The 226,783-nt window shown below is 69.8% G+C and carries 221 protein-coding genes, 2 tRNA genes, 4 pseudogenes and 1 riboswitch (2 of these 228 running past the window's edge); of the genes and pseudogenes, 146 read left to right on the top strand and 81 right to left on the bottom strand.

From position 1 onward, the window contains the following. On the bottom strand, nt 1-105 hold the 5' end (the start) of the coding sequence (locus QE428_RS01455) for a hypothetical protein (RefSeq protein ID WP_307462355.1). The gene continues 1,749 nt to the left of window position 1, outside the view; the window shows 105 of its 1,854 coding nt (coding positions 1-105); it begins with the start codon at nt 103-105; its stop codon lies off the left edge, out of view. Between the two features lie 188 nt (nt 106-293). Here QE428_RS01455 and QE428_RS01450 point away from each other — a divergent pair, with 188 nt between their 5' ends. The 4 genes and pseudogenes from QE428_RS01450 (at nt 294) to QE428_RS01435 (ending at nt 4,259) form a co-directional block, all read left to right on the top strand. Next, nucleotides 294-1,424 carry a glycosyltransferase family 2 protein gene (locus tag QE428_RS01450; RefSeq protein WP_091355915.1) on the top strand — a complete coding sequence of 377 codons (1,131 nt, stop codon included), beginning with the start codon at nt 294-296 and terminating at the stop codon, nt 1,422-1,424. A gap of 103 nt (nt 1,425-1,527) precedes the next feature. After that, a complete protein-coding gene (gene glf / locus QE428_RS01445) occupies nt 1,528-2,673 on the top strand; it encodes a UDP-galactopyranose mutase (RefSeq protein WP_307462349.1) in 1,146 nt (381 codons plus the stop codon). 51 nt (nt 2,674-2,724) lie between these two features. Next, nucleotides 2,725-3,505: pseudogene (locus tag QE428_RS01440) on the top strand (ABC transporter permease). Nucleotide 3,506: 1 nt separating this feature from the next. After that, nucleotides 3,507-4,259, top strand: a complete 753-nt coding sequence (locus tag QE428_RS01435; RefSeq protein WP_307462346.1) for an ABC transporter ATP-binding protein — start codon at nt 3,507-3,509, stop codon at nt 4,257-4,259. A gap of 10 nt (nt 4,260-4,269) precedes the next feature. Here the strand turns inward: QE428_RS01435 and QE428_RS01430 are convergent, their stop codons facing one another. Continuing rightward, on the bottom strand, nt 4,270-5,442 hold the full coding sequence (locus QE428_RS01430; protein ID WP_307462342.1) for a glycosyltransferase: 1,173 nt from the start codon (nt 5,440-5,442) through the stop codon (nt 4,270-4,272). Nucleotides 5,443-5,484: 42 nt separating this feature from the next. Between QE428_RS01430 and QE428_RS01425 the strand changes: the two genes are divergently transcribed. From QE428_RS01425 to QE428_RS01410, 4 genes are all read left to right on the top strand, one after another. Continuing rightward, nucleotides 5,485-6,348, top strand: a complete 864-nt coding sequence (locus QE428_RS01425) for an NAD-dependent epimerase/dehydratase family protein (protein WP_307462339.1) — start codon at nt 5,485-5,487, stop codon at nt 6,346-6,348. Then, nucleotides 6,345-7,268, top strand: a complete 924-nt coding sequence (locus QE428_RS01420) for a lysylphosphatidylglycerol synthase transmembrane domain-containing protein (protein WP_307462335.1) — start codon at nt 6,345-6,347, stop codon at nt 7,266-7,268. The genes QE428_RS01425 and QE428_RS01420 overlap by 4 nt, the downstream gene beginning before the upstream one ends. 122 nt (nt 7,269-7,390) lie before the next feature. Further along, entirely contained in the window at nt 7,391-10,828 is a 3,438-nt protein-coding gene (locus tag QE428_RS01415; protein WP_307462333.1) for a glycosyltransferase, read from the top strand. After that, nucleotides 10,821-12,008 (top strand): glycosyltransferase family 2 protein, encoded by a 1,188-nt coding sequence (locus QE428_RS01410; RefSeq protein WP_307462329.1) that lies wholly within the window; start codon nt 10,821-10,823, stop codon nt 12,006-12,008. Before QE428_RS01415 ends, QE428_RS01410 begins: the two co-directional genes overlap by 8 nt. Nucleotides 12,009-12,019: 11 nt before the next feature. Here QE428_RS01410 and QE428_RS01405 read toward each other — a convergent pair whose 3' ends face one another. From QE428_RS01405 to QE428_RS01385, 5 genes are read right to left on the bottom strand one after another with little or no spacing between them, the layout of a single operon-like run. Next, a complete protein-coding gene (locus QE428_RS01405; protein WP_307462326.1) occupies nt 12,020-12,985 on the bottom strand; it encodes a rhamnan synthesis F family protein in 966 nt (321 codons plus the stop codon). Continuing rightward, nucleotides 12,982-13,968 (bottom strand): glycosyltransferase, encoded by a 987-nt coding sequence (locus QE428_RS01400; protein WP_307462324.1) that lies wholly within the window; start codon nt 13,966-13,968, stop codon nt 12,982-12,984. Before QE428_RS01400 ends, QE428_RS01405 begins: the two co-directional genes overlap by 4 nt. Beyond that, entirely contained in the window at nt 13,965-15,896 is a 1,932-nt protein-coding gene (locus QE428_RS01395) for a glycosyltransferase (RefSeq protein ID WP_307462322.1), read from the bottom strand. Before QE428_RS01395 ends, QE428_RS01400 begins: the two co-directional genes overlap by 4 nt. 55 nt (nt 15,897-15,951) lie before the next feature. After that, nucleotides 15,952-17,274: an O-antigen ligase gene (locus QE428_RS01390; RefSeq protein WP_307462319.1), complete on the bottom strand. Its 1,323-nt coding sequence runs from the start codon at nt 17,272-17,274 to the stop codon at nt 15,952-15,954. Continuing rightward, nucleotides 17,271-18,671: an O-antigen ligase family protein gene (locus QE428_RS01385; RefSeq protein WP_307462316.1), complete on the bottom strand. Its 1,401-nt coding sequence runs from the start codon at nt 18,669-18,671 to the stop codon at nt 17,271-17,273. The genes QE428_RS01390 and QE428_RS01385 overlap by 4 nt, the downstream gene beginning before the upstream one ends. Nucleotides 18,672-18,730: 59 nt before the next feature. On the opposite strand from QE428_RS01385, the gene manA reads away from it, so the two are divergent. The 4 genes from manA (at nt 18,731) to QE428_RS01365 (ending at nt 24,651) form a co-directional block, all read left to right on the top strand. Beyond that, nucleotides 18,731-19,876 carry a mannose-6-phosphate isomerase, class I gene (gene manA, locus QE428_RS01380; RefSeq protein ID WP_307462313.1) on the top strand — a complete coding sequence of 382 codons (1,146 nt, stop codon included), beginning with the start codon at nt 18,731-18,733 and terminating at the stop codon, nt 19,874-19,876. Nucleotides 19,877-20,017: 141 nt separating this feature from the next. Next, a complete protein-coding gene (locus tag QE428_RS01375; protein ID WP_083199396.1) occupies nt 20,018-20,338 on the top strand; it encodes a WhiB family transcriptional regulator in 321 nt (106 codons plus the stop codon). Between the two features lie 66 nt (nt 20,339-20,404). Then, entirely contained in the window at nt 20,405-23,266 is a 2,862-nt protein-coding gene (locus tag QE428_RS01370) for a glycosyltransferase (protein ID WP_307462307.1), read from the top strand. After that, on the top strand, nt 23,263-24,651 hold the full coding sequence (locus QE428_RS01365) for a DUF5719 family protein (protein ID WP_091355861.1): 1,389 nt from the start codon (nt 23,263-23,265) through the stop codon (nt 24,649-24,651). Before QE428_RS01370 ends, QE428_RS01365 begins: the two co-directional genes overlap by 4 nt. A gap of 27 nt (nt 24,652-24,678) precedes the next feature. Here QE428_RS01365 and QE428_RS01360 read toward each other — a convergent pair whose 3' ends face one another. Then, nucleotides 24,679-25,101, bottom strand: a complete 423-nt coding sequence (locus QE428_RS01360; protein WP_172824683.1) for a metallopeptidase family protein — start codon at nt 25,099-25,101, stop codon at nt 24,679-24,681. 29 nt (nt 25,102-25,130) lie between these two features. Further along, nucleotides 25,131-25,757: a TetR/AcrR family transcriptional regulator gene (locus tag QE428_RS01355; protein WP_133400152.1), complete on the bottom strand. Its 627-nt coding sequence runs from the start codon at nt 25,755-25,757 to the stop codon at nt 25,131-25,133. Nucleotides 25,758-25,809: 52 nt separating this feature from the next. Between QE428_RS01355 and QE428_RS01350 the strand changes: the two genes are divergently transcribed. The 12 genes from QE428_RS01350 (at nt 25,810) to hpf (ending at nt 38,057) form a co-directional block, all read left to right on the top strand. Beyond that, nucleotides 25,810-26,427 carry a biotin transporter BioY gene (locus tag QE428_RS01350; RefSeq protein ID WP_133400151.1) on the top strand — a complete coding sequence of 206 codons (618 nt, stop codon included), beginning with the start codon at nt 25,810-25,812 and terminating at the stop codon, nt 26,425-26,427. Further along, nucleotides 26,424-27,113 (top strand): energy-coupling factor ABC transporter ATP-binding protein, encoded by a 690-nt coding sequence (locus tag QE428_RS01345; protein WP_307462299.1) that lies wholly within the window; start codon nt 26,424-26,426, stop codon nt 27,111-27,113. Before QE428_RS01350 ends, QE428_RS01345 begins: the two co-directional genes overlap by 4 nt. Then, the gene (locus QE428_RS01340) at nt 27,107-27,700 is read left to right on the top strand and encodes an energy-coupling factor transporter transmembrane component T (protein WP_307462296.1); all 594 of its coding nucleotides are present in this window, start codon (nt 27,107-27,109) and stop codon (nt 27,698-27,700) included. The genes QE428_RS01345 and QE428_RS01340 overlap by 7 nt, the downstream gene beginning before the upstream one ends. 51 nt (nt 27,701-27,751) lie before the next feature. Further along, the gene (locus tag QE428_RS01335) at nt 27,752-27,958 is read left to right on the top strand and encodes a DUF3499 family protein (RefSeq protein ID WP_036313226.1); all 207 of its coding nucleotides are present in this window, start codon (nt 27,752-27,754) and stop codon (nt 27,956-27,958) included. A 22-nt stretch (nt 27,959-27,980) separates the two neighbouring features. Then, nucleotides 27,981-29,438 (top strand): adenosylhomocysteinase, encoded by a 1,458-nt coding sequence (gene ahcY / locus QE428_RS01330; RefSeq protein ID WP_307462292.1) that lies wholly within the window; start codon nt 27,981-27,983, stop codon nt 29,436-29,438. 61 nt (nt 29,439-29,499) lie between these two features. Further along, the gene (locus tag QE428_RS01325; RefSeq protein WP_133400148.1) at nt 29,500-29,934 is read left to right on the top strand and encodes a Fur family transcriptional regulator; all 435 of its coding nucleotides are present in this window, start codon (nt 29,500-29,502) and stop codon (nt 29,932-29,934) included. Between the two features lie 44 nt (nt 29,935-29,978). After that, nucleotides 29,979-32,318: a catalase/peroxidase HPI gene (katG, locus tag QE428_RS01320; RefSeq protein ID WP_307462290.1), complete on the top strand. Its 2,340-nt coding sequence runs from the start codon at nt 29,979-29,981 to the stop codon at nt 32,316-32,318. Between the two features lie 146 nt (nt 32,319-32,464). Beyond that, nucleotides 32,465-33,145, top strand: coding sequence for an MtrAB system response regulator MtrA (gene mtrA, locus QE428_RS01315; protein WP_091355834.1), 681 nt, complete (start codon nt 32,465-32,467; stop codon nt 33,143-33,145). Nucleotides 33,146-33,164: 19 nt separating this feature from the next. Beyond that, complete coding sequence (gene mtrB, locus QE428_RS01310) at nt 33,165-34,844, top strand: MtrAB system histidine kinase MtrB (protein ID WP_133400146.1); 1,680 nt, start codon at nt 33,165-33,167, stop codon at nt 34,842-34,844. Beyond that, nucleotides 34,841-36,517 carry an LpqB family beta-propeller domain-containing protein gene (locus QE428_RS01305; RefSeq protein ID WP_091355826.1) on the top strand — a complete coding sequence of 559 codons (1,677 nt, stop codon included), beginning with the start codon at nt 34,841-34,843 and terminating at the stop codon, nt 36,515-36,517. Before mtrB ends, QE428_RS01305 begins: the two co-directional genes overlap by 4 nt. 89 nt (nt 36,518-36,606) lie before the next feature. Further along, nucleotides 36,607-37,281, top strand: coding sequence for a ComF family protein (locus tag QE428_RS01300; RefSeq protein WP_307462281.1), 675 nt, complete (start codon nt 36,607-36,609; stop codon nt 37,279-37,281). Nucleotides 37,282-37,397: 116 nt separating this feature from the next. After that, nucleotides 37,398-38,057 carry a ribosome hibernation-promoting factor, HPF/YfiA family gene (gene hpf / locus QE428_RS01295; protein ID WP_205803102.1) on the top strand — a complete coding sequence of 220 codons (660 nt, stop codon included), beginning with the start codon at nt 37,398-37,400 and terminating at the stop codon, nt 38,055-38,057. 70 nt (nt 38,058-38,127) lie between these two features. On the opposite strand, the gene QE428_RS01290 is transcribed toward hpf, so the two are convergent. Both QE428_RS01290 and QE428_RS01285 read right to left on the bottom strand, forming a co-directional pair. Then, nucleotides 38,128-38,958 carry a serine hydrolase gene (locus tag QE428_RS01290; protein ID WP_307462274.1) on the bottom strand — a complete coding sequence of 277 codons (831 nt, stop codon included), beginning with the start codon at nt 38,956-38,958 and terminating at the stop codon, nt 38,128-38,130. After that, nucleotides 38,958-40,286: a hypothetical protein gene (locus QE428_RS01285; RefSeq protein WP_307462271.1), complete on the bottom strand. Its 1,329-nt coding sequence runs from the start codon at nt 40,284-40,286 to the stop codon at nt 38,958-38,960. Before QE428_RS01285 ends, QE428_RS01290 begins: the two co-directional genes overlap by 1 nt. Nucleotides 40,287-40,465: 179 nt before the next feature. Between QE428_RS01285 and secA the strand changes: the two genes are divergently transcribed. Both secA and QE428_RS01275 read left to right on the top strand, forming a co-directional pair. After that, nucleotides 40,466-43,249, top strand: coding sequence for a preprotein translocase subunit SecA (secA, locus tag QE428_RS01280; protein ID WP_307462267.1), 2,784 nt, complete (start codon nt 40,466-40,468; stop codon nt 43,247-43,249). A 72-nt stretch (nt 43,250-43,321) separates the two neighbouring features. Beyond that, nucleotides 43,322-44,545 carry a pyridoxal phosphate-dependent aminotransferase gene (locus QE428_RS01275; RefSeq protein ID WP_091355807.1) on the top strand — a complete coding sequence of 408 codons (1,224 nt, stop codon included), beginning with the start codon at nt 43,322-43,324 and terminating at the stop codon, nt 44,543-44,545. Between the two features lie 6 nt (nt 44,546-44,551). On the opposite strand, the gene QE428_RS01270 is transcribed toward QE428_RS01275, so the two are convergent. Continuing rightward, a complete protein-coding gene (locus tag QE428_RS01270) occupies nt 44,552-44,989 on the bottom strand; it encodes an Rv3235 family protein (protein ID WP_091355804.1) in 438 nt (145 codons plus the stop codon). Between the two features lie 142 nt (nt 44,990-45,131). On the opposite strand from QE428_RS01270, the gene QE428_RS01265 reads away from it, so the two are divergent. Beyond that, nucleotides 45,132-45,725, top strand: a complete 594-nt coding sequence (locus QE428_RS01265; RefSeq protein ID WP_307462256.1) for a hypothetical protein — start codon at nt 45,132-45,134, stop codon at nt 45,723-45,725. A 28-nt stretch (nt 45,726-45,753) separates the two neighbouring features. On the opposite strand, the gene QE428_RS01260 is transcribed toward QE428_RS01265, so the two are convergent. Beyond that, nucleotides 45,754-46,002, bottom strand: a complete 249-nt coding sequence (locus QE428_RS01260; RefSeq protein WP_091355798.1) for a helix-turn-helix domain-containing protein — start codon at nt 46,000-46,002, stop codon at nt 45,754-45,756. Nucleotides 46,003-46,123: 121 nt separating this feature from the next. On the opposite strand from QE428_RS01260, the gene QE428_RS01255 reads away from it, so the two are divergent. Genes QE428_RS01255 through QE428_RS01245 form a run of 3 tightly spaced genes read left to right on the top strand, consistent with a single transcriptional unit; the run spans nt 46,124 to nt 49,540 of the window. Then, on the top strand, nt 46,124-46,753 hold the full coding sequence (locus QE428_RS01255; RefSeq protein WP_307462254.1) for an SAF domain-containing protein: 630 nt from the start codon (nt 46,124-46,126) through the stop codon (nt 46,751-46,753). Then, on the top strand, nt 46,750-47,988 hold the full coding sequence (locus QE428_RS01250) for a hypothetical protein (RefSeq protein WP_307462251.1): 1,239 nt from the start codon (nt 46,750-46,752) through the stop codon (nt 47,986-47,988). The genes QE428_RS01255 and QE428_RS01250 overlap by 4 nt, the downstream gene beginning before the upstream one ends. 58 nt (nt 47,989-48,046) lie before the next feature. Continuing rightward, a complete protein-coding gene (locus QE428_RS01245) occupies nt 48,047-49,540 on the top strand; it encodes a sensor histidine kinase (RefSeq protein WP_091355791.1) in 1,494 nt (497 codons plus the stop codon). An 18-nt stretch (nt 49,541-49,558) separates the two neighbouring features. Here the strand turns inward: QE428_RS01245 and QE428_RS01240 are convergent, their stop codons facing one another. Continuing rightward, on the bottom strand, nt 49,559-49,807 hold the full coding sequence (locus QE428_RS01240; RefSeq protein WP_018188706.1) for a WhiB family transcriptional regulator: 249 nt from the start codon (nt 49,805-49,807) through the stop codon (nt 49,559-49,561). A gap of 207 nt (nt 49,808-50,014) precedes the next feature. Here QE428_RS01240 and QE428_RS01235 point away from each other — a divergent pair, with 207 nt between their 5' ends. Next, complete coding sequence (locus QE428_RS01235; RefSeq protein WP_091355787.1) at nt 50,015-50,431, top strand: histidine kinase; 417 nt, start codon at nt 50,015-50,017, stop codon at nt 50,429-50,431. On the opposite strand, the gene bcp is transcribed toward QE428_RS01235, so the two are convergent. From bcp to aroA, 3 genes are read right to left on the bottom strand one after another with little or no spacing between them, the layout of a single operon-like run. Next, on the bottom strand, nt 50,432-50,896 hold the full coding sequence (bcp, locus tag QE428_RS01230; protein WP_307462243.1) for a thioredoxin-dependent thiol peroxidase: 465 nt from the start codon (nt 50,894-50,896) through the stop codon (nt 50,432-50,434). It lies immediately after the preceding gene. Nucleotides 50,897-50,918: 22 nt separating this feature from the next. Next, complete coding sequence (gene rsgA, locus QE428_RS01225; RefSeq protein ID WP_307462241.1) at nt 50,919-51,959, bottom strand: ribosome small subunit-dependent GTPase A; 1,041 nt, start codon at nt 51,957-51,959, stop codon at nt 50,919-50,921. Then, nucleotides 51,956-53,284, bottom strand: coding sequence for a 3-phosphoshikimate 1-carboxyvinyltransferase (aroA, locus tag QE428_RS01220; protein WP_307462239.1), 1,329 nt, complete (start codon nt 53,282-53,284; stop codon nt 51,956-51,958). Before aroA ends, rsgA begins: the two co-directional genes overlap by 4 nt. 116 nt (nt 53,285-53,400) lie before the next feature. On the opposite strand from aroA, the gene QE428_RS01215 reads away from it, so the two are divergent. The 5 genes from QE428_RS01215 (at nt 53,401) to QE428_RS01195 (ending at nt 56,580) form a co-directional block, all read left to right on the top strand. Next, on the top strand, nt 53,401-53,976 hold the full coding sequence (locus QE428_RS01215) for a hypothetical protein (protein ID WP_307462238.1): 576 nt from the start codon (nt 53,401-53,403) through the stop codon (nt 53,974-53,976). A gap of 16 nt (nt 53,977-53,992) precedes the next feature. Next, the gene (locus tag QE428_RS01210; RefSeq protein WP_133400132.1) at nt 53,993-54,712 is read left to right on the top strand and encodes a response regulator; all 720 of its coding nucleotides are present in this window, start codon (nt 53,993-53,995) and stop codon (nt 54,710-54,712) included. Then, nucleotides 54,709-55,593: a sensor histidine kinase KdpD gene (locus QE428_RS01205; RefSeq protein ID WP_307462235.1), complete on the top strand. Its 885-nt coding sequence runs from the start codon at nt 54,709-54,711 to the stop codon at nt 55,591-55,593. Before QE428_RS01210 ends, QE428_RS01205 begins: the two co-directional genes overlap by 4 nt. Before the next feature lie 91 nt (nt 55,594-55,684). Then, the gene (locus QE428_RS01200) at nt 55,685-56,338 is read left to right on the top strand and encodes a sigma-70 family RNA polymerase sigma factor (protein ID WP_269457011.1); all 654 of its coding nucleotides are present in this window, start codon (nt 55,685-55,687) and stop codon (nt 56,336-56,338) included. Further along, complete coding sequence (locus QE428_RS01195; RefSeq protein ID WP_018188697.1) at nt 56,335-56,580, top strand: zf-HC2 domain-containing protein; 246 nt, start codon at nt 56,335-56,337, stop codon at nt 56,578-56,580. The genes QE428_RS01200 and QE428_RS01195 overlap by 4 nt, the downstream gene beginning before the upstream one ends. A 75-nt stretch (nt 56,581-56,655) precedes the next feature. Here the strand turns inward: QE428_RS01195 and QE428_RS01190 are convergent, their stop codons facing one another. Further along, complete coding sequence (locus QE428_RS01190) at nt 56,656-60,360, bottom strand: multifunctional oxoglutarate decarboxylase/oxoglutarate dehydrogenase thiamine pyrophosphate-binding subunit/dihydrolipoyllysine-residue succinyltransferase subunit (protein ID WP_307462230.1); 3,705 nt, start codon at nt 60,358-60,360, stop codon at nt 56,656-56,658. A gap of 148 nt (nt 60,361-60,508) precedes the next feature. Between QE428_RS01190 and QE428_RS01185 the strand changes: the two genes are divergently transcribed. The 3 genes from QE428_RS01185 (at nt 60,509) to QE428_RS01175 (ending at nt 64,457) form a co-directional block, all read left to right on the top strand. Then, complete coding sequence (locus QE428_RS01185) at nt 60,509-61,963, top strand: GuaB1 family IMP dehydrogenase-related protein (protein ID WP_091355763.1); 1,455 nt, start codon at nt 60,509-60,511, stop codon at nt 61,961-61,963. A 116-nt stretch (nt 61,964-62,079) separates the two neighbouring features. Then, a complete protein-coding gene (locus tag QE428_RS01180; RefSeq protein ID WP_133400128.1) occupies nt 62,080-63,408 on the top strand; it encodes a hemolysin family protein in 1,329 nt (442 codons plus the stop codon). Further along, a complete protein-coding gene (locus QE428_RS01175; RefSeq protein ID WP_091355757.1) occupies nt 63,405-64,457 on the top strand; it encodes a hemolysin family protein in 1,053 nt (350 codons plus the stop codon). Before QE428_RS01180 ends, QE428_RS01175 begins: the two co-directional genes overlap by 4 nt. 6 nt (nt 64,458-64,463) lie before the next feature. Here QE428_RS01175 and QE428_RS01170 read toward each other — a convergent pair whose 3' ends face one another. Continuing rightward, entirely contained in the window at nt 64,464-65,537 is a 1,074-nt protein-coding gene (locus QE428_RS01170; protein ID WP_307462222.1) for an NADH:flavin oxidoreductase/NADH oxidase, read from the bottom strand. A 21-nt stretch (nt 65,538-65,558) separates the two neighbouring features. On the opposite strand from QE428_RS01170, the gene QE428_RS01165 reads away from it, so the two are divergent. The 6 genes from QE428_RS01165 (at nt 65,559) to QE428_RS01140 (ending at nt 71,188) form a co-directional block, all read left to right on the top strand. After that, nucleotides 65,559-66,392 carry an ADP/ATP-dependent (S)-NAD(P)H-hydrate dehydratase gene (locus QE428_RS01165; RefSeq protein ID WP_307462220.1) on the top strand — a complete coding sequence of 278 codons (834 nt, stop codon included), beginning with the start codon at nt 65,559-65,561 and terminating at the stop codon, nt 66,390-66,392. Nucleotides 66,393-66,421: 29 nt separating this feature from the next. After that, nucleotides 66,422-67,624: a glycosyltransferase 87 family protein gene (locus tag QE428_RS01160; protein WP_307462218.1), complete on the top strand. Its 1,203-nt coding sequence runs from the start codon at nt 66,422-66,424 to the stop codon at nt 67,622-67,624. Between the two features lie 13 nt (nt 67,625-67,637). Then, nucleotides 67,638-67,979, top strand: coding sequence for a thiamine-binding protein (locus tag QE428_RS01155; RefSeq protein WP_091355744.1), 342 nt, complete (start codon nt 67,638-67,640; stop codon nt 67,977-67,979). Next, a complete protein-coding gene (locus tag QE428_RS01150; RefSeq protein ID WP_307462215.1) occupies nt 67,976-69,193 on the top strand; it encodes an MFS transporter in 1,218 nt (405 codons plus the stop codon). Before QE428_RS01155 ends, QE428_RS01150 begins: the two co-directional genes overlap by 4 nt. 64 nt (nt 69,194-69,257) lie before the next feature. Then, nucleotides 69,258-69,740 (top strand): SRPBCC family protein, encoded by a 483-nt coding sequence (locus QE428_RS01145; protein ID WP_091355738.1) that lies wholly within the window; start codon nt 69,258-69,260, stop codon nt 69,738-69,740. Next, on the top strand, nt 69,737-71,188 hold the full coding sequence (locus QE428_RS01140) for an NAD(P)/FAD-dependent oxidoreductase (RefSeq protein ID WP_307462213.1): 1,452 nt from the start codon (nt 69,737-69,739) through the stop codon (nt 71,186-71,188). The genes QE428_RS01145 and QE428_RS01140 overlap by 4 nt, the downstream gene beginning before the upstream one ends. Nucleotides 71,189-71,195: 7 nt before the next feature. Here QE428_RS01140 and QE428_RS01135 read toward each other — a convergent pair whose 3' ends face one another. Continuing rightward, nucleotides 71,196-72,398: a homoserine O-acetyltransferase gene (locus QE428_RS01135; protein WP_307462211.1), complete on the bottom strand. Its 1,203-nt coding sequence runs from the start codon at nt 72,396-72,398 to the stop codon at nt 71,196-71,198. A gap of 164 nt (nt 72,399-72,562) precedes the next feature. Between QE428_RS01135 and QE428_RS01130 the strand changes: the two genes are divergently transcribed. Further along, complete coding sequence (locus QE428_RS01130) at nt 72,563-73,369, top strand: hypothetical protein (RefSeq protein ID WP_307462208.1); 807 nt, start codon at nt 72,563-72,565, stop codon at nt 73,367-73,369. 268 nt (nt 73,370-73,637) lie between these two features. On the opposite strand, the gene QE428_RS01125 is transcribed toward QE428_RS01130, so the two are convergent. Continuing rightward, nucleotides 73,638-74,111 carry a hypothetical protein gene (locus tag QE428_RS01125; RefSeq protein WP_307462204.1) on the bottom strand — a complete coding sequence of 158 codons (474 nt, stop codon included), beginning with the start codon at nt 74,109-74,111 and terminating at the stop codon, nt 73,638-73,640. Nucleotides 74,112-74,197: 86 nt separating this feature from the next. Further along, complete coding sequence (locus QE428_RS01120) at nt 74,198-75,520, bottom strand: bifunctional o-acetylhomoserine/o-acetylserine sulfhydrylase (RefSeq protein ID WP_091355720.1); 1,323 nt, start codon at nt 75,518-75,520, stop codon at nt 74,198-74,200. 165 nt (nt 75,521-75,685) lie between these two features. Here QE428_RS01120 and QE428_RS01115 point away from each other — a divergent pair, with 165 nt between their 5' ends. After that, nucleotides 75,686-76,471: an SDR family oxidoreductase gene (locus tag QE428_RS01115; protein ID WP_205803098.1), complete on the top strand. Its 786-nt coding sequence runs from the start codon at nt 75,686-75,688 to the stop codon at nt 76,469-76,471. Nucleotides 76,472-76,477: 6 nt separating this feature from the next. Here the strand turns inward: QE428_RS01115 and QE428_RS01110 are convergent, their stop codons facing one another. Further along, the gene (locus QE428_RS01110; RefSeq protein WP_307470587.1) at nt 76,478-77,923 is read right to left on the bottom strand and encodes an MFS transporter; all 1,446 of its coding nucleotides are present in this window, start codon (nt 77,921-77,923) and stop codon (nt 76,478-76,480) included. A gap of 106 nt (nt 77,924-78,029) precedes the next feature. Here QE428_RS01110 and QE428_RS01105 point away from each other — a divergent pair, with 106 nt between their 5' ends. Genes QE428_RS01105 through QE428_RS01095 form a run of 3 tightly spaced genes read left to right on the top strand, consistent with a single transcriptional unit; the run spans nt 78,030 to nt 79,871 of the window. Next, nucleotides 78,030-78,548: a phosphoribosyltransferase gene (locus tag QE428_RS01105; RefSeq protein ID WP_307462196.1), complete on the top strand. Its 519-nt coding sequence runs from the start codon at nt 78,030-78,032 to the stop codon at nt 78,546-78,548. Then, the gene (locus QE428_RS01100; protein ID WP_307462192.1) at nt 78,545-79,231 is read left to right on the top strand and encodes a uracil-DNA glycosylase; all 687 of its coding nucleotides are present in this window, start codon (nt 78,545-78,547) and stop codon (nt 79,229-79,231) included. The genes QE428_RS01105 and QE428_RS01100 overlap by 4 nt, the downstream gene beginning before the upstream one ends. Before the next feature lie 16 nt (nt 79,232-79,247). Further along, entirely contained in the window at nt 79,248-79,871 is a 624-nt protein-coding gene (locus tag QE428_RS01095) for a GNAT family N-acetyltransferase (protein WP_091355711.1), read from the top strand. Here the strand turns inward: QE428_RS01095 and QE428_RS01090 are convergent. From QE428_RS01090 to QE428_RS01055, 8 genes are all read right to left on the bottom strand, one after another. Next, nucleotides 79,849-80,175, bottom strand: a complete 327-nt coding sequence (locus tag QE428_RS01090) for a protealysin inhibitor emfourin (protein WP_307462185.1) — start codon at nt 80,173-80,175, stop codon at nt 79,849-79,851. The two genes, QE428_RS01095 and QE428_RS01090, sit on opposite strands and share 23 nt — an antisense overlap. Continuing rightward, complete coding sequence (locus QE428_RS01085; protein ID WP_307462182.1) at nt 80,159-81,217, bottom strand: M4 family metallopeptidase; 1,059 nt, start codon at nt 81,215-81,217, stop codon at nt 80,159-80,161. The genes QE428_RS01090 and QE428_RS01085 overlap by 17 nt, the downstream gene beginning before the upstream one ends. Before the next feature lie 41 nt (nt 81,218-81,258). Continuing rightward, nucleotides 81,259-82,056: an ABC transporter ATP-binding protein gene (locus QE428_RS01080; protein ID WP_240741364.1), complete on the bottom strand. Its 798-nt coding sequence runs from the start codon at nt 82,054-82,056 to the stop codon at nt 81,259-81,261. Continuing rightward, nucleotides 82,053-82,844 carry an ABC transporter ATP-binding protein gene (locus tag QE428_RS01075; RefSeq protein ID WP_307462178.1) on the bottom strand — a complete coding sequence of 264 codons (792 nt, stop codon included), beginning with the start codon at nt 82,842-82,844 and terminating at the stop codon, nt 82,053-82,055. Before QE428_RS01075 ends, QE428_RS01080 begins: the two co-directional genes overlap by 4 nt. Continuing rightward, nucleotides 82,841-83,722, bottom strand: coding sequence for an ABC transporter permease (locus QE428_RS01070; RefSeq protein ID WP_307462174.1), 882 nt, complete (start codon nt 83,720-83,722; stop codon nt 82,841-82,843). Before QE428_RS01070 ends, QE428_RS01075 begins: the two co-directional genes overlap by 4 nt. Continuing rightward, complete coding sequence (locus tag QE428_RS01065; protein WP_307462171.1) at nt 83,722-84,672, bottom strand: ABC transporter permease; 951 nt, start codon at nt 84,670-84,672, stop codon at nt 83,722-83,724. Before QE428_RS01065 ends, QE428_RS01070 begins: the two co-directional genes overlap by 1 nt. Continuing rightward, a complete protein-coding gene (locus QE428_RS01060) occupies nt 84,669-86,177 on the bottom strand; it encodes an ABC transporter substrate-binding protein (protein ID WP_307462168.1) in 1,509 nt (502 codons plus the stop codon). Before QE428_RS01060 ends, QE428_RS01065 begins: the two co-directional genes overlap by 4 nt. Nucleotides 86,178-86,280: 103 nt before the next feature. Next, entirely contained in the window at nt 86,281-87,234 is a 954-nt protein-coding gene (locus tag QE428_RS01055) for an alpha/beta fold hydrolase (RefSeq protein WP_307462166.1), read from the bottom strand. A gap of 43 nt (nt 87,235-87,277) precedes the next feature. Here QE428_RS01055 and QE428_RS01050 point away from each other — a divergent pair, with 43 nt between their 5' ends. After that, nucleotides 87,278-87,760, top strand: coding sequence for a carboxymuconolactone decarboxylase family protein (locus QE428_RS01050; RefSeq protein ID WP_091355680.1), 483 nt, complete (start codon nt 87,278-87,280; stop codon nt 87,758-87,760). Continuing rightward, the gene (locus QE428_RS01045) at nt 87,757-88,470 is read left to right on the top strand and encodes a tyrosine-protein phosphatase (protein ID WP_307462160.1); all 714 of its coding nucleotides are present in this window, start codon (nt 87,757-87,759) and stop codon (nt 88,468-88,470) included. Before QE428_RS01050 ends, QE428_RS01045 begins: the two co-directional genes overlap by 4 nt. Nucleotides 88,471-88,477: 7 nt before the next feature. Here the strand turns inward: QE428_RS01045 and QE428_RS01040 are convergent, their stop codons facing one another. The 4 genes from QE428_RS01040 to QE428_RS01025 form a co-directional block, all read right to left on the bottom strand. Continuing rightward, the gene (locus QE428_RS01040; protein WP_091355673.1) at nt 88,478-88,921 is read right to left on the bottom strand and encodes a Fe-S oxidoreductase; all 444 of its coding nucleotides are present in this window, start codon (nt 88,919-88,921) and stop codon (nt 88,478-88,480) included. After that, nucleotides 88,918-89,730 (bottom strand): arginase family protein, encoded by an 813-nt coding sequence (locus QE428_RS01035; protein WP_307462156.1) that lies wholly within the window; start codon nt 89,728-89,730, stop codon nt 88,918-88,920. The genes QE428_RS01040 and QE428_RS01035 overlap by 4 nt, the downstream gene beginning before the upstream one ends. Nucleotides 89,731-89,798: 68 nt before the next feature. Continuing rightward, nucleotides 89,799-90,533 carry a PspA/IM30 family protein gene (locus tag QE428_RS01030; protein ID WP_065569950.1) on the bottom strand — a complete coding sequence of 245 codons (735 nt, stop codon included), beginning with the start codon at nt 90,531-90,533 and terminating at the stop codon, nt 89,799-89,801. Between the two features lie 62 nt (nt 90,534-90,595). Continuing rightward, nucleotides 90,596-92,566, bottom strand: coding sequence for a TPM domain-containing protein (locus tag QE428_RS01025; protein ID WP_307462153.1), 1,971 nt, complete (start codon nt 92,564-92,566; stop codon nt 90,596-90,598). Nucleotides 92,567-92,731: 165 nt separating this feature from the next. Here QE428_RS01025 and QE428_RS01020 point away from each other — a divergent pair, with 165 nt between their 5' ends. The 5 genes from QE428_RS01020 (at nt 92,732) to QE428_RS01000 (ending at nt 96,033) form a co-directional block, all read left to right on the top strand. Continuing rightward, nucleotides 92,732-93,565, top strand: a complete 834-nt coding sequence (locus tag QE428_RS01020) for a DUF3097 family protein (RefSeq protein WP_307462150.1) — start codon at nt 92,732-92,734, stop codon at nt 93,563-93,565. A 59-nt stretch (nt 93,566-93,624) separates the two neighbouring features. Further along, nucleotides 93,625-94,371, top strand: coding sequence for a tRNA (guanosine(46)-N7)-methyltransferase TrmB (trmB, locus tag QE428_RS01015; RefSeq protein WP_133400109.1), 747 nt, complete (start codon nt 93,625-93,627; stop codon nt 94,369-94,371). Beyond that, nucleotides 94,371-95,222 carry a CPBP family intramembrane glutamic endopeptidase gene (locus QE428_RS01010; RefSeq protein WP_307470585.1) on the top strand — a complete coding sequence of 284 codons (852 nt, stop codon included), beginning with the start codon at nt 94,371-94,373 and terminating at the stop codon, nt 95,220-95,222. Before trmB ends, QE428_RS01010 begins: the two co-directional genes overlap by 1 nt. A gap of 84 nt (nt 95,223-95,306) precedes the next feature. After that, nucleotides 95,307-95,789 (top strand): pyridoxamine 5'-phosphate oxidase family protein, encoded by a 483-nt coding sequence (locus QE428_RS01005; RefSeq protein WP_091355655.1) that lies wholly within the window; start codon nt 95,307-95,309, stop codon nt 95,787-95,789. Nucleotides 95,790-95,877: 88 nt separating this feature from the next. Then, the gene (locus QE428_RS01000; protein WP_165971374.1) at nt 95,878-96,033 is read left to right on the top strand and encodes a hypothetical protein; all 156 of its coding nucleotides are present in this window, start codon (nt 95,878-95,880) and stop codon (nt 96,031-96,033) included. Nucleotides 96,034-96,044: 11 nt separating this feature from the next. Here QE428_RS01000 and QE428_RS00995 read toward each other — a convergent pair whose 3' ends face one another. Further along, nucleotides 96,045-96,608: a GNAT family N-acetyltransferase gene (locus tag QE428_RS00995; RefSeq protein WP_307462138.1), complete on the bottom strand. Its 564-nt coding sequence runs from the start codon at nt 96,606-96,608 to the stop codon at nt 96,045-96,047. 21 nt (nt 96,609-96,629) lie between these two features. Continuing rightward, complete coding sequence (locus QE428_RS00990; protein ID WP_091355649.1) at nt 96,630-96,812, bottom strand: hypothetical protein; 183 nt, start codon at nt 96,810-96,812, stop codon at nt 96,630-96,632. A 190-nt stretch (nt 96,813-97,002) separates the two neighbouring features. Between QE428_RS00990 and QE428_RS00985 the strand changes: the two genes are divergently transcribed. The 3 genes from QE428_RS00985 to QE428_RS00975 all read left to right on the top strand — a co-directional run bounded on the left by QE428_RS00985 (nt 97,003) and on the right by QE428_RS00975 (nt 98,374). Further along, nucleotides 97,003-97,707, top strand: a complete 705-nt coding sequence (locus QE428_RS00985) for a tyrosine-protein phosphatase (RefSeq protein ID WP_307462132.1) — start codon at nt 97,003-97,005, stop codon at nt 97,705-97,707. A 39-nt stretch (nt 97,708-97,746) separates the two neighbouring features. Next, nucleotides 97,747-97,811: riboswitch (guanidine-III (ykkC-III) riboswitch) on the top strand. 12 nt (nt 97,812-97,823) lie between these two features. Next, nucleotides 97,824-98,141, top strand: a complete 318-nt coding sequence (locus tag QE428_RS00980) for a multidrug efflux SMR transporter (protein WP_165971383.1) — start codon at nt 97,824-97,826, stop codon at nt 98,139-98,141. 86 nt (nt 98,142-98,227) lie between these two features. Next, on the top strand, nt 98,228-98,374 hold the full coding sequence (locus QE428_RS00975; RefSeq protein ID WP_307462130.1) for a hypothetical protein: 147 nt from the start codon (nt 98,228-98,230) through the stop codon (nt 98,372-98,374). A 57-nt stretch (nt 98,375-98,431) separates the two neighbouring features. Here QE428_RS00975 and QE428_RS00970 read toward each other — a convergent pair. Next, a tRNA-Arg gene (locus QE428_RS00970) sits at nt 98,432-98,504 on the bottom strand. Nucleotides 98,505-98,575: 71 nt separating this feature from the next. On the opposite strand from QE428_RS00970, the gene QE428_RS00965 reads away from it, so the two are divergent. Beyond that, on the top strand, nt 98,576-99,301 hold the full coding sequence (locus QE428_RS00965; RefSeq protein WP_307462127.1) for a CoA pyrophosphatase: 726 nt from the start codon (nt 98,576-98,578) through the stop codon (nt 99,299-99,301). Here QE428_RS00965 and QE428_RS00960 read toward each other — a convergent pair. Beyond that, the gene (locus QE428_RS00960) at nt 99,289-100,284 is read right to left on the bottom strand and encodes a DUF2510 domain-containing protein (protein WP_307462124.1); all 996 of its coding nucleotides are present in this window, start codon (nt 100,282-100,284) and stop codon (nt 99,289-99,291) included. The two genes, QE428_RS00965 and QE428_RS00960, sit on opposite strands and share 13 nt — an antisense overlap. A gap of 135 nt (nt 100,285-100,419) precedes the next feature. Here QE428_RS00960 and QE428_RS00955 point away from each other — a divergent pair, with 135 nt between their 5' ends. Then, nucleotides 100,420-101,064: an NAD(P)-dependent oxidoreductase gene (locus tag QE428_RS00955; protein ID WP_307462121.1), complete on the top strand. Its 645-nt coding sequence runs from the start codon at nt 100,420-100,422 to the stop codon at nt 101,062-101,064. Between the two features lie 12 nt (nt 101,065-101,076). Here QE428_RS00955 and QE428_RS00950 read toward each other — a convergent pair whose 3' ends face one another. Continuing rightward, nucleotides 101,077-101,868 (bottom strand): SGNH/GDSL hydrolase family protein, encoded by a 792-nt coding sequence (locus QE428_RS00950; protein WP_091355626.1) that lies wholly within the window; start codon nt 101,866-101,868, stop codon nt 101,077-101,079. A 100-nt stretch (nt 101,869-101,968) separates the two neighbouring features. Here QE428_RS00950 and QE428_RS00945 point away from each other — a divergent pair, with 100 nt between their 5' ends. From QE428_RS00945 to prfA, 10 genes and pseudogenes are all read left to right on the top strand, one after another. After that, nucleotides 101,969-102,793, top strand: coding sequence for a transglutaminase family protein (locus QE428_RS00945; RefSeq protein ID WP_307462116.1), 825 nt, complete (start codon nt 101,969-101,971; stop codon nt 102,791-102,793). Nucleotides 102,794-102,856: 63 nt separating this feature from the next. Then, a complete protein-coding gene (locus QE428_RS00940; RefSeq protein ID WP_307462113.1) occupies nt 102,857-104,029 on the top strand; it encodes an ATP-binding protein in 1,173 nt (390 codons plus the stop codon). Between the two features lie 30 nt (nt 104,030-104,059). After that, nucleotides 104,060-105,728, top strand: a pseudogene (locus QE428_RS00935) (arginine--tRNA ligase). A gap of 1 nt (nt 105,729) precedes the next feature. Beyond that, nucleotides 105,730-106,506 carry an LmeA family phospholipid-binding protein gene (locus tag QE428_RS00930; RefSeq protein WP_307462110.1) on the top strand — a complete coding sequence of 259 codons (777 nt, stop codon included), beginning with the start codon at nt 105,730-105,732 and terminating at the stop codon, nt 106,504-106,506. A gap of 108 nt (nt 106,507-106,614) precedes the next feature. Continuing rightward, complete coding sequence (gene lysA, locus QE428_RS00925; RefSeq protein WP_307462107.1) at nt 106,615-108,039, top strand: diaminopimelate decarboxylase; 1,425 nt, start codon at nt 106,615-106,617, stop codon at nt 108,037-108,039. Beyond that, complete coding sequence (locus QE428_RS00920) at nt 108,036-109,373, top strand: homoserine dehydrogenase (RefSeq protein ID WP_091355603.1); 1,338 nt, start codon at nt 108,036-108,038, stop codon at nt 109,371-109,373. The genes lysA and QE428_RS00920 overlap by 4 nt, the downstream gene beginning before the upstream one ends. A gap of 1 nt (nt 109,374) precedes the next feature. Beyond that, nucleotides 109,375-110,457 carry a threonine synthase gene (gene thrC, locus QE428_RS00915; RefSeq protein ID WP_307462104.1) on the top strand — a complete coding sequence of 361 codons (1,083 nt, stop codon included), beginning with the start codon at nt 109,375-109,377 and terminating at the stop codon, nt 110,455-110,457. Then, complete coding sequence (gene thrB / locus QE428_RS00910; RefSeq protein ID WP_091355596.1) at nt 110,454-111,386, top strand: homoserine kinase; 933 nt, start codon at nt 110,454-110,456, stop codon at nt 111,384-111,386. The genes thrC and thrB overlap by 4 nt, the downstream gene beginning before the upstream one ends. Nucleotides 111,387-111,548: 162 nt before the next feature. Continuing rightward, entirely contained in the window at nt 111,549-113,642 is a 2,094-nt protein-coding gene (gene rho / locus QE428_RS00905) for a transcription termination factor Rho (RefSeq protein ID WP_307462101.1), read from the top strand. A gap of 10 nt (nt 113,643-113,652) precedes the next feature. Then, nucleotides 113,653-114,732: a peptide chain release factor 1 gene (prfA, locus tag QE428_RS00900; RefSeq protein ID WP_307462098.1), complete on the top strand. Its 1,080-nt coding sequence runs from the start codon at nt 113,653-113,655 to the stop codon at nt 114,730-114,732. A gap of 6 nt (nt 114,733-114,738) precedes the next feature. On the opposite strand, the gene epsC is transcribed toward prfA, so the two are convergent. Together epsC and cysK are read right to left on the bottom strand one after the other, a co-directional pair. Further along, nucleotides 114,739-115,344, bottom strand: a complete 606-nt coding sequence (gene epsC / locus QE428_RS00895; RefSeq protein WP_133400096.1) for a serine O-acetyltransferase EpsC — start codon at nt 115,342-115,344, stop codon at nt 114,739-114,741. A gap of 29 nt (nt 115,345-115,373) precedes the next feature. After that, nucleotides 115,374-116,309 (bottom strand): cysteine synthase A, encoded by a 936-nt coding sequence (gene cysK / locus QE428_RS00890; RefSeq protein ID WP_091355580.1) that lies wholly within the window; start codon nt 116,307-116,309, stop codon nt 115,374-115,376. Nucleotides 116,310-116,439: 130 nt separating this feature from the next. Between cysK and prmC the strand changes: the two genes are divergently transcribed. The 13 genes from prmC to QE428_RS00825 all read left to right on the top strand — a co-directional run bounded on the left by prmC (nt 116,440) and on the right by QE428_RS00825 (nt 127,516). After that, the gene (gene prmC / locus QE428_RS00885) at nt 116,440-117,330 is read left to right on the top strand and encodes a peptide chain release factor N(5)-glutamine methyltransferase (protein WP_091355577.1); all 891 of its coding nucleotides are present in this window, start codon (nt 116,440-116,442) and stop codon (nt 117,328-117,330) included. Between the two features lie 69 nt (nt 117,331-117,399). Then, nucleotides 117,400-118,095 (top strand): L-threonylcarbamoyladenylate synthase, encoded by a 696-nt coding sequence (locus tag QE428_RS00880; RefSeq protein WP_307462094.1) that lies wholly within the window; start codon nt 117,400-117,402, stop codon nt 118,093-118,095. Continuing rightward, a complete protein-coding gene (locus QE428_RS00875) occupies nt 118,092-119,252 on the top strand; it encodes an MraY family glycosyltransferase (RefSeq protein ID WP_091355571.1) in 1,161 nt (386 codons plus the stop codon). Before QE428_RS00880 ends, QE428_RS00875 begins: the two co-directional genes overlap by 4 nt. Continuing rightward, nucleotides 119,249-119,743: a hypothetical protein gene (locus QE428_RS00870; protein ID WP_091355567.1), complete on the top strand. Its 495-nt coding sequence runs from the start codon at nt 119,249-119,251 to the stop codon at nt 119,741-119,743. The genes QE428_RS00875 and QE428_RS00870 overlap by 4 nt, the downstream gene beginning before the upstream one ends. Before the next feature lie 130 nt (nt 119,744-119,873). Then, a complete protein-coding gene (gene atpB / locus QE428_RS00865; RefSeq protein WP_091355564.1) occupies nt 119,874-120,665 on the top strand; it encodes a F0F1 ATP synthase subunit A in 792 nt (263 codons plus the stop codon). A 46-nt stretch (nt 120,666-120,711) separates the two neighbouring features. Beyond that, nucleotides 120,712-120,945 (top strand): ATP synthase F0 subunit C, encoded by a 234-nt coding sequence (gene atpE, locus QE428_RS00860; RefSeq protein ID WP_018188628.1) that lies wholly within the window; start codon nt 120,712-120,714, stop codon nt 120,943-120,945. Nucleotides 120,946-120,975: 30 nt separating this feature from the next. Then, nucleotides 120,976-121,530, top strand: a complete 555-nt coding sequence (locus QE428_RS00855) for a F0F1 ATP synthase subunit B (RefSeq protein WP_091355561.1) — start codon at nt 120,976-120,978, stop codon at nt 121,528-121,530. Continuing rightward, nucleotides 121,530-122,318, top strand: coding sequence for a F0F1 ATP synthase subunit delta (locus QE428_RS00850; protein WP_307462082.1), 789 nt, complete (start codon nt 121,530-121,532; stop codon nt 122,316-122,318). The genes QE428_RS00855 and QE428_RS00850 overlap by 1 nt, the downstream gene beginning before the upstream one ends. A gap of 74 nt (nt 122,319-122,392) precedes the next feature. Continuing rightward, a complete protein-coding gene (atpA, locus tag QE428_RS00845) occupies nt 122,393-124,033 on the top strand; it encodes a F0F1 ATP synthase subunit alpha (RefSeq protein WP_091355553.1) in 1,641 nt (546 codons plus the stop codon). A gap of 23 nt (nt 124,034-124,056) precedes the next feature. Continuing rightward, entirely contained in the window at nt 124,057-124,953 is an 897-nt protein-coding gene (locus QE428_RS00840) for a F0F1 ATP synthase subunit gamma (RefSeq protein ID WP_091355550.1), read from the top strand. A gap of 22 nt (nt 124,954-124,975) precedes the next feature. Further along, a complete protein-coding gene (gene atpD / locus QE428_RS00835; protein WP_091355546.1) occupies nt 124,976-126,424 on the top strand; it encodes a F0F1 ATP synthase subunit beta in 1,449 nt (482 codons plus the stop codon). Nucleotide 126,425: 1 nt separating this feature from the next. Then, a complete protein-coding gene (locus QE428_RS00830; RefSeq protein ID WP_018188622.1) occupies nt 126,426-126,686 on the top strand; it encodes a F0F1 ATP synthase subunit epsilon in 261 nt (86 codons plus the stop codon). 65 nt (nt 126,687-126,751) lie between these two features. Continuing rightward, nucleotides 126,752-127,516: a YaaA family protein gene (locus QE428_RS00825; protein ID WP_307462066.1), complete on the top strand. Its 765-nt coding sequence runs from the start codon at nt 126,752-126,754 to the stop codon at nt 127,514-127,516. On the opposite strand, the gene QE428_RS00820 is transcribed toward QE428_RS00825, so the two are convergent. After that, nucleotides 127,506-127,691 carry a DUF4870 domain-containing protein gene (locus tag QE428_RS00820; RefSeq protein WP_373457710.1) on the bottom strand — a complete coding sequence of 62 codons (186 nt, stop codon included), beginning with the start codon at nt 127,689-127,691 and terminating at the stop codon, nt 127,506-127,508. The two genes, QE428_RS00825 and QE428_RS00820, sit on opposite strands and share 11 nt — an antisense overlap. 579 nt (nt 127,692-128,270) lie before the next feature. On the opposite strand from QE428_RS00820, the gene QE428_RS00815 reads away from it, so the two are divergent. Both QE428_RS00815 and QE428_RS00810 read left to right on the top strand, forming a co-directional pair. Further along, nucleotides 128,271-129,089 (top strand): PP2C family serine/threonine-protein phosphatase, encoded by an 819-nt coding sequence (locus QE428_RS00815; protein ID WP_091355532.1) that lies wholly within the window; start codon nt 128,271-128,273, stop codon nt 129,087-129,089. Nucleotides 129,090-129,155: 66 nt separating this feature from the next. Beyond that, complete coding sequence (locus QE428_RS00810; protein ID WP_307462062.1) at nt 129,156-131,879, top strand: FtsK/SpoIIIE domain-containing protein; 2,724 nt, start codon at nt 129,156-129,158, stop codon at nt 131,877-131,879. Nucleotides 131,880-131,897: 18 nt separating this feature from the next. Here the strand turns inward: QE428_RS00810 and QE428_RS00805 are convergent, their stop codons facing one another. Next, a complete protein-coding gene (locus tag QE428_RS00805; protein ID WP_307462056.1) occupies nt 131,898-132,887 on the bottom strand; it encodes an asparaginase in 990 nt (329 codons plus the stop codon). 61 nt (nt 132,888-132,948) lie between these two features. On the opposite strand from QE428_RS00805, the gene QE428_RS00800 reads away from it, so the two are divergent. Beyond that, entirely contained in the window at nt 132,949-133,419 is a 471-nt protein-coding gene (locus QE428_RS00800) for an OsmC family protein (RefSeq protein WP_307462052.1), read from the top strand. A 21-nt stretch (nt 133,420-133,440) separates the two neighbouring features. On the opposite strand, the gene QE428_RS00795 is transcribed toward QE428_RS00800, so the two are convergent. Continuing rightward, nucleotides 133,441-134,220, bottom strand: coding sequence for a 1-acyl-sn-glycerol-3-phosphate acyltransferase (locus QE428_RS00795; protein ID WP_091359670.1), 780 nt, complete (start codon nt 134,218-134,220; stop codon nt 133,441-133,443). Nucleotides 134,221-134,364: 144 nt separating this feature from the next. Between QE428_RS00795 and QE428_RS00790 the strand changes: the two genes are divergently transcribed. Together QE428_RS00790 and dxr are read left to right on the top strand one after the other, a co-directional pair. Beyond that, nucleotides 134,365-135,324: an FKBP-type peptidyl-prolyl cis-trans isomerase gene (locus QE428_RS00790; protein WP_307462047.1), complete on the top strand. Its 960-nt coding sequence runs from the start codon at nt 134,365-134,367 to the stop codon at nt 135,322-135,324. A gap of 43 nt (nt 135,325-135,367) precedes the next feature. Beyond that, a complete protein-coding gene (dxr, locus tag QE428_RS00785) occupies nt 135,368-136,450 on the top strand; it encodes a 1-deoxy-D-xylulose-5-phosphate reductoisomerase (protein ID WP_307462043.1) in 1,083 nt (360 codons plus the stop codon). 7 nt (nt 136,451-136,457) lie between these two features. On the opposite strand, the gene QE428_RS00780 is transcribed toward dxr, so the two are convergent. The 3 genes from QE428_RS00780 to QE428_RS00770 form a co-directional block, all read right to left on the bottom strand. Further along, nucleotides 136,458-138,032, bottom strand: a complete 1,575-nt coding sequence (locus QE428_RS00780) for a Mur ligase family protein (protein ID WP_307462039.1) — start codon at nt 138,030-138,032, stop codon at nt 136,458-136,460. A 40-nt stretch (nt 138,033-138,072) separates the two neighbouring features. Then, on the bottom strand, nt 138,073-138,744 hold the full coding sequence (locus QE428_RS00775) for a DUF1775 domain-containing protein (protein WP_307462036.1): 672 nt from the start codon (nt 138,742-138,744) through the stop codon (nt 138,073-138,075). A gap of 78 nt (nt 138,745-138,822) precedes the next feature. Beyond that, entirely contained in the window at nt 138,823-139,401 is a 579-nt protein-coding gene (locus tag QE428_RS00770; RefSeq protein WP_307462032.1) for a hypothetical protein, read from the bottom strand. Nucleotides 139,402-139,485: 84 nt separating this feature from the next. Here QE428_RS00770 and QE428_RS00765 point away from each other — a divergent pair, with 84 nt between their 5' ends. Then, a complete protein-coding gene (locus QE428_RS00765) occupies nt 139,486-140,802 on the top strand; it encodes an RIP metalloprotease (protein ID WP_307462029.1) in 1,317 nt (438 codons plus the stop codon). A 7-nt stretch (nt 140,803-140,809) separates the two neighbouring features. Here the strand turns inward: QE428_RS00765 and QE428_RS00760 are convergent, their stop codons facing one another. After that, complete coding sequence (locus QE428_RS00760; protein WP_307462026.1) at nt 140,810-142,714, bottom strand: anthranilate synthase family protein; 1,905 nt, start codon at nt 142,712-142,714, stop codon at nt 140,810-140,812. 237 nt (nt 142,715-142,951) lie between these two features. Between QE428_RS00760 and ispG the strand changes: the two genes are divergently transcribed. Next, the gene (ispG, locus tag QE428_RS00755) at nt 142,952-144,082 is read left to right on the top strand and encodes a flavodoxin-dependent (E)-4-hydroxy-3-methylbut-2-enyl-diphosphate synthase (protein ID WP_307470580.1); all 1,131 of its coding nucleotides are present in this window, start codon (nt 142,952-142,954) and stop codon (nt 144,080-144,082) included. Nucleotides 144,083-144,126: 44 nt separating this feature from the next. Here ispG and QE428_RS00750 read toward each other — a convergent pair whose 3' ends face one another. Genes QE428_RS00750 through QE428_RS00740 form a run of 3 tightly spaced genes read right to left on the bottom strand, consistent with a single transcriptional unit; the run spans nt 144,127 to nt 147,286 of the window. Beyond that, entirely contained in the window at nt 144,127-145,146 is a 1,020-nt protein-coding gene (locus tag QE428_RS00750; protein WP_307462023.1) for a 1-aminocyclopropane-1-carboxylate deaminase, read from the bottom strand. Beyond that, complete coding sequence (locus QE428_RS00745; RefSeq protein ID WP_248172217.1) at nt 145,143-145,805, bottom strand: GntR family transcriptional regulator; 663 nt, start codon at nt 145,803-145,805, stop codon at nt 145,143-145,145. The genes QE428_RS00750 and QE428_RS00745 overlap by 4 nt, the downstream gene beginning before the upstream one ends. A gap of 47 nt (nt 145,806-145,852) precedes the next feature. Further along, nucleotides 145,853-147,286, bottom strand: coding sequence for an RNB domain-containing ribonuclease (locus QE428_RS00740; RefSeq protein ID WP_307462020.1), 1,434 nt, complete (start codon nt 147,284-147,286; stop codon nt 145,853-145,855). Between the two features lie 89 nt (nt 147,287-147,375). On the opposite strand from QE428_RS00740, the gene QE428_RS00735 reads away from it, so the two are divergent. Further along, nucleotides 147,376-148,266, top strand: a complete 891-nt coding sequence (locus QE428_RS00735; protein WP_307462016.1) for a cation-transporting ATPase — start codon at nt 147,376-147,378, stop codon at nt 148,264-148,266. 11 nt (nt 148,267-148,277) lie between these two features. Here QE428_RS00735 and pcp read toward each other — a convergent pair whose 3' ends face one another. Then, nucleotides 148,278-148,913, bottom strand: coding sequence for a pyroglutamyl-peptidase I (gene pcp / locus QE428_RS00730; protein WP_307462013.1), 636 nt, complete (start codon nt 148,911-148,913; stop codon nt 148,278-148,280). Between the two features lie 47 nt (nt 148,914-148,960). Between pcp and QE428_RS00725 the strand changes: the two genes are divergently transcribed. Beyond that, a complete protein-coding gene (locus tag QE428_RS00725) occupies nt 148,961-150,754 on the top strand; it encodes a proline--tRNA ligase (protein ID WP_307462009.1) in 1,794 nt (597 codons plus the stop codon). 72 nt (nt 150,755-150,826) lie between these two features. Then, nucleotides 150,827-151,906: a TIGR00730 family Rossman fold protein gene (locus QE428_RS00720; protein WP_091355466.1), complete on the top strand. Its 1,080-nt coding sequence runs from the start codon at nt 150,827-150,829 to the stop codon at nt 151,904-151,906. A 10-nt stretch (nt 151,907-151,916) separates the two neighbouring features. Here the strand turns inward: QE428_RS00720 and QE428_RS00715 are convergent, their stop codons facing one another. Then, nucleotides 151,917-152,717: a DUF1206 domain-containing protein gene (locus QE428_RS00715; RefSeq protein ID WP_307462001.1), complete on the bottom strand. Its 801-nt coding sequence runs from the start codon at nt 152,715-152,717 to the stop codon at nt 151,917-151,919. Between the two features lie 119 nt (nt 152,718-152,836). Here QE428_RS00715 and nusA point away from each other — a divergent pair, with 119 nt between their 5' ends. From nusA to rbfA, 4 genes are all read left to right on the top strand, one after another. Next, nucleotides 152,837-153,826, top strand: a complete 990-nt coding sequence (gene nusA / locus QE428_RS00710; RefSeq protein WP_091355459.1) for a transcription termination factor NusA — start codon at nt 152,837-152,839, stop codon at nt 153,824-153,826. 9 nt (nt 153,827-153,835) lie between these two features. Continuing rightward, nucleotides 153,836-154,102, top strand: a complete 267-nt coding sequence (locus QE428_RS00705; protein WP_307461997.1) for a YlxR family protein — start codon at nt 153,836-153,838, stop codon at nt 154,100-154,102. A gap of 92 nt (nt 154,103-154,194) precedes the next feature. Next, the gene (gene infB / locus QE428_RS00700) at nt 154,195-156,933 is read left to right on the top strand and encodes a translation initiation factor IF-2 (RefSeq protein WP_172824676.1); all 2,739 of its coding nucleotides are present in this window, start codon (nt 154,195-154,197) and stop codon (nt 156,931-156,933) included. 136 nt (nt 156,934-157,069) lie between these two features. Further along, a complete protein-coding gene (gene rbfA, locus QE428_RS00695; protein WP_307461991.1) occupies nt 157,070-157,504 on the top strand; it encodes a 30S ribosome-binding factor RbfA in 435 nt (144 codons plus the stop codon). Between the two features lie 19 nt (nt 157,505-157,523). On the opposite strand, the gene QE428_RS00690 is transcribed toward rbfA, so the two are convergent. Beyond that, complete coding sequence (locus QE428_RS00690; RefSeq protein ID WP_307461988.1) at nt 157,524-158,390, bottom strand: A/G-specific adenine glycosylase; 867 nt, start codon at nt 158,388-158,390, stop codon at nt 157,524-157,526. A gap of 23 nt (nt 158,391-158,413) precedes the next feature. Between QE428_RS00690 and truB the strand changes: the two genes are divergently transcribed. The 4 genes and pseudogenes from truB (at nt 158,414) to QE428_RS00670 (ending at nt 161,155) form a co-directional block, all read left to right on the top strand. Further along, the gene (gene truB, locus QE428_RS00685; RefSeq protein ID WP_307461985.1) at nt 158,414-159,310 is read left to right on the top strand and encodes a tRNA pseudouridine(55) synthase TruB; all 897 of its coding nucleotides are present in this window, start codon (nt 158,414-158,416) and stop codon (nt 159,308-159,310) included. Then, complete coding sequence (locus tag QE428_RS00680; protein WP_307461982.1) at nt 159,307-159,675, top strand: hypothetical protein; 369 nt, start codon at nt 159,307-159,309, stop codon at nt 159,673-159,675. Before truB ends, QE428_RS00680 begins: the two co-directional genes overlap by 4 nt. Before the next feature lie 58 nt (nt 159,676-159,733). Then, the gene (locus QE428_RS00675) at nt 159,734-160,198 is read left to right on the top strand and encodes a hypothetical protein (protein WP_307461977.1); all 465 of its coding nucleotides are present in this window, start codon (nt 159,734-159,736) and stop codon (nt 160,196-160,198) included. Further along, nucleotides 160,195-161,155, top strand: a pseudogene (locus tag QE428_RS00670) (bifunctional riboflavin kinase/FAD synthetase). Before QE428_RS00675 ends, QE428_RS00670 begins: the two are co-directional and overlap by 4 nt. Before the next feature lie 30 nt (nt 161,156-161,185). Here QE428_RS00670 and deoC read toward each other — a convergent pair. Then, nucleotides 161,186-161,896 carry a deoxyribose-phosphate aldolase gene (deoC, locus tag QE428_RS00665; RefSeq protein ID WP_307461974.1) on the bottom strand — a complete coding sequence of 237 codons (711 nt, stop codon included), beginning with the start codon at nt 161,894-161,896 and terminating at the stop codon, nt 161,186-161,188. Between the two features lie 231 nt (nt 161,897-162,127). Here deoC and QE428_RS00660 point away from each other — a divergent pair, with 231 nt between their 5' ends. The 3 genes from QE428_RS00660 (at nt 162,128) to QE428_RS00650 (ending at nt 166,369) form a co-directional block, all read left to right on the top strand. After that, nucleotides 162,128-164,284, top strand: coding sequence for a DEAD/DEAH box helicase (locus QE428_RS00660; RefSeq protein ID WP_133400067.1), 2,157 nt, complete (start codon nt 162,128-162,130; stop codon nt 164,282-164,284). Between the two features lie 93 nt (nt 164,285-164,377). Further along, entirely contained in the window at nt 164,378-165,406 is a 1,029-nt protein-coding gene (locus tag QE428_RS00655; protein ID WP_091355422.1) for a 6-phosphofructokinase, read from the top strand. 9 nt (nt 165,407-165,415) lie between these two features. After that, a complete protein-coding gene (locus tag QE428_RS00650) occupies nt 165,416-166,369 on the top strand; it encodes a DMT family transporter (RefSeq protein ID WP_307461970.1) in 954 nt (317 codons plus the stop codon). Nucleotides 166,370-166,382: 13 nt separating this feature from the next. On the opposite strand, the gene msrB is transcribed toward QE428_RS00650, so the two are convergent. After that, complete coding sequence (gene msrB, locus QE428_RS00645) at nt 166,383-166,793, bottom strand: peptide-methionine (R)-S-oxide reductase MsrB (RefSeq protein WP_091355415.1); 411 nt, start codon at nt 166,791-166,793, stop codon at nt 166,383-166,385. Nucleotides 166,794-166,881: 88 nt separating this feature from the next. On the opposite strand from msrB, the gene QE428_RS00640 reads away from it, so the two are divergent. The 5 genes from QE428_RS00640 to QE428_RS00620 all read left to right on the top strand — a co-directional run bounded on the left by QE428_RS00640 (nt 166,882) and on the right by QE428_RS00620 (nt 170,623). Further along, entirely contained in the window at nt 166,882-167,142 is a 261-nt protein-coding gene (locus tag QE428_RS00640; RefSeq protein ID WP_091355412.1) for a DUF3263 domain-containing protein, read from the top strand. 9 nt (nt 167,143-167,151) lie between these two features. Next, nucleotides 167,152-167,784: a LytR C-terminal domain-containing protein gene (locus QE428_RS00635; RefSeq protein ID WP_307461967.1), complete on the top strand. Its 633-nt coding sequence runs from the start codon at nt 167,152-167,154 to the stop codon at nt 167,782-167,784. A 132-nt stretch (nt 167,785-167,916) separates the two neighbouring features. Continuing rightward, complete coding sequence (locus tag QE428_RS00630) at nt 167,917-168,120, top strand: cold-shock protein (RefSeq protein ID WP_036311856.1); 204 nt, start codon at nt 167,917-167,919, stop codon at nt 168,118-168,120. A gap of 458 nt (nt 168,121-168,578) precedes the next feature. Then, nucleotides 168,579-170,198 carry a chaperonin GroEL gene (gene groL / locus QE428_RS00625; protein WP_133400063.1) on the top strand — a complete coding sequence of 540 codons (1,620 nt, stop codon included), beginning with the start codon at nt 168,579-168,581 and terminating at the stop codon, nt 170,196-170,198. A gap of 227 nt (nt 170,199-170,425) precedes the next feature. Beyond that, a complete protein-coding gene (locus QE428_RS00620; RefSeq protein WP_307461957.1) occupies nt 170,426-170,623 on the top strand; it encodes a hypothetical protein in 198 nt (65 codons plus the stop codon). 71 nt (nt 170,624-170,694) lie between these two features. On the opposite strand, the gene QE428_RS00615 is transcribed toward QE428_RS00620, so the two are convergent. The 3 genes from QE428_RS00615 to QE428_RS00605 all read right to left on the bottom strand — a co-directional run bounded on the left by QE428_RS00615 (nt 170,695) and on the right by QE428_RS00605 (nt 173,521). After that, nucleotides 170,695-170,982, bottom strand: a complete 288-nt coding sequence (locus QE428_RS00615; protein ID WP_091355402.1) for a WXG100 family type VII secretion target — start codon at nt 170,980-170,982, stop codon at nt 170,695-170,697. Nucleotides 170,983-171,096: 114 nt separating this feature from the next. After that, on the bottom strand, nt 171,097-172,740 hold the full coding sequence (locus QE428_RS00610) for a cell wall metabolism sensor histidine kinase WalK (RefSeq protein ID WP_307461955.1): 1,644 nt from the start codon (nt 172,738-172,740) through the stop codon (nt 171,097-171,099). An 88-nt stretch (nt 172,741-172,828) separates the two neighbouring features. Next, nucleotides 172,829-173,521 carry a response regulator transcription factor gene (locus tag QE428_RS00605; protein WP_091355396.1) on the bottom strand — a complete coding sequence of 231 codons (693 nt, stop codon included), beginning with the start codon at nt 173,519-173,521 and terminating at the stop codon, nt 172,829-172,831. A gap of 99 nt (nt 173,522-173,620) precedes the next feature. Between QE428_RS00605 and QE428_RS00600 the strand changes: the two genes are divergently transcribed. After that, a complete protein-coding gene (locus QE428_RS00600) occupies nt 173,621-174,997 on the top strand; it encodes a type II CAAX endopeptidase family protein (RefSeq protein WP_307461946.1) in 1,377 nt (458 codons plus the stop codon). Between the two features lie 9 nt (nt 174,998-175,006). Here QE428_RS00600 and QE428_RS00595 read toward each other — a convergent pair whose 3' ends face one another. From QE428_RS00595 to QE428_RS00585, 3 genes are read right to left on the bottom strand one after another with little or no spacing between them, the layout of a single operon-like run. Further along, the gene (locus QE428_RS00595; protein ID WP_307461942.1) at nt 175,007-176,650 is read right to left on the bottom strand and encodes a DNA repair helicase XPB; all 1,644 of its coding nucleotides are present in this window, start codon (nt 176,648-176,650) and stop codon (nt 175,007-175,009) included. Nucleotides 176,651-176,677: 27 nt separating this feature from the next. Continuing rightward, nucleotides 176,678-178,384: a helicase-associated domain-containing protein gene (locus tag QE428_RS00590; protein WP_307461939.1), complete on the bottom strand. Its 1,707-nt coding sequence runs from the start codon at nt 178,382-178,384 to the stop codon at nt 176,678-176,680. A 1-nt stretch (nt 178,385) separates the two neighbouring features. Beyond that, nucleotides 178,386-178,664 (bottom strand): multidrug ABC transporter ATPase, encoded by a 279-nt coding sequence (locus tag QE428_RS00585; RefSeq protein WP_307461936.1) that lies wholly within the window; start codon nt 178,662-178,664, stop codon nt 178,386-178,388. A gap of 106 nt (nt 178,665-178,770) precedes the next feature. Between QE428_RS00585 and QE428_RS00580 the strand changes: the two genes are divergently transcribed. Both QE428_RS00580 and QE428_RS00575 read left to right on the top strand, forming a co-directional pair. Next, nucleotides 178,771-179,154: a cold-shock protein gene (locus tag QE428_RS00580; RefSeq protein WP_065570028.1), complete on the top strand. Its 384-nt coding sequence runs from the start codon at nt 178,771-178,773 to the stop codon at nt 179,152-179,154. After that, nucleotides 179,147-179,917, top strand: coding sequence for a DUF3027 domain-containing protein (locus QE428_RS00575; protein ID WP_307461930.1), 771 nt, complete (start codon nt 179,147-179,149; stop codon nt 179,915-179,917). Before QE428_RS00580 ends, QE428_RS00575 begins: the two co-directional genes overlap by 8 nt. 71 nt (nt 179,918-179,988) lie before the next feature. Here QE428_RS00575 and serC read toward each other — a convergent pair whose 3' ends face one another. Then, nucleotides 179,989-181,107, bottom strand: coding sequence for a phosphoserine transaminase (gene serC / locus QE428_RS00570; RefSeq protein ID WP_091355379.1), 1,119 nt, complete (start codon nt 181,105-181,107; stop codon nt 179,989-179,991). A 108-nt stretch (nt 181,108-181,215) separates the two neighbouring features. On the opposite strand from serC, the gene QE428_RS00565 reads away from it, so the two are divergent. From QE428_RS00565 to QE428_RS00555, 3 genes are all read left to right on the top strand, one after another. Continuing rightward, on the top strand, nt 181,216-181,920 hold the full coding sequence (locus QE428_RS00565; RefSeq protein WP_307461926.1) for a metal-dependent transcriptional regulator: 705 nt from the start codon (nt 181,216-181,218) through the stop codon (nt 181,918-181,920). A 362-nt stretch (nt 181,921-182,282) separates the two neighbouring features. Next, on the top strand, nt 182,283-183,020 hold the full coding sequence (locus tag QE428_RS00560) for a M23 family metallopeptidase (RefSeq protein WP_307461923.1): 738 nt from the start codon (nt 182,283-182,285) through the stop codon (nt 183,018-183,020). A 308-nt stretch (nt 183,021-183,328) separates the two neighbouring features. Next, nucleotides 183,329-183,826: an HNH endonuclease gene (locus tag QE428_RS00555; RefSeq protein WP_065570032.1), complete on the top strand. Its 498-nt coding sequence runs from the start codon at nt 183,329-183,331 to the stop codon at nt 183,824-183,826. Between the two features lie 24 nt (nt 183,827-183,850). Here QE428_RS00555 and QE428_RS00550 read toward each other — a convergent pair whose 3' ends face one another. Beyond that, a complete protein-coding gene (locus QE428_RS00550; protein ID WP_307461919.1) occupies nt 183,851-185,059 on the bottom strand; it encodes an MFS transporter in 1,209 nt (402 codons plus the stop codon). 53 nt (nt 185,060-185,112) lie between these two features. Between QE428_RS00550 and QE428_RS00545 the strand changes: the two genes are divergently transcribed. Both QE428_RS00545 and QE428_RS00540 read left to right on the top strand, forming a co-directional pair. Next, complete coding sequence (locus QE428_RS00545; RefSeq protein WP_307461916.1) at nt 185,113-185,712, top strand: sugar O-acetyltransferase; 600 nt, start codon at nt 185,113-185,115, stop codon at nt 185,710-185,712. Next, nucleotides 185,696-186,253, top strand: a complete 558-nt coding sequence (locus tag QE428_RS00540) for a TetR/AcrR family transcriptional regulator (RefSeq protein ID WP_307461913.1) — start codon at nt 185,696-185,698, stop codon at nt 186,251-186,253. The genes QE428_RS00545 and QE428_RS00540 overlap by 17 nt, the downstream gene beginning before the upstream one ends. On the opposite strand, the gene cynS is transcribed toward QE428_RS00540, so the two are convergent. Further along, entirely contained in the window at nt 186,254-186,724 is a 471-nt protein-coding gene (gene cynS / locus QE428_RS00535; protein ID WP_307461909.1) for a cyanase, read from the bottom strand. A gap of 156 nt (nt 186,725-186,880) precedes the next feature. On the opposite strand from cynS, the gene QE428_RS00530 reads away from it, so the two are divergent. The 4 genes from QE428_RS00530 (at nt 186,881) to QE428_RS00515 (ending at nt 193,499) form a co-directional block, all read left to right on the top strand. Continuing rightward, nucleotides 186,881-187,576, top strand: coding sequence for a helix-turn-helix domain-containing protein (locus tag QE428_RS00530; protein ID WP_307461905.1), 696 nt, complete (start codon nt 186,881-186,883; stop codon nt 187,574-187,576). 243 nt (nt 187,577-187,819) lie between these two features. Then, nucleotides 187,820-188,506: a hypothetical protein gene (locus tag QE428_RS00525; protein ID WP_307470578.1), complete on the top strand. Its 687-nt coding sequence runs from the start codon at nt 187,820-187,822 to the stop codon at nt 188,504-188,506. Continuing rightward, complete coding sequence (locus QE428_RS00520; protein ID WP_307461901.1) at nt 188,506-190,089, top strand: DNA polymerase Y family protein; 1,584 nt, start codon at nt 188,506-188,508, stop codon at nt 190,087-190,089. Before QE428_RS00525 ends, QE428_RS00520 begins: the two co-directional genes overlap by 1 nt. Then, nucleotides 190,089-193,499 (top strand): error-prone DNA polymerase, encoded by a 3,411-nt coding sequence (locus QE428_RS00515; protein ID WP_307461896.1) that lies wholly within the window; start codon nt 190,089-190,091, stop codon nt 193,497-193,499. The genes QE428_RS00520 and QE428_RS00515 overlap by 1 nt, the downstream gene beginning before the upstream one ends. Nucleotides 193,500-193,521: 22 nt before the next feature. Here the strand turns inward: QE428_RS00515 and QE428_RS00510 are convergent, their stop codons facing one another. Further along, on the bottom strand, nt 193,522-194,556 hold the full coding sequence (locus QE428_RS00510; RefSeq protein ID WP_307461893.1) for a GTP-binding protein: 1,035 nt from the start codon (nt 194,554-194,556) through the stop codon (nt 193,522-193,524). A 66-nt stretch (nt 194,557-194,622) separates the two neighbouring features. Between QE428_RS00510 and ykgO the strand changes: the two genes are divergently transcribed. Continuing rightward, nucleotides 194,623-194,745, top strand: a complete 123-nt coding sequence (ykgO, locus tag QE428_RS00505; RefSeq protein WP_018188560.1) for a type B 50S ribosomal protein L36 — start codon at nt 194,623-194,625, stop codon at nt 194,743-194,745. Between the two features lie 164 nt (nt 194,746-194,909). Here the strand turns inward: ykgO and QE428_RS00500 are convergent, their stop codons facing one another. Further along, nucleotides 194,910-196,334 (bottom strand): PepSY domain-containing protein, encoded by a 1,425-nt coding sequence (locus QE428_RS00500; RefSeq protein WP_307461884.1) that lies wholly within the window; start codon nt 196,332-196,334, stop codon nt 194,910-194,912. A gap of 98 nt (nt 196,335-196,432) precedes the next feature. Next, nucleotides 196,433-197,029, bottom strand: coding sequence for a hypothetical protein (locus QE428_RS00495; protein WP_307461881.1), 597 nt, complete (start codon nt 197,027-197,029; stop codon nt 196,433-196,435). 116 nt (nt 197,030-197,145) lie between these two features. Here QE428_RS00495 and QE428_RS00490 point away from each other — a divergent pair, with 116 nt between their 5' ends. Beyond that, a complete protein-coding gene (locus tag QE428_RS00490; RefSeq protein WP_307461878.1) occupies nt 197,146-197,430 on the top strand; it encodes a hypothetical protein in 285 nt (94 codons plus the stop codon). A 106-nt stretch (nt 197,431-197,536) separates the two neighbouring features. Beyond that, on the top strand, nt 197,537-197,821 hold the full coding sequence (locus QE428_RS00485) for a hypothetical protein (RefSeq protein ID WP_307461875.1): 285 nt from the start codon (nt 197,537-197,539) through the stop codon (nt 197,819-197,821). An 85-nt stretch (nt 197,822-197,906) separates the two neighbouring features. Here the strand turns inward: QE428_RS00485 and QE428_RS00480 are convergent, their stop codons facing one another. Beyond that, entirely contained in the window at nt 197,907-198,188 is a 282-nt protein-coding gene (locus tag QE428_RS00480) for a Fe-S cluster assembly protein HesB (RefSeq protein ID WP_091355320.1), read from the bottom strand. A 190-nt stretch (nt 198,189-198,378) separates the two neighbouring features. On the opposite strand from QE428_RS00480, the gene QE428_RS00475 reads away from it, so the two are divergent. After that, nucleotides 198,379-198,816, top strand: a complete 438-nt coding sequence (locus tag QE428_RS00475; protein WP_307461869.1) for a hypothetical protein — start codon at nt 198,379-198,381, stop codon at nt 198,814-198,816. Between the two features lie 3 nt (nt 198,817-198,819). Here the strand turns inward: QE428_RS00475 and QE428_RS00470 are convergent, their stop codons facing one another. Next, entirely contained in the window at nt 198,820-199,710 is an 891-nt protein-coding gene (locus QE428_RS00470) for an AraC family transcriptional regulator (RefSeq protein WP_307461866.1), read from the bottom strand. Nucleotides 199,711-199,830: 120 nt separating this feature from the next. Between QE428_RS00470 and QE428_RS00465 the strand changes: the two genes are divergently transcribed. Beyond that, the gene (locus QE428_RS00465) at nt 199,831-200,619 is read left to right on the top strand and encodes an SDR family NAD(P)-dependent oxidoreductase (protein ID WP_020096879.1); all 789 of its coding nucleotides are present in this window, start codon (nt 199,831-199,833) and stop codon (nt 200,617-200,619) included. Here QE428_RS00465 and QE428_RS00460 read toward each other — a convergent pair. Beyond that, nucleotides 200,571-200,975, bottom strand: a complete 405-nt coding sequence (locus QE428_RS00460) for a hypothetical protein (RefSeq protein ID WP_307461861.1) — start codon at nt 200,973-200,975, stop codon at nt 200,571-200,573. The genes QE428_RS00465 and QE428_RS00460 overlap by 49 nt on opposite strands. Here QE428_RS00460 and QE428_RS00455 point away from each other — a divergent pair. Both QE428_RS00455 and QE428_RS00450 read left to right on the top strand, forming a co-directional pair. After that, on the top strand, nt 200,974-201,267 hold the full coding sequence (locus QE428_RS00455) for a hypothetical protein (RefSeq protein ID WP_307461858.1): 294 nt from the start codon (nt 200,974-200,976) through the stop codon (nt 201,265-201,267). The two genes, QE428_RS00460 and QE428_RS00455, sit on opposite strands and share 2 nt — an antisense overlap. Before the next feature lie 19 nt (nt 201,268-201,286). Beyond that, nucleotides 201,287-202,183 (top strand): hypothetical protein, encoded by an 897-nt coding sequence (locus QE428_RS00450; protein ID WP_307461855.1) that lies wholly within the window; start codon nt 201,287-201,289, stop codon nt 202,181-202,183. A gap of 6 nt (nt 202,184-202,189) precedes the next feature. Here QE428_RS00450 and QE428_RS00445 read toward each other — a convergent pair whose 3' ends face one another. Next, a complete protein-coding gene (locus QE428_RS00445) occupies nt 202,190-202,891 on the bottom strand; it encodes a hypothetical protein (RefSeq protein WP_307461853.1) in 702 nt (233 codons plus the stop codon). Between the two features lie 182 nt (nt 202,892-203,073). Here QE428_RS00445 and QE428_RS00440 point away from each other — a divergent pair, with 182 nt between their 5' ends. After that, nucleotides 203,074-203,352, top strand: coding sequence for a helix-turn-helix transcriptional regulator (locus tag QE428_RS00440; RefSeq protein ID WP_091355304.1), 279 nt, complete (start codon nt 203,074-203,076; stop codon nt 203,350-203,352). Next, nucleotides 203,349-203,735 carry a VOC family protein gene (locus QE428_RS00435; RefSeq protein WP_307461847.1) on the top strand — a complete coding sequence of 129 codons (387 nt, stop codon included), beginning with the start codon at nt 203,349-203,351 and terminating at the stop codon, nt 203,733-203,735. The genes QE428_RS00440 and QE428_RS00435 overlap by 4 nt, the downstream gene beginning before the upstream one ends. A gap of 309 nt (nt 203,736-204,044) precedes the next feature. On the opposite strand, the gene QE428_RS00430 is transcribed toward QE428_RS00435, so the two are convergent. Genes QE428_RS00430 through QE428_RS00415 form a run of 4 tightly spaced genes read right to left on the bottom strand, consistent with a single transcriptional unit; the run spans nt 204,045 to nt 206,457 of the window. Further along, complete coding sequence (locus QE428_RS00430; protein ID WP_307461844.1) at nt 204,045-205,190, bottom strand: GDSL-type esterase/lipase family protein; 1,146 nt, start codon at nt 205,188-205,190, stop codon at nt 204,045-204,047. Continuing rightward, entirely contained in the window at nt 205,187-205,744 is a 558-nt protein-coding gene (locus QE428_RS00425; protein WP_307461839.1) for a TetR/AcrR family transcriptional regulator, read from the bottom strand. The genes QE428_RS00430 and QE428_RS00425 overlap by 4 nt, the downstream gene beginning before the upstream one ends. Before the next feature lie 30 nt (nt 205,745-205,774). After that, entirely contained in the window at nt 205,775-206,062 is a 288-nt protein-coding gene (locus tag QE428_RS00420) for a transcriptional regulator (RefSeq protein ID WP_091355290.1), read from the bottom strand. Beyond that, on the bottom strand, nt 206,059-206,457 hold the full coding sequence (locus tag QE428_RS00415) for a hypothetical protein (RefSeq protein ID WP_091355286.1): 399 nt from the start codon (nt 206,455-206,457) through the stop codon (nt 206,059-206,061). Before QE428_RS00415 ends, QE428_RS00420 begins: the two co-directional genes overlap by 4 nt. Before the next feature lie 144 nt (nt 206,458-206,601). On the opposite strand from QE428_RS00415, the gene QE428_RS00410 reads away from it, so the two are divergent. The 3 genes from QE428_RS00410 (at nt 206,602) to QE428_RS00400 (ending at nt 208,569) form a co-directional block, all read left to right on the top strand. After that, complete coding sequence (locus QE428_RS00410; protein ID WP_157681079.1) at nt 206,602-207,282, top strand: hypothetical protein; 681 nt, start codon at nt 206,602-206,604, stop codon at nt 207,280-207,282. Nucleotides 207,283-207,307: 25 nt separating this feature from the next. Then, nucleotides 207,308-208,258 (top strand): hypothetical protein, encoded by a 951-nt coding sequence (locus QE428_RS00405; protein WP_307461825.1) that lies wholly within the window; start codon nt 207,308-207,310, stop codon nt 208,256-208,258. Between the two features lie 74 nt (nt 208,259-208,332). Continuing rightward, nucleotides 208,333-208,569, top strand: a complete 237-nt coding sequence (locus tag QE428_RS00400; protein ID WP_307461822.1) for a hypothetical protein — start codon at nt 208,333-208,335, stop codon at nt 208,567-208,569. Between the two features lie 5 nt (nt 208,570-208,574). Here QE428_RS00400 and QE428_RS00395 read toward each other — a convergent pair whose 3' ends face one another. Then, a complete protein-coding gene (locus tag QE428_RS00395; RefSeq protein ID WP_307461820.1) occupies nt 208,575-209,546 on the bottom strand; it encodes a CPBP family intramembrane glutamic endopeptidase in 972 nt (323 codons plus the stop codon). Nucleotides 209,547-209,632: 86 nt separating this feature from the next. Beyond that, entirely contained in the window at nt 209,633-210,277 is a 645-nt protein-coding gene (locus tag QE428_RS00390; RefSeq protein ID WP_307461818.1) for a hypothetical protein, read from the bottom strand. Between the two features lie 143 nt (nt 210,278-210,420). On the opposite strand from QE428_RS00390, the gene QE428_RS00385 reads away from it, so the two are divergent. Then, nucleotides 210,421-212,550: a DUF262 domain-containing protein gene (locus QE428_RS00385; RefSeq protein ID WP_307461816.1), complete on the top strand. Its 2,130-nt coding sequence runs from the start codon at nt 210,421-210,423 to the stop codon at nt 212,548-212,550. Nucleotides 212,551-212,556: 6 nt separating this feature from the next. Here QE428_RS00385 and QE428_RS00380 read toward each other — a convergent pair whose 3' ends face one another. Beyond that, nucleotides 212,557-213,372 carry an endo alpha-1,4 polygalactosaminidase gene (locus tag QE428_RS00380; protein ID WP_307461812.1) on the bottom strand — a complete coding sequence of 272 codons (816 nt, stop codon included), beginning with the start codon at nt 213,370-213,372 and terminating at the stop codon, nt 212,557-212,559. Between the two features lie 47 nt (nt 213,373-213,419). On the opposite strand from QE428_RS00380, the gene QE428_RS00375 reads away from it, so the two are divergent. The 8 genes and pseudogenes from QE428_RS00375 (at nt 213,420) to QE428_RS00340 (ending at nt 223,217) form a co-directional block, all read left to right on the top strand. Further along, nucleotides 213,420-213,491, top strand: a tRNA-Arg gene (locus QE428_RS00375). Between the two features lie 195 nt (nt 213,492-213,686). Next, on the top strand, nt 213,687-215,636 hold the full coding sequence (locus QE428_RS00370; RefSeq protein ID WP_307461808.1) for a class I SAM-dependent DNA methyltransferase: 1,950 nt from the start codon (nt 213,687-213,689) through the stop codon (nt 215,634-215,636). Next, on the top strand, nt 215,633-216,856 hold the full coding sequence (locus tag QE428_RS00365) for a restriction endonuclease subunit S (RefSeq protein WP_307461805.1): 1,224 nt from the start codon (nt 215,633-215,635) through the stop codon (nt 216,854-216,856). Before QE428_RS00370 ends, QE428_RS00365 begins: the two co-directional genes overlap by 4 nt. Continuing rightward, nucleotides 216,853-219,954 (top strand): type I restriction endonuclease subunit R, encoded by a 3,102-nt coding sequence (locus QE428_RS00360; RefSeq protein ID WP_307461803.1) that lies wholly within the window; start codon nt 216,853-216,855, stop codon nt 219,952-219,954. The genes QE428_RS00365 and QE428_RS00360 overlap by 4 nt, the downstream gene beginning before the upstream one ends. A 37-nt stretch (nt 219,955-219,991) precedes the next feature. Continuing rightward, nucleotides 219,992-221,587 carry a hypothetical protein gene (locus QE428_RS00355; protein WP_307461800.1) on the top strand — a complete coding sequence of 532 codons (1,596 nt, stop codon included), beginning with the start codon at nt 219,992-219,994 and terminating at the stop codon, nt 221,585-221,587. A 348-nt stretch (nt 221,588-221,935) separates the two neighbouring features. After that, nucleotides 221,936-222,103: pseudogene (locus QE428_RS14675) on the top strand (hypothetical protein); the annotation flags it as partial. A 31-nt stretch (nt 222,104-222,134) separates the two neighbouring features. Continuing rightward, nucleotides 222,135-222,410, top strand: coding sequence for a DUF6412 domain-containing protein (locus tag QE428_RS00345; RefSeq protein ID WP_307461797.1), 276 nt, complete (start codon nt 222,135-222,137; stop codon nt 222,408-222,410). Nucleotides 222,411-222,494: 84 nt separating this feature from the next. Next, entirely contained in the window at nt 222,495-223,217 is a 723-nt protein-coding gene (locus tag QE428_RS00340) for a membrane protein insertase YidC (protein WP_307461793.1), read from the top strand. 31 nt (nt 223,218-223,248) lie between these two features. Here QE428_RS00340 and QE428_RS00335 read toward each other — a convergent pair whose 3' ends face one another. Further along, nucleotides 223,249-223,872 carry a cyclodeaminase/cyclohydrolase family protein gene (locus tag QE428_RS00335; RefSeq protein WP_020096907.1) on the bottom strand — a complete coding sequence of 208 codons (624 nt, stop codon included), beginning with the start codon at nt 223,870-223,872 and terminating at the stop codon, nt 223,249-223,251. A 122-nt stretch (nt 223,873-223,994) separates the two neighbouring features. Here QE428_RS00335 and QE428_RS00330 point away from each other — a divergent pair, with 122 nt between their 5' ends. Next, nucleotides 223,995-226,355 carry a glycoside hydrolase family 65 protein gene (locus QE428_RS00330; protein ID WP_307461788.1) on the top strand — a complete coding sequence of 787 codons (2,361 nt, stop codon included), beginning with the start codon at nt 223,995-223,997 and terminating at the stop codon, nt 226,353-226,355. Between the two features lie 364 nt (nt 226,356-226,719). Further along, on the top strand, nt 226,720-226,783 hold the 5' end (the start) of the coding sequence (locus QE428_RS00325) for an Ltp family lipoprotein (RefSeq protein WP_307461785.1). 791 nt of this gene lie beyond the right edge of the window; the window shows 64 of its 855 coding nt (coding positions 1-64); the start codon lies at nt 226,720-226,722; the stop codon falls past the right edge of the window.

The following is a 226,783-nucleotide window of genomic DNA, read 5'->3' as shown; positions in this document are numbered from 1 at the left end:
CACGAGCGCGGTGATCCGCCAGAAGAGCGGATGTGCGTCGGGGGAGCGTCCCGCCTCGCCCCGGCGGGTGAACGCGGCGGGCATGGCGATGGTCTCTAGGGCCACGAAACGTATCTCTTCTCTTCGGGGGCGTTGTCCCGGAGCCATGTTAGCGGCGGAGTCGGGACCGGACCTGGAAGCGCTCTCGTGCGCCCACGGAGGCGATGGAGGTCCCGCCGGTAGACTGACGGGGTCGCACGGCCGGGGGACGCTCCGGTGAGGTGCGAGGCCGTGACTACGAAGGAACCAAACCGATGCGCCTGTTCGTGCAGATCCCCTGCCTCAATGAGGAGCAGACCCTCCCTCTCGTCCTCGCCGGCATCCCCAAGGAGATCCCCGGAATCGACGAGATCCACATCCTCGTCGTCGACGACGGGTCGAGTGACCGCACGGTGGAGGTCGCCCGTTCGCTCGGTGTCGAGCACTTCGTGTTCCACACGCGCAACATGGGCCTTGCTCGGTCGTTCCGAGACGGCGTCGACTACGCCCTCCAGCACGGCGCCGACATCGTCGTCAACACGGACGGCGACAATCAGTACCCCCAGGAGCGCATCGCAGATCTGGTTCAGCCGCTTCTGCGCGGCGAGGCCGACATCGCGATCGGCGACCGCCAGACCAAGACGATCGAGCACTTCTCCGGTTTCAAGAAGGTGATGCAGGGCGTCGGCAGCTCCGTCGTCAACTTCGCGGCCGAGACGGACCTGCCGGATGCCGCGAGCGGCTTCCGCGCCTATTCGCGCGAATCGCTCATCCGACTGAACGTCGTGACGCAGTTCAGCTACTGCATGGAGACGATCATCCAGGCGGGCAACAAGCGACTTCGCATCGCGAGCGTGCCGATCAAGACCAACCCCAAGACGCGGGAATCGCGTCTGTTCAAGAACATCTTCCAGCACATGGCGCGCTCCGGTCAGGCCATCATGCGCAGCTACATCATGTTCAAGCCGCACGCGGTGTTCCTGACCCTCGCCGTGGTCTTCGCCATCGGGGCGCTGGTGCCGTTCGGTCGGTTCCTGATCCTCACCTGGTTGGGACTCGCCGGTGAGCACATCCAGTCGCTCATCTTCGGTTCCGCGATGCTCGTGGGTGCGCTCCTGAGCGTCGCGCTGCTGGTCATCTCCGACATGCTCCGGACGAACCGGACCCTGATGGAGGATGCCCTCGAGCGCATCAAACTCGTCCAGTACTCGCCGGAGCGTCTGCTCGATCCGAACGACGTCAGCGATGCGGACATCTCCCGCCACCCGTCCGTCCCGCTCGCCCCGCACGCGGCGGGCGTCGCACCCGTCACGGGCGGTGTACCGATCGCGGGGGCGCGGATCGCGCATGAGGAGTCGGTCGGCGTCGTCGACGACGACCCTGCCGAGGCCACGCGCGTCCGGTGATCGCCGCACCGCACGGTTAGTATGGGTCGCCTGTGACTGCGCGCCGTCGATGGCGTGGGAAGCGACTGTGAGCCTCCGGCTCGAGAAATGAAGGTATCGGAACATGGATCTGCTCGTCGTCGGCTCAGGGTTGTTCGGTCTCACGATTGCCGAGCGTGCAGCGGAGGCAGGACGCAAGGTCACCATCATCGACCGTCGCTCCCACATCGGCGGTAACGCGTACAGCGAGAATGAGAAGACGACGGGGATCGAGGTGCACCGTTACGGTGCGCACCTCTTCCACACGTCGAACGCCCAGGTATGGGAGTACGTCAACCGATTCACGAGCTTCACCAACTACGTGCACCGCGTCTACTCGACCCACGCCGGTCAGGTGTACGCGCTTCCGGTCAACCTCCACACGATCAATCAGTTCTTCGCCGCGTCCTACACGCCCGACGAGGCACGCGAGCTGATCCGCGAGCAGGCGGGCGAGTTCGACGTGAAATCGGCGCGAAACTTTGAGGAGAAGGGCATCGCGCTGGTCGGACGTCCGCTGTTCGAGGCGTTCTTCCGCGACTACACCGCGAAGCAGTGGCAGACCTCGGCGAGCAAGCTCTCGGGCGACATCGTCAGCCGCCTCCCCGTGCGTTACAACTACGACAACCGCTACTTCAACGACACGTGGGAGGGCCTTCCGACCGACGGCTACACCGCGTGGCTCGAGCGGATGGCCGACCACCGCAACATCGAGGTTCGCCTCGAGACGGACTTCTTCGACGCGTCGCAGCCCTTCAACAAGGCGGCGACCGTCGGCCAGCTTCCGATCGTCTACACCGGCCCGGTGGACCGCTACTTCGACTTCACGGAAGGCGAGCTCGCGTGGCGGACGCTCGACTTCGAAGAGGAAGTCCTCGAGGTCGGCGACTTCCAGGGCACACCGGTCATGAACTACCCGGACGCTGACGTCCCCTACACCCGCATTCACGAGTTCAAGCACTTCCACCCGGAGCGCAGCGATGTCTACCCGACCGACCGCACGGTGATCATGCGCGAGTACTCGCGCTTCGCGACGCGGGCGGACGAGCCGTACTACCCCGTCAACACGCAGGATGACCGTGCCGGCCTTCTGGCGTACCGGGAGCTCGCGAAGGGTGAGAAGGACGTCCATTTCGGCGGCCGTCTGGGGACGTACCAGTACCTCGACATGCACATGGCCATCGGGTCCGCACTGTCGATGTGGCGGAACGACTTCGACGGCACGGACTGAGCGCACCCGCGCCGTGCGACCCGAGTCCCTGATCCCCCCGTGTCCCCGCGGATGAGCGGCCGACGGTCCGCGCGCGGACGATACCTCCACTCGCTGTGGTTGTTGTCGGCGCGAGATCTGCGGGTCCGCTACGCGACGAGTTGGCTCGGCTACCTGTGGTCGATCCTGGACCCGTTGGTGATGAGCCTGATCTACTGGTTCGTCTTCACCCAGGTGTTCGACCGGACCGTCGGCGCGACGCCGTACATCGTCTTCCTCCTGTCCGCCCTCCTGCCGTGGGTGTGGTTCAACTCGACCGTCACCGATTTCACCCGCGCGTTCACGAAGGATGCGCGGCTCGTCAGGTCGACGTCCATCCCGCGGTCGATCTGGGTGAACCGGATCATCCTCAGCAAGGGCATCGAGTTCCTCCTCGCGACGCCGGTGCTCGCGGCGTTCGCCGTGTTCTCCGGAGCCACGGTGGGATGGGGCATCCTCCTCTTCCCGCTCGGCGTCCTTCTCCAGACGGCTCTCCTGGTGGGCATCGGCCTCCTCATCGCGCCGCTGTGCGTTCTCTTCACGGATCTCGAGAGGACCACGCGCCCTCATCCTGCGCGCGCTGTTCTACGCGTCTCCGGTCATCTACGCCCTGGACGACCTACCGGGCGCCTTCGCCACGGTCGGCGCGTTCAACCCGCTCGCGGGCGTCTTCGTGCTGTACCGGACCGGGTTCTTCCCCGACCAGTGGGACCCGTACGCGGTGCTCATCTCGGTCCTCATCACTGTCGCTCTCCTCGTCGTCGGCGCATTCTCGTTCCGCCGACTGGAACGCCCTCTCCTGAAGGAACTCTGAGATGACCGACGAGGCAGTGGCGGTCGCCATCGAGGTCGACGACCTCGGGGTGCGTTTCCGGCGCAACCGCAGGGGCCGGCGCAGTATCAAGGACATGTTCGCGGATGCGTCTCGCCGGTCGCGCCCGGGGGAGTTCTGGGCCCTGCGCGATGTGAGTTTCCGAGTGGATGCCGGTGAGTCGATCGGCGTCGTCGGCAAGAACGGGCAGGGGAAGTCGACCCTGCTCAAGCTCGTCGCGGGTGTCCTTCTCCCCGACGAGGGCAGCGTCCGCGTCCACGCCGGGGTGGCCCCCCTCATCGAACTGACGGGCGGATTCGTCGGCGACCTCACGGTGCGCGAGAACGTCCGCCTGACCGCGGGACTGCACGGGATGACGGCGGCCGAGGTGGCGGCCCGGTACGACGAGATCATCGCCTTCGCAGAACTGGAGCAGTTCCAGGATGCGCCGTACAAGCACCTGTCGAACGGGATGAAGGTGCGCCTGGCGTTCTCCGTGGTGTCGCAGCTCGATGAGCCGATCCTCCTCGTCGACGAAGTGCTGGCGGTCGGCGACCGGGCCTTCCGCGCGAAGTGCTACCAGCGGATCGACGAACTCCTCGCGGAGGGCCGGACCCTCTTCTTCGTGAGCCACAACGAGAAGGACCTGCGTCGCTTCTGCCGCCGGGGGCTTTACATCCGGGATCACCAACTGGTGGCCGACGGGCCGATCGACGAGATCATCTCTCAGTACAACGCCGACAACCCGATCCCCTGACCGCCCGGCCTCAGCGGCCGAGGACGGTGGAGAGCAGAGCGCGGTACTTCTCGACGGTGGCGGGGATCGAGTATTCGTGTGCGCGGTCACGCGCCGCGTCCCCGAGGCGTCGGCGGAGCGCGGCGTCGCCGTCCAGCCGGGCCAGGGCGTCGGCGAGGGCGCGTTCGTCCTCGGCAGGGACGACGAGACCGGATGCCTCGTCCTGCACGGCCTCGTTGAGGCCGGGGAGATCCGACACGACCACCGCGCGGCCCGAGCCCATCGCCTCGAGCAGGGCGACCGGGAGACCGTCCTGATCGCCGGACGCCGCCCGCCGGGAGGGGAACGCGACGACGTCGGCCGCGGCGTACCGCTCCATAAGGGCATCCCGGCCGAGCTGTCCGGCGAAGGCGACGGGGAGCCCGTCCGCCGCGCGGCGCAGAGAGTCCATCTCGGGACCGTCACCGACGATGACCAATTCGTAGGCGAGGTCCGAGCTCCGCAGAGCGCGGAGGAGGACGTCGAAGCCCTTCTTCTCGACGAGGCGCCCGACCGCAAGGACGCGGAGCGCCCCGCTGCCGCTGACGGTTTCGACGTCGCTGAGATCGTCCTGCAGGTGGGCGCCCATCGGCATGACGTGAGTGGTCTCGGGTGTGCTGCCGAGCTCGATCGCCTTGTCGCGCATGTCCTGGTTCATCACCGTCACTGCGCGAGCGTTCCGCAGGACCCAGGACTTCGCTGCCCGCAAGGGCTTGGCGCCGAGCGCGTAGAGGTCGCCGCCGAGCGTTGTCACGATCATCGGGACGCGCCCGCCGACCGCTCGCGCCACCACGCCTTGGGGGATGATCCAGTGGGCGTGGACGACGTCCGGACGGAACCGCCGGACTTCGCGCCTGACGGCGATCGCCTGACCGAGGAGGAAGAACGGGACCTGCACGAGGCGGGACCGCCGGGAGCGCACGTTCTCGAGGATCGCGCCGTCGGCCAGGTCCTCCCAGCGTCGGGGGAAGAAACGGTAGCGGACGACGTCCACCGAGTCGGACAGACGCTCGCGCGGAGCTCCGCCCGGCACCGCGGGTGCGAGGATCCGCACGTCGTGGTCGGAGCCGAGGCCGAGGGCGAGATCAGCGACGAACGCCGGGGTGCCGTCGCCCGTCCGCGCGGGGAACGTCGATGTCAGAACGAGCACACGGGGCTTGGGCATAGGATGGAAATCCCGACGTAAGGGGCGGTGGCCAAAATCAAAGTGTATGACATCTCGGTTGTCGGGTCCGCGGGGTTCCTGGGCTCGGCGATCGTCCGGATCGCGAGTTCCGGGGGAAGCCGTGTCGCCGAGTTCGGCCGTTCCCGCCCCGTCATGACCGACGGCGTACTCGATTCCGACGCGGCATCCAGTCGACACCTGGTGTGGGCGGCCGGATCGCTCAGCCCGTTGCTGGCTCACGAACGGCCCGATCTCGTCGAGGACGAGCTCGACGACTTCCGCAGTGTCCTCGATGCCGTCTCCGCCGCGTCGCCCGATCAGCACGTCGTACTCCTCGGCTCGGGGGGCACCGCCTATGACATCCAGGACCCGGCTCCGCACTCCGAGACCTCCCCAGTAGGCCCGTCGTCAGCCTACGGACGGTACAAGGTGGCGCAAGAGGACGTGCTCCGCGCCTCCGGGCTGAGCCACACCGTCCTGCGGGTGGCGAACGCCTATGGGCCCGGGCAGAAGGGCGCGCGAGGCCAGGGTGTCCTGGCATTCTGGATGCGCGCGATCCTGCAGGGGGAGTCGATCAAACTCCTCGGCTCTGGGGACGTGGCCCGGGACTACGTCTACGTCGACGACGTCGCTCGAGCCGTTACGGCGGTGGCCGGCACCGAGGCCGCCCCGCCGCTTCTGAACGTCGGCTCCGGAGTGCCTACCAGCCTCGATGAGCTGCTGAGCGTCCTGCGGTCGGTCGTCGGCGACAGCCACCCGTTCGACGTCGAGCACCTGCCCGCGCGTGGTGTCGACGTCCCCTCGACGTGGCTGAATGTCTCGGAAGCGGCACGGAGCATCGGCTGGGAGGCTCGCACCCCTCTCGAGGACGGCGTCCGCCTCATGTGGAACTGGCTCGTCGAATGAAGCGGGCGATCATCCGCTGGGCGTTCGTAGCCGTGGCGCTGGTTCTTCTCGTCGTCGCGGTCGTCGCCTCGTGGGACAGCTTCATCGACGCGTTGCAGGATCTCGATCTGGGCGTCGTGGCGCTCGCCGCTCTCTGCTGCATCGTCGGACTGTTCGCGAACGGACTGTCGTGGCGGGCCATCATGCGCTCCGTCGGTCTCGAGGTCCCGCTGCGTGACTCGACGCGTGTGTTCATGATCTCGCAGGTCGGCAAATATGTTCCGGGTGCGGTGTGGCCGGTTCTCGCTCAGGCGGAATTCGCGCGAGACCACGGGATCTCACGTCCGCGATCGCTCACCGCGTCCATCGTCGCAATGCTCGTCGGTGTCGTCATGTCCGGGGTGGTCGGTGTGCTCGGTCTGGTGCTCTCGGACCCGACCGCGCTCCTTCGCAACTGGTGGGCGATCGTCGTCGCCCTCCTCCTCCTGGCGTGCCTCGTCCCGGCCGTTCTGCGCCGGATCGTCCGTCTCGCCTTCCGAGTGACCCGTCGCAACGAGGAGCCCGTAGCCATCGCGCCCCGCGCACTCGTCGCGTCGGCGGCGTGGTCACTCGTGATGTGGCTGCTGCTCGGACTTCAGGCGTGGCTGTTGCTCGTGCAGCTGGCCCCGGGTGTCGGCTACCCCCTCGCGGCAGGGGCGTTCGCCTTCGCATGGCTCGTCGGGTTCCTGGTCATCATCGCTCCCGGAGGCCTGGGGGCGCGGGAAGCTGCCCTCGTCCTCGCGCTGTCCAGTCTCGTCGGAGCCAGTGCGGCCCTCAGCCTCGCGCTCGTGAGCCGCATCCTCATGACGCTGGCCGACGCAGCCGGCCTTGCGCTGGGCCTGTCGCTGACCACCAGGAAGCAACCCCTCCCACGCGGCGATGAGGCCCAGTCGGATCGCTGATAGAGTCCAGCGCCCGTCCAGCCCGCACCGTGGCCCAGGGTAACCTGGGTCTCGCGTTGGTTCGAAATGTCTGTCCTTTCGAACCTTGGCCGCCATATCAGGATGTGAGAGGAACTGCACGCGTGAAACGGGAGCTTGTGTCGATCGCTCGACGAGTCGGACGCTCCCAGAAGATCAGAGACGTCGTCTCTCGTGTCAACCCGCCCTTCATCCTGTCGGCTCGCGGCATCAACATGATCTTGCGAGAGCACTACTCGATGCAGACGGGGCTGCATTTCGACAGTGACGACGTGGCTGCGCGTCACTACTTCGAGGAGGGGTGGCGATGGGGGATCGTGCCGAACCCGTTCGTCGATGCCCCTGAGGCGCGATTCTCTCTGGTCCGCGCGCAGCTGCTCCGTACGCGCCTGGCAGCCCTCGCTATCGACGCTTCGGTACCGATGCCGTACCCAGTCAGTCGATGGGCGGCCGTCGAAGGAAGCGCGGTAGACCTGACAAGAATGGTCCGCGAGGAGCCGAAGGCACCCGCGATCCGGCTTGGCGGCGCTCGAGTCGGGTGGCGAACGTACGCCGAACGCGCCGTGAACCTCGGGAACGCTGCGCGCCACGCTGTCGAACACGGTCTGATCGATGTGGCCTTCTACGCCGAGCAGGTGGGAGGGCGCACGCCGCTGACCCCGTACTCGGCGCTCGACGACCTGATCGCGAACGGTGAGCTCGATGGGCGGATGCCCAACCCGTTCTTCGAGCCGGAGTGGTACGCCGCCCAGGAGCGTGGGCTCGCGCGTCGCGGTCGCCCCGTCAGCCTCTTCTTGGACTTCATCTCATTCGGTGAAGTCGGTCAAGCGTCCCCGCATTTTTGGGGGCACAGGTATTCACAGACACTGAATGCGCGACCCTCCTCCCTCCTGCGACATTTCCTTGACGATGGGACAGAGGAACAGCATTGTCCATCGTGCCCGGATGTCTCCGTCGTGAGTAGACACGCCGCGGAGGGTGCGATCCGCCGGCGGATCGGGGAATATAACGCGCATCGTTCACTCCTGCACCCGGACAGCGGAGTTCTCGCCCATCACTCTCGGAAGCACGCGCAACACGCGCCAGACGGGAGGGCGATTGTTTTCGTCGATCAGCGGCATCTGCGTTCCGACCTCGACATCTCTCGGCTGCTAGAGCTGAACGGACAGAACCTCCAGGGGTTGCGCATCGTCGTGGTTGCGCATGATGACGCCGCTCTACCACCTCGGTTCGCTGAGGTTCTGGATGATCATCCCCATGTCGATCTTGTGTACCGCCGCCCGTCCGCACCGACGTTCGGTGGGGTCATCGCCGACGTGGTGGCGGCCGCACGTCCGCACGGATGGTCGATTTGGACCCCGGATCAGCTGTGGAAGCCCGATTTCCTCGGCTCTGCGGTCAGCGCCCTGCAGGAGGACGCATCCCTCGGCGCGGTGGCCGTCCTGAGCTCCGACGTGCCGCAGAGCTGGCTGCGAACGAAAGACGCACGGTGGGCGGAGCTCGATGACGGCGTTGGCGTCGTCTTCGCAGGGTCCGGTGAGGAGAGAATCCTTCCTGACCTGAGCCTCGACCTCGGCGTGGGGATGGAAATCGAGATCCGGATCGCTGATGCCGGCGTGCCCTGCGGCTACATCGAGGACTCTCTCGTTCGCCTTCGTGGGCGCTCGGATGGACCGTACGAACGCCGCGCTGCCGGCAATGCTGCGCGAACGGCCGCGTTGGCAACCTTCGACCGGGACCCCGCGCCGGGAGTCGTCGTGGTCGTCCCCACCTTCGAGGACTGGGCCATGACGGTGCGCGCCGTCCGCGCCGTTCTGAGAACGACCGACGAACCGACGCGGATCAACGTCGTCGACAATGGGTCGCGACGGCCGGTGGCGAGTATCCTCACGGCGGTTTTCGCGGGGGAATCCCGAGTCCATGTGCGACGGCTCCCGCGGAATCTGGATTTCGCGCTCGGCTCGAACATCGGCGCCTCCGATGGCGCGAGTGAGATCGTGGTCTTCCTCAACAACGACACGGAGCCTCAGGAGGGGTGGCTGGATCCACTCGTCGACACTCTCGCGGACCGATCGAATATCGCCGTCCAGCCGCTTCTGCTGTACGGCGACCGCACCGTTCAGACCGCGGGAACCGTGTTTTTCGGTGGCCCGGTCATGCCGATGCATCTTCTTCCCACGGTTCACCCGATTGATGTTCCGGACTCCCTTGGCGACTACTCGTTCTCCGCGTTGACTGCAGCATGCCTCGCCGTCAGATACGACGACCTCAGGGCGGTCAAGGGCTTCGACACCCACTACGTGAATGGCATGGAGGATGTCGACCTTTGCCTGAAGCTGCGTGAGCGCGGCAATCTGCGAGTGCGAACCGGTTCGCGTGTTTTGCACTACGAAGGGCGGACGCCCGGACGGACGTCCAACCAGTTCGCCAACCGTTCGCGCTTTGCACGCGTATGGCGCGAGACATTGAGCACCCTTGACGATCGGGAACTCCTGCGCAGCAGTTCCGTGACGCTGGAATCCGTGAGCTTCTCTCATCCGCCGGGCAGCCCACTTCTCGAAGCCAAGGTGATGTACCGCCAGCGCGATACGGCTGCAGTTCTCTCGGATCGGCCACAGACACTTAGGTGGGCCATCAAGACTCCAGCGACGCCGGACCATTGGGGAGACTCCTGGGGTGACACGTACTTCGCCCACTCCCTGGCAACGGCATTGCGCGGGCTCGGGCAAGAGGTCGTCGTTGATCGAAGCACGTCGCTGTACCGCCCATCGGCGAGATGGGATGACGTAACGCTGACTTTGCGTGGACTCGTTCCATTCGTTCCCCAGCCCGATTCGGTCAACCTGCTGTGGATCATCAGCCACCCGGAACTGATCACCCGTCAAGAGGTGCGCAGTGGGTTCGACGCGGTCTTCGCAGCCGGGGGTGTGTGGGCAGAGCGAATGACGGCTGAATGGGGATTCCCGATTCGTACCCTGTTGCAAGCGACGGATACGACCCTGTTCAATCCCGAGGTTGAAGCGGACCAGGGCGGCGGAGTGCTGTTCGTCGGGCGGACGCGTGGTGTGGCACGTCAGATCGTCCTGGACGCCATCGCAGCGGGTGCGGATCTCCGAGTTCACGGGGACGACGGCTGGGAGAACTTCATCGATCCGAGGTTCGTCAGCAGTTCAGGAATACCGAACGCCCTCGTCCCGGCGGCGTACGCGGGTGCGGATGTCGTCTTGAATGACCACTGGCGCGAGATGGCAGAGGCCGGTTTCCTTTCGAACCGTCTGTTCGACGCCGCGGCAACGGGTGCCAGGATCGTGAGCGATCCGGTGCCGGGCATGGCAGAAGTGTTTGGGGCGCAAGTGCAGACCTACGGCGACATCGACGAACTTCGGGGTTTGCTTTCCCCCGAAACGGAGTCGTGGCCGACGCCTCAGGAGCTGTTGACCTCTGCTCGCCGCGTCGTGCAAGACCATTCTTTTGAAGCCCGGGCTCGAGTGCTTCTCGACATAGCGCTGCTGGCGCGTAAGGAGCGTTCTGGGCGTGCGTGAATTCAAGGTCGTCATGACGGTGATGGTCCGCGACGAAGCCGACGTCATCGCCGCGATGTTGGAGCATCACTTGGCTCAGGGAATCGATCTCATCCTCGTGACCGATAACGGTTCGGTTGACGGGACTCGGCAGATCCTCGCGGAGTATGAGCAATCCGGCCGCGTCATCGTCTCCGACTACCTCGCTCATGACAAGAATCAGACTGCGGTCGTGTCGGCGATGGCCTCGCGCGCCGCGACCGAGTTCAACGCCACCTGGGTCATCAACGCGGACGCAGATGAGTTCTTCATCCCCACGAACCCGGAGACGACGCTGAAGGAGGCTCTTCAGCACACACCCACGGGTGTGGGGTCCTTCTCCGTTCCCGTGGTGAACATGACGGGCGAGCCTGCGGCCCGTGGCGGTTGGGTGAATCGACTCGTCCTCCGCGATAAGCGCGAGGAGGGCTCCTTGATGGAGACAGTCGCCCTGCACGCTCACCCGAGCGACGACGTCATCCACATCGGTCGCCCGGGCGTCACCGTCCAGCAGGGCAATCACGGTGTCGACATTCCCAGTCTGGGGCGGCCGTCCGCCGAATATGACATGGAGGTGCATCACTTTCCGTGGCGAACCTATGAGCAATACAGCACGAAGGTGATGAACACAGGGCTTTCGTACGACGCGAATCCGCTCCTCAACCCGAGCCCACGTCACCACGGGATGCGCGATTACAGGCTGCTGCGAGCCGGCCTGCTCGAAGATGTCTATCTTCACCGCCACCCGTTTTCTGGTGATGAGAAGGGCTTCTCGCCCGACGATCGCGTCGCCCGAGGTTTGCACCGTCTCCTCGAAGGCGGAGCCGCGGTCCACCCGAGCCTTCTGGAGAGCGCGCTGTCCGATGAGTGGGGATCGTACGACGACGTCCGCCGCCGGCGCGCCAAGGAGGTGTCCGAACTCGTCATCCCCCTGGTCGTCGAAGAGGTCGGCGCCAGCACGCGGTGGCGGGATCTTTATCGAGGCGAGGCCGCCCGTCGTCTCCGCGCGGAGCGCGACGCCGATGAGCTACGTCGAGAATTGCGGGGGTCTTTGCCCACGCGCCTCGATGCAAGACGCACACGAGTGAGGCGATTCGCCGCCTTGCCGGGGCGTGTCGCGCGGTACGCGGCTCGGCGCCTACGCAGGGCGCTCGGCCGCTGACGCGTCGTCGTCTAACGGGCGCGGTACCCGATCCACGAGGGCTCACTCTTCGGTACTCGGGCGGGCTTGTAGTTCTCGTCAGGGCGAGCGGGGTACGCGAATGCCGAGTCGCGAAGGTAGCGTCGAACTCCATCGAATTCAAAGGGGAAGCGCCGCTCGCATGCGCGCAGCAACCGAGCCGAATCGAGCCAATAAGGATCGAACCTCAGCGTGTCCATCTTCACGAGAGGCAATCTCCTGTCGTCGAGGACAAGGTCGGCCAGGGAAGCGGCCCAGTTCGACTTATCCGCCTCATCGGGATCGGCAACGTTCGTGTGATCGAACAGGTCTTCCAGGCCTTGGAACCGGCGCGGATAGACGTCGCGGCGCGTACGAAGCTGATGGAGCGTGCGCGCATTCGCCAGGAGACGCTCCTCGCGAGTGGGCTGCAGGTACGCCTGGAGGGCGAATCCCGCCTCCCGCATGGTCCGGCTGATTCCGATCTCGTGCTCGAGAATCGTGCGGCGACGATCCGGGGCAGCGTGGAACGTTTTCCAGAACGTTCGAAACGCGGGCGACGCGACGGCCTTCCGGTGGAAGTACAGAAAGTAGCTCTGCAGGTGTTCGGCATGGCGCGAGGATTTCGTCATTCCCCATACGTCAGCGCCGCGTGACGTCATCGTCGCCCGAATCTTCGCCAGGTCGTCGATCACACTCACGTAAGAGTCGTTGGTGAGAAGAACGTCCTCGTAGTCAGCGCCATAGTCGCAGGCCGCGAGGACGTCGTGCCAGGAACCGAAGTCCTGCCCGACGTTGCGACGGTGGAGGATCCGAGCGCGGCTCAGCACTTCCGCCCGATCGTTTCCGCTGACCGGGGTCGTTGTCGAGAGGACAACCTCGTGACCCGCCGCCACGAGGACATCGAGTTGACGAAGGACGTGATCTGCTACACGACCGGTCGGATTGAAGTGCGCGACGACGGCCAGACGCCGAGTCATGGGGCGCTCGCCAGAGGAGGCATGGGCTGCCACGTGCGGTCGCGGGCGATGCGTCCGCCGTCGCGCAGACCGCGGACGAGGTTGCTCGTCCCACGGACGGTGCGCTCGACGAAAAGCAGGCGGATCAGTTCCTTGCCGAACGTCAGCGTCGTGCCGAGACCGAAGAGCACGGGGTTGTAGATGCCGTGGACGCGGTAGTACTGCTTGATGAGGGCGCGATTGCGCATGATGTAGTAGCGGTACGCGTTGCTCGACGCGTTCATGTGCCGGATGCCCATGTCCCACTGCTTGATCTCACGTGTGCGCCGCAGGACGAATTCGTCGACGATGACGGATGTCGTGTGCCGTGAGGCCAGCCATCCGTAGACCTGATCGTCCCAGTAGATGAAGAACCGCGGGTCGGGGAGGCCGATGCGCTCGACGATGTCGCGGTGGATGAACATCCCCTCGAAGCATCCCGAGTTCATCTCCTTGTAGCCGGATTCCGTGAAGCCGGCAGGAGCGAACGGGATCGGGATGCCCATGCGCTCTGCCACGCGGTACTGCCAGTAGAACTCGCTGCCGTCGTAGTCGTAGCGGCGGCCCTGGATGCTCCGGAACCGGGGCGCCCAGCGCCCCATCTTCGCCAGGCCGTCGGGGAGGACCTCGACGTCGTCGTCCATCAGCCACATCCATGTGGATCCGAGCTCGTAGGCGACGCGCATGCCTTCGCTGAATCCACCGGACCCACCCGTGTTGGTCTCGAGGCGTCGATATACGAGCTGCGTCCCGAGCTTGTCGCGGAAGGACTCGACAACCTCAGCCGTGTCGTCCGCCGAAGCGTTGTCGACGACGACGACGTGCCCCGGCTTCGGGTCGAGCGACGTCAGACTCGTGAGGAGCCGGGTCAGCAGGTGAGAACGGTTGTACGTGACGATGGCGATCGTCGCGGAGGCGGGGTCGAACGTCTCCTGTGCCGACGGGCGCCGCTCCGAGGCGTTCACTTGTTCTCTTCGAACACGCGGCGCCAGGCCTCGGGTGAGACCAGGCCGGGGAGCGCCTTGCGATACTGCGCCGCCAGCTTGGCCCACCGGCGCTGCAGACGCCGGTGGAGGATCACGCTCTCCACCAGCTGCTTGCGGAACAGTGCGCGGTTGCGGGTGTAGATCTGCTTTCCGCTGCCGTCGGCGGCGCTGACGAGCACGCTGTCATACCGGGGGATACGCCACCAGTTCGCGTCGCCCTTGCCGAACTCCACCTCGGGAGTACGAAGGTTGACCCTCTTCGGAGTGTGGAACCAGTGCGACGCGAGCGAGACACCGGTGAATGCACGGAGGAGGATGCCGGTCGGGCTCGATGACGTGTCCTTCACCCTGTCACGCTCGGCGCGGCGGGGAACACTGAATACCTGACGGCCCTTGCGGGAGCGCAGGATCGCGTCGACGTCCTTATGGACCGTCGTCTCGGGGAAACGCGAGGCGGCCGTCCGTGCGGCGGGCATGGCCGTGTCCAAGGACCGGAACATGTGGGCCGGGCCCGACAGGACGTCTCGGAGGGCGGCGGCGCGCAGGTGCGTCGGGTAGTACTGCATCATCATCAGATGCTTGATGTCGACGCGGCGGCTGTGACGGATGAGCGTGCCGCCGCGCGGCGTCTGGGAGTGCAGGAGGCCCGCGACGACGCGGTTGCGCACGTGGAAATACGCTTGCCAGTCGATCGCGTCGTCCTTGCCGAGCCATGACACGTGCCACAGCGCGACGCCCGGCAGCGAGACGGTGGCGTACCCGGCCTCACCCGCGCGGAGGCAGTACTCGGCGTCGTCCCACTTGATGAACGCCGGCAGGGAGAGGCCGATCTCGCGAACGGTCTCCATGGGGATGAGGCACATCCACCAGCCGTTGTAATGAGCGTCCATCCGCATGTGCAGCGTCGGCGTCTGTCGCAGGTTCTGGGCGCCGAAGTCGTGCGGCATCCGCTCCTGGAACAGGTTCCGCCACATGAAGGGCTTGTCGTCGACGACCTCGGCCCACGCGTGGAGCTTCGGGCGATCGAGCAGATCGAACATGTGCCCGCCGACGATCGTGGGAGTGGTCGTGAAGCGGCCGAAGACGATCGATCGGCGCAGGGCTTCGGGCTCGATCCGGACGTCGTCGTCCAGGAGCTGGACGAAGTCGCTGTCGGGACGATCGAGGGTCTCGAGCATGGCCCGGGCGAAGCCGCCCGAACCGCCGAGGTTCGGCTGGGTGATGACCTGGAGCGTCTCGCCGAGGCCCTCGGCGATCGCCGGGTACTCCTCGCGTGCGTCGACGCGCTTGTCGCCCTGATCGATGACGAAGATGCGGTCGATGTTCTCGAGCACGTCGGGCGCATCGATCAGGCTCTGCAGGGTCTCGACGCAGTATTCGGGCTTGTTGTACGTCGTGATGCCGATCGACGCCTTGCCGCCTCGAGCGGGCTCCTGATCCGTGCTCCAGATCCCGCTGCGGAACGTGACGTCCTGCGTATCGGCCACCACGTCGAACCAGATCCACCCGCCGTCGGTGTACTGCGTCAGATCGAGGTCGACCTCGGTCGTCGACTCGCCCGACACCTCGTGGGTGACGATCCGCTGGCGGATGCCCCCGCCGTTCGACCGGTAGACGAGCAGGGTGGCCTCGCCCGAGAGCTCCACCGTGAGGCGGATGCGTCGCACCGACGTCCAGTGCTGCCAGTACGACGCGGGGAAGGCGTTGAAGTACGTCGCGAACGACATGCGGCGTCCCGCGGCGATGCGCGCGCGACGCCTGTCGAGCACGTCGCCCAGCTGCGCGTTGGCGCTGACGCGGACGCCTTCGCCCTCGATGGTCGACCACGTCTCGGGGTCGAGGTAGAGGGGGAGGATGTCGGGGTCGCGGTCGACGGGGAAAACGACGTTGGCGAGGACGTGGGTCAAGTGATCTCTCCGTGTTGGCGGCGCGGCGCACCGGACTGCGGGGCCAGCGATGATCCTACCCGGCCTGCCTGGACCCTCCCGGGGCGAGCGGCAGCCCCGGCGGAACTGCACGCCGATCCAAGGCTTCCCGCCACGACCGCGACTGTCCGGCCCGCACTGCGCAGATCACCAGAAGGAGCCAGCCGATGCCGAACAGCGTGAAGCTCTCGAACATCGAGACGACCGCGAGCGTGGCCACCATGAGTGGGACCCAGGCGTGCACGGCCGCGCGGCGGCGGCTGGCGTCCACCCACGATCGGGCGAAGGTGAGAGCGAAGAAGGCGACGAAGACCACCAGGCCGGCCCAGCCCAGTTGGAGGAGCACGTCGACGTACGCGTTGAGTGCCGTCGTGTGACTGTCCCGCAGCAGCCAGTTGATGACGGCGAAAGGCGGTTCGCGGACATCCCAGGGGCCGAACCAGCCCCAGCCCTGCACGGGCTGGCGCTGCACGTAGAACTCGACGAAGCGCCAGAGGTTCGTGCGCAGGGACAGGTCGTCGGCTGCTCCGAGCCGGTTGATGATCGGCGAACGCGCCCCCCACGCGACCGACCCGCCGATGACGGCGACAACGGCGAGTATCCATTGAGCGCGGGTGCGGTGTGCGTCGGGGATCCGACGGATGAGGTACAGAACCCCGGTCAGCGCCGAGACCGCTGCGGCGAGCACGAACACGGTCGGCGATGCGGACAGCAGCGCCAGGACGCTCGCGAGGACGATCGACAGGGCGGCGACCCCTGTGCGCACCGACCGGGTCCGGAGTTCCACGATGAACGTCACGAGGGCGACCACGCAGAAGAACCCGAGCATGTTCCTCGTGCCGAAGATGCCCTGAATCGGGCCGAGGTCGGCGATGTCGCCGCGGACGCCGAGGAAGGTGAACGGCATGTCGAAGAGGATGCCGGAGGCGATCTCGACAGCCAGCGAGACGATCAGGAGGAACCGAGCGACGTCGCCGACGGCGCGCACGGTCTGCAAGGTGTCCCGGATGTGACCGATGGTCACGGCGAGCAGCGCCAGCGCGGCGAGAGACAGCCAGCGGAAGAAGCTCTCGACGGGGTCCGTGCTCCAGAAGGCGCTCGCGAGCGTCCACAGGAGGAAGGCGACCAGAGTGAGAGGGATCAGCCGCAGCGCCGAGAGCTCGCGGCGCCGCGCGACGAGGATGCCGACGGCGATCATGCTCTCGGCGGCGATGATACTGACGAGCGCAGCACTCCCGGCGAGGCTCTCGATGGCGTGGCTTCCGGCGATGCTCGCGAGGACGGTCACCGTGAAGGCGCGCGCGAAGTCGGCGGAACCGGGAAGGTCGGTCCAGCGGGGGAGCGCACGCAGCGTCGTCATCGCTCGAGTGGCCTGTCTCCCTGTTCGCCGATGAGCCGTTCCTCCGAGGGACCTCTTCCGACCAGCGGGGCCTGCTTGATCTTGAAGGCGAAGAGGATGAGCAGGAACCAGCCCCAGTTCAGGAGGGGTGTCGACTCCGCGAGGCCCTGCACCAGCAGGATCGCCCCGGTCAGGGTCGGGAGTAGAGTGACGGCGGTGTAGGGCCGGTCGCTGACGAGGTCCCATCGGGGTCGGTCGATGGCGAAGAACCAGGACCGCCACACGAAGGCGACGTAGGCGGCGGCGATGAGGACGATCCCGACGGCGCCGAGCTGGAGGAAGACGTCGACCCACATGTTGTGCGCCTGCATGACGGTCTGACCGTGGTCGATGATCCACCGGTCGAAGGCGGGGTCGGTAGGGATCCACGGGGTGGAGAACCCCCAGCCGATGACGGGGTGCTCCACCGCTCGCGCGAGGACCTTCTCCCAGATCGACTCGCGTCCCGTGAGGTCGCTCGATCGTCCCAGCGCGGTGAAGACGTGGTCCCGCAGCAGCCAGGCGGCCAGCAGGCCTCCCACCGCGAGGATGCCGTAAGCCAGGTAGTAACGGGTGCGCTCGCCGGCTCGCGTGGTCGTCCGCATGACGAGGACCGTGATGAGGACGACCCCGACGGCGACGGCCGAGAGCGTGGCGGTCGCGGACCCCGCCCGAACGAAGAGGAAGACGGCGAGGACCAACCACAGAGCGAGCACGGGTCGTCGAGGTGCGCGCGAGGCGATCCGGATGGCGAACACGACGATCGCCAGCAGGGCGACATACGCGAGGGCGTTCGAATTGCCGAAGATCCCTTGGATGCGACCGCCGTCCAGGAGGTTGTCGCGAGACCACAGGACGATGGGATCGGGGACCGGTCCCGCGGGGCGCTCGAAGTGGGGCAGGATCGGGCCGTCCCAGATGAGGCTGACCCACAGTTCGAACACGATGGACAGTCCCAGCATCCATTTCAGAGCGGATGCCAGTGCCCGAACGACTTCGCGCCACGTCAGGACGGCCCCGACGAACAGTGCGCCCACGGTCGTGACGATCAGGAGGGCGACCGTCGTCAAGGTGGCTTCCAGCCAGTGCGTCCAGAGGATCGATGCGAGCGCCCACACGATGTACGCGAGCGCGTACCAGGGCAGTCGCGGCCACTGGACGCGGGGACGGATCGTCGCCCAGAGGATCACCGAGACGAGGAAGCTGACGACGCCGATGGCTGCCGCGACGGGGACGCCGAAGGCGAGGGGGAGCGCGGTCCCCGAAAGGGTGACGATCAACAGGGCGATGCACCAGCCGCGCAACAGGATGTGGCTCGTCCGCTCACGCGGCGGGGCAGCCGGCGGCGCCGAGACCGGGTGCGAGGAGTGGACGGCCATGGTGACAGCAGGGTATCGCGCGCCCCCGTGCGTTCCGCCTCACGCCCTAGGCTGATCGCGTGCTCGAGACGCTTGCGAACGCCCCCCGTGACTACTCGTGGGGATCTCCCACCGCCATCCCCGAGCTGCAGGGGCGGACGCCCACCGGAACGCCCGAGGCCGAGGTCTGGTTCGGTGACCATCCGGGGAGCCCCGCGATCCTGGGCGACGGGCGGACCCTCGCTGATGCGAGGACGCACGCCGGTGAGCCGCCGCTCCCGTTCCTGCTGAAGATCCTCGCGGCGTCGTCATCGCTGTCCATCCAGGCGCACCCCGACCTCGCCCAGGCGAAGGCGGGCTACGCCGCGGAAGAAGCGGCAGGCGTCCCTCGCGACGCGGCGGAGCGCGTCTACCGCGACGACAACCACAAGCCGGAGATCATCGTCGCGCTGAGCGAGCGCTTCCGCGCCCTCGTCGGGTTGCGTCCCGTGGCGGACACCGACCGTCTGCTCGCGGGGCTCGGCGAAGCATCCGGCGTCATGAGACTTCGGCACGAGTTGACCGCCGCCGCGCCCGCCGACGCGCTGCGCGCCGTCATCGAAGCGGTCCTCAGCGGGCGCGCGGACGACATCGTCACGGACGTGTCCGCCGCGATCCGGGATGCCGACGTTCCCGGCTTCGAGGAGGAGATCGACGTCCTCCGCGCCATCGTCCGGGACTTCCCGGGCGACGCGGGCATCGTCGTGGCGCTCCTCATGAACCTCGTCGTGCTGCGTGCCGGTGAGGCCGTCTTCGCCCCCGCGGGCGTCCTCCACGCCTATCAGGACGGCCTCGGCGTGGAGCTGATGGCGGCGAGCGACAACGTCCTCCGGGGCGGGCTCACGCCGAAGCACATCGACGTCCCCGAGCTCATGCGCATCGTCGACACGGAGCCCGCGGACGCTCCCGTCCTCGCGCCCCGCGGTGACGAGGAGGCGGGGGAGGTCTTCGACGCCGGGGTGCCCGACTTCCTCTTGACGCGTCATCGGATGACCGGCACGTCCCGGAAGATCGCGCTCGAGGGCCCGGCGATCGTGCTCGCGACCGCCGGAGCGGTGTCCGTGGCCGGCGACGAACAGCGCGTCGACCTCGTGTCGGGCGCGGCAGCCTACGCCCAGGGCGAGGACTCGCTCACCGTGGAGGGCGTCGGCGTCGTCTACATCGCGCAGCCCGGTCGCCGCCGGTGAGGGTCGCGACACGCCGGTGACCTCAAGAAGATTCAATGTCGGGTTGAGGGTTTACGATTTGCGACTTGACCGGAGCGAATCACACGGGTGTAATTAGGCATCGGCCGCACCGCGGCGAGTGTCTACAGGTGGGAGAGCAAGATGACGGGTTACCGTTCCGGCGTTCCCGAGAATTGGTTCGTCGACCCGGTGAACCTCGGGGTCCCCGGTGTCCGCCGGCGCATCGACACCGATGAGGACACGGCGCTCGCGTGGCAGGCCGACGCCCTGTGCGCGCAGACCGATCCCGAGGCGTTCTTCCCGGAGAAGGGCGGATCCACGCGGGACGCGAAGCGGATCTGCACCTCCTGCGACGTCCGCGGGGAGTGCCTGGAGTACGCCCTGCAGAACGACGAGCGGTTCGGCATATGGGGCGGCCTCAGCGAGCGCGAGCGCCGCAAGCTCAAGCGACACGCTTCCTGACGCGATCCGCGCCACCCCGTCCGTCCTCCCCGCGACGGTCGGTGCGCGACCTAGGCTGACCTGGTCATGCCCGCCCGAGTACACGCGATCCTCGTCGTCCGCCCCCACGGACGAGGCCCCACGGATCTCCACCTGAGCCGCACCCTGCGCGCGCTCGCCGCCCAGACGCGGCGCGTCGACGCGCTCACCGTCGTCCTGTGCGGCCCCGACGAGGCGCTGAAGAAGCTGGCCTCCGAATCCGGCGCCGAAGCCGTCATCGTCACGGGGCGTGCGACCGGATTCGCCGACGCGCTCCGGCTCGCCAGTCGGCGTGTGTCGGGAGACGCCGTCTGGTTGCTCGCGCAGGACACCGCTCCCGCCCCGGACGCGCTCGCGCGGCTCGCGGGTGCGCTGGAGACCGCGCCGTCCGTCGCCCTGGCGGCACCGAAACTGGTCTCGTGGGATGACGCGAGTCGCATCGTCTCCCTCGGCGTCACCGTGACGCGCACCGGCCGCACGGTGGGCCTGGCGGACGGGGAACTCGACCAAGGCCAGCACGACACCGGTCAAGACGTCCTCGGGTCGGACATCCGAGGCGTCCTCGTCCGTTCGCAGGTGTGGCGCGACCTCGGCGGAGTCGACCCGGGCCTCGCCGGTGCGGATGAAGGGCTCGATCTCGGCATCCGCGCCCGTTTGTCGGGGGGACGCGTCGCGCTCGCTCCCACCGCGCTCGTGGCCGTCGCGGGCGACGGTGTCGCCGGCGCGCCCGCGGGTCGCTCCGCGGGGGCTCGCGGGCGTCGCCAGTACGCCGAACGCAAGGCGCAGTTGCACCGCCGGATGGCGTACGCGCCGGCCCTCGCCGTTCCGTTCCACTGGCTGAGTCTTCTCCCGTTGGCGCTCTGGCGGACTCTCGGTCACCTGCTGGCGAAGAATCCGGGTCGCATCGGGCCGGAGTGGGTGGCGTCGTTCTCCGTCCTGTTCGGTCTCGCGTCCGTGGTGCGTGCGCGCCGCACCATCCGCCGGCACCGGTCGGCGTCGTGGTCCTCGCTCGCGTCCTTGCGGATCGGACGCCGCGACCTCCGCGAGCGCCTCGAAGACGAGGCGGACGCCGCGGCGACGCCGAGGGAAGACCTCCACTTCTTCAGCGGGGGAGGGGCATGGCTCGTCCTCGGCGCGCTCGCGACGTCGGTTCTGTCGTTCGGCGCGCTTCTGGCCTGGCCGGTCCTCGGCGGCGGCGGACTCGCACCGCTGCGCAGCGGCGTCCTCGCGCTGTGGACGGATGCCGCCTACGGTCCGCGAGCGCTGGGGTGGGACACCGTGGGTCCCGCCGATCCGTTCGCCTCGGTCGTGGCCGTGATCGGCTCGCTGTCACCCCTCGCCCCGTCCCGGGCCCTCGTCATCCTGTGGTTCCTCGCGCTGCCGCTCGCGGCGCTCGGCGGCTGGTTCGCTGCAACGCGCGTGACCGCGCGTCCCGTCCTCCGCGCCGCCGCGGGATTCGCGTGGGCCGTCGCACCGATGTTCCTCGCCGCCCTCGTCGAGGGTCGGCCGGCCGCGGTCATCCTCCACCTCGCGCTCCCGTGGCTGGTCTACACGGCGCTCGCCGCGCGTCGCTCGTGGAGCAGCGCAGGATTGGCCTCGATCATCCTGGTGGTGGTCGTGGCGTGCGCGCCCTCCCTGGGGCCCGCGCTGATCGTGCTGTGGCTCGTGGGGCTCGGACTGGCGATCGCCACCCGCCGTGGACGTGGAGCCGGTCGCATCGCGTGGCTCGTCGTGCCGTCCGTCGCCGTCTTCCTCCCCCTCTGCTGGTACCACCTGAGCGTGGGCGATGCGCTCGCCGTCTTCGCCGATCCCGGGCGTCCGCTCGCCGTCTCGGGTGACCCGGACGGTCTGCTGCCCAAGGCGCTTTTCGCTTTCGGCTACCCGTCGACCGACGGGGTCGGATGGGCGCAGTTCCTCGGCGAGGACGGGCGCGCGTGGTGGGCCGCCGCGTTCACGGCTCCCGTCGTGGTCCTCGCGCTCCTCGGGCCCGTCCTCGGTCGCCTACTCCCGGCATCCGTCGCTCTGGTGGCGGGAGTCCTCGGCGTAGCGACCGCGGTCGCGGGGTCGGGTGTCGCTCTGACGGTCGGGATGTCCGGCTCCGTCCCGATCTGGCCCGGGAGCGGACTCTCGCTCGCGTGGGCCGGCCTCGTCCTCGCCGCCGTCGCAGGCCTCGACGGGCTGCGCCGCGTCGACGCCCTCGTTCCCGTGGCGGCGTCCGTGATCATCGCCTTCCTCGCCGTCGGCGCGGTGCCCGCGCTGACCGCCGTCGTCCGAGGGGATGCCGCACTCACCGACGGGCCGACGAGCACCCTGCCGGCGTACGTCCAGACCGCGGGCAGCGAAGGGGAGCGCGACGGCGAACAGACTGCGACGCTCGTCCTCACGGTGCAGCCGGATGCCGCCTACTCGGCGGCGGTGGTCTGGGGTGCCAGCGAAACCCTCGGCGGACAGACGACGCTGCAGTCCACACGCCCCGACCTGACCGCAGGCGACCGCGAGCTCGCCCACGTGACGGCCGACCTCGTCTCGACGGCCGGCGGCGATGTCGTGTCCACCCTCGCGAACCACGGGATCGCCTACGTGCTCCTCGAGCGGGCGCCCCGCGAGAGCGACCTCGCCCGAGCGGGCCGACTGGGTGCTCAGAACCTGCTGAACCAGCGGGCCGACCTCGTGAGCGTCGGCGAGACGGCCCGCGGCGTCCTGTGGAGCGTGGAGGGTGCCATCGCGGAGCGCACTGTCGACGACGCGTCAGGCCCCACGACGCTCCGGGTGGCACTCCTCCAACTCGGCGTGATCGTCATCGCGCTGCTGCTGGCGGTCCCGACTCGGGCGAGCCTGCGCGCGGGACGACGTCACCCGCGCATCATCGGTGAGCGCGATGCGCTCGCTGCGGAGAGGAGCAGCTCGTGACGACCGCCCGCCGGATCCGTCGGGGCGTCGGGGGCGTGGTCAGCGTCCTCGTCGTCGTCGGCACCCTCTTCCTCGTGACCACGCCGCTGCCCGAGGTCGACCGGTCCACGCTGTCGCTCACGACCCGTCCCGAAGCGGCGACATCGCTGCTGTCCTGCACGGGACCGCTGTTCGCCGCGGGCCGGAACACCGATGATGCCGCCGCCGTCCAGGTCGCCGCGTCGCAGAGCGTCGTCGCGGGAACCGCTGCGGGGGATGCCGCGCCTGCGCAGGGTGAGGTCGCTTCGGCGGTGGCCGACGGTCCGCCGGCCCTGTCGTTCTCCGCGGTTCCCGTCGAAAGGGTGCGAACGGACCTCGCTGCGGCAGGATCGTCGCGCGTGAACGCCGACGACCTGGCCGGTTTCGGCGCGTCGGCGTGCACGCCGCCCGCCATGGAGACGTGGCTCTCCGCCGGCAGCGGTCTCACGGGCGCCGCCGACCTGGTGGTCATCGCCAATCCTGGGGACGTCGCTGCGCGCGTCGATCTCACCGTCTTCGCGTCCGGCGGTCGGACGGCACCCGAGGCGGGCGCAGGCATTCTGATTCCGCCGCAGCAGCAGCGGATCGTCCCGCTCGCGTCCCTCGCGCTCGGCGAGACCAGCCCGGTCGTCCTCGTCTCGGCCACGCAGGCCCCTGTCCAGGCGGTGCTGCAATCGAGCCTCACCCGCACTCTCGTGCCGGTCGGCGTGGACGAGGGGGGTGCGACGGGCCTGCCGCGCACGCAGCAGACGATCCCCGCCTTCAGCGTCGTCGGCGAACGCGATGAGCCCACCGACACCGCCGTCCGCGTGCTGGCGCCCTCCGACGACACCACGGTGTCGGTGTCGGTGACGCCCGTCGGCGGGCGAACGGCAGCGGCGTCGTTCAACGATCTCGCGGTGACCGCGGGTGTCCCGCTCGAGATCGACATGGAGAGGCTGCCCCCGGGACGGTACCGCGTGGACATCGACGCCGGGGCTCCCGTCGTCGCCTCGGCCCACGCCTCGACCGGGGCGGATGCCGGATCCGATTTCGCCTGGTACGGCACGGCCGACGACATCCGGGTCCCCTCGCTCCTCGCCGTCGCGCAGGGACCGCAGCCGCAGCTCGCGATCGTCAACCCGGGAGCGCAGGAAGTCGCGGCGGTCCTCACCGGCGCCGCTGGCGCCGGCGAGCCGAGCGAGGTCCGGATTCCGGCGGGCGGATCGGCGTCGGTCGACCTGCGCGCGGGCGAGCTCTACCGGCTGGATCCGGCCGGCGGCACCCTCCGCGCGAGCGTCACGTTCTCCGCGCCCGATGCGATCGCCGGCTATCCCGTCCTCCCCGCGGACGCGGCCGCCGCGCCCGTCGTGGTGCGGCCTCGCTGACGCCCGCCGGAGCAGGGTCCGTCGCGGTCAGAACCGGAAACGGTCGGGACCCAGGTCCCACGGGTCGCGGTCGAGGTACTCGGCTGCGGCGCGGAAGACGCAGCTCTCGATCATCATGCGGCGGTGCAGATCGTCGTTGCGGTGCAGTCGCGCGAGCCGTTCGATCGGCAGGCGGAAGAGGATGATCCGCTTCTGCTCGCCCTGGACCTGCCAGCGGGGGATGCCGTCGTCATCGGATGCGTCCGGCATCCACCCGATGTCGAAGCGGACCTCCCGGAGTTCGGGCCAGGCGCTCCGGAGGAATTCGACGGCCGTCGTGACGGTCAGGTCGAACTTCTCGGCGCGGGTCTCGATGGCGGGGAGTGGCGGGCGGACGACGGAGCTGCGGTCCAGACGGCCGTGTCGACCGTGCCGATCGGGGCGGGCGGTTGTGCGCGCACGTCGCCTCACGGGTCCACCTTGCTGCGCATGACGCCATCCTAGGCGTCGGCGGGCCGCCGGGTGCCGTCCTGCCAGACAGTGATGCCGCCGGCGATGAGAGCGAGGGCCGCAGAGAAGGCGTCGTCGGCGGGGTGCTCGAAGGAAGCGGGGGTGACAGTCGCCTCGGGCGCGGCCGCACCCCAGGCATCCGCTGATCGGCGCTGCTGCTCGTGGAACGTGATCCCGACGACGTAGTGGGTGATCGCGTCGGCGACCACGTCGGCGGTGGCGGACTCCTCCCAGCCGGAGAGCGCCTCGTGCAGGGGGGATGCCACGAGCCCGAGCGCCAGCGAACTCGAGACGACCTCGGCGCCGTCCCGGTGGGCGAGGAGCCGATCGTGCAGGCGGTGGCCGAGGGTGACGGCCGCCTCCGCGAGGTCGTCCGGATCCGACGGACGAAGGGTGACCGGGGCCAGGATGCGCGCGCTCACCGCCGCCAACAGCTCCTGCTTGCTGGCCACGTGCCAGTAGAGCGCGCTCGGCTGGACGCCGAGCTCGTCGGCGAGCCGCCGCATGGAGAGGTCGGGCAGGCCGACCCGATCGAGGAGGTCGACCGCCGCGTCGACGACGTCCTCTCGTGTCCTTCGCGCGGGACGGGGCGACCGGTTTGAGTCCGGGGGAGTCATGGGGCTACCCTACCTGAACAGTGTTCACGTGAACGCCGTTCAGGAGGATGAGATGACCCACCCACGCCCGACTCCGCGTCTGGACACGACCGACCTCGCGCGCGCAGCGGTCTTCGCCGGCGTCATCGCCGTCCTCGGACTACCCGGCTCGTTCTCGGTCTTCGGCGGCGTGCCCATCACCGCGCAGACGTTGGGGGTCATGCTGGCCGGTGCCATCCTCGGGCCGCTGGTCGGCGCGGTGTCCGTCGCCACCCTGCTGGCGCTCGTCGCCCTGGGCTTGCCCCTGCTCGCCGGCGGGCGCGGCGGAGCGGCCGTTTTCGTCGGGCCGACCTCGGGTTACCTGATCGGTTGGCTCGTCGGCGTCGTGATCATCGGGCTGATCGTGCACGCCGGTGAGCGTCGACCGGTGTGGTGGCGTACCTTCCTCGGGGTTTTCCTCGGCGGAGTCGTGGCCGTGTACGCCTGCGGCATCCCGCTCCAGAGCGTCATCATGCGGATCGGCGTCGATCAAGCCGCCCTCGCCAATCTCGCGTTCGTGCCCGGTGACCTCGCGAAGGCGATCATCGCGACCGTCGTCGTCGGCGCTCTGGTCCGCGGCTACCCGCGTGCGTTCCGGCGCACCTGGGCGCCGCGTGCGACCGCTCCGCGTGAGGCGGCGCCGGTCCGGTGACGAGCGCCGTCCGACTCGCCGGTGTCTCGGTTCGGCTGGCTGGCACCGACGTCCTCCACGATGTCGACCTCGCGCTCGATGCGCGGACCGTCGCCGTCGTCGGCGACAACGGCTCGGGCAAGTCGACGCTGGCCCGCCTCATCGGCGGGCTCGTGCGGCCGACGCGGGGACGTGTCGAGGTCTTCGGTCTCGACACGGTGACGGATGCCGCGGCGCTCCGCTCCCGCACCGCGATCGTCTTCAGCAATCCCGATGCGCAGATCGTCATGCCGACCGTCGCCGAGGACGTCGCCTTCTCCCTCCGTGCGGACCGGCTGCCCCGGCCGGAACGCGACGCGCGTGTCGCGGCCGCCCTCGAGCGGTTCGCCCTCGCGGAGCTCGCCGATCGCCCCGCCTACGAGCTGTCCGGTGGTCAGAAGCAGCTCCTCGCCCTGTGCGGCGCGTTCGTCCGGCATCCGGGCCTCGTGATCGCCGACGAACCGACGGCGTTCCTCGACGGTCGGAACGCCCGTATCGTCGCGGGGCACCTGCTCGCCGACGGCGGGCATCGCCTGGTCGTCGTGACGCACGACCTCGACCTCGCGGCGCGCTGCGACGTCGCCGTCCGGGTGCATGAGGGGCGCATCGCCCAGGTGGGCGTCGCGGACGAGGTCGTCGCGGGCTACGCCGCGAGCTGGCGATGCTGAGCCTGTACCGCCCCGGCTCCGGTCCCTGGCACCGGATGCCGCCGGGGCCGAAGGCGCTGCTCCTCCTGCTCCTTGCGCTCGGCGTCTCGCTCCTGCCGTCGGCGTGGCCGTCCGCGGCCGTCGCGGTCGGCGTCTGCGTCGTCTGCTACGTCGTCCCCGGAGTGGGCATGGGTGAGCTCGGACGTCAGGTGTGGGTGCTCCGCTGGCTCGTCGTGGTGGCCTTCGGCATCCCGTGCATCTTCCTCGGTGTCGAGGCGGCGACGGTCGGCACCGTCCGCATCGTGGCCGCCGTCGCCCTCGCCGGGCTCCTCGCCCTGACGACTCCGGTCGCCGCGCTCCTCGACGTGGTGGAGCGGGCGCTGGGACCGCTCCGGATCGTCGGTGTGGATGCCTCCCGCGTCGCGCTCCTGCTCGTCGTCGCGCTCGGAACGGTGCCGACGCTGGCCCGTCTCGCTCGCGAAGTGCGCGATGCGCAGCGCGCGCGGGGGGCCTGCGGCATCCGAGTGTTCGTGGTTCCCTTCCTCGTGCTCGCGCTGCGTCACGCAGACGACCTCGGGGACGCGTTGACGGCCCGCGGGGTGCGTTGAGACCGGCGCGGCCTCCCCGCACCGTGGGGGCGCGCGGATAGCGTGGACCCGATGCTCGAGAGACTCTGCTCCAAGGTGGGCTGCGCCCGTGAGGCCGTGACGACCCTGACCTACGACTACGGCGACCAGATGGCCGTCCTCGGCCCGCTGGGCGCCGGAAACGACCCCCACGCGCACGATCTGTGCGCGATCCACACCGGCAGGATGTCGGTTCCCAAGGGGTGGGTCGTCGTCCGTCACGAGACGCTCCGCGTCTGACCCCGCGTGGGAGGATGGGCGCGTGCCCACTCCCGTGAAGACCATCGAACACGTCGTCGCCGACCTTTCGCTCGCGGAGGCCGGTCGTCATCAGATCCGCCTCGCCGAGAACGAGATGCCCGGACTCATGGCGCTCCGAGAGGAGTTCGGCGTCAGCCGTCCGCTCGCCGGTGCGCGGATCGCCGGGTCGCTGCACATGACGGTGCAGACCGCCGTCCTCATCGAGACGCTCGTCGTCCTCGGCGCGCAGGTCCGATGGGCCAGTTGCAACATCTTCTCCACGCAGGACGAAGCCGCCGCAGCCGTCGTCGTGGGGCCGAGCGGTACCGTCGCCGAGCCCGCCGGCGTGCCGGTGTTCGCTTTCAAGGGGGAGACGCTCGAGCAGTACTGGGAGCTCGCCGACCGGATCTTCGACTGGTCCGACGAGGGCTTCGACGGCCCGAACCTGATCCTCGACGACGGCGGCGACGCGACCCTGCTCGTTCACAAGGGCGTCGAATTCGAGGCCGCCGGTGCGGTGCCGGATGTCGCGCACACGGACTCGGCGGAGTACCGCATCGTCCTCGAGACGCTCCGGAGCAGCCTCGCGCGCGACCCGCAGCGGTTCACCCGTCTGGCGGCGGGGCTGCTCGGCGTCACCGAGGAGACGACCACCGGGGTCCACCGTCTCTACGAGCTGCACGCGGACGGGAAGCTCCTGTTCCCCGGCATCAACGTGAACGACTCGGTCACGAAGTCGAAGTTCGACAACAAGTACGGCATCCGACACTCCCTCCCCGACGGCATCAACCGCGCCACCGACGTCCTCATCGGCGGCAAGGTCGCCTTCGTCGTCGGGTACGGGGACGTCGGCAAGGGAGCCGCCGAGGCCCTGCGCGGCCAGGGTGCCCGCGTCATCGTGGGCGAGGTCGACCCGATCTGCGCCCTGCAGGCGGCGATGGACGGCTACCAGGTCGCCCGTCTGGAGGATGTCGCGGACCAGGTCGACATCGTCATCACCGGGACGGGCAACACCCGTGTCGTCACGGTGGATCACCTCCTCGCGCTCAAGCACCTCGCCATCGTCGGCAACGTCGGTCACTTCGACGATGAGATCGACATGGCGGCGCTCGAGGCGCTGCCCGGTGTCGAGAAGGTCGAGATCAAGCCCCAGGTCCACGAGTACCGTCTGCCGACGGGGCGCAGCATCCTCGTCCTGTCGGAGGGGCGCCTCCTCAACCTCGGCAACGCGACCGGTCACCCGTCGTTCGTCATGAGCGCCTCGTTCACGAACCAGGTGCTCGCGCAGATCGAGTTGTTCACGAGGGTCGACGAGTACCCGACGGGCGTGTACGTGCTGCCCAAGGCACTCGACGAGAAGGTCGCGCGCCTGCACCTGCCCGCCCTCGGCGTGCAGCTGACGCAGCTGACGCAGGAGCAGGCGTCGTACATCGGCGTGCCCGTCGAGGGACCCTACAAGCTCGATCACTACCGGTACTGACGCCGACACGCCCGGCGCAGGTCTCTTTTGATCGGATCAAAAGAAGGCGTAGGCTGAGTCCATGACCGATCTCACCCTGGACCCCGCCGGCGCCCTGCGCGACGCGGGTCTGCGGGTGACCGAGTCCCGGCTGGCGGTGTTCGCCGCGCTCGCCGCCCACCCGCACGCGAGCGCGGACGCCGTCTTCGCCGAGGTCGCGGGGGCATTGCCGAAGGCGAGCCGCCAGTCGGTCTACAACGCGCTGAACGACTTCGCGGATGCCGCGATCGTCCGCCGCATCGAGCCGGCCGGTCAGCCCATGCTGTTCGAGCTCCGTGTCGACGACAACCACCACCACCTCGTGTGCACCTCCTGCGGCCGCGTCCAGGACGTCGACTGCGCCGTGGGCGCGGCACCTTGCCTGCACCCCGCCGACGACCACGGCTTCCGGATCGCCGCGGCCGAGGTGACCTATTGGGGTCTCTGCGGCGACTGCGCCGCCGAGGCCGCCGCCTGACCTCCCACCGCCCACCACTCATCCACCCGAACGGAAGGATCACCATGAGCGACCGTGACCCCCAGGCCGAGCCCATCGGCGCCGAGGCGACCGACGTCGACCACGCCGTCACCCCCATCGACACCCCGGTCGACGAGCGCGGCGACGGCGAGACGCGGCCGCGGGAGAACACCGCCGACGCCTGCCCCGTCATCCACGCGGCGCCCGGCGCCGACCGCGCGAACCACGGCGGCCAGCCGCATCCCACCGTCGGCACCGCCAACCAGGTGTGGTGGCCGAACCAGCTGAACCTCCGCATCCTCAAGAAGAACCCGGCCGTCGGCAACCCCGTCGGCGAGGACTTCGACTACAAGGCCGCCTTCGAGGCCCTCGACCTCGCCGCCGTGAAGGCCGACATCGCGAAGGTTCTCACCACCTCCCAGGACTGGTGGCCCGCCGACTTCGGCAACTACGGCCCCCTCATGATCCGGATGGCCTGGCACTCGGCCGGCACCTACCGCGCGACCGACGGTCGCGGCGGCGGCGGCACCGGCCAGCAGCGTTTCGCGCCGCTGAACAGCTGGCCCGACAACGTCAACCTCGACAAGGCGCGGCGCCTCCTCTGGCCCGTCAAGAAGACCTACGGCCAGGCGCTCTCGTGGGGTGACCTCATGATCCTCGCCGGCAACGTCGCGCTCGAGACCATGGGCTTCGAGACCTTCGGCTTCGGCGGCGGACGCCCCGACGTCTGGGAGCCGGACGACGACGTGTACTGGGGCCCCGAGACCACGTGGCTCGCCGACGAGCGCTACAGCGGCGACCGCAACCTCGAGAAGCCCCTCGCGGCGGTCCAGATGGGCCTCATCTACGTCAACCCCGAGGGCCCCAACGGCGAGCCCGACCCGCTGAAGTCGGCCCGCGACATCCGCGAGACCTTCGGCCGCATGGGCATGGACGACGAGGAGACCGTCGCCCTCATCGCCGGTGGTCACACCTTCGGCAAGACGCACGGTGCGGCGCCCGACACGAACGTGGACGACAACCCCGAGGCCGCCGGTCTCGAGCAGCAGGGCCTCGGCTGGAAGAACAGCCACGGCACCGGCAAGGGCGACGACACGATCACTTCGGGCCTCGAGGTCACGTGGACCTACCACCCGACCCGGTGGGACAACGAGTTCTTCCACATCCTCTACGCCTACGACTGGGAGCTCATGCGCAGCCCCGGCGGCGGACACCAGTGGCGTCCCACCAACGGCGCCGGTGCCGACATGGTCCCGCTCGCTCACTCCGAGGGCCGCCGCGAGCCGCGCATGCTCACGAGCGACCTGGCCCTTCGCATGGACCCGGCCTACGACGCCGTGTCGCGCCGCTTCAAGGACGACCCGGTCGCCTTCGGCGACGCGTTCGCCCGCGCGTGGTTCAAGCTCACGCACCGCGACATGGGTCCCGTCGCGCGCTACCTCGGCCCCGAGGTGCCGCAGGAGGAGCTCATCTGGCAGGACCCGGTGCCCGCCGTCGACCACGAGCTGATCGACGACGCGGATGCCGCTCTGCTCAAGGAGCGCATCCTCGCCACCGGCCTGACGGTGTCGCAGCTGGTCTCGACGACCTGGGCCGCGGCATCCACCTTCCGCGGCAGCGACAAGCGCGGCGGCGTCAACGGCGCCCGCATCCGCCTCGCGCCGCAGAAGGACTGGGAGGTCAACAACCCCGAGCAGCTGCAGACGGTCCTCGCCGCGCTCGAGGACGTGAAGGCCGCCTTCGACGCCGAGCAGCAGGGACGCACCACGGTCTCGCTCGCCGACCTCATCGTGCTCGCGGGCAACGCGGGCGTCGAGAAGGCGGCGAAGGATGCCGGTGTCGAGGTCTCCGTGCCGTTCCACCCGGGCCGCACCGACGCTTCGCAGGAGCAGACCGACGAGTTGTCCTTCGGGTACCTCGAACCGGTCGCCGACGGCTTCCGCAACTACTACGGACCGAACGCGTTCCTCCCGGCGGAGCACCACCTCATCGACAAGGCGAACCTGCTGACCCTCAGCGCGCCCGAGATGACGGTGCTCGTGGGCGGCCTGCGCTCCCTCGGCGCGAACTGGGACGGCTCGTCGCACGGCGTGTTCACCGGCCGGCCGGGTGCGCTCACGAACGACGTGTTCGTGAACCTGCTCGACCTCGGGTCGACGTGGACACCCCTCGACCCGGGCTCGCACGCCTTCCGCGGCGTCGCTTCCGACGGTTCGCAGATCGGTGTGGGCACCCGTGCCGACCTCGTGTTCAGTTCGAACTCGGAGCTGCGGGCGATCGCCGAGGTCTACGCCTCGGACGACGCCGCCGAGAAGTTCGTCCGCGACTTCGTGGCTGCCTGGACGAAGGTGACCGAGCTCGACCGGTTCGACCTGCACGCCTGACCGGCACCGCCATCACGACGCACGGCCCCTCCTTCGCGGGAGGGGCCGTGCGTCGTCCGGGCGGGAGCGGTCACCTGTCGGTTACTGTGGACTCACCCGTGGCGGAGCACCGGCATCCGCCAACCCTGAAGGACGACATCGGCTCTATGACATCGCGCATCCTGGTTGTCGACGACGACACCGCTCTCGCAGAGATGATCGGCATCGTGCTGCGCACGGAAGGCTTCGACGTGGCCTTCTGCGCCGACGGTGCGGCCGCCGTCGACGCGTGGCGTGAAGAGCGTCCCGACCTGATCCTGCTCGACCTGATGCTGCCCGGCATGGACGGCATCGAGGTGTGCACCCGGGTGCGTGCCGAGTCCGGCATCCCGATCATCATGCTCACGGCCCGCACCGATACCGCCGACGTCGTCCGGGGCCTGGAATCGGGCGCCGACGACTACATCGTCAAGCCCTTCAACCCGAAGGAGCTCGTCGCCCGCATCCGCACCCGGTTGCGGCCGACCGCCGACGCGCAGACCGAGAACCTGCGGATCGGCGACCTGACGGTCGACGTCGCCGCGCACGAGGTCCGTCGGGCGGAGGGGGTCATCGCGCTCACTCCGCTGGAATTCGAGCTCCTCGTCGCACTCGCCTCCAAGCCCCAGCAGGTCTTCACCCGCGAGATGCTCCTCGAGCAGGTCTGGGGCTATCACTACAAGGCCGACACGCGGCTCGTGAACGTCCACGTGCAGCGGCTGCGCGCGAAGGTGGAGCGCGACCCCGACAACCCGCAGATCGTGACGACCGTGCGCGGCGTGGGCTACCGCGCCGGCGCCGCCGTGTGACCGGCCGGAGGATCCTCCCGTGTCGGTGACGGCTCGCACCGGTACGCACACCGTCGTCCCGGTCTGGCGCGATTGGCGGTCCTGGCAGCGACGCATCCGGTTCCTGTGGCGACGGTCACTGCGCTTCCGGACTCTCGTCGTCACGCTGACCCTCACCGCGCTGACGATCGTCGTGGCGCTCGTCTGGATGTCCCTCGCGATCCTGACTGACCTGTACGAATCCCGCGCCGAGCAGGTGCAGGATGCCGCGCAGCGTGCCACGCAGGCCGCGCAGAGCACGTTCGACGCGGCCGTCGTCGACAGCGACCAGGTCGCGCTCCAGGTCCTCATGGACGAGGTGAGGCGGGAGATCCTGTCGCGCCAGGCGGGGACCACGATGCTCGCGGTGTTCCGCATCGACGACGAGCCGTCGGCGATCGCCCCGCAGAACTTCGAGGCCGGCGGACTCGAGGAGTCGATGATCCGCCCGGAGCTCCGCGAAAGCGTGCGGCTGTCGGCGGACCGGCAGTGGTGGCAGTCCATCGGGCTGCCCGAGGCCGACGGCGGCGAGACCCCCGGCATCATCGTCGGTCAACAGCTGATCGTGCCCGAGGCCGGTGCCTACGAGGTCTACTTCGCCTACGACCTGGGGTCGGAGGCGCAGACGCTGCAGTTCGTGCAGGTGACCCTCTGGGTGGTCGGTGCAGCCCTCCTCGTCCTCATCGGCGGGATCTCGCTGTTCGTCCTGAGGTCGGTGACGGTGCCCATCGCCCAGGCGGCCGAGACGAGCGCCAAGCTCGCCGCCGGCGATCTGGCCGTGCGCCTCCCCGTCCGAGGCGAGGACGAGTTCGCGACCCTGGGCCGATCCTTCAACGCGATGGCCGACAGCATCGAGGGGCAGATCAAGGAGCTCGCGGAGCTGTCCCTCGTGCAGCAGCGTTTCGTCTCGGATGTCTCGCACGAGCTCCGCACACCGCTCACGACGATCCGCCTCGCAGCCGACATGATCAACGACCAGCGCGAGGAGTTCGACCCCTCGACCGCGCGCGCCGCCGAGCTGCTGCACGCGCAGGTGCAGCGGTTCGAGGTGCTCCTCGGCGACCTGCTCGAGATCAGCCGCTACGACGCGGGCTCGGTTCAGCTGGAGCTCGAGGCGACGAGCCTCGCCCACCTGGCCGAGGACACGATCGAGTCGATGGCCCAGCTCGCGGAGCAGCATGGCAGTGACGTACGGCTGGTGGCCCCCGGCGGCTACTCGCCGGTGGAGATGGATCCCCGCCGCATCCGCCGTATCGTCCGGAACCTGCTCGGCAACGCGATCGAACACGGCGAGGGCCGTCCGATCGTCGTGACCGTCGACAGCGATCAGCGCGCCGTCGCTCTGGGGGTCCGGGACTTCGGCCTGGGCATGAGCGACGCGGACACCGAGCGGGTGTTCGACCGGTTCTGGCGCGCGGACCCGTCGCGGCGTCGGACGATCGGCGGCACGGGCCTCGGGCTCTCGATCGCCCTCGGAGACGCGCGCTTGCACGGCGGCACCCTCGAGGTCTGGTCGGAGCTCGGCGGCGGAAGCCACTTCGTGCTGACCCTTCCCCGCAGGCCGGGGGAGCACCTCACCGGGGGATCGCCCATCGAGCTCGACCCGCGAGACGACGCTGCGCTCGGGGAACTCGGGCTCACCCAGCCGATCACCCTGCCGCAGCGGGAGGAGAGACCATGACCGTCCGTCGCGCCGTCAGTACGGTGATCGCGCTCGCCCTCGCCCTCATCTTGACGGCCTGCGCGGGTCTGCCCACCGGCGGATCCGTCCACGTCGGCAAGGCGATCGACGAGGTCGAGGGACCGCCGGACTTCTCCTACGTTCCCAACAGCCCCGTGAGGGATGCCACCCCGCAGCAGATCGTCGAGGGGTTCATCGCCGCCGGTTCCGGGCCGCGCGGCAACTGGAAGGTGGCGCAGGAGTTCCTCACGACCACCTTCCGTCAGAAGTGGCAGCCGCAGGCGGGTGTCACCGTCTACGCGCCCGGTGAGAGCTCGATCTCGTCGCCCGCCGAGAACGAGCTCGTGTTCAGCGTCGAACCCGTTGCGACCGTCGACGCGACCGGTTCCTACCGGCCGGCCGACCCCGGCCGCATCCCCTTCACCTTCTCCCTCGTGCAGGAACGCGGTCAGTGGCGCATCGCACAGGCGCCCGACGGCATCGTCCTCGACGCCAACCGATTCGGCTCGGTCTTCCAGAGCTACGACCTCTCCTACTTCGACCGGGGGTGGCGGACCCTCATCCCGGATGTGCGGTGGTTCCCCTCGACCAACCCCGCCACGCGGATCACCGCGGCCCTCGTCTCGGGGTCGCCGAGTCCCTGGATGGCGGAATCGGTCCGGTCGGCGTTCACGGGCGAGGTGACGCTCACCCAACCCTCCGTTCCGGTGCAATCCGGCATCGCGCAGATCTCCTTCGATCCGTCGATCCGCGATCTCAACCGCGAAACCCTGGCGCGCATGAAGACCCAGCTCGAGGCGAGCCTCGCCGGGGCGGGCATCCTCGACGTGCAGATGCTCGTCGGCGACGAGCCCCTCGACGTCACGGCGCGCACCACGAGGTCGACGGCGGTCGATGCGCGCCCGCTCGTCCTCCGGGACGGCGCATTCGGCTTCCTCTCCGGAAACGACGTCGAGGAGGTGCCGGGGCTCGGCGACGCGTTGGACGAGGCGGATCCCGAGTCGGTGGAGACGGATGCCGCGCGTACGACGGCGGCGGTCCGCACCGGGAGCGGCGCGATCCTCCGCGTGTCCTCCGACGGGCAGCGGACCGAGGTGGACACCCGCGCGGGGATGACGGCGCCGACGGTCGACACGTTCGGGTACATCTGGACGGTGCCGGAGGACCAGCCCGGTGAGGTCGTCGCCTACGCCCCGGACGGTACCGCGCGGAAGATCCCGGCCGGGTGGGTCGGCGCGACGGAGGTCGCGGCGATGCGGGTCTCCCGCGACGGCGCCCGCGTGGCCGCGCTGGTGCGGTCCGGCGGACAGTGGGCCGTCTGGGTGGCGGGGATCATCCGCGACGAGAGCGGTTCCGTCCCCACCTCCCTCGGACAACCGCTCCCGGTGGCGACCCTCGGCGGCAGGGGGGTCGACCTGTCGTGGATCGACGGGGCGACCATCGCCGTCGTGTACGTCGACGGGCAACAGCGGGTCGTCCGCGAGCAGACGGTCGGCGGCCAGGGGACCGAGGTCCGCGGCCCCGACGGCGTCGTCGCGGTCGCGGGCGGCAACCAGAGCGGCAGCGTCTTCCTGCTGACCGACGACGGCAGCCTCTACGCGCAGCGCGGCTCCTGGCAGATCCTCGCGTCGGACGTCAGCGTTCTGGCGGATCAGCAGGGACTGCCCGGCTGATCCTCCTCCCCAGGAGAGCTCCTGCCGCGTCCATCCGCAACGCGCCACGGCCCCCGCCGCGACCGGTCGTCGGAGGGCACGGTGGGAAAATGCCGCACCCCACGGAACCCCGCGCCCCGTCACGCGTGCGCCGCGCGGTCGCAGAAGCCCTCGCCGTCGTGTTCCCCGTCGTGTGCGCGGGGTGCGACCTGAACGACGTCGATCTGTGCGAACACTGCGTCGCGGAGCTTCGCCCCGATCCTCGTGCCCGGCGTCTTGCCGGTGGGCTGGAGGTGCGAAGCGCCCTGGTCTTCGACGCCGTGGCGGCCCGCGTCATCCGTGCGTTCAAGGAGGAAGGGCGGACTGCGCTCGCGGCGCCGCTCGGTAGGACGCTCCGCGAGGCGTGGCCGTCCGGGTGGGACGCCGTTCCCGTGCCGATCCCCGCGAGCCGCTCGTCGATGAGACGCCGAGGGTACGCACCCGTCGTCCTCGCGTGCCGGCGCGCGGGCTGGCGACCGTTCGCGCTGCTGCGTGTCGCGCGCCCGACCGCCGACCAGCGCCTCCTCGGACGCCGGGAGCGCGCCGCGAATCTCGCCGGCGTGATGAGGGTGCGGCCACGTGCGGCGGCGAGACTCGCCGGACGGTGCGTCGTCCTCGTCGACGACGTGGTCACGACGGGAGCCACTCTCGCCGAGGCCGCGCGAGCGCTGGCCGAGGCGGGAGTCCATGTCACGGGCGCCGTCGCGATCGCTTCTACGCCGCTGCGCGGATCCTCACGCGGCTGAGGGCGGATCCATCGTGATCTGGCCGTGACATCGCGCGGAGACGGCACTACGGTGGGGGGACACAAGGCGAACCGAGGTCCGCCCTTGACCGGGTGGACCGGAACAAGGAGGTCACGATGGAGATCAGTATCGTCGGCGTGGGAGTGAGCGTCAGCGACCGATTCCGCTCCGTTGTCGAGGAGAAGTCCGCCCGCATCGAGCACCTTTCCCCCCGGGCCCAACGGCTCGACATCAAGGTGACGCACCGCAGTTATCACAACGGTGGCCGTGAGGATGAGACCGTCGAGGTCACCCTCACCGGCAAGGGTCCCGTCGTCCGAGCCGAGGCGGTGGACGGCGACAAGTTCGCCGCTCTCGATCTCGCGATGACCAAGCTCGGCGAGCAGATCCGCCGGGCGAAGGAGAAGCGCGTGGACCTCCGCAACCACCCCCGCGGCGCGAAGCTCGAGAAGGGCACCGGGACGCTCCAGGGCATCGACGTGCAGCCCGCCTCGGTCGACGTCATCCGCGCTGTGGCGACGGGTGAAGTGCCGATCATCACGGGAGCCGAGGACGAAGAGGACTACACGCCCGTCGTCATCCGTACCAAGCGGTTCGACCCCGAATGGATGACGGTGGAAGACGCTGTGGACCGCATGGAACTGGTCGGCCACGACTTCTTCCTCTTCATCGACGCCCGCACCGACCAGCCGAGCGTCGTTTACCGGCGCAAGGGCTGGGACTACGGTGTCATCTCCCTGACCACCACGGCCGCACCGGCGGAGCTCGCCTCCTGACCTGACACGACCTGATAAGAGAGGGTGGATGCCGCGCGGCATCCACCCTCTCTTCGTCTGATTTCTGTGTTCAGCCTGTCCGGAGAGCCTCGAGCACCCCGTCGCTGAACGGGGGCCAGACCTCGGCGGCCCACGGGCCGAAGGGGCGGTCCGTCAGCGCGACGAGCGCGGCACCCGCTCGAGGATCCACCCACAGGAACGTGCCGGACTGGCCGAAGTGTCCGAAGGTCTCGGGGGAGTTGTGCGCGCCCGTCCAGTGCGGGCTCTTCGTTCCGCGGATCTCCAGTCCGAGGCCCCAGTCGTTCTCGGGCTGCTGGCCGAAACCCGGGAGGACGCCGCGGCGCCCGGGGAACGACACCCCGGTCGCGCGCTCGAGCGTCGCGGGGTCCAGCAGACGCGGCTGCTGCAACTCCGCGGCGAATCGCGCCAGGTCGGCGGTCGTGGACGATCCGCCTGCCGCAGCCGAGTCGCCGATCGACGTGTGGGCCATTCCGAGTGGCGCGAAGACCGCCTCCTGCGCGTAGGCGTCGAAGGCGATCCCCGTTTCGGACTCCAGCAGATCCGCGAGGACTTCGAAGCCCGTGTTGGAGTACAGGCGACGTTCCCCCGGACCCGCGCGGAGGGTCGTCGACGAGAAGTCGTACCCGGCGGTGTGCGCCAGGAGGTGCTCGACAGTCGCCCCCGGCGGGCCGGCGGGCTGATCGAGAGAGAGTGCGCCCTCCTCGACGGCGACGAGAGCGGCGTAGGCGCTGAGGAGTTTGGTCACCGAGGCGAGCCGGTACACCCGGTCCTGATCGCCGGCGGATGCCGCGGTCCGCCCGTCGGCGGTGACGACCGCGACCGATGCGTGCGGGACATCCCATCCCTGTGAGACCGCGACGGCGTCGTCGAGCGCCGTCATCAGTCGAACATGCCGTCGAGGAGCCCGCCGATCACGAGACCGCCGAGCAGACCGCCGGCCAGGCTTCCGCCGCCCATGCCCCCGCCCATGCCGCGGCCGCCGTAGCCGCCTCCGTTGCCCCAGTCGTTCGGGCGCGACGAGTCGATGTCGCGCTGGGCGAGATCGAGTGCCTCGGCGGCGAGCTGGCCGGCGCGACGGGCGAGGCCCATCGCCTCCTCGCGGTCGTCCTCGGGGATCGGCCCGGCGAAACGCATGAGGTCGTTCCGAATGCGCTCGGCCTCGGCGAGGCGGGTGCGGGCGTCCGCACCGATCCAGCCGCGGTGGCCCGAGATGACGCTGCGGGCGACGCCGATCTGGCGGTCGGCGTCGTCGATCGCGTGCCGGACGTGCGCCTCGGACGGGACGGGACGCTCCGCACGGGCGCGGGCCTTGGCGACCGCCGCGTCGAGGGCGGCGTTCGCGGTGCGGAGCCGGTTGAGCTCGGTGAACGGGTCGGGCTTGCTCCCCGCGGGGGTGAGCGCGCCGAGCGCCGACTCGAGTTCCGCGGCCGCGGCCGCGACGTCGGGGGTCGCGCGGAGCGGCTGCGCGACGATCAGGTCCTCGCGCGAGTCGTCGACGATCGCCGCGAGGGTGGATTCGGCGCGGAGGGCTTCGATCTCGAAGGTGTCGACCGCTTCGACGAGGGTGCCCGCGCGCCGGGATGCCTCGATCGCCGTCTCGAGGGCGAGGTTCGCCTGCTCGCGCTGGCCGGCGTCGCGGCGGCGCTCCGACACCTCGGAGCTGTGCTCGGCGAAATCGAGCAGCTGGGCGGCTTCGGCCGCGTTCCCGAGCACGGTCCGCATCGCGGCATCCGAGTACCGCGTCGACAGGCGCTCGAGACTCGCGTTCAACGCGGGGAGCCGCTCGCGCATGCGAGCGACGTCGCTGCGGATGCCGGCGATGATCTCGGGAGCGCGGCGGGCACGGGCGATGGATTCGGCCAGCGTCTCGGTACGGTCGTCCAGCAGGTCCTCGGCCCATTCGCACAGCTGCACGATCCGGGCGTTGCGCGTGCGCAGCTCCTCGGGGGTGTCGGGGATCTCGTCGTGGTTGAGCTGATGCAGCTGGAACGCCTCGCCGAGGTGCTGGCGGACGGCCGCCAGCGCGTCGCGCAGGTCCTTGGTAGCGTCGCGCCCGAGTTCGATCTCGGCGTACGCCAGCTCGTCGTCCGTCACCCGGATGCGCTCGTCGGCTGCGACGAGGGCTGCCCCGGCCTTCCGACTGAGTTCGGCATCCTGTGCCTCGATCTCCGCGTCTTCGCGCTTGCGCCTGCCCCAGAAACCCGCCATGCGCCCGATCTTACGGGCCGACGGATGCCGACGGTCCGTCACCTGCCGGGGGATGCCGGCGTCTCCAGCAACCTCGTAGGTCACGGGCGGATAACATGGCGATGTATGTCTGCGCGTCCTGCGCACCGGCATCCCGACATCGCTCGTCGGAATGCTGAATCGACAGATGGAGAACCTCCGTGGCGAACCCCCTCGAGAAACTGCTTCGTGCCGGTGAAGGCCGCGTCCTGCGCAGGCTGCAGCAGGTCGTGAAGGCCGTGTCGGCGCTCGAAGAGGATTACGCGCACCTCACCGACGAGGAGCTGCGCGGCGAGACGGCCGAGCTCCGCGCACGTCACGAGGCGGGCGAGTCGCTCGACAAGCTGATGCCCGAGGCGTTCGCCGCCGTCCGCGAGGCCGCGAGCCGCACCCTCGGTCAGCGTCCCTACGACGTCCAGGTCATGGGCGGCGCGGCCCTCCACCTCGGCAACATCGCCGAGATGAAGACCGGTGAGGGCAAGACCCTCACCGCGGCCCTGCCGGCATACCTCAACGCCATCGCCGGCAAGGGCGTCCACGTCATCACGGTCAACGACTTCCTCGCCTCGTACCAGTCAGAACTCATGGGCCGTGTCTTCCGTGCACTCGGCATGACGACCGGCACGGTCGTCTCGGGGCAGAACCCCGAGGTTCGGCGCCAGCAGTACGAGGCCGACATCACCTACGGCACGAATAACGAGTTCGGATTCGACTACCTCCGCGACAACATGGCGTGGCGGAGCGAGGACCTCGTGCAGCGCGGCCACTTCTACTGCATCGTCGACGAGGTCGACTCGATCCTCATCGACGAGGCCCGCACCCCGCTCATCATCTCCGGTCCGTCCTCGGGTGAGGCGAACCGCTGGTTCACCGAGTTCGCGAAGATCGCCCGCTCCCTCGAGCCCGGAGTCGACTTCGAGGTCGACGAGAAGAAGCGCACGATCGGTGTCCTGGAGCCCGGCATCGAGAAGGTCGAGGACTACCTCGGCATCGACAACCTCTACGAGTCGGCCAACACCCCGCTCATCTCGTTCCTCAACAACTCCATCAAGGCGCTCGCCCTGTTCAAGCGCGACACGGACTACGTCGTCATGAACGGCGAGGTCATGATCGTCGACGAGCACACCGGTCGCATCCTGGTCGGTCGTCGCTACAACGAGGGCATCCACCAGGCCATCGAGGCGAAGGAGGGCGTCGCCGTCAAGGCCGAGAACCAGACCCTCGCAACCGTCACGCTGCAGAACTACTTCCGCCTCTACGAGAAGCTCGCCGGCATGACCGGTACCGCCGAGACCGAGGCGGCCGAGTTCATGTCGACCTACAAGCTCGGCGTGGTTCCCATCCCCACCAACAAGCCGATGATCCGCAAGGACCAGTCCGACCTCGTCTACAAGAACGAGCAGGCGAAGTTCGCGCAGGTGGTCGAGGACATCGCGGAGCGCCATGAGTCCGGACAGCCGGTGCTGGTGGGAACGGTGAGCGTCGAGAAGAGCGAATACCTGTCGCGCCTGCTCGCGAAGAAGGGCATCAAGCACGAGGTCCTCAACGCGAAGAACCACGCGCGCGAGGCCGAGATCGTCGCCCGCGCGGGCCGTTATGCCGCCGTCACCGTCGCGACCAACATGGCCGGTCGTGGAACCGACATCATGCTCGGCGGCAACGCCGAGTTCCTCGCCGTGTCGGAGATGAAGGCCAAGGGGCTGGACCCGGTCGAGACCCCCGACGAGTACGAAGCCGCGTGGGAAGAGGTCTACGCGGGCGTCAAGGAGAAGGTCCAGGAGGAGGCCGATCGCGTCGTCGAGGCAGGCGGGCTCTACGTCCTCGGTACCGAGCGTCACGAGTCGCGTCGCATCGACAACCAGCTGCGCGGTCGCTCCGGGCGTCAGGGCGACCCCGGCGAGAGCCGGTTCTACCTGTCGCTGACGGACGACCTGATGAGGCTGTTCCAGTCGGGCGCTGCCGAGGCGATCCTGGCCCGCACCAACTTCCCCGACGACGTGGCGATCGAGTCGACGATGGTCTCGCGGGCCATCAAGAGCGCGCAGTCGCAGGTCGAGGCCCGTAACGCCGAGATCCGCAAGAACGTCCTCAAATACGACGACGTCCTCAACCGCCAGCGCGAGGCGATCTACGCGGACCGTCGCCAGATGCTCGAGGGCGACGACCTCTCGTCGCGCGTCGAGCACTTCATCGAGGACGCCATCGCCGCCATCATCGACGAACACACCGGCTCGGGTCACAACGAGAGCTGGGACTTCGACGCCATGTGGACCGAGCTGAAGACGCTCTACCCCGTGGGCGTGACGATCGACGAGGTCGTCGCCGAGAGCGGCAACAAGGGCAAGGTGACGCCGGAGCTGCTCAAGCGCGAGCTGCTCTCGGACGCGAAGATCGCCTACCGCTCCCGCGAGGAGACGCTCGGCGAGCCGGCCATGCGCGAGCTCGAGCGCCGCGTCGTGCTGCAGGTGCTCGACCGCCGCTGGCGCGATCACCTCTACGAGATGGACTACCTGAAGGACGGCATCGGCCTGCGGGCCATGGCTCAGCGCGACCCGCTCATCGAGTACCAGCGCGAGGGGTACCAGATGTTCCAGTCGATGATGGCGCAGATCAAGGAGGAGTCGGTCGGATTCCTCTTCAACCTCGAGGTCGAGGTGCGTCAGACCGAGGGCGGCGACATCGAGGCCAAGGGGCTGGACTCGCCCGACATCGACGCGCAGAAGCTTCAGTACACCGCGCCCAACGACGCGGGTGAGGTCGAGGTGCGGAACGAGCGCGGTCAGGTGCAGCAGGCAGCCACCAGCAAGGCGCGTCAGCGCGAGGCCGAGCAGGAGGCGCCCGCCGAGGCACCTCGCGGAGCCTTCGGTCAGCAGGTCGACGCCGCGTCCGAGCCCGCAGATGCGGGCAACCGCGCGCAGCGCCGGGCGGCCGGCAAGAAGAAGTGACCGCGAGCCGGCGGGTGCCGGGCGGTCCACCGACCCGCCATTGGCCCCGTCGGCCTTCGCTATTCTGAACCGATGACCCCGCGCACCCTCGACCAGTCATCCAAGCTGAAGGACGTCCTCTACGAGATCCGCGGGGCCGCCCTGGTCGAGGCCGACAGGCTGCAGGACGAGGGTCACTCGATCCTCAAGCTCAACACGGGGAATCCCGCAGTTTTCGGGTTCGAGGCGCCGTTCCAGATCGTGCGCGACATGATCGAGGCCGTACCGAACGCGCATGGCTACTCAGACTCGCGGGGCATCATGTCCGCGCGACGCGCGATCGTCTCGCGCTACGAGGAGGAGCCCGGCTTCCCCAAGTTCGATCCCGACGACGTCTACCTGGGCAACGGCGTGTCCGAGCTCATCACGATGACGATGCAGGCGCTGCTGGACGAGGGCGACGAGGTCCTCATCCCGGCGCCGGACTACCCGCTCTGGACGGCGATGACGAGCCTCGCCGGTGGCACGCCGGTGCACTACCTCGCCGACGGGGAGAACGGCTGGCAGCCTGACCTCGACGACATCCGGTCGAAGGTGAGCCCGCGCACGAAGGCCATCGTCGTCATCAACCCGAACAACCCGACGGGAGCGGTGTACACCCGCGAGGTGCTGCGGGGCATCGTCGAGATCGCCCGCGAGCACGATCTGCTCCTGCTCGCCGACGAGATCTACGACCGCATCCTGTTCGACGATGCGACGCACATCCCGCTCGCGAGCCTGGCGCCGGACCTGCTCTGCCTCACCTACAACGGACTGTCGAAGACGTACCGCGTCGCGGGCTACCGCTCCGGCTGGATGGTCATCACCGGCCCGAAGAAGCACGCGGCCGGATTCCTCGAGGGCATCCAGCTCCTCGCCTCGACCCGGCTGTGTCCGAACGTCCCGGCGCAGTTCGCCGTGCAGGCCGCGCTCTCGGGCGTGCAGTCGATCGATGCGCTGATCGCACCGACGGGGCGGTTGCACGAGCAGCGGGATGCCGCCTGGGAGGGGCTCATGGCGATCCCGGGCATCGACTGCGTGAAGCCGCAGGGCGCGCTCTACGCCTTCCCTCGACTCGATCCGAACGTGTACGAGATCCACGACGACGCGAAGTTCGTGTACGACTTCCTCGTGGCGGAGCACGTGCTCCTCGTTCAGGGCACCGGCTTCAACTGGCCGACGCCGGATCACTTCCGCATCGTGACGCTTCCGGAGTCTCGGGTCCTGACCGAGGCCATCGAGCGGCTCGGGAACTTCCTCTCGTCGTATCGCCAGTGACGCGCGTCACAGGAGCGCGAGCGATGTGGCTCGCCAGCGTCCGTCCCAGCCCTCCAGACGCATCGCGACCGCGCGCGTCCGGACCGGACCGCTGACGATCACGACGGCTTCGAGCGCGCCGTCCGAGGGCTCGCACGTGCGTTCGGCGAGGATGCGGTGGGCGGGTCGCACGGCGGCGAGTCCGCGTGCGCTGCGCGCGCGGGCCGAGAGGTTCGCCCGCGTGACGAGCGCACGGTAGGCGTCCTCACCCAGCCAGCGTGCCAACTGGTCCACGTCGCGAACACCGGCGAGCACCTCGAGGACGCCGATCGTGAGGTTCTTCACCAGCGGAAGAGGGTCGGGCAGCTCGGCCGACGGCGTGCGTTGCGGCGCGAAGTACTCCGCGACGTCGAGGGAGCTTCCCGAACGCGGGATGCGGATGTCTTCGGTGACGGCGAGGGCCATGTCGGTTCCTCTCGGGCGACAGGTGTCTGCGGAGCAGGTGAACGGCACGAGTACAGCACAGCCCCGCGTGCGGATGGATGAGAATACTCCAACCTGTGGACAAAGGCGGCGGGCCGTACGACGGTCCTCTACTGTCGCCTCCGTGCGCTGGGACCGATTCTTCGAAGACCTCGAAGACCAACTCGACTCCGAATGGGAGGCGGAGAGGGCCGCGCTCGACAGCGAGGCGGAGCGTCTCCGGCTGGCGCGGCTCTCCTTGTTCGAGCGTGTGAACGCGCTGACCGACGCCGGGGCGGGCGACCTGCTCGTCGATGTGAAGGGAGGCGCCTCGATGACGGGGCGACCGATCGCGGCCGGCCCCGACTGGCTCGCGCTCGACGACCGCGCGCCACGAGGAGTCCTCGTCGTCCCCTTCGCCGCCGTCGTCTCGCTGGGGGCGTCCCACGCCGACGTCCTGCGGAGCGCCCGAGGAGGGACGCCGAGCCGTCTGCGCGAGCGGATGACCCTCGGATTCGTGCTCCGCGATCTCGCGCGACGCCGTGTGCCGGTGACTCTTCTGACCACGGATGGTCGCGAGTACAGCGGGACCATCGACCGAGCGGCATCCGATCACCTCGATCTCGCGCTGCATGATCGTGGTGCACCCCGTCGTGCCGACCTCGTGGCAGGTCACCGGCTGGTCCCGTTCGGTGCGCTGGCGGGGGTCCGACTCGACTCGCCCGTCGCGCTCGCCTAGTCGCGCCCTCGCCTCGTCGCGCCCTCGTCTATTCGCCGCCGCGCCGGCCGCGACCCCACAGCTCGGGGAAGCTCGCCGCGTTCGATTCGCGCCACAGCGCGTGCAGGCGAGCGTCCTCGGCCTGGTCGTCGAGGTAATCCTCGACACTGGCCTCCTCGACCCGCCAGGATGCGGGGGACCCCACCCGTGCCCCGCGCAGCCGCCCGTCAAGAACGAGCGCGACGACCTCATCCACGTCGAGCTGCAGCATCTCCGCAACCTGAGCGGGCGTCAGCATACGCACGGGGATTCCATCGGGCATGAGGCCATTATGGGCCCGGCGGATGGTCGTCTCCCGAGCGACGGCGGCTTGTGGATAATCCCCGCTCCGTCCGATGCGGCTCGGTCACCATGGCGTCATGACCACTCCCGACACCGTGAGACCCGCCCCCCGCGCGTTCTGGGCCGATGCCCGCTTCCTGCTCGGCATCGCGCTCATCGTCGCCTCCGTCGCGGGTGTCTGGCTCGTCGTCGCATCGGCCCGTCAGACGGCACCCGTGTTCGCCGCGGCGCGCACGATCGTGCCCGGGCAGACCGTGACGGCGCAGGACCTCCGGGTCGTCGACGTCGCCCTCGGCACGGCCGGCGAGACGTACGTGTCGCCGGCCTCGCTCGAGCCGGGTGCGATCGCCACGCGGACGATCCTCGAAGGGGAACTCGTGCCGCAGGGTGCGATGGGTGACGCGGATGCCGGGACCACGACGAGTGTCGTGATCCGTACCGCGGGCGATGTGTCCGCCGCCGTCGGCGCCGGATCCGTCGTGGAGGTGTGGGCTGCGCCGACGGAAGCCGGCGGGGAGGTCGGGAAGCCCCGCATCCTCGTCCCGTCGGCGACGGTCGTGAGCGTCACCCGCGACGATGCCGTCGTGTCGGGCGAAGACGTGTCGCTCGAGGTCGTCATCCCGCGCGCCGATGTCGCGGCGACGCTGGCCGCGCTCTCCGATGACTCGAGCCTGTCGGTCGTCCCCGTCGCGGGGGAGCCGCGATGAGAGTCGTCGTCGCCGTTGACGGCCGCATCGGCGAAGACCTCGCTCGGCGACTGCGGGAGGAAGACGCTGACGTGCGCGCGGTGGTCGCGGCATCCGCTCCCGCTGGGGCCGCGCTCGATGCCCTCTCCACTCCGGAGGCGGCGGAGCTGCTCGCGGAGCTGTCCCGCGCCGACGTCCTCGTCGTCGAGGGGCGCCCCGCCGCGCTGACGGCGGAACTCGTTGCGGCGTGCGATCGGATGTCCGTGCGGATCGTCCCGGTGTCTTCTCGCTCGGCGGACCTCCGCCTAGCCGCGTCGCTCGGGCTGACCGCCCACGATCCCGGTGCGCCGGCGGAAGAGATGCTCGCCCCTCCGGTCTCGATCGCACCCGTCGCAGCCGCGCCTGGTCGCGTGATCACGGTTTGGGGCGCATCCGGCGCGCCCGGGCGGACGACCCTGGCCATCGAAGTGGCGTCTGCACTGTCGACCCCGACGCATCGGGTCGCGCTCGTCGACGCGGATTCGCACGCGCCGTCGCTCGCTCTTGCCACGGGCCTGGCGGACGAGGGACCGGGGTTCGCCGCCGCGTGCCGGCAGGCCGACCGCGGCGCCTTGACGGTCGCCGAGCTCAGCCGCATCTCTTCGACCCTCGGCGAGCTCGAAGTGCTGACGGGCCTCAATCGACCGGGTCGGTGGCCCGAGCTCTCGCACCGACGGGTCGCGGCTGCCCTCGACGGCTGCCGGTCCTGGGTCGATGACACCGTCGTCGACGCGGCCGCGCCGCTCGAGCGCGACGAAGAGATCGTGAGCGACCTCGTCGACGGTCCGCGTCGCAACGCCGCCACCCTGGCGGCGCTCGAGTCGGCCGACGTCGTCCTCGCCGTCGTGGCGGCGGACCCGGTCGGCGTGTCGCGCTTCGTCCGAGCATGGCCCGATCTCCGGGCCGCGGCGGGCGCGACGCCGGTCCGTGTCGTGGTGAACAAGATCCGGGCTGGTGCGCTCGGCGTCGACGCGCGCGGACAGGTGCGCCGCACGCTCGAGCGCTACACGGGCGTCACGGACGTCGCCTTCGTCCCGTGGGACGCCCGGGGCACGGATGCCGCGATGCTCGCGGCTCGTCCCATCGCCCACGTCGCACCGCGCTCGGCGGTGCCGACCGCGGTGCGACGCCTCGTCGCCGAATCCCTGGCACCGCGGGAGGCGGGCGAAGGGGCCGCGACCCGGCACTCCCTGCGTCGCCTCGCGCGGAGCGCCTGACTGGTCGGCACCGGGTGCTCGCGGGGGAGTGGTGTGACGGAGGATCTAGGGTGGAGGCGTGTCCACCCTCAGCGACCTCGTCTACGCCCAAGGCCGTTCCACCGCGGAGGATGTCGAGTGGCTCCACCGTCTCGCCGGTGACGGTCAGCTGCTCGCCGATCTCGCGTTCGCCGACATCGTCGTCTGGGTCCCGACGCCGGACGACTCGTTCATCGCGGTCGCGCACACGCGCCCGAGCGGTGCGGCGACGCTCTTCTACCGCGACATCGTGGGTGACGTCGTGCGTCCGCAGTGGCGCACGCAGGTCAAGGACGCCTTCACCCAGGGGCGGATGGTCGATTCGGCCTCGCCGGATTGGTTCGAGGAGACGCCGACTCGCGTGCGTGCCGTCCCGATCGTCCGCGAACGTGCGGCGGAGGGTCGCGAGACCCGCGTGATCGGCGTGCTCACCCGTCACACGAACCTCGGGGAGGCGCGGACCCCGTCGCGTCAGCAGATCACCTTCAACGACTGCGCCGATGACCTCTTCGGGATGATCGCCTCAGCCGATTTCCCCGACCTCACGGCCCCGACGTCGCCGCGCCGCGGCGCGCCGCGCGCGTCGGACGGCCTCATCCGTCTCGACGTGGACGGCGTCACCACGTTCGCGAGCCCCAACGCGCTCTCAGCGTTCAACCGGCTGGGATTCGACGACGAACTCGAAGGCGAATCGCTCATGGAGGTCGCGACGACGATCATGCCGGCATCCCGGCAGTTCGACGAGTCCCTCCCGATCGTCATGGCCGGCCGCGCGCCGTGGCGTGCGGATGTGGAAGCTCGAGGCGTCACCGTGTCGCTGCGGACGATCCCGCTGCGCGAGAACGGCAATCGCATCGGAGCGATCGTCCTCTGCCGCGACGTCAGCGAGATCCGTCACCAGGAGCAGGAGCTCATCACGAAGGACGCGACGATCCGCGAGATCCACCATCGCGTCAAGAACAACCTGCAGACCGTCGCGTCGCTCTTGCGCATCCAGGCGCGTCGCACGCACTCGGACGAGGGCCGGGACGCCCTGACGCAGGCGATGCGCCGTGTCAGCGCCATCGCGGTCGTGCACGACACGCTGTCCGAGGGGCTCATGCAGAGCGTCGACTTCGACGACGTCTTCGAACGGGTGCTTAAGCTCGTCGCCGAGGTCGCGGCTGCCCCCAACACGCGCGCGCGGACGGTCAAGACCGGGACGTTCGGGACCCTGCCGAGTGAGTACGCCACGCCCCTCGCCCTCGCGCTGACCGAGCTGGTGACGAATGCTGTCGAGCACGGCCTGGCAGACAAAGAGGGCGAGGTCGAGATCATCGCCGAGCGGGATGCGGACCAGCTGCTGGTGCGCGTGCGCGACACCGGGGTCGGCCTGCCGGAAGGTCAGGTCGGCCGCGGTCTCGGTACGCAGATCGTGCGCACACTCATTCAGGGTGAACTGAGCGGAACGATCGACTGGCACACGCTCATGGGCAGCGGCACCGAGGTGACGATCGAGATCCCGATGCGGTACATCGAGCGCGCGCGGGCCTGAGGCCCGCGCGCGGGCTCGTCAGGAGGCGCGGCGGGCGCGAGCGGCGCGACGCTTGAGCGCGCGACGCTCATCCTCGGAGAGGCCCCCCCATACGCCCGAGTCCTGGCCGGTCTCGAGGGCGTACTGCAGGCAGAGTTCGGTGACGGTGCACCGGGCGCAGACGGACTTCGCCTTTTCGATCTGGTCGACGGCGGGCCCGGTGTTCCCCACGGGGAAGAACAGTTCGGGGTCGACGGTCAGGCAGGCGGCTTTGTCGCGCCAATCCATAGCGGTGCTCCTAAGGGGGATCGGAAGTCGGGATGCGACGCCGGGCGACGTCGACTAACCTGGGTGGTGTGCGAGCTGTTGCTCGCCCCACGCCGCTGTGGGAGCACACTTGCCCGTCAATATTCCCATGCCCGGGCATGTGAATCAAGGGTTAACGGAGTATTTCGGCGCCTCGCCGTGCACCGGCGCCCAGGAGGAGCGATCATCGTGCGGACCAGCCGGATCGAACGCATCGCGGCGGGCTGGCTCGCCGTCGAAGCGACGGGCGTCCTCGTCCTCGCGGTATGGGAGCTCGTCGCTCTCGTTCGCGGCGACAGCGAAAGCCTCGCGAGCTCGGTCGCGCTCCTGGGCCTCACCGTCATCGCCGCTGCGGCACTCGGCGCGTTCGCCGTCGCCGTCTGGCGCGGAGCGTCCGGCGGGCGATCCGGCGGAGTCGTCGTCCAGGCCCTCGTCCTGTCGGTCGCGCTCGGCACCCTCACGGGTGAGGGCGCGGATCTCCGCCTCGCGGCGGCAATCGCGGTCCCGGCCCTGGTCGGACTCGTTCTGCTCATTGCAGCGGCCCGCACCGCCGGTCAGCGCTCGAAGGATCCCGCCGAGGAGCCGGGCGACGCCGCCGGTGTCTGATCAGACGCCCAGCAGCGCCCGCACGCGGGCGACGTGCCCGGTCGCCTTGACGTTGTAGAGCGCGTGGAGGATCGCGCCGTCCTCGTCGATCACGAACGTCGATCGGATGACGCCTTCGACGACCTTGCCGTAGTTCATCTTCTCGCCCCACGCGCCGTAGGCCTCGTGCGCCGAGTGGTCAGGGTCGCTCAACAGGTCGTAGGGGAGGCTGTCCCGATCGCGGAAGGCGCGGAGCTTGGCCGGCTCGTCCCGTGAGATGCCCACAACCGTGTACCCGGCGGCCTGCAGCGGTGCCACGCTGTCGCGGAAGTCGCATGCCTCCGTCGTGCACCCCGGCGTCATCGCGGCGGGGTAGAAGAACGCGACGAGACGCCTCCCGCGGAAGTCGGTGAGCGAGACGGGCTGGCCGTCCTGGTCGACGAGGGAGAAATCGGGTGCGGAGGTTCCACTATCCAGGCGCGGCATCCGACCATCTTAGGACGCGTGATCAGGTGGCGAAGGTGGCGAGCAGCCGCTGCAGGGAGTCGAGGCGTGCGGCTCCCCGTTCGCCGAGGCGACCCTCGGCCACAGCCTCGGCGATGGCGCAGTCGGGGGCGTCGGGGAGGTGGGTGCACCCGCGGGGGCACTCCTCCGCGACGGCCGCCAGATCGGTGTAGGCCCGCAGGATGTTGGCGGGATCGACGTGCCCGAGGCCGAACGAGCGCACCCCCGGGGTGTCGATGACCCAGCCGCGGCCGTCCTGGCCGGCGTACCGCAGCGAGACGGCGGAGCTGGACGTGTGACGACCGCGTCCGGTGACCTCGTTCACGTGCCCGATCGCGCGGAGCGCGTCGGGGACCAGCGCGTTGACGAGTGTCGACTTGCCGACGCCGGAATGCCCGACGAAGACCGTCGAATGGCCTGCGAGACGCGCGCCGATGACGTCGACCGGCATGGCGTCGCGACCGCTCGTGAAGACCTCGAGGTCGTCGAGACCCTCGAAATGGGCGAGGAATGCCGTCGGGTCCGCGAGGTCCGTCTTGGTGACGACGAGCATCGGGTGCATTCCGGCATCCAGCGCAGCGATCAGGTAGCGATCGACCAGACGCGGTCGCGGCTCCGGGTCGGCCGCCGCGACGACGATGAGGAGCTGATCGGCGTTGGCGACGATGATCCGCTCGATGTGGTCGGTGTCGTCGGCGCTGCGTCGCAGGAGCGAGGTGCGTTCCTCGATTCCGACGATCCGTGCGAGGGTGCCGTCATCCCCGGACGTGTCGCCCACGACGCGGGCGCGATCCCCGTTGACGATGGGTTGTTTGCGGAGCTCCCGTGCACGAGAAGCGAGGATCTGCCGCTCGTTCGGACCGTCCTCGTCGACGAGGACGGTGTACCTGCCGCGATCGACGCCGAGCACGCGGGCGACCTGGGCGTCGGCATGCGCCGGGCGTCGCTTGGTGCGCGGCCGGTTCGCCTTCGGGTTGGGGCGTACGCGGATGTCGGCCTCGTCGAAGTCGAGGTCGTCGTCATCGTCGTCGCTGAGCCAGCTCACGCGAGCATGTCCGCCCACAACTGGGGGAATTCGGGCATCGTCTTCGCGGTCGTCCCGATGTCGTCCACCACGACGCCCGGTACCCGCAGGCCGATCACGGCGCCCGCCGTGGCGATGCGGTGATCGTGATGAGCCCGCCAGACCCCGCCGTGCAGCGGGCGAGGACGGATGTGGATGCCGTCCTCCCGTTCCTCCGCGTCGCCGCCGAGGGCTCGGAGGTTGTCGACGAGAGCGGCGATGCGATCGGTCTCGTGGCCACGGATGTGCCCGATGCCGTGGAACGTCGTCGGGGCGTCCGCGAAGGCCGCGAGCGCGAACAGCGTGGGTGTCAGCTCGCTCGCCGCCGAGAGGTCGAGGTCGACCCCGGCGATCCGGTCACCGGCGGTGACGGTGAGCGCTCCGGCCCGACGGGACGCGTGCGCGCCCATGACCGGCAGGATGTCGGCGAGCAGGGCCCCCGGTTGGGTCGAGTGAGCGGGCCACCCCGGGACCGTCACCGAACCGTCGGTCAGGATCGCCGCGGCGAGGAAGGGGGCCGCGTTGGAGAGATCGGGTTCGATCGCCACGTCCTTGCCGCGCACGGGACCGGCCGGGACGACCCACTCGTTCGGAGTCGGGTGCTCGACGTGGACGCCGCGTCGAGCCAGGGCCTCGACGGTCATTTCGATGTGCGGCAGGCTGGGGAGGCGCTCGCCTTCGTGGATCAGTCGCAGTCCCACATCGAATCGGGCGGCGGCCAGCAGCAGCCCCGAGACGAACTGGCTCGACTGACTCGCGTCGATCGTCACCTCGCCCCCGCGGATGTGGCCGTGGCCACGGACCTCGAAGGGGAGGGCCCAGCTTCCGGCGTCGTCGATGTCGGCGCCGACCTCGCGCAGGGCCTGGATCATCGCGCCCATCGGACGGTGCATGGCCGTGGGGTGCGCTGTGACGTGCACATCGCCGACAGCGAGGCCGGCGATGGGGGAGACGAAGCGCATGACCGTGCCGGCCTGACCGCAGTCGATCGTCGTGCCCCCGGTGAACGAGGCGGGCGGTGTGACGTCCAGGTCGGGCCCGAACGGCGAGTCGCCCGGAACGGCGTCGATCCTGACGCCCAGCTCGCGGAGCGCATCGATCATACGGGCGGAGTCGTCGGAGTGGAGCGCGCCGCTCAGCAGGCTCGGCCCGTCGGCGATGGCGGCGAGCACGAGCTCACGGTTGGTGAGCGACTTCGAACCGGGCACCGAGACGCGTGCGTGCACCGGCTCGCCCGGCGTGGGCGCCGGCCAGGACCCGCCGAGAATCTCATCGGCGGGGGCGGGGGAGGAAGGGGCGTCGCTCATCGTCTCCAGCCTACTGAACGGGGCGTCGCCGCCGATGAGCGAGTGTCACGACGATGTTCCGGATCTGCGACATCGCGGCGACAGTGCGGCGACATCGACCCCCTAGCGTGAATCCCATGGAACACACCTCACGCGTCGGCATCCGATCCGTCGTCCTCGCCGCAGCCTTCCTCGCACCCCTTCTTCTCGCGGGGTGCTCCGTGGCCGTCACCGACCCCGCGTCGAGCGCCTCCCCCATGGCCTCGCACCCGCGCGGGTGGATGCCGGATGCTCCGGATGCCTCGCCGGCGCCGGCGGCGTCCGAGGCCTCGGTCGCACCGGACGCGGAGTCGAGCGCCGAGGTGGACCCCGACGTCCGCGCGCAGCTGGACCGCACGCGCCTGCGCGAGCTGGTGACGCAGAACCTGACGTGCGTCGACGGGTCGGCGACCGTCGGCCGCGACCTCGACGGTATGTACGTCGAGCTGACCGGCGACTGCACCACCGTGACGATCCTCGCGAGTGCGGGCGGTGTGCTCCTCCCCGAGGTCGGGACGGTCACGATCAAGGGCGATGGCGCGACTGTCCTCATGACGTCGGCGACCCGGGTCGCGTTCGACAAGAGCGCCGACATCAACGTCGTCGGCTGGGAGAGCGGCACCCCGGACATCGCGTACGCGGGCACCGCCAACATCACGACGCCCCTGTCCTGATCGCTACGATCCCGGTATGTCCTCCGAAGCGACGCCGCGACTGCTCCTCGTCGACGACGAGCAGTCGATCACCGAGAGCCTCGCTCCCTTTCTGAGTCGCAGCGGATTCGACGTCGACGTGGCGGCGGACGGCGCCGCAGCGCTGCGGATCATCGAGTCCCGGCATCCCGACATCGTCGTGAGCGACGTCGTCATGCCGGTCGTCGACGGGCGCGAGCTCCTGCGGCGTCTGCGGCGGGCAGGGGACACGACGCCGGTCATCCTGCTGACCCACGTCGGCGAGTCGGGGGAGCGTTCGGCGGCCCTCGACGAAGGCGCCGACGACTATCTCAACAAGCCCTTCGACCCGCAGGAACTCGTCTCTCGGAGTCGGGCGGTCCTCCGCCGCGTGGCGGCGGGAGCAGGCGGGCTCGTCTCGTCGGAGCTGGTCGAGGCGGAGGGCCTTCGCCTCGACCGACCCGCGCGACGGGTCTGGCGGGACGGCGTCGAGGTCTCGCTCACGCCCAAGGCGTTCCAGCTGCTGGAGTTCCTCATGACCCGGCCCGGGGAGGTCCACGCCCGGGAGCGTCTGCTCAGCGTCGTCTGGGGATTCGACTTCGCCGCGCACACCCGCGCCGTCGACAATCGCGTCGCCGAACTGCGATCCGTCCTCCGGGATGACGCGTCCGCGCCGACGTACATCGAGACCGTCCCCGGGGTCGGCTACCGATTCACCCGATCGGTGCGTCGCGCGTGAGCAGCCGTCGCATCGTCGTCGCCGCGCTGCCGACGGCCGCTCTCCTGGTCGTGGCCGGCGTGGCCTTCGCCGTCGACCGGCGGACGATCACCGTGTCGATGCCGCTCGGAACGTCGATCCTCCTCGCGGCCGCGCTGGTCGGCGTCGTCACGATCGTCGTCGCGATGTGGCGGGCGCAGGTGCACCGTGGGTCCTCCCGCGCGGCACAGGCTGCGCTCCAGTCCGCCGCCGCCGAGCACCGTCGGTTCCTCGACCGGCTGGATCATGAACTGAAGAACCCCATCACCGCGATCCGGGCCGCCGTCGCGGTCAGCGATGCCGCCACACCGCAGCTGGCGGCCATCGACGCGCAGACCACCCGGATGGCGCGGCTGGTGGGGGATCTTCGGAAGCTCGGCGAACTGCAGACCGCACCCATGGAACGCATTCCGGTCCATCCCGGCGCCATCGTCACCGATGTCGCCGCGACGATCCGCGACACCCACGCCAGGGAGATCCGCGTCACGCTGCCGTCGGCGCCGTGGCCTCTGCCGGCCGTCGTGGGCGATCCCGATCTGCTCTTCACCGCCGTCCACAACGTCGTCGCGAACGCCGTGAAGTACTCGGACCCCGGCGACGCGGTGGAGATCCGAGGCATCGAGCGGTCCGGTCGCATCGTCCTCGAAGTCGCCGACACGGGTCGCGGCATCCCCGCCGCCGACGTGCCGTCGGTCCTCCAGGAACTCGCGCGCGGATCGAACGCACGAGACCGACCGGGGAGCGGCCTGGGGCTGGCCCTCGTCCGCACCATCGTGGACCGCCATGACGGGACCGTCTCGGTCGATTCGCACGAAGGGCGCGGCACGCGGGTGAGCATCGAACTCCCGGTCGGAACCGCCTGATCCGCGCTCCGCGCTGACGCGGGGAATAGGCCCAGCCCCTCGCTCGTTGGATGGACATGTCGACGACGTGCACAGACGGGAGAGGAGCGCGATGATCGCCACACTGGACGCGCCGGAACTCGCCGAATGGGCCGACGTAGACTGGCCTGCGATGAACGATCAGGCGGTCGAAGACCCGCGCACCCAGTTCGAGGAGCAGGCGCTCCCCTTCATGGACCAGCTCTACGCGGCGGCGATGCGGATGACCCGCAACCCCGCTGATGCATCTGACCTGGTCCAGGAGACCTTCGTCAAGGCGTTCGCCGCCTGGGCGTCCTTCACCCAGGGCACCAACCTCAAGGCGTGGCTGTACCGGATCCTCACGAACACGTACATCAACACGTACCGCAAGAAGCAGCGCGAGCCGTACCAGGGCACCATCGACGAGCTCGAGGACTGGCAGCTCGGTGGCGCGGAGTCGACGACGGCCTCCTCGGCCCGCTCGGCCGAGGCCGAGGCGATCGATCACATGCCGGCATCCGTCGTCAAAGACGCCCTGCAGTCCCTTCCCGAAGACTTCCGACTGGCCGTATACCTCGCGGACGTCGAAGGGTTCGCGTATCAGGAGATCGCGGACATCATGAAAACCCCCATCGGCACGGTCATGAGCCGTCTGCACCGTGGCAGACGTCAGCTCCGCGACCTGCTGTCCGACTATGCGAAGGAGCGTGGCATCGAGGTGCCCGCCACAAGGAGTGCGAAATGACCGACTGCGGTTGCGACAAGGCCCAGAAGGATCTCGAGGAGTACCTGCGCAACGAGGTCTGCAACACCCGCCACGCCGACATCACCGAGCACCTCGAGAACTGCGCGGCGTGCCGGGATGAAGCCCTCGTGGCGACGACGCTGACCGCGGTGGTCGCCCGCGCCTGCAAGGAGGCCGCGCCCGAGGACCTTCGGGACCAGGTGCTCGCGCGCCTGCGGGCGGAACAGGCGACCCACCACTGACGCGCATCTCGAGCGTCGGATACGGAAGAAGGCCCCGCCGAAGCGGGGCCTTCTTCCGTATCCGTAACGGCAGGGTCAGAAGTTGAGCGCCTCGTCCATGATCTCGGCGTGCTGGCGCGCGTGGACCTTCGGCGAGCCGGTGGCCGTGGAGGCAGCAGCCGACCGCGAGATCCGCTTGATCGTCCGGCCGTGGAGGTGCTTGACCACCTCGAGGGCGATGAACGGCCAGGCGCCTTGGTTTTCCGGCTCCTCCTGGACCCAGTAGAGCTCGGCGTTCGGGTAGCTGTCGAGGATCGCGTTGAGCTGATCGATCGGCGCCGGGTAGTACTGCTCCAGGCGCACGAGCGCGACCTTCTCGTTCGGCTTCTTCTCCAGCTCCGCGGTGAGGTCCCAGTGGATCTTGCCGGCGTGGAGGAGGACGCGGGTGACGGCCTCGCGATCGAGCGAACGCTCGTCGTCGATCACCGGCTCGAACCGGCCCTCGAGGAAGTCCTCGACGGGGCTCGTCGCGTTCCGCAGACGCAGCATCGCCTTCGGGGTGAAGACCACGAGCGGGCGCCGCGGACGGGCGTAGGCCTGGCGGCGCAGCAGGTGGAAGTACGACGCGGGCGTCGAGGGGCGGGCGACGGTCATGTTGTCCTGCGCGCACATCTGCAGGTAGCGCTCGATGCGCGCCGAGGAGTGGTCCGGCCCCTGACCCTCGTAACCGTGGGGGAGCAGGAGCACGACGCCCGACTGCTGGCCCCACTTCTGCTCAGCCGAGGAGATGAACTCGTCGATGACCGACTGCGCGCCGTTGGCGAAGTCGCCGAACTGGGCCTCCCACAGGGTGAGGGTGTCGGCGCGTTCGACGGAGTAGCCGTACTCGAAGGCCATCGCCGCATACTCGCTGAGGAGGGAGTCGTAGGCGTAGAAGCGGCCCTGGTTGTCGCTGAGGTTCGCCAGCGGCAGCCATTCCTGGCCGTTCGCCCGGTCGTGCATGACCGCGTGCCGCGTCACGAAGGTGCCGCGGCGGACGTCCTGACCGGCGAGGCGGACGTTCGACCCTTCGGTCAGAAGCGATCCGAAGGCGAGCAGCTCGCCGAAGCCCCAGTCGATCTTGCCGTTGCGGCTCATGTCGTGGCGCTTGTCGAGCAGCTGCTGGAGCTTCGTGTGCACCGTGAAGCCCTCGGGCTTGTTGACGAAGGCGTCACCGATGCGCTCGATGACGTCGCGGTCGACGGCGGTGGAGTCGGGCTCGCCGACCGCGGGCTCGGCCTGGGTCTCCGCCGAGACGACGGGCGAGGTCCCGGTCTGGGCCGCGTGGATCTCGGCGAAGGCGATCTCGAGGCGGTTCTGGAAGTCCTGCTTGGCCTTCTCGTACTCCTCCTCGGTGATGTCGCCACGACCGACGAGCGCCTCGGTGTAGAGCTTGCGGACCGAGCGCTTCGCCTCGATGAGGTTCGTCATGAGCGGCTGCGTCATCGAGGGGTCGTCGCCCTCGTTGTGTCCGCGGCGGCGGTAGCAGACGAGATCGATGACGACGTCGCGGTTGAACTCCTGGCGGTACCGGAACGCGAGCTCCGCCACGTGGACGACGGCCTCGGGGTCGTCGCCGTTCACGTGGAAGATCGGCGCCTGGATGGTCTTCGCCACGTCGGTCGCATAGATCGAGGTGCGCGCGTCGAGCGGAAGGGTCGTGAAGCCGACCTGGTTGTTGACGACCACGTGGACCGTGCCGCCCGTCCGGTAGCCGCGCAGACGGGACATCTGCAACGTCTCCATCACCACGCCCTGGCCGGCGAAAGCCGCGTCACCGTGGACGAGGATCGGCAGCCACGAGAACGAGCCGATGGGCAGGCGGTCCTGCTTGGCGCGGACGATCCCCTCGAGGACGCCGTCGACGGTCTCGAGATGCGAGGGGTTGGCTGCGAGGTAGACGGGGAGCTCTTCGCCGCCGTCGGCGACGAAGGTGCCCTGCGTGCCCAGGTGGTACTTGACGTCGCCGGACCCGCTCTTCGAACCGACGGCGACGGAGCCTTCGAACTCCCGGAAGAGCTGGCTGTACGTCTTGCCGGCGACGTTGGTGAGGACGTTGAGACGACCGCGGTGCGCCATCGCGATCGCGGCGCCGTCGAGGCCCTCTGCGGCGGCGCCCTGGAGGATCTGGTCGAGCAGCGGGACGAGCGACTCGCCGCCCTCGAGGCTGAAGCGCTTCTGGCCGACGAACTTCGTCTGCAGGAAGGTCTCGAACGCCTCGGCCTCGTTGAGCTTGCCGAGGACGCGCAGCTGCTCGTCGTGACCGGGCTTCTGGTACTTGATCTCCAGGTTGTCCTGGAACCACTTGCGCTGCGTCGGGTCCTGGATGTGCATGTACTCGACGCCGACGGTGCGGCAGTACGAGTCGCGGAGGATCCCGAGGATGTCGCGGAGCTTCATCGTGCGCTTGCCGCCGAAGCCGTTCGTGACGAACTCGCGGTCGAGGTCCCAGAACGTCAGCCCGTGGTTCTCGATCTCGAGGTCGGGGTGCGTGCGCTGGACGTACTCGAGCGGATCGATGTCCGCCATCATGTGGCCGCGCACGCGGTAGGAGTTGATGAGCTCCTGGACACGAGCGGTCTTGTCCACGCGCTCGGCGATGTCGACCTTGATGTCGCTCGACCAGCGGATGGGGGAGTACGGGATGCGGAGGGCCGCGAAGATGTCGTCGTAGAACCCCTCCTGCCCGATGAGGAGCTGGTGGACGATCTTCAGGAACTCGCCCGAGCCGGCACCCTGGATGACGCGGTGGTCGTACGTGCTCGTCAGGGTGATGGTCTTGCCGATGCCGAGCTCGCCCAGCGTCTTCTCGCTCGCGCCCTGGAACTCGGCGGGGTAGTCGAGGGCGCCGGCGCCGATGATGCAGCCCTGGCCCTTCATCAGACGGGGGACGGAGTGGACCGTGCCGATGCCGCCGGGGTTGGTGAGGGACACCGTCGTGCCCTGGAAGTCGGCCGCGGTCAGCTTGTTCTTGCGGGCGCGCTGGACGAGGTCCTCGTAGGCGGAGAGGTATTCGCCGAAGGTGAGGGTCTCGGCCTGCTTGATGCTCGGGACCATGAGAGCCCGCGTGCCGTCGGGCTTGGGGAGGTCGATCGCGATGCCCAGGTTGATGTGCGCCGGCGCGACGACCGACGGCTTGCCGTCGACCTCGGCGTAGAAGACGTTCTGCGTCGGGAAGGCCTTCAGGGCCTGGATGAGCGCCCAGCCGATGATGTGGGTGAAGCTCACCTTGCCGCCACGCGTGCGGGACATGTGGTTGTTGATGACGATGCGGTTGTCGATCATCAGCTTCGCGGGGATGGTGCGCACGCTCGTCGCGGTGGGGACGGTCAGCGACTCGTCCATGTTCGCGGCGAGGGTCTTCGGCAGGCCGCGCAGCGGAGTGACGGTGTCCTCGAGGGTCGCCTTCTCGCCCGCGGGGGCGGCCTTGGGCGCCTCGGCGGGGATCGGCTGGGGCGCGGCGGGCCGTGCTGTCGTGCGCGCCACGGGCTGGACGCCGGTGGCGGCGGGACGAGAGTCAGCCGTGGGCGCGGCTGCGGGGGCCGCGGACTCTGCCGGAGCGGATGCCGCCGGTGCGGCGCTCGCTGCGCCGGCTCCGCCGGAGGGGGCGTCGGGGGTGTAGGCCTCAAGGATCGGCCACCACTCCTTGTCCACCGAGTTCTTGTCGCGGCTGTACTGCTCGTACAGCTCTGCGACGAGCCATTCGTTGGCTCCGAACTCCCCGTCGCTCGTAGTTCCCACGCCGGTCGCCTGACTGGACACGGTTCCGCCTGCTTTCGTCGTCGACGTTCGAAATGTGCGGGCCTCGCGCGGCCTCGCGCACAGACGTCAAGGGTATCCCAGGTTGTCCCCCCTCCGACCCGCACGGGCCGCCCGGACGCAGGGGTTCCTCGTCGCTTAGCGTGGGTGTATGCACTTCTCCGGCGAGCGGCCCGCGGGCGACCTGACCTACTCCGACGTGTTCCTCGTTCCGCGGCGCTCCGACGTGACGAGCCGGCTGGACGTCGACCTCTCTCCGGGCGACGGAACGAGCGCGACCATCCCGCTGGTGGCCTCGAACATGAACTCCGTCACCGGCCCCCGGCTGGCCGCGACCCTCGCGCGGCGCGGAGGACTCGCCGTCCTTCCGCAGGACATGCCGCTGCAGGATGTGGATGCCGGCATCCGGTGGGTCAAGGAGCAGCCGGTCCGCTGGGACACGCCGCTCGTTCTCCCGCCCGAGGCGCTGGTCGCGGACGCTGCGGCCCTCCTGCCGGCAGCGGCGGGGCACGGGATCGTCGTCGCGTCCCGCGCGGAGCGGATCCATAGGGACGACATCGTCGGCATCGTGCCGGCCGAGCGCCTGGGCACCGCCCTGCCCGACGCTCGTCTCGGCGACCTCGTGCGGGGACGGGCGGCATCCATCGACGCGGACGACGTCGACACCGCGCGTGCCGCGTTCGACCTGCTGATCGCGGCCGAGGCCGACATCGTCACGGTGGTGCAGCACGGGTATCTCGTCGGCACGCTGTCGCAACGGACCGCCCTGCGCTCGTCGCTCTACCGGCCCGCCGTCGACGGTGAGGGGCGGCTGATCGTCGCCGCGGCCGTCGGGATCAACGGCGACGTCGCGGCGAAGGCCCGCGCGCTCGCCGCCGCCGGCGTCGACGCGCTCGTGGTCGACACGGCGCACGGGCACCAGGAGAGCATGATCCGTGCTCTCCGCGCCGTCTCCGCCCAGAACCTCGGACTCCCGATCGTGGCGGGGAACGTCGTGACCGCGGAGGGGGTGCGCGACCTCGTCGAGGCCGGCGCCACGATCCTCAAGGTCGGCGTGGGGCCCGGTGCGATGTGCACGACGCGCATGATGACGGCCGTCGGACGCCCGCAGTTCTCGGCCGTGCTGGAGACCGCCGAGGCCGCCGCCGCGGCGGGCGCGCACGTGTGGGCCGACGGCGGCGTCCGCTACCCCCGGGACGTCGCCCTCGCCCTCGCGGCAGGCGCGGCATCCGTCATGGTCGGATCCTGGTTCGCGGGCACGATCGAGGCGCCCGGCGATCTGCGGGTCGATGCCGAGGGGCGCGTGTTCAAGGAGTCGTGGGGCATGGCGTCGACGAAGGCGGTGCAGGGGCGCTTCGGCCGTCTCGACCCGTTCGAGCGCGCTCGCAAGGAGCTGTTCGCCGAGGGCATCTCGTCGTCGCGGATCTACCTCGACCCCCTGCGGCCGAGCGTCGAGGACCTCCTCGACATGATCACCTCGGGGGTCCGCTCGTCGTTCACCTACGCGGGAGCGGCGACCGTCGCCGATTTCCACGAACGGGCGACGGTGGGCTTCCAGTCCGCGGCCGGCTACGAAGAGGGCAAAGCACTGCCGGTCAGCTGGTGAGAGAACGCGCCCGTGCGACGCGCGCGGTGCCGTAGAATCATCCCCACAATGGACGACCCTCCCAGTAGACCTTCGCCCCACCGACCCTGCTCCCCGATGATCGGGGGTGACGTGTGATGGACTACGTCATGTTGGGCGTGGGGCTGCTCCTGACAGTGGGAACCGGCCTGTTCGTCGCCAGTGAGTTCGCACTCGTCAACCTCGATCGGGCCGATCTCGAGTCGCGCCGCGCAGCCGGCGAGAGCCGACTGTCGCTCACGATCAACGCGCTGCGGATCACGTCGACGCATCTTTCGAGCGCACAGCTCGGCATCACGCTGACGACCCTCCTCACCGGTTACACGATGGAGCCGGCGCTCTCGAATCTGCTGAACCCGGTGTTCGAGTCGTGGGGTGTGCCGGAAGCGGCATCCCGTCCCATCGCGACCGTGGTCGCCATGGCCACCGCGACGATCTTCTCGATGATCATCGGCGAGCTCGTCCCGAAGAACTTCGCCCTCGCGGTTCCCCGCCAGACCGCGAAGCTCGTCATCGGGTTCCAGACCGTCTTCACGACCGTCTTCAAGCCCGCCATCCAGCTGCTCAACGGCAGCGCGAACGCCGTGCTCCGTGCCATGGGCGTCGAGCCCAAGGAGGAGCTCTCCGGTGCCCGCACCGCGGAAGAGCTGTCGAGCCTGGTCCGCCGCTCGGCCAGCGCCGGCGTCCTCGAGGAGGACACCGCGTCGCTGCTCGACCGCACGCTCACGTTCTCGCGTCTCACGACGGCTGACGTCATGACCCCGCGACCCAGCGTCCACGCCGTCGCCGCCGATGACAGCGTCGAAGACGTCATCCAGCTCGCCCGACGCACCGGCCACAGCCGGTTCCCCGTGTACGGCGAGTCGATGGACGACATCACCGGCATCGTCCATCTGAAGCAAGCGGTGTCCGTGCCGCGTGAACGACGCGCGGACGTCCCGGCCGCCGCGATCGCAGAGGAGCCGCTGCGCGTCCCCGAAGCCGTGCACCTCGACGGTCTGATGTCCGAACTCCGCTCGCGCGGTTACCAGATGGCGATCGTCGTCGACGAGTACGGCGGCACCGCCGGCGTCGTCACGCTCGAAGACCTCGTCGAGGAGATCGTCGGCGAGGTGCTCGACGAGCACGACCGCAGCCGTGCCGGCGTCGTCCGCGCCAAAGGGTCGATCATCTTCCCCGGCGACCTGCGCCCCGACGAGGTGCTCGACCGCACCGGCATCCGCGTGCCAGAAGGCGACGTCTACGACACGGTCGGCGGATTCATCATGGCCACGCTGGAGCGCATCCCCACGGTGGGAGACCAGATCACCCTCGACGACGGGACCATCACCGTGCAGCGGATGGACGGTCGCCGCGTCGACCGCGTGAAGTTCGTGCCCGCTCCCGTGCCGGTCGGCGCCGAGACCGAGGGAGGTGAGCGTCGATGAACGACTGGGTCGGAATCGCATGGCTCGTCGTCCTCTTGGTGGCCAACGCCTTCTTCGTCGGAGCCGAGTTCGCCGTCATCTCCGCGCGACGCTCGCAGATCGAGCCGCTCGCCGAGAAGGGTTCGCGCTCGGCCAAGACGGCCCTGTGGGCCATGGAGCACGCGACGCTCATGCTGGCGACGTGCCAGCTCGGCATCACGATCTGCTCGTTGCTGATCCTGAACGTGTCGGAGCCGGCGATCCACCACCTGCTCGCGGTGCCGCTCGAGGCGATCGGCCTGCCGTACGCGGTCGTCGACGTCACGGGCTTCGTCATCGCGCTGCTGCTCGTGTCGTATCTGCACGTCGTGTTCGGCGAGATGGTGCCGAAGAACCTCGCGTTCTCGCTGCCGGATCGCGCTGTGCTGCTGCTCGCGCCGCCGCTCGTGTTCGTGTCACGGGTGTTCCACCCGATCATCGTGGCGCTCAACTGGATCGCGAACCACGTCGTGCGGCTGTTCCGCGTCGAGCCGAAGGACGAGGCCGCCTCGACCTTCACGCTCGACGAGGTCGCCACCATCGTGAACCAGTCGCGCATCGAGGGCGTGCTGGATGACGCCTCGGGCGCGGTCGCTGCGGCGGTGGAGTTCACCGACAAGAAGGCGAAGGATGTCGCGGTCCCGCTCTCGGAGCTCGTCACCCTGCCCGAGCACACGACGCCCGACGAGATCGAGCGGGCCGTGGCTCGTCACGGTTTCTCGCGGTACGTGATCGTCGACGACGAGGGGATGCCGCTCGGCTACGTCCACCTGAAGGACGTCCTCCGGGCCGCCGAGGGGGAGGACTCCGAGGACACGGTCGCCCAGCCGATCAAGCCCAAGCGGATCCACCACATGATCCCCATCGGCGAGGCCACCGACCTCGAGGACGCCCTCGCCCTCATGCGCCGGTCGAGCCGTCACCTGGCTCAGGTGCGCGACTCGGCGGGCGAGACGACGGCCGTGCTGTTCCTCGAGGACATCATCGAGGAACTCGTCGGCGAGGTGCACGACGCGACGCGCCGCCTCTGACGGGGCTCAGCGCCGGCGGGCGCGGAGGTACTGCGGCGGCCACAGCGTCGCAGCCTCCGCGTCGTCCAGGTCGTCTGCGGCCTGGAGGGCGAAGTGCGGATCGCGCAGCCAGCCGCGGCCGACCATGACCGCATCGGCGAGGCCGTCCTGCAGGACGGCCTCGGCCCGCGGGCCGTCAGCGATCTCGCCGACGGCCGTGACGAGGAGCCCGGTGCGTTCGCGGACCGTTGCCGCGAACGGAACCTGGTACCCGGGTCCGGTCGTGATCTTCTGATGCGCGACGAGCCCGCCCGTCGAGATGTCGATGACGCTCGCCCCGCGCTCGCCGACCCAGCCGGCGACGGTCGCGGTCTCGTCGACGCCCCACCCGCCGTCGGCCCAGTCGGTCGCCGAGAAGCGGACCGCGAGGGTACGGCCGGGTGCGGCATCCCGGACCGCGTCGACGACGCGCAGGAGCAGGCGGGCGCGGTTCTCGAGAGACCCGCCGTACCCGTCGGTGCGCTCGTTCGACAGCGGCGAGAGGAACTGGTGCAGCAGGTAGCCGTGTGCCGCGTGGATCTCGAGCAGATCGAAGCCGGCCTCGTCGGCGCGGCGAGCAGCGTCGCCGAACGCGACCACGAGGGCGTCGATCCCGTTCGCGTCGAGGGCGACGGGCTGGGCGTAGCCGTCGAAAGCGATCGCTGAGGGGGCGACGGTCGTCCAGCCGCCCTCGGCGGGGGAGACGCTGCCGCGCGCATCGTCGAACGGGCGGTGCGTCGACGCCTTCCGGCCCGCGTGAGCGAGCTGGATGCCTGCCAGGGCTCCGCGCGAATGGATCGCGGCGACGATGGGAGCCCAGGCATCCCGCTGCTCGTCGTTCCACAGCCCTGTGTCGGACGGCGTGATCCGTCCCTCGGGCACGACGGCCGTCGCCTCGGCGATGACCACCCCGGCGCCGCCGTTCGCGAACTGAGCGAGGTGCACGTGGTGCCAGTCGTTCGGCACGCCATCGACGGCGGAGTACTGGCACATGGGCGAGACCCAGAGCCGGTTGCGGGCGGTCGTACCGGACAGCTCGAGCGGGCGGAAGAGGAGGGTCATGAGCGGACTCCGTCGCATAGGGTGGGCGCCATGACGGCGCGGATGTGGAACAGGGCGGACACGGCCGCCGTCCTCACCGAGCCAACGGCGGACGACGACAAGTATTCCCGCGGTGTGGTCGGGATGCGGACCGGTTCGGCCGCCTTCCCGGGAGCTGCGGTCCTCGGCGTCGAGGCGGCGTGGCGCACCGGCGTGGGGATGGTGCGCTACCTCGGGCCGGGTCCGGCCGCCGACCACGTCCTCGCCCGACGACCCGAGACGGTGACCGCTGACGGCCGCGTGCAGGCGTGGGTGATCGGGTCCGGGACGGATGCCGCGCACCGCTCGGCGAGCGAACGCGCGGCGCTCGTCGGCATCCTCTCGGCCGATGTCCCCGTCGTCGTCGACGCCGGGGCGCTGGACCTGGCCGTCGACGCGCCCGCTCCCGTCGTGGCGACGCCGCACGGTCGCGAGCACGCCCGGCTGCGCGCTCTGCTGGGACTCGATCCGGACGTCGACGATGCCGCGGGCACCGCTGGTGCGCTCGGCGGTGTCGTCGTGCGGAAGGGGGCGACGACCGTCGTCGCCGCACCCGGGATCGACCCGGTCGAGGTCACCGCGCCGACGTCGTGGCTGGCGACCGCCGGGACGGGCGACGTCCTCGCCGGGACCGTCGGTGCCGTGCTCGCGGGGGTCGTCGGGCACGGGGCGTCGCCGGGTGACCTCGGCGCACTGCAGCGGGCGGCGGCATCCGCCGTCTGGCTGCACGGACACGCGGCCGCGCTCGCCGTCGCGGCGCACGGCGGGGGACCGATCGTCGCGCTCGACGTCGCCGAGCACCTGCCGCATGCCGTCGCAGCGGCCCTCGCCGGGTGACGCGAGCGCATCGCCCTAGGCTGGAGGGCGTGACGAACCGCGTGCTGCTGTGGGCCGCGTTCGCCCTCGTCCATCTCGTCGTCGGTGTGCTCGGCTTCCTTCTGCCGAACGAGCCGATGGGCGACGTCTACCGCGTGTACGAACCCTGGTCGCAGGCCGTCTTCTCGGGTGGCGGGATCGTCGGCGTCACGCAGGACTGGGTGTATCCGCATCTCGCGCTCCTCCCGATGCTGCTGGCGCACCTGCCCGGAGCGCTCGTCGGGAGCTATACGGTCGGGTGGGCGATCCTCGTGACGCTCCTCGACGCGGTCGCCTTCGCGATCCTGATCGGCGCGGGCCGCTCGATCGGGCGCCTGAGCGCGGCGGGGTTCTGGCTCGCGGCGATCGTCGCCCTCGGGCCCGTCGGGATGTATCGGATCGACGCGGTCTCGGTTCCGCTGGCGATCCTCGGATGCCTGTGGCTCCTGCGCCGGCCGGGTGTCGCCGGTGCGCTGCTCGCTGCCGCGACGTGGATCAAGATCTGGCCGGCAGCCCTCATCGGGGCCGCGGTCGTCGCGGTCCGTCGGCGGAGCGTCGTCCTCGGCGCGGGGGTGCTGGTGAGCGTGGCCGTCGTCGGCGTCGTCGTCGCCGCGGGAGGCGCCGACCACGCCCTCGGATTCGTGACGGGTCAGACCGGGCGCGGACTCCAGGTCGAGGCACCGGTGAGCGCCGTCTACCTGTGGGGTGCACTCCTCGGGTTCGACGGGTGGACGGTCTACTACGACCAGGGGATCCTCACCTTCCAGGTCTCGGGACCCTTCCTCGGCACCGTGTCGGCACTCATGACGCCCTCGCTCGTCCTCGCCGCCGCCGCGGTCGTGGGGATCGGCGCGATCAAGGCTCGTCGGCACGTCCCCTTCGTACGGCTGTTCCCGACGTTGGGCCTCGCCCTCACGACCGTCCTCATCGTCGTGAACAAGGTCGGCTCGCCGCAGTTCCAGACGTGGCTGTTCGCCATCGTCGCGTTCGGACTCGTCGTCGATCGCCGACGGTGGATCGCGCCCGGAGCGCTCGTGCTGGTGTCGGCCGCCCTCACCCAGTTCGTCTACCCCGTCCTCTACGACGGGATCGTCTCGCCCGAGGTCGTCGCCGTGAGCGTGCTGACGCTCCGCAACGTCGCGCTGATCGCGCTGCTGGTGTGGATGGTCGTCCGTCTCGTCCGCCTTCCCGTACCCGTCCGTTCCATCCACTGATCCGGAGGTCCCCATGATCGTCGCCTTCTCCGTCGCCCCGTCCGGGAACGGCAATCCGGACGGTTCCGTCCACGACGCCGTGGCAGCGGCCGTCGCCGTCGTCCGCGCCTCGGGCCTGCCGCATCGGACCACGAGCATGTTCACTGAGATCGAGGGGGAGTGGGACGAGGTGATGGCCGTCGTCAAGGGCGCGGTCGACGCCGTCCAACCCTTCGGGTCGCGTGTCTCGCTCGTGCTGAAAGCCGACATCCGTCCCGGGTACACGGGCGAGATCGACGGCAAGATCGCGCGCCTCGAGTCCGCGCTCGAATCGATTCGTCCCGAGGAGGGGAGCGGGACTACGATCCCTGAGTGACCTCGACCCCCACCCGTCCCCGCCGCGCCCTCCTGGCGCTGGCCGTCGGCAGCTTCGGCATCGGGATGACCGAGTTCGTGGTCATGGGGTTGCTGCCCGAGATCGCGCGCGAGTTGCTCCCCACCGCGTGGGCGAGCTCGCAGGAGGAGGCGATCGCCCAGGCGGGATGGCTCATCACGCTCTACGCGCTCGGCGTCGTGATCGGAGCTCCGACGATCGCCGCATCCGTGGCCAAGTACCCGCGACACCGCGTCATGGTGCTCCTGGCCGGCGCCCTGACCGTGTGCAACGCGCTGACGCTGATCCTGCCGACGTTCGAGCTCGTCGCGGCATCCCGTCTTCTCGCCGGCCTGCCGCACGGCGCGTACTTCGGGATCGGTGCGCTCGTCGCCGCCGACGTCATGGGGCCGGGGAACCGCGCCAAGGGCGTCGCGTTCGTCCTCACGGGCCTCACGGTGGCGAACGTCGTCGGCGTTCCGCTCGGTACGTTCCTCGGTCAGAACCTCGGCTGGCGCTGGGCGTTCGTGCTGGTCGTCCTCATCTTCGCGGCCGCGACCCTCGCGATCGCCCTCACCGTCCCGCACCGCCCCGGGGAGCCGTCGCGCACGCTCCGGGCTGAGCTCAAGGTGTTCCGGATCGGACAGGTGTGGTTCGCGCTCGGGATCGGCGCGATCGGCTTCGGGGGCTTCTTCGCGGTCTACACGTACGTCTCGCCGCTGGTCACCGAGGCCGCCGGGGCACCCGCCTGGCTCGTCCCCGTCGTGCTCGTGATCCTGGGATTGGGGATGACGGCGGGCAACCTCGTCGGCGGCCACCTCGCCGACGTCAATCTGATCCGATCGATGTTCGGGCTCCTGGTCCTCCTCGTCGTGACGCAGCTGCTCCTCGCGCTGACCGCCGGGTGGATCGTGACCGTGATCGTCTTCGTCTTCGCGGTGGCCTTCGCCTCGTCGGCCGTGAGCCCGACGATCCAGACCCGGTTGATGGACGTCGCCGGCGACAACCAGTCGATCGCTGCGGCCCTGAACCACTCCGCCCTCAACACGGGCAATGCGGTCGGTGCGGCTCTCGGCGGAGCCGTCATCGCCGCCGGACTCGGCTTCACGGCTCCCGTCTGGGTGGGGCTGCTGCTGGCCCTCGGCGGACTCGGGATCGCCGCCCTCAGCATCGGCCTCGAACGCCGCTCGGCCGCGCGCGCCCCGGCCGAGGTCTGACACGCCTCGTCCGAGGGCGCAACCCCGTCCGTGACGCTCGGCCTCAGTCGCTAGCGTCGGAGGCATGTCCCGCAACTCGCGCGTGTTCGCCTGCACCCCTGACGACGTCTTCGCCGTGCTCGCCGACGGGTGGCTCTTCCCGTCGTGGGTCGTCGGCGCGTCCCGGATGCGCGAAGTCGCCGAGACCTGGCCCGAGGTCGGTTCGCACCTGCACCACTCGTTCGGCGTGTGGCCGGCCCTGATCGACGACGAGACCGAGGTGCTGGCGTACGACCCGCCGCGTCACCTCCTCCTCCGTGCGAAGGGGTGGCCGATGGGCGAGGCGCAGGTCGACATCCAGGTCAGGCCGCACCGCGACGGTGCCGTCGTCCGCATCCAGGAGGAGGCCGTCGCGGGACCCGGGAGCCTCATCCCGCCCGCGCTCCTCGACATCGCGCTGCAGCTGCGGAACGCAGAGACCCTCCACCGCCTCGCCTACCTCGCCGAGGGCCGCGCCGCGCGCCCGACCGATGAGACCACCGCCGAGGACGAGGGCGTCGGAGAATGAGCGACCTCGACGCGATCGTGGTCGGCGCGGGGCCGAACGGGCTCGCGGCGGCCGTCACCCTCGCCCGTGCCGGTCTCAGCGTGCGTGTGTACGAGAAGGGCGGCACCATCGGCGGCGGCGCGCGCACGATGGAGATGACCCTCCCCGGCTACCTGCACGACGTCTGCTCGGCCGTGCACCCGCTCGCCTTCGAGAGCCGCTTCTTCCGCGAGTTCGGGCTGGGGAGGCGCGTCGACTTCGCCGTCCCCGACGCCTCGTTCGCCCAGCCCCTCGACGGCGGCCGCGCCGCGATCGCTTACCGCGATCTCGACCGCACCGCCGAGAGCCTCGGCCGCGACGGCGACGCGTACGCGCGCCTGATGCGCCCGCTCGTGGAGCGGGCGTCCGGCGTCTCGGACTTCACCGGTCACCCGCTGCTGCGCGTACCCGCCGACCCGGCCGCCGCCGTGTGGTTCGGTCTGCGGGCTCTCGAACAGGGGAGCGGGCTGTGGAACGCGCGCTTCGCTGAGGATGCCGCTCCGGCCCTGCTCACCGGTGTCGCCGCGCACACGATCCTGTCGCTCCCGAGCCTGGCGGCGGCGGGAGCGGGACTCGCACTCTCGACCTACGGGCATGCGCGCGGGTGGCCGATCCCGATCGGCGGCAGTCAGAGCATCGTCGACGCCATGGCCGACGACCTGCGCGAGCACGGCGGCGAGATCGTCACCGACCAAGAGGTCGAGTCGCTGCGGGAGTTGCCCGACGCGAAGGCCGTCCTGCTCGATGTCGTCCCGCGCGATTTCCTCCGGATCGCGGGCGACGCCGTTCCCGCCGGCTACCGCGGTGCCCTCGAGCGCTTCCGCTACGGCGGCGCGGTCGCGAAGGTCGACTTCGCCCTCTCGGGTCCCGTCCCGTGGGCGAACGAGGAGGTCCGCTCGGCCGGCACCGTCCACGTCGGCGGCACGCGCGCCGAGATGGCGGCATCCGAGAACCTCATCTCCCGCGGCGGACTTCCCGACGCTCCCTACGTGCTGGTCGCGCAGCCGTCGGGGTTCGATTCGTCGCGCGCCCCCGCCGGAGCTCATGTGCTCTGGACGTACACGCACGTCCCCTCGGGGAGCACCGCCGATCGCGCCGACGCCGTCATCCGGCAGATCGAGCGGTTCGCGCCCGGCTTCCGCGACCTGATCGTCGGCATGAATTCGCGGAACGCGGTCGAGGTCGAAACCGAGAACCCGAACTACCCCGGCGGGGACATCGCGGCGGGGGCTCCCGCCCTCTGGCAGCTGCTCAAACGGCCGGTCGTGTCGCGTGAGCCGTGGCGCACGCCGCTCGACGGGGTCTACCTGTGCTCGGCGTCGACGAGTCCGGGGCCCGGTGTGCACGGCCTGGCCGGGTGGCATGCGGCGCGGTCGGCGCTGCGCCACACGTTCGGCACGCGGATCTCCCCGGATCTCGCGCCGCGGTAGTCGGACGTCAGCTCTCGAGCAGGCGTCGAAGGTGGCGTCCGACGGGTTCGGTCTCGATGAGGAAGCCGTCGTGACCGAAGTCGCTCGAGAGGACGACCGTGTCGTCATGGATGGTGGTGCGGATGCCGCGGCTGATGCGGTGCTGCCCCTCCACAGGGAACAGGCGGTCGCTGTCGACCCCGAGCACGAGGGTGCGCGCCGTCACCCGGGCGAGGGCCTCCTCGACGCCGCCCCGGTCGCGCCCGACGTCGTGCGAGTTCATCGCCTCGACGAGGGTCAGGTAGGAGTTCGCGTCGAACCGACGGGTGAAGCGGTTGCCGTGGAAGTCGAGGTAGCTCTCGACGGCGTAGCGACCGCCTTCGCCGAAGGGGCTCTTGTCGGACTGCCAGGACCGCTGGAAGCGCTGGTTCAGCTCCGTCGGGGTGCGGTAGTTCAGAAGCGCCATGCGTCGCGCGAGCGAGAGCCCCCGGTGGGGGCCGTCGCCGTCGGGAGCGTCGTAGTAGTTGCCGCCCGCGAAGCGCGGATCCATCTGGATCGCCGCGAGCTGGACGGAGTTCAGTGCGACCTGGTCGGCCGTCGTCGTCGGCGGCGAGCACAGCACGCCGAGACGCTCGACCCGCTCCGGGTGCCCGACCGCCCACTCCAGGGCGTGCATGCCGCCCATCGATCCGCCGATCACTCCCGCCCAGACGTCGATGCCGAGGGCGTCCGCCAGCATGACCTGTGCGGCGACCTGGTCGCGGATCGTGAGGAACGGGAAGCGGGAGGCCCACTCGTAGCCGTCCGGGGCGATGCTCGCGGGACCGGTCGACCCCTGGCATCCGCCCAGCATGTTCGGCGCCACGACGAACCAGCGGTCGGTGTCGATGGCCCTTCCGGGGCCCACGATATCTCCCCACCAGCCGTCGGTCGCGTGACCGGGGACGGCGTCGCCGCGCACGTGGCTGTCGCCGGTGAGGGCGTGAAGGATCAGAACGGCGTTGTCGCGGGCGGGGGAGAGTTCGCCCCACGTCTCGTAGGCGAGACGGATGCCGGGGAGGCTCGCCCCGCTCTCGGTGGTGAACGCGCCGAACCGCGCGAACCTGCGCTCCCCGATCGGGTCGCCGTCACGCCAGGCGCCGGTCGCCGGTGGGCGCCCGAGGAGCGACCGGGCGTCTGCCTCGGTCACCGGAGCCGAGGGCACCGTGTCTTCCGAGGTCTGCCAGTCCATACGACTATTCTCCCGGCCGATGGGGAGGGTCAGCGCAGTGTTACGGGGGCACGGACACCTTCGAAAGTTTCCGCCGAAAGGCGGGCGCGGGACCTTCGGACCCGTCGTTAGCGTCGGGGAGATCACCATTCTGTGACCTGATCGCTCCACCGGAAGAGACCCTGATGACACGTTCCTGGCGCCGCACCGCCTCCCTCACGATGGTTACAGCGCTCCTGGCGTCGACCATCGTGGCATCCCCCTCCATCGCATCGGCGGACGACGAGGTCGACGCGGCCTCGATCGCCGTCGCTGCGCAATCACTGGCGAATCTGGATGAGTCACTGCTCCTTGCTGCATCCGATGGAGCCGGGACCGGGACGGTGCAGACCAGCCAGGGCACCATCGGTGTCCCGTCGCGGTTGACGGACGGGGTGTCTATACACTCTCCCGGGCGGTCGCCCTTGACGATCGATCTTCCCGAGGCGGACGCGGCGGGCGATGCCGTCCTCCTCCAGGGTGGGGCGGTGACCTACCCGGGTGAGTCCCTGACCAATTCTGTGATCGTCGGTGACGCGGGTGTGCAGATGCTGACGACGATCACTTCCGCCGACGCGCCGGAGCATCTCGAGTACGACGTCGACCTCGGCGTCGGCGAGTCGTTGCGATCGACCGAGGACGGCGCCGCGGTCGTCGCCGCTGACGGCACTGTCCTCGCCGTGGTCGCGGATGCCTGGGCACTCGACACGGACGGCGACCCTGTCGCGACGCACTACGAGATCGAGGGCTCCACGCTCATTCAGGTCGTCGATCACCGCGCGGCGGGGGTCGCCTACCCGGTGGTGGCGGATCCGATCTGGATCGCTCCGTGGGTGTTCAAGTGCCTTCTGGGCCTCGGGCTCAAGGGACCGCAGATCACGCAGGCCTTCGCCACCGGCACGATCTGGGGTGGCCTCGGCGCGGCCGCGCTCGCCTGCGCACTGGGCAAGTGATCGCCGTGCAACCTGAGGAGCTGGCACGGAGGATCGCGAAGGTCGATTCTCAGATCGCGGCGCACCCGCTGTCGAGCGAACGCGTTACGCAGGCGCATGCCGTCATCGAGGCGCATGGGGGCACGGACGACTCCGATGCGATCTCGCGCGAGTTGGCCTCTCGAGGGCTCCCGAGTCTGGTGGAGCTCGGCCGTATCCAGGCGCGGAGCTCGTTCAGCTGGTGGCGGCTCCACCGCAAGCGGCGAGCACTGCTCCGTCGCGCGGATCGCTAGGCGACCCGCGCGCGGCGGACCGAGGAGACGATCGAGTCCAGCACAGCGTTCGACTGACGCAGCAGCGGGCGGGACGCGGCATCCTCGACCAGACGGTCCATGAGCAGCTGGGTCCTCGACACGATGGGATGCCAGTAACCGCCGGGGTGGTGCCGGTCCAGATCCAGGCGCAGTGACCCGTGGTCCGTCGTGAGCACGGCGGTGCCGGGCGCCAGGTCGAGGTCCGGGTCGGTCTGCGTGATCATGACCAGGACGGAACTCCACAGGCCCGAGAACGCGGCGGGGAACGGGAACCGTGTGGTCCTCAGGTCCAGGGTGGCACCCCGGATCTCGGTCCACTCGACCTGCTGCGTCACGGCGGGTCCATCTCGGTGACTGATGGTGTCCACGCCGAGGACGAGGTGACGTCGACCGGGATCGCCGATCGCGAGCCCGTCAGGCACAGCGTGAAGAGGTCCGTAGCGTTTCATCGTCTTCCCTCGAGCGTATCGGGCCGGACGCGCGACACCCCGCCGCGGTGGCCCGGACGGGGTGTCGTTCTCCTGAGGAGGGGAGGTCAGGCGCGCGCGGCCTCGGAGTGGCGGCGCGCGGCGGCGAGGGCCTGGTCGAGGTCGGCCTTCAGGTCTTCGATGTTCTCGAGGCCCACCGACAGGCGGACGAGACCCGGGGTGACGCCCGAGGTGAGCTGCTGCTCCGGTGTCAGCTGCGAGTGGGTCGTGGACGCCGGGTGGATGACGAGCGAGCGGACGTCGCCGATGTTCGCGAGGTGGCTGAACAGGCTCAGCGCGTTGACGAACTCGCGGCCGGCGGAGACACCGCCCTTCAGCTCGAACGACAGGACCGCGCCTACACCCTTCGGGGCGTAGCGGTTCGCCGCGGCGTACCAGGGCGAGGTCGGAAGGCCCGAGTAGTTCACCGAGGCGACGTCGGGGTGGTTCTCGAGCCACTCCGCGATCTCCTGCGCGTTCTGCACGTGACGCTCGATGCGCAGCGACAGCGTCTCGACGCCCTGGATGAGGTTCCACGCGCTCTGCGGCGAGATCGCGGAGCCGAGGTCGCGAAGCAGCTGCACGCGCGCCTTGATGATGTAGGCGAGGGCGTCGCCGACCGCTGCGGTGTAGACGGCGCCGTGGTACGACTCGTCGGGCGTGGTCAGGCCGGGGAAGCGCTCGGAGTGCTCCGACCAGGGGAACGAGCCGCCGTCGACGATGACGCCGCCGATGGTCGTGCCGTGGCCGCCGAGGAACTTGGTCACCGAGTGGACGACGATGTCGGCGCCGTGCTCGAACGGGCGGATCAGGTACGGGGTCGCGATGGTGTTGTCGACGATGAGCGGCACACCGGAGGCGTGGGCGACGTCGGCGACCGTCCGGATGTCGAGGACGTTGATCTGCGGATTGCCGATCGTCTCGGCGAAGAAGAGCTTCGTGTTCGGGCGGACCGCACGGCGCCATTCTTCGGCGTCGTCCTGGTTCTCGACGAACGTCGTCTCGATGCCGAGCTTGGCGAGCGTGTACTTGAAGAGGTTGTAGGTGCCGCCGTAGATCGAGCTCGACGAGACGATGTGGTCGCCCGCCTGTGCGATGTTGAGGATGGCGAAGGTCGAGGCCGCCTGGCCGGACGAGACGAGGAGGGCGCCGGTGCCTCCCTCCAGGCCCGCGAGGCGCTGCTCGAGCACATCCTGCGTCGGGTTCTGGATGCGCGTGTAGATGTTGCCGAACTCGGCGAGGGCGAACAGGTTCGCGGCGTGGTCGGCGTTGTCGAAGACGTACGACGTCGTCTGGTAGATCGGCGTGGCGCGGGCCTTCGTCACCGGGTCCGGAGCGGCGCCGGTGTGGATCTGCTTGGTCTCGAAGCGCCAGTTCTCGGGTGCGGACATGACATGGCTCCCTGCGTGGGTGGTCGGGTGGGTGGTCTGCGGCGACGGATGCCGCGGGCCCGACACCGACGTTACGAGCCGCGCCGCGGGAGGACAACGGAAGGGGACACGGAGCGTAACCTGCCGTGGTCCGCCGGCGCCCCGTGAGTCACTACCGTTGAGCGCATGGCGAATCGACGTGCAGTGGTGACCGGTGCGAGCTCGGGGATCGGTGAAGCGGTCGTCCGTGCGCTCCGCGAGAGTGGGTGGGACGTCGTCGGCGTCGCCCGTCGCGCGGCCCGGCTGGAGGCCCTCGACGCCGAGGTCGGGTCCCGGTCCTACGCCGCAGACCTCGCGAGCGAGGCGGATGTCGAAGCGCTCGCCGCGCACCTGGAGGACACCGGACCGGTCCACGCTCTCGTCCACGTCGCCGGCGGTGCGCGCGGAACCCAGCGCGTCGAGGACGGCGACCCGGACGACTGGCGCTGGATGTTCGAGGTCAATGTGCTGTCGGCGCAGCTCGTGACCTCCGCCCTCCTGCCGCACCTGCGCCGTGCGGCCGATGCCGATGGTCACGCCGACGCCGTCTACGTCACCTCGACCGCCGCTCAGACCGCCTACCCCGGCGGGGCCGGGTACAACGCGGCGAAGGCGGGCGAGGCGATGCTCGTGCACGCCCTGCGCCTCGAGCTGAACGGCGAGCCGATCCGCGTCGTCGAGGTCGCACCCGGCATGGTGCACACCGAGGAGTTCTCGCTCAACCGTCTCGGCGGCGACCGCGCGGCTGCCGAGAAGGTCTACGACGGCGTCGATCAGCCGCTGGTGGCCGCGGATGTCGCTGATGTCATCGCGTACGCGCTGAACGCCCCCGGCCACGTCAACCTCGACCTCATCACGATGCGTCCGGTCGCGCAGTCGGCGCAGCACCTGCTGGCCCGCGGGCCGCTGCGTCCGCGCACGGTCGAGAGCTGAGCCGCGTCAGCCTGCAGGGGGCGCGTCCGCGAACGCGACCTTCGGGACGAGGAGCAGCAGGAGAGCGGCGAGGAACCCGCCGGCCGCGCAGACGGCCCACACGGTGAGGTAGCCGCCGAGCGAACTGGCCGTCTGCCCGGCGACGGCACCGGCGCCCGCGGCGAGCACGACGCCGAAGACGGCGGACGAGAACGCGCCGCCGATCGTCTTCGTCGTGTTCGTCATCCCCGATGCCTCGCCCGTCTTGCCGAACGGTGCGGCCGCGGCGGCGGCTGCCGGCATCGCTCCTACCAGGGCGCCGCATCCGATGCCTGCGATCGAGAGGTTCAGCAGCACCTGCCAGACCTCCACGTGGAACGGCAGGAACAGGGCGTAGCCGACGCCGACGAGCGCGGCCGCGGCGATGAGCGCGACGCGGGGACGCATGCGCCGCGACGTGATCGCGAACAGCACCGCACCCACGATGAGCGAGACGAGGTACAGCCCGATCACGTAGGAGCGTTCGGTGGCGTCGAGGCCCAGACCGTAGCCCAGGGACGAGTCCGTCCCCGCGTAGGTCGAGAGCGGTCCCTGGGCTCCGAGCAGGCTGATTCCGATGAGGAACGCGGTGGCTTGGACGGGCCACATGTCCGGCCGGGCGAGGACGCGCATGTCGATGACGGGATGCCGGTGCCTCAGCTCGTGACGAACGAACCACACGAGCACGCCGACGCCGAGCAGGAACAGTGCGGCGACGCCGAGCCAGGTCCCCGCGCCGAGCCCGAGCTCCCCGATGAGCCTCATCCACGCGAGGGCTCCGGTCACGAGCAGCAGCCCCCAGGCGAGGAGGATCACCCCGACGGTGTCGAGGCGCCGTTCGCCGCTCGGGGTGGACTCGGGCACCCACAGCCAGATGACCACCACGACGAGGGAGACGGCGATAGCGGGCGCCATGAGGGTGAGGGCGAGGTCGCCGGTCGCCGCGTAGATGCGTCCGGCCGCGAGGGCGCCGACGATGGCCCCCGCTTCGAGCCCGACGACGAGCAGCCCCGCCGCGCGGCGGGTAAGGGAGACGCCGCGGTTCTGCTGCCTGCCGCGCTCGAAGATCAGGGCGACCTCGAGGGGCAGCCACACGACGTAGAAGCCTTGGAGCGACCAGAACAGGAGGAACGTCCAGAACGAGTCCGCGAGGACGAGTCCCCACGAGGCGAGGGCGGTCAGGACCGCGGCGACGAGCAGGATGCGCTTGTGCCCGAACATGTCGCCGAGCTTGGCGAGGATCGGGACGACGAGGGCACTCAGCAGGAGCTGACCCGCCTCGAACCAGTTCACGTCCGCATCCCGGATCCCGAGGTGGATGACGATGTCGCTGAACAGGGGGACGTAGAACCCCTGCAGAATGCCGCTGACGATCTCGACGACGATGAACCACCCGATGAGTCCCGCCGTGATCCCCGCGGCGGAGGAACGCAGGGCGGACGAGCGCAGCAACGGTGCGGAGGAGGGCGGGATCCCGGTCACGAGCGCGAGCCTAGCGCTGGAGCGGGCCGCCGTCCCGCAGGTCGTAGTCTGAGGATCCATGGACGAAGGGATGCCGGTGGCCGCCGAACGCGAGACGTTGACCTGGGATGATTTCGGCGGGGCGACCCGCGACCTGGCGCGAGGCATCGTCGCGGACGGCTTCGCGCCCGACATCGTCGTCGCGATCGCTCGAGGCGGCCTGCTGCCGGCGGGGGCGGTCGCGTACGGCCTCGGAGTCAAGAGCTGCGGGGCGCTCAACGTCGAGTTCTACACGGGGATCGGGACGGTGCTCGATGCGCCCGAGATCCTGCCTCCCGATCTCGACCTCGGCGCCCTCGACGGCAAGCGCGTCCTCCTGGTCGATGACGTGGCCGACAGCGGCCGGACCCTCGCCCTCGCGGTGCAGCTGATCCGGGACGCCGGTGCCGACGTCCGCTCGGTCTGCATCTACACGAAGCCCGGCTCCGTCGCGTCGCCCGACTACTCGTGGCGTGAGACGGATCTCTGGATCGACTTCCCCTGGTCGTTCCGCGGCTCCGTCGCCGAAGAGGACGCGGGCCTGTCCGCGGGAGCATGAGCGGTCGGTCGCTCGACGAGCTCGCCGCCGGCGGGCTGATACACCCCGAGTGGGCCGAGGCGCTCGCCCCCGTCGCCTCCGACATCGCGGCGCTGGGGGACCGGCTGCGCGCCGACGAGCGCGGCTACCTGCCCGCCGGTGATCACGTGCTGCGCGCGTTCACGCGCCCGCTCTCCGCGGTGCGGGTGCTCATCGTCGGCCAGGACCCCTACCCCACCCCGGGGCATCCGATCGGTCTCTCGTTCGCCGTCGACCGGCACGTGCGTCCGTTGCCGCGGAGCCTCGGCAACATCTACGCCGAGCTGTCGAGCGATCTCGGCATCCCTCCGGCGTCGCACGGCGACCTGTCGGCGTGGACGGAGCAGGGCGTCATGCTGCTCAACCGCGTCCTGACCGTCGCGCCCGGTGAGGCCGGCTCGCACCGCGGCTGGGGGTGGGAGCGCGTCACGGCGCACGCCATCTCGACACTCGTCGCCCGCCCCGAACCGCTCGTGGCCGTGCTCTGGGGCAAGGATGCCGCGAGCCTCGTCCCGATGCTCGGTGACACCCCGCGCGTCGAGTCGGCGCATCCGTCCCCGCTGTCGGCGCGGCGCGGCTTCTTCGGCTCGCGACCCTTCTCGCGGGTGAACGCGCTGCTCGAGGCGCAGGGGGCCTCTCCCGTCGACTGGCGACTGCCCGACTGAGCCGTATGCTGGCGGCATGCTGGAGGACGAATACGAGCGCGATCGCCGCCGCCTTCCCCGTCACCTCCGTCGTCGTCCCGAACCCGAGCGGGAGTTCTCGTTCGAACTGCGCCCCGCCGTCCGCACCGATATGGCCGACGTGCGCGAGATCTACAACCACTACGTGGCGAACTCGGTCGTCACCTTCGACGAGAAGCGATGGTCCCACAAGCAGTGGGTCGAGAAGTTCGACTATCTCTCGAAGCTCGGTCTGCCGTTCCTCGTCGCGGTGTCGCCGACCGGGCAGATCCTCGGCTACGGTCTCGTCTCGCCGTGGGCGGGCAAGAGCGGGTTCCGCTACACCGTCGAGAACTCGATCTATCTGGGACAGGCCGCGACAGGAAAGGGCCTCGGCCGGGCCCTCTTGGAGGGGCTCATCGCCGCGTGCGAGGAGAAGGGCATCCGCGAGATGGTCGCCGTCGTCAGCGACAAGGGAGCCGAAGCCTCCCTCGCCCTGCACGAGCGGCTGGGTTTCGTCGAGGTCGGCCGCATGGGCAAGGTGGGCTTCAAGTTCGGGCGCTCGCTCGGCACGATCTACCTGCAGAAGCACCTGAACCCGAAGAAGAAGGACACGCTCCTCACCCGCCTGCGTTCTCGCTGAGGTCGGCGGGACGCACGGCCGCACCGTCGGCCTGTACGCGGTCGATGAGCGCGCGCCAGGGACCGGTGGCATCGACCACGACCGCTCGGCGATCCGCGTCGCCGTGGATGGCCGCGACCTCCCACGAGAATCGGTCCGCGCCGGGAGCGGATGCCGGGGGTTCCTCCCACGGGCACGCGTCGACGAGCGGCAGCCAGGCCTCCGCGTCGGTCCCCGCGACCTCGACGCGCCACGCGCGACGGAGTCCGGCGAATCCGCCGGTGCGGACGACGACGATCGTCAGCGGATCAACGGGGTGCAGCATCCTCCACGACTCCGACGCTCGCCCACGCGGTGCGGACGGCGACGGCCTCCTCAGAGTCTTCACCGTACTCCCGCGCCGCCGTCTCGGCAGTGGCGGAGGCGAACTGCGCGAAGGTGGCGGCGGCGGAGAGGGTGCCCGAGACGAGGGTGAGGTACCAGATGCGACCGGCGCGCTCCCAGGCGTAGCCGCCGAGAGCGGTCGCAACGAGGTGGAATGCCTTGTTCGGGATGCCGGAATTGATGTGCACTCCGCCGTTGTCACCAGAGGTCTCGACGAAATCGCGCATGTGCGAGGGCTGCGGGTCCCTGCCGAGCACGTCGTCGTCATACGCGGTGCCGGGGGCGGCGAGGGAGCGGAGGGCGGAGCCCGTGACCGCGTCGGTGAAGATCTCGGCGCCGACGAGCCAGGTGGCGGCATCCGCTGTCTGTCCCTTGTGGTGCTGATCGGTGAGCGCACCGAACACGTCGGCGATCGACTCGTTGAGCGCGCCGGACTGACCCGAGTAATCCAGGCCGCCGGCCGATTCGATGACACCGTGGCCCAACTCGTGCGCGATGACGCTGAGCGAGCGGGTGAAACCGGCGAACACCTCGCCGTCGCCGTCGCCGAACACCATGCGCTCGCCGTCCCAGAACGCGTTGTCGTAGGCGCGACCGTAGTGGACCGTGGCGGCGAGCGAGCCGCTGCGTCCGTCGAGACCGACGCGCTCGAAGGCCTCCCACAGGAACGCGAACGTCGCGCCGAGGCCGTCATAGGCCTCGTCGACCGCCGCGTCGCCGGTCGCGTCCGCCCCCTCGGCGCGGGCGGGCCGGCCCGGCAGTTCCTCGCGGTTCTCGGCGTCGGAGATGAGCCGGTCGGGATCAGGAGCGGCCGAGACGACGAGCGAGTCCCCTTCGACCGACAGATCGAGGTGGCCGCGCATCGGCGCGTAGGCGCGGGGGACCGCCAGGGTCGCGCGGGCGGCGGCGACGGCGTGCGGGAATCGTTCGGCCGGAGCGGCCGCGAGACGGGCGAGCAGGTACGGCGGGACGATGGCGTGCATGTCGCCACGCTAGCGCCCGCCGCCGACAGCGTGACGTCTCGTTACCGGTCCCGCGGGTCGATGACCGGGATCGAGGCGAGCAGCCGGCGCGTGTAGGCGACCTGCGGTTCGAGCAGCACCTTCTCGGTCGGGCCCTCCTCGACGACGCGGCCCTCGGTCATGACGACGACGTCGTCGCAAAGGTTCTGCACCACCCCGATGTCATGCGAGACCATGACGAGCGTGAGGCCGTCCCGCCGGCGCAGCTCGCGGATGAGGTCGAGGATCTGCGCCCGGACCGTCACGTCGAGGGCGGACAGCGGCTCGTCCCCGACGAGGACGTCGGGGCGGTGGACGAGCGCGCGAGCGAGAGCGATCCGCTGACGCTGACCGCCCGAGAACTCGTGCGGGAACCGCTCCGCGGCATCAACGGGCAGGCCCACGTCGCTCAGCACCTCGCGGACGCGCGCACGGTGGTCGCCGGCGATCTCGAGTGCGGAGAGAGGCTCTGCGACGATGCGCCCGACGCTCATCCGAGGATCGAGCGACCCGTACGGGTCCTGGAAGACGATGCCGGTGCGCCGGCGCAGCCAGTGGAGCGAGCGGGCCGACGCCGACCCGTCGACGGGACGTCCGTCGAACTCGACGGTTCCGGCGCTCGGTACATCGAGACCCAGGAGCAGGCGCACGAGCGTCGACTTGCCCGAGCCCGACTCGCCGATGATCCCGAGGGCGTTGCCTGCGCGGACGTCGACGTCGACGTCGTCGAGGGCGGTCGTCCACCGAGCCGGCTCGAACGGTCGGGACCGCGGCATCCGGTGTCTGCGCGTCAGTCCGCGCGCTCGCATCAGTTCGCTCATGCGCGGCCTCCCGGTCGCCAGAGGGTGGCGGTCGCGTCGCGGAGCAGTGCCTGGGTGACGGGGGACGCGGGGGAGCGCAGGAGGGTCCGGAGCGGCCCCGACTCGACGACGCGGCCGGTGTCGAGGACGACGGCATCGGTCGCGATCTGGGACAGCACGGCGAGGTCGTGCGTGATGAACACGAGCGACATCCCGTCCTCGTCGACGAGGTGGTGGAGCAGGTCGAGGATCTCGGCCTGGATCGTGACGTCGAGCGCGGTGGTCGGTTCGTCCGCGATCAGGAGCCGAGGACGGCAGGCGAGGGCCATCGCGATGGCGACGCGCTGCCGCTGCCCGCCCGAGAGCTGGTGCGGGTAGCGGCGGACGATGGCCTCGGGGTCGGGGAGTCTCACCCGACGCGCCTCGTCGATGGCCCGCGCCCACGCCTCGGCGCGCGAGATGCCGCGCTGATGGATGCGGATCGACTCGGCGATCTGCCGGCCCACCGTCCGGATGGGGTTGAGCGCTGTCTGGGGCTCCTGGAACACCATGCCGATCTCGTCGCCGCGCAGCCGCGCGAGGTCGCGATCCGGCATCCCGATCAGCTCCCGGCCGTCCCAGCGGACGCTGCCGCCGACCCGGGCGCCGTCGGGGAGCAGGCCGAGGATCGCGAGGGCCGTCAGGGATTTGCCGGATCCGGACTCGCCGATCAGGCCCACGCGCGCGGCGTCGCCGACCTCGAGGTCGATCCCGTCGACGACGCGACGACCGGCGATGTCGATCGTGAGTCCGGAGAGCGAGAGCGTCATGCCGTCACCGCCGCGGGAGGTTCGGCGCCGCGCGGTGCCGAGCCGCGGGACAGGGTGGGATCCGTGGCGTCGCGGAGCGCGTCGCCGAGGAGGTTGAAGCCGAGGACGGTCAGCGTGATGGCGAGACCCGGCCAGAGAACCGACATCGGATGGACGCTGATGAAGCGCTGCAGGTCGGCCAGGAGCAGTCCCCAGGACGGCTGGGTCAGCGGCGCGCCGAACCCGAGGTACGAGAGACCGGCCTCGGCGAGCACCGCGACGGCCATGCCCCACGACAACTGCACGATGAAGACGGGGGCGACGTTCGGGAGCAGGTGGCGCCAGAGGTTCTGCGTCGGGGTCAGCCCCGAGGCGCGCCCGGCGAGGACGAAGTCGCTCCGGAGGATGCGACGCAGCTCGGGACGGGTGACGCGGGCGATGTTGACACCGAACCCGATGCCGACCGACACGATGACGACGAGCAGCGATCCGCCCCACACCGCCGAGATCATCATCGCGATCAGCAGCACCGGGAAGGCGATGAGGATGTCCACGATCACCGTGACCCCCTCGCGGACGGGTCGTGGCGTGAGCGCGCCGAGGGCGGCGAGCACGAGTCCGATGACGGTCGCGATGACACCCGCTCCCACGGCGACGAGCACCGTCGTTCGAGCCCCCGCCATCAGGAGGCTCAGGATGTCGCGTCCCGATCCGTCGGTCCCGAGCAGGTGCGCGGCGCCCGGCCCCGCCCAGCGGTTCGCGATGTCGACCCGTTGCGGGTCGAAGGGGGTCCAGGACAGGGAGACGAGCGCCGTCGCGGCGATCACGAGGACCACGATGAGCCCGAACCGGCCGGTCCCCGACGCCCAGACGCGCCTCACCCACTGCAGTCGTCGCATCACTCGGCCTCTCGCTGGCGCGGATCGAGGACGCGGTGCACGAGGTCGACGACGAACCCGATGACGAGGACGAGACCCGTGAGGACGAGGAGTTCGCCCTGCACCTTGACGAGGTCGCGGTTGCCGGTGTCCTCGACGAGCATCCGCCCGATCCCGGGCAGGCTGAACAGCTGCTCGATGACGACGGCGCCGACCATGATCCCGGCGACCTGGACGCCCAGCACCGTGATGACCGACAGGCCGACGCTCGGGAGCCCGTGACGAAGGAGCGCCTGCGTGCGCGTGAGGCCCTTCGCGGCGGCGGTCCGCACGAAGTCCTGGCCCATCGCCTGCAGGGTCGCCGAGCGGACGAACCGCAGCAGCACGGCGCCCTCCACGACGCCGATGGTGACGGCGGGAAGGATCAGTGCACGCAAGGCCGCCGCAGGGTCCGCCCAGCCCGCGCGAGGGAACCCCTGCGCCGGCAGCCACCCCAGGGACACCGCGAAGACGACGACGAGCATCATGCCCGCCCACACGACGGGCACGGCGGCGAGAGCCTGCGCGCCGACCGACACGGCGACGCCGTCCGGACGGTGCCGGCGCACCGCCGCGTGCACGCCGAAGGGGAGTGCGACGAGCAGAGCGATGACGAACGAGAGGATGCCGAGGGGCACCGTCACCTCCGCCTTCTGCACCAGCTCCGAGACGACGGGCGTGCCGGTGAGCTGGGACTGCCCGAGGTCGCCGGTCAGGACCCCGCCGATCCACTCGCCGTACTGGACGGGGAGCGGCCGATCGAGTCCCAGCCGTTCGCGGATGCCGGCGAGCTGTTCCGGGGTGGAGCCCACCCCGGCGATGAGCTGCGCGATGTCACCCGGCAGGATCCGGAGGGTGGTGAAGATGAGCGCGCTGGCGACGAACAGGCCCAGCACCAGCAGGGCCAGTCGCGTCAGCGCGTAGCGGATCACCCCTCGCTCTTGGCCAGCTCGGCGACGTTCAGGCGCTCGTTCACGTTGACCGTCGGCATCCCGCTGACGTCCGACGCGACGGCGAGGACGGACTGCCCGTTGTAGAGCCAGTCGGCCGCGTCGTCCTCGGAGACGATGCGGGCGGCCTGCGTCAGCAGATCGGCGGCGGCTGCGTCGTCGGTCGAGGCGACGGCCTCGGCGTAGAGTTTCTGCACCTCGGGGTTGTCGTACGTGAAGTAGTAGTCGGGGTTCGCCCAGTTCTCGAAGTCGCGTGCCTCGGTGTGGAGGACGAAGCTCAGCTGGTAATCCTTGTTCACGTACACGTCGTTGACCCAGGTGGGGAACTCGACCGGGGTCACCTTCAGGGTGATGCCCACGTCGCGCAGGTTCGAGACGAGGATCTGCGGGACCGTCGTGCCGTACGCGGAGGGGATCGTGAGAGTCAGGGACAGGTTCTCGGCCCCCGCCTCGGCGAGGAGCTGCCGTGCGGCCTCGGGGTCGAAGGGAGCGACGGTAGACAGGTCTTCGTAGCCCGGGTCGAGCGAGGGGATCGGACCGTACATCGTCTTCCCCGCGCCGAGAGCCTCGACGATCGAGTTCTTGTCGATGGCCTGCCGGATCGCCTTGCGCACGCGCGCGTCGGCCAGCGGGCCCGAGGCCTGGTTGAAGGCGAGCGTGCCCTTGTCGGTCGAGTCGCCGAGTTCGAGCGAGAAGTCGCCGGTGGCCTCGACCTGATCCTTCAGGTTCGCGTCGAAGCCGCTCAGGACGTCGAACTCGCCGGCGAGGGCGCCGCTGAGCGCGGCCTGGTTGTCGCTCACATACGAGAAGACGACCTCGGCGGCGGACGACGGGGTTCCCCAGTAGTCGGCGAACCGTTCGAAGACGATGCTGTCGCCTTCCCGCCAGTCGGCGAGCCGGAACGGGCCGGTACCGTTGGCCGCGGTCTTACGATCGATGGAGTCGCCCTCCTTGAGGATCAGACCGGCGCGGCCGGTCAGGCTCCAGAGCAGGGTCGAGTCGGGGGCCTTCAGCGTCAGCGTGATCTTCTGACCGTCGGCGGCGACGTCCGAGACGTTCGCCAGGCGCGCCGAGTCGCGGTACGTCGGGGTGTCACGCACCTGCGTCAGCGACCAGACGACGTCCTGCGGGGTGAGCGGCTGACCGTCGTGGAAGGTCACGCCCTCGCGCAGCGTGAAGGTGTAGGTGAGCTTGTCGGCCGAGACCTCGTAGTCGCTGGCGAGCGCGGGCACGATCTCCTGGTCGGGCGTGCGGGAGACGAGGCCCTGGTACACGTTGTCGATCAGGATCTGGTCGAGGGCGGACCCCGCGGTCTCGCGGATGTCGAGGTTGCCGGGCTCGAGCACGAGGCGAACGTTGACGGTCGCGTCGGGGTCGGGGGTTCCCGCCGATCCGGAGGGAGCCGGCTGCGAGCCGGTGCAGCCCGACAGGAGCAGGGCTCCGGCGGCGAGGAGCGCCGTGGCGGCCAAAGCGGTGCGGCGAAGCATGTGAGTGGGGGTCCTTTCGGCGTCGATGGGCGTCGACGTCGACGCCGGCCCATCGCGGTGCTCGGTGCGCGTTACAGCCTAGAGTCCCGCGCGAGGAGTTCGGTCACGGGCCGTCATGAGTCGACCGGACGAGCGCCGCGAGGTCCTGGGGTCGCTCCTCGTGGACGTTGTGCGCCGTGTCGAGCTCGACGTGGCCGGCACCGGGAACGCGGCGCAGGAACTCGGCGCGGTCGGCGTCGGTGAGGAATCCTCGGGTTCCCGTGACCAGGGTGAGGGGCGCGGTGACGGCGGCGAGGTCGTCCCAGCCGGCGGACGAGAGCACGCCGGCCTCCGCGCGCTGCGCGGCATCGACCGCGCTCGCCGCGTCGGGGTCGGCGGCGAGCCGGTTCGCGAGGCGGGCGAAGTGATGCTTCCACTCGACGCGGCCGTCGGGGCGGACGCGCGAGTTCAGGAAGACGCCCCGGGTGGCCGCCTCGCGTGTGCCGCCGAGGCCGAACGACAACGCGCGGGCGACGAGTTCGTCACGGTTCGCCCAGTCGGTCGGACCGGCGAAGAACGCCCGGATGGAGGACGCCGCGCCGTTCGGATCGATCCCGGGGGAGATGTCGACGACGACGAGCGAGCGGACGAGGTCCGGATGCCGCGCCGCGAGCGCTGCGGCCGTGAGGCCTCCGAGCGAGTGACCGACGAGGACCTGTCGGCGGCCGTTCGTCCATTCCCGGACGGCGGGCGCGATGTCGGCGGCGATGCTCTCGCCGGTGTACCGGGCGTCCTCCCGCCAGGAGGAGTCGCCGTGGCCCGGCAGGTCGAGGGCCAGTGCGGGCAGGCCCAGGTGCAGGATCGTCGTGTCCCACGTGTGCGCGTTGAGCCCCGCACCGTGCAGGAAGGTGACCTCCGGTGCGGCCTCGGGATCGCCGAAGCGGAGTGCGCTGATCTCGCGGCCGTCGGACAAGCGGTGCGTCACACGGTGCGTCGCGGGCACGGGCACGCCGATGTCAGCCGCCTGTGCGGGGAGGAAGGAGAACTCGTCGAAGGCGGCGTCGCTCACGGTCCCCATTGTGACCGATGCCGGGTGCGGATGCCGCGACTAGGGTGACGACATGAGCGATCACCACCGTGTGCACCTCGCCCGGGCCGCGCGCCCGGCGTACGACGCCCTCGAAGCGTTCGCGAAGACCGTCGGGGATCTCGCAGCCGAGGCGGGGATAGATGCCCGGCTGCGCGAGCTCGCGCTCATCCACGCATCCCAGCTCAACGGCTGCGCGTACTGTGTCCGCGTCCACTCCGATCGGGGTGCGAAGGCGGGGCTCACCGTCGACGTCGTCGCGCAGCTCCCGGTGTGGCGCGAGTCCGGTGTCTTCAGCGAGCGTGAGCGCGCGGCGCTCGAGCTGACGGAGTCGTACGTCTTCATCCATGACGACGGCGTCTCGGACGACGTGTACGACCGCGTCGGCGGCATTCTCTCCGAAGAGGAGTACGTCGCGCTCAGCTGGCTGCTCGTCTCGATCAACGCGTTCAATCGCATCGCGATCGCCGGCCGCTACCCGGTTCCCGAGCGCCGCGCCGCGTCGCCGGCTCCGTGAGCGTCCTCGACGTCCCCGGCGCCTTCAACTTCCGCGACGTCGGGGGACTGCCGGCGGGGGAGGGGCGCACCCGGTCCGGCGTGCTGTTCCGCTCCGGCAACCTCGGCCACCTGACGACGGCGGGAAGGGACCGCGTGGCGAGCCTCGGCATCCGTCGCATCGTCGACCTGCGCGACGACGAGGAGCGGCGGTTCGAACCCTCCCAGGTCGACGACCTCGGGATCGAGACTGTGCATCTGCCCATGTTCGCGGGGTCGGCGTCGTCGTTCTTCGCCGACGACCTGTCCCTCGACGACGTGTACCGCGCTCTCATCGACGGTTCCGCATCGCGGCTGGTCGACGCGGCGCGTGCCGTGCTCGAGGTCCAGCCCGTGCTCGTGCACTGCACCGTCGGCAAGGACCGCACGGGGCTCTCGGTGGCGCTGATCCTCGCGGCCGCCGGCGTGGACGAGGATGCCGTCATCGCCGACTACGCGCGGACCGAAGAGCTGCTCCCCACGGCGCGGAACGAGGGCGTTCTGCACTATCTCCGGCAGCGGCATCCGAGGGCGCGTCACCTCGAGGATCTCGTGACCCGGTCGCCGGCGCAGGCGATGCGCGCCGTGTTCGACGACCTCCGGCTGCGGTACGGCGGCCCCGTCGAGTACTTGCAGGCGTACGGTCTGACGATCACCGAGACCGCGGAGCTCGGTCGAGTGCTCGTCGCGTGACGGATCGTCAGCGGGGGATGTAGCGTCCGTCGGCGAGACCCGCCTCGATCTCGAACCGGTTCGTCAACGGGTTGCGGCCCGCGAGCAGGTAGAGGACGGGCATGAGCATGCCGTAGCGCCGCCACTGTTCGCGGTGCACGGCTTCGTGGCGCAGCAGGCGGTCGTCGATGCGGCCGTCGCCGGTGAGGAAGCACCCGCCGACGCAGACACCGCCGCGGCCGAACGTGACCCCCGGCATCCCTCGGAACACCCAGAGCCCCGCTCGCCGTTCGATGCGGCCCGTCGACCACAGCGTCCCCCACGCGAAGCCGAACGCCGTCCCGGCGAGGTATCCCAGGCGGCTGAGAGGGGAATCGAGCAGGATGCCGGGGATCCAGCGGTCGAACCGTCGCCCGCGCGCCACGGCGCGCTCCGCCCGCGCCTCCCATCCCGCCGGAGGGACCGGACTCATGCGAGGGCCCCGAGCAGGCGGAGGATCGTACCGAGATCCTCGACGGCGGCGTCGCGGGTCGCGGGGGCGAAGCCCGACAGCGATGCGCCGACCAGCGGCATCCGCTCGCGCAGTCGGGCGATCGACGCGGTGATGTGTGCAGGGTCCGCACCGAAGGGCACCGGCTCGAGGACTCCCACGACGGCCGCCGGGTCGAGGACGTCGAGGTCGATGTGGACGTAGACGGCGTCGGCGCCGGTCGCGGCGACCGCGTCCGCGAGAGCGGCAGGGTCGGCGAGGGCGCTCGCCGAGACCGTCGCGATCTCGGAGGTCTCCAGGAGGGCGGCCTCGGCGTCATCGAGGTCACGGGCGCCGACGAGGACGCTGCGGGCGGCGGGGACGAGCGGAGTCGCGACGAAGGGCCCGGCCTCGATCGCGGCGCGCAGCGCCATGCCCGCCAGCGCGCCCGAGGGAGACGACTCCGGGGTGTGCAGGTCGCCGTGCGCGTCGAACCACACGATCGCGACCGACGGATGGCGCCCGGCGGCCGCGGCGATCGCCGGAACCGCGACCGCGCAGTCACCGCCGATGACGACGGCGGGCTCGTCACTGGAGCCGAGGACCTCGGCGAGGGCGTCGCGGACGCGGATGAGGGTGCTGAAGCGACGGATGCCGGTGCCCACCGCCTCGCCGGCTTCGGCTGGGACCTCGACGCGCGTGAGGGCGGAGCGCGGCAGGTCGTCGGCGATCGCCTCGGCGCCGTCGATGAGGCGCATGGCGCGGGCGGACGGCGAACCCTGCCACTGCGGGACGACGAGGAATCGGGTCATGGGCACCTCCGGGGGAGCACGGCGGCGCCGGACCCTCGGGGTCCGGCGCCGCGTATCGCGTGCGGGTCTTACTGCTCGATCGCGCCGGCGTTGCCGCCGGTCTTCAGCGCGGCCAGGCGCGCCTCGACCTCGGTGAGCTCACCGAGATCCTCGAGCTGGTTGAACTGGGCGTCGATCGTCGAGGCGGCGATCTCGGCCTTTCCGGCGGCGAGGGCCTCCTGGCGGCGGACCTTGTCCTCGAACCGGCCGAGCTCGCTCGTGGGATCGAGCACGTCGATCGACTTCACGGCGTCGTGCACCTTGTTCTGCGCCTCGGCCGTCTTCGCGCGGGCGAGCAGCTCGGAGCGCTTCGAGCGAAGCTGGTCGAGCTTCTGCTTCATGCCGTTGAGGCCGTCCTTGAGCTTCTCGACGACCTCGGTCTGCGCGGCGATCGAGGGGGCGATGGCGCGGGCCTCGTTCTCCTCGCTGATCTGACGCTGCAGCGCGATCTTGGCGAGGTTGTCGAACTTGTCGGCATCCGTCGTGTTGCCGGCGGAGCGCAGCTCGTCGGCCTTGCGGCTGGCGGCGATGGCCTTGTTGCCCCACTCGGCCGCGGCCTTCACGTCCTCATCGTGGTCGCGTTCGAGCAGGCGCAGGTTGCCGATGGTCTCGGCGATGGCGGTCTCGGCGTCGGCGATGTTGTTGGTGTAGTCGCGGACGAGCTGGTCGAGCATCTTCTGCGGGTCCTCGGCGGAGTCGAGGAGGGCGTTGATGTTCGCCTTCACGAGAGTGGAGATGCGGCCGAAGATGGACTGCTTTGCCATCGGGTTTCCTTTCGATACGAGAGGTCGTGCTGTCGAGGTCTGTGAGGTCCGGCGTCGGAAGATCAGAAGCGACCGCCTCCCCTGCGGGAGCGGGAGCCGCCGCTGCTACGCCCGATCGATCCGCCGCCGAAGCCGCCGCTGCGGCGGGAGGACGAACCGCCGAAACCGCCGCCGAATCCGCCGGAGGATCGCCTCGATCCGCCCCCGCCACCGAGGAGGGAGCCGAGGATGATGCCGCCCAGCATGCCGCCGAAGTCGCCCCCGCCGCCAGTGTTTCCGCCGCCGGCGAACGATCCGACGTCGCCCTGCGCGCGCTGCATCGCCTCGCCCGCCAGCGCGGTGGAGCGGTGCGCGAGGTCGAGGGCGCGCTCGGGGTCGCTCTGCTGCAGCTGGGTCGCCTGCACGAGAGCGGCGCCGGCCTCGGCCAGGCGGGTGCGGGCCGTCGCTCCGACGGCCCCTCGCCGGGCGCTGATGAAGTCCTCGGCGGCCGACACCTGTGCCTTCGCCTGCAGCAGCGTCTGAGACAGCACGCTGCGCGCGCGATCGGCGCGCTGCTGGGCGTCGCGCACCTGGCCGAGGGCGGCGTCGATCGCCGTGTTCGCCTTCTCGAGGAGGTCGACGGCCGAGAGGGGATCGCGTGCCTGACCCGTCAGTTTTTCGCGCGCGGCGTCGAGGTTCTGACGTGTCGAGGCGATGACCGGTGCGAGACGCGATTCGGGGTCGGGCGTTGCGGCGGCGGCCGCCAGGTCGGCGTCGAGTTCGGTGACGAGGGCGGCGCCCTCCTGCTCGGCAGCGGACAGGTCGGCGGCGAGCTTCTCGACGGCATCCTGCAGACGGGTCGCCTGGTCGACGGCGTGTTCCGCGGCACGGATGCCGACGGCCGCCCCTGCGCCATCGCCTGCCGCGAGCTCGGTCTGAGCCTCGGACAGCCGGGCGTCGGCGAAGCTGAGGCGATCGCGTGCCTGAACGGGGTTGTCGGCGACGGCGGCGAGGGCCTCGGCGCGGTACGCCGCTTCGAGTTCGCTGAGACGGCCGTCGATTCCGTCGAGACGGGCACCCGCCTCGGTCCGGCGCTGCTGCACGCGGGCGAGGGCTTCCGGAGCGTTCTTCGCGAGATCCCGCAGGGCGTCGAAGGCCTCCGCCTTCTCGGTCAGCGTCTCCTCGGCACTTCGGCAGAGGCTCAGGATCTCCTCGTACCAGGCGCGGCGCTGGTCGGGGGAGTCGGGCGTCTCGTCGTCCATCTGCTGCTGCAGCGAGAACGCGCGCTCGAGCGAGGTGCGCGCCGTCGCGATGGCTTGCTCGAACTCGGCGGTGGCGGCACTTCCGAACTCCGCCGTGGCGAAGCCGAGTTCTTGCGCGCTCGTGGTCATCGCGTCGTCGGTCTGCACGAGCGCGGCACCGGCCTGGCGTTCGAGCTCCTCGAGCGGAACCTGTCGCGTGCCGGCGTTCGTGCCGGCCGCCGCGCGGCGGCGCCGGACGACCGCCCTGACGACGAGCCCGGCGATCGCGGCGACGACGAGGAGGACGACCCAGACGAGACCGCCGCCCCCGCCGGAGCGCGTGTTCTCGAGTCCGTCGGCCGCTGCGACGCCGGCGCCCTGCCAGTCACCCGCATCGAGGGCGGGGAGCACGCGCTCCTGCTCGATCGCGGTGATGCGGTCGTCCGAGACAGGCCCCGACGAGTCGGAGGAGAGGTAGTAGGCGCGCCCCTCGGTGGCGATCGCGAGGAGGTACTGGTCGGGTCCGAGGTTGTTGAGATTCGCGGTGTCTTCGGCCCACTGCTGGGCGCCGGTCGGGTCGGTGAACCTGTCGACGTAGACGACCCAGAGGTCGAGCCCGGTGTCGTCGGTGAGGCGCTCGAGGCGAGCGTCGAGGGTGGCCTCCTGCGCGTCGGTCAGGACGTCGACCTGATCCCAGACGCGGCTCTCGCCGAGTGTGACGGGCTCGGTCGCCGCGGCTGGTGCGGCGAGGGCGACAGAGCCGATGGCGACCGCGAGCGAGGCCGCGACGACGGACGTCAGGCGGGATCGCATCGGTGAGTCCTCCGGGAGTCGCTCGGTGGGTCGCTCGGCGGTCGCAACCGCTCGTCGCGAGTCTATGCCGCGGTCCGTATGTCTCGATACCGGGTTGCCGTCGGAGCGCCTGTGCGTTCCCTTTGCGTTGCTCGCTTAGGCTTCCCGAGGTTTCAGGAGGTGCGTGTGGACGATCGGTACGGCAGCGATGTGCTCGCCGCGGGGTGGCGTGACAAGGGACGGCCGACGGTGTCGACCGTTCCCGCCGACAGGGGTCTCGTCGTCGAGGTCGCCCTCGACGACTTCGTCGGCGCGGTGACGGGGGTGACCGCCGGCCACGTCGAGCTCGAGGACCGACACGGCCGCGTGCGGCTGTTCCCGATCGGCGGCGGCTTCCTCGTCGACGGCAAGCCCGTCCAGCTCGTCCCGCCGCGCGCCGCGGCGCCCGCCGGACGTACGCGCACCGCATCGGGGTCGTTCGCCGACCCGCAGGCCCGTGCCCGCGTCGCCCGTGCGTCCCGCATCCTCGTCGAGGGCCGCCACGACGCCGAGCTCGTCGAGAAGGTGTGGGGCGCCGACCTCCGCATCGAGGGCGTCGTCGTCGAATACCTGCAGGGCGTCGACCTGCTCGAGGACCTGCTCTGCACCGAGCCGCCGAGCGCCGAGCGTCGTTACGGGGTGCTCGTCGACCACCTCGTCCCGGGGTCCAAGGAGACGCGGATCGCCGAGCAGATCCTCCGCGGCCCGCACGGTGCGCACCTCAAGATCGTCGGACACCCGTACATCGACGTGTGGCAGTGCGTGACGCCCCGAGCCCTCGGGATCACGGCGTGGCCGGAGGTTCCGCGAGGCATCGAATGGAAGAAGGGCGTCAGCCGCGCCCTCGGCTGGCCGGCGGAGGATCAGACCGACATCGCCGAGAACTGGCAGCGCATCCTGGGGTCGGTCACGACGTTCCGCGACCTCGACCCCGCCCTCCTCGGCCGCGTCGAGGAACTCATCGATTTCGTGACCTCGTGAGCGGGCGACGCCGAGGCCGGCCCGCGGGGGCCCCGGATGCCGCGGGATACCCTGGTCGCATGCCCGATCCCGACGCGCCCGAGTCCGCGCCGCGCTTCCGTGACAAGCCCGTCTCGTTCGTGCGTCGGAGCGGCCGGATGAGCGATGCGCAGGAGCGTGCCTGGGACGATCTGTCGAGCACGTACCTGCTCGAGGTGGAACGGGATGCCGCGGCCACCAGCATCCGTCCCGGTTCCACGATCGACCCGGTCGCGGAGTTCGGTCGAGAGGCGCCGCTGGTCGTCGAGATCGGCTCGGGGCAGGGGCATGCGATCGTGCACGCCGCCGGGGAGTCGCCGGAGCGCGACTTCATCGCCGTCGAGGTCTTCCGCGCGGGACTCGCCCGCACGATGCTCGACGCGGATCGCGAGGGGGTTCGGAACCTCCGGCTCGTCGAGGCGAACGCACCCGAGGTCCTCGAGCACCTGCTGCCCGAGGCATCCGTCGACGAGGTCTGGATCTTCTTCCCGGATCCGTGGCACAAGACCAAGCACAACAAGCGCCGACTCATCGCCGACGGGTTCCCCGCGCTCGCCGCGCGTGCTCTGCGCGACGGCGGGACGTTGCGGCTGGCGACCGACTGGGAGGACTACGCGCTGCAGATGCGCGACGTGCTCGCGGACGCTGCCGACTTCGCCCCGTCCTTCGAGGGTGAGTGGTCGGACCGCTTCGACGGCCGCATCATGACGGCGTTCGAGCGCAAGGGAATCGCGAAGGGCCGCGACATCCGCGACCTGACCTACCGCCGCCGTCCCCGGTCGGCGTGATGGTCCGCGCGGGCGGCGGGACGCGTCCCGTCCTCGACGTTCGCGTCGTGCCGGCTCTGCTCGTGTGCCTGGCGGCGCCCGCGTTCTTCGTGCTGCTCACGCCCTGGCTCGGCTGGGCGCTGCTGGCGGCAGGACTGGCCGTCGCGGTGATCATCGAACGACGGGATGCCGCGGCATCCGACCCATCGATCACCCGCGACCTCTCGCTCATCGCCATCGGCCTGCTGATCGTCAGCGTCATCCCACTGAAGGCGGAGCTCGACAACGCTGCCATGATCCGGTTCACGCTCGCCCTCGGCGGGGCGGTGCTGGTGCCGTACCTCGTGTCGCGCTTCGTCTACCGCGATCATGCGATCCGGTTCCCGTGGCGGGGAGGCGGCCGCTGGACGGCGTGGCAGTGGGCGTGGCTCGTCGCCGTCCTGGTGCTCGGATGGCTGCTGCTGCCGTTCTACTTCATCACCTCGGGCGTCTACGAGAACTGGCCCGTCGTCGACACCCCTGACCTCATCGCGCGCCTGTTCGTCGGGGTCGGGGCCGTCGGCATCTGGGATGAGCTGTTCTTCATCTGCACCTGCTTCGCGCTGCTGCGGCGTCACTTCGCGGACGCGACCGCGAACGTCCTGCAGGCGATCGTGTTCGTCTCGTTCCTGTGGGAGCTGGGCTACCGGGCGTGGGGGCCGGCGCTGACGATCCCGTTCGCTCTCCTGCAGGCGATCATCTTCCTGCGGACGAAGTCCCTCGCGTACGTCGTGACCGTCCACCTGCTTTTCGACGCCGTGGTCTTCGGCGTGCTGGTGCACGCGCACAATCCTGGGCTGCTCGACGCAGTCTTCCTCGTCCCGTCGCCCTGAGACGCGGAATTCCGCGAGCTGTCAACCCCCGACCGCGCAGGCCGCGCCCGGTGCGAGCCTGGGGCGGAGACGAAGGAGGGCCCCATGGCCACCGAGAAGGATCCCCACGCGACGCTCATCGACCTCCTGCCGAAGTTCCGCTTCGCGATGGTCACGACCATGAACGAACAGGGGGCGCACGTCGCGCGCCCGTTGACGGTGCAGGACCGCGAGTTCGACGGCGACCTGTGGTTCATCGTCGGTCGCGATTCGTCCGTCGTGGCGCATGTCGCCGCGCAGCCCGCGGTCGGCGTCGCCCTGAGCACGAACGACGCCTGGGTCTCGCTGGCCGGCAACGCCGAGGTGGTCGATGACCTCGAGCGTCTGCGGGAGTACTGGTCGCCCGCCGTCGAGGCGTGGTTCCCCGATGGGCCCGAGGACCCGAACGTGACGCTCCTGAAGATCGACGCCGTGTCGGGCGAGTACTGGAGCAGCCCGGGCGGGGTCGTCGCGTCGATCGTCAGCCTGGTGAAGTCGAAGGTGACGGGTGAGCCCTACGAGGGCCGCAACGACACCGTCGAACTCTGATCCGACGCGACTGTCAAGGCCCTCTGCGCGGCGGCACAGCATGCGTACCGTCGCCCGCACGTGACCGACAGCGACCGGAAGGACCGCGATGAGCGACACGAACGGCTCGGATGAGCACAACACCCACGGTGTCCCCGACGACCAGGCCGATGCCGACACGGCGTCGGGTGGATCACCCGATGAGAACCCGCCGGTGACCACGAACGAGGACGGGACTCCCATCGAGAACCCCTCGGGGGGCTGAGCCCTCCGAGGTCAGGTCTGCCGTCGCGCGGGGATGTCCGTCCTCAGCGCGACGGCAGTTTCTCGTTCCGGCGGCCGGGGGTCGGTCGCCAGTCGGGCGTGGGTTTCGACGTCGTGACGCTCGTCGCCGTAGCGGAGCTTGTCGCGCTCGACTCCTTCGGCGAGGTACCCGGCAGCGTGAGCGACCCGACAGGATGCCGGGTTGTTCACCCGATGACCGAGCTCGAGCCTGTGCAGCCCGATGCGGAACGCCCAATCGCTGACCCGCGCCAGGGACGCCACTGCGACGCCACGCCCTCGGGCGAACGGAGCGAGCCAGTACGACATCCACGCGGTCTGGTGTCGGAACTCGATGCCGGTGGCCGCCACATTCCCGACCGCACGGCCGTCGATCTCGACCGCCCAGTTCTTGGCGGCGTCATCGAAGCGCAGGTGGCGCTCGATGAAGCCCTGCGCCGCAGAGACGCGGGTCAGGTCGGTGCCGCCGAACTGCGGCCCGAGGTCGTCGCCGGCGCGAGCGGCTCGGCTGAGGTCGTCGGCGTCGGCGGGCGTCCAGGGGCGCAGGAGGATGGGCATCTCCGGCATCCTCTCAGGCGGTCAGAAAAGCGAGAGCAGCGACGGGCCGAACGCGACGAGGAGGGCGACGGGAACGACCAGCAGGCTCGTCGCGGCGATCCCGATCGCGAGGACGGTGCCGAGGACCGACAGGACGGCAGCGCGCGTCGTGGTGCCCACGGAGGCGCGGGAGCGTGGGGTGGTGGTCAGGGTCGCGGTAGCCATATCTCGACGCTACGAATCGCGGGAGATCCGCGCGTCAGCCCTGGGGCTGGCGCGTGTCATCCTTCGGGATGATCTCGATCAGAACGGGGGTCGAGGAAGGGAGCTGAACTGGACATAGTCCCAGACGAGAGGGGGGTTCCGACATCAGTTCCGGCGCCCCGGTGCACGAGCGGCGTGGCAGGATCGGGGCATGCAGACGCCTCTCGAGATCGACGGTCTGGCCAATGCTCGAGATCTCGGCGGACTCGAACGGTCCCACGGACCGTCGACCCCGGCGGGGGTCCTCATCCGCGCCGAAGTGCTCGACCGCATCACCGAAGCGGGATGGAACCGCCTGCGCGCATACGGCGTGCGGACCGTCATCGACCTGCGGCGGCCGAGCGAGCGGACGGACTCCGTTCCGAGCGACATCGCCAGCCGGCACATCGACCTCGACGGCGACGAACGGCACTTCTGGCAGTCCCGCGAGCAGGACGGGCAGTGGGGGACCCCGCTGTACTACGTCGACCACGTCACCGAACTTCCGCACCGGCTCGCGGGTGCCCTCGACGAGATCGCACGAGCCCGGACCGGCGGCATCCTGTTCCACTGCGGCGCGGGATGGGACCGCACCGGCCTGCTTGCTGCGGTCCTGTTGAAGGCCGTCGGCGTGACGGAGGATGCCGCGACTCAGGACTACCTCTCGTCGTTCGCGAACGCCGAGGGCATGACACGGCTCCACGGACGATCGTTCGACGTCGACGAGCGCCTGACCGTCCTGGGCCGCCTCGGGCACACCCCCGAGTCCGCGTTCCGCGCCGTGTACCGCCGGCTCGACATCGACGCCTGGCTGGCGGCCCACCTCGATGCCGACACCGCGTCTGCGATCAGGACCTGGCGCGGCAGCGTCAGCTGATCTGCACCGGCTCTGCCCAGCGAGCGTCGATAGACTCGCGGCGGGCCCTCGACCGGGCTCCCGGACGAGGGTTCAGTACCCGGTGAGCGACAAGACTGGCCAGGAGGTCAGTCATGCTGTCGTGGATCGTTCTCATCGTCGCCGGGTTGCTCGAAGCCGTCTGGGCCACTGCGCTCGGCCGCTCCGAGGGCTTCACCAAGCTGTGGCCGACCGTCACCTTCGGTATCGCGCTCGTCGCGAGCATGGGAGGGCTGGCCTTCGCGCTCCGGGAGATCCCGACCGGGACCGGGTATGCCGTGTGGGTCGGAATCGGAGCATCCCTCACCGTGGTCTGGGCGATGGTCACCGGCGCGGAGTCGGTGTCGGTCGTGAAGGTCCTCCTGATCCTCGGACTCGTCGGCTGCATCATCGGCCTGAAGCTCGTCTCCGACTGACGGATCCCCCTGTCAACCCCCGGCGGTCGCCCGCGCGGCGCAGTAGCGTCGCGTCCACACGGACGACACCGATCACGGAGGACGACATGTCAGGTGAGGAACGCGGTACCGACGAGAACGCCTACGAAGGGCCCGACGTCGAACTGCCCACCCATGACGGTGCGGTGCCCGGCGGCATCCCGCCGTTCGGTCACCCCGTCGACCCGGACGGCGACGTCGCGAACGAGGATTGACCCGATCAGGGGACGACGAAGGGGACCCGGCGATGCCGAGTCCCCTTCGTGTACCTGTGCCCCCGGAGGGATTCGAACCCCCGACTTCTGGTACCGGAAACCAACGCTCTATCCCCTGAGCTACGGAGGCGTACCGATCGAGACTATCACCGGTGCAGCCGGTCTCGCGCCCACCCGCAGCCCGTCGCATAGCCTGATCCCATGACGCTGTCTGCGCCCGTCCCCGCCGCCCTGGCGCAGCTGCAGCAGCTGGTCGAATCGACCGCGAGCGGCGCGGCCCAGCCGGGTTTCGAGATCCTCCGCGCGCTGCCCGAGGTGCCGGATGCGCGCGCAGCCGCGGTCCTCATCCTCTTCGGGGTCCTCGACGATGTGCCCGCAGATAGGGAGCCTCCCGCGCGCACGGTCTCACGCGACCTCGACGTGCTGCTGCTGTCGCGGGCCGAGACGCTCCGGTCGCATCCGGGTCAGGTCGCGTTCCCGGGTGGGCGTGTGGATGACGAGGATGCCGACGCGGTCGCGGCATCCCTTCGAGAGGCGCGGGAGGAGACCGGACTCGACGTGGCAGGCGTCGACGTCCTCGGCACTCTCGAGCCCATCCCGCTCGAGTACTCGCGCCACCTCGTCACCCCGGTGCTCGCCTGGTGGCGGCGTCCCTCGCCGGTCCACGTGGTCGACGAGGCGGAGTCGGCGGACGTCTTCCGCGCGCCCGTCGCCGACCTGCTCGATCCGGCGCACCGCGGAGTGACTGTCGTCCGAACCGATCGCGGCGAGTTCCGCGGTCCCGCCTTCCTGATCCCGACGACGCGCGGCGACCGGCTCGTCTGGGGGTTCACCGCGATGATCCTCGACGGCTTGTTCTCACGGCTGGGATGGACCGAGCCGTGGAACCGGGACCGCATCATCCCGCTCCCGGGTCAGAACGCGTAGTAGCTCGCCAGGTCGGTCAGCAGGAATTCGGTCGCGTCTTCCGGGACGAGATACGCCACGATGCCGGTGGCGCTCTCGCCCTCGGCGATCGTCCCCGCATCGCGCAGCAACGTCGTGTCGTCGTTCGGGACGACGAAGGCGTAGGGGTAGACCCCGCCGTCGACCGTCGCGAGAGAGAGGTCGTACGTCGGGAACGACGCCGGCAGGCCCAAGGCGTCCGTGCTCGTGACGGTCATTTCGACGAGGACGTAGCGGTACCCGTCGGTGCCGCCGCCATTGAGCGAGCTCCAGGAGAGCACCTCCTCGGTGGCATCCTCATCGACAATGCGGACCTCCGCGGTGTACTCCGTCCCCGACGCCGTCTCGCGGACGTACGGCAGGGAGAGCGGCTCGTCGACCGATCCCGGGCCCGTCTCGGGGGCGTAGGGCTCGAGCTCCGGGGCGGCCGGCGAGCCGGGGTCTTCCGGTGCCGAGCCGTCATCATCGCCGCTGTCGTAGCTGTAGTCGTCGGCCGGAGGGCTCCAGACGAACGACAGGACGGAGAACGTCATGAGGCACGCCAGCACCAGGCCGACCCCCGAGAGGATCGTTCCGGTCAGCGCCAGAGGTTTCGGCTGACGGCGGACGAGCGCGATCGCACCGAAGACGGCCCCGGCGAGAGCGATGACGAAACCGAGGAAAGGGATCCAGCCGAGGACGATCGCCGCGATGCCGAGCGAGAGCGCGGTGACGCCGAGAGCCACGGGTCGGGACGGCGGGACGGATCCCCCGGGGTAGGGCGGGTACCCGTTCGGCGCGCCCGGCGCCGACGCGTACGGCGGCAGCACCGGGCCGGCGGGGGAGGAGGAGGGGATGCCGGGGGCTCCCGGCGTGCCGGCGGGAAGGTACGCGGGTGCCGCATGCCACGCCGTTCCATCCCAGTAGCGCAGCTCGTTCCCCGCGTGCGGAGCCGGATACCACCCGGCCGGAATCGTGTCGCTCACGTCTGTCTTCCCCCTCGTGCGTGTGATCGCGGAAGCGGACCCGAGCCCTCTTCCACGTCGAGGGTACAAGCGCAAGGGCAGGTCGGTCGGCGGTGGGCGGACGTAACGTCGGTCGTCGACGAAAGGAGCCACTTCATGGCGAACATCACGATCATCGGCGGACACGGCAAGGTCGGCCTCCTCCTCGCGCCCCTCCTGGTCGAGGCCGGGCACGACGTGACCTCCGTCATCCGGAACCCCGACCACAGTGACGACATCACGGCCACGGGCGCGACCCCGCTCGTGGCGGACGTCGCGGCATCCGCCACCGACGAGATCACCGAACTCCTCGCCGACAGCGATGCGGTCGTCTGGTCGGCCGGAGCCGGCGGCGGACCTGCGGAGCGCACCTACGCGGTCGATCGGGATGCCGCGATCCGCTCGATCGACGCGGCGGTCGCCGCCGAGGCGCGGCGCTACGTGATGGTCTCCTACTTCGGTGCCGGACCCGACCACGGTGTCGACCCGTCCGACGACTTCTTCGCCTACGCGGAGTCCAAGGCGGCCGCGGATGAGCATCTCCGCGCGGCGGAGCTGGACTGGACGATCCTCGCGCCCTCGGCGCTGACCCTCGACGAACCGACCGGACGGATCGATGCGAACGCCGAGAAGGGTTCGTCGGTCTCCCGCGCCGACGTCGCTGCGGTGGTCGCCGCGGTCCTCGCAGACCCGAGCACCATCCGGCGGACGATCTCCTTCAACAACGGCGACGAGCCGATCGCCGACGCGATCCGCGCCTGAGCGCGGTCGCCGTCAGGGGACGACGAGCGCCGGTGCATCCTCGCGGGTCGCACCGGCGTCCGTCGTGACGCTGCGTTCGTGCAGCGCGGCGAGCAGCTTCTCCGCCAGATAGGTGTGACCTCGGTCCGAGGGGTGTTTGCGCCCCTTGCCCGTGTCGATCATCTCGCGGTAATTGGCACGCGTGATCCACTGCTCCTGCAGTGAGGAGATGTACCACCAGTGGCGATCGGCCGCAGCGGCCCTCAGGTCGGAGTCGATGCGGGACGTGCCCTCGTCGACGGGGAACTCGTGGGGCGTCGGGCCGAAGATGACGATCTGCGCCTTCGGGAAGAGCCGCTCGAAGGTGTCCCACGTCGCCTCGACGGCGTCGCGGTATCCGCGCTCGCCCTGCTGCCTGTCGTTGATGGACCCTTGGATGATGATGAGGTCGTAGTCGGCGGTCGGGTCGAGCGTCAGAGCCCGGCGGCGGAAGTCGGGCCCGTCCCACCCGGGCCTCATGTATCCCGAGCCCCGTACACCGTCGACGGTGACGTCCCATCCGCTGAGCCGGCCGAGCTGGTAGGCGTACCCGTCGGTCGGGACTGTGGCGGCGGACCCGTAGGTCCATGAATCGCCGAAGACGAGGACCTTCGCGTCGGCGGGGACGGACAGCGGCTCGATGTCGGCGATCGAGCCGACGGAAGTCGCCGCGTCGACGGTGGGCGTCGTCCGCCATGGCTGCCACGCAGACAGGGCGACGATCGCTGCCACACCGGCGGCGACGACGCCCAGCCCCCAGCTGCGGGCGCGTCGTACAGAACTCATGCGATGAGGGTAAGCGATCCCGGAGAATCCGACCGCACTTGTTCACGCGACCGATACACGGACCCCGCTCGAGGTCTCCGGTGCGTGCGAGGATTGCCCGGTGCAGCGCGTCGTCAGAGCCGAACTCGACCTCCTCGTCGAGGGGGAGCTCGACCTCATCCTCTCCGTTGCCGTCGCCGCAAGAGTCCCCCTCGGGCACGAGCGACTGTCGCTCACGCGAGACGGGCGGGAGCTCGCCCTCACCGAGGTGACGGATGCCGCCGGTTCGCGGCTCCACCGGGTCCGCGTCGACCCGGGGCCGCTGCAGCTCCGGTACGACGCTCTCGTCCGCGGCGGGGCGGAGGTCGTCCCCGCGTCCGATCTGGACACCGCGGTCTATCTGCGGCCCAGCCGGTACGCCCCCTCGGATTCGGTCTTCGCCCAGGCGCGGCGGCAGTTCGGCGGCCTGCGCGGCATCGAGCTCCTCGCCGCCGTCGAGGCGTTCGTCGCCGAGACAGTCAGCTACTCGCCGGGCCTCTCCCTCGGGACGGACTCCGCCGTGACGACGCTCGCGACGGGTCAGGGCGTCTGCCGCGACTACGCGCACCTCGTCATCGCACTGCTGCGCGCGATGGACGTCCCGGCGCGCTACGTCGCCTGCTACGCGCCGGGACTCGTTCCGATGGACTTCCACGCCGTCGCCGAGGCGTGGATCGACGGCCGCTGGCTGGTCGTCGACGCCACCCGCCTCTCGAACCGTCGCGGCCTCGTCCGGATCGCGACGGGAAGGGACGCCGCCGATTGCGCGTTCCTCAGCTATTACGGCGCGAACCTGTCGCTGCAGCGGATGCTCGTCGATGCGCAGGTCGAAGGTGAGGCCGCGGTCGTGGCCGCGGCATCCGATCCGCTGCAGGATGATCGCGCTGCACCCGTCACGATCGGGTGACGTGCGGCGCGACCCCCTGCGTGAAGGGTCATTAGGGTGGGCTAGGAACTCGGGGAGCTGAATGTGAAGACCGCTGACGACGCCATCCGGCGCGCGATCATCGAGGACTACGGCGTGCTCGGTCGGGCGACCGAGCCCGATCTCCAGGGACTCGTCCAACTCGCTGCGACGGTGTGCAGCGTTCCGACCGCGGTCATCAACATCATCGACGACCGGTCCCAGCATCAGATCGCCGCCGTGGGCTTCGAGCCGGCCGTCTGCAGCCGTGAGGACTCGATGTGCGCGGTCGTGTTCCGCGAGCCCGGCCACACCGTGGTGCGGGATGCGACGCTCGACGACCGTTTCGCCGGGAACCCCTTCGTCACCGGTGAGGTAGCCAACGTCAGGTTCTACGCGTCGAGCCCGCTCATCACCCCGTCGGGAGTGCCGATCGGGACGGTCTGCATCTTCGACGAGGAGCCGCGTGAACTGCCCGAGGACGAAAGCGCAGCCCTCGCCCTCATCGCGCATCAGATCGTCGACGTGCTCGAACTGCGCCGCCTGACGCGCGAGCTCGGCGAGTCCAACGCGCAGCTCGAGAACTTCGCCGCGCAGGTGGCGCACGATCTGCGGAACCCGCTGACGGCACTGACGGGCTACATCGAGCTCGCCTCGGAGGTGCCGGAGGTCGCGGAGGTGCCCGCCGCCTCCCGTGCGCTCGCGCGCGCCGAGTCGGTGGCGGACCGGATGTCGGGCATGATCGCCCGCCTGCTCGACTACGCGAGCGTGGGCGGCGCACCCATCCGCCGCTCCGCGGTGGATGTCGGCCCGGTCGTCGCATCGACGATGGAGGACCTGCGCAGCGGAGGTCTCGACAACGGCGCAGACGTGACTGTCGAGGCATCCGTCCCCGTCCCGGCCGATCAGACCCTCCTCGGCGTCCTGATGCAGAACCTCGTCGGCAACGCGGTGAAGTTCGCCGGTGCAGGGGAGCGCACGCCCGCCATCACGGTGACGGTCGGCGCCGTCGTCGCGGGGGTGCGCATCACGGTCGACGACAACGGGCCCGGTGTTCCGGCCGCCGAACGCGAGGTCGTCTTCGAGCCCTTGGAGCGCGGCTCGAACGTCGCCGTACCGGGGTTCGGCATCGGCCTGGCGACGTGCAACCGGATCGTGGAGTCGCACGGTGGCCGCATGGGCATCGACGAGTCGCCCGCCGGCGGTGCTCGCGTGTGGGTCGTGCTCCCGTCGGCGTGAGGACCCCCTGAAACGTAGACTTGACCCGCTATGACTCCAGAAGCCCTCTCCGCAGCCCTTCTCGCCGTCGTCTCCCCGCTCGTGGAGGCGCGACGACCCGGCTCCGCTGAGGCGCTCACGATCGCCGACTTCCCCGTCGAGCGCCCGAAGAACCGCGACCACGGCGACTGGGCGTCCAACGCCGCGCTGAAGCTGTCGAAGCAGGTCGGCGCGAACCCGCGCGGAGTTCGCGGCCGAGGTCGCCGACGCGCTCGCCGCCGTCGACGGCATCGCGTCGGTCGAGGTCGCCGGTCCCGGATTCATCAACATCCGACTGGACGCCGCCGCTGCCGGCGCCCTCGCGAAGACGATCGTCGAGGCGGGCACCGCCTTCGGTCGCGGCCGCAGCCAGGAGGGCAACACGATCAACCTCGAGTTCGTCAGCGCGAACCCGACCGGCCCCATGCACATCGGACACACGCGCTGGGCGGCGCTCGGCGACGCGATCGCGCGCCTGCTGCTCGCGAGCGGCGCGACCCTCGTCCGCGAGTTCTACATCAACGACGCCGGCGCGCAGATGGATCGCTTCGGCCGCTCGGTGCTGGCACGCATGCAGGGCGAGCCTGCTCCCGAGGACGGCTACGCCGGCGCATACATCGACGACCTTGCGAAGCGCGTCGCCGAGGCCGAGCCGGGCATCGCCGACCTGCCCGAGGACGAGCGCGTGGCCGCGGCCCGCGACAAGGCCTACGAACTGCAGCTCGCGGAGCTCCAAGCATCCCTCGAGAAGTTCAACGTCCACTTCGACGTCTTCTTCAGCGAGCGGACGCTGCACGCGAAGACGGCGGACGGCGGCCCGAGCCTCGTCGACGAGGCCGTCGACCGCCTGCGTGCTCAGGGACACGTCTTCGACGCCGAGGGCGCCGTCTGGGTGCGGACCACCGACTTCGGCGACGACAAGGACCGCGTCATCCGACGCTCCAACGGCGAGTACACGTACTTCGCCGCCGACGCCGCGTACTACCTGAACAAGGGCGACCGCGGCTTCGCGCACAAGATCTACCTGCTCGGCGCCGATCACCACGGCTACGTGCATCGCCTCAAGGCGCTCGCCGGCGCGGCCGGCGACGACCCCGAGAAGGACATCGAGGTGCTCATCGGGCAGCTCGTTTCGGTCAACGGGGCGCGACTGTCCAAGCGCGCCGGCAACATCATCGAGCTCGACGACCTGCGCGAATGGCTCGGGACCGATGCGCTCCGTTACTCGCTCGCGCGCTACCCGGCGGATTCGCCGCTGACGCTCGACCCCGAGATCCTGCAGAAGCGCACGAACGACAACCCGGTCTTCTACGTGCAGTACGCCCACGCGCGCACGCACAACGTCGGCCGGAACGCCGCCGACTCCGGGGTCGCCCGCGATGCGTTCGCGCCGGAGCTCCTCACGCACGAGACCGAGTCCGCGCTCCTGGGCGCGCTGCAGGAGTTCCCGCGCCTCGTGGCCTTCGCCGCCGAGCTGCGCGAACCGCACCGCATCGCCCGCTACCTCGAGGAGCTCGCGAGCCTGTACCACCGCTGGTACGACTCGTGCCGCGTCACCCCGCTCGGCGACGAGGAGGTGTCGGACGTGCACCGCACCCGTCTGTGGCTGAACGACGCGACGGGTCAGGTCCTCCGCAACGGGCTCGACCTGCTCGGCGTGAGCGCGCCCGAACGGATGTGACATGGCGACCGTGACCGGGGCGCGTCGGCGGCCGCGTCGGTGGATCGCCGTCGTGGTGGTCCTGGCCGTCGTCGCGGTCCTGCTGGTCGCGGCCGAGATCGCCGCGCGCGCAATCGTGCCTCAGGTGGTCCGGTCGCAGATCGTCACCAACCTCGGGCTCGCCCAGGATCAGGAGATCGACGTCCGGATCCCGGGGCTCGTCCTGCCGCCGCTGATCGTCGGTTCGATCCCGCAGATGGATCTCACCGCCGACGACGTCGAGGTGCAAGGCGTCTCGGGAGACGTCCGCGTCGACATCCAGGACGCCCCCGTCTGGGGCGGCGGCGACTGGAGCAGTGCGAAAGCCGTCGTCGATCTCGACGAGAACCAGCTGCGGGCCGTTCTCAGCCGCGTCGACGGCTTCCCGGTCGACGCCGTGACCCTGCGACCGCCCGAGGTTGCCCTCGACACCGAGTTCTCGGTCTTCGGGGTGTCGGTTCCGCTGGGCGTTCAGCTCTCCGCCTCGGCCGAGGACGGCGACCTCGTCCTCTCCCCGACGCAGCTCCGCCTGGGCGGCGTCGATGTGTCCGCCGACGCCCTGCGCCAGCAGGTCGGCCCGCTCGCCGGGTCCTTCGCCGAGAACTGGCGGGTGTGTCTGGCCCAGTATCTGCCGCGCGCCCTGACCCTCACGGGCGTGACGATCGAGGGGCGCCACGTCTCGGCATCCTTCGACATCGACAGTGCCATCCTCCGCGACGAGGCCGCGCAGGAACCCGGTTCCTGCGCCGACGGCCGCTAGTCGTCACGGAGCCGGGTGGCTCCGCCCCGGTGCCCTAGACTGTGGGCACCGTCGGGGCGTGGCCACACCGCCCGACGTACCCGTTCCCACCCCGATTGGTGCCCCTGCGTGTCCACCACCTCCGACCGTCCCGCCGTGCCCGGCTGGCTGACTCAGCCGCATGATGCGAACGCGCTCGTCGAGGCCGTGTGGCCCGAGGGAGCCGCGCGCGACGACGCGGGGGCGATCGTCTTCGGGGGCGTGCGCGCGACGGAGCTCGCCGCGCGCTTCGGCACCCCGCTCTACGTCGTCGATGAGGACCTGATCAGGGCGCGGGCGCGCGAGGTACTGACGGCGTTCCAGGATGCCGCGGCTCGCCACGGCGGCACGGCCCGGGTCTACTACGCGGGCAAGGCTCTGCTCACGACCGACGTCGTGCGCTGGGTGACGGCGGAAGGCCTCGGCGTTGACGTCGCCAGCGGCGGCGAACTCGCTGTGGCTCTCGCCGCCGGCGCGGATCCGGCGCGACTCGGCCTCCACGGCAACAACAAGCTCCTGCCCGAGATCGCCCGCGCCGTGCGCGTCGGCGTCGGCTCGATCGTCATCGACTCGCTCGTCGAGGTCGAGCGGCTCGCCGCCGAGGCCGAGACCCAGGGCGTTGTGCAGAGCGTGCTCGTCCGCGTCAACAGCGGCGTCCACGCCGAGACGCACGACTTCCTCGCGACGGCGCACGAGGATCAGAAGTTCGGTTTCACGCTGTCGGATGCCGAGGCTGCCGTCGCCCGCATCCGAGAGCTGCCGTCGCTCCGTTTCGTGGGCCTCCACTGCCACATCGGCTCGCAGATCTTCGGGACCGCCGGCTTCGCCGAGTCCGCCGCGCGCGTCGTCGAGCTGCACGCGCGTCTTCTCGCGGGCGGCGACGTCCCGCTCCTGAACCTCGGCGGCGGCTTCGGGATCGCCTACACGTCGAAGGACGACCCGACCCCGATCGCGGAGCTCGCCGACGGCATCGTCGCGGCCGTCGCCCGCGAGTGCGAGAGCCGCGGCATCCCTCTTCCCGAACTCGCCTTCGAGCCGGGGCGCACCATCGTCGGACGCGCCGGCGTGACCCTGTACTCGGTCGGCACCGTGAAGCCGGTGCGCGTCTCGGACGACCTCGAGCGGCTGTACGTGAGCGTGGACGGCGGCATGAGCGACAACGCGCGCACGGCCCTGTACGGCGCGGACTACAGCGCGCGGATTGCGAGCCGCCGCAGCGACGCCGCCCCCGCCCTCACCAGGGTCGTGGGGCGCCACTGCGAGGCCGGCGACATCGTGGTGTCGGACGAGTACCTGCCCGGAGACGTCCAGCCCGGCGACCTCGTCGCCGTCGCCGCGACGGGCGCGTACTGCTTCTCGCTCGCGAGCAACTACAACTACCTGACCCGACCTCCCGTCGTGGCCGTCAGTGCCGGCACCGCCCGGCTGATCGTCCGCGGCGAGGACGAGAACGACCTGCTGGCGCGCGACCTCGGCGTCGCACCGGCATCCCGCACCTCCGAGGAGTCCGCATGATCGAACCCCGCCGCCTGCGCGTCGCGCTGCTGGGAGCCGGCGCCGTCGGTTCCCAGGTCGCCCGCCTTCTGCTGACGCACGCCGACGAGCTCGCCGACCGTGCCGGCGCACCGCTCGACCTCGTGGGGATCGCCGTCCGCGACGTGGACGCCCCGCGCGAGACCGATCTGCCCCGCGACCTGTTCACGACGGATGCCGACACCCTCATCGCCGGCGCCGACATCGTCATCGAGGTCACCGGCGGGCTCGAGCCCGCGCGGACCCGGATCCTCCACGCCCTCTCGTCGGGCGCCGACGTCGTCACGGCGAACAAGGCGCTCCTCGCGACCCACGGCAGCGAGATCTTCGACGCCGCCGACCAGGTCGGTGCCACGGTCGCGTACGAGGCCGCCGTCGCCGGCGCGATCCCGATCATCCGGCCCCTGCGCGACTCGCTCGCCGGCGACCGCGTGCGACGGATCATGGGCATCGTCAACGGCACGACGAACTACATCCTCGACCGGATGGACCGCGAAGGTCTCGGTTTCGACGAGGTGCTCGCCGAAGCGCAGCGGCTCGGGTACGCCGAGGCCGACCCGACGGCGGATGTCGAGGCGTACGACGCCGCCCAGAAGGCGGCGATCCTCGCGAGCCTCGCCTTCCACACGACCGTGCCGCTCGACGCCGTGCACCGCGAGGGCATCACGTCCGTGGATGCCGGCGTCATCGAGGCCGCCCGCAAGGCCGGCTACGTCGTCAAGCTCCTCGCCGTGTGCGAACGGCTCGTCGACCAGCCCGATGCCGCACCGCACGGCGAAGCGATCTCGGTCCGCGTCTACCCGGCCCTCGTTCCCCGTGAGCACCCGCTCGCCTCGGTCCACGGCGCGAACAACGCCGTCTTCGTCGAGGCCGAAGCCGCCGGCGACCTCATGTTCTACGGCGCGGGTGCCGGGGGAGTGCAGACCGCGTCCGCCGTCCTCGGCGATGTCGTCTCGGCCGCCCGGCGTCACGTCGCAGGCGGGCCGGGTGTCGGCGAGTCGACGCGCGGAGGGCTGCCGATCGTCCCGATCGGCCGCATCCGGACGAGCTGCCAGATCACGCTCGAAGTCGATGACCGACCGGGCGTCCTCGCCACCGTCGCCGGCATCCTCAGCGACGGGAACGTGTCGATCGCGACCGTCGAACAGACCACCTCGGGCGGCGCCGTCGCCCAGGGGAGCGGGGATGCCGTCGCGCACCTCGTCATCGGAACCCACACGGCCCGGGAGCAGGACCTGGCCGACACCGTCGAGCGCCTCGCTGCCACCAGCGCGGTGCGTCGGGTGGTCTCGGTCCTGCGGGTAGAAGGAGACTGACATGGCACACGTCTGGCGCGGAGTCCTCCGCGAGTACGCCGACCGACTGGGCGTCACCGACGCCTCGACCGTCGTGACGCTCGGCGAGGGCGGCACCCCGCTCATCCCGGCGGCATCGCTGTCGCGCATCACCGGTGCCGATGTCTACATCAAGTTCGAGGGCATGAACCCGACGGGCTCCTTCAAGGACCGCGGCATGACGGTCGCCCTGTCCCGCGCCGTCGAGCACGGGGCCGAGGCCGTCATCTGCGCCTCGACCGGCAACACCTCGGCATCCGCTGCCGCCTACGCGGCGCATGCCGGCATCACGGCCGCCGTCCTCGTCCCCGAGGGCAAGATCGCGATGGGCAAGCTCAGCCAGGCCGTCGCCCACAATGGCAAGCTCATCCAGATCCGCGGCAACTTCGACGACTGCCTCGAGATCGCGCGCGAGCTCGCCGGCGGCTACAAGGTGCACCTCGTCAACTCGGTCAACCCCGACCGCATCGAAGGTCAGAAGACGGCGGCGTACGAGGTCGTCAGCCAGCTCGGCGACGCCCCCGACTTCCACTTCATCCCCGTCGGCAACGCCGGCAACTACACCGCGTACTCGCGCGGCTACCGCGAAGAGGCCGAGCGCGGCGTCGCGACGCGGGTGCCCCGCATGTTCGGCTTCCAGGCCGAGGGCTCCGCACCGCTCGTGCGCGGCGAGGTCGTCAAGAACCCCGAGACGATCGCCTCCGCCATCCGCATCGGCAACCCCGCCTCGTGGGACCTCGCCCTCGAGGCCCGCGCAGCGACCGACGGCTGGTTCGGCGCGATCGACGACGAGCGCATCCTCGCCGCGCAGAAGCTCCTCGCCGGCACCGTCGGCGTCTTCGTCGAGCCGGCGTCGGCCATCAGCGTGGCCGGCCTGCTCGACCGCGCCGAGGCGGGCGTAATCCCGAACGGCGCGAAGGTCGTGCTGACGGTCACCGGCCACGGCCTGAAGGACCCCCAGTGGGCGCTCCGCAACCCCGACGGCTCGCAGGTCGAGCCGCTCGTCGTGGACGCGGCGACCAGCGAGGTGGCCTCCGCGCTCGACCTCACCCGCGTGGCGGGATGACGCCCGCGGGGCGCTCCGTCGCCGTTCGCGTCCCGGCGACGAGCGCCAACCTCGGCCCCGGCTTCGACACGCTCGGTCTCGCTCTGAGCGTCCACGACGAACTCGTCGTGACGGCGCTGGACGGTCCGGGCCTCGAGATCGAGGTCTCGGGGGAGGGGGCCGCCGACGTCCCGACGGATGCCTCGCACCTCGTGATCCGCTCGATGGCATATGCGTTCGAGGCGGCCGGCCGGCCGATGCCCGGCATCCGTCTGCGCGCGCACAACGTCATCCCGCACGGCCGGGGGATGGGATCGTCCGGAGCCGCCGTCGTCGCGGGGCTGCTGGCGGCGCAGGGGCTGCTCGAGGGAGACGTCACCCTCGGCCCGGAGACGCTGCTGCGCCTGGCGACCGAGATCGAAGGGCACCCCGACAACGTGGCGCCCGCCCTCTTCGGCGGCCTCACGATCGCGTGGATGGACGAGTCGGCGCCACAGCACAAGAAGCTCGCCGTCCACCGCGGGGTCTCGCCACTCGTCTTCGTCCCCGAGTTCACGATGTCGACCTCGGTCGCGCGCGGTCTCGCGCCGCTCCACGTCACGCGCGAGGACGCCGTCTTCAACGTGTCGCGGTCGGCCCTCCTCATCGCAGCGCTGACGCAGAGCCCCGAACTGCTGATGGCGGCCACGGAGGACAAGCTCCACCAGTCCTACCGCGCTCAGGCCATGCCGGCGACCGACGCCCTCGTCCGAGGGCTGCGGTCCGCCGGGTTCGCCGCCGTGGTCTCGGGTGCAGGACCCAGCGTCCTCGTCCTCGCCGACGGGCCGGGCCGCCGTCTCGAGGCGGTGGAGTATGCCGCAACGACGACGGACACGCCATGGAAACCTCTTCTGCTGGCCGTCGATGTGCGGGGTGGTACAGTGAGGGACCATACGGAGGATGCCACGTGATCACGTGAATCTGCCCTCCATCGCAATCTGCGAACCACCGCACACCCCTCCTGACGGGCCTGCGCAACTCTGAGCCTGCGCGTACACCCCGCTGAGGAATCGGATCCGTCGTGGACGGAACCACCTGCGGTTATGACTTTCCACATCTGAAAGGGAGAACTCGTGGAGTCCATCTCCGAGATCCAGACCGGCGACGACGTCGCCACCGGCGGCGCCGCTGCCGACGAGACCACCACGGCCGCCGCGCAGGACGCGACGACGGATGCCGCTGCGGACACCGTCGTCGAGGCCGCGCCCGCCGACGACGAGGCCGCGCCCGCCGCCGACGAGGCGACCGCGTCGTTCGCCGACGAGGCCGCGCCCGCCGCCGACGAGGGGACCGCGTCGTCCGCCGACGAGGCCGCTGCACCCGCCGCCGAGCCCGTCCGGGCGAAGCGTCCGGCCCGCCGGACGTCCGCGAAGAAGGCCGCTGCTGCTGCCGAGCCCGCCGCCGAAGAGCCCGTCGCCGAGGATGCCGCGCCGGCAGCCGAGGCAGTCACCGGCGAGGCATCCGCCGACGAGAAGCCGGCCAAGGCGCCGCGCAAGCGTGCGCCGCGCCGCGCCAAGAGCGGCGACACCCCCGCCGCCGAGGCTGCGCCCGCCGCCGACGCGGAGCCGACCGAGACCGCCGCTGACGCCGCGCCCGCGGACGCTCCGGCAACCGAGACCAGCTCCGCCCCGGCCGCAGCCGAGGCGCCCGCCGAGCAGGCATCCGACGACGCGAACGCCTCTGCGTCGAGCGACGCGAACGCCGCGGCATCCGGAGACGACTCCGAGGGCTCGAGCGAGGGGACCGGACGCAGCCGTTCGCGCAGCCGCAGCCGTAGCCGCAACCGCAACAAGGGCGAGAACGGCCAGAACGGCCAGAACGGCCAGAACGGCCAGAACGGCAACCAGGGCGGCCAGAACGCCCAGAACGGCCCCGCCGACAAGCCCGCCGCGGAGTCCTCGTCGGACGACGAGCAGGGCCAGGGTCGCGGCCGCCAGCGCAACAAGCGCCGCGGCCAGAGCGCCGGTGACGAGTTCGACACCGAGATCGGCGAGGACGACGTCCTCATCCCGATCGCCGGCATCCTCGACGTGCTCGACAACTACGCCTTCGTGCGCACCACCGGATACCTCCCGGGGCAGAGCGACGTCTACGTCTCGCTCGGCCAGGTCAAGAAGTACAACCTGCGCAAGGGCGACGCGGTCGTCGGCGCGATCAAGCAGCCCCGCGAGGGCGAGCAGTCGAGCCGCCAGAAGTACAACGCGCTCGTCAAGGTCGACGCCGTCAACGGCCTCTCGGTCGACGATGCCGCGACGCGTGTCGAGTTCGGCAAGCTGACGCCCCTCTACCCGCAGGAGCGCCTGCGCCTCGAGACGGCCCCCGAGAAGCTCACGCAGCGCATCATCGACCTCGTCGCTCCCATCGGCAAGGGCCAGCGCGGCCTGATCGTCGCGCCGCCCAAGGCCGGCAAGACGATCGTCCTGCAGCAGATCGCGAACGCGATCGCGACGAACAACCCCGAGGTCCACCTCATGGTCGTCCTCGTCGACGAGCGTCCCGAAGAGGTCACCGACATGCAGCGGACGGTCAAGGGCGAGGTCATCGCCTCGACGTTCGACCGCCCCGCCGAGGACCACACGACGGTCGCCGAGCTCGCCATCGAGCGCGCCAAGCGCCTCGTCGAGCTCGGTCGCGACGTCGTCGTCCTCCTCGACTCGATCACCCGCCTCGGCCGCGCCTACAACATCTCGGCGCCGACCTCGGGCCGTGTGCTCACCGGTGGTGTCGACGCCTCGGCGCTCTACCCGCCCAAGCGCTTCTTCGGCGCGGCGCGCAACATCGAGAACGGCGGATCCCTCACGATCCTCGCGACCGCGCTCGTCGAGACCGGCTCCAAGATGGACGACGTCATCTTCGAGGAGTTCAAGGGCACCGGCAACAGCGAGCTGCGCCTGTCGCGTCAGCTCGCCGACAAGCGGATCTTCCCCGCCGTCGACGTCAACGCGTCGAGCACCCGTCGCGAGGAGATGCTCCTCTCGGCCGACGAGGTCAAGATCACGTGGAAGCTGCGCCGCGCCCTCGCCGGGCTCGACCAGCAGCAGGCGCTCGAGGTCGTCCTCGGCAAGCTGAAGGAGACGACGTCCAACGTCGAGTTCCTCGTGCAGATGCAGAAGTCGATGCCCGCCCCCGCCGCCGGCGGCCACGCGCACGAGAACAGCATCCGCTGAGCCTCGAGCCGTGTTCGAATCCGTCCAGACGCTGATCGACGAGCACCGCGCGGTCCAGGAGGAACTCTCCGACCCCGCGGTGCACGCCGACGCGTCGCGCGCCAAGCGCGTCAACCGGCGGTACGCCGAGCTCTCGCGCATCGTCGCCGCGTATGACGCGTGGCGCGGTGCGGAGGAGGACCTCGCTGCGGCGCGGGAGCTCGCGAAGGAGGACGACGCCTTCGCCGAGGAGGTCCCGGCGCTCGAGCAGCGTCTGGCCGACGCGCAGGAGAAGCTCCGACGCCTGCTGATCCCGCGCGACCCCGATGACGCGCGCGACGTGATCCTCGAGATCAAGGCGGGGGAGGGCGGAGCCGAGTCCGCGCTGTTCGCGGCGGACCTGCTGCGCATGTACCTGCAGTACGCGGCATCCCGCGGCTGGAAGACCGAGCTCCTCGAGCGCAACGAATCAGACCTCGGCGGGTACAAAGACGTCCAGATCGCGATCAAGGGCGCCTCGAGCGACCCGGCGCAGGGCGTCTGGGCTCACCTGAAGTACGAGGGCGGTGTGCACCGCGTGCAGCGCGTGCCCGCGACCGAGTCGCAGGGGCGCATCCACACCTCGACGACCGGCGTTCTCGTGTTCCCCGAGGTCGACGAGCCCGAAGAAGTGCAGATCGATCCGAACGACCTCAAGATCGACGTCTTCCGCTCGTCCGGGCCGGGCGGTCAGTCCGTCAACACGACGGACTCCGCCGTTCGCATCACGCACGTGCCGACCGGCATCGTCGTCTCGATGCAGAACGAGAAGAGCCAGCTGCAGAACCGCGAGGCCGGCATGCGGGTCCTCCGCGCGCGCCTGCTCGCCAAGCAGCAGGAGGAGCGGGATGCCGCGGCCTCCGACGCGCGCAAGTCGCAGATCCGCGGCATGGACCGCTCCGAACGGATCCGCACCTACAACTTCCCCGAGAACCGCATCGCGGATCACCGGACCGGGTACAAGGCCTACAACCTCGACCAGGTGATGGACGGTGCGCTCGGTCCCCTCATCGAGTCCGCGATCGCCGCGGACGAAGAGGCGCAGCTGGCCGCGGTCGGCTCGGAGGCCTGAGCCGGGTCAGATGTGGTATTCGGGCGCCATGAGGATCGCCCGGGTGTCCTCGCTCGCCGTGCGCCGACGCGCGCGAGCCGGGACGCCCACCAGGACGGAGTCTGCGGGGGCATCCTTCGTCACGACGGCGTTCGCTCCGATCACGGAGTGCGCCCCGATCACGACGGGGCCGAGGATCTTCGCACCCGCGCCGACGGCCACGCCGTCCTCGAGGGTGGGATGCCGCTTGCCCCCGTCCCGGGTCCGGCCGCCCAGCGTCACCCCGTGGTACAGCATGACGTCGTCGCCGACCTCGGCGGTCTCGCCGATGACGACGCCCATGCCGTGATCGATGAAGAACCGGCGCCCGATGCGCGCCCCCGGGTGGATCTCGATGCCGGTCAGCCAACGGGTCACCTGAGAGATCGCCCGCGCGGGGAACCTTCTGCCGCGGCGCCACAGCGCGTGCGCCACCCGGTGGCTCCACACCGCGTGGAGCCCCGGGTACAGCAGAGCGATCTCGACGCCGCCGCGCGCCGCGGGATCGCGCAGCTTCGCGGCAGCGACGTCCTCACGGATCGACCGTGCGGCGGCGGCGAGGCCGCGGACGAGGGAGGAGGCGATGCCGGGCACGGCGGACCTTTCGGGTGTCGGCGTGCGGGTCAGTCGCGGAATTCCTCGAACAGCGCCGTCGACAGGTACCGCTCGCCGAACGAGGGGATGATGACCACGATGTTCTTGCCTTCGGCTTCGGGGCGCGCGGCGACCTGCAGCGCCGCCCAGACGGCCGCACCGGACGAGATGCCGACGAGGATGCCTTCGCTGGTCGCGACCTTCTTGGCGGTCTCGATGGCGTCGTCGAAGGTCACGTCCTGGACCTCGTCGATGACGCCCTGGTCGAGGATCGGGGGGATGAAGTTCGGGCCGATGCCCTGGATCTTGTGGGGTCCCGGCTTGCCCTCGGTCAGCAGCGGCGAGTCCTTGGGCTCGACGGCGACGACCTTCGCGGACGGCACGCGCTCCTTGAGGACCTGGCCCACACCCGTGATGGTGCCGCCGGTGCCGATGCCCGCGACGAAGTAGTCGACGGCGCCGTCGGTGTCGCGCAGGATCTCCTCGGCGGTGGTCTTCCGGTGGATCTCGACGTTGGCCTGGTTGGCGAACTGCTTCGCGAGCACGGCGCCGGGCGTCTCCGCGGCGATGCGCTCCGCCTCGCCGACGGCGCCCTTCATGCCGAGCGAGGGGTCGGTCAGGACGAGCTCGGCGCCGTAGGCGCGCAGCAGCATGCGGCGCTCGGTGGACATCGACGACGGCATCGTCAGGATGACCTTGTAGCCCCGCGCGGCCCCCACCATCGCGAGTGCGATGCCCGTGTTGCCGCTCGTGCCCTCGACGATCGTCCCGCCGGGCTTCAGCTCGCCCGAGGCTTCGGCGGCGTCGACGATGGCGATGCCGAGGCGGTCCTTGACCGAGGATGCCGGGTTGTAGAACTCGAGCTTGGCGAGGATCGTCCCGGGCAGGCCCTCCGATACGCGGTTCAGTCGGACCAGGGGAGTGTTGCCGAATGCGCTGGTGATGTCGGAGTGGATGCCGGTCATGGGATGCCTTCCGTGCGGATGGAATACGTAGGTCGCGGCTCAGGTGCCCGCGATGCGGTTTCAGCCTACGGTCCCGCCGCCGGCTGCGGCCCTGTGTGACGATGCCGGGCGCGGTATCCTGGACGTTCCCATGACGATCTCACGGACTTCCGCCGCGCCCGCGGGCAGCGACCTCGCGCCCCTCGTCCGGGCAGCCGGTCAGCGGCTCGCCGACGCCGGCGTCCCCTCGGCCGACGTCGACGCCGAACTCCTCGCCGCCCATGTCCTGGGGGTCGGCCGCGGTGAGCTCGCCGCCGCGATGCTGCGGGGGGATCGGATGCCGGAGCCCGAGGCGACACGGTTCGCCGAGCTCGTCGCGCGCCGAGCCGCCCGCGAGCCTCTCCAGCACCTGACGGGCCGCGCGCCGTTCCGGCACCTCGAACTCCGCGTGGGTCCCGGAGTGTTCGTCCCGCGGCCGGAGACCGAGATGGTCGCGCAGCTCGCCATCGACGCTCTTCGCGAGGCCCCGGGTCCCGACCCCGTCGCCGTCGACCTCGGGACGGGGAGCGGCGCCCTGGCTCTCGCCCTCGCGACGGAGGTGCCGCATGCGCGGGTGCATGCGGCGGAGAACTCGGTCGACGCGTTCATCTGGGCCAAGGAGAACTTCGCCGAGCACGCCCCGCACGCGCGTCTCGCCTTCATCGACCTCGCCGACGCGTTTCCCGAACTCGACGGCACGGTCTCGGTCGTCGTCTCCAACCCGCCCTATGTTCCCGATGACGCCATCCCGCGCGACCCCGAGGTGCGCCATTGGGATCCGCCCGCCGCGCTGTACGGCGGGCCCGACGGCCTCGACGTCGTCCGTGTCCTCTCAGGCGTCGCCCTGCGCCTGCTCCACCCCGGGGGGACGCTCGTCATCGAGCACGGCGAGTGGCAGGGCGCCGGCATCCGCCAGCTCCTCACCGCGGACGGCTGGCGCGGCGCCGCCACGCACCCCGACCTCACCCGGCGCGATCGCGCGACGACCGCCCTTCGCCCGTAACCCGTCCGACGGTCCGTCCCGCCCTTTCGCAGGCGCGGCGAGGCCCTCTCCTCGTAGAATGCTGCGGATATGTCTCCCGTCCTCGACTGTCGTGACGCCGACCAGTTACTGCCTGCTCTCCGTCAGGCGCGCCAGGCCATCGGCCGCGGCGAACTCATCGTGATGCCGACCGACACCGTGTACGGCATCGCCGCCGACGCCTTCAACGCCTCCGCGGTCGCACGTCTCCTCGCGGCGAAGGGGCGCGGACGCCAGTCGCCCCCGCCCGTCCTCGTCTCCGGCCCCGACACGATGCGCGCGCTCGTCGCCGAGGTGCCCGAGGCCGTCGAGCGTCTCGTCGAGCGCTTCTGGCCCGGCGGGCTGACCATCGTGCTGCCCGCTCAGCCGTCGCTGCGCTGGGACCTCGGCGAGACGCGGGGGACTGTCGCGGTGCGCATGCCGGACGACAGGTTCGCCCTCGAACTCCTCGAGGAGACCGGCCCGCTGGCCGTCTCGAGCGCCAACCTGACGGGCAAGCCCGCGGCGATCGAGATCGAGGGTGCGATCTCGATGCTCCGGGACAGCGTGTCGGTCTACCTCGACGGCGGCCTCGTCCCGACCGGCGTCGCCTCGACGATCATCGATGCGACCGGACTCGTCGGTCGCGACCAGCGCCCGGTCGCCGTTCTGCGCGAGGGGGCCGTTTCACGCGCCGACCTGCGCGACGTGCTGGGCGACCTGCTCGAACCCGACCCGATCGACCCCGACGAATCCGACGCCGCGTGAGGGATTACCTGTTCGCGTTCGTCATCACCGGCGGCCTCACCTTCGTCTTCTCGTGGGTCGTCTGGCGCGTGGCGATGAAGTTCGGGCTCCACCCGGCGATCCGCGAACGGGACGTCCACAAGAACCCCACTCCGCGCCTCGGCGGCGTCGCGATGTTCATCGGGATGCTGGGCTTCTTCGTCCTCTCCTCTCAGCTGCCGGCGTTCGCGATCGTCTGGCAGGAACCGTCGATGGTGTGGTCCCTCCTCGGCGCCGCCGCGCTCATGGTGGTAGTGGGGGTCGCCGACGACCTCTGGGACCTCGACTGGATGATCAAGCTCGGCGCGCAGTTCGTCGCCGCGTGGATCGTCGTCTTCCTCGGCGGCATCCAGATCTTCTATCTGCCCTTCGGACAGCAGGTCGTCGTCTCCAGCTGGGTCAGCATCGGTCTGTCGATTCTTGTGATCGTCATCGTCATGAACGCCGTCAACTTCATCGACGGCCTCGACGGTCTCGTCGCCGGCGTCTGCCTCATCGCCAACGCGGTCTTCTTCGCGTATTCGGCGATGCTCGTGCGCGACTTCGACAACAGCGAGCAGAGCAACACCGGAGTCTTCATCGCGATCGTGCTCCTCGGCATGTGCGCGGGCTTCTTGCCGTTCAACTGGAACCCCGCGCGGATGTTCATGGGGGATGCCGGTGCGCTCCTGCTCGGACTGATGATGGCGTCCTCTGCGATCGTCGTCACGGGCAACCTGCCGCCCAATCTCCTGAGCGACAACGACCTCTTCGGTCGCTCCCAGCTCCTCGGAGCGTTCATCCCGGTGATCCTGCCGGTCGTGATCGTCCTCCTCCCGCTCCTCGACTTCGGACTCGCTGTCGTCCGGCGCATGGCGCAGGGCAAGTCGCCCTTCTCGCCGGACCGCAAGCACCTCCACCACCGCATGCTCGACATGGGACACACCGACCGGAACGCCGTCTTCGTGTTCTACGCCTGGACGGCCGTCGTGTCCCTGTCGGTGCTTCTCATGTACATCGGCACGACCAAGGGGTGGCCCGGCCGGTACTGGCCCGGGGTCGCCTTCCTCGTCATCGGGTGCATCGCCTGTGTCATCGTCACCCTCCCCCCTGCCCGACGCGCCCGTGCCGTCGCGCCCGAGCGAAAGGCCCTCTCATGAGCGCCCTGTCCTCCACCCGACTTCTGCGCACCGCTCTGGTGTGGTCCGGCATCGTCGCCCTCATCCTCGCCGTCGCTGGGGGAGTGGTCGGCCTGCTCGTCGCGGGGACCTCCGGGCTCTGGAGCGCCCTGGTGGCCGTTCTCATGGGAGCGGTGTTCCTCGCCTTCACCATCGTCTCGATCCTCATCGCCAACCGCTTCTACGGCGACCCCCTGTTCGTCCCCATCTTCTTCGGAACGGTCATGGGCGGGTGGATCCTGAAGTTCGTCGTCTTCCTGATCGTCCTGTTCGTCCTCCGCGACCAGCCGTGGCTGACTCCCGTGGTCTTCTTCGTCGCGCTTGTCGCGAGCATCGTGGCGTCGCTCGTGGTCGACGTGGTCGTCATGATGCGCATGCGGATGCCGACCGTCAGCGACACGACGCTGCCCACCGCGGCCGACATCGAAGCGGGCGAGCGCCGCCCTGGGGACTCGATCACGCCTGAGGGCTGATAGGCTGTTTCCTGAGCCCGCCTGAACCCCGACGGGAACGTCTGCGGAGTCAGCTCACCGACCATCGTCGCCCGATCTTTAGATCGACGCCCCGAAGCTGGAGCCAGCGCTGTTTACTCAAGCTGCGACCCTGATCGCTACTGCCGCCGAAGAATCCCCTGACGAGTTCCATGGACCGTCGATCTCGGAGTTCTTCCCCGAGGCGGTCTTCACGATCGGCCCCCTCGTCGTCAACCGGATCCACCTGATCCAGATCCTCGCGACGATCGCCATCGTCCTGATCTTCTGGCTCGGCACCCGACGCATGACGGTCGTCCCCGGTCGTTTCCAGAGCGTCGTCGAGATGGGGCTGGACTTCGTCCGGGTCAACATCGCCGAAGACCTGCTCGGCAAGAAGGATGGACGCCGGTTCCTGCCGATCCTCACCACGATCTTCTTCATGGTGCTGTTCATGAACATCACGGGTGTCATCCCGTTCCTGAACATCGCAGGCTCGTCGATCGTCGCGGTGCCTCTGCTCCTCGCGCTCGTCGCGTACGTGACCTTCATCTATGCCGGTATCAAGGCGAGCCCCGGGAACTTCTTCCGCAACTCGCTGATGCCTCCCGGGCTGCCCTGGTTCCTCTACATCCTGATCATCCCGCTCGAGTTCCTCTCGACGTTCATCATCCGCCCCGTCACACTGACGCTGCGACTGCTGATGAACATGATCGTCGGGCACCTCATGCTCGTGCTGTTCTTCGCAGCGACGCAGTTCTTCCTCATCACCCTGGGCGGCTGGTTCTCGGCGCTCGCGGCCGGAACGCTCGCCTTCGGGTTCGCGTTCACGCTGTTCGAGATCTTCGTCGCCTTCCTCCAGGCATACGTCTTCGCCATCCTCACCGCGGTCTACATCCAGCTCGCGGTGGCAGAAGAGCACTAAGCGGTCCGGCGCACGCCGAGCCATCCAACCGAAAGGAAACACCTCCGTGGACGCAACTACGGTTCTCGCCGCCCTCGAGGGCAACGTCGCGACGATGGGTTACGGCCTCGCCGCCATCGGCCCCGCCATCGGTGTGGGCATCGTCGTGGGCAAGACGATCGAGGGCGTGGCCCGTCAGCCTGAGCTGGCCGGTCGCCTGCAGGTCCTGATGTTCATCGGTATCGCCTTCACCGAGGCGCTCGCCTTCATCGGCATCGCGACCTACTTCATCTTCCAGTAAACCGCGACTCAGATCACTAAAGGAGACAGGATGCTGAACGCTCTTGTCGCGTACGCAGCCGAAGAGGGCGGGTCCCACAACCCGCTGATCCCGGCTTGGTACGACATCATCTGGTCCGGGGTCTGCTTCGTCGTGATCCTGTTCATCTTCTGGCGGGTCGCCCTCCCGAAGATGCAGGTCCTGCTCGACCAGCGCGCTGCTGCCATCGAGGGCAACATCGCGAAGGCCGACGAGGCTCAGCGCAAGGCGGAAGCCGCTCTCGAGGAGTACACGGCCCAGCTGGCCGAGGCTCGCAAGGAGGCCGGCGAGATCCGCGAGACTGCCCGCGAGGACGGCAAGAAGATCGTCGCCGAAGCCAAGGACAACGCATCGGCCGAGGCCGCGCGTCTGACCTCTGCCGCGCACAACCAGATCGAGGCCGAACGCCAGACGGCGCTCGTCTCGCTGCGGAGCGAAGTGGGCACGCTCGCCCTCGACCTCGCCGGTGGTGTCATCGGCGAGACGCTCTCCGACGACGCCAAGGCCAAGGCCGTGGTCGACCGTTTCCTTGCCGACCTCGAGTCCTCCGAGAAGGCGGCGAAGTAATGGGTAGCGCGACCACTCAGGCCCTCGGGGCGACGACGTCGGCCCTCACGGCCGCGCCGGGCGTCGACCTCGGTGTCGCCCGCGAGCTCTTCGCCGCGGTGCGCACCCTGGCCGACTCGTCGCAGCTGAGCGGCGCGCTCTCCGATGCGTCGGTGCCCGCCGAGGCTCGACGCGCGCTCGTCTCGCGCGTCTTCGGCGGGTACTCGGCTGCGACGCTGTCGGTCCTCGACGCGGCCGTCGCCGAGCGCTGGTCCTCCGGGGACGACCTGATCTCGGGCATCGAGGAGGCCGGCGTCCGCGCCGCCGCCATCGCCGAGCCGCAGGTCGACCTCGAGGGCGAGCTGTTCTCCGTGGCCCGCACAATCGCCGCGAACTCCGAGCTCGAGCTCGCGCTGGGCAGCAGGCTGGGCGACGCCGCCGCCAAGGGTGCGCTCATCGAGAACCTGCTGAACGGCCGCGCCGCCGAAGCCACGACGATCGTCGTGTCCTCGCTCGTTCAGGTCCCGCGGGAACGTCGCGTCCGCTCGATGCTCAGCCGTGCGCTGCGCGTCGTCGCGGATCAGCGCGGTCGGGCCGTGGCCACCGTTTTCGCGGCAGCCGCGCTGACGGACGAGCAGTCGTCGCGTCTGCAGAGCACACTCGCAGCCCGGTACGGCACCGAGGTCTCGCTGAACGTCGTCGTCGACCCCGCGGTCGTCGGCGGTGTCCGCATCGAGATCGGCGACGACGTGATCGACGCCACCGTCTCGTCCCGACTGGGCGATCTCCGCCAGCGCCTGGCGGGCTGATTCTTCCCGCTCCACCGAGGAGCGGACCCGGCAGGCCAGGTGCCCGCCACAAGACCTCACCAAGAAGGAAGACCATGGCAGAACTGTCCATCAGCCCCGACGTCATCCGTGACGCGCTGAAAGACTTCGTCGCCGCCTACGAGCCCACCGGGGCAGCGGCGACCGAGGTCGGCACCGTCGTCGACGCCGCGGACGGCATCGCCCACGTCGAGGGCCTGCCCGGCGTCATGGCGAACGAGCTCGTGCGCTTCGATAACGGCGTCGAGGGCCTCGCGCAGAACCTCGACGAGCACGAGATCGGCGTCGTCGTCCTCGGCGACTTCGCCGGCATCGAAGCCGGCCAGAAGGTCACCCGCTCCGGCGAGGTCCTCTCGGTCGGTGTCGGCGAGGGCTACCTCGGCCGCGTCGTCGACCCGCTCGGCAACCCGATCGACGGTCTCGGCGAGATCGCCACGACCGGCCGCCGTGCCCTCGAGCTCCAAGCGCCCGGCGTCATGCAGCGCAAGTCGGTCCACGAGCCGATGCAGACCGGCATCAAGGCCATCGACGCGATGATCCCCGTCGGCCGCGGCCAGCGTCAGCTGATCATCGGCGACCGCCAGACCGGCAAGACGGCCATCGCGATCGACACGATCATCAACCAGAAGGCCAACTGGGAGTCTGGCGACGTCACGAAGCAGGTCCGCTGCATCTACGTCGCGATCGGCCAGAAGGGCTCGACCATCGCTTCGGTGAAGGGCGCGCTCGAGGACGCCGGTGCCATGGAGTACACGACGATCGTCGCAGCCCCGGCATCCGACCCCGCCGGCTTCAAGTACCTCGCTCCCTACACCGGCTCGGCCATCGGCCAGCACTGGATGTACGAGGGCAAGCACGTCCTGATCATCTTCGACGACCTGTCGAAGCAGGCCGAGGCCTACCGTGCCGTGTCGCTGCTCCTCCGCCGCCCGCCGGGCCGCGAGGCGTACCCCGGTGACGTCTTCTACCTGCACTCGCGTCTGCTCGAGCGTTGCGCGAAGCTGTCCGACGAGCTCGGCGCCGGTTCGATGACGGGTCTGCCCATCATCGAGACCAAGGCCAACGACGTCTCGGCGTACATCCCGACCAACGTCATCTCGATCACCGACGGCCAGATCTTCCTGCAGTCCGACCTCTTCAACGCCAACCAGCGTCCCGCGGTCGACGTGGGTATCTCGGTCTCCCGTGTCGGTGGCGACGCGCAGGTCAAGTCGATCAAGAAGGTCTCGGGAACGCTCAAGCTCGAGCTCGCCCAGTACCGCTCGCTCGAGGCCTTCGCGATGTTCGCGTCCGACCTCGACGCCGCGTCGCGCCGTCAGCTCGCCCGTGGTGCACGTCTGACGGAGCTTCTGAAGCAGCCGCAGTACTCGCCGTACCCCGTCGAGGAGCAGGTCGTCTCGATCTGGGCGGGCACCAACGGCAAGCTCGACACGATCGAGGTGGAGGACGTCCTCCGCTTCGAGCGCGAGCTGCTCGACCACCTGAAGCGCAACACGTCGATCCTCGACACCCTGCGCGAGTCGAACGTCCTCGACGACAACACCGTCGGCGAGCTCGACAAGGCGGTCGACGCCTTCGTCCTCGAGTTCCAGGGCGGCAAGGGTCAGGCACTCGGTACGCCGGGTCACGAAGAGGTCGCTGCTGCGGACGTCGACGACGTGAACCAGGAGAAGATCGTCAAGGGCCGCCGCGGCTGACGCCGACGGGAGACTCATAACCAATGGGCGCACAACTCAGGGTCTACAAGCAGAAGATCTCTTCTGCTCAGACGACCAAGAAGATCACGAAGGCGATGGAACTCATCGCGGCTTCGCGCATCCAGAAGGCGATGGCACGCGTCCGCGCGTCCAACCCCTTCGCGCGTGCCGTGACGCGTGCCGTCTCCGCCGTGTCGACGCACTCGAACGTGCAGCACCCGCTGACCACCGAGCGGGAGCAGATCCGACGGTCCGCCGTCGTCGTCTTCGGCTCGGACCGGGGCCTGGCGGGCGCGTTCAACTCGCAGGTCATCCGCGAAGCGATGCAGCTCGGCGAGCTGCTACGCAGCCAGGGCGTCGAACCCGTCTACTACCTCGTGGGTCGGAAGCCCGTCGGCTTCTTCCAGTTCCGTCGTATCGCGTCGGCGGGGGAGTGGATCGGCGACACCGACACCCCCGCGTTCTCGACGGCCGAGGAGATCGCGGCGGCGCTGATCGCCGCGTACGAGCTCGGCGGCGGTGAGGGCGGCGTCGACGAGATCAACCTCGTCTACAACCGCTTCGTCAGCATGATGACGCAGACGCCCGAGACGACTCGTCTCCTGCCGCTCGAGGTCGTCGAGGCGGAGGACACGGCATCCAGCCAGGTCTACCCGCTCTACGAGTTCGAACCGGATGCCGAGACGGTGCTCGATGCGCTTCTCCCGGTGTACGTGCAGAGCCGCGTCTTTAACGCTCTGCTGCAGTCGTCCGCCGCGAAGCAGGCCGCCACGCAGAAGGCGATGAAGTCCGCCAGCGACAACGCCGACAAGCTCATCACCGACTACACCCGCCTGCGCAACAACGCGCGTCAGGCGGAGATCACGCAGCAGATCGCCGAGATCGTCGGCGGCGCCGACGCGCTGGCGTCGGGCAAATAGACCACACGAAAGAAGAGAAGCCATGAGCCTCACCGCTGAGAAGACGGAGACCTCCGTCGTCGGTCGCGTCGCGCGCGTCACCGGCCCGGTCGTCGACATCGAGTTCCCGCACGACTCGATCCCCGAGATCTACAACGCCCTGAAGACCACCATCACGATCGACGGCGAGTCGACCGAGATCACGCTCGAGGTCGCGCAGCACCTCGGCGACGACCTCGTCCGCGCCATCTCGCTGAAGCCCACCGACGGCATGGTCCGCGGCCAGGAGGTGCGCGACACCGGCGGCCCCATCACGGTCCCCGTCGGCGACGTCACCAAGGGCAAGGTCTTCAACGTCACGGGTGACGTCCTGAACGCCGCCCCGGGCGAGACCATCGAGGTCACCGAGCGCTGGGGCATCCACCGCCAGGCGCCGAACTTCGACCAGCTCGAGTCCAAGACCGAGATGTTCGAGACCGGCATCAAGAGCATCGACCTGCTCACCCCGTACGTGCAGGGTGGAAAGATCGGCCTCTTCGGTGGTGCCGGCGTCGGCAAGACCGTCCTCATCCAGGAGATGATCCAGCGCGTCGCGCAGGATCACGGTGGTGTGTCGGTGTTCGCCGGTGTCGGTGAGCGCACCCGTGAGGGCAATGACCTCATCGGCGAGATGGAAGAGGCGGGTGTCTTCGACAAGACGGCCCTCGTGTTCGGCCAGATGGACGAGCCGCCGGGGACGCGTCTGCGCGTCGCCCTGTCGGCGCTGACGATGGCGGAGTACTTCCGCGACGTCCAGAAGCAGGACGTCCTCCTGTTCATCGACAACATCTTCCGCTTCACACAGGCCGGTTCCGAGGTCTCGACGCTGCTGGGCCGCATGCCCTCCGCCGTCGGTTACCAGCCGAACCTCGCCGACGAGATGGGTGTGCTCCAGGAGCGCATCACGTCGACCCGCGGTCACTCGATCACCTCGCTGCAGGCGATCTACGTCCCCGCCGACGACTACACCGACCCGGCCCCGGCAACCACGTTCGCCCACCTCGACGCGACCACCGAGCTCTCGCGTGAGATCGCATCGAAGGGTCTGTACCCCGCGATCGACCCGCTGACTTCGACGAGCCGCATCCTCGACCCGCGCTACATCGGTGAGGACCACTACCGCGTGGCCACCTCGGTGAAGCAGATCCTGCAGAAGAACAAGGAGCTGCAGGAGATCATCGCGATCCTCGGTGTCGACGAGCTCTCTGAAGAGGACAAGATCGTCGTGTCGCGCGCGCGTCGCATCCAGCAGTTCCTCTCGCAGAACACCTACATGGCCAAGAAGTTCACCGGTGTCGAGGGCTCCACGGTCCCGATCAAGGAGACCATCGAGTCGTTCGACGCGATCGTCAAGGGTGACTTCGACCACGTCGCCGAGCAGGCCTTCTTCAACGTCGGTGGCATCTCCGACGTCGAAGAGAAGTGGGCGCAGATCCAGAAGGAGAACGGCTGACATGGCGCTGACCGTCACCCTCGTCTCCGCTGAGGCGGAGGTCTGGCACGGCGAGGCGAGCCTCGTCGTCGCTAAGACGGTCGAGGGCGAGATCGGCTTCATGGCCGGTCACGAGCCCGTGCTCGCCATCCTCGCCGAGGGACAGGTCCGCATCACGCAGTCCAACGGCGAGAAGATCGTCGCGACCGCGGAGGACGGCTTCCTCTCGATGGAGAACGACGAGCTCACCATCGTGGCCGGGAACGCAGCCCTGCAGTCCTGACACCCTTTCACGCAGCGCCGCCCGGTTCGCCGGGCGGCGCTGCGCTTTTCCCTGGAGGTCGCACCGTGCTGATCCTGCTTCCGCCGTCCGAGACGAAGCGCCCGGGTGGCGACGGGCCGCCGTGGCGGGCTGAGTCCGTGCGCTTCGGTGGCCTCAGCGCAGAGCGCGAGCGAGTGATCGACGCCCTCGTCGCGCTGAGTGCAGAAGAGCACACCGCGGCCCGCGTGCTGAAACTCTCCGAGCGACAGCGGTCCGAGATCACTGTCAACGCCGCGCTGCGCAGCTCACCGACCCTTCCCGCGGCCGACCGCTACACCGGGGTCCTGTTCGACGCCCTCGACGCACCGTCGCTCGACGCGTCCGCACGGCAGTGGCTCGCATCCCACGTCGCCATCCACTCCGCGCCGTTCGGCATCGTCGGGGCGCTCGACCCGCTGCCCGCCTACCGTCTGGGCGCGGGCATCCGTGTTCCCGGCTTGCCCTCGATGCGATCGGTGTGGGCGGATGCCGTGGGTGCCGCGATCGCCGCGGCATCCCCCTCGTTCGTGCTCGATCTGCGTTCCGAGGCGTATGCGGCCTTGGGTCCGGTACCGACCGGCATCCCGCACGCGTATGTCCGCGTGGTCTCGGAGGGTCCTGACGGTGCGGTCCGTGCGCTCAACCACTTCAACAAACACGCGAAGGGGGAGCTGGTGCGCCGGCTGGCTCTCACCCGGCCGGTCGTGACGGACACCGCCGCGCTCATGCGATGGGCGCAGGACGAAGAGATCGTCCTGCGCCCATCGGCGGTCGGCGAGCTGGAACTCGTCGTGCCGTCGATTACGAGATGAGGCGGAGCGTCACCGGGTAGCGATAGCTCCCGCCGGCGTTCACGCGCACTCCTCCCAGGATCGAGAACACGATGTTGACGACCCAGATGGCGAGGGGGAGGAGCCCGATGATCCATCCGATGACCGGGATCCAGCCCAGCACCAGCGCGGCGATGTTGGCGACGATGATCGCGATGGTGAACGTGATCTGCCAGTTGAGGGCTTCCTTCCCCTCGGTGTTGGTGCGCGGCCCCCCGGTCCTTGAAGACCAGCCAGATGATCAGTGCCGGCAGGAACCCGATGATGCCGCCGAAGTGGGCGAAGGATGCCCACTGCTTGTCCTGGTCGGGAGGCAACGGCGCGCCGGCGGGTGCCTGTGCGTACGGCTGCTGGCCGTAGGGCTGCTGGGGCTGCTGGCCATACGGCTGCTGCGGCTGCTGGCCATACGGCTGCTGCGGGGGAGGCTGCTGCCCGTACGGCTGCTGCGGAGGAGGCGGGGCGGAGTATCCACCGGGGCTCTGGCCCGTCGGGGGCGTCGGGGCGCCTGCCGGAGGGGGAGACGCGGGGCCGTCACTCGGCGGCGTGTTCGGGTCTGACATCGATGTGCCCTTCTTTCGGCGACGCCGCTGCGGCGACGTTCAGCGCGTTCGCGCTGGCTCAGCGAAACCGTACTGGGCGTATCGAGTCGATGGCAACGGGTTGTGCCGCATGATGACGGGGGCGCCGTCGACTAGAGTGTGAGGACGCTGCGCCGATCAGGAAGAAGGGTGGGAGCGTGCCCGAAGCCGTCACCTCATCCCGCGTCGTCCGTACGGGCGCGGGTTCCATCGAGGTGCGCTGGGCCGAGGTCACCCATCAGGGGCGTCGTCGCGAGAACAATCAGGATGCCGTGCTGTCGGCGTTCCCGCTGTTCGTCGTCGCCGACGGCATGGGCGGTCACATCGGCGGCGAGATCGCGAGCTCGCGGACGGTCGAGCGCCTGTCCGCGGCGGTCGAGCGGGGCACTGTGTCGCCCGACGTGATCGAGGACGCGCTCGAGCGCGCGGTCGACGACATCGCCTCGCATGCCGAGACGACCGACGACGGTACCGGGACGACGGTCACCGGCGTCTATCTCGACCTCACCGGCGACGAACCGACGTGGGTCACGCTCAACATCGGCGATTCACGCGTATATCTGATGCGTGACGGTGCGCTCGCACAGGTGACGACCGATCACTCCGTGGTCCAAGAACTCATCGCGGCGGGTCGCCTCAGCCCCGAAGAGGCCGAGAACCATCCGTACGGCAACGTCATCACCCGTGCCGTGGGTCCGAGCGACGGAGTGGTCCCCGACTACGTCCGGCTCGAAGTCGTCGACGGCGACCGCTTCGTCGTCTGCAGCGACGGGCTCACGAAGGAGCTGACCGACTATGGCATCCTCCACTTCCTGCTGCAGAACGACGACCCGGCCGCAGCGGTCGATGCGATGCTCGAGGCGGCGCTGGAGAACGGCGGCCGCGACAACGTCACGATCATCGTCGTGAGCGCGCGCGTGCTGTCGGCAGACGACGACACCGCCACGGCCGAGATCTCCTCCCCGGCCGGCACCTGACCGGATCCGTCCACAGGTCGTGGCCTCGCGCAGCGGCCCCCTCGGTACTCCGCGCATCGTGGACGGGTGTCCACCCTCACTCGCGATGACCCGCTGACCCTGCCACGTCGTGCTGCCCCGACACCCCGACCGCCGCTCCCGGTGATGACGGCGGTCGTCCCCGTCATCGGGGCCGTCGTCCTCTGGGCGGTGACCGGCTCCGCCTACGCGCTCCTGTTCGCCGCGCTCGGGCCACTCATCGCGATCGCGTCCGTCGCGGACGCGGCGCGGACGTCCCGCCGCACGGCGCGGAAGGACGCGGTGGCGGTGTCGCGCGAACTGGCGGCGGCCGAGGCTGAGGTGGCGAGACGCCATGACGAGGAGCGCGAGCAGCGGTGGGCGACGCATCCCGACGTCTCACGATTCCTCGCGCGGCCCGAGTCGATCTGGCGCGCTGTCCCCGAGCGCGAACACATGCTCGTCGTCGGCTCCGGGGAGGACACCAGCACGATCCGCGTCTCGGGTGGTGACGGCGACGACGACGCCACTGCGCTCCGACGCAGCGCCGGCGTCGTCGAGGACGTCCCGGTCCTCGTCTCCATCGACACGGGCGTGGCTGTGATCGGCCCACCCGTCCTCGCCGCCTCGGTCGTCCGCGCGCTCGCGCTGAACGTTCTGCTGTGTCTGGCGCCGGGCCGCGTGCGCCTGGGCGACGACGGACCCGCATGGACGGATGCCGCGCCCCACCGCTCCGCTGCGATCGGCCCCCTGTTGCAGATCCTCGAGGCGGGAGGTGTCGTGGGCGGCGATGTCGACATCCCGCTCGTCGTCGTCCCCGAGGGCGCCCCGCCCCCGCCTCGGTGCGGCGCCGTGCTCCGGATGACGAGCCCGACGACGGCGCGCCTCGACCTCGAGGGGCGCACCCGCGAGGTGACCGTCGGCCTCGTCGGCGCTACACAGGCTGCCCGTGTGGCACAGCTCCTCGCCGATCGTGCGGCCCGTGCACTCGGACACACGGCCGATGACGCGCTCACGCTCCGCGACGCACTGCAGGCGGCGCCGATCGCCCGAGCGGGGACGCTCCCCGCGGCGTTCGCCGGCGCGGGCGGGGTCGCCTTCCCCATCGATCTCGTCGCCGACGGGCCGCATGCCGTCGTGATCGGGATGACGGGGGCGGGAAAGAGCGAACTGCTCACGTCCTGGGTCGTGGCGCTGTGCGCCGCCCACACGCCCGCCCAGCTCGGGTTCCTCCTCGTCGATTTCAAGGGAGGTCGGACGTTCGACCACCTCGCGCCGTTGCCGCATGTCACCGGGGTGCTGACCGACCTCGACGAGCCGACGACGCTGCGAGCGATCGAGAGTCTTCGCGCCGAAGTGCGGTACCGCGAGCGGACTCTCGCCACCGTCGGCGCACGTGATGTCGACGAGGCGGGCGAGGTCCTCGGGCGCCTCGTGATCGTCGTCGACGAGTACGCCGCGCTCGTCGCCGCACACCCGGTCCTGCACGACGTGTTCGGCGATCTCGCGGCCCGGGGACGCGCCCTCGGCATCCACTTGATCTTGGCGGCGCAGCGTGCGAACGGCGTGTTCCGCGACGCTGTCCTCGCCAACGCCCCCCTGCGGATCGCGCTTCGCGTCGCGGACGGTGCGGACTCCCGCGCCGTGCTCGGCGTCGACGACGCGTGTCGGCTGTCCGGCCGTCCCGAGTCGCGCGGCACGGCTCTCGTCCGCCGGAGTCGAGACACCGCGCCGCACGTGGTGCGCGTCGCGCTGTGCGAGCCCGATATCGTCACGGCGTCCGCGGAACGCCATCGGGGCGCGCGTGCCCGAAAGCCGTGGCTCCCCGCCCTGCCCGCGCACATCCCGCTGGAGTCATCTCAGGCGCGCGACGGCGTCCTGCTCGCCGTGGCGGATGAGCCGGACCAGCAGCGGCAGCAGGAAGTGGTCTGGCGTGATCCTGCGCTGGTGGTGATCGGGGGTCCCGGCAGTGGGCGGACCGGAGTGGTGCGGGCAGTGGCGGCCCAGACGGCCGTGTTGAGGGTGCCTCCGGATCCCGAGGGGGCGTGGGATGCCCTCGTCGCGCTCGAGCGCACTCCGCGCGGCGCGACGGTGGTCGTCGACGACCTCGATGCGGTGCTGTCGGGGCTGCCCGGCGAGTACGGGGCGGCGGCGGCCGATGCGCTGGAGCATGGGCTGCGCGGAGCGCGTGCACGCGGCATCCGCATCGTGATCACGACCCAGCGGGTGGGAGCGGGCGTCGGGCGCCTGCTCGATCTCGTGCCGCGGCGACTGATCCTGGGGACCGCGTCCCGCGCTGATCATGCCGCAGCGGGCGGGGAGGCAGCGGATTATCTTCCGGATCTCCCTCCCGGTCGCGGTCGTCTCGGGCGCACCCTCGTGCAGGTCGTCGATGCGGCGGGAGCTGACGAGGTTCCGCAGGTGCCGCCGCCGGCACCGTGGCAGCCGGGTCGGCGTCCGGCTGCCGTCATCCTGCCCACCGGTCCGCGGTCACGCCGGCTGACCGCCGCGTGGGAACGCTTGGGGGTCGCCGTCACACCCGTCGATGCGAGCGCGACCCTCGAGCGTGGCGGTGTGCTGGTCGGTCCACCGGATGCGTGGCTCGCGCAGTGGCGTCTGCTCGCGTCGGCCCGGGCCGATGCGGACCTCGTCATCGACGCCGCGTGCGCGAACGAGTACCGCTCCCTCGTCGGATCCCGAGATCTGCCGCCGTTCGTGCTGCCGAGCGCAGGGCGCGCGTGGCTGCACGCTCCCGAGCGCGCGGTGCGTCGTGTGCTGCTCGAGGACGAGTGACAGTAGGGCCGGCGCGGCTCAGACGGTGGGACGGATGACGCCGACGTCCCGGCCCCCGCCGGCGACGGTCAACGGGAGCTCGCCGAGCGTGCGGGCGACATCCGCGGCCTGCAGAGCGCCCGCGCGGACGAGGAGGGTCAACGCCGTGACGACGCCCGCGCGATTGCTGCCGTCGAGCATCTTGAGAACTACGGTCGTCCCGTCGGGAGCGACCATCGACATGACGCCTTCTGCGCCGTGCTTGGCGAAAACGCCCAGCCGTTCCGTCACGATCGAGTCCGGCTGACCGGGGCCCTGGATCACCCACGGGTTCTCGCGGACCGCCCGCACGAGAGCGCCGGCGCTGCGGTGCAGCGCGAACGGAGACCGCTCGGAGGAGGCGCCGATGCGGTGCACGGCCCGGGCGAGCGCGGCGAGACTCATCGCGTGCACCGGTGCGCCGCATCCATCGATCGCCGTCGCCGTGATCTTCGTGCCGGTCAACCGTTCCACGACCTCGCGGGTGTGGACCTGAAGCGGATGCTGCGGGTCGAGGTAGGTCGCCATGTCCCAGCCGTTGACGTGGCAGGCCAGCAGCATCGCCGCGTGCTTGCCCGAACAGTTCATCCTCACCCGCTGAGGGCCGAGGAGCTCGCGCGTCATCTCGTCGCGGGCAGCGGCATCACCGGGCCACGAGGGTGGACACAGCAGCGCATCCTCGGCGACACCCGCCGCGCTCAGGATGTCGGTCACGAGCGCGACGTGGCGGTCGGTGCCCGAGTGGCTCGCCGTCGCCACGGCGAGGTGCGCCCCTTCGAGGTGAGCTCCCGCCGAGACACTGGCGAGCGCCTGCATCGGCTTGAGCGCGGATCGCGGCAGTATCGCCGCTTCGACGGCGCCGAGAGACGACACGACGCCTCCGTCGGGGTCGAGCACGATCGCCGAACCCGCGTGGCGGGACTCGACGAAGCCGCTCCGCTCGACGACGGCGAGTTCGACGGCATCCGTCACAGCGAAGGTCTCAGGCACCCGCCCAGCCTACCCAGCGCTCTCGGCCCGCCCGCGGTACCGCTCATGCGAGACTGGCCGCGTGCACGACGAACACCACTACCGAGTGAACACACGATGGACCGGAGACCGGGGCACGGGAACGAGCGGATACCGCGACTACGACCGCGACGTCACCCTGCGCATCGACGGGAAGCCGGAGCTCCTCGGCTCGAGCGATCGACCGTTCCGCGGCGACCGGACGCGGTGGAACCCCGAGGATCTGCTTCTCGCAGCGCTGTCCGAGTGCCACCTGCTGTCCTACCTCCACGCCTGCGTCACGGCGGGCGTCGTCGTCACGTCCTACGAGGACGACGCGACGGGAACCATGGTGCTCGACGGCACGGGCGGGGGCGCCTTCCGCGAGGTCACTCTCCACCCGCGGGTGACCGTCGCCGACGAGGGGATGATCCCCGCAGCCGAAGCCGCCCACCGTCAGGCGAACGAGTGGTGCTTCATCGCGAACTCCGTCAACTTCCCCGTGCGCCACGAAGCGGTCGTCACCGCCGGATGAGCTCCGGCCTTCACCGGCCGCTCAGCGGCGCTCGTGGGGGAGGACCTGCTTGAGGCGTTCGACGGGGTTCTGCGCCGGCACCTCGTTGTACGCGCCTGCGAGCTCCTGACCGGAGAGCGCGTGGATCGCGGACATGATGTCATCGGTCGCCTGACGCCTGGCCCGCCCCGACGCAGCCGAGCCGTGGGACGACAGGTCGATCGGCTCGCCGTACCGGATGGTCACGCGCGGCGACACTCGCGGCCACTTGGCGCCGACCGGCATCGCGTCGTTGGTCCCCACGATCCCGACGGGGACGACCTTCGCTCCGGTCTCGAGCGCGAGGAAGGCGACACCGGTGCGGCCCTTGTACAGACGTCCGTCCAACGAGCGCGTGCCCTCGGGGTAGAGCGCGATGGCCTTCCCCGACTGCAGGATGCGGCGCTGCTGGTCCAGTGCGTCGAGGGCGGCCTGGCCGGCCCCGCGCTGGACGGGCGTGGCGCCCAGAGCGCGGAAGAAGCGGTTGCTGAACCAGCCCTTCACACCGCCGCCGTCGAAGTAGCTCGACTTGGCGAGGAAGTACACGGGGCGCGGTGCGAACAGCGGCAGCACGAACGAGTCGATGAAGCTCAGGTGGTTGCTGGCGAGGATGATCGGGCCGGACCGGGGGATGTTGTTCGCTCCCTCGATGCGGGGGCGGTAGATCAGGCGGGCGAGCGGTCCGATTCCCCAACGTACGAGGTAGTAGAGGCCGCCGGCACGGGCGAGTTCTTCGGCGGACGACTCGGCGGAGGTCTCGGGGGGAGTCGGCGCTTCGGTCACCACAAGAGGGTACTGCCAAACCCATGCACCTCCCGACATGGCGAATGCGCCGGTCCGCGGACGGATCGGAACCCGACTCACACCCCGGACAAAAGAACCTGAGGGAGGATGGAGCGACTCCCCGTATCTCTGTGAGGTTCTTCCGTGCGTCTTCGTCCCCTTGCCGCCTTGTCCGCCGCCGCTGCGGCCGTCCTCATCCTGGCCGGGTGCGCCTCCGGTCAGGGCTCCGCTCAGCCCACCGGGACTGCGGCTGCCGACCTGTGCGCTGCGGCGGCGCCTTCCGGCTCGGCATCCGACTCCGTCAAGGTCGACGGTGAGGCCGGAAAACCCTCGAAGGCGACGTTCTCGACCCCGCTGGAGCCGAAGGAGCTCGAGGTCACCGTGCTCGACGAGGGCAAGGGCGCTGCCGTCAAGCCCGGCGAGTTCGTCTCGTACGCGATGACGGCGTACAACGCGAAGACCGGCGAAGAGCTCGCCACGGTCGGTTACACGCCCGGCGAGTTCCTCCCGTCGCAGCTGTCGGCCAACTCCGTCCTCGGTCAGGTGTTCGGATGCGGCAAGATCGGCACGCGCGTCGTCGCCACCTTCCCCGCCACGGACAAGGCTCAGGCCGAGGTCTACGTACTCGATCTGCTCGGCACCGTCCCGACGGCGGCATGGGGCGAGCCCCAGGAAGCACCCGCTGGCTTCCCGACGGTGGCTCTCGCCGACAACGGAGCACCGAAGGTCACGATCCCCGAGGGGCAGGATCCGCCCGCGAAGACCGAGGTCGCCGTCCTGAAGAAGGGCGACGGCTACACCGTCAACAAGGGTGACTACGCCCTCATCCAGTACACGGGCGTGCGCTGGTCGAACGGTGCGACGTTCGACTCGACGTGGGAGAAGGGCTCGCCGATCGCGTACCCCACGACGCAGTACGTGCCGGGATTCCAGAAGGCCCTCGAAGGCCAGACCGTGGGTTCCCAGGTCCTCGTCGTGATCCCGCCGGCCGACGGGTACGGCGAGGGCAAGATCAACGAGACCGACCTGAAGGGCGAGACGATCGTGTTCGTGGTCGACATCCTCGGCGCGCAGTCTCCCACCGCGGGTTCGCCCGAGGAGTGATCCATCGGCGGGCGCTTCGGCGCCCGCCGATAGGGTGAGGGCTATGCGACGCATCCTGATCCTGGGTTCCACCGGCTCGATCGGAACGCAGGCACTCGATGTCATCCGCGCGAACCGCGATCGTTTCGAGGTCGTCGGCCTGGCCGCCGGGCGTGATCGCGACGGGATGCAGGCGCAGGCCGACGAGTTCGGGGTCTCCGAGACGGCCCTGGGCTCGGTCGAGGCCGAACGGCTGGTGCGAAGCGTCGAAGCCGACGTCGTCCTCAACGGCATCACCGGATCCGTCGGGCTCGGGCCGACGCTCGCGGCGCTCGAGACCGGGGCGATCCTCGCGCTCGCCAACAAGGAGTCCCTCATCGTCGGCGGGCCGCTCGTGACGAAGCTCGCGGCCCCCGGTCAGATCGTCCCGGTCGACTCCGAGCACTCCGCCATCGCGCAGTGCCTCCGGTCGGGCGGTGCCGCGGAGGTGCGCCGGCTCGTCCTCACCGCTTCGGGTGGACCGTTCCGCGGGCGTTCACGCGATCAGCTGCATGGTGTGACGCCCCGCGAGGCCCTTGCGCATCCGACCTGGGACATGGGGCGCGTCGTGACGACCAACTCCGCGACGCTCGTGAACAAGGGGCTCGAGGTCATCGAGGCGCATCTCCTCTTCGACGTCCCCTACGACCGCATCGATGTCACCGTCCACCCGCAGTCGATCGTCCACTCGATGGTGGAGTTCGTCGACGGGTCGACGATCGCCCAGGCATCCCCGCCCGACATGCGCCTCCCCATCTCCCTCTCCCTTGATTGGCCGCACCGGGTCGCCGGCGTCGGCGCCCCGCTGGACTGGACGACGGCGTCGACGTGGACCTTCGAGCCCCTCGACGTCGACGCCTTCCCGAGCGTCGCGCTCGCCAAGCAGGTCGGCGTCGCCGGTGCGACCTATCCCGCCGTCTTCAACGCCGCCAACGAGCAGGCCGTCGACGCCTTCCACGAGGGCGCGCTCCCGTTCCTCGGCATCGTCGACACGATCTCCCGCGTCGTCGACGCCCACGAGGCCCCGAGCGAACTGACCCGAGAATCGTTGGCCGACGCCGAGAGATGGGCCCGGGAAACGGCCGATCGGATGATCGCCGAGCGCTGACCTCGCCTCAGCCGGCGACGGGCCACCCGGCTCGGCGGAGGGCGTCCTGCGCGGCGCCCGCAGCGTCGAACGGCGTCCGTACGCCGCGGATCTCCCGGTAGTGCTGGTGCCCCGGCCCCGCCCACAGGATCGCATCGCCGTCGCCGGCCAGCGAGACGGCCGTCGCGATCGCCTCCTCCGGGGGAGTCACCTCGTGCACGACGACGTCGGGCCTTGCCGCGCGGGCGCCGTCGATGAGGGCACGACGGATCAGGGCGGGATCCTCGGAGCGGGGATGCTGGTCGGTGATGACGAGGATGTCACTCCCGAGGGCTGCGACGGCACCCATGTCGGCTCGCTTGGTCGTGTCGCGGTCGCCGTTCGCTCCGCAGACCATGATGACGCGACCGGCTGTGACCCGTCGCACCGCGTCGAGCGTCTTGGCGAACGCGTCGGGGGAGTGACCGAAGTCGAGGTAGAGCGCCGGACCGCGGTCGCCGGACAGTCGCTCGACGCGGCCGGGGAGGTGAGCCTCGATGCGACGACCGTCGAGGAGTCCCGTCAGCGCCGTCCACTCCCACCCGGCCTCGAGCAGCATGACGATCGCGAGGCCCGCGTTCGAGGCCATGTGCGGGCCGATGACCGGGACGGTCGTCGTCAGCGCGCCCGACGGGCCGGTCAGCGTGAAGGTGGTGCCCTCGGGGGTCTCCGAGATGATCTCGACCCGCCAGTCCGCGCCGACGGCCGGGTCTTCCGTGATCGCGGGGGTGAGGACCGTCGTGACGGGGATGCCGGCGGTCGCCGCGATCTCCATTCCCGCCGGCTGGTCGACGCAGATCACGGCCCGCCGCGCGCGTGCCGGCGTGAAGAGCGCGGCTTTCGCCGCGAGGTACTCGGTCATGTCCCCGTAGTCGTCGAGGTGGTCGTGCGAGAGGTTGGTGAAACCCGCGACGTCGAAGTGGAGTCCATCGACGCGATGCCGCGTGAGCGCCTGAGCGCTGACCTCGACGAGGATCGCGTCGACTTCGCGCTCGCGCATGAGCCCGATGAGCGCATGCATCTCGGATGCCTCGGGTGTCGTCAACCGCGACGGGATCACCTCTCCGGCGATGTGGCGCTCCGCCGTCGACGAGAGCCCCGTGACGACGCCGAGGCCCTGCAGCATCCCCTCCATGAGGTGGGTGACGCTGGTCTTGCCGTTCGTGCCCGTCACCGCCAGAAGAGGGGGGAGGGAAGCTCCCGCTCCCGTGCCGTAGACGAGCGCGGACAGGTCGCCGAGGATCGCGCGCGGGTCCTCGACCACGAGGACGGGGACGCCGGGCTCCGGCAGGAGTTCGGCGCCGGCGGCATCCGTCACGATCGCGACGGCGCCCTGCGCGATCGCATCCCCCGCGAACTCGGCCCCGTGGCGGTGCACGCCGCGGACGGCGACGAAGAGCTCGCCGGGGCGGAGGTCCGCCGTGGCGAGCGTCACGCCGCGGACGGCGACACCCTCGACGTCCGCGCGCCGGTCGAGACCCAGATGGGCCGCGACGTCGGCGAGGGGCACGGCCTTCGGAGCCGAGGGCCGGAGGACGGGGGGCGGAGCGGAGGGGTTCTGCATGGTCCCTCCATCATCGCACCCGGCCTCCGGCCGGCCCGGGTCAGACCTTGCGGCGGTTCAGGATCGCGACGACGAGCGCGGCGGCTCCGAGGACGAGGGCTCCGCCGCCGAGCCACGTGGCGATCGGATCCGTGGAGGTCGTCGCCGCCGCCGGTGCGGCGGCGGCGTGGTCATCGTCGTCGTGATCCGACGAAGCCGCGGAGGCGGCGCCGACCGCGACGACGGGGGCGGGCGACTCCAGCGTCTCGGGGTCTTCGCCGTCCTTCGCGATCTGGTTCCACTCGGTCTCGCCCGTCGCACACTGCTGCGTGACGGGGAAGGCGACGTCGGTGCCGCCGACCTTGGACGAGAAGAGGGCATCGAACGAGGCCGAGGCCGCGAGGCCGTCCTCGATCGGGGTGATCGCGGTGTAGGTGACCTGGGTGGGCACGTTGTTCTCGCCGAGGACGCGACTGACCTTCCACACGCCGTCGACGACGGGGGTGACGTTGTCGACTCCCTGGGGGATGTCGAAGACGAGGGCGGTGGTCGCCGCGCCGTCGCAGCCGTGGCTGAAGGAGAAGTCCAGCCGCGAGGTCGCGCCGGCGGCGGCACCGTCGGCGTGGACGTGGACGTGGGCGGATGCCGCCATCGGAGCGGCGAGGACGAGGGCGCCGCCGAGGGCGAGGCCGGTGAGGGTGAGCGCCGAACGGCGCGCAGGACGAGTGGTCATGATGGGGGTCTCCCTGAAAGAGGCGGATTCGTGTCCGCCGGTGAATGGTGAGCGTGGGCCGCGGGTGCCGCGGCAGGCTCAGCGGGGAGGCCCGCGTCGGGAGAGGTCGGCGAGGACGAGTCGCGGCCGAAGGCGCAGCGGTTGCGGGAGGGCCGCCGCGGGCGCCGGTATCGGGGAGAGCGGCGCAGGTGCGGTGGGGCGCAGGAGGTGTCGGATGCCGCGGGCCACGGCGCGCAGCATCCGTTCGCCGTGGCACACCGCCACTGCGGTCGCGATGCCCGCGATGACGTGGGCCGCCAGCATGTCGGTGCCGGTCGCCATGCCTGTCCCCATGGACGGGTCGAGGATCAGCAGGCCGTGGTGGTGCGTCGACGCACCCGCCTGCGGGACCGCGTCCCCCACCAGGGCGAACGCACCGTGCAGGATCGCCTGAGCGGTCACGACCGCCAGGCCCGTACGGAATGCTCCCGGGCGCGAGCCCACGATCGCGAGGGCGACGGGCCAGGCCAGCAGTGCCACGGTGAGCACGAGCCACGGAGCGGGTGGTGTGCCGCCTCCGAGCGTGTGCGCGGCCGATGCGGTGAGCGTCGCGATCGCCGCGGCACCGCCCGCTCGCGCGACGCGTGCGCGGCGAGGGTCGGCGGGGCGGGGGATCACCCCTCCAGCCTAGATCGGTCGCGGGCAGACCTCGGCGGGCGTCGGTCATCGCCGGTTCATAGTGAGCGGGGGTAGCGTCGGCTCGTGACCGTTCTCGCATTCATCATCGGCGTCCTCGTGCTGGTGGTCGGACTCGCCGTGTCGATCGCCCTCCATGAGGTCGGACACCTGGCGCCGGCGAAGGCGTTCGGCGTCCGTGTCGGCCAGTACATGATCGGCTTCGGTCCCCGGATCTTCTCCCGGAGGATCGGCGAGACGGAGTACGGGTTCCGCCTCCTGCCGCTCGGCGGATTCATCTCCATGGCCGGGATGTACCCTCCCTCGAAGGCCGCTGCCGAGGGCGAGCCCGAGACGGGAACCCCCCGTCGCCGCCGGTTGTTCGAGTCGATGATCCAGGACGCCCGCGTCGTCAACGACGAGACGCTCAAGGGCGACGGCGGTGAGCGCGCCTTCTACCGCCTGCCCGTCTACAAGCGGGTCATCATCATGCTGGGCGGACCGGCCATGAACCTCATCCTGGCGATCATCCTGTTCGCGATCATGTTCTCGGGGATCGGTGTGCAGACCGCCACCACGACGGTTGCCGCCGTGAACGAATGCGTCCTCCCCGCCCAGACGTCGAAGACCGCCTGCGCGGCCGGTGATCCGGTGTCGCCGGCGGCGGCCGCCGGCATCCGTCCGGGAGATGTCATCGTCTCGGTCGACGGGACCGCCGTCGACACCTTCGCCGAGGCGTCCGCGATCATCCAGAAGTCTCCCGAGAAGACGCTTCCGATCGTGGTCGACCGCGATGGTGCGCGGCAGACCCTCGAGGTCACCCCGGTCCTCGCGACGCGCGAGGTGCCCGCGGCGGACGGCACCATGGCGACCGCGGAGGTCGGGTTCGTGGGCATGTCCGCCACCGTCGCGTACGTTCCTCAGCCGATCTGGGAGGGGCCGCAGGCAGCGATCGAGCAGACCGGCCGTGTCATGGGCATCATCTGGCAGCTACCCGCCCGGGTGTACCAGACCGCGGTGGACACGTTCACCGGTGCCGGTCGCGACCCGAACGGTCCCCTCTCGGTCGTGGGCGCCGGGCGCCTCGCGGGTGAGGTCGCCGCGACCGACGCGCCGATCCTCAACCGCGTCTCGGGCATGCTCGCGCTGCTCGGCTCGTTGAACATCGCCCTGTTCGTCTTCAATCTCGTGCCGCTGCTGCCGCTGGACGGCGGCCACATCGTCGTTGCGCTCTGGGACGGACTCAAGCGCGTGTGGTCGCGGCTGACGGGGCGTCACGCGCCGCGACCGGTCGACGCCACGAAGCTCATCCCGGTGACCTACATCGTCGTGATCGGTCTCGTCCTCATGGGCGGCACGCTGATCCTCGCCGACATCGTCAACCCGGTCCAGCTGTTCGGCTGACGCCGGTTCAGCCCTCGACGGGGCTGAGGGCGTGCGTGACGAGCCGTTCGAGGGTCGTCAGGCCGTCCCGCGACAGGATCGACTCGAGGTGGCCCTGCACGGACGCGTACCCGGGCCCTCGGAGCGCGTAGACGTCGCCCGTCACGGCGTCCGCGGCGACGTCGGTCGCGCCCACTCGGTCGGTCCCCGGCGCGACGCGTGCCGTGAAGGTGTTGTAGAACCCGATGGATGCCTCGGCCCCGAACACGTCGACGGTCTTCTGGAGCCCCTGGTGCGGGCTCGCCAACGGCGCGAGGTCGATGCCCAGCCGGTCGGCGAGGACCTGATGGCTCAGACAGACGGCGAGGAGGGGCGCGCGCGCGTCGAGGCGGGCTCCGACGACCTCGCGCAGGCGCGCGATCCGATCGCTGTCCGCATCGCGGGGGTCGCCGGGCCCGGGGCCCGAGACCACGAGGTCGGCCGCCGCGACGGCATCCGGCGTCGCTTCCGACCAGTGCGCGATCGTCACGGCGAAGCCGAGGTGGCGGAGCTGGTGGGCGAGCATCGTGGTGAAGCGGTCCTCGGCGTCCACCACGAGAGCGGTCCGTCCGGCCAGCGGGCCCCGGCTCGGTTCGCCCTGCGGGTTGAGCCAGAATGCGGCGAGGCGGGCGTTGCGTGAGGCGAGGAGCTCGGCGATCGCCGGGTCCTCGCCGAGAGGCCGGCGCGCCGCGGCGGGTGCATCCTCGTCGACCGGGGAGGCGACGACCGTGTCACGGGGGATGGCGCCGATCGCACCGAGGACCCCGGCGGCCTTGCCGTGCGTCTCGCCCACCTCGCCGTAGGGGTCGGAGTGGCGCACGAGCGTCGCGCCGACAGGGACGCGCAGGCGGCCGTCGACGACGTAGGCGGTGCGGATCAGGATGGGGGCGTCGAGGTCGTGCCCTCCGTCGGCGCGCGGCGTGAAGAGTGCCGCGACACCGGAGTAGTACCCGCGCGGGCTCTGCTCGTGCCGGGCGATGACGGTGCACGCGTTCTGCATGGGGGAGCCGGTGACCGTGGGGGCGAACATCGTCTCGCGGAGGATGTCGCGCGGGTCCATCGTGCTCGTACCGCGCAGCATGTACTCGGTGTGCGTGAGACGCGACATCTCCTTGAGGTGCGGCCCCGTGATGCGGCCACCGTCGCTGCAGACGGCCGACATCATCTTCAGTTCCTCGTCGACCACCATGAACAGTTCCTCCGTCTCCTTCGTGGAGGAGAGGAACTCGGTGAGCGTCTCGGCGGTCGCGCCGCCGGCGGGGTGCCGGAAGGTCCCCGAGATGGGGTTCATCGTCACGATGCCGTCCCGGGCGCTCACGTGCGCCTCGGGACTTGCGCCGACGGCGAGGTGGTCCGGCGTCGAGACGAGGAACGTCCAGTACGCGCCCCGTTCGTGCTCGAGGAGTGCGCGGAACCAGGTGAGGCCCGCGGTGAGCGGGTCGCCGTCGACGCCCGCGACGTAGTCGCGGCGGATGACGAAGTTGGCGCCCTCACCGCGGCCGATCTCGTCGGCGATGACGCGGCGGACGATGTCGGCGTACGACTCGTCGTCGATGTCGAAGCCGGCATCTTCGAGCGGGATGCGGGCCGTCGGCAGTTGCGCGAGGGCGTCGGCCAGGGGGAGGGCGCAGCGCTCGCCGACGACGAGACAGCGGAGGGGGGCCGAGTCGTCGTGGCACGCGAATCCGCGCTCGACGACCTGGCGGAACGGCACGAGGGCGAGGACCTCGCGCCCTGCGCCGGCGTCATCGGTGAGGGGGATGTCGGCGAGCAGGTCGACGTCGACGACGTCACCCGTGAGTACCTCGACGGTTTCGCCGTCGCGGGCGAGGAGGGCGAAGGGGACACCGCGGGCGGCGAGGTCGGCGAGGATGATCGGGGCGGTGCCGGTCATGGTGGTTCTTCCGTTCGGGGCGGTCGCCGGTAAAACGAGAAACGACCGCCGGGCGTGCAGCTCAGGCGGTCGTCGAATGCTCGCAGCGTCCGCCTCAGGCGGGGCGCCACCACGTGCGGTTCGCGAACATGGGGCGAACCTACCACAGGCGGCTTTGGCGGCATCCTCGCGGCTGCCTACCGTGCCGCGCGCTCCCCGGCGGCTTAGGCTGGAGTCGTGCCAGCAGTCAACATCGGGATGCCCCGCGTGCCGGAGACCCTCGCGCGTCGCCGCAAGAGTCGTCAGATCAAGGTCGGCAAGGTCCTCGTCGGCGGCGACGCCCCCGTCAGCGTCCAGTCGATGACGACGACGCCCACGACGAACATCAACGCCACCCTGCAGCAGATCGCCGAGCTCACGGCCTCCGGCTGCGAGATCGTGCGTGTCGCCGTGCCCCACCAGGCCGATGCCGATGCGCTCAAGATCATCGCGATGAAGAGCCAGATCCCCGTCATCGCCGACATCCACTTCCAGCCGCGGTACATCTACAGCGCGATCGACGCCGGCTGCGGTGCGGTGCGCGTGAACCCCGGCAACATCCGCGAGTTCGACGGCAACGTCGGTCAGATCGCCGCTGCGGCGAAGGCCGCCGGGGTGTCGCTGCGCATCGGTGTCAACGCGGGCTCGCTCGACAAGCGACTGCTCGAGAAGTACGGCAAGGCGACGGCCGAGGCCCTCGTCGAGAGCGCCGTGTGGGAGGCATCCCTCTTCGAAGAGCACGACTTCCACGACTTCAAGATCTCGGTCAAGCACAACGACCCCGTCGTGATGGTGAAGGCCTACCGCATGCTCGCCGAGCGGGGCGATTGGCCACTCCACCTCGGCGTGACCGAGGCCGGACCCGCGTTCCAGGGAACGATCAAGAGCGCGACGGCCTTCGGCATCCTGCTCGGCGAGGGCATCGGCGACACCATCCGCGTCTCGCTGTCGGCGCCTCCCGCCGAAGAGGTCAAGGTCGGCCACCAGATCCTGCAGTCGCTGAACCTCCGCGAGCGCAAGCTCGAGATCGTCTCGTGCCCGTCCTGCGGTCGCGCGCAGGTCGACGTCTACTCGCTGGCCGACAACGTGACCGAGGGTCTCAAGGACATGACGGTCCCGCTGCGCGTCGCCGTCATGGGATGCGTCGTCAACGGTCCCGGTGAGGCGCGCGACGCCGACCTCGGTGTCGCCTCGGGTAACGGCAAGGGTCAGATCTTCGTCAAGGGCGAGGTCGTCAAGACCGTCCCCGAGGAGGACATCGTCGCGACCCTCATCGCCGAGGCGAACCGTCTCGCCGACGAGATGGGCCCGGACGCTCCGCTGGGAACGGCGCAGGTCGTCACCTCCTGACCGGGCACGGATGCCGAGGGTGAGCCCCCGGCATCCGCTTCGCGTCAGCTCCAGAGCGAGTGGTAGGCGTTGATCGCCGGCTGCCCGCCGAGGTGCGCGTAGAGCACGGTCGAGTCCTTCGGGATGTCGCCGCTCTGCACGAGGTCGATGAGCCCGGCGAGCGACTTGCCCTCGTAGACCGGGTCGGTGATCATCGCCTCGAGCTGTGCTCCGAGCGCCATCGCCGACATCGTCGAGTCGACGGGGATGCCGTAGAGGTCGCCCGCCCAACCTTCCAGCACCTGGATCTCGTCGTCGCGCAGATCCCGGCCGAGCTCGATCAGCTCCGCCGTGTTGCGGGCGATGCGCGCGACCTGGTCGCGCGTCTTCTGCAGCGTGGCGGACGCGTCGATGCCGATGACGCGGCGCCGCACGCCGGTGAGCTCTTCGAGGGCGGCGAAGCCGGCGATCATTCCCGCGTGGGTGGACCCCGTCACGGTGCAGACGACGATCGTGTCGAAGAAGACGCCGAACTGCTTCTCCTGCTCGGCGACCTCGAAGGCCCAGTTCGCGAATCCGAGGCCGCCGAGGCGGTGCTCCGACGCGCCGGCGGGGATCGGGTAGGGGGTGCCGCCGGCATCCTCCACCTCCTGCAGCGCCTGCTTCCACGAGTCACGGATGCCGATGTCGAACCCGGCGTCGTCGAGGCGGGAGTCCGCGCCCATCATGCGCGAGAGCAGGATGTTGCCGACCTTGTCGTTGACCGGCTCGTCCCACGGGACCCACTTCTCCTGCACGAGCCGCGCCTTGAGCCCCAGGTGCGCGGCGACGGCCGCGACCTGTCGGGTGTGGTTCGACTGGTAGCCGCCGATCGACACGATCGTGTCGGCACCGCTCGCGAGCACGTCGGGGACGATGTACTCGAGCTTGCGCGTCTTGTTGCCGCCGAAAGCGAGGCCGCTCGAGACGTCCTCGCGCTTGGCCCACACCTGCGCGCCGCCGAGGTGCTGCGTCAGTCGCTGCAGGTGCTGCAGGGGGCTCGGCCCGAAGGTCAGCGGGTGGCGGGGGAACTGGTCGAGGATCACGGGGTCTCCTGGGGTGTGGTGTCGGTGAGCAGGTCGAGCCAGAGGCCTTCAGCGACGGATGCCGCGGCGTGCGCGTCACGGGCGGTGCAGTGTCGGATGAGGTCGGCATGTCGGGACGCGGATGCGGACGCGTCGTGGGATCCGAAGCGCAGCCGCTCGGCGCGTTCGAGGACGGGACCGTAGAGGGCGAGGACGGTGCGCACCGCTGCGTTCGAGGCACGCTCCACCGCGACGGCGTGGAACGCACGGTCCGCAGCGAGGGCTGCGTCGGTGTCCCCGGCGGCGTGCGCAGCGACGAAGGCGTCATTGGCCTCCCGCATCCGCTGGATGTCGCCGTCGGTGAGCAACGGGGTCGCCTCGACGACCGCGACGCGATGCATGGCGGCGACGACCGCTGCGGCGTCCTGTACGTCCCGACCCTCGACGGGGGAGACGACGGTCGACCGCCCGGGGAGCGCCTGGACGAGCCCGGAGCGGGCGAGGTCGAGGAGCGCCTCGCGGACGGGGGTGCGGGAGACGCCGAGCCAGACGGCGAGTTCGGCGTCGCGGAGCTGCTCGCCGGGCGCGAGAGTTCCGTCGACGATGGCGTCACGGAGGCGCGTGCGGACCTCATCGCGCAGCAGCGGGCGCGGCGGCGAAGCAGTGGCGGGGACCGGCATGCAATATATTGCAGCGGGTTCGGGGCCGGAATGCAACTCCTGCCGCCTCAGACCGCCGTGAACTCCGTCGTTCCCGTGGCGATGTCGGTCCGCGTCAGGCGTACGCGCACCAGGCTCCCCGGTGCGCCCTCGACTGCTGCCACCGTCGCCTCGACGGGCGGTTGCGTCAGCGCGACGCGCGCGCCGTCGTCACGGCGCCGGAGTACCACGGCCTCGAAGACCTCGCCCTCCCGGCCGTGCAGGAGCGCGGCCTCGACACGATCGACCGCACCGGCGTCGAGACGCCTGGCGAGCTGCGACGACCGCCCCATGATCGAGGGCAGCTCGTCGAGGGTCGACCGCACCTCAGGGGGGACCTCCCGCCCGTTCGCGAGCGCCTCGCACACCAGCAGCGCCCAGCGATCGACGAGACGTCGCAGCGGCGCCGTCACGTGCGCGTACGGGGCGGCGATCGCCGCCTGCTCCGTGAGCTCGGGCCGCTCGCCGTCGAATGCGGCGTAGCCGGCGCCTCGGAACAGCCCCGCGGCGTGCTCGCGGACGACGCGGCCGAGCGGCGTCCGCGGCAGGTCCCGGAGGTAGTCGCCGTACGAGACGCCTTCGGCCCACGGGAGGCCGAACCCGGCGGTCTGCGCACGGAAGGCCGCGACGTCCTCATCGGATGCCGGGGGCATCGTCCGGAGGATCCCCACCCGTCCCGCGATCATCAGCTCGGCGGCCGCCATGCCGGTCATGAGCGAGACCTGCGCGTTCGCGTCCTCGAGGGGGACCCCCTCGTCGACGTCGAGCGTGTAGCCGTCCGTCGTCGGGGCGATGCGGGTCTCGGGGAGATTCAGGCTCGCCCCGCCCCGCTCGCTCTCGCGACGCGCTCGCTCCTCCCCGAACCAGACGAGGTGTCTCAGCGTGTCGGGCGCGGTCCCGTCGTCCACCGCGTGCTGGGCGTCGACGTACGACCACTGCGCCCGAGACCGGACGACCGCTCGGGTGAGGCTCGTCGTTGTGGGGCGGGCACCGGCATCCAACTCGAAGCGCCACACGAAGGCGCGGCGGTCGCGGTCCGGCAGGAGGGAAGCGGCGTCTTCGCTCAGGACGGCGGGATGCAGGGGCACGCGGCCGTCCGGGGCGTAGATCGTCTGCCCTCGTCGACGGGCCTCGGCATCCACCGCGCCCCCGAAGGTGACGTAGGCGGGGACGTCGGCGATCGCGTAGTGCAGGACCGCGCCGTCGCCGGCGCGCTCGATGTGCATCGCCTGGTCGAGGTCGGTAGAGCCCTCCGGGTCGATCGTCAGGAACGGGATGCCGCGCAGGTCGACGAGCCCCGCCGCCGCCGGATCGGTCGGCACGGCGGTCGCTGCGTGCTCGGCTTCGGCCTGCACGTCCGAGGGGAAGGCGTCCGGCCGCGCGAGCTCGTCACGGAGGGCGCCGAGCGCGTCTTTCAGCTCCGACTGGGCGGGGGAGACGAGGCGAGCACGACGGTGGGGCACGCGGCCAGTGTAGGACTCGGGATGCGATCGGAGGCGATTGAGGTCGTCCGTCCAGCCGGTCCATAACGGGGACGCATACCGTCGTCGGCATGAGCAAGCTCTCTCGACTGATCGGCATGGCCTCGAAGGCTCTCGACAAGACATCCGGCCCGTCCGCCGCCGGCCGCACGTCCGGTGCGTCCGGGGATTGGCGATCGGTCGTCCGGTCCGCCGCAGACGCCATCACGGGCGACGGTCGCTCCCAGGGCGCCGCGCCGGCGCAGGGGAACGCGTCGCCCGGCTCGCGGGGCGCGTACACCCCGCCGCCCGCGCCGGCGGCATCCGCTTCGCACGGCCGCTACGCACCGCCGCCCGCGCCCGGCTCGGTCGGCGCTCTCGCGCCGGCGGACCGTCAGGCGATCGCGCGGTACGACTACCTCATGCAGACCGCCGACCCGCACCAGGTCGAGCAGATCCACCGCGAGGCCTTCGGGCGGCTGACACCGGAGCAGCGAGCGCACGTGCAGGCGCGGATGGCGGCGGAGCTCCCGGCGCACGAGCAGCCGCGTTCCGCCGACCCGGGTGATCTGGCGCGCGCCGCCGCGCGGACCGAGGCCTCCCGACCCGGGATGCTGAAGGGGCTGTTGGCCCGTGCGAGCGGCCGCGGGGGCACCGGTTCCGGCATGGGACGCGTCGCCGGCGGCGCCGCGATCGGCGCAGGCGCAGGCATCCTCGGCGCCGTCGCGGGCGGTGCCATCGTCACCGCCGTCGCGGGGCCGCTGCTCGCGCAGGCCGCCGGGCTCGGGGTCGACTTCGACGCGCTCGCGCAGGGTGTCGACCTCGATGCCCTCGCACAGGGCGCCGATCTGGAGGGCCTGGCGGGGGATGCGCTCTCCGGCGTCGGCGACCACGTCTCGGGTCTCGGCGAGCAGGTCTCGGGCTTCGGCGAGAACCTCGGCGGCTTCGAGATCCCCGGCCTCGGCGACATCTTCGGGCGCTGAGCGGCGTCTCGTCAGGACACCGCCCCGCCGGGGGCGGTGGCGTCGACCTCGAGGTCGAGGGACACGCGGACGGCGATCGTGAGCGCGTCGACGATCTGGTCGAAGGGGAGCGACGGCATGTCCTCGGGCGCCGTCTCCGCGGCCCAGGGCACGTGGACGAAGCCTGTGCGGACGGACGTCCCCGCGGTCGCGTGGAGCGCGGCGTACATCGTCGCGTTGCAGACGAACGTGCCGGCGGTGTGCGAGACCGATGCGGGGATGTCGGCACCGCCGATCGCGGCCCGGATCGCCTTGACGGGGAGGGTGGCGAAGTAGGCCGCCGGGCCGCCCTCGACGACCGGCGCATCCTGCGGACGGGCGCCGGCGTTGTCGGGGAGCCACGCGTCGGCGAGGTTGACCGCGACGCGCTCGGGGGTCACCGCGTGGCGCCCGCCGGCCAGTCCCGTGGCGACCACGACGTCGGGTCGGTGCTCGTCCAGCAGCGCCGCCATGCGGGCGATGGCGCCCTCGAAGGTGACGGGCAGAACGTCCGCGACGAGACGCTCGGGGCCGGTCCAGCGATCGGCGACGACGCGGACGGCGTCACCGGACGGATTGACGGGGTCGCCCGCGAACGGTTCGAATCCGGTCAGCAGCACAGTCGGCATCCCTCCAGGCTAAGCGCGCCCGGCCCGCGCATCTAGACTTGACCCTCGTGGTCACCCGTCTCTCGACATACTTCCTCCGCACGCTCCGCGAAGACCCGGCCGACGCCGAGGTCACCAGCCACCGCCTGCTGGTGCGCGCCGGCTACATCCGCCGCGCCGCGCCCGGCATCTTCACCTGGCTGCCGCTGGGCCTGCGCGTGAAGGCGAAGCTCGAGCAGATCATCCGCGATGAGATGGCGAACGCGGGCGCGTTCGAGGTGCACTTCCCGGCCCTCCTGCCGCGCGACCCCTACGAGGAGTCCGGGCGCTGGACCTCCTACGGCGACGGCATCTTCCGCCTGCAGGACCGCAAGGGCGCCGACTACCTGCTCGCACCCACCCACGAGGAGATGTTCACCCTCCTCGTGAAGGACCTGTACTCGTCGTACAAGGACCTGCCGCTGACGATCTACCAGATCCAGGACAAGTACCGGGACGAGGCGCGCCCCCGCGCGGGCCTGCTGCGCGGCCGCGAGTTCACGATGAAGGACGCCTACTCGTTCGACTACACGGACGCGGGTCAGGATGTGTCGTACCAGTCGCAACGCGACGCCTACGAGCGCATCTTCACGCGGCTGAACATGGAGTACGTCATCGTCGCCGCCGACAACGGCCTCATGGGCGGTGCGCGCAGCGAGGAGTTCCTCCACCCCATCGCGGTCGGCGAGGACACCTTCGTCCGCTCCGCCGGCGGGTACGCCGCCAACGTCGAGGCCTTCACGACCGTCGTCCCCGGCGCGCTGCCGATCCCCGAGGGTGCGCCCGTCGTCTTCGACTCGCCCGCCACGCCGACCATCGAGACCCTCGTCGCGCACACGAACGCTCATCTCGAGGCTCCCGCAACCGGCATCGCCGGCCCTGCGACCGACGGTGCGACGCAGTGGACCGCCGCGCACACCCTCAAGAACGTCGTGCTCGCCCTGACTCACCTCGACGGCACGCGCGAACTGGTCGTCGTCGGACTCCCGGGCGACCGCGACATCGACGACAAGCGTGTCGAGGTCGCCTTCGCCCCTGCCGAGGTCGAGGCCGCCACCGAGGCGGACTTCGCGAAGCACCCCGGTCTCGTCAAAGGCTACATCGGGCCTTGGTCCGCGAGCGGCGCGGTGCTGGGTGAGGAATCGACCACCGGCATCCGCTACCTCGTCGACCCCCGCGTCGTCGAGGGCACCGCCTGGGTCACGGGTGCGAACGAGCACGAGAAGCACGCCCACTCCGTTGTCTACGGTCGCGACTTCACGGCCGACGGCGTCGTCGACGTCTCGAACGTCCGCGCCGGCGACCCGGCGCCCGACGGGTCGGGCCCCGTGGAGCTCGCCCGCGGCATGGAGATCGGCCACGTCTTCCAGCTGGGACGCTTCTTCGCCGAGAAGCTCGGCCTCAAGGTCCTCGACGAGAACGGCAAGCTCGTCACCGTCACGATGGGCTCGTACGGCATCGGCGTGACGCGCATCCTCGCGATCCTCGCCGAGCTCAACAACGACGACCGCGGGCTCGTCTGGCCCGAGTCGATCGCACCGTTCGACGTCCACGTCGTCGCGACGGGACGGGATGCCGCGGCTTTCGACCTCGCTGAGAAGCTCGCCGCCGACCTCGAGTCGGCCGGGCGCGACGTGCTCCTCGACGACCGGCCGAAGGTCTCACCCGGCGTGAAGTTCGGCGATGCCGAGCTCGTCGGCGTGCCGAAGATCCTCATCGTCGGTCGTGGCGCCGCCGAGGGCCAGGTCGAGCTCTGGGACCGCCGGTCGGGCGAGCGCACGACGCTCGCCGCCCCGGAGGCGGTCGCGGCGCTGACCGCCTGAGCGGCGGCATCCGTTACTGGCAGAAACCCTGCCGTTCACCCGTCGGATGCCGGATCGTGACAGCCTGGTGACATGTCGCCGAGCTCCACGTCCTCCCTCGACGGTGACGTCACCGACGCCGTCCGCACCCTGCTGTCCGATGCCGGTGTCGAGGAGGACGTCGACCTCGTCGCCCGCATCCTCATCACGGGAGTGGGACTCGGTGTCGACGACACGGACCGCCTCGACCTGAAGATCGCGTCGGCTGCGCTGTCGGAGATGCGCTCGGCGTTCGCGCTGTTCGCCCCGTACCGGTCGTCGCCGAAGGTCACCATCTTCGGGTCCGCACGCACCCAGCCGCACGACCCCCTATACCTCGCGGCGGCCGACATCGCGCGTGCTCTCGCCGAACGCGGCTGGATGGTCGTGACGGGGGCGGGGCCCGGCATCATGCAGGCCGCCGCCGAGGGCGCGGGACCCGATCGGTCCCTGGGCGTCTCGATCCGGCTGCCCTTCGAGGAGAAGCCGAATGCCGTGATCGCCGAGGCGGACCGCGTCGTCGCGATGAAGTACTTCTTCACGCGCAAGCTGATGCTCGTCAAGGAATCCCGCGGGTTCGTGGCCGTCCCGGGCGGCTTCGGCACCCTCGACGAGCTATTCGAACTGCTCACGCTGCAGCAGACCGGAAAGGCGGAGCCGACGCCGATCGTGCTCCTCGACGCCCCGGGCGGCACGTTCTGGCGAGGCCTGGAGCGGTTCGCGCAGGAGCAGCTCATTCCCTCCGGCGTCATCTCTCCCGACGATCTGGATCGCGTCCTCATCACGGATTCGGTCGCCGAGGCGGAGTCGGAGATCACCGGGTTCTGGCGGAACTACGACTCCCTGCGCTGGATCGGTTCGCGACTCGTCCTGCGCCTGTGCGCCGAGCCGACCGATGCCGAGGTCGCCGAGCTCTCGCGGCGCTTCTCGCATCTGCTCACCGGGGGTCGCATCGAGCGCACGGCACCCTTGCGACGCGAGCGCCAGGACGAGGACCGACTCGACATGCCCAGGCTGCTCATGGACTTCGACCGTCATCGCGTCGGCGAGCTCCACCACCTCATCCGCGCCGTCAACGCGTTGGCCTCCGCTCCGCCGGCGACCCCGCCGAGCGAGCCGCACGCCGTGTCGTGACGGGCTGGCCTCAGAGCTTCGCGTACCGAGCGCGGAGGAAGCTGAAGGCCGCGTAGACGACGAGCCCGAAGCCGATGAGGAACACGAGGAGCGGACCGAGCAGCTGCTCGAGGAGCGCCTCGATGGCGGCGTCGAACCCACCCGCTGCGGCAGCCTCCTGCTTGACGGCCGCGACGATGAGCAGCACCCCGACGATCGCCACGGACAGGCCCTTGCCGAGGTAGCCGACGACCCCCGTCACGGTGACCGCCGTGCCCATAGCCCCGCGCGGGACGCGGACCTGCTTGTCGAAGGAGCGGCGCACCCCGATCGAGGCGAACACGAGGCCGCCGACGGCGAGTCCGACCCCCGCCGCCGCGACCACGAAGACGCCGCCGGGGGTCTCGAGGAGCCAATGGGTCACCTCCTGCGCGCTGCGGTCGCCGTCGAGCCGAGCGCCGAGCGCGACCGTCACGGCGATCGCCGCCAGGGTGAGGTAGACGACTGCCTGCCCGGCCGCCGACGACCGGCGTCCCCAGGCCGCGGCATCCGTCCCCTTCGCGAGGAAAGCCCGCAGCACCTGGAACAGGCCCAGCGCTCCGAGCAGCAGAGCGAGCAGCCACACGAGCGCGAGCCCGAGCGGTGCGTCGAGGATCGCGCGGAAGACGCCCGCCTGGTCCGATTCGCCGCGCCCGCCGAAGGAGATGACGATGACGATCACTCCGAAGAGCAGGTGCACGACGCCGTTCGCGGCGTACCCGCCGCGGGCCATCCCGCGTGCGATGGGGGAGCGGCGCACCCTCCGCGCGGCGTCCTCCACGGCGTCGGTCATCCCTCGATCTTCTCAGGTCGGGATCCCTTCGATCGGGTAACGTTGACGGGATGCCGCGACGCGCCGGGAGACCGGGTGCGAGCGGCGCCGTGTTGAGCAACTGAAAAAGGGAGGCACCTATGGACATCGACCTGGGGCTGCTGCGGACTGTCGAACGCGAACGGGAGATCCCGTTCGAGGAACTGATCCGGATCATCGAGCAGGCCATCCTGACGGCTTACGCGAAGCACACGTCCCCCGACGGTGAACTCCCCGAGGGCGCGCGCGCCCACCTCGACCGCAAGAGCGGACACGTCGCCGTGTACATCCCGCTGCGCGACGAAGAAGGCGCCGTCATCGGCGAGGAGGAGTCGACACCCGACGACTTCGGCCGCATCGCAGCGTTCGCCGCGAAGCAGGTCATCAGCCAGCGCCTCCGCGACATCGCCGACGACGCCGTGCTCGGCGAGTTCAAGGGCAAGGAAGGCGACATCGTCGCCGGCGTCGTCCAGCAGGGACCGAACCCCCGCATGGTGCACGTCGACCTCGGCACGATCGAGGCGATCCTGCCCCCCGAGGAGCAGGTCCCCGGCGAGGACTACGCGCACGGTTCGCGTCTGCGCGTCTACGTCACCTCGGTCTCGAAGGGTCTCAAGGGGCCGCAGATCACCGTGTCGCGCACCCACCCCGGTCTCGTCCGCAAGCTGTTCGCCCTCGAGGTCCCCGAGATCGCCTCGGGCGTCGTCGAGATCGTCTCGCTCGCCCGCGAAGCCGGTCACCGCACGAAGATCGCCGTCAAGGCGAACGACCCCGCGGTCAACGCGAAGGGCGCCTGCATCGGTGAGCTCGGCCGCCGCGTGCGCGCCGTCACCGAGGAGCTCGGCGGAGAGAAGATCGACATCGTCGACTACGACGAGACGCTGCCGAAGTTCGTGGCGAACGCGCTGTCGCCCGCCAAGGTGACCTCGAGCTTCGTGCTCGACCAGGCCACGAAGGCGGTTCGCGCACTCGTTCCCGACTACCAGCTCTCGCTCGCGATCGGCAAGGAAGGTCAGAACGCCCGGCTCGCGGCGAAATTGACCGGCGCGAAGATCGACATCCAACCCGACAGCATTCTCGACGAGTCCTGACGCGGTAGGATGGAACCTGTTCGAACGTGTGTGGGATGCCGCACGCGTGCCCCCCGGTCCTCGTTGCTCCGCATCGTGGCCAGGGACGGCGCCCTCGTCATCGACGAGAAGGCCGTCCTCCCGGGTCGGGGCGCGTGGGTGCATGACACCGACCGTTGCGTGAGCACAGCTCTCCAGCGTCGCGCGTTCGGACGAGCACTACGGGCATCCACTCCGCTGGAGACAGCGGCACTGGATGCGCGGACCACCAGAGAATCCCTCCAGCGAAACGGCTGAACGGCTATGGACACAAAGTGAACGGCTCGAAATGAGACCCGTCCGCGAATGACGGTCCGCCCTGTCCGGGGCGGGCCCCAGACAGGAGAATTGTGGCAAAACCACGCGTGCACGAGATCGCTTCCGAGCTCGGCGTCGACAGTAAAGTCGCCCTCGCGAAGCTGAAGGAGCTCGGCGAATTCGTCAAGAGCCCTTCGTCCACCATCGAGCCCCCCGTGGCTCGCAAGCTCCGCGCCGCCCTCGAGGCGGAAGGCGTGAAGGCACCTGCCGCCGCGCCCGCGAAGCCCGCCGCCAAGGCACCGGCATCCGGCGCAACACCCGGACCCCGCCCGTCGGCACCCAAGCCCGCTCCGGCTCCTGAGCCGGCGGCCCCCGAGGCTCCCGCTCAGCCTGCAGCGGAGAAGCCCGCCGCAGCGGCGCCGTCGGCCGCACCCGAATCGGGCGCTCCGAAGCCCGGCGCTCCCGCACCTGCGGCCACGCCCGGCAAGCCCGGCGCTCAGCCGCCGCGTCCCGGTGGCGCGCCGCGCCCCGGCAACAACCCGTTCGCCAGCTCGCAGGGCATGGGGCAGCGTCCCGCCGGCCCCCGTCCGGGTAACAACCCGTTCGCGTCGGCTCAGGGCATGGGTCAGCGGCCCAACCCCGGCAACATCCCGCGTCCCCAGGCTCCGCGTCCCGGTGCCCCTCGCCCCGGCGCTCCGCGTCCCGGCGGTGCGGGTCGTCCCGGTGGCGGTCGTCCCGGCGCACCCTTCCAGCAGCGTCCCGGCGGCCCCGGCCGTCCCGGCGGCGCCGGTGGCTTCGGCGCCGCGCGGCCGGGCGCTCCGGCCGGCGGTTTCGCCGGTCGTCCCGGTGGCGGCGGTGGCCGCGGTCGTGGCCCCGGTGGTGGTACCGCAGGTGCCTTCGGTAAGGGTGGCGGCAAGTCCAAGCAGCGCAAGTCGCGTCGGGCGAAGCGGCAGGAATTCGAGATGCGGTCGGCGCCGGTCGTCGGCGGCGTCAACGTCTCCAAGGGCAACGGCGAGATCATCCGCCTGCGTCGCGGTGCGTCGATCTCGGACTTCGCCGACAAGCTCGAGGCCCTGCGCGGGTACAACGTCCAGCCCGGCACCCTCGTGACGATCCTCTTCAACCTCGGCGAGATGGCCACGGCCACCGAGTCGCTGGATGAGGCGACGTTCGAGATCCTCGGTGAGGAGCTCGGCTACAAGATCCAGATGGTGTCTCCCGAGGACGAGGACAAAGAGCTCCTCGAGGGCTTCGGTCTCGACCTCGAGGCCGAGCTGGAGGCGGAGAGCGAGGACGACCTCGAGATCCGTCCTCCCGTGGTCACCGTCATGGGCCACGTCGACCACGGTAAGACGCGACTGCTCGACGCGATCCGTCAGACCAACGTCGTCGCCGGTGAAGCGGGTGGCATCACCCAGCACATCGGTGCCTACCAGGTGTGGACCGAGCACGAGGGCATCGAGCGTGCGATCACCTTCATCGACACCCCGGGTCACGAGGCGTTCACCGCCATGCGTGCCCGTGGTGCGCAGGTGACCGACCTCGCGATCCTCGTGGTCGCGGCCGACGACGGCATCATGCCGCAGACGGTCGAGGCGCTGAACCACGCTCAGGCGGCGAATGTCCCGATCGTGGTCGCGGTCAACAAGGTCGACAAGCCCGACGCGAACCCCGCGAAGGTCCGTCAGCAGCTCACCGAGTACGGTCTGGTCGCCGAGGAGTACGGCGGCGACGTCATGTTCGTCGACGTGTCGGCTCGCCAGGGCACCAACATCCAGGAACTGCTGGATGCCGTCCTCCTCACCGCCGACGCGGGTCTGGACCTCACGGCCAACCCGAACAAGGCGGCCCGTGGTGTCGCGATCGAAGCGAAGCTCGACAAGGGTCGCGGTTCGGTCGCCACGGTGCTGATCCAGTCCGGAACGCTCCGCGTCGGTGACGCGATCGTCGCAGGCACGGCCTACGGCCGCGTCCGCGCCATGATCGACGAGAACGGCGATGCCGTGGACGAGGCCTACCCGTCGCGCCCCGTGCAGGTGCAGGGTCTGAACTCCGTGCCCCGCGCCGGTGATGTCTTCATCGTCACCGAAGAGGACCGCATGGCCCGCCAGATCGCTGAGAAGCGCGAAGCGGTCGAGCGCAACGCCCAGCTGGCCAAGGCCCGCAAGCGCATCTCGCTCGAGGACTTCACCCGCGCTCTCGAAGAGGGCAAGGTCGAGTCGCTCAACCTCATCATCAAGGGTGACGTCTCGGGTGCCGTCGAGGCCCTCGAGGAATCGCTCCTCAAGATCGAGGTCGACGACAGCGTCCAGCTGCGCATCATCCACCGCGGTGTGGGTGCCGTCACCGAGTCGGACATCAACCTGGCGACGATCGACAACGCGATCGTCATCGGCTTCAACGTCCGACCCGACACGAAGGCCCGCGAGCGTGCCGCCCGCGAGGGTGTGGACGTCCGGTTCTACTCGGTCATCTACAACGCGATCGACGACGTCGAGCAGTCCCTCCAGGGCATGCTCAAGCCGGAGTTCGAAGAGGTCCAGTCGGGTGTCGCCGAGATCCGCGAGGTGTTCCGCTCCTCGAAGTTCGGCAACATCGCCGGTGTCATCGTCCGTTCGGGAACGATCACGCGAAACGCCAAGGCGCGGGTCATCCGCGACGGCGTCGTGCTCGCCGACGGCCTGGCCATCGAGTCGCTGCGCCGCTTCAAGGACGACGTCACCGAGGTCCGTACGGACTTCGAGGCCGGTATCGGTCTCGGCAAGTACAACGACATCCAGATCGGTGACGAGATCGAGACGACCGAAATGGTGGAGAAGCCGCGCGGCTGATCCTCAGGTTGCTACGGACTCGGATGTCCGTCCTCGGCAAGAGCGGGGCCCTACCCCGATTGCCTCGGACGGACATCCGAGTCCTCCGCAGTTTCCGGCCCGCCGTATCGCGGGCCGGGTAGAGAAGGAGAAGGACATGGCCGGAGAACGGCAGGCACGGCTGGCGGACCGCATCCGCGTGCTCATCGCGGAGCGCCTCGAGAAGGGGCTGCGCGACCCGCGGCTCGGATTCGTCACGATCACCGACGTCCGCGTCACGGGCGACCTGCAGCACGCGTCCGTCTTCTACACGGTCTACGGCGACGACGACGCGCGCACCGATTCGGCCGCTGCCCTCAAGGCGGCGACGGGGATGCTGCGCAGCGAAGTCGGGCGTCAGCTCGGCACGCGTCTGACGCCGACCCTGGAGTTCATCCTCGATGCGCTCCCCGAGAACGCCGGACACATCGAGGAGCTCCTGCGCGAGGCGCGCGAGCGCGACGCGCAGGTCGCGGGGATCGCGGCATCCGGCACCTACGCCGGTGACGAGGACCCGTACGTGAAGCCCCGCGAAGAGGGCGACGAGGACTGACGTCCCCGCCTGTCGCGCTCTAGCGCGGCAGCTGCAGCATCCCGTCGGCGGCCTCGACCAGGCCGTCGGTGATGAGTGAGTCGATGGCCCGGTCCCGCTGCTGCGGGTCGGGCCATTCGGCGATCACGGCGGCGGCAGGCGCGACGTGACCGTCGGCATCCCGCAGCACCTTCATGACGGCGCCGCGCGCCTGCCGGTCGCTGCCCTCGTAGCGCGCCTGCTTTCTGCGGTCGTCGCCCGTGTCGGGGTATCCGGCGGCGCGCCAGGCGCACATCTCCGCCAGGGGGCACGCCTCGCATCGCGGCGCCCGTGCGGTGCAGACGACGGCGCCGAGCTCCATCGCGGCCGCGTTGACGACCGCGGCGTCCTCGTCGTCCTCGGGGAGTATCGCGGCCATCGCGGCGAGGTCGGCCTTCGCCGGAGGTCCCGGCTGCGAGCGTCCCTCGACGGCGCGCGCGAGGACGCGTCGCGTGTTCGTGTCGACGACGGGATGCCGGTCGCCGAACGCGAACACCGCCACCGCTCGGGCGGTGTAGTCGCCGATCCCGGTGAGCGCGAGCAGGGCGTCGACGTCGCGGGGGACGACCCCGTGGTGCCGGTCGCGGATCTCCGTCGCCGCGCGGTGCAGCCAGAGGGCGCGTCGCGGGTAGCCGAGGTTCGCCCAGAGGCGAACCGCGTCGGCCGGGGGAGCGGCGGCGAGGTCGGCCGGTGTCGGCCAGCGTGCGAGCCACTCCTCGAGGCGGGGGACCACCCGGGCGACGGGCGTCTGCTGCAGCATGAACTCGCTCACGAGGGTGCCCCAGGCGCCGAACCCCTCGCGTCGCCACGGCAGGTCCCGGGCGTTCTCGCGGTACCACGCGATCAGCGGTGAGGCGAGGTCGGGCACCGCTCCAGCCTAGGCTGGAAGCCATGCACCAGAGTCAGGCGAGCGGCGGGATCCTCCTCGTCGACAAGCCCGGGGGCGTCACGAGTCACGACATCGTGGCCCGCGCCCGTCGCGCGCTGAACACCCGCAAGATCGGCCACGCCGGCACCCTCGACCCCATGGCCACGGGCCTGCTCGTCCTCGGGATCGGGCATTCCACGCGCCTGCTCACCTACGTGGTCGGCCTCGACAAGACGTACGAGGCCACGATTCGCCTCGGCGTCACGACGGACTCCGACGACGCCGACGGCGTCGAGACCTCGCGGACGGATGCCGGTGGTGTCGCCGACGACGCGATCCGCCGCGGCATCCGGTCCCTGACCGGACCCATGGCGCAGGTGCCGAGCACCGTGTCGGCGATCAAGGTCGGCGGGCGCCGCGCCTACGACCTGGCGCGCGCGGGGGAGCAGGTCGAGCTGAAGGCGCGAGACGTCGTCGTGAGCCGGTTCGAGGTGCGGGAGATCCGCCGCGGCGACGGCGTCATCGACGTCGACGTCATCGTGGACTGCTCGAGCGGCACCTACATCCGGGCGCTCGCGCGGGACCTCGGCGCGGACCTCGGCGTCGGCGGCCACCTGACCGCCCTGCGCCGCACGCGCGTCGGCCCGTTCGACGTCGCCGATGCCGTCGCGGAACTCACCGCCGAGGTGCCGTTGAAGGATGCCGCCGAGGTCGCGGCATCCCTTCTCGGCGCGTTCCCCGTCACGGCCGACGAGGCGCGAGACCTGCGACACGGCAAGCGTCTGCTGGGTGCGGCGGTGCGCCTCGAGGCGGAGACGCCCGCCGCCATCGCGCCGGACGGCGCCCTCGTCGGCATCGTCGGACGCCGCGGGGTCGACGTGAAGAGCCTCATGAACATGCCCGAGGAGCAGCAGCCGTGATCGCCTGGTTCACCGTCGCCGTCATCGCCGTCGCCTGCGCGGCCGGGCTCCTGTGCACCGTCCTGGGTCTCGCGGGTCGACGACCGAGCGACCTGTCGGTCGGGACGCAGGCGCTCATCCTCGTGCTGCTCATCGTGCAGGTTGTGATCTCGATCATCGCGCCCTTCGCCGGCAACCCGCCGTCGGGCGACCTGCTCGAGTTCTGGGTCTACCTCGTGTCTGCCGTTCTGATCCCGCCGGCCGCCGTGATCTGGGCCCTCATCGAGCGGAGCCGGTGGAGCACCGTGGTGATGGGCGTCGCGGCGTTCGCGATCGCGATCATGGTGTGGCGCATGAACGTGATCTGGACCATCCAGGTCGCCTGATCCGCTCACCCGGGTGAGCGGCGAGCTGAGCTCGCGCCGGTCGTAGGATTGAGGTGCCATGCCTGAGACCGTGCCGACCTCGACCGCTTCGTCGGCCGCATCCACCCCGCCCCCTCGTCGGATGACCGGTGTCGGCCGGGTCCTCGTCGTGGTCTACGCGATCATGGCGCTCGGAGCCACGGGGCGTTCCTTCGTCCAGATCGTCCGCGAGTTCGACGATGCGCCGCTCGCCTACTCGCTGTCGGCGCTGTCGGCGCTCGTCTACATCCTCGCGACCCTGGCTCTCATCTTCAGCGCATCGGAGCGCTGGTACCGCGTCGCGTGGGCGGCGATCGTGTTCGAGCTCGTCGGCGTCCTCGTCGTCGGCACGCTCTCGTTGACCCATCCCGAGCTCTTCGACCACCCGACGGTGTGGTCCGGCTACGGCATCGGATACGTGCTGATCCCGCTCGTGCTGCCGTTCCTCGGCCTCTGGTGGCTCATCGCGCACCGCCGGCGCCGCCAAACGGCGGTGTCGGCATGATCGTCTTCCGCGACCCGGCCGAGATCCCCGACGGGTTCGGTCCGAGTGTCGTCGCGATCGGCAAGTTCGACGGCGTCCACTCCGGTCACCGCGCCGTCATCGACCGGGCGCGTGTGACCGCGACGGATGCTGGGGCTCGCGTCGTCGCGGTCACGTTCGATCGCAACCCCCTGAGCCTCCTGCGGCCCGAGATCTGCCCCGAGTCGCTCGTGAGCGTCGAGCAGAAGATCGCCCTCCTCCGTGACGCCGGGGTCGACGCCGTCCTCGTGCTCCGTTTCGACGAGGCCCTCGCGGCTCTCGCCCCCGAGACGTTCGTCGAGCGGATCCTCGTGGACGCCTTGGGAGCGGTCCGGGTCATGGTCGGTGCGGACTTCCGCTTCGGTCGCGGCGGAGCCGGCACGCCGGAGTTCCTCGTGGACTCCGGCCGATTCCACGGCTTCACCGTCGACATCGTCGGCGACGTCCAGGGCGGCGGTCGCCGCGTGTCGTCGACGTGGGTGCGCGAGCTGCTCGCCGGGGGCCAGGTCGAGGACGCCGCCCGGTTGCTGGGCCCGCCCGCACGCCGTGCGAGCCGAGGTGGTCCACGGACTCAAGCGCGGTCGGGAGCTCGGTTACCCGACGGCGAATCTCGCCACCGACGCCGAGGGGTTCATCCCCGCCGACGGCGTCTACGCCGGCTGGCTGGTCGATGAAGGGACGGATGCCGGTGGCTACGCGCCCGCGACCCGGTACCCCGCCGCGATCTCGATCGGCACGAACCCCACGTTCGACGACGTCCCCGTCCGGCAGGTCGAGGCCTACGTCCTCGACGAGACGGGCCTCGATCTCTACGGACACATCGTTCAGGTGCAGTTCGTCGCGCGTGTCCGCGGCATGGTGGCCTTCGAGGGCATCGAGAAGCTGATCGCGCAGATGGATGCCGACGTCACGGATGTGCGCAGGGCGCTCCGGTCCTGAGGCTGCACCCTCCGCGCGGAGCCCGCAGGCTCAGTACGAGGTGTCGTCGACGGCGCCGGTCGCCGAAGCCCCGGCATCCACTCGTCGTGCCTCGCCGAGGATGACGGCGCTGCCGCTCGTGCCGAGCCGCGTGGCACCGGCCTCGAGCATGGCGAGGGCGTCGGCGTAGCTGCGGACGCCGCCCGAGGCCTTCACCTCGACGCCCGCACCGACCGTGCGACGCATGAGCTCGACGTGGGGGACCGTCGCCCCGCCGCCGGCGAACCCGGTGGAGGTCTTCACGAAGTGCGCGCCGCCGGCCTCGGTGAGGCGGCTGCCGCGCTCGATCTGCTCGTCGTCCAGGAGCGCCGTCTCGAGGATGACCTTGGTGACGCGACCGTCGGCCGCCGCGACGACCGCCCGGATGTCGCTGACGACGACGTCGTCGAACCCGGAACGGAGGGCGGCGATGTTGACGACCATGTCGACCTCCGCGGCGCCGTCGGCGAGGGCCTGACGGGTCTCGGCGACCTTCGCCGCCGTCGACGTGGTGCCGTGCGGGAAGCCGATGACGGTGCCGACCGCAACGCCCGTACCCGCGAGACGCTCGACGGCGTGCGGGATGTCGCTCGGCCGCACGCAGACACTGAAGACGCCCCACTCGGCCGCGATGTGGAGCTCGGCGTCGACGTCTGCCCGGGTGAGCTCGGGCTTCAGGATCGCGTGGTCGATGGCGGCGGCGAGTTCGCGTTCGGTGGGCATGACACCCAAGCGTACGCGCCCGGATAGGACGCGACGTGTCGCGGGCCCCGGACGCGCTAGACTGGGGGCGAAGGAACCTTCCGTCGCCGCAGCTCGCAGAAGCGAGTGCCCGCAGCCGGGGGATCCGGGGAACACATTCTCACCGCGGCCGTACCGTCGCGGTCCCGTAAGAACGTCGTCATCCATCGACGGCGATCGCCGGCATCCGCCGGTGTCACGCTCAGGAGGAGCATGCCGACCACGGCAGCCACCGCCCCCAAGACCGCCGCTCGGCGTCGTCGGGGATCATCGTCGCGTCGAGACGACGAGGCACCCCTCATCCCGATCCTCGCCCGCAAGGTGCGCGAGGTCGAGGCCAAGGCGCAGCGTGGGAAGCTGGGGCCGACCAACCGGGTGAAGTTCCAGGTCATCGCCTTCCTCGTCCGCGAGGAGCGCGCCCGCGTCAAGGCGGCGACCGACATCGCCGACGGTGCCCGCGCCGAGCTGCTCAAGCGCCTCGACGGCGTCGCGACGATCCTCGCCAAGACCGCCGCCCGCGACACGTCGCTCATCCAGCTGCTCGAGGTCGACCAGGCGACGTCGCCGGTCGCCCGCCGCATGCGGCGCGACTGGCTCATCGAGTCGGGCGCCGACCTGCCCGAGGACGAGCTGATCATCACCGACGCGAAGCCCGCGCAGGCCCCCGTGGTCCCCGAGGGTGTCGCCGACCGCCAGGTCGTGCCGCCGCAGGTCGAGGCGCGCAAGGAGTCGAACCCGTTCCTGGCGCCCGACGTCGCGATGCGTGTCGCCGGTCCCACACCGCGCCGCCGCCTCGACGGGTGGGAGCTCATGGGCCCCCTCTACAAGGCGTTCGAGACGGGCGCCGGCGGCGGTGCCGCCTCGATGGACCTGCCCCCGGTTCCCGAGTTCGACCGGCTGTCGCCCAAGAACCTCGAGGTCATGCCGCACCAGTCCCGGTTCCTCGAAGCCGTCCGCGCGGGGCACCGCAGCTTCCTGCTCGCCGACGAGCCGGGTCTCGGCAAGACGGCGCAGTCGGTGCTCGCGGCATCCGTCGCCGACGCCTTCCCGCTCCTAGTCGTCGTCCCCAACGTCGTGAAGATGAACTGGGCCCGCGAGGTCGAGCGGTGGACGCCGCAGCGTCGCGCCACCGTCATCCAGGGCGACGGCGAGACGATGGACGCCTTCGCCGACGTGTTCATCGTCAACTACGAGATCCTCGATCGTCACCTCGCCTGGCTCAGCTCCATCGGGCTGAAGGGCATGGTCGTCGACGAGGCGCACTTCATCAAGAACCTGACCTCGCAGCGTTCCCGGAACGTGCTCGCGCTCGCTTCGCGGATCCGCGAGCAGGTGCGCGATCCGCTCCTGCTGGCGCTCACCGGTACGCCGCTCATCAACGACGTCGAGGACTTCGACGCCATCTGGCGCTTCCTCGGCTGGACCAACGGCGAGAAGCCGGGACCCGAGCTGATGGCGCGCCTCGACGAGACCGGCCTCACCCCCGCCGATAAGGCGTTCTACCCCGAGGCGCGTTCCGCCGTGATCTCGATGGGCATCGTCCGCCGCAAGAAGAAGGACGTGGCCGCCGACCTGCCCGACAAGCTCGTCGCCGACCTCCCCGTCGAGCTCGACGACGAGTACGGCCGGTCGATCCGCGCCGCCGAGCGCGAGCTGGGCGAGCGCCTCGCCGCGAAGTACCGTCGCATCATCGAGGCACGCGGCGACCGCGTGCTGCGGGGCGAGGCGGACGAGGACATCGTGCGCCTGGTCGCCCACGGCGAACTCGAAGAGGCGAAGGCCGCCGGCAGCGGCTCCGAGAACGTCTTCACCATGGTGCGCCGCATCGGTCAGGCCAAGGCGCAGCTCGCCGCCGACTACGCCGTGCAGCTGCAGCGTTCGGTCGGCAAGGTCGTGTTCTTCGCCAAGCACATCGACGTGATGGATGCCGCCGAGGCGCACTTCGCGTCGGCCGGCCTTCGCACGGTCTCGATCCGCGGCGACCAGACGACGCCCGTGCGCCAGCAGGCGATCGACGCCTTCAACGGCGACCCGGACGTCGCGATCGCGGTGTGTTCGCTGACCGCGGCCGGTGTCGGGCTGAACCTGCAGGCGGCGTCGAACGTCGTCCTCGCCGAGCTCAGCTGGACGGCCGCCGAGCAGACGCAGGCGATCGACCGCGTGCACCGCATCGGTCAGGACGAGCCGGTCACCGCGTGGCGCATCATCGCCGCGCACACGATCGACACGAAGATCGCCGAGCTCATCGACAGCAAGCAGGGGCTCGCGCAGCGCGCGCTCGACGGCGAGGCCGTCGATCCGACCTCGAGCGACTCGGTGCAGCTGTCGGCGCTGATGCATCTGCTCCGGCAGGCCCTCGGCGCGGCCTGACGCCGCTCCGCTGGCAGGGGATGCCGCCGCGACGCTAGTGTCGTGGAGGCAGCGTCGCCCCCAGCATCAACCCGAATCACCTAAGGACCACCCATGAAGATCGGTATCCTCACGAGCGGCGGCGACTGTCCTGGACTGAACGCCGTCATCCGGGGCATCGTGCTGAAGGGCACGACGACCTACGACATCGAGTTCGTGGGCATCCGCGACGGGTGGCGCGGTGTGGTCGACGGGGACTTCTTCCCCCTGACCCGTCACGAGGTGAAGGGCCTGTCGAAGGTCGGCGGCACGATCCTCGGCACGAGCCGGACGAACCCCTACGAGGGGCCGCGCGGCGGCGCCGAGAACATCTCCAAGACGATGTACGGCCACCGTCTCGACGGCATCGTCGCGATCGGCGGTGAAGGCACGCTCGCAGCGGCCGACCGGCTGCACAAGGACGGCATCAACGTCCTCGGAGTGCCGAAGACGATCGACAACGACCTCCAGGCCACCGACTACTCCTTCGGCTTCGATACGGCCGTCAACATCGCCACCGAGGCCATGGACCGGCTGCGGACGACGGGCGACTCGCATCAGCGCTGCATGGTCGCCGAGGTCATGGGACGTCACGTCGGCTGGATCGCCCTGCACTCGGGCATCGCCGCCGGTGCGCACGTCATCTGCATCCCCGAAGTGCCCATGTCGATCGACGACGTCGCCGAGCAGGTCACCAAAGCGCATGACCGTGGCCGCGCGCCGCTGGTCGTCGTGTCGGAGGGCTTCAAGCTCACCGGCATGGAGGAGGCCTACAGCGACAAGGGTCTCGACGCGTTCAACCGGCCGCGCCTGGGCGGCATCGGCGAGCTCCTCGCGCCCGAGATCGAGCGCATCACGGGCATCGAGACCCGCTCGACGGTGCTCGGTCACATCCAGCGCGGCGGATCGCCCTCGGGCTTCGACCGCGTCCTCGCGACGCGTCTCGGCCTGCACGCCGCCGACGCCATCGTCGACGGCGCCTGGGGTCAGATGGTCGCCATGCAGGGGACCGAGATCGTCCGCGTCCCCTTCGCGGAGGCGCTCGGGTCGCTGCACACGGTGCCCCTGCACCGCTATGAAGAAGCCGCCGCGCTGTTCGGCTGAGCCGGCCGCGTGACGACAGCGAGTCCCTCACCCCCGGCATCCGTCGCTCCCGCCCTTCTCGCAGCGGTGTCCGTCGGTGTCCTCACCGCCGTCCAGGCCCGCATCAACGGGCAGCTCGGCGTGCGTCTCGAGCACGCGATGGCAGCGGCCGTCGTCTCGTTCGCGAGCGGACTGGTGCTGATCGCGCTCATCAGCGCATTGACCCCCGCCGGGCGGCGCGGCGCCGTCACCCTGGCGCACGGCATCCGGGAGCACACGATTCCCTGGTGGATGCTGGTGGGCGGCGCAGCCGGCGCATTCACGGTTGGGACCCAGAGCTTCGCCGTCGGGATCGTGGGGGTCTCGCTGTTCACCGTCGGGATCGTGGCCGGGCAGACTGTGGGCGGACTCGTGTTCGACCGGATCGGCTTCGGCCCGGGAGGGGTCGTCGCCGTCACGGTGCCGCGGCTGGTCGGGGGAGCGCTCGCGCTCGCCGCCGTGGCCGTCATGTTGATCGCCGGTGACGGCCTGGCGGACGTTCCGGTCTGGATGGTGATCCTGCCCGTGTTCGTCGGCGTCGGACTCGCCTGGCAGCAGGCCACGAACGGCCGGCTGCGAGCCCGCGTCGGGACGCCTTTGACGGCGACCCTCGTCAACTTCATCGTCGGCACCGTCATCCTCACGGTGCTCGCCGTCATCGTCACGCTCGTCAGCGGACCACCCGCGACGCCCCCGGGGGAGCCGTGGCTCTACCTCGGAGGCGTCTTGGGCGTCACCTACATCGTGATGTCCGCCGCGATCGTGGCGCGGACGGGGGTGCTGCTGTTCGGCCTGGCGGCCGTCTCGGGTCAGCTCGTCGCCTCGCTGGCCCTCGACGCCCTCTGGCCCGCGCCTGCCGGTCCTGGACTCCTCGTCGAGGCGATCACCGTCGTGATCGGCCTCGCGTCGGTGTCCGTCGCCGCCTTCTGGCGCGTGCGGCGCTGATCGCCGCGGTCGATCAGGCCTCGTCACCCTTCGGGGTGAACGAGAGCGACAGCGAGTTCATGCAGTACCGGTCGCCGGTCGGGGTGCCGAACCCGTCGGGGAACACGTGCCCCAGGTGCGATCCGCAGTTGGCGCAGCGCACCTCGGTGCGGACCATGCCGTGGCTGTTGTCCTCGATCAGCTCGACCGCCTCGGGGCGGACCGACTCGTAGAAGCTCGGCCACCCGCAGTGCGAGTCGAACTTCGTGCCGCTCTGGAACAGCTCCGACCCGCAGGCGGCGCAGGTGTAGAACCCGGCACGATCCTCATCGAGGAGTTCGCCGGTCCACGCGCGCTCCGTTCCGGACTGACGCAGGACGGCGTACTGCTCGGGCGTCAGCTCCTCGCGCCACTGCTCATCGGTCTTCTCCACGCGATAGCTCATGTGTTTCTTCCTTCCCTCGTCCTATTCAACCGGACGAACCGCCCGGATGTTCCGTGGTGTCGCCCGGTGACGGTCGTACGGTGGGGGAGTGCCCCTCGCCGACCGTGACCGCGACATCCTCGACTTCGAGGCGCGGTGGCACGGTCACTCGGGTGCGAAGGAGGAGGCTGTGCGGGCCGAGCTGTCGCTGACGCCCGCGCGGTACTACCAGCTCCTCGGTCGCATCCTCGAGTCCGCGGATGCCGTCGCCCACGATCCGGTGCTCGTCCACCGGCTCCGGCGGCTCCAGGCGGCGCAGGAGCGCGAGCGGCGCAGCCGCGCCGGAATCCTCCCGGCCTCGGCCCGGTAGGATCCTCGGGTGCCGTCTCCGACTTCCCCGACCGAGCCTGAGCAGCCCGCCCCGACGGATCCTTCCGCTTCGCAGGGCCGGTCCGCCACCACGGATCGCTTCGACGACCTCCCCGCCGGTTCCGCACGCGTGGGCGCGCATCGCGCCGAGGCGCCGCGCCTGCGCGTGGGGGTGATCGTGCTGTGGTCCGTCGTCGCGACGGTGGCGATCGTGGCCGCAGGTGTGTTCGGCACCCTGTACGCCACCGGGCGGTTCGACGCCGCTCCGGTGCCAGCCTCCACCGGCACGGCCGCTGTCGTCGCGCCCCGCGTCGACACCTCCTACCAGGTGCTCGTTCTGAACGCGACGGCGGAGAACGGACTCGGGGCCAAGGTGCGCGACGACGTCGTCGCTGCAGGATGGGATGCCGCGGACGTCGAGGCGAGCAACGCGAGCTCGAACGACTTCCCGACGACGACGGTCTACTACGGTACGGCGACCGACGAGGCCGCCGCCCGAGGGCTCGCGGACGCCATCGGTGGAGCGGACGTCTCCCTCGATGACACGTACCAGGTGGTGGCGCCGCCCGAGACGACGGATGCCGGCGGGACCAGCCGACCGCAGCTGGTGATCGTCGTGGGGCTCGATTTCGGCTCGGAGTGAGCCCCGCGCGACGCGATGTGTTTCGCCGTCGTAAACACTTCGGTGCACGGGTGTCAACAAAGCGTGGAACCGCGGATTCGGGCCTGGGCGCGTGGCTAGCATTTCGATGTCCCACAGCTTCAGGAGATTCGCATGACCCAGGGAACCGTCAAATGGTTCAACGCCGAGAAGGGCTTCGGCTTCATCACCCTCGGTGACGGACAGGACGTCTTCGTCCACTACTCCAACATCGACATGTCGGGCTTCCGCGTCCTCGAGGAGGGGCAGGCCGTCGAGTTCACCGTCGGCAGCGGCCAGAAGGGCCCGCAGGCCGAGTCCGTCCGCGTCGTCGCCTGACGAGTCTCAGCTCTCGTACCGGCGGAGGAACGTTCCGCTCACCTCGGCGGGATTCAGCTCCGTCGCGGACCTGCTGAAACGCTGCGGACACGGCGTCGAAGTGCGGCCATCCGGCGAGTCCGTGGCGCCACTCGGCGGTGTCCCACCGCAGGTAGGCGTCGCATCTCCTCGCGGTTGACGGCATATCCTCGTGCAGCGTTTCGCACGCCGTTGATCCCCGCGATGAAGCGGCCCCGACGATCGTCGGCATCGTTCCTCCACGCGGTGATCGGGCTGTGCGTGCGGCCCGCGGCGCGATGTCGTCACGGTAGCGCGAGTCGGTGTCGCACGGCTTGCACTCGCTATGGTCGAGTGCCAGAATGATTTAGCACTCACTCATCCTGAGTGCCAGAACGATCCCGCTCCCAGTCCCTGGGGGCACGGTACTGAACCTCACGTCCGGGAGGGACGACACACTTATGGCAAAGATCATCGCTTTCGACGAGGAGGCCCGCCGCGGCCTCGAGCGCGGCCTCAACACCCTGGCCGACGCCGTCAAGGTGACGCTCGGCCCCCGCGGCCGCAACGTCGTGCTCGAGAAGAAGTGGGGCGCCCCCACGATCACGAACGACGGCGTGTCGATCGCCAAGGAGATCGAGCTCGACGACCCGTACGAGAAGATCGGCGCGGAGCTCGTCAAGGAGGTCGCCAAGAAGACCGACGACGTCGCCGGTGACGGCACGACGACCGCCACGGTCCTCGCCCAGGCGCTCGTGCGCGAAGGTCTGCGCAACGTCGCAGCCGGCGCCGACCCCATCTCGCTCAAGAAGGGCATCGAGAAGGCCGTCAAGGCTCTCTCCGACGAGCTGCTCGCCGGCGCGAAGGAGATCGAGACCAAGGACCAGATCGCGGCGACGGCATCCATCTCGGCTGCCGACCCCGAGATCGGCGCCCTGATCGCCGAGGCCATCGACAAGGTGGGCAAGGAAGGCGTCGTCACCGTCGAGGAGTCCAACACCTTCGGCACCGAGCTCGAGCTCACCGAGGGTATGCGCTTCGACAAGGGCTACATCAACCCCTACTTCGTCACCGACGCCGACCGTCAGGAAGCCGTCTTCGAGGACCCCTACATCCTCATCGCGAACCAGAAGATCTCGAACATCAAGGACCTTCTCCCCGTCGTCGACAAGGTGATCCAGGAGGGCAAGGAGCTCCTGATCATCGCCGAGGACGTCGAGGGTGAGGCTCTCGCGACGCTCGTGCTCAACAAGATCCGCGGCATCTTCAAGTCGGCTGCCGTCAAGGCTCCCGGCTTCGGCGACCGTCGCAAGGCTCAGCTCCAGGACATCGCGATCCTCACCGGCGGCCAGGTCATCACCGAGGAGGTCGGTCTCAAGCTCGAGAACGCCACCCTCGACCTGCTCGGCCGTGCCCGCAAGGTCATCATCACCAAGGACGAGACCACGATCGTCGAGGGTGCCGGCGAGGCATCGCAGATCGAGGGTCGCGTGACCCAGATCCGCCGCGAGATCGACAACACCGACAGCGACTACGACCGCGAGAAGCTCCAGGAGCGCCTCGCGAAGCTCGCTGGTGGCGTGGCCGTCATCAAGGCCGGTGCGGCGACCGAGGTCGAGCTCAAGGAGCGCAAGCACCGCATCGAGGACGCCGTCCGCAACGCGAAGGCAGCCGTCGAGGAGGGCATCGTCCCCGGTGGTGGCGTCGCGCTCATCCAGGCCGGCGAAAAGGCGTTCGCCAAGCTCGAGCTCGTCGGTGACGAGGCGACCGGTGCGAACATCGTCAAGGTCGCCATCCAGGCGCCGCTGAAGCAGATCGCCCTCAACGCCGGCCTCGAGCCGGGCGTCGTGTCGAACAAGGTCGCCGAGCTCCCCGCGGGCCAGGGCCTGAACGCCGCGACCGGTGAGTACGTCGACATGTTCGCCGCGGGCATCATCGATCCGGCCAAGGTCACCCGCTCGGCGCTGCAGAACGCCGCGTCGATCGCCGGCCTCTTCCTCACCACCGAGGCAGTCGTCGCCGACAAGCCCGAGAAGGCGGCGGCTCCGGCCGGCGACCCGACCGGCGGCATGGACTTCTGATCCAGCGCTGACAGTCAGCACGAAGGGCCCCTCCTCCGGGAGGGGCCCTTCGTCGTTCCCGGGCGCCGGATGGCCGCCGCAGCGTCCCGTGCGGAATGTCAAGGGAGCACCCGCTCCGGTGGCAGGAGTCCATTGTGGGCGGTGAGGCGTCGTCCACGCCGTACACGGTGGCCGTCATCGCGCAGCGTCGCACGGGCCTCATCACATCGATCCGAGGAGAGGTTCCCATGGCAGACCACGATGACTCCGCCGTCGTCGGCGACGACGCGCAATCCCCGCAGAACGGTTCGGACAGCGACGGGTCTGAGAAGCCGGGCGGCCTCGGGAAGGACGGCACCATCCCCGCCGATCCCGACGGCGTCGCCGCCGGGCACAGCGATACCCCGTCGCACTTCAACCCGGAGGAAGACGAAGACGCGTCCTGATCCACGCACGTCTGCTCCGCTCGACACGAAGGGCCCTTCCTCTGGGAAGGGCCCTTCGCCGGTCGGACACGTCAGCGGAACATGCCCGCCGCGGCCATCTCGGTCTGCGCGTACTGCTGGCCGACGGCGCCCAGTGCGGTGCTGATGTCGGCGAGGGCGGCATCCAGTTCGCGCTGGGCGGCACGCCAGCGTTCGACGACTCCCTGGAAGGCGACCGAGGCGCTGCCGGTCCACGATCCCTGCAGCTGGGTGAGGTGTCCGAGCATCGTGGCGGTCTCGGACTGGACCCGGTCGCCGGTGGCGCGGATCGTGGTGGTCGCGGCGAGGACGGCGTCGCTGTCGACGGTGAAGGCGGTCATGACGGTTCCTTTCGATGGGATGCCGCCACGCTAGGTGCGCGCCCTGTTCCGGCCTCACGCCGCTGCGCAGCGTGGGGAGGACCGTCGCTCCCGGTCCGCTGGGGAGGAGTCCGCTCAGTCCTCGGAGCGGGGCGCCCGCGGGAGCGGCTGTGTGGCCAGGTCGACGGCTTCGCCGGCCGTGGCACGGTCCATCGCGAGGGGGAGGGATACCGTGAAGGTCGCGCCGCCGCCGGGGGTGTCGGTGACCTCGACGGTGCCGTGCAGGGTGGCGACGATGGAAGCGACGATCGACAGTCCGAGGCCGGAGCCGCCCGTCTCGCGGGTGCGGGACGAGTCGGCTCGCCAGAAGCGCTGGAAGATCTTGCTGCGGATCTGCTCGGGCACACCCTCGCCGTGGTCGGCGATCGAGATCCACCCGCGGCCGGAATCGAGGTCGGCGCCGACCGTCAGTTCGATGGGCGAGCCCTCGGGCGTGTACCGGCGCGCGTTGCCGAGGAGGTTGGCCACCACCTGGCGGATCCGGTTCTCGTCGCCGAGCACGATGGGGAGGACCACCTGCGGCGCGGGGATCAGAATCGGTTCCGTCTGGAGCGCCGGGGGAGGCGCGGCATCCGTGCGGGGACGACGGCGCAGCAGGCGACCCGCACCGGCGATCGCGCCACCGCGTCGCTTCGGGGTCGGTTCCTGCGCCGTGAAGACCGCGAGCGGGATCGTCGACGTCGGGGTCTGCCCCGAGAACGTGACCTCGCGGTCGGGGGACGCGGCGCGCGCGTCGAGGGCGGCATCCCGGGCGATCGGGCGGAGGTCGACGGGGACGACCGCGACGTCCCGCTGCTCGTCGAGGCGCGCGAGGGCGAGGAGATCCTCGACGAGCGCGCCCATGCGGATCGCCTCTTTCTCGATGCGCTCCATGGCCTGGGCGGTCTGCTCCGGATCCTGGATAGCCCCCATGCGATACAGCTCGGCGTACCCGCGCACGGTCACGAGCGGCGTGCGGAGCTCGTGGCTCGCGTCGCCGATGAAGCGCCGCATGCGATCGACGGTCGAGTCGCGCTCACCGAGCGCCTCGTCGATGCGCTCCAGCATGACGTTGATCGCCGTCTTCAGTCGGCCGACCTCGGTGCCGGGGGCGATGTCGCTCATGCGTTGGCTGAAGTCGCCGCGGGCGATCGTCATTGCGGTGGATTCGACCTGGCCGAGTCCGCGGAAGGCGAGGGTGACGAGTCCGCGCGTGAGGATCGCGCTGCAGACGATCGTGAACAGGGCCAGCACGGTGTAGATGCCGATGTAGTTGGCCACCGTCCGGTTCACGTCGTTGAGAGGCAGTGCGACGAGCTGCGTGTAGTACTCGCGCGATCCTGCGATCGGCAACGTGTCGACGCTCGCGCGGTAGCGAACGGTTCCATCCGCCGACGTGAGGTCGAACGGAGTCGTGCCGTCGAGCACTGTCTGGTCGAGCGAGAACGTCTCCGGGAACTGCGGCGGTGCGAGCGATCCGTCGCCTCCCGCGATCGCCAGGCGTTCGCCCTCGCCCTTGCCGCTGTACACCGCGACCGAGAAGTCCGTCGGCGCCGCCGCGATGGGGGTGAAGGTCGCCCCGCCGTCGTCGAGCGTGACGTTCATCAGACTGCTGGCGATGTCGGTCGTGACCGTCTGCGTCAGCGACTGGTCCACGGCGGACAGCTGCGCGTTGCGCAGGAAGATCATCGTCCCCACGCCGGCGGCGATCATGCCGAAGGCGAGGATGCTGACGGTCACACCGGTGACTTTGGTGCGCAGGCTGAGGCCGCGCCACCAGGAGGTGACGCGGTCCTGCGATGCCGTCGGGCCCAGGGTGCGCCTCCGTTCAGGCGGTGCGGTCGGCCTTCAGCATGTATCCGAAGCCGCGCTTGGTCTGGATGAGCGGCTCGGAGGAGTGCGGGTCGATCTTGCGGCGGAGGTAGGAGATGTAGCTCTCCACGATGCCGGCGTCGCCGTTGAAGTCGTACTCCCACACGTGGTCGAGGATCTGGGCTTTGCTGAGCACCCGGTTCGGGTTGAGCATCAGGTAGCGCAGGAGCTTGAACTCGGTCGGGGAGAGGTCGATCGAGGTGTCGCCCACCTGGACGTCATGCGTGTCCTGGTCCATCGTGATCTCGCCGGCCTTGATGATCGAGTCCTCGTCGGCCTGCATCGTGCGGCGCAGGATGGCCTGGATGCGCGCGACGATCTCGTCGAGGCTGAAGGGCTTGGTGACGTAGTCGTCGCCGCCGGAGTTGAGGCCCTCGATCTTGTCCTCGGTGGCGTCCTTCGCCGTCAGGAAGAGGATGGGCGCCGTGTAGCCCGCTCCGCGGAGACGCTTGGTCACGCTGAAGCCGTTCATGTCGGGCAACATGACGTCGAGGATGATCAGGTCGGGTTCTTCTTCGAGGACGGCCGAGATGGTCTGGGCGCCGTTCGCGACGGCACGGACCTGGTATCCGGCGAACCGGAGGCTCGTGACGAGCAGATCCCGGATGTTCGGCTCGTCGTCCACGACGAGGATGCGTGCAGCGGTCATGAGCCCATACTGGCACCGGAATCGATCGGTTTGCTGGACATTCCGCTCCCGGGTCGCTCGAGGGTACGATCACGTCCCGCGGTGAGACAGGATGGAACGGTGACTGTTCCGCAGCCCGTCCCCGTTCCCCACCGCGCCGCGCCGGCCCTTCCCGCCGACACCACCGGCCCGGGCGCCGCCTTCCACCGCTTGCTGTTCGCGCGTCAACGCCGAGGCTGGTGGACGCCCTTGGCGACGGGGGCGATCGGCGTCGTGCTGTACCTCATCGTGTCCACGGTGATCGGGTTCGTCTTCGCGCTGACCCTCTTCGCGTCGGACCCGTCCGCGGACGTCTACGCGCTTCTGGATCGGTTGGTGACGATCGACGTCACCGATCCGCTCGGGCTCGCTGTCATCCTGCTGTCGCTCGCGGTGATGTGGCCGATCTACCTGCTGTCGTCGTTCCTCGTGAACGGGCGGCGCGTCGGCTTCCTCTCGTCGGTCGCCGGATCGCTCCGGTGGAGGTGGCTGCTGCTGTGCGCGGGCGCCGCCGTCGTCGTGTACATCGTCATCTCCGCGCTCTCCTTCCTCCTGCCGGCCGAGGAAGGATCGGGGGGCACGCTCGTGCCGCCGCAGGACAATCCCGCCTTCGTGGCATCCCTCGTCATCGTCCTGATCCTCGTCCCGTTCCAGGCGACCGCCGAGGAATACGTCTTCCGCGGGTACCTCATGCAGACGGTCGGACGCTGGCTGAAGCACCCCGCGTGGTCGATCCTGTTGCCGGTGCCGCTGTTCGTGCTGGGGCACGTGTACGACTGGGCGGGACAGGTCAGCGTCGGGGTGTTCGCCATTGCCGCCGGGTGGCTCACGTGGCGGACCGGGGGCCTCGAGTCCGCGATCGCGCTGCACGTCGTCAACAACCTCGCCGCGTTCGGATTCTCGGTGTTCGGTCTCAGCGACGCGGCGGCGACCGACACGAGCGTCGTGAGCCTGGTGTCGTCGGTGGTGATGATCGGCGCGTTCGTGGGAGTCGTCGAGTGGCTCTGGCGTCGCGGCGACGGGCGCCGCACCCTGCGGATCACGCCCGCACCCGAACCCGTGCAGGTTCTGCCCGTGTACGCCGGCGCGTACCCTCCCGTGTACGGCCAGCCGCCCATGTACGGTCAGCTTTCGGTCTACGGTCAGGCGCCCGCGTACGGCCAGCCGCCGGTGTACGGTCAGCCGCCCGTGTACGGGCAGCCTCCTGTCTACGGTCAGCCGGTGGACCCCACGCCCGCGCCGACACCGCCGGCGGCACCCTACGACGGTCCGCCGCTGCAGCCGCATCAGGCGCCCCGGTGGGGCGAATACGCGCCTGCGCCCGACGCCACACCCGCGCCCGAGCGGTCTGCCACGGCGGACCCGGCGCCGTCCGGTCCCGCCGACAGCGGGTCGGCCGGGTCCGGGACGGATGCCGGTGGTTCCGACGGGTCGACCGGCTCGTCCTCGTCGGACTGAGCCGGGCGGTCAGGCCGCCAGCAGGTTGTCGGCGTCGAGGATCGTGTAGCTGTACCCCTGCTCGGCGAGGAACCGCTGGCGGTTCTGCGCGAAGTCCTGGTCGACCGTGTCCCGCGCGATGAGCGTGTAGAAGCTCGCCTTGTGACCGTTCGACTTCGGACGCAGGAGGCGACCGAGTCGCTGCGCCTCTTCCTGTCGGGAGCCGAACGAGCCCGAGACCTGGATGGCGACGGACGCGTCGGGCAGGTCGATCGAGAAGTTCGCGACCTTCGACACGACGAGCACCGGGATGCGGGCGTGCCGGAAGGCGTCGAACAGCTCCTCGCGCTCGTCCACAGGGGTGGAGCCGGTGATCTTCGGTGCGCCGAGCTCCTCCGAGAGGATGTCGATCTGGTCGAGGTACTGGCCGATCACGAGGATCTGCTCGCCCTCGTGCTTCGCGACGAGGTCGCGGACGACGTCGATCTTCGCGTGCGCGGTCGCCGCGAGGCGGTAGCGCTCGTCGTCGGCCGACGCCGCGTACTCGAGCCGGTCGGATGCCGGCAGGTCGATGCGCACCTCGTAGCAGACGGCGGGGGAGATGAAGCCCTGAGCCTCGATCTCCTTCCACGGGGCATCGAAGCGCTTGGGACCGATGAGGCTGAAGACGTCGCCCTCGCGGCCGTCCTCTCGGACGAGCGTCGCGGTGAGGCCGAGTCGACGACGTGCCTGCAGGTCGGCGGTCAGCTTGAAGACGGGCGCGGGGAGCAGATGCACCTCGTCGTACACGATGAGGCCCCAGTCGAGCGCGTCGAGGAGCGCGAGGTGGGCGTACTCGCCCTTTCGCTTCGCCGTGAGGATCTGGTACGTCGCGATCGTGACGGGCTTGACCTCCTTGGACTGACCGGAGTACTCGCCGATCTCGTCGGGGGTGAGCGATGTGCGCTTGAGTAGCTCGTCGCGCCACTGTCGGGCGCTGACGGTGTTGGTCACGAGGATGAGGGTCGTCGTCTTCGTGTCGGCCATCGCCGCGGCGCCGACGAGGGTCTTGCCCGCGCCGCAGGGGAGGACCACGACGCCGGAGCCGCCCTCGCTGAAGATGTCGACGGCCTTCCGCTGATACGGGCGCAGCGTCCAGCCGTCCTCGTGCAGCTCGATCTCGTGCGGGGTGCCGGGCGTGAAGCCGGCGTGGTCCTCGGCGGGCCAGCCGATCTTCAGCAGCTCCTGCTTGATCTGGCCTCTCGCCCACGCGTCGATGACGTACGTCTCCGGCGTCGGGTGCGCGATGAGCAGCGGCTGGATCCGGCGGTTCCGGGCGATCTCGGCGAGCACCGGCTTGTCGGTGGAGCGGAGGATCAGCGTCCCCTCGTCGTCGCGTTCGATGACGAGGCGTCCGTAGCGGCCGACGGTCTCACGGATGTCGATCGAGACGGACGGCGGAACCGGGAACTTCGCCCACCGCTCGAGGGTGGCGAGCATGTCCTCCGCGTCATGCCCGGCGGCACGCGCATTCCACAGCCCGAGCCGGGTGATCCGGTAGGTGTGGATGTGTTCGGGAGCGCGCTCGAGTTCCGCGAAGATCGCGAGTTCGTGTCGCGCGTTCTCCGCGTCGGGGTGAGCCACTTCGAGCAGCACCGTGCGGTCGCTCTGGACGATGAGAGGGCCGTTAGCCATAACGGACGAGTCTACCGGCCCCGGCGCCTACACCGGCCGGACGCTCACGATGCTCGACAACGGCAGGGTCCGTTCGACGTCGGCCGCGCGGTCGCGCCCGCGCAGGCGTCCGCCGCCGAGTCCGGCGGCCTCGAGGGTCACGTCGCGGGTGGAGCCGTCGGGCATCCGGATCGTGATGTCGATCGTCGCGCGGGTGCGGACCGCCTGCTCGAGCTCGCGTTCGAGCCAGGCGGCATCCGCGTCGTCGGACAGACTGGCCCGCAGCGTCTCGATCAGCGGACGGTAGCGTTCGGATGCCGAGGTCTCGGGTGTCGTGCTCTCGGCGACGTCGTGGCGGCCGGGCGAGCGAGGCGTGCCGTCGGCATCCACCGCGAGAACCGGGTAGCGAGCGTCGGAGAGCATCCAGAACGTGGTGTCGACGCTCGTGCGGGTCACGAGGTCGTCCCCGTCGGCGACGAGTCCGAGGGGTCGCAGAGCCTGGTCGACGTTGATCGCCTCGAGCAGGTCGCGTTGACCCGACAGTCGCGTGTAGCCCTGCCGGTCCGGGCCGACGCGCAGGGTGCCGTGGCGGGTCGCGGCGCGCTCGATCTCGTAGGCGAGCGGCTGCGGGACGCCGGTGAGGGACAGTTCGGTGAGGAAGGCGGTGAGGGATGCCGCGGTCTCGCCGGCGGCGAAGGCGGCGCCGATCGTCTCGGCGGTGAACCGGTAGGTCGCCGCCTGTGCTCGGGACTCGCGGCGCGCGGTGGTGCGCAGGCGCAGATCGAGGCGGGGCTCGAGCGGGCCGGGAGCGATGGCGGTCAGGTCGTTCTGGAGGTAGACCTTGTCGACCTCGTGGGGGAGCAGGGTGCGGAGCGCGTCGGCGTCGGCGTGCGTCCCGTCTGCGAGTCCCGCCGCCCACGTCGGCGGGGTGCCGTCGGGGGCGAGCACGGCCCAGTGCACGAGCATCGCGACCAGGCGCCGGACCCGGTCCGGCCAGGCCGGGTCGAAGGGGTAGGCCCCTGGCCACTCCGCGAGCGGACGCCACCCTCCCGCGGCGGAGCGCAGGGCGGAGGGCAGCCGGTCGCGCAGGTGCCCGGCGACCTCGAGCCAGCGCTCGACCGTGCGGCTGCCGAGCCACGTCGACCCGGCGTCGGTGACCGTCCAGCTGCGTTCCGAGCCCGCGAGGAGTCCCGCCTCTTCAGCGATCCCGACGAGGATGTCGGCATCGTCGGGGCTCGCGGCTGCACCGGCATCGACGAGGCGACGGCGGTCGCCGGCGCTGAGGGCGCCGGAGCCGATCCGCGCGAGCGGAGTGCGCGTGGCGGAATGGAGGATGTCGGCGAGCGAGGCGGCGGCGTCGAACGCTCGCTCGGCGCTCGCGGCATCCGATTCATCCGTTCCCGTGATCGCCGGTGCGGCGTCGACGGTCGCCGCTGATGAGAGGGCTGCGGCCACCGCGTCGTAGGGGGTTCCGTCTTCGTCCGTCAGTGCGCGTGCGGCGAGGGCGTCGCGCAGCGTCGCGTCCACCGGCGTCCCGGTCTCGAGGGCGTCGCGCAGCGCGGCCGCCTCGACGTCCGAGACCTGGGCGAGGGCGCGGTGCAGCTGGGCAGGGTCGAGCAGTCCGTCGGCCGCGTCGAAGAAGTCCGTCCAGGACGTGTGGGGAGCGACGTGCCGTGCATCGAGCAGGGCGGCCAGGGCATCCGGATCGAGTGTCGCGAGCCGGGTCGCGAGGGCACGAGCGTCGGAGGCGGTCACGTCAACGGCCCTTGTTGGCCCGTCCCCTTCGCACGAACGTCATGATCAGCAATGCGAGCAGCAGCGCGAAGGCCACTGGCGGTGCGACGTAGACGATGAGGCTCACCACGGGCCAGGCGCCGGTCGCGAAGTCCTCCTGCTTCAGCCCGACGGGGCCGGAGGCGATGATGATCGCGAAGAAGCAGACGACCGAGAGCACCAGAAGACCCAAGGACATGAACGCCAGGATGCGGTCGATGCGTCGAAAGGGAAGGTCGCCGGCCGGGGGCGGAGTGCTCATCCGATCAGAGTAGCGGCTCGCCGCGGTGTCGTAGTCTGGTGGTCGGGGCTGAGACGGTCCCATTTTCCCATGCCCGCACGCGGGCCTGAGCAGCGAGGTTCGACACATGCCCACCGGCAAGGTCAGGTTCTACGACGAGGCGAAGGGATTCGGCTTCATCACCGGCGACGACGGTCAGGACGTCTTCCTGCACGCGACCGCGCTCCCCGCCGGGACCACCACGATGAAGCCCGGCACGCGCCTGGAGTTCGGCGTCGCCGACGGCCGCCGCGGGCTGCAGGCGCTCGCCGTTCGGGTGCTCGACGCTCCCGTCAGCCTCAGCAAGCGCAACCGCAAGCCCGCCGACGACATGGCGGTCATCATCGAGGACCTCGTCAAGCTGCTCGACGGCATCGGCGGGGACCTCCGCCACGGCCGGTACCCGAGCGGCGCGCACGGCAAGAAGGTCGCCGCTGTGCTCCGCAAGGTCGCTGATGACCTCGATGCCTGAGTCCCCGGAGGACATCGAGCCTGCGGCGCCCGTCGAGGCCGCCGCGTCTGCAGCGCCGACGGATGCCGCCGAGACCGACGACGCCGCTGAGGTGGCCGACACCGCCGAGGACGTCGAGACCGACGTCACCGGCGAATCGTCCGAGCCGGCGGAAGCGGAGTCCGCTCCGACCGACCCGCGGCTGTTCGAGGCGTACGACCTGGCGCGCGCCGCGCTCCTCGAGGTGACTCCCGAGGCGACCGTCGGCGAAGCCGCCGGGTATCTCATCGAAGACGGTGGCGTCGTCTCGCTCCGCTTCTCGAACCGGATGGCGGGGTATCCGGGCTGGTTCTGGACCGTCAGCGTTGCGGTCGTCGACGGATCCGAGCCCACCGTGCTCGAAGTGGAACTCCTGCCCGGCGACGGCGCGCTGCTCGCACCCGAATGGCTGCCGTGGGCTGAACGGCTCGCCGAGTATCAGGCCGCTCAGGCGGCCGCCGATGAGGACGAATCCGACGACGACGCGGACGACGACGACGCGGACGATGACGACGACGCGGATGAGGACGACGCCGAGGACCTCGACGCGAGCGACTTCGACAGCGACGGATCGCCGATCCTGCATGCCGGCGACGTGGACGGCGTCGACATCGACGAGCTCGATGAGACTGCGGACGACGATGAGTCGGACGACGAGGAGTCCGATGACGACGACGAGTCCGACGACGACGTCGATGCGGACGATGAGTCCGACGATGACGGCGAGTCGCTGCGCGAGTACTGACGCGCGGCATCCGCTCTCACACGAACGCGGCCCCGGGGATCATTCCTCGGGGCCGCGTTCGTCGTGTGGGCTCAGTCGGCGAGGTGCTCGACCGTGTAGTCGATGGCCTTGATGAGCTGACGCACGTCGTCGGGCTCGATAGAGACGAAGGTGGCGACGCGCAGCTGGTTGCGGCCGAGCTTGCGGTACGGCTCGGTGTCGACGATGCCGTTCGCGCGCAGGCTCTTGGCGACGGCGGCGGCATCGACCGAGTCGTCGAAGTCGATCGTGACGACGACGGGGGAGCGGTCGGCGGGGTCCGCGACGAACGGCGTCGCGAAGGACGCGGCATCCGCCCATTCGTACAGAGCGCCCGAGGATTCCGCCGTCCGGGCACCGGCCCACGCGAGCCCGCCGTTGCCGTTGATCCACTGCAGCTGGGTGTCGAGCAGCTGCAGTGTCGCGATCGCAGGCGTGTTGAGGGTCTGCTGCAGGCGCGAGTTGTCGAGTGCGTTCTTCAGGCTCAAGAACTCGGGGATGTACCTGCCGGATGCCGCGACCCGCTCGATGCGCTCGATGGCGGCCGGCGACACCGCGGCGTACCAGAGACCGCCGTCGGAGCCGAGGTTCTTCTGGGGCGCGAAGTAGTAGACATCGGCCTCGGCGATGTCGATGTCGATACCGCCGGCGGCGCTCGTGGCGTCGATCACGGTGAGGGCGCCGGCGTCGCCGTGGACGCGCGTGATCGCGGTCGCGACACCCGTGGAGGTCTCGTTGTGCGCCCAGGCGTAGACGTCGACGCCCTCGACGGCCTCGGGCGTCGCGCTCGTGCCGGGCTCGGCGCGGCGCACGTCGGGCGCCTCGAGCCAGGGTGCGGCGGCGGCCGCGGCGAACTTGCCGCCGAACTCGCCGAACACGAGGTTCTGCGCGCGCTTCTCGATGAGGCCGAAGGCCGCGGCATCCCAGAAGGCGGTCGAACCGCCGTTGCCGAGGATGATCTCGTATCCCTCAGGAAGGCGGAACAGCTCGGCGAGCCCCGTACGGGTGCGGGCGACGAGGTCCTTGATCGGTGCCTGGCGGTGGGAGGTGCCGAACAGCGACGCCCCCTGGGTGACGAGCGCTTCGAGCTGCTCGGCACGGACCTTGGACGGGCCGCATCCGAAGCGTCCGTCGACGGGCAGGAACTCGCGGGGGAGGGTCACAGTCGCCATGCCGAGAAGTCTAGGGCGCGGGCCTCGGCGGTTCCGGTCGCATGACGCCCCGCGACCGGATGCCGGATAGGCTGGGGAAGCATTGTCTCCCGCGCGAAAAGGGCTTTGATGACCGACCTCATCGACACCACCGAGATGTATCTGCGCACCATCCTCGAACTCGAGGAAGAGGGCATCACGCCCCTGCGCGCCCGCATCTCGGAGCGTCTCGGGCACTCCGGGCCGACGGTGTCGCAGACCATCGGCCGCATGGAGCGCGACGGCCTCGTCGTCGTGTCGGAGGACCGCACGCTCGAGCTCACCGACCCGGGACGCCAGAAGGCGGTCGACGTCATGCGCAAGCACCGCCTCGCCGAGCGCCTGCTGTCGGATGTCATCGGCCTCGACTGGCCCTACGTCCACGAAGAGGCCTGTCGCTGGGAGCACGTCATGAGCGAGCTCGTCGAGCGGCGTCTCATCGAGCTTCTCGACCACCCGACCGAATCGCCGTACGGCAATCCGATCCCCGGGCTCGATCAGCTGGGCGATGTCCCCGCCAACGCGTTCGACAACGGAGTCGTCGGTCTCGTGCGTCGACTCAACGACGCCGGCGGCCCCGTGACGGGCAGCATCCGCCGGCTCGCGGAGCCCATGCAGGTCGATCCGGAACTCCTCACGCAGTTGCGAGACGCCGGCGTCGTGCCGGGTCGCACCGGGTCGTTCCGGTTCAACGAGGGCTACGTGCTGGTCGAGATGGACGACGTCGACGAGGCGCTCGAGCTGCCCGTCGAAGTCGCTTCGCACATCTTCGTCGTGGACGCCCGCGAGATCTGACGGGTCGTCCCATCGCCCGTTCGCAAGGGCGAGAGCGTGACTTATTCGTTACCTTCCGGTAGCCTCGGATGGTCCACCGGCGAGAAGCCCGCCTCGGACCGCTCCGTGAGTTGCCTTCCCGGCTCGTCATTCGCGAAGTGCCCCCTACATCCGTGCCCGACATGGAGTGCCGACGAGCCAGCATCCAGACCCCCCGGATGCGGAGGCGCTGGAGGACAGCTTGGCTGAAGAGTTCCACCCGTCGAACGAGATTTCTGAGGCATCGACGGCCACCCGAAAAGGTCGTCTGAGCAGACGGTTCGCCGCGAAGGCGCCCGCCACCCGTTCGACTGGCATCCCGCCCTCACCCCGTCCGCAGTTTCGTGACCGTCGCCGCCGTTGCCGGCATGGTCGCCACCGTGGCCATCCCCGCCTTCGCTGCGGCCGACCGCGGCGACGTCGCCGAGGCTCAGACCCTGCAGCAAGCCTCCGCGGACGACGCGCAGTCGCTCGTCGTCGCCTCGGAGGGGAGCCCCGAGACCCTCGAGCGCGGCGGTTACTCCGCCACGACGCCCGAGGAGATCCAGAAGGCCAAGGCGAAGGAAGCCGCTGAGAAGGCGGCGAAGGCCGCTCTCGCAGCCCGACTCGCGTCGGCCTCCTCGTCCTCCTCGTCCTCGAATGCGTCGACGTCCTCGAGCTTCTCGAACTCCGTGCCGCTCGTCTCGCCCGGCTCGGGCACGGTCCGCCGTCCGCTCGCGCGCTTCGACAACTTCGGCACCCCGTACGCCGGCCACAAGGGAACCGACTACATGGTCGGCCGCGGTGAGCCGATCTACTCCGTCGCCGACGGCACCGTCGTCGCCTCGTCCGAATCCGGACCGGGTTGGGGCGTGTACGTGAAGATCGCCCACAACATCGGCGGCGTGCGGGTCACCTCGCTGTACGCGCACATGGACTGGGGCACGCGCCGCGTCCAGGTGGGCGACACGGTCTCCGCCGGCCAGCTGATCGGCCAGGTCGGCGACACCGGACGCGCGTTCGGCACCCACCTCCACCTGGAGATCCGCATCAACAACGGATATACCAACGCGGAGTCGTGGCTGCAGGCCAACGCCGGCTGACGACACACAGCTTCTGTTCTGCTGTTGTTCGCCCTGAGGCATCCCGGGGTGTAATACCCTGACCCCGACGCTCGTTCGAGCCGAGGGGAGCCGTATGGACATCCAACCCCGCATTCGCAACCGGAATGCGCTAGGTCGGCATGTGCTGCGGCATCGTGTGCACGATTGCCACGACGTCGGTCGTGCGAAAAAGGCGCTGTCTTCATGACGGCGCCTTTTTTCGTACCCGCACACCCCTCTCGACCCGCACCGCGTCGACGACACGGAAGGCCGCTGAAGCCGTCTCGGCCGTTCGAGAGGACACCCCTATGCGCACTCTGGTGCTGAATGCAGGCTACGAACCCCTGGCCGTCATCTCTTTCAAGCGAGCCCTGGTGCTCGTCATGACGGAGAAGGCGACCATCATCGAGCGTGTCGAGGAAGACCCCGTCTGGGGCACTCGCGACGTGTACGACCGGCCGGCAGTCATCGTGCTGACCCGGTACGTGCGGATCCCCGCGTCGCGCCGGGTCCCGGTCACCCGCCGGGGGGTTCTCCGCCGCGACGGGAACCGGTGCGCGTACTGTGGCAAGGGTGCGACGACGATCGATCACGTGCTGCCGCGGTCGCGCGGAGGCGCTGATTCGTGGGAGAACCTGGTCGCCGCATGCCTGCGCTGCAACAACCTGAAGGGTGACCGCACGCCGCAGGAGATGCACTGGGAGCTGCGATGGATGCCGCAACCGCCCCGCGGCGCCGGCTGGCGTGTGCGCGGCGCTGAGCGCGCGGACCCCGCATGGGAGCCGTACCTGGCGCTCGCGGCGTAGCGGTGCGGGCCGCCCCTCGCGGCGTCAGGCCGCTGCACCCTCGTGCGCCACGCGGCGCGGGCGCAGGGTGAACGCGAGCAGCACGACGAACGCGCCCGCGATCGGGTAGACGATCAGCGCGGTCCGCAGGTCGGTCTGCTCGGCGAGCAGGCCGACGGCGGGCGGTGCGAAGAGGAAGCCGAGGCGCATGAGCCAGGCGACGAACGTGAGTCCCGACCCTGCACGCAGGCCCGGCATCTCGTCCGCGGCGTGCATCGCCGCGGGCACGATCGTCGCCGACCCGAAGCCGGCGGCCGCGAGCCCGATGATCGTGCCGGGGATGGTCGGGAAGGCGAGCGCGAGACCGAGGCCGAGCGCGATCAGGATGCCGCCTGCCCGCGCGACGGCCACAGCGCCGAAGCGGTCGGTGAAGCGATCGCCGAGGATCCGTCCGACGAACTGCGCGCCGATGAGGGCGATGTAGCCCGTCGCGGCGATCGCACCGATCGCGCCGAGGGAGTCCGAGAGGTACAGCGTCGACCACGAGCTGCCGAGGTCCTCGACCATGGCGCCTGCGATCGCGATGACGACGAGCGCCGCGAGCATCGCGACCGTGCGGATGCCGGGTCGCACCGCCGGGACGACGGGCGCCGCGCCGGCGGTGTCGTCGAGCGACCGCTCGCCGGTGCGCGGCAGGCAGAATCGCCACGCGATGAGAGCGGATGCCGAGAACACCACGCCGGCGATCGCGAGGTGCGCGGGCACGGGGACGCCCAGCGCGATGGTGCCGGCCGCCATCGCGCCGCCGAGGACGGCGCCGACGGACCAGATCGCGTGGAGGGAGTTGATGATGGAGCGGCCGAATCGGCGCTGCACCTCGAGGCCATGGGTGTTCTGTCCGACGTCGACGATGGCGTCGAGCGCGCCGCCGAGGAACATCGGGATCGCGAACAGGATCGCGGTGGGCGCGAAGCCCGCAGACAGCAGGGCGATCGCGATGAGGACGGTGCCGACGGCGGCGACCGGGGCGGAGCCGAACCGGCGCATCAGGGGCGCCGCGAGGAGCCCGAGGATGAACGAGCCGAGCGGCCACGCCGCGAGGAGCAGACCGTAGACGGCGGTGTCGACGCCGAGCGTCTCTTTGATCTCCGGCAGCCGAGGGACGATGTTCGCGAAGAGGGCGCCGTTCGTGAGGAACAGGGCGGAGACCGCGAGGCGAGCGCGGCGGACCTCGGGCGGGACGACGGTGGGCATGCGTACGATCGTACACTCCGTGTGTACGATCGTACGCAAGGAATGGAGGGCACATGTCTACCGACTACTTCGCCGGAGATGCGCGCACGAACCGCGAACGGATGCTGGCGGGCGAGCTGTACATCGCCGATGACCCCGAGAGCGCCCGCATCGCGAGAAAGGCCGTGGTGCTCAGCGACGCCTATCACCGCGCGGTCGTCGCCGGAGACGAGGGGGCCCGTGGCATCCTGAGCGACCTCGTCGGCACCCTCGGGCCGGACGTCGAGATCAAGCCGCCGCTGTTCGTCGACTACGGCGAGAACATCCACGTCGGTGCGCGGACCTTCATCAACTACAACCTGACCGCGCTCGACGTCGCCCCGATCGTGATCGGGGAGGACTGTCAGCTCGGCCCGAACGTGCAGCTGCTCACTCCGACGCACCCGATCGCCCCGCAGCCGCGACGCGACAAGCTCGAGGCGGCGAAGCCGATCACGCTCGGTGACAACGTGTGGCTCGGCGGCGGCGTCATCGTGTGCCCGGGCGTGACGATCGGCGACAACTCCGTGATCGGGGCGGGATCGGTCGTGACGCGCGACATCCCGGCGAACGTCGTTGCGGTCGGCAACCCCGCCCGCGTGATCCGTGAGATCGGCGATGACGACCGCGGCTGATCCCCGGCCGCGCCGGACGGATCCCGAGCGCCGCGACCGCATCGTCGACGCGTGCCTCGAGGTGATCGCGGAATCCGGGGTCGCGGGAGCGTCCGCGAGACGCATCGCCGCCGCGGCGGACGTGCCGCTAGGTTCGGTGACCTATCACTTCGTGACGATGGACGCCCTGCTGCGCGAGGCGTTCACCCGCTTCAGCGAGACCGTCAGCGATCGGTTCGTCGCCCGCATGGCCGAGGCTCAGACGAGGGATGCCGCGGCGACGGCCATCGTCGAGCTCATCGAATTCGACGTGCTGGCCGACCGCGGTGAGCTCGTCCTCACGCACGAGCTCTACACGCTCGCCGCGCACGATCCCGGCTACCGGTCGCTGACGAACGCGTGGATGGCGCGGAGTCGAGCGGCCCTCGAGGCCCATTTCGACCCGGCGACCGCCCGCATCCTGGACGCCCTCATCGAGGGGCTGACGATCCACCGCGCCCTCGACATCGAGGCGCCGCCGGTCGGGACGGCCGCCGACGCGGTGCGCCGGGTGACCGGCTGATCAGTTACCGGATTCCACCCACGCGTACGGCAGGAACTTGCCGTCGATCGTGATGACGACGCGGTCGCCGTCAGGGTGCGTGACGCGGTCGAGCGAGATGCTGCAGTTGATGGCGCTCATGATGCCGTCGCCGAACCGGTCGTGGATGAGTGCTTTGAGCGCGGGGCCGTAGACCTGCACGAGCTCGTGGAAGCGGTAGATCGTGGGGTCGCTCGACAGGTCGGCCTCGGCCGCACGGTTGGGCTGACGCGTGAGGGCGTGGACGATCTCCTCGTCGAGGCCCAGGGCGTCGCCGAGACGGGCGGCTTCGACCTCGGACAGCGCGTGCATGCCGAGGACGGCTGCGGCGGTCCAGACGGGCGGACGGCCGATGAGCTCGCTGACGGCGTCCCACGAGAGGCCGCTCGTGCGTCGCGCCTCGTCGATCAGTGCGCCGGCGGTCTGCTTGCTGATGATCTGGGGGAATGCCATGAGGGCGTCCTCTCGTCTGGGTTCGTCCCATCGGACCAGTCGCGGCGGGTGGCGGGACAGGAAGAACGCGCACGGATGCCGGCGTTCCGCGCACGCGTGACACGGTCGAAACGCGCGCGACGCGGCGGGGCAAAGCCGGGTGTCTAGCGTGGGCGCATGGCGGCGGTGGAGGAGTGGATGCACGCGGTGGTGGATGCCGTGCCGCAGCCGCTGTGGGTCATCGGACCCGGCGGGGCCGTCGCCCACGTGAACGCCGCCGCGGGCCGCCTGCTCGGCTACGCCGACGCCCGCGGGCTCGTCGGCGGGCCCAGTCACGAGGCGCTGCACGCCTGCCGCCCCGACGGCTCCGCCTATCCTGCGCATGAATGCCCGATCGTCCATGCGTCCGCGCACGGCGGCGACCCGCACGGGTTCGAGGTCTTCGTCACGAGCGCGGGCCGGCCGGTCGACGTCGCCTGGCGAGTGGCCGAGCTGCCGCTGCCGGAGCACCGGCTGCTGTCGTTCGTGCCGCAGGCGTCGGTGCCGACGGCGGGAGGGATGCCGTCGGCATCCGCTCTGCGTGCGCAGGTCGCGGCGCGCCACCGCGACCCGGAGTTCGGCGTCGACGTGCTCGCGCGCGACGCCCATGTGTCGGTGCGGACGGTGCAGGCCGTGCTGGGCCGGGCGGGGGAGAGCCCCGCCGCGCTCATCCGCGAGCACCGACTGGCGTCTGCGGAGGTGCTGCTGCGCGACGGGATGGCGGTGGCTGCCGCCGGGTACGCCGCGGGCTTCCGCGACCCGGGCACCTTCGCGCGGGCGTTCCGGCGTCGGTTCGGCGTCGCGCCGGGGGCGGTCGCGCGCGCGGCTGGCTGAGGGGCGTCATCCGCTCTGCGGGTTCGGGTGTCATCGGATTCGGAGAATGTCGCCGGATTCGGATCGGAATGCGGTTGCTGATCCGAATCCGACGCTGATCTCCGAATTCGAGAACGGATCTGATGAGGCGCGACGGCGTCTCGGCGCCGGCGCAGGCTCGATGTCGGAACCCGTGCGTATCTTCGAACTCGACCGCTTGAGTCACTCGAACAAAGCTTCTACCATGTCGAGGTGAGATCCATCGTGCGCACCACCGCCACTGCCCAAGAGGTGCAGCGGCTGCGTGCGCAGATGGCGCAGATCCAGGGGCGAAAGCTCGATGCGCCGCCTCTTCCCACCCATCCTGCCCTGGCTGAGCTGCTGCCGGGCGGGGGACTGCGTCCCGGGTCGTCGTACGCGATCGGCGGCTCCATGTCGCTGCTGTTCGGTCTGCTTGCGCAACCGTCGCAGACCGGCAGCTGGTGCGGGGTGGTGGGGATGCCGGGGTTCGGCGCCGAAGCAGCCGAGAAGGCGGGCGTCGACCTGTCGCACCTCGTGCTGATCCCCGAGCCGGGTACGCGCTGGCTCGCCGTCACCGCGACGATCGCCGACGTGTTGCCGGTCGTCGCGGTGCGCCCGCCGAGCAGAGCGAAGGATGCCGAGATCTCGCGGCTTGCGGCCCGCATGCGCGAGCGCGGCGTCGTGCTGCTCGTGCAGGGGCCGTGGCCGCAGACCGAGGCGATGATCGATGTGACGGATGCCCGCTGGTCAGGCCTCGGCGACGGGTACGGCGTGCTGTCGGATCGAGAGCTGACCGTCACGGTCACGAGCCGGCGCTTTCCAGTGCCGCGGTCGTCCCGGATGCTGCTGCCCGCCCCCGATGGGGCGATCGCGGTGCGCGAGCAACCTGTCGCCCCCGTGGTCGACCTGCCGATGCGGGCGGTGAGCTGATGGATCCCGCGCTCGTCGACACCGGCACCGAGCCGGTCCGGAGCCTCGTCGTGTGGGTGCCCGACTGGCCGGTCGTCGCGCTCGCCCGCGAGGGGCTCGCCGAGGCCGAGCAGCCGATCGCCGTCTTCGCGAAGGGGATGGTCGCCGCGACCTCGCCGGCCGCACGCGCCGACGGGGTGCGGCGGGGGATGCGGCGCCGCGATGCGCAGGCGCGGTGCCCGCAGCTGAAGGTCGTCGACGCCGACGAGGCGCGCGACCATCGCACGTTCGCGCCGCTCATCGCCCGGCTCGAGGAGATCGCCCCCGGCGTGCAGCTGCGCGAGCCGGGACTGTGCGCGCTGCGGGTGAAGGGACCGGCCCGGTTCTACGGCGGCGAGGCGGGAGCTGCGACGGCGCTCACCGGCGCGCTCGCCGAGCTCGGCGTCCTCGACGTGCGGGCGGGGGTGGGCGACGGTCCGTTCACGGCGGAGCAGGCCGCCCGTACCACCGGTCCGCACGCCCCGATGCGGATCGTGCCGCCGGGGGCGGCGGCCGCGTTCCTCTCGCCGCTGCCGGTGACGGCGCTCGAGGACGAGTCGGTCGCGAGCCTGTTCGCGCGTCTCGGCATCCACACCCTCGGTCAGCTCGCCGCACTGCCGCCCGCGCGGCTCGTCGAACGCCTCGGCCCCCGCGGCGCGCGACTGCACGCGCTCGCGTCGGGGCTCGACTCGCAGCCCGTGCAGCCGCGCACGCCGCCGCCGGAGCTCGAGCGCGAGGTCAGCTTCGAGCCGCCGCTCGAGATCGCCGATCAGGTGGCGTTCGGCATCCGTCTCGCGGCGGAGCAGTTCATCTCGGGGCTCGGCGCCGTCGACCTCGTCTGCACCGAGCTGCGCGTCGCGCTGACGGGCGACCGCGGCGACCACAGTGAGCGGGTCTGGCTGCATCCCGGCGCGTTCGATGCCGCCGCGGTCGTCGACCGGGTGCGCTGGCAGCTCGCCGAGCGCGGGCTCCGGAGCGCGGTCGCGAAGGTGCGGATCGCGCCCGAGAAGGTGGACGCGGCATCCCATCACGTGACGGGTCTGTTCGGCTCGGGGCCGGAGGAGCGCGTGCACTCGGCGCTCTCGCGCGTGCAGGCGATGCTCGGGCACACCGGCGTCGTCACCCCGCAGGTCGGCGGCGGGCGCTGGCTCGCGGAGCGGCAGGTGCTCGTGCCGTGGGGCGATCGTGCCGTCATCGCCGAGCGGGCGCGGCCGTGGCCGGGGAGCCTCCCCGACCCGCTGCCGGCGACCGTGTTCCCCGAGCCGGTGCCCGTCGCCGTCATCGACCGCGACGACGACATGGTCGCCGTCGACGGCCGCGGCGAGCTGACGGCCGAGCCGGTCGCGCTGATCCTCCCCGGAGCGCCGGACGCATCGGGGGCGCGGAGGCCCCGGCATCCGCGTCGCATCGACTCGTGGGCAGGGCCGTGGCCCGTCATGGAGCGGGGGTGGGATGCCGCACGCGCCCGCCGCGCGCACCGGTTCCAGATCGTCGACGAGGCGCAGACGGCCTGGCTGCTGGTCTGCGAAGAGGGCGTCTGGCACGCCGAGGGCAGGTACGACTGATGGGCTGGGGCAACAACCCATCGGTCTCGTGGTCGGAGATGGAGCGGATCCTCAGCGACCGGCGGCGACCCGAGGGGGCGCCGGCGGGCACCGACGGCGGCGACAGTCCGGCGTGGTCGCACAAGCGCGGAAAGTACCGCACGCCCGAGATCGAGCGGCCGCTCGACGCGGTGCCGTACGCCGAACTGCACGCGCACTCGTCGTTCTCGTTCCTCGACGGGGCGTCCTCGCCCGAGGATCTCGTCGAAGAGGCGGAGCGCCTGGGCCTGCACGCCCTCGCGATCACCGACCACGACGGGTTCTACGGCATCGTCCGCTTCGCCGAGGCGGCCGAGCACCTGCAGCTGCAGACCGTCTTCGGGGCGGAGCTGTCGCTGGGGCTGCCCGGTCCGCAGAACGGCGAGCCCGATCCGCACGGGCGACACCTGCTCGTGCTCGCCCGCGGCGAGGAGGGGTACCACCGACTCGCCGCCGCGATCACGCACGCGCAGCTGGCGGGCGGTGAGAAGGGCCGCCCGGTCTACGACCTGCACGACCTCGCCGACCGGGCCGGCGGCCACTGGCAGGTGCTGAGCGGATGCCGCAAGGGCGCCGTCCGGCAGGCGCTCGCCGCCGACGGGCCGGCCGCCGCGGCGTACGAGCTCGACCGGCTCGTCGACCTGTTCGGGCCCGAGCGGGTCGACGTCGAACTCATCGATCACGGCGCACCGACGGACTCGCGCGACAACGACGTGCTGGCCGCGCTCGCCGCCGAGCGGGGGCTGCCGGTCGTCGCATCGAACAACGTGCACTACGCCGTGCCCGAGAAGGTGCACCTCGCGGCGGCGGTCGCGGCGGTGCGGGCGAACCGCGGGCTCGACGAGCTCGACGGATGGCTGCCCTCGCACGCGAGCGCGCACCTGCGCTCCGGCGCCGAGATGGCACGGCGGTTCCGGCGGTATCCCGGCGCGGTCGAGCGCACCGTCGAGCTCGCCGACGCGCTCGCGTTCCCGCTGCGACGCGCGAAGCCCGCGCTGCCGAAGATGGCGGTGCCCGAGGGGCACACGCCGATGACATGGCTGCGGCACCTGGTGTGGGAGGCCGTGCCCCGCAAGTATCCGGATGCCACCGACGCGAACCGCGCGCGCATCGAGAAGGAGCTCGGGGTCATCGAGCAGAAGGACTTCCCGGGGTACTTCCTCATCGTGCACGGCATCGTGCAGGAGGCGCGGCGCCGCGGCATCCTGTGTCAGGGGCGGGGGTCCGCCGCGAACAGTGCCGTCTGCTATCTGCTCGACATCACCGCGATCGACTCGATCTTCTACGATCTGCCGTTCGAGCGGTTCCTCTCGGCTCTCCGCGACGAGGAACCCGACATCGACGTCGACTTCGACTCGGACCGGCGCGAGGAGATCATCCAGTGGGTCTACGAGACGTACGGGCGTGAGCGCGCGGCGCAGGTCGCGAACGTCATCCAGTACCGGCCGAAGAACGCGATCCGCGACATGGCGAAGGCGCTCGGGCATTCGCCGGGGCAGCAGGACGCCTGGTCGAAGCAGGTCGAACGGTGGGGCGCGGCGCTCGACACCCCGCCCGATCACGACATCCCGGAGCGGGTGATCGCGTACGCGGGTGAGCTGTTGAAGGCGCCTCGACATCTCGGCATCCACTCCGGCGGCATGGTGCTGACCGATCGCCCCGTCGGGGAGGTCGTGCCGATCGAGCACGCGCGCATGGAGAACCGCACCGTCATCCAGTGGGATAAGGACGACGCTGCGTGGATGGGGCTCGTGAAGTTCGACCTGCTGGGGCTCGGGATGCTCGCCGCCCTGCAGTACTGCTTCGACATGATCGCGGCGGCGACGGGGGAGCAGTGGAGCCTTGATGCGATGCCGAAGGAAGAGGCCGCGGTCTACGACATGCTGTGCCGCGCCGACTCGATCGGGGTGTTCCAGGTCGAATCCCGCGCGCAGATGGGGCTGCTCCCGCGCCTGCAGCCGCGGAAGTTCTACGACCTCGTGGTCGAGATCGCCCTCATCCGGCCCGGGCCGATCCAGGGCGGCGCGGTGCACCCGTTCGTGCGACGCAAGCTCGGCGACGAGCCGATCACGTATGCGCACCCGAAGCTGAAGCCGGTGCTGGAGCGGACGCTCGGCATCCCGGTGTTCCAGGAGCAGCTCATGCAGATGGGCATGGCGATCGGCGATCTGTCGGGGGAAGATGCCGATCTGCTCCGCCGCGCGATGGGATCGAAGCGCGGGATCGAGCGGATCGATTCGCTGAAGAAGAAGCTGTACGAGGGGATGGAACGGAACGGCCTGACGGGTAAAGCCGCCGACGACATCTACGTGAAGATCCAGGCGTTCGCGAACTTCGGCTTCGCCGAGAGCCATTCGCTGTCGTTCGGGCTGCTCGTGTACGCGTCGTCGTGGCTGAAGCTGCACTACCCGGCGGCGTTCCTCGCCGCGCTGCTGCGCGCGCAGCCGATGGGCTTCTACTCGCCCGCGACCCTGACCGCCGACGCGCGGCGGCACGGGGTCGAGGTGCGCCGTCCCGACTTGCACGCGTCGGGGGTGGATGCCGGGCTGGAACCGGTAACGGAGGGCGAGACGCACCGCCGACCCCCGACGGGCCGGGACTCGTGCGCCGACCGCATCCAGCCGCCCGTGCCGGAGTTCGACCGGACGCTGTCGGACGAGTCCGCGGCGCACCGGCGCGACGGGAACTTCGCGGTGCGGTTGGGGCTCGCGTCGATCACGGGCATCGGCGTGCCGCTGGCGACGAAGATCGTGACGGAGCGGGAGGCATCCGGTCCGTACCGGGACCTGCGCGATCTCGTGCGGCGGACCGGCGCGACGGCGGCGCAGCTCGAGGCGATGTCGACGGCGGGCGCGTTCGAGAGCCTCGGGATCACGCGGCGTGAGGGCATCTGGTTGGCGGGGGATGCCGCGCAGGACCGGCAGGAGTTCCTCGCGGGCTCGCTGGTGTCGGTGCAGCCGCCGCTGTTCCCCGACCAGTCGAGCTACGACGTGCTCGCCGCAGACCTGTGGGCGACGGGGGTGTCGGCCGACGACCATCCGCTGACGCACTACCGGTCGCAGCTCGATGCGCGCGGGGTGATCACCTCGCGCGGCATGCGCGAGCACGAGGTCGGCCGGCGCATCGAGGTCGCGGGGTTGGTGACGCACCGGCAGCGGCCGGCGACGGCATCCGGGATCACGTTCCTCAACCTCGAGGACGAGCACGGCGTCATGAACGTGATCTGCTCGGTCGGGGTGTGGAACAGGTACCGCCGCATCCTGCGCGACAGCCCTGCGCTGATCGCGCGCGGCATGCTCGAGCGCTCGCCCGAGGGCGTGACGAACCTCGTCGCCGACGGGTTCGAGGACCTGCGGGTGGGGGTGACGCACCGGTCGAGGGACTTCCAGTGACCTGCCCGTCGCCGCCCCGGCATCAGTCGCCGCTGCGGGTGACCTGCCACATCGGGAACGGATCCTCGAAGGCCGCCCAGGCCGAGGGTCCTGCCGCCAGTTCGTCGTCGGTCAGCGCCGTCTCGTCCAGGGCAGCGCGCAGCGCGCGGTGATGCAGATCCAGCCCGATGATCGCGATGTCCTCGCCGACGGCCAGGAGCCCCTCGGCCTCCGGCATCCCGTCGTCCACCTGGACGGGTGAGAAGGCGATCATCGAGCCGACGTGGTCCCACTGCGCGACGATGTTCGAGCGGGTCGCGAAGCGACAGAAGCCCGCCGAACGGATGACCGAACCGAACTCCCCGCTCTCGATCCGCTCATCGAGCAGGGTCTGCAGGCGTCCGGGATGCAGCGGGCGCACGTTCTCGTATCGCAGCGCGCTGATCCGAGGGTCGGTCATGTGCGGCGCGAACTCTCCGTTCAGCAGCTGCACCCAGCCGGGTGCGTCCTGGTGGGAGCGGATCGGGATCGGTGCCGTGGGCAGCAGGTCGACGGCCGGCTGATTCAGGCGCAATCGCGCCGACGGGGCGAGGTGGCTGACCAGCGCCATCGTGATCGAAAGGTCCGGAGTCGACAGTCCCGACCAGTTCACGAGCACGATCGTCGAGGCGTACTCGAGCTGTTGCACCGTGAGCAGCGCGTGAGCCGTGTAGCGGGTGCGCGGCATCCCGCTCTCGTCGACCTCGGCAGATCCCGCGTAGGTCTCGCATCGGAGGTCGTCGAGCAGATGCGGCGCATCGACGACGCACACGACGCCGCGCAGGCGCACCCCGCTGCCGCGCTCCGCGAGTGTCCCGATGACGTCGAGGATCGAGGCGTCGGACGGGAACTCCGCGACGACACCACTCCCGACGTCGAGCCACGGGAGGATCGCTGCAGCGCTCGACGCCGGGTCCTGCGGAGCGAGTCGGGATGCCGCGAGGAGCGGCCTCGACGTCGCGCGATTCAACTGGGCCGCGTAGCGCGCCCGCTCGGGACCGCATGCTCCCATCACGGCGATCACGTCCGTCTCGATCATCCGACACCTCATTCCATCCCGGCGTGTGTAGCCTTGATGATAACCGTTCTCAATTAGGAGTGTGTCATGAAGGTTCGAGCGTCCCTGAAATCCCTGAAGAAGCAACCCGGCGCACAGGTCGTCCGTCGTCGCGGCCGCGTTTTCGTCATCAACAAGCTCAACCCGCGGTTCAAGGGCCGTCAGGGCTGACGCTCTCGGCGGGGTGTGCGCGCTGGCCGAATCACCACCCACGGTGCCGAACCACCACCGAATCGCGTGCCGTCGAGTGGTGACTCGGCACTCCGGTGGTGATTCGGCGCGGGAGGAGGGTGCGGCGGCCGCCGGCGCGCGGCGGCTCAGGCGTGCGCGGCGGGTCAGGCGGGCGCGTCGCTCGTACGCGTCGCGGCGCGCCGCCGCTGCACGGCGTCGACGATCACATCCAACACGACGAACGCGGCGAGGGTCCAGCCGACCAGCGGAAGCGCGAGGCCGATCAGCACGCCGCCCACGACGACGGCGGTGACACCCCACCACGGGGCACCGTCGAGCACGCCGCGGCGGGGCGGCATCCCGACCCGTGCGGTCTTGGTGGGACGGCGCTTCACCCACATGACGTAGCCGAGAACGACCATCCCGCCGATCGCGACGGCGAGCAGGAACATCACGATCTGGTTCGCGAGGCCGAACATCGTTCCCATATGGATCGAGACGCCCCATGATGCGAGCTTGGCCGGGAGCGAGAAGTCGGCGAAGTCGACGCGGTCGACGGGCTGCAGCGTCGCGCCGTCGATCGCGACGGCGTCGAGGTGGCCCGGGAAGCCGCGGTCGATCTCCTGCACCTTCCACGCCTGATCGGCGGCGGCGGGCGGCGTGATCTGCACGAGGTCGGTGTCGATGTTGACCTCCCGGGCCGCCGCGAGCACGTCGTCGAACGTGTTCGGGTCGACGGTGAGAGCAGCGGATGCCGCACCGTGCCCCGCGTGCTCGTCCCCGCCGCCGGCGGCTCCGCCGAGGCTCGTCGAGACGGCGGGCGTGGTCCAGTCGAGGGCGGCGCGCAGGTTCGTGACGTTCTGTCCGCCGTAGGTCGACCAGGTGATGCCCGTCGCCGAGAGGAACACCGCGCCGAGCGCGATCCAGATGCCGACGGACGTGTGCCAGCTGAAGAAGCGGCGATATCCGGTGTGCTTCCGGGCCGGCCGGATGAAGTCCTTCTTCGTCCGCGCCGTGCGGATGCGGATGACCCACATGACGACGCCGGCGATGACGACGATGCCGAGCCAGGATGCCGCGAGCTCGCTGTACAGGCGGCCGGGGTCGCCGAGCCCGAGACTCCGGTGGATGTTGCTGATCGCGGTGCGCAGCGGCAGCGACCCGCTCGTCCCGTAGACGGTCTCGTCGCCGCGGATCTCGCCGGTGCCGGGATCAACGAACACGGCGCGCGACTCGCTCTCGCCGAGACCGTCCTGCGCGAACATGACGCGCGTCGTGTCGCCGGGCTCGGGAGCGGGGCGGACGGCCGACAGCGTGGCGGCGTCGCCGACGTGCGCCTCGGCGACCTCGACCTGCTGGCCGAGGCTGAGCTGCGTGTCCGTGACCGGCGCGTGCAGCTGTCGCGCGTACACGGTCTGCTCGATCGTCGGTGACAGGGCGTAGAGGGCGCCGCTGAGCGCGGCGACGAGGATGAACGGTCCGACGAGGATGCCGGCGTAGAAGTGCAGGCGTACGAGGAAGGCGCCGAACCAGCCCGGGCGTCGGGCGGGTCGGGCGGTGGCGGGTGGGGTGGGCAGGGTGGCGGTCATGATTGCTTTCGAGAAGAAGGGTGCGGCAAGAGGGCGCGCCGATGACACGGCGCGGCGCACCGCGGCATCCCTCGTCGAGAGCGGACCGGCGGCGCGCGTCAGATCGCGAGTGCGCGCGGGGGACCGCGGCCGGCCGCGACACGGACGGCGACCGATCGCAGCACCGGGACGTCAGCGGACGCGGGTGCCGGAGTCGGACGGTCGACGGCCTCGAGAGCGAGGACGGCGGTGAGGATGCGGCGGCGCACCCACCGGGCGATCTCGGCCGCGACGGCGATCAGGCGCTGCGCCGCGCGCTCGCCGCGGTGCAGCAGCGCGACCGTGAGGACGGCGGCGAGCCCGTGCATGGCCCACATGAGCGGATCGGCGCAGATCGCCGCGGCGGTGCCCCCGGCATCCGTCATCAGGGGCATCCCGTGCTGGTGCGGCGTCGCCGACGGGGTGATCGTGCCGAGCACGAAGAGGGTGTGGAACAGCAGCTGGCTGCCGGTGACCGCGAGCGCCAGGCGGGGGAGCGACAGGCGTCGCCCTGCTAGGGCCGTGCAGACGAAGAGCGACAGGGCGAAGGGGACGGCGATGCCGAGCCAGCCGGGGACCTGACCGCCGCCGGCGACGTGCGACAACAGTGCCGCCCAGGTGGCGACGGATGCCGCGAGTGCACCGCGAGCGACGCGGGAGACTCGGGACGGACGCACGGCTCCATTGTGACAGGGGCAGGCGCCCTTGCGAGGTGGACCGCGCTGCGCAAGCCCTGGGGAGAAGCCGAGGCGCGCGATTACCGTGAGAGGACTTTCACCGGTCGGAGGACATCATGACGAACCAGGCGCAGCGGAACGACGCGGTCCAGCGCAAGCAGATGGGCTCGGGCGCGTTCATCGCGATCTTCATGAGCCTCGTGTTCCTCGTCGTCGCGGCGGGTTTCGCGATCCTCGGAGTGCTGTTCATCACGAACCCGATGCCGGTCATCGTCCTCGGGGTGCTGATGCTGATAGGCGCCGTTGCGGTGCTGCTCCTGTCGGGTGCGTGCATCGCGGCGTCGGTCCGGGCACTGCGGGCGCCGACGAAGGCTAAGCAGCGCGTCGAGCGCATGGCCTGACGCGCGCGGAGCGACGTGCCATGATCGTCGCCTGCTGGCTGAGATCTTCGAGGTACTCGGCGACGCGCTCGTGGCCGTCGGCGATGCTCGGCGGGGTCCGCGGCACGTGCACAGCCGGATCCGGCTGACACGCGGCGAGATCGAGGGTCTGTCGTCGCGGGAGGACGTGGGCGGGGAGGTGGCGATCGACCATCGCACGATCGCCATCAACGACGTGACCCTCACGGGCGTCGCCATCGCGCCGCAGCCGCTTCGCATGTCGTACCTCGACGACATTCAGCAGGGAGCTCAGGTGGTCCGCATCGAGTTCGACGGCGGCGCCGCCGAGTGGACCATCCCCGAATCGACCAACCTCCGAAAGCTGCAGAAGCGCATCGGCGCCTCGTTCTGAGACGCGGGATGCCGGGCGCATCAGGCCCCTGAACGCACGAAAGCCCCGGACCACTCGGGTCCGAGACTTTCGAGAAGCGTCTGTGTCAGACGGCCTGCGCGAGCGCGAAGCCGACCGATCCGTCCTCTTCGAGACGGGCGTCGAGGATGCGGTCGTCGAGCGCGACGCTCGCCGTCGGCGCGACGAACACGCGGGCTCCGTCGCTCTCGACGATGGTGTCGCCGTCGGCCGGAGCGGGAGCGAGGGACAGTGCGTACCCGTTCTGCGGGTCTGCGGCCTCGGCGATCCGGAGTCCACCGGTCTCGGTGGGGATCTGGGTGGCGAGGCTCTTGACGGCGGTGCTGGCGTTCTCGGTGAGAGTGAGCATGATGCTCCCTTCCGTGGATTGCGGGCGTGAGCGGGCAACGATGCCGAGAATCGGATGCCGCCGCAACCGCTGACACACCATTGCCGCGCACTCACACGGCTTACGGAGGTTCAGACGTCATCCCCGCGGCGTACCCCGGATCATCATGCGCGCCGATTCGCCCGTGAGGCCGCGCGGCTTGACTCGAGTCATGACCCACACTCGTCTCCGTCTCGCTGCGGCCGCCGGCCTCGTCGCCCCTCTGCTCGTGCTCGCGCTCGCCGCCTGCAACCCGATGGACACTCTCGAGAAGGTGCACTCCGAAGAGTTCGCCGATCGCGCCGCCGCCGCGGAGGGGTGGGTCGGTGTCGAGATGCCCGCGTGGATCCCCGCAGGCGCGACGTCCGTGAAGAACACCGCGACGACCAACGAGACCAACGCCGTCATCGCTGTCGAGGGCGGAGAACTCGAGGACTGCGCCGAGATGGACCGCCGTGGTCTGCCTTTCGACAGCCGCTACGGCAGCCTCGGTGAGCCGCTGCCGGCGACCGTGTTCGTCTGCGGACCGTACGAGGTCGTGAGGACCGACGCCGGCTGGCTGGGCTGGTTCAATGCGACCGAGAAGGGGCAGACGCCCGCCGATGCGTGAACGTCAGCTCGCCCGCATCCGCTCCCGCAGGTCGGTCGCGTCGGATGCCGGGGAGCGTCCGTACGCGGAGCGGTAGTCGCGCGAGAAGTGCGATGCGCTGACGTACCCGACGGCGGCGCCGGCCTGCGCGGCGGTGTCGCCGTCGGTGATCAGCAGGCGTCGTGCCTCGCCGAGGCGCAGCCGCTTGAGGTACCGCATGGGCGTGAGGCCGGTGAGTTCGCGGAAGCGACGGCTCACCGTGGTCGGGCTGGCGCCGACGGATGCCGCGATCGCGTCGAGTGTCCATGGCTCGGCCAGCCGGTGGGTCAATGTCGTGATCACGGCGGTGACGATGTCGGCGTTCGCGTGGGTCGCCGCGGCGAGCACGCGCGCGGCCTGGTCGCTCTGCAGGAGGCGGACGATGAGCTCGCGGTTTAGAAGCGGCGCGAGGACGCTGGCTTCGGCGGGGGCGTCGAGGAGCGCGAGCATCCGATCGACGACGTCGGCGATCTCCGCCGTCATGGTGCCGAGCCGCTCTGGCGCTTCGGGCACGGCGGGCAGCGGTAATTGTCCGGCGATCTCGGCGACGACGGCGGGGTCGATCCGCCAGTTGACGGAGACGAAGTCGCCCGCCGGCCCGGTCTCGGTCACACGGGCGAACAGGGGCAGGTCGACGGGCGTGATGAGGAAGCGCCCGGGACCCCATTCCTCACCCGCCGCGGAGTCGTCGCCCGACACCTTGCGCCCCGCGAGGACGACCGAGACGCACGGCTTGTACTGCACGAACATCGTCGGGCTCGGCTGGGTCGTACGACCCAGAATCAGCCCGAGCGACCCGGCCGCGGCGACGCGGTCGATGTGCCGCCGCACGCGGTCCGCGGCGCGGTCGAGGCTCGTCCGGGTCCGCTCGTCCATGTGCCCATTGAAGCGGATGCCGGGCCTCCCGGCTCGGGCAGGGTCGCCGTGACCGGGAACCGGCAAGCATCCGACCGGATCAGGCAACCCGGTCGGGCGCCGGTCCGTCACGGTGGAGGAATGACCACGAACCTCCTCACCCTTCCTCGCGACCAGCGCCTCGCCGGTCGCACCGCCATCGTCACCGGATCCTCGAGCGGCATCGGCGAGGCGATCGCCCATGTGCTCGCCGCGTCGGGCGCGCACGTCGTCGTCCACGGTCGCGACGTCGGTCGTGCCGAAGCCGTGGCCGCGGCCATCGCGGACGGCGGGGGCGCGGCATCCGTCGTCACGGGCGACCTGGCCGACAGTCCCGCCGCCGCGCGGGCGTTCGCGGCGCAGGCGACCGAGGCGTTGGGCGGCCGTGTCGACGTGCTCGTGAACAATGCGGGGATCTTCCCGATCGGTCCGACGCCGGATCTGTCGGACGACGACGTGGCCGCACTCCTCGCGACGAACGTGCGCGTGCCGCACGACCTGGTGGGCGCGCTCGCTCCCGGGATGGTCGCGCAGGGGTCGGGCGTCATCGTGAACATCACCTCGTGGATGGCGCACATCGGCACGCCCAACGTCGGTTTGTATCCGGCGACGAAGGCGGCGCTCGAGCATCTGACGCAGGCGTGGGCGGCGGAGTTCGGGCCCCGCGGCGTGCGGGTCAATGCCGTCGCGCCGGGCGCGATCCTGACCCCCGGCAACGCGGCGGCGCTCGAGATCCTGAAGATGATGACGGCGGTCTCGCCGGCGGGGGAGCCGGGGCGGCCGATCGACATCGCGCACGCCGTGCGCTTTCTCGCGTCGGACGAGTCCGCGTACGTGCACGGTCAGGTGGTCAGCATCGACGGCGGGATCGTGGCGGCGCGGGTGGGGTGATCGGCGGTGCGGTCGTCGGCGGCCCGCCGCGGGTGAGATGGTTGTCCTGTCGACGAGACGGAGGACACCGTGGCACGCAAGACGACTCTGGTGGCGGGTGCGCTGGCGATCGCGGCGCTGATGCTGGCGGGGTGCGCTCCCGAGCCGTCCCCGACGCCGACCGCCTCATCGCCGTCGCCGCGTGCGTCGTCGCCGAGCCCGACGGTTCCCAGCCCGACGCCGAGCGGTACACCGACGCCGGGGACCCCGAGTCCGGGCGTCTCGCCGACGACGCCGCCGGCCGGTCCGCCCGCGACGCGTCCCGTCGAACCCCCGAACGGCACCGATCCGGATGGCGATCCGGATGCCGCGGGCATGACCGCAGGCCAGGCCGGAACGCTGTGCGCCAAGGAGCACCGCACGGGTCAGAGCGCGGGTGACACGCAGATCGGCCAGCCGACCGTGTACGAGCGGTCCGCCTCGCCGCACTGGTATGTCACGATCCTCGCCGAGAACGAGTTCGGCCAGTACTACCAGGAGTGCGTGCTCGGCGGGCCCGAGAGCAACCCGGAGTGGTCGCTGACGCAGGGCACGCCGAAGGATCAGATGACGAAGGCGCACATCCAGCAGATGCGCACGCAGAACGAAGAGTTCGACGCCGACCACTGACGGCCGGATACGGTGAGGCATGGCCATCACCGTTTTCCCGCCGCGCGACTTCGCCCTCGACGGGCAGCGATGCCGCGTCCACGTCTACGACGTCGTGACCGGCACCGACCGGGTCATCTTCGAGACCGATGAGGTCCTGCTCGAGGCGCCGAACTGGGCGCCGGAAGGTCTGCTGCTGAACGGCGGCGGGCTGCTGTGGTCCATCGACGCGGATGCCGGCGGTGCTGACTTCGTCGAAGTGCCGTTCACCGGCATCCCGCCCATCAACAACGACCATGTGCTCGTGCCGAAGTCGGGCGACATCCTGTTGTCCGCGAATGACGGACAGATCTACCGGGCGCCGCGGACCGGCGGTGAGGGCGTGCGGATCACGAATCCGGACGACCCGTTCATGCACTTCCTGCACGGGGTGAGCCCGGATGGCGCGTGGATCGCGTACACGGCGCTCTCGATCGAGGACGGCGAGGTGCTGTCGGCCGACCTGCGGACCGCGCGGATCGACGGGTCGGAGGATGTGCCGTTGACGACGGGTCAGGTCGCCGACGGCAGCGAGTGGTCGCCGGGCGGATCGTGGATCTACCTGAACACCGAGGAGTTCTCCCAGACGCCGGGGCATGCGCAGATCGCGCGGATGCGGCGCGACCGTTCCGGGCTCGAGCAGCTGACGTTCGACGACCGGGTGAACTGGTTTCCGCACCCGTCGCCGACCGGGCGGGACGCGGTCTACATCAGCTTCCCACCGGAGACGCAGGGGCACCCGGCCGACCTCGAGGTCGAGCTGCGTCTCGTGCGGAACGGGCATTGGCACCACCCTGAGACCGTCGCGACGGTGTTCGGCGGACAGGGCACGATCAACGTGAACAGCTGGACATCGGACGGGTCGCGGTTCGCGTACGTCGACTATCCGGTGGGGTGAGCGAGCTCACTCGACGGGAAGCTCGAGGAACCGCGGCTTGAGCGGGATGACATCGCCGGGGTGAAGGACGGGTGTCTCGGCGGTCCCAGTGAGTGACCACATGAAGTAATAGTCGAAGCAGAATCGGTCCCGGATGCCCCGCCAGGTGTCGTTCGCGGCGACGGTGTAGTCGACGAGGTCGCCCGCGGCATCTGTCCGGACATCGCCCGTCGCGCCCCGAGCGGCGCCCGTGTCGCGTGGCGTGCCCTGAACGCTCGCCCGATACGTCTCGTCCGACTCGTCGTCGGCCCACCAGCTGATCGAGGCGACGAGCGGATTGTCGTTCATGGAGACCGGGCATGCGGGAAAGTTGTACCCCGAGGCTCGGCGCGCGTCGTCGTACGACTCCGGCTGGAGGGCGATGTATTCGTCTGCGATGAGCTCGTCGATGTGGTTGTCCGTGCGCAGCTCGTCCTCGTCGAGGCAGAAACGAGCGGCGATGTCATGGAACGTGTCGTTGTACGCGACGGCATAGACAGTGGCGAGGCCGTTCGCGTCCTCCTCGTAGACGTCGCCGTTCGCACCGCTGCGCGGGCCGAGGTCATCGCGCGCCTGGGAGGATGCGCAGGCTTCGGGAAGAGGGACCGGCGCCGGGACCGGATCAGTCTCCTCGACAGTCTCGGTCTCCACGGTCGGCGCGGGCGGCGGAGAGGGTTCGGCGGTGTTCACGGTGCAGCCGGCGAGCGATGCAACTCCGAGGACAGCCAAGAGCGCGGTCGTGCTTCTCGCTGATGCGCAGCGCCGTCCTGACGTGGTCGGGAAAGCGCTCATCCCCGCAGGCTATCGACGAGGGGTGCCACTCACCAGTCGCAGTCTTGATAGGCAAGTAGGTACTTGCCTATACTCGCGGCATGGGCGACGTGTTCAAGGCTCTCGCCGACGAGACGCGTCGGATGATTCTCGACGACCTCGCCGAGCGCGACGGGCAGACGCTCTTCGAGCTGTGCGTGCGGCTGGCCGATCGCGGCGTGACGCACTCGCGGCAGGCGGTGTCGCAGCATCTGGCGGTCCTCGAAGAGGCGGGCCTCGTGCACAGTGAGCGTCGCGGCAAGTTCAAGTTCCACACGATCGACACCCGGCCGCTCGCTCAGATCTCGGAGCGCTGGCCCCTTCCCGAAGGAGAGTCATGAAGATCCAGACCGTGAGCGTGTTCGTCGACGACCAGCAGCGCGCGCTCGAGTTCTACACCGAGAAGCTCGGCTTCGCCGTGGCCGCGGACGTCCCAATGGGCGAGTTCCGGTGGCTGACGGTCGTCGACCCCGCGGCGCCCGAGGGTACCCAGCTGTCGCTGGAGCCCAAGGCCCACCCTGCGGTGCCGCCGTTCGCCGACGCGCTGCTCGAGGACGGGATCCCGTTCTTCGTGCTCGGTGTCGACGACGTGCCGGCCGAGTACGAGCGGCTGCAGGGGCTCGGGGTCGAGTTCACGCAGGCGCCGATCGATCACGGACCGGTGACCACCGCGGTGCTCAGCGATACGGTCGGGAACCTGCTGCAGATCGCTGCGTTCGCCTGAGGGGCGGAGCGCGCGGGCGTGGGGCTGTGTGGGTCGCGACATCGTGCGCCGACGGTCGGCATCCTGCGCCGAGTCACCACCCGGTTGCCGAGTCACCGGCAACTGCACGCTTTCGGGTGGTGATTCGGCACGCGGGTGTTGAGCCGGGAGCAAGTCGGGCCGCATGGTCGCGTGCGAGTGGAGAGAGTGCCGGTTCGCGGCATCCCGCGTCGAGTCACCACTCGGTTGCCGAGTCACCAGCTGATTGCACGCTTTCGGGTGGTGATCCGGCACGCGGGTGTTGATCCGGCGCTGAGCCTCGCGGTCAGCTCACCGCTCGCGCACCCCGCCTGACTGCAACGCGATCGCCGCGAAGCGCTCGCCGATGAGGCGATGCGCCTCGGGGCTCGGGTGCAGCCGGTCGGGGAGCGGGTGGGTGGCGGCATCCGCTTCGCCGTAGAGGGCGAGGCCGTCGATGAGGTGCAGGTTCGGGTCGTCGCGGTGCGCGTGGACATCGGCGAGGGCGTCGCGGATGACGCGGAGCGTGAGGCGTCCGCCGGCGGTGTCGACGGGGGTGCCGGCGGCGCCGAAGAGGAGGGTGCCGGTGGCAAACGAGGCGGGGTCGATGATGCCGGGGCCGGGGGCGTCTTCGTGGATGCCGCACCAGATCGGCGTGATGAGGTGCAGAGGCGTGTCGGGGTGGCCGTCGCGGATCGTGTCGAGAAAGCCGTGCACCGCCGGCACGAACGCGCGCAGCCGCATCGCGTCGGCGTTGACGACGTTGATGCCGAGCGCGACGCTGATGATGTCGGCGGGGGTGTCGCGGATGACGCGCGCCATGAACGGGTCGACCTGGGCGCTGCCGCCGACGCCGAGGTTGCGGAGGTCGAGTCCGGCGCGGCGGGCGGCGAGCGAGACCCAGGTGCGGCTCGGCTGTGTCGCGTTGGATCCCTGGCTGATCGAGCTGCCGTGGTGCACCCAGCGCGGGCGTTCGGTCGTGTCGGCGGAGGCGGGTGCGTCGGCGCGCAGGGCGATGAGCTCGATCGTCTCGTTGTGCGGCAGCCAGAGCTCGACGAGCTTGTCGCGCGGGTCGAGTCCGTCGACGGTGATGCGCTGCACCGGTCCTTCGACGAGCTGACGGATGCCGGTGGCCGGGTCGGTGTCGACGGTGTCGCCGCCGTCGAGCTCGATGCTGTCGTGCAGGGTGCCGTCGATGCGGACGTCGACGCGTCCGCGCGGGCGGGAGAGACCGCCCAGGGTGGCGCGCGTGGAGTGGAGGTCGAGTTCGAGGCGGGATGCCGCGGTGCCCACCGCGATGCGGGCGCCGGCGGGCTGCGCCTCGACGCCGAGCAGTTGCGGCTCGGGGTACTGGGTGCGCACCCATGCGGGCAGGCGGTGCGGCCGCAGGCCGCGGCTCGTGGGTTCGAGCTCGGCGAGTCCGCGGACGGTCGTGGTGTCGAGGGTGATGTCGATCATGCGGGGTCCTTGGGGGTCCAGGTGCGGAGGGCGCGGTCGAGGGCGTCGAGGGCGCGGTTCCACGAGGCGTCGGTGGTCTCGTCGCGGTGGGCGAACGAGTCGGCGGCTTCGAGGGCGAGATAGCCGGCGATGGTGGCGCTCGCGAAGCGGACCGCGTGCACGGTCTCGCTCGCGGGAAGGGCGTAGTCGCCCAGCGAGCCGACGACGAGCGCGGAGATGCGGGATGCCGCCGGCCCGGTGATCTCGTTGTGCTCGACGGGCCGCGAGATCATCGCCCAGCGTGCCGGGTGCGCGAAGGCGTAGGCGCGTTGCGTGTTCGCGAGGTCGCGGAGGGTGGGGGACTCGCCGATGGTGTCGGCGAGCTCGGTGAAGACGGCGGCCTGGACGGCGCTGCGGAGCGCGGCGAGGTCGCGGACGTGCGCGTAGAGGCTGGCAGTCTGCACGCCGACGCGTCGGGCGAGCGCCGACATCGAGAGCGCGCCCGGTCCGCCGGCGTCGATGAGGTCGAGCGCCGCCCTGGTGAGGGCGTCGGGGGAGAGGTTCGCGCGGGGCACGAGGATTAACCTACACCCTTTAGGTTTTGATCAGCTTATCCCGTACTTGCGAAGGCCGTCGAGCAGGTTCCGGAAGGTCCGTACCCCGAGGGGTGTCGCCCGCACGACCGTGTGCGCGTACCGGCCGATACGTTCCTTGCGCACCTGGACGAGTGAGCGATCGTCGAGGAAGCCGACGGCTTTGGAGATGTCGGGGATGCTCAGGCCGGTGAACTCCTCGAGTGACCGGTAGTCGGACTCGTCGACCTGGCACAGGAATCCGAGGACTTTGAACCGCGGCAGCACGAGCAGTTCCCGCTCCGTCGCGGCTTCGGTCATCGGCGACCCCGCCGGATCAGTGCGACGAGCGCGATGAAGAGGGCGACCGGAATGGCGGGCCACAACCACGTCGCGAGCGATGTATGCGGGGCGAACTGGAGGAGGTTCCAGCCGGTCAGAATGGTGACGACTGCGACGAACACGGCGACCGGGGCGGTGTAGGCCGGTACGCGTGGCTGGTTGCGGCGGATCACCCGCAGTGCCTGAAGCGTCACCGTTGCCACAGCCGCGAAGCAGACGAGCACGAATCCGGGTGTCGAGCCGGCTGCGGCAGCGACGCCGCCGATGTAGGCGATCAGAGGGATGCCGACGATCAAAGTGATCTCCGAGGCGGTCCACCGCCAGGCTGGGGCTGAGGGCAGATCTGCGAGGGTCGCCCGCCGTGCGTCATCCATGCATCCTCCTGTCTCCGGCCGTCCGACCACGCTAGGTTGCTACTTGCTGATCTGCAACTATTGTCGCTGACGGCGGCGATCGCCACCGGATCGTGACCCACAGCCGTGACCGTGAGCGCTACGTTCAGCGAAAGGGGGGACCGCATGACGAAACGTCGGTGGCGCTTCATGGCGTCGATCGTGGCGGCGTTGGTCGTCGGTGGGGCGGCTGCCGCGCAGGCGTCGGAGCCGGAGACGCCCGCCGACGTGCGGGCGGCCCTGTCGATCGAGATGGCCGTCGACACCGGCACCCTGCCTGAGCTCGAGGGTGCGGCATCCTTCGGTCCCGTGCACCGGGTGTATCGCTGGAGTGACGCTCTGATCGCCGGAGACGCCGGCGATCCGGTGACGGCGCTCGACGAGTGGGTGGCGCCGGTGCTGTCGTCCTCAGGTGAGGCGCTGGCGATCTACCGGGTGTGGCGTGAGTCTCCGGACAGCGTGGCCGAGTTCGCAGGTGTCGACGGGGATGCTGCGACGGCCGCCGCGATCGTCGATGTCGACGCGGATGCCGCACTGGTCTCGGATCCGACGGTCGCTGCCTGGTACGCGGTGTGGGACGACGTCGTGACACCGGTCGGCTCAGCGACGTTCTCCGACATCCGCGCGGGGACGCCTGTCGGTGAGGTCGCGACGCTGGTCTCGGAGAGGACAGCGCAGGCCGTCCGCGATGCCGCGCCGCCCGCCGGGAGGTCGTTCGCCGGCTGGGTGTGGGGCGGCGTCGGGGTGCTGGCGATCGCGGCGATCGGCGTCTGCGTCGGGGCGCGGCGGCGGGTGCCGGTGGGCTGAGCACCGGTCGTGCAAGCATGGCCGCATGAACCCGGACGACGAGCTCCCGCGTATCGGCCATTCCGCTGTAGATCCTGCAGCTGTCTCCGGCGAGGGTGAGGCCTTCGCAGAGCTCGCCGCCCGGCTTGGAGTGGAGCCCATCGAGGCGCAGGTGTCGGAGGGTTGGCGGGTATTGCGGCAACGTGGCGACGAGGCGGTCGTCGGAGCTCCGCTGGACGCCGAGCGGACATCGTGGTGGGTTGCGTACCTGCGACCGGGGGAGGAGGTGTGGTTCGTCGACAGTCCTGAGCGGCTGCGGGCCAGTCACGCCGAGCGCCGTCGCGGTCTCGCTCTGCGGTGGCCGTCGGTGGCCCGGCCGGATGCCGGTCCGGATGGTTTCGTGATCGATGTCGTCAACACCGGCAGTCAGCGCTGGGAGCCCGACGGTGACTCGTTCCAGGTGGTCGGCTCCGTGACCGGTGCGCACGAGTCGAGGGTGCTCATGACCTGGGCGGCGTCGGGCGGGATGCCGGCGGTGCCGCTCGACCCGGGCGAGTACGCGCGCGTGCCGGTCGATATCGATGAAGACGCGTGGGCGGCGGTCGTGCCGGGCGAGAACACGTTGCATGCCTGGCTGGTTCCGCTTCGGGTGGTGGCCGAGCCGCTGCAGATTCAGGTGTCTGCGGAGTCCGTCAAGGATGCGCAGGCCAACGAGCGTTGGGAGGGATCGGACCAGAACCGGGCGGCTCTGGCGGCGGATCTCCTCGAGCAGCGGGCCATTCTGGATGCCGGCCCTCGCCTCGCCGAGATCGCTTCGGCGATCGCGGGCACGACGACGGAGGAGGCCGCGGTCGCGGCGGTCGAGTCGCTGCTCGGAGTCGGTGCGAGCGCCGCGGAGGCCGTGTTCCGCCGGGCATCTCTCAGCGATCTGCACGTGTCGTCGGCGGAGTGGCGCCGCGAGCGCATCGCCCACACCGAGCAGAAGCTCGCCGAGTAGCGATCTCCGCCGCGCGGGGGAGGCGTGCCGCTGTGCCCGCCGCCTACCGTCGTTGAGGACGGAAGGAGCACGCGATGACTGAACCAAAGAACGAGACCCCGGTCGCAGTCTGGTATTTCATCGGCGCGACCTTCGCCGGTGCCCTGCCGAACCTGCTGCTCCCGGGCCTGAATGCCTGGGTGCGGGTGCTGTTCATCGTCGTGGCGCTGGTGCTCATCTCCGCCGGGTTCGTGCAATTGCGGCGTGAAACCGGGTGGGGGAAGAAGCGCGAGAGCGACGAGCCGCCGTCGGGATCGTCGCCCGACGCCTGAGCGCGTCAGGCGCCGGTCTGCGGCAGTCGCGACTTCTTGAACTGGCCGAGCGCCAGCAGCAGGAGAATGACCGCGGCGCACGCGAGCCAGCCCGGCCAGCTGAGCGGTGACGCGGCGAGCGGCTGCAGCTCGGGCGTAGACACGAGGAACGCGAAGCCGGCGGCGGCATTGAACGCGCCGTGGCCGAGGACAGCGGGCCACACGTTGCCAGATCGCAGGCGCAGCCAGCCGAGCAGGATGCCGAAGCTGAGGCATCCCATCACCATCAGGGCGACCCCGAAGAGGTTGGGCTCGGCGAAGTTGTAGCCGAGCAGGATGATCGGCGCGTGCCAGAGGCCCCAGATGACGCCGCTGATGAGCAGCGCCGGCCAGGTGCCGAGGGGGCGGAGGGCGGAGAGCAGCCAGCCGCGCCAGCCGAGCTCTTCGCCGAACGCGAGGAACGAGTTGATCACGGCACCGACGGGAATGAAGGCGAGCTGGGTGATGACGAGCACGCCGACGGGGACTGCGATGTTTGGCGTTCCGGCTGCGTCGAGCTGAGCCTGGAGAGCTGCGGCGAAGCCCGAGAAGTTCACGAGGTCGAGCTGCAGCGCTCCGGTCGCGGCGGCGATGAACGTGGCGAGCACCGGCACAACGACGGCGGTGGCGAGGCCGATGCCGAGCAGGCCGAAGAAGCGGCCGAGGGGCTTGATCGGGACGAGGGCGAGCATGCGCCAGGCCCGCCGTCCGGCCGTGCGGCGCAGGAACAGGGTGACGATGAGTGCGGCGACGGCCGGTGTGAACATCATCACCGGCAGGAGCAGCGGTGCGATGGGGGTGGCGAGGCCGTCACCCGTCCAGAGGGGAAGCGTGACGAGCCAGGCGAGCCCGCACGCGATGACCGTGAAGGCGATGACGGCGATCCACGGGACGGTGGTGGTTCCGCGCGTGTCCGGAGTGGCGGGGGTGGATGCCGCGGGTGCGGGGTCCGTGCTCATGGTGGGGTGGCCTCCTGGTGGCGAGGTGCTTCCGCCGGTGTGGTCAGGGTGGGGGCGCGAACGGCATCAGGCTACGTGACGAGCATTTAGCAGTACGCGCATGCGCCGCTCGCGGGAAGCTGCATCGAGCAGTCAGGGCAGAAGCTGACGCGAGCTTCTGCCTTCGAGTTGCGACTGCCGCCACCGTCTCGCAGCCTGTTCACGGGGAGCTCGATCGTCTGGCCGACGCCTTTCCCCACCCGATGCCAGATGTACCCGCTGTGGAAGAAGGCCTTCTGGTCGCCTTCGTAGGGTACGCCGGCGATGTAAGTGCGACTTCGCGGGATGTAGAACTCGCGGTAGCGATGCTGAGAGAGGAAATCCCGCACTGCGCTCATGTTCTCGAGGGGAATCCGGAACTCGGCAAGGGCCTCGTCGAACGTCGCGAAGGTGCGTCGATTCTGAGAGTCGTCCAGTCCTTCGATATCGAAACCAAGGTCCGCCAGGCGACTGGCCGCGGCTCCTCGCCCGCCGTGGATCTCATCGTTCGACACTGCGATCCCGTGCTGATATTCGTACGCGGCGGCGAAGATCGCTTTCGAGTCGTAGCGACCGGACTCCGTCACGAGGAAGTACTCGCGTGCTTCGCCGTACCCGTATTTCTGCAAGAAGGCGTGCCGCCCCAACCGATCGAACTCCTCGAGGGCTCGTTCGACAGCGGCGACATCCGTGAGTTCGGCGTAGGCGACCATCCGTGCACGCTATCGAAAACTCCGGACATCGGGCTCCGGGGGAGCAGGTGTCTGGCACGATACGAAGGGGGTCGACGCTGACCGACATGCGTGCTCGGTGTGCGAGCGAGAGCCCCGCGATCTCGAACGAAGGGCGAACCTCGATGAAGACGGACGTCACCACGCCGCAGGGCATCTTCGGAATGCCGCAGCACCTCACCGTGCCGTTGTATCAGCGGCCGTACGTGTGGACCGAGGACGAGCAGTGGGGGCCGCTTTGGTCGGACATCCGTCGAATCGCGGAGCATCGCATGGTGACGCCGGGCGCGTCGGCCAGCCACTTCCTCGGCGCCGTCGTCACGCAGCAGGCCGAGGGTCGTCCCACAGGGGTGCAGGAGTTCTTCATTGTCGACGGACAACAGCGGCTCACCACGCTGCAGCTTGTGTTGGATGCCGCAGGTGCGGCGTTCGCGGCTCGTGATCTCGACGCCCATGCGGCTCAGCTGGAATATCTGACTCACAACACTGCGATGTTCGTCCGCGAGGGTGAATCCGGTCTCAAGTTGCGGCACGTCAATCGCGATCGTGCCGCGTTCGAAGAGGTGATGCTGGCGGCCGCGCCGGTCCATCACAGCAGCCTGAAGAACCGTGACTCGCTGATCGTCAGGGCGCACGAGTTCTTCCATGACCGCATCGTGTCGTGGCTCGATGAGGACCCGCAGTCGACCGCGGCGAGGGCCGAAGCTCTGCGTGAGGCCCTTCAGGGGGCTCTCGAGCTGGTGGTCATCCAGCTGACCGCCGCGGAGGACTCGCAAGAGATCTTCGAAACGCTTAACGCGCGCGGCACACCGCTCACCGCGGCAGACCTGATCAAGAACTTCGTCTTCCAGAGGCTCCGGCAGGATGGCGAGGATGAGCACGCGGCGTACCGCGAAGCATGGCCGTTCGAAACGCCGTTCTGGGAGAGCGAGGTGAGCGTCGGGCGTTACACCACGACCCGCAGCGCCGTCTTCCTGAGCCAGTGGCTCGTCTCCCGAATCGGCAAGGAGATCAGCCCGCGATCGACCTTCACACGGTTCAAGTTCTTCGTCGAGCACGAGAACGAGGGGTCGATGATCGATCTGCTCCGCGTCATCAGTGAGCAGGCGGCGACGTACGAAGGACTGACGAAGCGTGCCGGCGATGCCCACGCAAATCTGGATCGCATCGAGCTGCACTTCCATCGGATGGCTGTCGCGCAGGTCGAGATCACGAAGCCGATCGTCCTGTGGCTGACGGAGCCGGAGACCGGCATCAGTTCCGCCGACGCGGCCGCGGTCGTCTCCATGGTGGAGAGCTGGATCGTGCGGCGACGTCTGTTGAGATTGCTGAGCGGTGACCTCAGTCGCGTCGCGGCTGACCTCATTGCCTCCGGACGGGCGGCACCGGACTCAGACGTCGTTCGAGTTGTCGAGACGTTCCTTACCGGGCTCCAGTCCGCCAGCACCTATTGGCCAGGCGATGAGGAGATCACGCGGTCGCTCGCGACGGAGCCGTTCTATCGGCGGTTCTCGCAACCGATGCAACGGATGCTGCTGCAAGCCGTCGAGGACTGGTATCGGGGGTACACGGACGTCAAGCCGTCGAAGGCGGGTGCGCGGGTTCACCGCGGCAAGCAGCAGGTCGAGCACATCCTTCCGCGCGGGTGGCGCACGAACTGGCCGGTGGAGGGCATCGCCGCCGAGGCGGATCGCGACGCGCACGTCCATCGCCTCGGCAACCTGACGTTGCTGACGGCGTCCTTGAACGCGTCCGTGTCGAACAGCGCCTGGCTGGGTGACAAGGGGAAGCGTGCCGAGTTGCGTCGCCACGACGTCCTGCTCATCAACCGGACGATCCTCGACCGAGCGGTGGAGCAGTGGGATGAGCAAGCGATCGATGAGCGCACGTCCGAACTCACCCGAGCCCTGCTCGAGACGTGGCCGGTTCCGGCGGGGCACCTCGGCAAGGTCGTGGACCGTGCCTCTCGCGTATCGCGCGCGACCGTCACTTATGCGCAACTCGTCGATGCAGGGCTGCTCGAGGTCGGGACCACCCTGACCTGTACCGATGAACGCTGTCCCGATGCCCGCTGCGAGGTACTCGCGGGAGGGCAGGTCGAGTACGAGGGGAAGCGCTACACGGACCCCGCGGGCGCTGCCCGGGTCGTGCGCCAGGGGCAGAGCGGCAACGCCTGGTACTTCTGGCGGACGCACGACGGCGAGACCCTCAACACGCTCCGCGAGCGGTTCCTCGCCAGCGTGTCGGAGGAGTGAGCTACGTCACTTGCAGGTCTCGAACACGTACGCCGGGTCATCCGGCGTGACGAGGTCCCGGTCTCGCAGAACGACGGATGCCGGTGTCTCCGGGTCGGCGCAGACCTCGTCCCACGGGCGGGGGAGGTTGTCGGTGTACTCGATCACGAGCACGTGATCGCCGTAGACCTCGGTGTAGGCGGAGCACTCCGCGTAGGCCGCGCACTCCTCGACCACGGCGAAGTCGAAGCCGGCGCGCGAGTGGAGGAGCGAGGCGTCCTCGGCGGCGTTCTTCTGCCCGGCCGCGAGTCCGACGTCGTGCGCGGTGTCGACGAGCAGGGTCGCGAGGTCGAGCGCGTCGTCACGGTTCAGGGCGCCGTCGGTGCGGGTGTAGGTGTCGAGGTTGTCGAACTCGACGGCCTCGAACCCGTCGGAGGCGCAGTCGCGGATCCACGGCCCGACGATCTTCGCGATCTCGTCCGCCTTGCGTGTGTCGAGGATGATCTCGTCCGGCCAGTCGGGGTCCATGACCGGCTCGCCCTCGTCATCGCGGAGCAGGAGGTCATCAGGCCAAGCGTCGAGCTCGCCCGGCTGCGTCTGGAAGCCGTTGACGTAGCAGACCGAGTAAAGGTTGTCGACGGATGCCGCGGCCCGATCGCGTACGACGATGTCGACGCCATCGGGTGGGTCGTAGGCGCCGCCGAGCTGGTAGTCGAGTTGGGCTCCGGCGGGTGGAAGCTGAGGTCCGGCGGGTGGGTCGTGCGGTGGCGGTGCCTGATCGGTGCAGCCGGTGAGCAGCAATGCGGTGGCGGCGAGCTGGGGAAGTGCGCGCCGGACGGTCATGTCGCGAACCTACCGGACGCCGGGGGATCGGTAGACTCGATGGGCCAGCCTCTGTAGCTCAATGGAAGAGCAGTTCCGTCCTAAGGAAACGGTTGGGGGTTCGAGTCCCTCCAGGGGCACAGATCTTTGCATGCAGTCGCGCCTTCCGCGCAGACCCGTGATCACCTCGGATGTCGATGCGCGCCCCGGGTCTCACCCCAGTCGCCGTCTGACAACGAGGGCACAACGCATTCCTGCCACGAATAGGCGAGGATGAATGAATCGCGGCCGCTCGGCCGCTCGATCTTCGAGCTCTACAGCAGGAGTGCCCACCTGTGGTGAATCACGTCGCCTTCATTTGGAATATCGCCGAGTCTCTTCGCGGCCCGTTCAAGCCCTCGGAGTACGGATCGGTCGTTCTTCCGTTCACCGTGCTCCGCCGCCTGGATGCGGTACTCGCCGACACCAAGCCCGCCGTCCTCGAGGCGGCGAAGGGCATCGAGTCGCTTCCCGAGATGCTCCAGACGATCAAGCTCACCGAGGCATCCGACCACCAGTTCTACAACACGTCCCCGTTCGACTTCGCCAAGCTGGTCGCCGACCCGGCTGACCTCCGTGCGAACCTGTCCTCCTATATGGCCGGGTTCTCCCCGAACGTGCGGGACATCTTCGAGCGGTTCGAGTTCGATAAGACGCTGAACAAGCTGGCGGAGAAGAACAAGCTCTTCGCGGTGACCGAAAAGTTCGCGCAGGCTGACTTCCACCCCCGCACCATCAGCAACATCCAGATGGGGCTCGTGTTCGAGGAGCTGGTCCGATTCGCGAACGAGAAATCGAACGAGACCGCCGGTGACCACTACACCCCGCGCGAGGTCATCAAGCTCATGGTCGAGCTGCTGTTCGCGCTCGACGACGACGCCCTGTCGAAGTCGGGAGTGGTGCGATCGATCTACGATCCGACTGCCGGCACCGGTGGCATGCTATCCGTCGCGGACGAGTACCTCCGCACCCTGAATCCGGGCATCCAGCTCAGCTTGTACGGGCAGGACTACAACGACGCGTCGTACGCGATCTGCAAGGCCGACATGGTCATCAAGGGCCAGGACGTCGACAACATCGCCCTCGGCGACACCCTCACCGAGGACCACTTCGCCGACAAGAAGTTCGACTACGGTCTGTCCAACCCACCGTTCGGCGTCGACTGGAAAGACCAACGGACCTATGTTAACGACGAGCACACCAAACTCGGCTTCAACGGTCGCTTTGGCCCCGGCACCCCCGCCGTCAGCGACGGCGCCATGCTGTTCCTGCTGCACCTGGTGTCGAAGATGCGCAAGCCCGAAGACGGCGGGTCCCGCATGGCAATCGTTCTCAATGGATCACCGCTATTCTCCGGCGGCGCCGGCGGTGGCGAATCGAACATCCGCAAGTGGCTGCTCGACAACGACCTCGTCGAAGCGATCATCGGGTTGCCGAAGGATATGTTCTACAACACCGGCATCTCCACCTACATCTGGGTCCTCACCAACCGCAAAGACGAGAACCGCAAGGGCCGGGTGCAGCTCATCGACAGCCGCGAGATGTTCACCAAGCTCCGCAAGGGCCTCGGCTCCAAGCGCAACGAACTTTCCCCGAAGAACATCGAGACCATCGTCGGCCTGTACGCAGGATTCGAGGACCTCGAGCACTCGAAGATCTTCCACAACGAAGATTTCCTTTACCGCACCATTGCCGTCGAACGCCCCCTCAAGCTCAACTGGCACGCCACCCCCGAACGCATCGACACTGTCTTCGAAGCCAAAGCCATCCAGAAACTGAACGAGACGGATGCCGCCGCCCTGCGTGCTGCGCTCGACCGGCTCGGCACCGACACGGTCTGGAAGAACCGTGCCGAGTTCCAAAAGGTTCTGAAGGATGCCGCGAAAGCTGAAGGCCTCACCCTTCCCGCACCGCTGCTCAAGACCGTGACCGCGGAGCTCGGTGAGCAGGATGACAGCGCCGACATCTGCACCGACACGAAGGGTAGCCCGGAGTCGGATGCGTCGCTCCGCGACACCGAGAACGTGCCGTGGGGCGAGGATGTTGACGCCTACGTCGCCCGCGAAGTCCTCCCGTACGCGCCCGACGCGTGGGTCGACCACTCAAAGACCAAGGAAGGCGCTGAGATCCCCTTCACCCGCCACTTCTACCAGTACATCCCGCCCCGACCGCTCGAAGAGATAGACCGCGACCTCGACGCCGTCATGGACCAACTCCGGGCAATGCTCGTCGAGGTCGAACGGTGACGACGGGGCTGCGCCTGAAACACGTGGCGAAAGTGGACGCGGGTCAGTCCCCGTCGTCGTCAGATGTGGTGCCGTTTGATGGCGAGGGGATGCCGTTTCTTCAAGGCAATGCAGAGTTCGGCGGTCAGTACCCAACGGCCGTGCACCGCTGCGACTCCGCGCCACGAATCGCAGATGCGGGTGCTCTACTCGTCTCCGTTCGCGCCCCTGTCGGCGCCGTCAACATCGCCAATCAACGGTATGGGATCGGGAGAGGTCTCGCCGCCGTCAGGCCGCGAGCGATTCACGCACGCTACGCATATTGGCTCCTGCTCAGTTCAGCGGGTTGGCTCAATTCCATTGCAACAGGATCGACGTTCACCGCTATCAGCGGTGGCGATCTCGGCAACGTGTCGGTCCTCGTGACCAATGAGCGCGAGCAGCGGGCGATTGCGGACTATCTGGATCGGGAGACGGCGCAGATCGACGCGTTCATCGCGAAGAACGAGGAACTGATCACCCTCCTCACCGAACGCCGCGCGTCCGTTATCGGCAGCGCTGTCACGCGGGGACTAGACGAACGGGTCGAGTTGTCAACGGAGGGTCCCGAGTGGATCGGTGCGGTACCGGCCCCTTGGAAGGTGCTGCCCATCAAGAGTGCTTATTCAGTCGTTGTGGGCAAGATGCTCAACGAAGCGAAGTCCGAGGGCGACCCGGTCCCATATGTGCGGGCCGCGAACATTCAACCCGATGGACTCGACTTGAGCGACGTGAAGGAGATGAAAGCGACCCCCGCTGACCGTAGGACCCTCGCGCTGCGATCCGGGGACGTCGTTTTTGTTGAAGGCGGTGGAGGCTACGGCAGGTCCGACTATCTCGCCCAAGATCTGCCTGGCTGGATCTTCCAGAATCATGTGATCCGCTTGCGACCCCGACCGGGCCATGACGGCCGATTCTTGAACTACTGGCTCCAGCACGTCAAACGACTGGGGCATTATGAAGCTCTTAGCGCATTTGCGACGATCCCGAACGTGTCAGGCGACAAACTCGGGCGGATCGAGATGCCTGTTCCCTCGCTGTCTCAGCAACGCGAGATCGTGAAGCATATCGAGGAAGCAACTTCCCGGATCGACGCCGCGGTCGGGGTAGCACAGCGAAATGTCGAGCTAGCGCGGGAGCGTCGTGCCGCGCTGATTTCGGCTGCGGTGACAGGGAGGATCGACGTGGGGGTGGCGGTATGAGTGGTGTCGCTGGGGCGCACCTGGAATCGGTGCTGGAGAACGAGATCGCAGAGCATCTCGCGGCGAGCGGCTGGCTGTACTCGCCGACCGACGCTGGGTACGACCGGCAGCTCGCCCTATTCCCTGAGGACATTCTCGGTTGGCTCGCGGATTCGCAACCGACCGAGTTCGCGAAGGTCGTTCGCCCGGGCGACACCGACGCGCAGCGCAAGGCCGCGGGAGACAGCATCCTGAGCCGCCTAGCGAAGTCTCTGGATCTGGACCCTCTGAAGAACGGCGGGACGATCCGGATTCTGCACGAGGGCTTCTCGCTGGTGCCGCTTCACGGGGGTGCGGTGAAGTTCCGGTTGGCGCAGTTCCGGCCGGCGACCACGCAGAACCCGGACACGCTCGACACCTACGCGAAGATGCGGGTGCGGGTGATGCGTCAGGTGCATTACTCGGCGAGGCATCCGAACAAGGCGTTGGATCTGGTGCTGTTCGTGAACGGCATCCCGGTCGCGACCATCGAGTTGAAGACGGACTTCACGCAGGCGATCGGCAACGCAGTTGACCAGTACCGGTTTGACCGGTCACCCGCGGGTGAGCCGTTGTTCGGGTTTGCGAAGCGGTCGCTGGTGCATTTCGTGGTGTCGAACTCCGAAGTGAGGATGACGACGCGCCTCGCCGGAGCCGCGACCCGGTTCCTGCCCTTCAACAAAGGCGCACACGAGGGGGCGGGGAATCCTCCGAACCCGGACGGTTCCGCATCCTCCTACTTTTGGGAGGAGATCCTGCAGCGCGACACCTGGTTGCAGCTGCTGGCGTCGTTCGTGCACCTGCAGGTCGAGGTCGACGTCGACCCCGACACGGGCACGAAGACGAAGTCGGAGAGGGTGTTGTTCCCCCGATATCACCAGTGGCGCGCCGTGACGCGCCTGGTCGAGGCGGCGCGGGCGGAGGGTGCGGGCAACCGGTACCTGGTGCAGCATTCGGCAGGATCGGGAAAGACGAACTCCATCTCGTGGCTCGCGCACCGTCTCTCCCAGCTCCACGACGACCAGAACGCACGGGTGTTCGACACGGTCGTGGTGGTCACCGACCGGACGGTGCTCGACAAGCAGCTGCAGGACGCGATCGGCCAGTTCGAAAAGCAAACCGGCGTGGTGCAGTCGATCACGAAGGAAGCCGGTGAGTCGAAGTCTAAGCAGCTCGCCGCAGCTTTGACAGGTGGCAAGAACATCGTCATCGTGACGATCCAGTCGTTCGAAGCACTGATCACCGCGATCCAGACCCTGCCGGAGTTGCAGGGGCGTCGGTTCGCGGTGATTGCGGACGAGGCCCATTCATCTCAAACCGGATCGACCGCCGGCGCGCTGACCAAAGTGCTCTCCCCAGACGAGCAGGCCGCCGTCGCGGAAGGTGCCCCGATTAACTCGGAGGCGTACCTGCAGTGGGCGATGGAGGTCACGGCAGCTGCTCCGAACATTTCCTACTTCGCGTTCACTGCGACTCCGAAGGCGAAGACGCTGGAGTTGTTCGGGCGGGTGCCTGAGGGCGGGGATCTGCCGGAGCCGTTCGATCTGTATTCGATGCAGCAAGCGATCGAGGAAGGCTTCATCCTGGACGTGCTGCAGAACTACACGCCGTACAAGGTCGCGTGGAAGCTGCAACATCCCGATGCTGACTACGACGATGGCGGTGAGGTCGACGAGTCGACGGCGGTGAAGGCGCTGGTGCAGTACGTGCGGCTGCATCCAACGAACATCAGTCAGAAGGCGAAGATCGTTGTCGACCACTTCCGGACCTTCGTGCAGCCGTTGCTAGACGGGAAGGCGAAGGCGATGGTAGTTACGGGGTCGCGGGTGGAGGCCGTGCGGTGGAAGAAGTACCTCGACACCTACATCGCACATGCCGGAGTGCGGGACGTGCGATCACTGGTCGCGTTCTCTGGCACGGTCGAGGACCCGGAGGATGTAGGTGAGGGGCTGACGGAGCGCACCCAGAACCCGGGGGTGCCGTCCGATCTCGCCGAAGCGTTCAAGCCGGCGACGTTCAACGTGATGATCGTCGCGGAGAAGTTTCAGACCGGGTTCGACCAGCCCCGACTCGCTGCGATGTACGTCGACAAGAAGCTCGGCGGCGTCCAGGCCGTGCAGACTCTGTCGCGGTTGAACCGGACATATCCGGGCAAGGACAAGACGTTCGTCCTCGACTTCGTCAACGATCCCCAGGAGGTGCTGGATGCGTTCCTGCCCTACTACCGGAAGGCGACGCTCACCGCGAAGACCGACCCGAACCTGATTTACGACCTCGTGGTCAAGCTCGACTCGGCGGGTATCTACGACATGTCGGAGGTCGAGCAGGCGTTCGATGCCGCCCTCCTTGGTGGGGTCAACGCGAACTCAAAGGTGTCGGCTGCCACAAAGCAGGCCGTGGACCGGTTCCAGAAGCGCTGGGTCGCCGCGGTGCTCGATGGCGACAAGGCCGAGCTGGACGAGCTGCGCCTGTTCAAGGCCGATGTGGGCAACTTCGTGAAGTTCTACGACTTCATCTCCCAGGCCCGCAACCTCGAAGACACCGACCTGCCCCGCCGGCACTACTTCTTCCGCCGCATCCTCCCGCAGCTGTCGACCGCGACGATCCTGGAGCCGGTCGACATCTCGGACGTGACCCTGGTGGGGTACAAGATCAGTGCGGGCGAGTCGGTGAAACTGAATCTCGAGCAGGGGCCGGGGCTGGATCCCATCACCGCGATCGGATCGGGCGCGATCCACGAGAAGCATCGCAGCGCCCTTGAGGAGATCATCCAGAAGCTCAACGAACGCCTAGGCGACAAGTACGGTCTCGGCGTCATCGACCTGCAGATGAATCACATTGTGGGGAAGCTTGCGTTGGACGTCGATCTTGCCAACCAGGCAGCGGTGAACAGTCCGCAGCAGTTCGCCGAGTCGCCGGCGCTGCCGAAGGCGTTCACCAGGGCGCTGCTGAGCGTGCGGGACGAGACGCCGGCCTTCATCGACGACCTGTTCGGCGACAGCACTCTCTTTGCAGAGCTAGGCAAGGCTCTCCCGGCGTTGCTCTACGAGAACCTGACCGAGCGCAAGTGGTCGAGCTGACCGGCTGCCGGTCGCTCGGGCGCAGAAAGGGGTCTGTGTGAAACTCGCGGATTCGGCACGTGAGCAAGTCGGTCGCACCCGCGCAATCGCGCGCCTGGTTGGCGCGGCTGACCAGTCAACCCGCGACCAACTCGAAAAATACTTGTCCTTGCGCGCCGCACTGGCGGAATCGGATGTACGCGGTGAGAACGACGAATTGTTGGAGTGCCGAGCGCGGCTGCGTGAACTGAGCGATGCCTCATCAGCTGAAGCCGCCGACAACCTCAACTCCATCACCCGGGCGACGTCGCGCTCCGAATTGCTGCGTCTTCCACAGATCAAGAACATTACCCCGGGCCCTGCGTACGCTCGATTTGCATGGATTCTTGGAGTGGCAGGGCTCAACGGTGTGGACGGACAACACCGTCTCGAGGACTACCTGGCGGCCGCTGCCCGGTGGTACGCGGAGTCTCTCATTCACAACATTGCAGACCCGGCTGAGTCGAGTCTGCTTAGCATCCAGCCGACCGCCCGACATGGTCGGATGGACGGTGCAGGTCTACATTTCAGGTGGATCTGCGATCTGTTTTCGGAGGCAATCGACGCTTGGGCAACGGAAGTTGGCGGGGCTGCTGCAGATCTGTTCGGCGCCGGGCAGACAGCGGCATTTTCGGCGCTTGCCGCGGAAGCGGCTCGAACAGGACGCGCGGAGGTCGGCTCCTCCTTGAATCCGCGTATCAGGGCCATTCTGACGGCTCCACCTCGGCCAGGCGCGTCAGCGACCGCATTGGCTGAAGGTAGGGGCCCTGAGCTTCAGCCGCTGATCGATCTCGGTGATCGGGTAGTGATCGGAAATGCGACGTCGTTCGTCTTGTCACGCGAGTTGCCAATAATATACGCCGTGAAGGAGGCGCTCGGCTCAGGAGCGCAAGGCGAAGCATTCGAGTACGCGCTTGAGTACATCGCGAGCGCGCTCCTTCCAACTTCGCTCCATGCCGTCCGCGATTCATTTGTCACGGACGCATTGAACGCGAAGGACGGCGACCAAATCGACCTTCACATTTTCGGCCCCCGAGTCGACGTCGTGATCGAGGCCAAATCACACCTTCCGACGAAGGACTCTCAGTCCGCTGCGAACAGCTTTTGCGAACTCTTGGGGGCCAATCGGCAGGTACAACAACGGGTCAACCACATCCGAAGCGGCGGATGGGTGCGGCGCCGGCGTACCACCCGTAACGACCACGTGTCCGGATTTATCGTGTCGTTGCACGATTATTCGACGCAAGTTTGGCGCTCCGACTCAATGCGCGAGAGTGAAGTCGACGCGTTCGTCGCGATGCCCCTCCACTCATTTGCCGCGGCGGTCGGCTGTATGCGATCCCCGGCAGATCTGGCGTCGTACCTAGACGTGAGAAAAATGGCATCCGCGTCGGAAGTATTGGGCGGCGACGAGCTGGAGATATTGCTCGGATGGATGAGTGGTTGGACACCGTCCGACCTTCGAGCACGCGAAGGATTTGGCATGCAGTTTCGGCCGTACGCGGTCGACATAGAAGCGACCTTGAACGCGGAGTGGCGATCGGTTCTCGAATGGCGACAGCTGCTGTGGGAGCGCAGCAACCCTATCCACGGCGACGGCACACGCGCCATTTAAAACGATCGGGCTAGAGAGTCCTCCTTTCTCGCGAGAGCCCTCCTCTCTCGCGTCTCCCTCCATGCACGCAGACGGATCCGGCCACGCCACCGCGCAGCGGTGGCCACGCTGGGACCGTAACGTCCGCACCACCCTCTTCACGCGTGACCCGCCTCCGAGGTCGCCTCCTCACCGCCCTCGCCGGCGACCTGACCGGCATAGCACCATACGTCCGCGCGCTCGCCGACGGCGACGACGCCGGATACTTCGCCGAGAACGGCCCCGCATGGACTGTCCATGCCGGCATGAGCCCTTCTCCTTCAGGCTCTCCACCCGGGCGCCCTCGCCGGCGTCCACGACTGGCCGCGCTACCGCGACGACCTGATTGGTCGCCTCCCCGGCACCGTCCGCTGGGTCATCACCTTCACCTACGGCTCCACGGAACGAGCGGAAGACGCACCGGCTCCCGATCGATCCGCGCCTCGCGCACAATCTGTGGGAGCGCAGCGCAGAGATGGTGCAGCTCGGCTAGCCTGAGGGTCTCGACACTCGGGTAGGGGAGGTGGGCATGATCCACGACTTCCTGCGCGTCGTCCTCCAGTTACTCGGTCTCATCGTCGCAGTCGATCCCTCGATAGCCGGCTCCGCTCTCACCATCGCCCTCCTCGCGCTCGCCATCCTCACGCTCGCGCTCCTCGCGACCACCCTCCACGCAGCCACGCGCGGATCCACCCCGCATCCCACCCGACGCATCGAACTCACGGCACCGCTCGCGCAGAGCGATCCCGACGCTGCCGGACACGTCCGCCGTCGCGGGCCCGGTCAGGTGACCGCGGCCGCGTAGCGTCGAACCGTCCGGGCACCTCGTGCCCCGGCATCCGTTCGCGGCCGATCAGCCGACCCTGATCGCTCCGACGAACGGAACCCCGTGGACATCACCACCCTGCCTGTCATCTCCACCCTGCTCGACCTCACCTCCCGCGGCCTCATCGGCCTGACCTCGCTCCTCACCCCGTGGACGGGAGCGTTCGCGGGCGCCCTCGCTATCATGCTCGTGACCCTCGTGGTGCGGGCGGCGCTCATCCCCGCCGGCATCGCCCAAGCCAAAGCCGACCAGGCGCGTATCCGGCTCGCGCCGCGCCTCCGCGAACTCCAGACCCGCTACCGCGGCGACCGGGAACGCGTGCAACGCGAAACCATGGAGCTCTACCGCTCCGAGAACGTGTCGCCGTTCGCCAGCTGCCTGCCGATCCTCATCCAGGCGCCGATCGTCGGCCTGCTGTACTCCGTGTTCATCCACCCGAGCATCGCCGGGCACGCAAACGAACTGCTGTCGCAGACCCTGCTCGGCGTCCCGCTCGGCACGAGCCTGCTCCACGCCGTCACGACCGCAACCGCCGGCCTCGCGACCTGGCTGGTGATCGGATGCCTCGTCCTCGCGATCGCAGCGGTGGGGGAGATCACGCGTCGGGCGTTTCGGATCACGCCGGTGGAGGGGGTGCCGGGGGTTCCGATGGCGATGCTCGGGGCACTGCAGTTCGTGACCGCGGTGGTGGCGGTGTTCGTGCCGCTCGCGGCGGGGATCTACCTGCTGACGACGGTCACGTGGACGCTGGGGCAGCGGTTGGTGCTCAGACGGGTCTTCGGATGACGCGCGCTCGAACCGGCGCAGACTCCCGGCCCTACTCGGACGACCAGCCCGCCGCGATGCGGGTGCATTCCGCTCGCTTCGCGGCGAGGTCGACGAGGTCCCGTTCGAAAGCCGCGACCTTCGGGTCGAGGTGATCGTCCGCGGTCCGGTGCCTCGCCAAAAGGTCGAGATTGGCTCGCGCCGTGTGGTTCGTGCCCTCGAGCGCCGCCCGCAGAGCCTCCACCGCGACGCGCAGATCCGCCTCGACGTGCGGGTTGCCGATGTCGGCCAGCAGCCTGACCTCCTCGAGAAGGGATGCCGCGACCCGGCCGACGTCCAGTGCCGACGCGACGGCGACGACCGTCGCGTCCCGAACCGCCCGCTCGCGGTCGGGACCCTGGTCCATCGCGAGAGCCGCACCGAAAGCCGCGGACCGGACGCCGTCTTCCTCGGCGGCATCCAGCGCCAGGCGCCGCGTGCGGCTCAATCGTTGCTCGGCCTGTCGAGCCTCGGGGTCATCGTCGGTGTATGCCGCCACCATTCCCAGCAACCCTGCGGCGATGCCCGTCATCACGCCGCAGGCGGCTCCACCACCCGGTGCCCCCTTCGCCTGCGCGAGACGGTCCACCCATTCCGCGACCGGCGTCTCCGCGGGGTCGATGTCATCGCTGGCCATGCGACGACGCTACCCGTGCGGCTCCCGGTGACGAAGCCGGGGGAGGGGCCGGCGAGCATACGTCCGCGGTCGCCCACTGCAACCCTTCGAGGCGAAAAGACACCGTGATCTACCGTGACATCATGACCCGCCCTCTGCCCTTCGACGTCACGCCCTGGGGCATCGGCCTCAGCGGCGTCGATGTCGACCGCCTGCCGCACCGCGAGTCCGTCTTCGCCCTCTCCAACGGGCACATCGGGTGGCGCGGGCTGCTCGACGAGGGGGAGCCCCACGGCGTTCCGGGCAGCTACCTCAACGGCGTCTTCGAAGAGCATCCGATGCCCTACGCCGAAGGCGGCTACGGGTACCCCGAGTCGGGGCAGAGCGTCATCAACGTGCCGAACGGACAGGTCATCCGCCTCACCGTCGACGACGAACCCCTCGACATCCGCGAGGGCACCCTCCACCACCACGAACAGCACCTCGATTTCCGCGCCGGCACCCTCGAACGCACGCTCACCTGGACCTCGCCCGCCGGCAGCACCGTCCGCATCCTCTCGACCCGCATCGTCTCGCTCGCCCACCGCTCCGTCGCGGCTGTCCGGTACGAGGTCGAAGCCGTCGACGATCCGATCACGATCACCCTCCAGTCCGAGCTCGTCGCGAACGAACCCCTGCCGGAGCCGCACCCCGACCCGCGCGTGCAGGACATCCTCGAGACCCCGCTCCGCAGCGCGGGGAGCTTCGTCTTCGACAGCGCTGCGACCCTCGTCCACGAAACCCGCAACAGCGGGATCGGCGTCGCCGTCAGCATGGACCACCTCGTGTCTGGCGCGACCGCCGAGGTGCGCACCGCGGCATCCGACGACCTCGCCCGCACCACCATCCGCGCCCGCCTCGCACCCGGCGAACGGCTCGAGGTCGTCAAGATCGTCGGGCATGCCTGGGCCTCCGGGATCTCGGCGCCCGGCCTTCGCGACCGCGCCGAAGCCGCCGTCGCCGACGCGATGCGGGACGGCTGGACCGGCCTCCTCGCCGCGCAGCGCGAACGGCTCGACGACTTCTGGACCTGCGCCGACGTCCGCGTCGACGGGCAGCCCCGCCTGCAGCAGGCGGTGCGGTTCGCGCTTTTCTCGGTGTTCCAGGCCGCGGCGCGCGCCGAGCAGCGCTCCGTCCCCGGCAAGGGACTGACCGGCGCCGGGTACGCCGGCCACACGTTCTGGGACTTCGAGGCCTACGTTCTGCCCGTCCTCACGGCGACCGCACCGGATGCCGCGAGGGAAGCCCTCCGCTGGCGCCACGCCACCCTCGACCACGCCCGCGACCGGGCGCGCCAGCTGCACTTACAGGGTGCGGCGTTCGCTTGGCGCACCATCGACGGACGCGAGTCGTCGGGATACTGGCCCGCCAGTACGGCCGCGTTCCACATCAACGCCGACATCGCCGCCGCCGTCGTCCACTACGTGCGGGCGACCGGCGACGTCGAGTTCGAACGCGACGCCGGCCTCGAGATCCTCGTCGAGACCGCCCGCCTCTGGCAGTCCCTCGGTCGCACCGACGCCGACGATCGCTTCCACATCGACGGCGTCACCGGCCCCGACGAGTACACCGCCCTCTACGACGACAACGTCTTCACCAATCTGATGGCCCGCGCGAACCTCGACGCCGCCGCGGATGCCGCGCGTCGGCATCCGGATCTCGCTCGCACTCTCGGGGTCGACGACGGCGAGATCGGCGGCTGGGTGCGCACCGCCGGTGCCATGCACGTGCCCTACGACGAGGAACGCGGCGTGCACCCGCAGGCGGCGCGATTCACAGAACTTGAACGATGGGACTTCGAGACCGACACCCCCGGCGACGAGCTGCTGCAGGAGCGGTACCCGTACGTGCAGCTCTACCGCAAGCAGGTGCTCAAGCAGGCCGACCTCGTGCTCGCCCTGTTCTTCTGCACCGACGCGTTCACGGTAGACGAGAAGGCGCGGGCATTCCGCTACTACGAGGCGTTGACCGTGCGGGACTCGTCACTGTCGGCGGCGATCCAGGCAGTGGTCGCTGCCGAGGTCGGGCACCTCGGGCTCGCGGCCGACTACCTCGCCGAAGCCGCGACGATCGACCTCGACGACCTGCACGGCAACGCCGAGGACGGCCTGCACATCGCGTCGCTCGGCGGCATCTGGACGGCGCTCGTCGCCGGATTCGGCGGCATGCGCGACACGGCCGACGGACTGCGGTTCGCCCCGCGGCTGCCGGAGCAGCTGACCGGTCTCGCGTTCGGCATCCGCTGGCAGGGCCGTACCTTGCATCTCGAGATCGCACCGGATGCCACGACCTACCGTGTCAGCGCCGGTGAGCCGATGTCGATCCGGCACTTCGGCGAGCCGGTGGAGCTGACGTCCGGTGCGGACGTGACGATGCCGACGCCGCCGCTGTCGGACTCGGGGGAGCGCCCGACCCAGCCGAAGGGCCGCGAGCCGCGGCCGTTCGCTGAGGCGCTCGCGGAGTGATGCGCGGCTGACCGACTCCGCGCGGCGTGGGCCGTCCCCACATGGTCACGCCGCGCGGCATCCGTCAGAAGTGTCGCGGCGTGCGTGCCATCCCCCAGAAGAGACGCCGCGACAATCGGGTTTGTCGAACGCTGTCAGCGTAGGGAAGCGCGCTGGGCGGTCGCTATGGGGAGAACTGCCCATAGCGATGCTTCTGACGTCGACCTCAGGGCGGGATGCCGTCCCGGGGTGCGTGCCTCCTATCAGCAGATGAGATTTCTCTAATTGTGTTAGGAATAGACCGGTTCCTACTGGGGTCGGAACCGGCCCGGCATCGCTCCCGAAGCGCTCTGCCCGATCGTCGAAGGCAACGATCTGAGGGTCGATGACCGTGTCAAGCGATGGCGCTTGCGCAATCACAGCAGCCGAAAGGGCAAACATGATCAACG

Source organism: Microbacterium sp. SORGH_AS_0505 (genome assembly GCF_030818715.1).
Classification (GTDB): domain Bacteria; phylum Actinomycetota; class Actinomycetes; order Actinomycetales; family Microbacteriaceae; genus Microbacterium.
Note: the sequence above shows the minus strand (reverse complement) of the source record. Positions and strands in the feature narration are given on the sequence as shown.

Coding starts and splice junctions, on each gene's coding strand:
- QE428_RS00430 (WP_307461844.1), bottom strand. CDS start 205,190: ATGATCGACATCACCCTCGACACCACGACCGTCCGCGGACTCGCCGAG.
- QE428_RS00435 (WP_307461847.1), top strand. CDS start 203,349: ATGAAGATCCAGACCGTGAGCGTGTTCGTCGACGACCAGCAGCGCGCG.
- QE428_RS00965 (WP_307462127.1), top strand. CDS start 98,576: ATGACGCTGTCTGCGCCCGTCCCCGCCGCCCTGGCGCAGCTGCAGCAG.
- msrB (WP_091355415.1), bottom strand. CDS start 166,793: ATGAGCTATCGCGTGGAGAAGACCGATGAGCAGTGGCGCGAGGAGCTG.
- QE428_RS00490 (WP_307461878.1), top strand. CDS start 197,146: ATGACGAACCAGGCGCAGCGGAACGACGCGGTCCAGCGCAAGCAGATG.
- QE428_RS00515 (WP_307461896.1), top strand. CDS start 190,089: ATGGGCTGGGGCAACAACCCATCGGTCTCGTGGTCGGAGATGGAGCGG.
- QE428_RS00930 (WP_307462110.1), top strand. CDS start 105,730: ATGGCGACCGTGACCGGGGCGCGTCGGCGGCCGCGTCGGTGGATCGCC.
- QE428_RS00655 (WP_091355422.1), top strand. CDS start 164,378: ATGAAGATCGGTATCCTCACGAGCGGCGGCGACTGTCCTGGACTGAAC.
- QE428_RS01080 (WP_240741364.1), bottom strand. CDS start 82,056: ATGAGCGAACTGATGCGAGCGCGCGGACTGACGCGCAGACACCGGATG.
- QE428_RS00630 (WP_036311856.1), top strand. CDS start 167,917: ATGACCCAGGGAACCGTCAAATGGTTCAACGCCGAGAAGGGCTTCGGC.
- QE428_RS00975 (WP_307462130.1), top strand. CDS start 98,228: ATGTCAGGTGAGGAACGCGGTACCGACGAGAACGCCTACGAAGGGCCC.
- QE428_RS01325 (WP_133400148.1), top strand. CDS start 29,500: ATGACCGATCTCACCCTGGACCCCGCCGGCGCCCTGCGCGACGCGGGT.
- cynS (WP_307461909.1), bottom strand. CDS start 186,724: ATGGCATTCCCCCAGATCATCAGCAAGCAGACCGCCGGCGCACTGATC.
- thrB (WP_091355596.1), top strand. CDS start 110,454: ATGACGCCCGCGGGGCGCTCCGTCGCCGTTCGCGTCCCGGCGACGAGC.
- QE428_RS01000 (WP_165971374.1), top strand. CDS start 95,878: ATGAGCGACACGAACGGCTCGGATGAGCACAACACCCACGGTGTCCCC.
- QE428_RS01030 (WP_065569950.1), bottom strand. CDS start 90,533: ATGGCAAAGCAGTCCATCTTCGGCCGCATCTCCACTCTCGTGAAGGCG.
- QE428_RS00615 (WP_091355402.1), bottom strand. CDS start 170,982: ATGACCGCCTTCACCGTCGACAGCGACGCCGTCCTCGCCGCGACCACC.
- QE428_RS00985 (WP_307462132.1), top strand. CDS start 97,003: ATGCAGACGCCTCTCGAGATCGACGGTCTGGCCAATGCTCGAGATCTC.
- QE428_RS01145 (WP_091355738.1), top strand. CDS start 69,258: ATGTCCCGCAACTCGCGCGTGTTCGCCTGCACCCCTGACGACGTCTTC.
- thrC (WP_307462104.1), top strand. CDS start 109,375: ATGGCACACGTCTGGCGCGGAGTCCTCCGCGAGTACGCCGACCGACTG.
- QE428_RS00465 (WP_020096879.1), top strand. CDS start 199,831: ATGACCACGAACCTCCTCACCCTTCCTCGCGACCAGCGCCTCGCCGGT.
- QE428_RS01275 (WP_091355807.1), top strand. CDS start 43,322: ATGACCCCGCGCACCCTCGACCAGTCATCCAAGCTGAAGGACGTCCTC.
- QE428_RS00405 (WP_307461825.1), top strand. CDS start 207,308: ATGAACCCGGACGACGAGCTCCCGCGTATCGGCCATTCCGCTGTAGAT.
- QE428_RS00920 (WP_091355603.1), top strand. CDS start 108,036: ATGATCGAACCCCGCCGCCTGCGCGTCGCGCTGCTGGGAGCCGGCGCC.
- QE428_RS00500 (WP_307461884.1), bottom strand. CDS start 196,334: ATGACCGCCACCCTGCCCACCCCACCCGCCACCGCCCGACCCGCCCGA.
- QE428_RS00660 (WP_133400067.1), top strand. CDS start 162,128: ATGCCGACCACGGCAGCCACCGCCCCCAAGACCGCCGCTCGGCGTCGT.
- QE428_RS00470 (WP_307461866.1), bottom strand. CDS start 199,710: ATGGACGAGCGGACCCGGACGAGCCTCGACCGCGCCGCGGACCGCGTG.
- QE428_RS01010 (WP_307470585.1), top strand. CDS start 94,371: ATGGTCCGCGCGGGCGGCGGGACGCGTCCCGTCCTCGACGTTCGCGTC.
- QE428_RS01305 (WP_091355826.1), top strand. CDS start 34,841: ATGACCGTCCGTCGCGCCGTCAGTACGGTGATCGCGCTCGCCCTCGCC.
- QE428_RS00480 (WP_091355320.1), bottom strand. CDS start 198,188: ATGCTCACTCTCACCGAGAACGCCAGCACCGCCGTCAAGAGCCTCGCC.
- QE428_RS01130 (WP_307462208.1), top strand. CDS start 72,563: ATGACACGTTCCTGGCGCCGCACCGCCTCCCTCACGATGGTTACAGCG.
- QE428_RS00990 (WP_091355649.1), bottom strand. CDS start 96,812: ATGGCTACCGCGACCCTGACCACCACCCCACGCTCCCGCGCCTCCGTG.
- QE428_RS00345 (WP_307461797.1), top strand. CDS start 222,135: ATGATCCACGACTTCCTGCGCGTCGTCCTCCAGTTACTCGGTCTCATC.
- QE428_RS00410 (WP_157681079.1), top strand. CDS start 206,602: ATGACGAAACGTCGGTGGCGCTTCATGGCGTCGATCGTGGCGGCGTTG.
- QE428_RS01340 (WP_307462296.1), top strand. CDS start 27,107: ATGCTGAGCCTGTACCGCCCCGGCTCCGGTCCCTGGCACCGGATGCCG.
- QE428_RS01125 (WP_307462204.1), bottom strand. CDS start 74,111: ATGAAACGCTACGGACCTCTTCACGCTGTGCCTGACGGGCTCGCGATC.
- QE428_RS00460 (WP_307461861.1), bottom strand. CDS start 200,975: ATGCCCGCGGCATCCGGATCGCCATCCGGATCGGTGCCGTTCGGGGGT.
- QE428_RS01075 (WP_307462178.1), bottom strand. CDS start 82,844: ATGACGCTCTCGCTCTCCGGACTCACGATCGACATCGCCGGTCGTCGC.
- QE428_RS00720 (WP_091355466.1), top strand. CDS start 150,827: ATGTCGCCGAGCTCCACGTCCTCCCTCGACGGTGACGTCACCGACGCC.
- QE428_RS00840 (WP_091355550.1), top strand. CDS start 124,057: ATGGGCGCACAACTCAGGGTCTACAAGCAGAAGATCTCTTCTGCTCAG.
- trmB (WP_133400109.1), top strand. CDS start 93,625: ATGCCCGATCCCGACGCGCCCGAGTCCGCGCCGCGCTTCCGTGACAAG.
- QE428_RS00450 (WP_307461855.1), top strand. CDS start 201,287: ATGGCCATCACCGTTTTCCCGCCGCGCGACTTCGCCCTCGACGGGCAG.
- QE428_RS00855 (WP_091355561.1), top strand. CDS start 120,976: ATGCTGAACGCTCTTGTCGCGTACGCAGCCGAAGAGGGCGGGTCCCAC.
- QE428_RS00475 (WP_307461869.1), top strand. CDS start 198,379: ATGACCCACACTCGTCTCCGTCTCGCTGCGGCCGCCGGCCTCGTCGCC.
- QE428_RS01385 (WP_307462316.1), bottom strand. CDS start 18,671: ATGGCCGTCCACTCCTCGCACCCGGTCTCGGCGCCGCCGGCTGCCCCG.
- QE428_RS01025 (WP_307462153.1), bottom strand. CDS start 92,566: ATGCGATCCCGCCTGACGTCCGTCGTCGCGGCCTCGCTCGCGGTCGCC.
- QE428_RS01240 (WP_018188706.1), bottom strand. CDS start 49,807: ATGGATTGGCGCGACAAAGCCGCCTGCCTGACCGTCGACCCCGAACTG.
- truB (WP_307461985.1), top strand. CDS start 158,414: ATGCACCAGAGTCAGGCGAGCGGCGGGATCCTCCTCGTCGACAAGCCC.
- glf (WP_307462349.1), top strand. CDS start 1,528: ATGGATCTGCTCGTCGTCGGCTCAGGGTTGTTCGGTCTCACGATTGCC.
- QE428_RS01050 (WP_091355680.1), top strand. CDS start 87,278: ATGAGCGATCACCACCGTGTGCACCTCGCCCGGGCCGCGCGCCCGGCG.
- QE428_RS01420 (WP_307462335.1), top strand. CDS start 6,345: ATGAAGCGGGCGATCATCCGCTGGGCGTTCGTAGCCGTGGCGCTGGTT.
- QE428_RS00390 (WP_307461818.1), bottom strand. CDS start 210,277: ATGGTCGCCTACGCCGAACTCACGGATGTCGCCGCTGTCGAACGAGCC.
- QE428_RS01195 (WP_018188697.1), top strand. CDS start 56,335: ATGACCGACTGCGGTTGCGACAAGGCCCAGAAGGATCTCGAGGAGTAC.
- QE428_RS00395 (WP_307461820.1), bottom strand. CDS start 209,546: ATGAGCACGGACCCCGCACCCGCGGCATCCACCCCCGCCACTCCGGAC.
- bcp (WP_307462243.1), bottom strand. CDS start 50,896: ATGCCGCGCCTGGATAGTGGAACCTCCGCACCCGATTTCTCCCTCGTC.
- atpD (WP_091355546.1), top strand. CDS start 124,976: ATGAGCCTCACCGCTGAGAAGACGGAGACCTCCGTCGTCGGTCGCGTC.
- QE428_RS01215 (WP_307462238.1), top strand. CDS start 53,401: ATGGAACACACCTCACGCGTCGGCATCCGATCCGTCGTCCTCGCCGCA.
- QE428_RS00380 (WP_307461812.1), bottom strand. CDS start 213,372: ATGACCGTCCGGCGCGCACTTCCCCAGCTCGCCGCCACCGCATTGCTG.
- QE428_RS01140 (WP_307462213.1), top strand. CDS start 69,737: ATGAGCGACCTCGACGCGATCGTGGTCGGCGCGGGGCCGAACGGGCTC.
- QE428_RS00995 (WP_307462138.1), bottom strand. CDS start 96,608: ATGCCCATCCTCCTGCGCCCCTGGACGCCCGCCGACGCCGACGACCTC.
- QE428_RS01135 (WP_307462211.1), bottom strand. CDS start 72,398: ATGGACTGGCAGACCTCGGAAGACACGGTGCCCTCGGCTCCGGTGACC.
- QE428_RS01155 (WP_091355744.1), top strand. CDS start 67,638: ATGATCGTCGCCTTCTCCGTCGCCCCGTCCGGGAACGGCAATCCGGAC.
- QE428_RS00385 (WP_307461816.1), top strand. CDS start 210,421: ATGAAGACGGACGTCACCACGCCGCAGGGCATCTTCGGAATGCCGCAG.
- QE428_RS00565 (WP_307461926.1), top strand. CDS start 181,216: ATGACCGACCTCATCGACACCACCGAGATGTATCTGCGCACCATCCTC.
- QE428_RS01270 (WP_091355804.1), bottom strand. CDS start 44,989: ATGGCCCTCGCCGTCACCGAAGACATCCGCATCCCGCGTTCGGGAAGC.
- QE428_RS01040 (WP_091355673.1), bottom strand. CDS start 88,921: ATGAGTCCGGTCCCTCCGGCGGGATGGGAGGCGCGGGCGGAGCGCGCC.
- QE428_RS00760 (WP_307462026.1), bottom strand. CDS start 142,714: ATGACCGGCACCGCCCCGATCATCCTCGCCGACCTCGCCGCCCGCGGT.
- QE428_RS00510 (WP_307461893.1), bottom strand. CDS start 194,556: ATGATCGAGACGGACGTGATCGCCGTGATGGGAGCATGCGGTCCCGAG.
- QE428_RS01350 (WP_133400151.1), top strand. CDS start 25,810: ATGACCCACCCACGCCCGACTCCGCGTCTGGACACGACCGACCTCGCG.
- QE428_RS01335 (WP_036313226.1), top strand. CDS start 27,752: ATGCTCGAGAGACTCTGCTCCAAGGTGGGCTGCGCCCGTGAGGCCGTG.
- QE428_RS00735 (WP_307462016.1), top strand. CDS start 147,376: ATGAGCAAGCTCTCTCGACTGATCGGCATGGCCTCGAAGGCTCTCGAC.
- rbfA (WP_307461991.1), top strand. CDS start 157,070: ATGGCCGGAGAACGGCAGGCACGGCTGGCGGACCGCATCCGCGTGCTC.
- QE428_RS01185 (WP_091355763.1), top strand. CDS start 60,509: ATGCACTTCTCCGGCGAGCGGCCCGCGGGCGACCTGACCTACTCCGAC.
- cysK (WP_091355580.1), bottom strand. CDS start 116,309: ATGACCGGCATCCACTCCGACATCACCAGCGCATTCGGCAACACTCCC.
- prmC (WP_091355577.1), top strand. CDS start 116,440: ATGACGATCTCACGGACTTCCGCCGCGCCCGCGGGCAGCGACCTCGCG.
- QE428_RS01090 (WP_307462185.1), bottom strand. CDS start 80,175: ATGCTGCACCCCGTTGATCCGCTGACGATCGTCGTCGTCCGCACCGGC.
- QE428_RS00580 (WP_065570028.1), top strand. CDS start 178,771: ATGCCCACCGGCAAGGTCAGGTTCTACGACGAGGCGAAGGGATTCGGC.
- QE428_RS00955 (WP_307462121.1), top strand. CDS start 100,420: ATGGCGAACATCACGATCATCGGCGGACACGGCAAGGTCGGCCTCCTC.
- QE428_RS01370 (WP_307462307.1), top strand. CDS start 20,405: ATGCCCGCCCGAGTACACGCGATCCTCGTCGTCCGCCCCCACGGACGA.
- QE428_RS01250 (WP_307462251.1), top strand. CDS start 46,750: ATGAGAGTCGTCGTCGCCGTTGACGGCCGCATCGGCGAAGACCTCGCT.
- QE428_RS01435 (WP_307462346.1), top strand. CDS start 3,507: ATGACCGACGAGGCAGTGGCGGTCGCCATCGAGGTCGACGACCTCGGG.
- deoC (WP_307461974.1), bottom strand. CDS start 161,896: ATGCCCACCGAACGCGAACTCGCCGCCGCCATCGACCACGCGATCCTG.
- nusA (WP_091355459.1), top strand. CDS start 152,837: ATGGACATCGACCTGGGGCTGCTGCGGACTGTCGAACGCGAACGGGAG.
- QE428_RS00330 (WP_307461788.1), top strand. CDS start 223,995: ATGACCCGCCCTCTGCCCTTCGACGTCACGCCCTGGGGCATCGGCCTC.
- QE428_RS00575 (WP_307461930.1), top strand. CDS start 179,147: ATGCCTGAGTCCCCGGAGGACATCGAGCCTGCGGCGCCCGTCGAGGCC.
- groL (WP_133400063.1), top strand. CDS start 168,579: ATGGCAAAGATCATCGCTTTCGACGAGGAGGCCCGCCGCGGCCTCGAG.
- QE428_RS00850 (WP_307462082.1), top strand. CDS start 121,530: ATGGGTAGCGCGACCACTCAGGCCCTCGGGGCGACGACGTCGGCCCTC.
- QE428_RS01170 (WP_307462222.1), bottom strand. CDS start 65,537: ATGACCCTCCTCTTCCGCCCGCTCGAGCTGTCCGGTACGACCGCCCGC.
- QE428_RS00950 (WP_091355626.1), bottom strand. CDS start 101,868: ATGAGTTCTGTACGACGCGCCCGCAGCTGGGGGCTGGGCGTCGTCGCC.
- ispG (WP_307470580.1), top strand. CDS start 142,952: ATGCCCCGCGTGCCGGAGACCCTCGCGCGTCGCCGCAAGAGTCGTCAG.
- QE428_RS01070 (WP_307462174.1), bottom strand. CDS start 83,722: ATGCGACGACTGCAGTGGGTGAGGCGCGTCTGGGCGTCGGGGACCGGC.
- QE428_RS01175 (WP_091355757.1), top strand. CDS start 63,405: ATGAACGACTGGGTCGGAATCGCATGGCTCGTCGTCCTCTTGGTGGCC.
- QE428_RS01095 (WP_091355711.1), top strand. CDS start 79,248: ATGCTGGAGGACGAATACGAGCGCGATCGCCGCCGCCTTCCCCGTCAC.
- QE428_RS01200 (WP_269457011.1), top strand. CDS start 55,685: ATGATCGCCACACTGGACGCGCCGGAACTCGCCGAATGGGCCGACGTA.
- QE428_RS00555 (WP_065570032.1), top strand. CDS start 183,329: ATGCGCACTCTGGTGCTGAATGCAGGCTACGAACCCCTGGCCGTCATC.
- QE428_RS01355 (WP_133400152.1), bottom strand. CDS start 25,757: ATGACTCCCCCGGACTCAAACCGGTCGCCCCGTCCCGCGCGAAGGACA.
- QE428_RS01115 (WP_205803098.1), top strand. CDS start 75,686: ATGGCGAATCGACGTGCAGTGGTGACCGGTGCGAGCTCGGGGATCGGT.
- QE428_RS00745 (WP_248172217.1), bottom strand. CDS start 145,805: ATGCCGGTCCCCGCCACTGCTTCGCCGCCGCGCCCGCTGCTGCGCGAT.
- QE428_RS00550 (WP_307461919.1), bottom strand. CDS start 185,059: ATGCCCACCGTCGTCCCGCCCGAGGTCCGCCGCGCTCGCCTCGCGGTC.
- QE428_RS01405 (WP_307462326.1), bottom strand. CDS start 12,985: ATGACTCGGCGTCTGGCCGTCGTCGCGCACTTCAATCCGACCGGTCGT.
- hpf (WP_205803102.1), top strand. CDS start 37,398: ATGGAGATCAGTATCGTCGGCGTGGGAGTGAGCGTCAGCGACCGATTC.
- QE428_RS00520 (WP_307461901.1), top strand. CDS start 188,506: ATGGATCCCGCGCTCGTCGACACCGGCACCGAGCCGGTCCGGAGCCTC.
- mtrA (WP_091355834.1), top strand. CDS start 32,465: ATGACATCGCGCATCCTGGTTGTCGACGACGACACCGCTCTCGCAGAG.
- QE428_RS00595 (WP_307461942.1), bottom strand. CDS start 176,650: ATGGCTAACGGCCCTCTCATCGTCCAGAGCGACCGCACGGTGCTGCTC.
- ykgO (WP_018188560.1), top strand. CDS start 194,623: ATGAAGGTTCGAGCGTCCCTGAAATCCCTGAAGAAGCAACCCGGCGCA.
- QE428_RS00675 (WP_307461977.1), top strand. CDS start 159,734: ATGCCTGAGACCGTGCCGACCTCGACCGCTTCGTCGGCCGCATCCACC.
- QE428_RS00605 (WP_091355396.1), bottom strand. CDS start 173,521: ATGACCGCTGCACGCATCCTCGTCGTGGACGACGAGCCGAACATCCGG.
- QE428_RS01255 (WP_307462254.1), top strand. CDS start 46,124: ATGACCACTCCCGACACCGTGAGACCCGCCCCCCGCGCGTTCTGGGCC.
- serC (WP_091355379.1), bottom strand. CDS start 181,107: ATGGCGACTGTGACCCTCCCCCGCGAGTTCCTGCCCGTCGACGGACGC.
- pcp (WP_307462013.1), bottom strand. CDS start 148,913: ATGCCGACTGTGCTGCTGACCGGATTCGAACCGTTCGCGGGCGACCCC.
- QE428_RS01180 (WP_133400128.1), top strand. CDS start 62,080: ATGGACTACGTCATGTTGGGCGTGGGGCTGCTCCTGACAGTGGGAACC.
- QE428_RS00585 (WP_307461936.1), bottom strand. CDS start 178,664: ATGAGCACTCCGCCCCCGGCCGGCGACCTTCCCTTTCGACGCATCGAC.
- QE428_RS00545 (WP_307461916.1), top strand. CDS start 185,113: ATGTCTACCGACTACTTCGCCGGAGATGCGCGCACGAACCGCGAACGG.
- QE428_RS00780 (WP_307462039.1), bottom strand. CDS start 138,032: ATGCAGAACCCCTCCGCTCCGCCCCCCGTCCTCCGGCCCTCGGCTCCG.
- QE428_RS00705 (WP_307461997.1), top strand. CDS start 153,836: ATGGAACCTGTTCGAACGTGTGTGGGATGCCGCACGCGTGCCCCCCGG.
- QE428_RS00880 (WP_307462094.1), top strand. CDS start 117,400: ATGTCTCCCGTCCTCGACTGTCGTGACGCCGACCAGTTACTGCCTGCT.
- QE428_RS00335 (WP_020096907.1), bottom strand. CDS start 223,872: ATGGCCAGCGATGACATCGACCCCGCGGAGACGCCGGTCGCGGAATGG.
- QE428_RS01035 (WP_307462156.1), bottom strand. CDS start 89,730: ATGACCCGATTCCTCGTCGTCCCGCAGTGGCAGGGTTCGCCGTCCGCC.
- QE428_RS01430 (WP_307462342.1), bottom strand. CDS start 5,442: ATGCCCAAGCCCCGTGTGCTCGTTCTGACATCGACGTTCCCCGCGCGG.
- QE428_RS00775 (WP_307462036.1), bottom strand. CDS start 138,744: ATGACCACTCGTCCTGCGCGCCGTTCGGCGCTCACCCTCACCGGCCTC.
- QE428_RS01085 (WP_307462182.1), bottom strand. CDS start 81,217: ATGCACGCCATCGTCCCGCCGTACCTGCTCGCCCGTCTCGCGGCCGCT.
- QE428_RS00620 (WP_307461957.1), top strand. CDS start 170,426: ATGGCAGACCACGATGACTCCGCCGTCGTCGGCGACGACGCGCAATCC.
- QE428_RS01375 (WP_083199396.1), top strand. CDS start 20,018: ATGACGGGTTACCGTTCCGGCGTTCCCGAGAATTGGTTCGTCGACCCG.
- QE428_RS00540 (WP_307461913.1), top strand. CDS start 185,696: ATGACGACCGCGGCTGATCCCCGGCCGCGCCGGACGGATCCCGAGCGC.
- QE428_RS01120 (WP_091355720.1), bottom strand. CDS start 75,520: ATGTCCGCACCCGAGAACTGGCGCTTCGAGACCAAGCAGATCCACACC.
- QE428_RS01100 (WP_307462192.1), top strand. CDS start 78,545: ATGAGCGGTCGGTCGCTCGACGAGCTCGCCGCCGGCGGGCTGATACAC.
- QE428_RS01055 (WP_307462166.1), bottom strand. CDS start 87,234: ATGGGGACCGTGAGCGACGCCGCCTTCGACGAGTTCTCCTTCCTCCCC.
- QE428_RS01450 (WP_091355915.1), top strand. CDS start 294: ATGCGCCTGTTCGTGCAGATCCCCTGCCTCAATGAGGAGCAGACCCTC.
- QE428_RS01300 (WP_307462281.1), top strand. CDS start 36,607: ATGCCGCACCCCACGGAACCCCGCGCCCCGTCACGCGTGCGCCGCGCG.
- atpA (WP_091355553.1), top strand. CDS start 122,393: ATGGCAGAACTGTCCATCAGCCCCGACGTCATCCGTGACGCGCTGAAA.
- QE428_RS00400 (WP_307461822.1), top strand. CDS start 208,333: ATGACTGAACCAAAGAACGAGACCCCGGTCGCAGTCTGGTATTTCATC.
- QE428_RS01105 (WP_307462196.1), top strand. CDS start 78,030: ATGGACGAAGGGATGCCGGTGGCCGCCGAACGCGAGACGTTGACCTGG.
- QE428_RS00440 (WP_091355304.1), top strand. CDS start 203,074: ATGGGCGACGTGTTCAAGGCTCTCGCCGACGAGACGCGTCGGATGATT.
- QE428_RS01290 (WP_307462274.1), bottom strand. CDS start 38,958: ATGACGGCGCTCGACGACGCCGTCGCGGTCTCACAGGGATGGGATGTC.
- QE428_RS00715 (WP_307462001.1), bottom strand. CDS start 152,717: ATGACCGACGCCGTGGAGGACGCCGCGCGGAGGGTGCGCCGCTCCCCC.
- katG (WP_307462290.1), top strand. CDS start 29,979: ATGAGCGACCGTGACCCCCAGGCCGAGCCCATCGGCGCCGAGGCGACC.
- QE428_RS01005 (WP_091355655.1), top strand. CDS start 95,307: ATGGCCACCGAGAAGGATCCCCACGCGACGCTCATCGACCTCCTGCCG.
- QE428_RS01060 (WP_307462168.1), bottom strand. CDS start 86,177: ATGCTTCGCCGCACCGCTTTGGCCGCCACGGCGCTCCTCGCCGCCGGA.
- QE428_RS01285 (WP_307462271.1), bottom strand. CDS start 40,286: ATGGCGGGTTTCTGGGGCAGGCGCAAGCGCGAAGACGCGGAGATCGAG.
- QE428_RS00830 (WP_018188622.1), top strand. CDS start 126,426: ATGGCGCTGACCGTCACCCTCGTCTCCGCTGAGGCGGAGGTCTGGCAC.
- QE428_RS01390 (WP_307462319.1), bottom strand. CDS start 17,274: ATGACGACGCTGCGTGCGCTCCCCCGCTGGACCGACCTTCCCGGTTCC.
- QE428_RS00455 (WP_307461858.1), top strand. CDS start 200,974: ATGACCGCAGGCCAGGCCGGAACGCTGTGCGCCAAGGAGCACCGCACG.
- QE428_RS00420 (WP_091355290.1), bottom strand. CDS start 206,062: ATGACCGAAGCCGCGACGGAGCGGGAACTGCTCGTGCTGCCGCGGTTC.
- aroA (WP_307462239.1), bottom strand. CDS start 53,284: ATGAGCGACGCCCCTTCCTCCCCCGCCCCCGCCGATGAGATTCTCGGC.
- QE428_RS01260 (WP_091355798.1), bottom strand. CDS start 46,002: ATGCTGACGCCCGCTCAGGTTGCGGAGATGCTGCAGCTCGACGTGGAT.
- QE428_RS00415 (WP_091355286.1), bottom strand. CDS start 206,457: ATGGATGACGCACGGCGGGCGACCCTCGCAGATCTGCCCTCAGCCCCA.
- dxr (WP_307462043.1), top strand. CDS start 135,368: ATGCGACGCATCCTGATCCTGGGTTCCACCGGCTCGATCGGAACGCAG.
- QE428_RS00360 (WP_307461803.1), top strand. CDS start 216,853: ATGAGTGGTGTCGCTGGGGCGCACCTGGAATCGGTGCTGGAGAACGAG.
- QE428_RS01210 (WP_133400132.1), top strand. CDS start 53,993: ATGTCCTCCGAAGCGACGCCGCGACTGCTCCTCGTCGACGACGAGCAG.
- QE428_RS00870 (WP_091355567.1), top strand. CDS start 119,249: ATGAGCGCCCTGTCCTCCACCCGACTTCTGCGCACCGCTCTGGTGTGG.
- QE428_RS00530 (WP_307461905.1), top strand. CDS start 186,881: ATGGCGGCGGTGGAGGAGTGGATGCACGCGGTGGTGGATGCCGTGCCG.